General features: G+C 53.1%; 165 protein-coding genes and 2 tRNA genes (2 of these 167 only partly in view). 87 read left to right on the top strand and 80 right to left on the bottom strand.

The genetic code is table 11. The annotated features are described in order from the left end of the window. The 3 genes from MK110_09405 to MK110_09395 form a co-directional block, all read left to right on the top strand. Positions 1-3,087: the 3' portion of a HEAT repeat domain-containing protein gene (locus tag MK110_09405; protein MCH2211507.1), read on the top strand. 183 nt of this gene lie to the left of the window's left edge; the window shows 3,087 of its 3,270 coding nt (coding positions 184-3,270); its start codon lies beyond the left edge, outside the window; the stop codon is at positions 3,085-3,087. Positions 3,088-3,391: 304 nt separating this feature from the next. Next, positions 3,392-3,619 carry a hypothetical protein gene (locus MK110_09400; protein MCH2211506.1) on the top strand — a complete coding sequence of 76 codons (228 nt, stop codon included), beginning with the start codon at positions 3,392-3,394 and terminating at the stop codon, positions 3,617-3,619. 111 nt (positions 3,620-3,730) lie between these two features. Beyond that, positions 3,731-4,417: a DUF3467 domain-containing protein gene (locus MK110_09395; GenBank protein ID MCH2211505.1), complete on the top strand. Its 687-nt coding sequence runs from the start codon at positions 3,731-3,733 to the stop codon at positions 4,415-4,417. A 181-nt stretch (positions 4,418-4,598) separates the two neighbouring features. Here the strand turns inward: MK110_09395 and MK110_09390 are convergent, their stop codons facing one another. Beyond that, complete coding sequence (locus MK110_09390) at positions 4,599-5,375, bottom strand: SDR family oxidoreductase (protein MCH2211504.1); 777 nt, start codon at positions 5,373-5,375, stop codon at positions 4,599-4,601. 392 nt (positions 5,376-5,767) lie between these two features. Here MK110_09390 and MK110_09385 point away from each other — a divergent pair, with 392 nt between their 5' ends. Then, positions 5,768-7,243, top strand: coding sequence for a hypothetical protein (locus tag MK110_09385; protein ID MCH2211503.1), 1,476 nt, complete (start codon positions 5,768-5,770; stop codon positions 7,241-7,243). Between the two features lie 130 nt (positions 7,244-7,373). Here the strand turns inward: MK110_09385 and MK110_09380 are convergent, their stop codons facing one another. Then, positions 7,374-8,243, bottom strand: a complete 870-nt coding sequence (locus tag MK110_09380) for an NAD(P)-dependent oxidoreductase (protein ID MCH2211502.1) — start codon at positions 8,241-8,243, stop codon at positions 7,374-7,376. Positions 8,244-8,598: 355 nt separating this feature from the next. On the opposite strand from MK110_09380, the gene MK110_09375 reads away from it, so the two are divergent. Continuing rightward, positions 8,599-8,672, top strand: a tRNA-Val gene (locus tag MK110_09375). Positions 8,673-8,831: 159 nt separating this feature from the next. On the opposite strand, the gene MK110_09370 is transcribed toward MK110_09375, so the two are convergent. From MK110_09370 to MK110_09350, 5 genes are all read right to left on the bottom strand, one after another. Next, positions 8,832-9,068, bottom strand: coding sequence for a hypothetical protein (locus MK110_09370; GenBank protein ID MCH2211501.1), 237 nt, complete (start codon positions 9,066-9,068; stop codon positions 8,832-8,834). Between the two features lie 60 nt (positions 9,069-9,128). Beyond that, complete coding sequence (locus MK110_09365; protein ID MCH2211500.1) at positions 9,129-10,163, bottom strand: LLM class flavin-dependent oxidoreductase; 1,035 nt, start codon at positions 10,161-10,163, stop codon at positions 9,129-9,131. A gap of 155 nt (positions 10,164-10,318) precedes the next feature. Then, entirely contained in the window at positions 10,319-11,638 is a 1,320-nt protein-coding gene (locus MK110_09360; protein MCH2211499.1) for a glycoside hydrolase, read from the bottom strand. 110 nt (positions 11,639-11,748) lie between these two features. Continuing rightward, positions 11,749-12,375: a hypothetical protein gene (locus MK110_09355; protein ID MCH2211498.1), complete on the bottom strand. Its 627-nt coding sequence runs from the start codon at positions 12,373-12,375 to the stop codon at positions 11,749-11,751. A gap of 308 nt (positions 12,376-12,683) precedes the next feature. Continuing rightward, on the bottom strand, positions 12,684-14,294 hold the full coding sequence (locus tag MK110_09350; protein ID MCH2211497.1) for a hypothetical protein: 1,611 nt from the start codon (positions 14,292-14,294) through the stop codon (positions 12,684-12,686). Positions 14,295-14,574: 280 nt separating this feature from the next. Here MK110_09350 and MK110_09345 point away from each other — a divergent pair, with 280 nt between their 5' ends. Then, positions 14,575-17,355, top strand: coding sequence for a c-type cytochrome (locus tag MK110_09345; protein ID MCH2211496.1), 2,781 nt, complete (start codon positions 14,575-14,577; stop codon positions 17,353-17,355). Here the strand turns inward: MK110_09345 and MK110_09340 are convergent. Continuing rightward, positions 17,352-17,705, bottom strand: coding sequence for an SH3 domain-containing protein (locus MK110_09340; protein ID MCH2211495.1), 354 nt, complete (start codon positions 17,703-17,705; stop codon positions 17,352-17,354). The genes MK110_09345 and MK110_09340 overlap by 4 nt on opposite strands. Positions 17,706-18,136: 431 nt before the next feature. On the opposite strand from MK110_09340, the gene MK110_09335 reads away from it, so the two are divergent. Both MK110_09335 and MK110_09330 read left to right on the top strand, forming a co-directional pair. Then, positions 18,137-18,520, top strand: a complete 384-nt coding sequence (locus tag MK110_09335) for a hypothetical protein (protein MCH2211494.1) — start codon at positions 18,137-18,139, stop codon at positions 18,518-18,520. A gap of 213 nt (positions 18,521-18,733) precedes the next feature. Further along, entirely contained in the window at positions 18,734-19,975 is a 1,242-nt protein-coding gene (locus MK110_09330; protein ID MCH2211493.1) for a glycosyltransferase family 4 protein, read from the top strand. On the opposite strand, the gene MK110_09325 is transcribed toward MK110_09330, so the two are convergent. From MK110_09325 to MK110_09315, 3 genes are all read right to left on the bottom strand, one after another. Further along, the gene (locus tag MK110_09325; GenBank protein MCH2211492.1) at positions 19,967-20,215 is read right to left on the bottom strand and encodes a hypothetical protein; all 249 of its coding nucleotides are present in this window, start codon (positions 20,213-20,215) and stop codon (positions 19,967-19,969) included. The genes MK110_09330 and MK110_09325 overlap by 9 nt on opposite strands. 1 nt (position 20,216) lies before the next feature. Next, positions 20,217-21,248 (bottom strand): hypothetical protein, encoded by a 1,032-nt coding sequence (locus MK110_09320; protein ID MCH2211491.1) that lies wholly within the window; start codon positions 21,246-21,248, stop codon positions 20,217-20,219. Between the two features lie 63 nt (positions 21,249-21,311). After that, the gene (locus tag MK110_09315) at positions 21,312-21,584 is read right to left on the bottom strand and encodes a hypothetical protein (GenBank protein ID MCH2211490.1); all 273 of its coding nucleotides are present in this window, start codon (positions 21,582-21,584) and stop codon (positions 21,312-21,314) included. A gap of 1,044 nt (positions 21,585-22,628) precedes the next feature. Between MK110_09315 and MK110_09310 the strand changes: the two genes are divergently transcribed. Beyond that, positions 22,629-23,417, top strand: a complete 789-nt coding sequence (locus MK110_09310) for an SDR family oxidoreductase (GenBank protein MCH2211489.1) — start codon at positions 22,629-22,631, stop codon at positions 23,415-23,417. 179 nt (positions 23,418-23,596) lie between these two features. Here MK110_09310 and MK110_09305 read toward each other — a convergent pair whose 3' ends face one another. Continuing rightward, positions 23,597-24,367: an SDR family oxidoreductase gene (locus tag MK110_09305; protein MCH2211488.1), complete on the bottom strand. Its 771-nt coding sequence runs from the start codon at positions 24,365-24,367 to the stop codon at positions 23,597-23,599. A gap of 366 nt (positions 24,368-24,733) precedes the next feature. Here MK110_09305 and MK110_09300 point away from each other — a divergent pair, with 366 nt between their 5' ends. From MK110_09300 to MK110_09285, 4 genes are all read left to right on the top strand, one after another. Then, positions 24,734-26,083, top strand: coding sequence for a DUF1501 domain-containing protein (locus MK110_09300; protein ID MCH2211487.1), 1,350 nt, complete (start codon positions 24,734-24,736; stop codon positions 26,081-26,083). A gap of 665 nt (positions 26,084-26,748) precedes the next feature. Then, positions 26,749-28,179 (top strand): DUF1501 domain-containing protein, encoded by a 1,431-nt coding sequence (locus MK110_09295; GenBank protein ID MCH2211486.1) that lies wholly within the window; start codon positions 26,749-26,751, stop codon positions 28,177-28,179. 8 nt (positions 28,180-28,187) lie between these two features. Further along, positions 28,188-31,175, top strand: a complete 2,988-nt coding sequence (locus MK110_09290; protein MCH2211485.1) for a PSD1 and planctomycete cytochrome C domain-containing protein — start codon at positions 28,188-28,190, stop codon at positions 31,173-31,175. 430 nt (positions 31,176-31,605) lie between these two features. Then, complete coding sequence (locus MK110_09285; protein ID MCH2211484.1) at positions 31,606-35,919, top strand: PQQ-binding-like beta-propeller repeat protein; 4,314 nt, start codon at positions 31,606-31,608, stop codon at positions 35,917-35,919. Between the two features lie 134 nt (positions 35,920-36,053). Here the strand turns inward: MK110_09285 and MK110_09280 are convergent, their stop codons facing one another. Both MK110_09280 and MK110_09275 read right to left on the bottom strand, forming a co-directional pair. Beyond that, complete coding sequence (locus MK110_09280; GenBank protein MCH2211483.1) at positions 36,054-37,235, bottom strand: M24 family metallopeptidase; 1,182 nt, start codon at positions 37,233-37,235, stop codon at positions 36,054-36,056. Positions 37,236-37,559: 324 nt separating this feature from the next. Next, positions 37,560-38,516, bottom strand: coding sequence for a universal stress protein (locus tag MK110_09275; protein ID MCH2211482.1), 957 nt, complete (start codon positions 38,514-38,516; stop codon positions 37,560-37,562). Positions 38,517-38,786: 270 nt separating this feature from the next. Here MK110_09275 and MK110_09270 point away from each other — a divergent pair, with 270 nt between their 5' ends. Then, positions 38,787-39,629: a DUF547 domain-containing protein gene (locus tag MK110_09270; protein MCH2211481.1), complete on the top strand. Its 843-nt coding sequence runs from the start codon at positions 38,787-38,789 to the stop codon at positions 39,627-39,629. 453 nt (positions 39,630-40,082) lie between these two features. Then, the gene (locus MK110_09265; protein ID MCH2211480.1) at positions 40,083-40,319 is read left to right on the top strand and encodes a hypothetical protein; all 237 of its coding nucleotides are present in this window, start codon (positions 40,083-40,085) and stop codon (positions 40,317-40,319) included. A gap of 143 nt (positions 40,320-40,462) precedes the next feature. On the opposite strand, the gene MK110_09260 is transcribed toward MK110_09265, so the two are convergent. After that, entirely contained in the window at positions 40,463-40,726 is a 264-nt protein-coding gene (locus MK110_09260) for a DNA-3-methyladenine glycosylase I (protein MCH2211479.1), read from the bottom strand. Between the two features lie 583 nt (positions 40,727-41,309). Here MK110_09260 and MK110_09255 point away from each other — a divergent pair. The 8 genes from MK110_09255 to secD all read left to right on the top strand — a co-directional run bounded on the left by MK110_09255 (position 41,310) and on the right by secD (position 53,206). Next, the gene (locus MK110_09255; protein ID MCH2211478.1) at positions 41,310-44,138 is read left to right on the top strand and encodes a DUF1549 and DUF1553 domain-containing protein; all 2,829 of its coding nucleotides are present in this window, start codon (positions 41,310-41,312) and stop codon (positions 44,136-44,138) included. Between the two features lie 2 nt (positions 44,139-44,140). Continuing rightward, positions 44,141-45,583 carry a DUF1501 domain-containing protein gene (locus MK110_09250; GenBank protein ID MCH2211477.1) on the top strand — a complete coding sequence of 481 codons (1,443 nt, stop codon included), beginning with the start codon at positions 44,141-44,143 and terminating at the stop codon, positions 45,581-45,583. Positions 45,584-45,818: 235 nt separating this feature from the next. Then, positions 45,819-45,965, top strand: a complete 147-nt coding sequence (locus MK110_09245) for a hypothetical protein (GenBank protein ID MCH2211476.1) — start codon at positions 45,819-45,821, stop codon at positions 45,963-45,965. Next, positions 45,965-46,216, top strand: coding sequence for a DUF485 domain-containing protein (locus MK110_09240; protein MCH2211475.1), 252 nt, complete (start codon positions 45,965-45,967; stop codon positions 46,214-46,216). Before MK110_09245 ends, MK110_09240 begins: the two co-directional genes overlap by 1 nt. After that, positions 46,213-48,162, top strand: a complete 1,950-nt coding sequence (locus tag MK110_09235; GenBank protein ID MCH2211474.1) for a cation acetate symporter — start codon at positions 46,213-46,215, stop codon at positions 48,160-48,162. Before MK110_09240 ends, MK110_09235 begins: the two co-directional genes overlap by 4 nt. 96 nt (positions 48,163-48,258) lie before the next feature. Next, a complete protein-coding gene (tgt, locus tag MK110_09230; protein ID MCH2211473.1) occupies positions 48,259-49,380 on the top strand; it encodes a tRNA guanosine(34) transglycosylase Tgt in 1,122 nt (373 codons plus the stop codon). Between the two features lie 177 nt (positions 49,381-49,557). Continuing rightward, positions 49,558-49,944, top strand: coding sequence for a preprotein translocase subunit YajC (gene yajC, locus MK110_09225; GenBank protein MCH2211472.1), 387 nt, complete (start codon positions 49,558-49,560; stop codon positions 49,942-49,944). Between the two features lie 142 nt (positions 49,945-50,086). Beyond that, complete coding sequence (gene secD / locus MK110_09220) at positions 50,087-53,206, top strand: protein translocase subunit SecD (GenBank protein MCH2211471.1); 3,120 nt, start codon at positions 50,087-50,089, stop codon at positions 53,204-53,206. 189 nt (positions 53,207-53,395) lie between these two features. Here the strand turns inward: secD and MK110_09215 are convergent, their stop codons facing one another. Together MK110_09215 and MK110_09210 are read right to left on the bottom strand one after the other, a co-directional pair. After that, positions 53,396-53,653, bottom strand: a complete 258-nt coding sequence (locus MK110_09215) for a hypothetical protein (GenBank protein ID MCH2211470.1) — start codon at positions 53,651-53,653, stop codon at positions 53,396-53,398. Between the two features lie 95 nt (positions 53,654-53,748). Next, complete coding sequence (locus MK110_09210) at positions 53,749-54,267, bottom strand: glycoside hydrolase (GenBank protein ID MCH2211469.1); 519 nt, start codon at positions 54,265-54,267, stop codon at positions 53,749-53,751. Positions 54,268-54,955: 688 nt separating this feature from the next. On the opposite strand from MK110_09210, the gene MK110_09205 reads away from it, so the two are divergent. Continuing rightward, positions 54,956-56,242 carry a beta-ketoacyl-[acyl-carrier-protein] synthase family protein gene (locus MK110_09205; GenBank protein MCH2211468.1) on the top strand — a complete coding sequence of 429 codons (1,287 nt, stop codon included), beginning with the start codon at positions 54,956-54,958 and terminating at the stop codon, positions 56,240-56,242. Between the two features lie 25 nt (positions 56,243-56,267). On the opposite strand, the gene MK110_09200 is transcribed toward MK110_09205, so the two are convergent. Beyond that, entirely contained in the window at positions 56,268-57,299 is a 1,032-nt protein-coding gene (locus MK110_09200) for a ZIP family metal transporter (protein MCH2211467.1), read from the bottom strand. Positions 57,300-57,616: 317 nt separating this feature from the next. Here MK110_09200 and cysK point away from each other — a divergent pair, with 317 nt between their 5' ends. Both cysK and MK110_09190 read left to right on the top strand, forming a co-directional pair. Then, positions 57,617-58,555, top strand: coding sequence for a cysteine synthase A (gene cysK / locus MK110_09195; protein ID MCH2211466.1), 939 nt, complete (start codon positions 57,617-57,619; stop codon positions 58,553-58,555). Between the two features lie 68 nt (positions 58,556-58,623). Next, complete coding sequence (locus MK110_09190; protein MCH2211465.1) at positions 58,624-60,369, top strand: polysaccharide deacetylase family protein; 1,746 nt, start codon at positions 58,624-58,626, stop codon at positions 60,367-60,369. A gap of 253 nt (positions 60,370-60,622) precedes the next feature. On the opposite strand, the gene MK110_09185 is transcribed toward MK110_09190, so the two are convergent. Next, positions 60,623-62,290 carry a reverse transcriptase family protein gene (locus MK110_09185; GenBank protein MCH2211464.1) on the bottom strand — a complete coding sequence of 556 codons (1,668 nt, stop codon included), beginning with the start codon at positions 62,288-62,290 and terminating at the stop codon, positions 60,623-60,625. Between the two features lie 455 nt (positions 62,291-62,745). Further along, a complete protein-coding gene (locus MK110_09180; GenBank protein ID MCH2211463.1) occupies positions 62,746-65,844 on the bottom strand; it encodes a WGR domain-containing protein in 3,099 nt (1,032 codons plus the stop codon). 336 nt (positions 65,845-66,180) lie between these two features. Here MK110_09180 and MK110_09175 point away from each other — a divergent pair, with 336 nt between their 5' ends. The 4 genes from MK110_09175 to MK110_09160 all read left to right on the top strand — a co-directional run bounded on the left by MK110_09175 (position 66,181) and on the right by MK110_09160 (position 70,627). Beyond that, on the top strand, positions 66,181-67,515 hold the full coding sequence (locus MK110_09175; GenBank protein ID MCH2211462.1) for a hypothetical protein: 1,335 nt from the start codon (positions 66,181-66,183) through the stop codon (positions 67,513-67,515). Then, positions 67,515-68,720 carry a hypothetical protein gene (locus MK110_09170; protein ID MCH2211461.1) on the top strand — a complete coding sequence of 402 codons (1,206 nt, stop codon included), beginning with the start codon at positions 67,515-67,517 and terminating at the stop codon, positions 68,718-68,720. The genes MK110_09175 and MK110_09170 overlap by 1 nt, the downstream gene beginning before the upstream one ends. 112 nt (positions 68,721-68,832) lie before the next feature. Beyond that, positions 68,833-69,669 (top strand): SDR family oxidoreductase, encoded by an 837-nt coding sequence (locus MK110_09165; GenBank protein MCH2211460.1) that lies wholly within the window; start codon positions 68,833-68,835, stop codon positions 69,667-69,669. 94 nt (positions 69,670-69,763) lie between these two features. Then, on the top strand, positions 69,764-70,627 hold the full coding sequence (locus MK110_09160) for a GRP family sugar transporter (GenBank protein ID MCH2211459.1): 864 nt from the start codon (positions 69,764-69,766) through the stop codon (positions 70,625-70,627). Positions 70,628-70,670: 43 nt separating this feature from the next. Here MK110_09160 and MK110_09155 read toward each other — a convergent pair whose 3' ends face one another. The 5 genes from MK110_09155 to MK110_09135 all read right to left on the bottom strand — a co-directional run bounded on the left by MK110_09155 (position 70,671) and on the right by MK110_09135 (position 79,765). After that, positions 70,671-70,910 carry a hypothetical protein gene (locus MK110_09155; GenBank protein MCH2211458.1) on the bottom strand — a complete coding sequence of 80 codons (240 nt, stop codon included), beginning with the start codon at positions 70,908-70,910 and terminating at the stop codon, positions 70,671-70,673. Positions 70,911-71,178: 268 nt separating this feature from the next. Then, positions 71,179-72,681: a 4-alpha-glucanotransferase gene (malQ, locus tag MK110_09150; GenBank protein MCH2211457.1), complete on the bottom strand. Its 1,503-nt coding sequence runs from the start codon at positions 72,679-72,681 to the stop codon at positions 71,179-71,181. Between the two features lie 139 nt (positions 72,682-72,820). Beyond that, positions 72,821-75,301, bottom strand: coding sequence for a glycogen/starch/alpha-glucan phosphorylase (locus tag MK110_09145; GenBank protein MCH2211456.1), 2,481 nt, complete (start codon positions 75,299-75,301; stop codon positions 72,821-72,823). Positions 75,302-75,868: 567 nt separating this feature from the next. Beyond that, positions 75,869-77,344 (bottom strand): DUF1501 domain-containing protein, encoded by a 1,476-nt coding sequence (locus MK110_09140; protein ID MCH2211455.1) that lies wholly within the window; start codon positions 77,342-77,344, stop codon positions 75,869-75,871. Positions 77,345-77,347: 3 nt separating this feature from the next. Then, entirely contained in the window at positions 77,348-79,765 is a 2,418-nt protein-coding gene (locus MK110_09135) for a PSD1 and planctomycete cytochrome C domain-containing protein (GenBank protein MCH2211454.1), read from the bottom strand. A gap of 688 nt (positions 79,766-80,453) precedes the next feature. On the opposite strand from MK110_09135, the gene MK110_09130 reads away from it, so the two are divergent. After that, positions 80,454-81,434, top strand: coding sequence for a fatty acid desaturase (locus tag MK110_09130; protein MCH2211453.1), 981 nt, complete (start codon positions 80,454-80,456; stop codon positions 81,432-81,434). Positions 81,435-81,763: 329 nt separating this feature from the next. Beyond that, a complete protein-coding gene (locus MK110_09125; protein ID MCH2211452.1) occupies positions 81,764-82,678 on the top strand; it encodes an N-acetylglucosamine-6-phosphate deacetylase in 915 nt (304 codons plus the stop codon). 125 nt (positions 82,679-82,803) lie between these two features. Here the strand turns inward: MK110_09125 and MK110_09120 are convergent, their stop codons facing one another. The 5 genes from MK110_09120 to MK110_09100 form a co-directional block, all read right to left on the bottom strand. Continuing rightward, positions 82,804-83,985, bottom strand: coding sequence for an LptF/LptG family permease (locus MK110_09120; GenBank protein MCH2211451.1), 1,182 nt, complete (start codon positions 83,983-83,985; stop codon positions 82,804-82,806). 163 nt (positions 83,986-84,148) lie between these two features. Further along, complete coding sequence (gene hslU / locus MK110_09115) at positions 84,149-85,495, bottom strand: ATP-dependent protease ATPase subunit HslU (GenBank protein MCH2211450.1); 1,347 nt, start codon at positions 85,493-85,495, stop codon at positions 84,149-84,151. Then, positions 85,483-86,070 (bottom strand): ATP-dependent protease subunit HslV, encoded by a 588-nt coding sequence (gene hslV / locus MK110_09110; protein ID MCH2211449.1) that lies wholly within the window; start codon positions 86,068-86,070, stop codon positions 85,483-85,485. The genes hslU and hslV overlap by 13 nt, the downstream gene beginning before the upstream one ends. A gap of 137 nt (positions 86,071-86,207) precedes the next feature. Beyond that, the gene (locus MK110_09105) at positions 86,208-87,077 is read right to left on the bottom strand and encodes an NAD(+)/NADH kinase (GenBank protein ID MCH2211448.1); all 870 of its coding nucleotides are present in this window, start codon (positions 87,075-87,077) and stop codon (positions 86,208-86,210) included. 51 nt (positions 87,078-87,128) lie between these two features. Continuing rightward, a complete protein-coding gene (locus MK110_09100; protein MCH2211447.1) occupies positions 87,129-87,317 on the bottom strand; it encodes a hypothetical protein in 189 nt (62 codons plus the stop codon). Positions 87,318-87,387: 70 nt separating this feature from the next. Here MK110_09100 and MK110_09095 point away from each other — a divergent pair, with 70 nt between their 5' ends. Continuing rightward, positions 87,388-88,377 carry a hypothetical protein gene (locus MK110_09095; GenBank protein MCH2211446.1) on the top strand — a complete coding sequence of 330 codons (990 nt, stop codon included), beginning with the start codon at positions 87,388-87,390 and terminating at the stop codon, positions 88,375-88,377. 515 nt (positions 88,378-88,892) lie between these two features. Next, positions 88,893-90,167 (top strand): hypothetical protein, encoded by a 1,275-nt coding sequence (locus MK110_09090; protein ID MCH2211445.1) that lies wholly within the window; start codon positions 88,893-88,895, stop codon positions 90,165-90,167. 166 nt (positions 90,168-90,333) lie between these two features. On the opposite strand, the gene MK110_09085 is transcribed toward MK110_09090, so the two are convergent. After that, on the bottom strand, positions 90,334-91,539 hold the full coding sequence (locus MK110_09085; protein ID MCH2211444.1) for a Gfo/Idh/MocA family oxidoreductase: 1,206 nt from the start codon (positions 91,537-91,539) through the stop codon (positions 90,334-90,336). Between the two features lie 767 nt (positions 91,540-92,306). Between MK110_09085 and MK110_09080 the strand changes: the two genes are divergently transcribed. The 3 genes from MK110_09080 to MK110_09070 all read left to right on the top strand — a co-directional run bounded on the left by MK110_09080 (position 92,307) and on the right by MK110_09070 (position 95,566). Continuing rightward, entirely contained in the window at positions 92,307-93,032 is a 726-nt protein-coding gene (locus tag MK110_09080) for an alpha/beta fold hydrolase (protein ID MCH2211443.1), read from the top strand. 182 nt (positions 93,033-93,214) lie between these two features. Further along, positions 93,215-94,732 carry a hypothetical protein gene (locus MK110_09075; GenBank protein MCH2211442.1) on the top strand — a complete coding sequence of 506 codons (1,518 nt, stop codon included), beginning with the start codon at positions 93,215-93,217 and terminating at the stop codon, positions 94,730-94,732. Positions 94,733-94,993: 261 nt separating this feature from the next. Beyond that, positions 94,994-95,566, top strand: coding sequence for a hypothetical protein (locus MK110_09070; GenBank protein MCH2211441.1), 573 nt, complete (start codon positions 94,994-94,996; stop codon positions 95,564-95,566). Positions 95,567-95,744: 178 nt separating this feature from the next. Here the strand turns inward: MK110_09070 and MK110_09065 are convergent, their stop codons facing one another. From MK110_09065 to MK110_09055, 3 genes are read right to left on the bottom strand one after another with little or no spacing between them, the layout of a single operon-like run. Further along, positions 95,745-96,329 carry a molecular chaperone TorD family protein gene (locus tag MK110_09065; protein ID MCH2211440.1) on the bottom strand — a complete coding sequence of 195 codons (585 nt, stop codon included), beginning with the start codon at positions 96,327-96,329 and terminating at the stop codon, positions 95,745-95,747. Next, entirely contained in the window at positions 96,326-99,187 is a 2,862-nt protein-coding gene (locus MK110_09060; GenBank protein MCH2211439.1) for a molybdopterin-dependent oxidoreductase, read from the bottom strand. Before MK110_09060 ends, MK110_09065 begins: the two co-directional genes overlap by 4 nt. Then, on the bottom strand, positions 99,180-100,004 hold the full coding sequence (locus MK110_09055) for a 4Fe-4S dicluster domain-containing protein (GenBank protein ID MCH2211438.1): 825 nt from the start codon (positions 100,002-100,004) through the stop codon (positions 99,180-99,182). The genes MK110_09060 and MK110_09055 overlap by 8 nt, the downstream gene beginning before the upstream one ends. 982 nt (positions 100,005-100,986) lie before the next feature. Between MK110_09055 and MK110_09050 the strand changes: the two genes are divergently transcribed. From MK110_09050 to MK110_09040, 3 genes are all read left to right on the top strand, one after another. After that, on the top strand, positions 100,987-102,552 hold the full coding sequence (locus MK110_09050) for an arylsulfatase (GenBank protein ID MCH2211437.1): 1,566 nt from the start codon (positions 100,987-100,989) through the stop codon (positions 102,550-102,552). Further along, entirely contained in the window at positions 102,549-103,613 is a 1,065-nt protein-coding gene (locus tag MK110_09045; GenBank protein MCH2211436.1) for an NAD-dependent epimerase/dehydratase family protein, read from the top strand. The genes MK110_09050 and MK110_09045 overlap by 4 nt, the downstream gene beginning before the upstream one ends. Before the next feature lie 342 nt (positions 103,614-103,955). Further along, on the top strand, positions 103,956-104,918 hold the full coding sequence (locus tag MK110_09040) for a 3-hydroxyacyl-CoA dehydrogenase NAD-binding domain-containing protein (protein MCH2211435.1): 963 nt from the start codon (positions 103,956-103,958) through the stop codon (positions 104,916-104,918). On the opposite strand, the gene MK110_09035 is transcribed toward MK110_09040, so the two are convergent. From MK110_09035 to MK110_09010, 6 genes are all read right to left on the bottom strand, one after another. Further along, a complete protein-coding gene (locus MK110_09035; GenBank protein MCH2211434.1) occupies positions 104,910-106,355 on the bottom strand; it encodes a glycoside hydrolase family 13 protein in 1,446 nt (481 codons plus the stop codon). The genes MK110_09040 and MK110_09035 overlap by 9 nt on opposite strands. 34 nt (positions 106,356-106,389) lie before the next feature. Further along, positions 106,390-106,671 carry a hypothetical protein gene (locus MK110_09030; protein ID MCH2211433.1) on the bottom strand — a complete coding sequence of 94 codons (282 nt, stop codon included), beginning with the start codon at positions 106,669-106,671 and terminating at the stop codon, positions 106,390-106,392. A 467-nt stretch (positions 106,672-107,138) separates the two neighbouring features. Next, complete coding sequence (locus MK110_09025; GenBank protein MCH2211432.1) at positions 107,139-107,525, bottom strand: cupin domain-containing protein; 387 nt, start codon at positions 107,523-107,525, stop codon at positions 107,139-107,141. 126 nt (positions 107,526-107,651) lie between these two features. Continuing rightward, positions 107,652-108,527: a fumarylacetoacetate hydrolase family protein gene (locus tag MK110_09020; GenBank protein MCH2211431.1), complete on the bottom strand. Its 876-nt coding sequence runs from the start codon at positions 108,525-108,527 to the stop codon at positions 107,652-107,654. 15 nt (positions 108,528-108,542) lie between these two features. Then, a complete protein-coding gene (locus MK110_09015) occupies positions 108,543-109,577 on the bottom strand; it encodes an RluA family pseudouridine synthase (GenBank protein ID MCH2211430.1) in 1,035 nt (344 codons plus the stop codon). Beyond that, a complete protein-coding gene (locus MK110_09010; protein ID MCH2211429.1) occupies positions 109,574-110,458 on the bottom strand; it encodes a hypothetical protein in 885 nt (294 codons plus the stop codon). Before MK110_09010 ends, MK110_09015 begins: the two co-directional genes overlap by 4 nt. A gap of 726 nt (positions 110,459-111,184) precedes the next feature. Between MK110_09010 and MK110_09005 the strand changes: the two genes are divergently transcribed. The 5 genes from MK110_09005 (at position 111,185) to MK110_08985 (ending at position 121,569) form a co-directional block, all read left to right on the top strand. Next, the gene (locus tag MK110_09005) at positions 111,185-113,653 is read left to right on the top strand and encodes a hypothetical protein (protein MCH2211428.1); all 2,469 of its coding nucleotides are present in this window, start codon (positions 111,185-111,187) and stop codon (positions 113,651-113,653) included. Then, positions 113,653-116,022: a DUF1549 and DUF1553 domain-containing protein gene (locus tag MK110_09000; protein ID MCH2211427.1), complete on the top strand. Its 2,370-nt coding sequence runs from the start codon at positions 113,653-113,655 to the stop codon at positions 116,020-116,022. The genes MK110_09005 and MK110_09000 overlap by 1 nt, the downstream gene beginning before the upstream one ends. 22 nt (positions 116,023-116,044) lie before the next feature. Continuing rightward, entirely contained in the window at positions 116,045-117,373 is a 1,329-nt protein-coding gene (locus MK110_08995; GenBank protein ID MCH2211426.1) for a DUF1501 domain-containing protein, read from the top strand. A gap of 11 nt (positions 117,374-117,384) precedes the next feature. Continuing rightward, the gene (locus MK110_08990) at positions 117,385-118,509 is read left to right on the top strand and encodes a PKD domain-containing protein (protein ID MCH2211425.1); all 1,125 of its coding nucleotides are present in this window, start codon (positions 117,385-117,387) and stop codon (positions 118,507-118,509) included. Between the two features lie 114 nt (positions 118,510-118,623). After that, complete coding sequence (locus tag MK110_08985) at positions 118,624-121,569, top strand: PQQ-dependent sugar dehydrogenase (protein MCH2211424.1); 2,946 nt, start codon at positions 118,624-118,626, stop codon at positions 121,567-121,569. Between the two features lie 206 nt (positions 121,570-121,775). Here MK110_08985 and MK110_08980 read toward each other — a convergent pair whose 3' ends face one another. Then, positions 121,776-122,744, bottom strand: coding sequence for an SMP-30/gluconolactonase/LRE family protein (locus tag MK110_08980; protein ID MCH2211423.1), 969 nt, complete (start codon positions 122,742-122,744; stop codon positions 121,776-121,778). A 99-nt stretch (positions 122,745-122,843) separates the two neighbouring features. Further along, the gene (rnc, locus tag MK110_08975) at positions 122,844-123,563 is read right to left on the bottom strand and encodes a ribonuclease III (GenBank protein MCH2211422.1); all 720 of its coding nucleotides are present in this window, start codon (positions 123,561-123,563) and stop codon (positions 122,844-122,846) included. Between the two features lie 408 nt (positions 123,564-123,971). On the opposite strand from rnc, the gene MK110_08970 reads away from it, so the two are divergent. Next, positions 123,972-125,516 carry a Do family serine endopeptidase gene (locus MK110_08970; GenBank protein MCH2211421.1) on the top strand — a complete coding sequence of 515 codons (1,545 nt, stop codon included), beginning with the start codon at positions 123,972-123,974 and terminating at the stop codon, positions 125,514-125,516. A 61-nt stretch (positions 125,517-125,577) separates the two neighbouring features. On the opposite strand, the gene trpA is transcribed toward MK110_08970, so the two are convergent. From trpA to MK110_08950, 4 genes are all read right to left on the bottom strand, one after another. Beyond that, complete coding sequence (gene trpA, locus MK110_08965) at positions 125,578-126,396, bottom strand: tryptophan synthase subunit alpha (GenBank protein ID MCH2211420.1); 819 nt, start codon at positions 126,394-126,396, stop codon at positions 125,578-125,580. Between the two features lie 189 nt (positions 126,397-126,585). Beyond that, the gene (locus MK110_08960; GenBank protein ID MCH2211419.1) at positions 126,586-127,191 is read right to left on the bottom strand and encodes a hypothetical protein; all 606 of its coding nucleotides are present in this window, start codon (positions 127,189-127,191) and stop codon (positions 126,586-126,588) included. Then, a complete protein-coding gene (locus MK110_08955; GenBank protein MCH2211418.1) occupies positions 127,188-129,566 on the bottom strand; it encodes a M1 family metallopeptidase in 2,379 nt (792 codons plus the stop codon). The genes MK110_08960 and MK110_08955 overlap by 4 nt, the downstream gene beginning before the upstream one ends. Positions 129,567-129,831: 265 nt before the next feature. After that, a complete protein-coding gene (locus tag MK110_08950) occupies positions 129,832-130,830 on the bottom strand; it encodes a hypothetical protein (protein ID MCH2211417.1) in 999 nt (332 codons plus the stop codon). A gap of 312 nt (positions 130,831-131,142) precedes the next feature. Here MK110_08950 and MK110_08945 point away from each other — a divergent pair, with 312 nt between their 5' ends. From MK110_08945 to ruvX, 4 genes are all read left to right on the top strand, one after another. Next, on the top strand, positions 131,143-134,772 hold the full coding sequence (locus MK110_08945) for a hypothetical protein (protein ID MCH2211416.1): 3,630 nt from the start codon (positions 131,143-131,145) through the stop codon (positions 134,770-134,772). 35 nt (positions 134,773-134,807) lie between these two features. After that, positions 134,808-135,434, top strand: a complete 627-nt coding sequence (locus MK110_08940; GenBank protein ID MCH2211415.1) for an HAD family phosphatase — start codon at positions 134,808-134,810, stop codon at positions 135,432-135,434. A gap of 208 nt (positions 135,435-135,642) precedes the next feature. After that, complete coding sequence (locus MK110_08935; GenBank protein ID MCH2211414.1) at positions 135,643-137,742, top strand: redoxin domain-containing protein; 2,100 nt, start codon at positions 135,643-135,645, stop codon at positions 137,740-137,742. Beyond that, positions 137,735-138,229 (top strand): Holliday junction resolvase RuvX, encoded by a 495-nt coding sequence (ruvX, locus tag MK110_08930; protein ID MCH2211413.1) that lies wholly within the window; start codon positions 137,735-137,737, stop codon positions 138,227-138,229. Before MK110_08935 ends, ruvX begins: the two co-directional genes overlap by 8 nt. A 40-nt stretch (positions 138,230-138,269) precedes the next feature. On the opposite strand, the gene MK110_08925 is transcribed toward ruvX, so the two are convergent. Further along, positions 138,270-139,208: a diadenylate cyclase gene (locus MK110_08925; protein MCH2211412.1), complete on the bottom strand. Its 939-nt coding sequence runs from the start codon at positions 139,206-139,208 to the stop codon at positions 138,270-138,272. A 164-nt stretch (positions 139,209-139,372) separates the two neighbouring features. Continuing rightward, entirely contained in the window at positions 139,373-139,795 is a 423-nt protein-coding gene (locus MK110_08920; GenBank protein ID MCH2211411.1) for a hypothetical protein, read from the bottom strand. A gap of 316 nt (positions 139,796-140,111) precedes the next feature. Here MK110_08920 and purH point away from each other — a divergent pair, with 316 nt between their 5' ends. Continuing rightward, entirely contained in the window at positions 140,112-141,683 is a 1,572-nt protein-coding gene (purH, locus tag MK110_08915) for a bifunctional phosphoribosylaminoimidazolecarboxamide formyltransferase/IMP cyclohydrolase (GenBank protein MCH2211410.1), read from the top strand. A gap of 549 nt (positions 141,684-142,232) precedes the next feature. Further along, the gene (locus tag MK110_08910; protein MCH2211409.1) at positions 142,233-143,237 is read left to right on the top strand and encodes a terpene cyclase/mutase family protein; all 1,005 of its coding nucleotides are present in this window, start codon (positions 142,233-142,235) and stop codon (positions 143,235-143,237) included. A 44-nt stretch (positions 143,238-143,281) separates the two neighbouring features. Here MK110_08910 and MK110_08905 read toward each other — a convergent pair whose 3' ends face one another. From MK110_08905 to MK110_08890, 4 genes are all read right to left on the bottom strand, one after another. Then, the gene (locus MK110_08905; protein ID MCH2211408.1) at positions 143,282-145,471 is read right to left on the bottom strand and encodes a hypothetical protein; all 2,190 of its coding nucleotides are present in this window, start codon (positions 145,469-145,471) and stop codon (positions 143,282-143,284) included. A 29-nt stretch (positions 145,472-145,500) separates the two neighbouring features. Next, positions 145,501-147,519, bottom strand: a complete 2,019-nt coding sequence (locus MK110_08900) for a BatA domain-containing protein (protein ID MCH2211407.1) — start codon at positions 147,517-147,519, stop codon at positions 145,501-145,503. 146 nt (positions 147,520-147,665) lie between these two features. Beyond that, positions 147,666-148,559, bottom strand: a complete 894-nt coding sequence (locus MK110_08895; GenBank protein ID MCH2211406.1) for a DUF58 domain-containing protein — start codon at positions 148,557-148,559, stop codon at positions 147,666-147,668. A 75-nt stretch (positions 148,560-148,634) separates the two neighbouring features. After that, a complete protein-coding gene (locus tag MK110_08890; protein MCH2211405.1) occupies positions 148,635-149,660 on the bottom strand; it encodes an AAA family ATPase in 1,026 nt (341 codons plus the stop codon). Between the two features lie 348 nt (positions 149,661-150,008). Here MK110_08890 and MK110_08885 point away from each other — a divergent pair, with 348 nt between their 5' ends. From MK110_08885 to MK110_08870, 4 genes are all read left to right on the top strand, one after another. Further along, positions 150,009-153,296 (top strand): hypothetical protein, encoded by a 3,288-nt coding sequence (locus tag MK110_08885; GenBank protein ID MCH2211404.1) that lies wholly within the window; start codon positions 150,009-150,011, stop codon positions 153,294-153,296. A 244-nt stretch (positions 153,297-153,540) separates the two neighbouring features. Then, positions 153,541-154,536 carry a squalene--hopene cyclase gene (locus MK110_08880; protein MCH2211403.1) on the top strand — a complete coding sequence of 332 codons (996 nt, stop codon included), beginning with the start codon at positions 153,541-153,543 and terminating at the stop codon, positions 154,534-154,536. Between the two features lie 142 nt (positions 154,537-154,678). Next, positions 154,679-157,879 (top strand): TlpA family protein disulfide reductase, encoded by a 3,201-nt coding sequence (locus tag MK110_08875; protein ID MCH2211402.1) that lies wholly within the window; start codon positions 154,679-154,681, stop codon positions 157,877-157,879. Positions 157,880-158,152: 273 nt separating this feature from the next. After that, the gene (locus tag MK110_08870) at positions 158,153-159,277 is read left to right on the top strand and encodes a galactose mutarotase (protein MCH2211401.1); all 1,125 of its coding nucleotides are present in this window, start codon (positions 158,153-158,155) and stop codon (positions 159,275-159,277) included. 8 nt (positions 159,278-159,285) lie between these two features. Here MK110_08870 and MK110_08865 read toward each other — a convergent pair whose 3' ends face one another. The 8 genes from MK110_08865 to MK110_08830 all read right to left on the bottom strand — a co-directional run bounded on the left by MK110_08865 (position 159,286) and on the right by MK110_08830 (position 168,210). Further along, positions 159,286-159,816, bottom strand: a complete 531-nt coding sequence (locus MK110_08865; GenBank protein ID MCH2211400.1) for an ACT domain-containing protein — start codon at positions 159,814-159,816, stop codon at positions 159,286-159,288. 36 nt (positions 159,817-159,852) lie between these two features. After that, on the bottom strand, positions 159,853-160,266 hold the full coding sequence (locus tag MK110_08860; GenBank protein ID MCH2211399.1) for a VOC family protein: 414 nt from the start codon (positions 160,264-160,266) through the stop codon (positions 159,853-159,855). Positions 160,267-160,773: 507 nt separating this feature from the next. Continuing rightward, positions 160,774-162,582 (bottom strand): penicillin-binding protein 2, encoded by a 1,809-nt coding sequence (locus MK110_08855; GenBank protein ID MCH2211398.1) that lies wholly within the window; start codon positions 162,580-162,582, stop codon positions 160,774-160,776. Beyond that, on the bottom strand, positions 162,579-162,839 hold the full coding sequence (locus MK110_08850) for a hypothetical protein (protein MCH2211397.1): 261 nt from the start codon (positions 162,837-162,839) through the stop codon (positions 162,579-162,581). Before MK110_08850 ends, MK110_08855 begins: the two co-directional genes overlap by 4 nt. 186 nt (positions 162,840-163,025) lie before the next feature. Continuing rightward, positions 163,026-165,050 (bottom strand): LysM peptidoglycan-binding domain-containing protein, encoded by a 2,025-nt coding sequence (locus MK110_08845; GenBank protein MCH2211396.1) that lies wholly within the window; start codon positions 165,048-165,050, stop codon positions 163,026-163,028. Beyond that, positions 164,942-165,793, bottom strand: coding sequence for a 16S rRNA (cytosine(1402)-N(4))-methyltransferase RsmH (gene rsmH / locus MK110_08840; protein MCH2211395.1), 852 nt, complete (start codon positions 165,791-165,793; stop codon positions 164,942-164,944). The genes MK110_08845 and rsmH overlap by 109 nt, the downstream gene beginning before the upstream one ends. A 454-nt stretch (positions 165,794-166,247) precedes the next feature. Further along, positions 166,248-166,724: a cell division protein gene (locus MK110_08835; GenBank protein ID MCH2211394.1), complete on the bottom strand. Its 477-nt coding sequence runs from the start codon at positions 166,722-166,724 to the stop codon at positions 166,248-166,250. 355 nt (positions 166,725-167,079) lie between these two features. Then, on the bottom strand, positions 167,080-168,210 hold the full coding sequence (locus MK110_08830) for a glycosyltransferase (GenBank protein ID MCH2211393.1): 1,131 nt from the start codon (positions 168,208-168,210) through the stop codon (positions 167,080-167,082). Between the two features lie 344 nt (positions 168,211-168,554). On the opposite strand from MK110_08830, the gene MK110_08825 reads away from it, so the two are divergent. Next, entirely contained in the window at positions 168,555-169,997 is a 1,443-nt protein-coding gene (locus tag MK110_08825; protein ID MCH2211392.1) for a hypothetical protein, read from the top strand. Between the two features lie 328 nt (positions 169,998-170,325). On the opposite strand, the gene MK110_08820 is transcribed toward MK110_08825, so the two are convergent. Then, positions 170,326-170,736 (bottom strand): Hsp20/alpha crystallin family protein, encoded by a 411-nt coding sequence (locus MK110_08820; GenBank protein MCH2211391.1) that lies wholly within the window; start codon positions 170,734-170,736, stop codon positions 170,326-170,328. Positions 170,737-170,791: 55 nt separating this feature from the next. Beyond that, positions 170,792-171,238, bottom strand: coding sequence for an Hsp20/alpha crystallin family protein (locus tag MK110_08815; protein MCH2211390.1), 447 nt, complete (start codon positions 171,236-171,238; stop codon positions 170,792-170,794). A gap of 391 nt (positions 171,239-171,629) precedes the next feature. On the opposite strand from MK110_08815, the gene coaD reads away from it, so the two are divergent. Then, positions 171,630-172,142, top strand: coding sequence for a pantetheine-phosphate adenylyltransferase (gene coaD / locus MK110_08810; GenBank protein ID MCH2211389.1), 513 nt, complete (start codon positions 171,630-171,632; stop codon positions 172,140-172,142). A 225-nt stretch (positions 172,143-172,367) separates the two neighbouring features. Here the strand turns inward: coaD and MK110_08805 are convergent, their stop codons facing one another. Next, positions 172,368-173,021 (bottom strand): hemolysin III family protein, encoded by a 654-nt coding sequence (locus tag MK110_08805; GenBank protein ID MCH2211388.1) that lies wholly within the window; start codon positions 173,019-173,021, stop codon positions 172,368-172,370. Positions 173,022-173,585: 564 nt separating this feature from the next. Between MK110_08805 and MK110_08800 the strand changes: the two genes are divergently transcribed. After that, positions 173,586-175,424 carry a DUF1668 domain-containing protein gene (locus tag MK110_08800; GenBank protein ID MCH2211387.1) on the top strand — a complete coding sequence of 613 codons (1,839 nt, stop codon included), beginning with the start codon at positions 173,586-173,588 and terminating at the stop codon, positions 175,422-175,424. Positions 175,425-175,598: 174 nt separating this feature from the next. On the opposite strand, the gene MK110_08795 is transcribed toward MK110_08800, so the two are convergent. Further along, entirely contained in the window at positions 175,599-176,879 is a 1,281-nt protein-coding gene (locus MK110_08795; GenBank protein ID MCH2211386.1) for an acetylxylan esterase, read from the bottom strand. Positions 176,880-177,253: 374 nt separating this feature from the next. Between MK110_08795 and MK110_08790 the strand changes: the two genes are divergently transcribed. Next, positions 177,254-178,609 (top strand): cyclopropane-fatty-acyl-phospholipid synthase family protein, encoded by a 1,356-nt coding sequence (locus tag MK110_08790; GenBank protein ID MCH2211385.1) that lies wholly within the window; start codon positions 177,254-177,256, stop codon positions 178,607-178,609. 147 nt (positions 178,610-178,756) lie between these two features. On the opposite strand, the gene MK110_08785 is transcribed toward MK110_08790, so the two are convergent. Then, positions 178,757-179,227 carry a hypothetical protein gene (locus MK110_08785; protein ID MCH2211384.1) on the bottom strand — a complete coding sequence of 157 codons (471 nt, stop codon included), beginning with the start codon at positions 179,225-179,227 and terminating at the stop codon, positions 178,757-178,759. Next, positions 179,224-179,745 carry a sigma-70 family RNA polymerase sigma factor gene (locus MK110_08780; protein ID MCH2211383.1) on the bottom strand — a complete coding sequence of 174 codons (522 nt, stop codon included), beginning with the start codon at positions 179,743-179,745 and terminating at the stop codon, positions 179,224-179,226. The genes MK110_08785 and MK110_08780 overlap by 4 nt, the downstream gene beginning before the upstream one ends. A gap of 724 nt (positions 179,746-180,469) precedes the next feature. Between MK110_08780 and MK110_08775 the strand changes: the two genes are divergently transcribed. Continuing rightward, positions 180,470-181,813, top strand: coding sequence for a glycosyltransferase family 39 protein (locus MK110_08775; protein ID MCH2211382.1), 1,344 nt, complete (start codon positions 180,470-180,472; stop codon positions 181,811-181,813). On the opposite strand, the gene MK110_08770 is transcribed toward MK110_08775, so the two are convergent. Continuing rightward, positions 181,734-183,623 carry a serine/threonine protein kinase gene (locus MK110_08770; GenBank protein ID MCH2211381.1) on the bottom strand — a complete coding sequence of 630 codons (1,890 nt, stop codon included), beginning with the start codon at positions 183,621-183,623 and terminating at the stop codon, positions 181,734-181,736. The two genes, MK110_08775 and MK110_08770, sit on opposite strands and share 80 nt — an antisense overlap. Positions 183,624-183,845: 222 nt before the next feature. Between MK110_08770 and MK110_08765 the strand changes: the two genes are divergently transcribed. The 11 genes from MK110_08765 (at position 183,846) to MK110_08715 (ending at position 197,552) form a co-directional block, all read left to right on the top strand. Continuing rightward, positions 183,846-185,432, top strand: a complete 1,587-nt coding sequence (locus MK110_08765; GenBank protein ID MCH2211380.1) for a hypothetical protein — start codon at positions 183,846-183,848, stop codon at positions 185,430-185,432. Positions 185,433-185,462: 30 nt separating this feature from the next. Next, positions 185,463-188,789, top strand: coding sequence for an AAA family ATPase (locus MK110_08760; GenBank protein MCH2211379.1), 3,327 nt, complete (start codon positions 185,463-185,465; stop codon positions 188,787-188,789). Positions 188,790-189,760: 971 nt separating this feature from the next. Next, complete coding sequence (locus MK110_08755; protein MCH2211378.1) at positions 189,761-190,870, top strand: DegT/DnrJ/EryC1/StrS family aminotransferase; 1,110 nt, start codon at positions 189,761-189,763, stop codon at positions 190,868-190,870. A 279-nt stretch (positions 190,871-191,149) separates the two neighbouring features. Next, a complete protein-coding gene (locus MK110_08750) occupies positions 191,150-191,371 on the top strand; it encodes a hypothetical protein (GenBank protein MCH2211377.1) in 222 nt (73 codons plus the stop codon). Positions 191,372-191,459: 88 nt separating this feature from the next. Beyond that, the gene (locus tag MK110_08745; GenBank protein ID MCH2211376.1) at positions 191,460-192,413 is read left to right on the top strand and encodes a WxcM-like domain-containing protein; all 954 of its coding nucleotides are present in this window, start codon (positions 191,460-191,462) and stop codon (positions 192,411-192,413) included. 79 nt (positions 192,414-192,492) lie between these two features. After that, positions 192,493-193,137, top strand: coding sequence for a hypothetical protein (locus MK110_08740; protein ID MCH2211375.1), 645 nt, complete (start codon positions 192,493-192,495; stop codon positions 193,135-193,137). Beyond that, a complete protein-coding gene (locus MK110_08735) occupies positions 193,094-193,699 on the top strand; it encodes a hypothetical protein (GenBank protein MCH2211374.1) in 606 nt (201 codons plus the stop codon). Before MK110_08740 ends, MK110_08735 begins: the two co-directional genes overlap by 44 nt. A gap of 620 nt (positions 193,700-194,319) precedes the next feature. Further along, entirely contained in the window at positions 194,320-195,075 is a 756-nt protein-coding gene (locus tag MK110_08730; GenBank protein MCH2211373.1) for a hypothetical protein, read from the top strand. 105 nt (positions 195,076-195,180) lie between these two features. Then, on the top strand, positions 195,181-195,345 hold the full coding sequence (locus tag MK110_08725) for a hypothetical protein (GenBank protein ID MCH2211372.1): 165 nt from the start codon (positions 195,181-195,183) through the stop codon (positions 195,343-195,345). A 5-nt stretch (positions 195,346-195,350) separates the two neighbouring features. Then, entirely contained in the window at positions 195,351-196,796 is a 1,446-nt protein-coding gene (locus tag MK110_08720; GenBank protein ID MCH2211371.1) for an efflux RND transporter periplasmic adaptor subunit, read from the top strand. A 42-nt stretch (positions 196,797-196,838) separates the two neighbouring features. Next, complete coding sequence (locus MK110_08715) at positions 196,839-197,552, top strand: 16S rRNA (uracil(1498)-N(3))-methyltransferase (GenBank protein ID MCH2211370.1); 714 nt, start codon at positions 196,839-196,841, stop codon at positions 197,550-197,552. Positions 197,553-197,607: 55 nt separating this feature from the next. Here the strand turns inward: MK110_08715 and MK110_08710 are convergent, their stop codons facing one another. Beyond that, positions 197,608-197,766, bottom strand: a complete 159-nt coding sequence (locus MK110_08710; protein MCH2211369.1) for a hypothetical protein — start codon at positions 197,764-197,766, stop codon at positions 197,608-197,610. Between the two features lie 473 nt (positions 197,767-198,239). On the opposite strand from MK110_08710, the gene MK110_08705 reads away from it, so the two are divergent. The 7 genes from MK110_08705 (at position 198,240) to MK110_08675 (ending at position 206,278) form a co-directional block, all read left to right on the top strand. Next, positions 198,240-199,520, top strand: a complete 1,281-nt coding sequence (locus MK110_08705) for a Gfo/Idh/MocA family oxidoreductase (protein MCH2211368.1) — start codon at positions 198,240-198,242, stop codon at positions 199,518-199,520. Positions 199,521-199,637: 117 nt separating this feature from the next. Continuing rightward, complete coding sequence (locus MK110_08700) at positions 199,638-201,029, top strand: MFS transporter (protein ID MCH2211367.1); 1,392 nt, start codon at positions 199,638-199,640, stop codon at positions 201,027-201,029. Beyond that, the gene (locus MK110_08695; protein ID MCH2211366.1) at positions 201,026-202,399 is read left to right on the top strand and encodes a sigma 54-interacting transcriptional regulator; all 1,374 of its coding nucleotides are present in this window, start codon (positions 201,026-201,028) and stop codon (positions 202,397-202,399) included. Before MK110_08700 ends, MK110_08695 begins: the two co-directional genes overlap by 4 nt. 498 nt (positions 202,400-202,897) lie before the next feature. Then, the gene (locus MK110_08690; protein MCH2211365.1) at positions 202,898-203,440 is read left to right on the top strand and encodes a DUF2617 family protein; all 543 of its coding nucleotides are present in this window, start codon (positions 202,898-202,900) and stop codon (positions 203,438-203,440) included. A 161-nt stretch (positions 203,441-203,601) separates the two neighbouring features. Beyond that, complete coding sequence (locus MK110_08685) at positions 203,602-204,342, top strand: RNA methyltransferase (protein ID MCH2211364.1); 741 nt, start codon at positions 203,602-203,604, stop codon at positions 204,340-204,342. Positions 204,343-205,296: 954 nt separating this feature from the next. Next, the gene (locus MK110_08680; protein MCH2211363.1) at positions 205,297-205,524 is read left to right on the top strand and encodes a hypothetical protein; all 228 of its coding nucleotides are present in this window, start codon (positions 205,297-205,299) and stop codon (positions 205,522-205,524) included. Positions 205,525-205,792: 268 nt separating this feature from the next. Then, positions 205,793-206,278: a hypothetical protein gene (locus tag MK110_08675; GenBank protein MCH2211362.1), complete on the top strand. Its 486-nt coding sequence runs from the start codon at positions 205,793-205,795 to the stop codon at positions 206,276-206,278. Between the two features lie 36 nt (positions 206,279-206,314). Here MK110_08675 and MK110_08670 read toward each other — a convergent pair whose 3' ends face one another. Continuing rightward, positions 206,315-207,814, bottom strand: a complete 1,500-nt coding sequence (locus MK110_08670) for a hypothetical protein (protein MCH2211361.1) — start codon at positions 207,812-207,814, stop codon at positions 206,315-206,317. A 464-nt stretch (positions 207,815-208,278) separates the two neighbouring features. Here MK110_08670 and MK110_08665 point away from each other — a divergent pair, with 464 nt between their 5' ends. The 3 genes from MK110_08665 (at position 208,279) to MK110_08655 (ending at position 212,704) form a co-directional block, all read left to right on the top strand. Continuing rightward, on the top strand, positions 208,279-210,762 hold the full coding sequence (locus MK110_08665; GenBank protein MCH2211360.1) for a VWA domain-containing protein: 2,484 nt from the start codon (positions 208,279-208,281) through the stop codon (positions 210,760-210,762). A gap of 158 nt (positions 210,763-210,920) precedes the next feature. Next, positions 210,921-211,853 (top strand): hypothetical protein, encoded by a 933-nt coding sequence (locus tag MK110_08660; protein ID MCH2211359.1) that lies wholly within the window; start codon positions 210,921-210,923, stop codon positions 211,851-211,853. Between the two features lie 110 nt (positions 211,854-211,963). Next, positions 211,964-212,704 carry a type 1 glutamine amidotransferase gene (locus tag MK110_08655; GenBank protein ID MCH2211358.1) on the top strand — a complete coding sequence of 247 codons (741 nt, stop codon included), beginning with the start codon at positions 211,964-211,966 and terminating at the stop codon, positions 212,702-212,704. 23 nt (positions 212,705-212,727) lie between these two features. Here the strand turns inward: MK110_08655 and MK110_08650 are convergent, their stop codons facing one another. Beyond that, positions 212,728-214,152, bottom strand: a complete 1,425-nt coding sequence (locus MK110_08650; GenBank protein ID MCH2211357.1) for a DUF1501 domain-containing protein — start codon at positions 214,150-214,152, stop codon at positions 212,728-212,730. Between the two features lie 418 nt (positions 214,153-214,570). Here MK110_08650 and MK110_08645 point away from each other — a divergent pair. Together MK110_08645 and MK110_08640 are read left to right on the top strand one after the other, a co-directional pair. Next, positions 214,571-214,645, top strand: a tRNA-Pro gene (locus MK110_08645). 200 nt (positions 214,646-214,845) lie between these two features. Continuing rightward, the gene (locus tag MK110_08640) at positions 214,846-215,040 is read left to right on the top strand and encodes a hypothetical protein (GenBank protein ID MCH2211356.1); all 195 of its coding nucleotides are present in this window, start codon (positions 214,846-214,848) and stop codon (positions 215,038-215,040) included. Positions 215,041-215,086: 46 nt separating this feature from the next. On the opposite strand, the gene MK110_08635 is transcribed toward MK110_08640, so the two are convergent. From MK110_08635 to MK110_08590, 10 genes are all read right to left on the bottom strand, one after another. Beyond that, positions 215,087-216,478 (bottom strand): NAD(P)(+) transhydrogenase (Re/Si-specific) subunit beta, encoded by a 1,392-nt coding sequence (locus MK110_08635; GenBank protein ID MCH2211355.1) that lies wholly within the window; start codon positions 216,476-216,478, stop codon positions 215,087-215,089. 166 nt (positions 216,479-216,644) lie between these two features. Further along, a complete protein-coding gene (locus tag MK110_08630) occupies positions 216,645-217,013 on the bottom strand; it encodes an NAD(P) transhydrogenase subunit alpha (GenBank protein ID MCH2211354.1) in 369 nt (122 codons plus the stop codon). Between the two features lie 22 nt (positions 217,014-217,035). Further along, positions 217,036-218,283 (bottom strand): Re/Si-specific NAD(P)(+) transhydrogenase subunit alpha, encoded by a 1,248-nt coding sequence (locus MK110_08625; GenBank protein MCH2211353.1) that lies wholly within the window; start codon positions 218,281-218,283, stop codon positions 217,036-217,038. Between the two features lie 277 nt (positions 218,284-218,560). Beyond that, a complete protein-coding gene (locus MK110_08620; protein ID MCH2211352.1) occupies positions 218,561-219,307 on the bottom strand; it encodes a response regulator transcription factor in 747 nt (248 codons plus the stop codon). Continuing rightward, positions 219,279-219,956: a phosphate signaling complex protein PhoU gene (gene phoU / locus MK110_08615; protein MCH2211351.1), complete on the bottom strand. Its 678-nt coding sequence runs from the start codon at positions 219,954-219,956 to the stop codon at positions 219,279-219,281. The genes MK110_08620 and phoU overlap by 29 nt, the downstream gene beginning before the upstream one ends. 2 nt (positions 219,957-219,958) lie before the next feature. Beyond that, complete coding sequence (gene pstB, locus MK110_08610; GenBank protein MCH2211350.1) at positions 219,959-220,876, bottom strand: phosphate ABC transporter ATP-binding protein PstB; 918 nt, start codon at positions 220,874-220,876, stop codon at positions 219,959-219,961. Positions 220,877-220,916: 40 nt separating this feature from the next. Continuing rightward, the gene (pstA, locus tag MK110_08605) at positions 220,917-221,792 is read right to left on the bottom strand and encodes a phosphate ABC transporter permease PstA (GenBank protein MCH2211349.1); all 876 of its coding nucleotides are present in this window, start codon (positions 221,790-221,792) and stop codon (positions 220,917-220,919) included. Next, the gene (gene pstC / locus MK110_08600) at positions 221,789-222,733 is read right to left on the bottom strand and encodes a phosphate ABC transporter permease subunit PstC (GenBank protein ID MCH2211348.1); all 945 of its coding nucleotides are present in this window, start codon (positions 222,731-222,733) and stop codon (positions 221,789-221,791) included. Before pstC ends, pstA begins: the two co-directional genes overlap by 4 nt. A 21-nt stretch (positions 222,734-222,754) precedes the next feature. Beyond that, positions 222,755-223,672, bottom strand: a complete 918-nt coding sequence (locus MK110_08595) for a PstS family phosphate ABC transporter substrate-binding protein (protein ID MCH2211347.1) — start codon at positions 223,670-223,672, stop codon at positions 222,755-222,757. A gap of 383 nt (positions 223,673-224,055) precedes the next feature. Beyond that, entirely contained in the window at positions 224,056-225,834 is a 1,779-nt protein-coding gene (locus tag MK110_08590) for an ATP-binding protein (protein ID MCH2211346.1), read from the bottom strand. Positions 225,835-226,069: 235 nt separating this feature from the next. On the opposite strand from MK110_08590, the gene MK110_08585 reads away from it, so the two are divergent. The 3 genes in view from MK110_08585 to MK110_08575 are tightly spaced (at most 50 nt apart) and all read left to right on the top strand, a layout consistent with a single transcriptional unit that may run on beyond the window. Beyond that, complete coding sequence (locus MK110_08585) at positions 226,070-228,754, top strand: PSD1 and planctomycete cytochrome C domain-containing protein (GenBank protein MCH2211345.1); 2,685 nt, start codon at positions 226,070-226,072, stop codon at positions 228,752-228,754. Between the two features lie 50 nt (positions 228,755-228,804). Further along, entirely contained in the window at positions 228,805-230,271 is a 1,467-nt protein-coding gene (locus MK110_08580) for a DUF1501 domain-containing protein (GenBank protein ID MCH2211344.1), read from the top strand. Between the two features lie 15 nt (positions 230,272-230,286). Next, on the top strand, positions 230,287-230,686 hold the 5' portion of the coding sequence (locus MK110_08575) for an alpha/beta hydrolase-fold protein (GenBank protein ID MCH2211343.1). It continues 674 nt past the right edge of the window; only the first 400 of its 1,074 coding nucleotides appear in the window; it begins with the start codon at positions 230,287-230,289; the stop codon falls past the right edge of the window.

Genomic DNA, 230,686 nt, shown 5'->3' with positions numbered 1-230,686 from the left:
TCCGGGCCTGGTTACATCAGAACATTGCTCGACACCAACGACGACGGTCGGGCGGATGAGACAAAAACCTTCGCCGAAGCACCCCGAACAGGATCTCAGGGAATGTTCTTTCAGGGGCGGCATCTGATCTGTTCCGGTGACAGTGGTCTGCAGATTTTTCGAGACGATAATCTCGACGGCCGGGCCGACGGAGACCCGGAAGTCTTTCTGCGGATAAATGCCGGCGGTGAACATGACGTTCACGCCGTTCGCAGGGGGCCGGACGGCTGGTGGTATGTAATTGCCGGAAACAGAGCCGGCGTCGGCACCGCCTACGCCACTTTAGAAACTTCCCCGGTCAAACGGCCCGAATCAGGAACCCTGCTGCGACTGAAACCTGATATGTCCGGAGGAGAAATTCTGGCGGATGGATTTCGCAATGCCTACGATTTTGACTTTTCGCCTGATGGCGACCTGTTTACTTTCGACAGCGACGGCGAACGTGACGTCTCGCTGCCGTGGTATCGGCCAACTCGCGTCTTCCAGATCACACCGGGATCGCATGCAGGCTGGATCTCCCGCAGCTGGAAGCGTCCTGACTACTTCCCCGATATGCCGCCTGTGACCGGGAAGTTCGGTCGCGGCTCTCCCTCAGGCGTCGTGTGTTATCGACATACGCAGTTCCCGGACGAATATCGTGGTGCCTTGTTCGTACTGGACTGGACATTCGGTCGAATCATTGCATTGCCACTGCAACAAACCGGTTCGGTCTGCTCCTCCGACCCTATCGAATTTGCCTGCGGGACCGGTCAGTATGGTTTTGCTCCAACCGATGCAGCTGTCGGTCCGCAGGGGGATCTGTTCATCAGTGTCGGTGGGCGGGGAACCCGTGGTGGTGTGATTCGTATTTCGTGGGAAGGTCCGTCAACACAGAATAACAGCCGGCCGGAAGTTTCCCCCGTCACTTCGACGTCACTTGAAACAGTTCTGAATGCTCCCCAGCCAGGATCCAGCTGGTCGCGGGCCGTCTGGGTTCCGATCGCCCGCCGATTGACCAGGGTACCTTTTGAGCAGGCAGCAGCTGATACTTCGATCCCCGTACAGAATCGCATTCGTGCTCTTGAGATTCTTACCGAACTTTATAATGGCCCGACCAACGAAATGGCCCTGCAGCTGGCGAATTCGGATTCACCACGAATTCGGGCTCGAACGATCTGGGCAGTCGGTCGTGCAAAATATGGTCGTGTCCCGCGCAACGTCGTGGCCCGATATTTGAATGACAAAGACCCCGGCGTTGTTCGGGCGGCACTGGAATCATTGTCCACACTGCCAGATTCACAATCGATTGCCGCGTGTCTGCCAGGATTAGCCCGGGCGCTGGCATCTGAGGACCGCTTTGTGCGAGCAGCAGCTTCTTTGGTGTGCTCACGGGTTAACAAATCTGACTGGGAACAGCTCAAACAACGGTTTGGGAGAGATCACTCCGTTCGGGTCACCGCCGAACTGGGTCGGGATTCACGCACCGGTCAATTTAACCCCAGAGCAATCAGGACAGCTTTACCCGTGCTGATCGAAACACAATCATCAGCCACACAAAAGCTGGACGCAGTTCGACTGGTTCAGCTGGGACTTGGTGATCCGGGACCCTCTACCGGTCGGCCGGGCGTATTTGACGGATATGCACCTCAACAGGACCTGTCCGCCCGTGATCTGGAACTGACCGAACTCTGTACCGCACTGGTGCAGATGTTTCCAGCCAGAACGTCTGACCTCAACCACGAGCTTCTGCGGCTTACCGCGATGCTGGCCCCGGTGAATCGTGATCTGATTCCCGTCATTCTTGAAGGAATTACGGCTGACTCCCGGCCGGTTGACGATATTCACCGGCTGATTGTTCTTTCACGCATTGAAGTGGAACGAACCTACCACGAATCCGCTGCCACAGCGGCCGCGCTGGTGAATCTGGAGGTAAAAATTGTTGAACGCAAACTGAATCAGGATTCAAACTGGGAAGACCGTATTACTGAGATGTATCACAACCTGTGTATGGTCGATCCGGCAATTCGAAAGATTATCGTCGATCAACCGGGTTTCGGTCTTCCTGGACATGTGTTGCTGTTGAGTGAAATCAGCCAGGACCAGGTTTCAACGGCGATCGAACACTTTGTTCGGCAAATCCGACAGGACAGGGACTTTGAATGGTCTTCAGATATTATCTTCGCACTTGGCGAATCGGACATCCCCGAACATCAGGAACTCATTCGCAGTCAGCTGGACAATCTGGCAGTGCAGGGGGCCGTGTTAATGGTGCTGTCAGAACATCCGGTCGCCGGTGACCGTGAACGGTTTGCCGATGGACTGAACTCCGGCCAGATAAATGTCGTTCGAGCCTGCCTGAAGGCGTTGAACGGATTGCCGCCAGGAAACACTCCGGAAGAGTTATTCAGTGAATTGCGGGCAGCAAGACGTCTGATGAACAACCCGGAAGAATTTTCTGTACGGGAGACAGCCGTGCGACTGCTGCAGAACAACACCGGCCGGTCCTTCGGTTTCGTGTTTGGAAAAAAAGGGCATCGACCGCAACCGGAACCACTGCAGCGCTGGGGAGACTGGCTTCAAAATAAATATCCCCGGTATCAGCCTCCCGGTTCTGATGCTGCAGCAACACGAAAGCTGCTGTCGAAACTGGGTTCGGTTGACTGGGACAGGGGTGATGCTGAACGTGGCGGGGCCCTGTATCAGCAACTTGCCTGCGCAAAGTGCCACGGGGGCCGGCGTGCACTGGGTCCTGATCTGCAGGGAGTCGCCAGGCGATTTTCGAGACAGGATCTGTTTACCGCAATTGTGGATCCCGGTCGGGATGTTTCGTCGCGTTACCAAACAACATCAATCGTGACCACTTCAGGCAGAACTTTCAGCGGACTGGTCGTCTACGAATCGGTTGATGGATTACTTCTGCGGGATGCCGAACATAAGACATGGCGAGTTGAAGCTGAGGATATTGAATTACGAACCCGACAGTCAGTATCGTTAATGCCCGCAGGACTGCTGAAGAACCGATCTCTTCAGGATATTGCCGATCTGAACCGTTACCTTCAGGAACTTTAAACAGACGTCACATCCGCCACAGTATCCTGCAGGCAGAATAAGCTTCCGAAAGCTTCAGCCGGTGGTCCATAAAGTTTCCGTACGTTGAAACACTGTTGAACCGTGATCAGACACTCCGGATAAACAGCCACCAGACTCTCTCTCTGCAACCATTCACTTCGTGTGCGTCAGGATCGCGGTGACACACACAGCAGGTTGACACGATTAAACAGCATGTCATGCGCCGTCAGGATCAAGGAGGGAAATCGGTCCGGACCTCACATCGATTCAACGAAACGATCTCAATCGGTTAGTGCAGAATATTGTGAATCCCGACCTTGAAATCAGAGAAGGGGTCGAAATTGTGATCATCATTGCAGCAGACGGTCAGTTCGCAGGCAGATTTGTCACCGGTCAGGACGAACAGTTCGTCGTTCTGCGAACGACAGAACGTGTTTGTTTGCATTTTTTTCGTGAAGAGATCGATGAAATCCAGTCTATTCCGCAAACTGTGATGCAAAACTGCACCCTGCGTGATCTGACGAATCAGTAGATCCGTGACCTGTTCGCCTATTTGCGCGTGTCTCAACCGGTAAACTATTGAAACTATTAAAAGTCAGGCATCGCACAACAGTTGTTCTGTACTGAAATCAGGAATCCTTCCATGACCGATCAGTCCGGTGAACCTCCCCAGGATCAGCCTCAACAAGTTCGCTCCAGCCATATCGGTGCGCTGGTACCGGCTAATGTCGCAAGAGGAATCTTCAGCACGGGCGTGGCCGTGCTGCAGGGAAATCACGAATTCATTGTCGATTTCCTGCTGCAAATGCAGCAGCCGCAACAGGTGGCCGCTCGAGTCATTTTACCGCCGGCGGTCGTACGGCAGTTTCTGCAGGCACTTGCTGAAAATATCACAAAGTATGAATCTCGTTTCGGTGCCATTGTTCTGCCGACGGCCCAGCCCCCAGCCGCTCCCGCTACATTTGAACAGCCAGGAATCACAAAGGCGCCGGCCGTTTCGAGTGAATCGACTGCCGGGTCTGGCGTTCAAAGTCCCGAAACAACAAAACACTCAGCCGAAGACCTGTATGATCACCTGCGTCTTTCCGAAGAGGTGATGTCCGGTCAGTACGCCAACGCCGTGATGATCGGTCATACAGCCAGCGAGTTCTCATTTGACTTCATCGCAACGTTTTATCCCCGTTCCGTTGTTGTCCAGAGAGTCTTCCTGTCCGCCCCGAATGTTCCCCGACTCAGGGACTCACTTGCCCAGTCATTCGAACAGTTTCTTCGGCGCACCGGCAACCCGCCTCCGCCGGGCAAAGGCTCCGGTCAGCCGGAACACAACTAACACCGGAACCAGCCACTCACAGTTACGATTTGTGACAACAGGCAACGTAACGCCAGCCCCAACCGGGCGGTCGTGACTGAGCTCACCGACCGGACAATACACTGCCGGGAGCCGAACACTCCTTCAGAATGCCCCGAACAAGAGAACCAGACATCGTTGTGCGTCCGGATTCCGGCTGGACTCATTCCGGTTGTTTGGTGCGGGCAACTTCCATTTCGGCCGACATATCGCGAGGGATCAAAGGCATAACAACAAGTTCTTCGATGACCGTACGCTGGGGCAGCGTTGCCGCCAGATGAATGCAGCGAGCCACATCGTCCGGCTGCATCATTGTTCGTCTGGCTTCTTCGTCGGGAACTGCCGGACGGCCCATCAGTATCGGAGTGTCAACCTCGCCCGGTACGATCACCGTCGCACGAATCCCCTGATCTCTGAGTTCGCTGTTGAGACCGTGAGAAAATGCCCGCACGGCGGCTTTGGCGGCGGAATAGGGGGCACCTCCCAAAATCCCTGGTCGTAACGCCGCCATGGATGATGTCGTGATGATTGTCCCGTGACCTCGTTCGATCATTCCCGGCAGAGACGCCTGTGTCAGACGATAGACGCCTTCCATATTTACTTTAAACACCGCATCCCATTCTTCCGGCTCCACGTAACGTACGGAGCGGATTCGTGATGAAAATCCGGCATTATTGACAACCACATCAATTCGACCGTAAGTATCCAGCGTGAACCGGGCCACAGCTGCAGCCTGATCGCCGATTGTCAGATCTGCCGTATGACTCACCGCGGTGCCTCCGGCTGCGGCAATTCGTTCGGCGACCTGCCTCAGCGGTTCCGGTCTGCGTCCCACCAGTACGACGTTGGCACCTTCATTCGCCAGTAACTCAGCCGTTCTTTCGCCGATTCCGGATCCGGCTCCGGTTACGATGGCTGTCTTATTCCTGAGTATCGCCACAAATCTCTCCAATTATTACACAGGCGTTCGTGAGTCCAGGGGCTGAGTCAACTGAAATTCGGGTCTGTCAATGTAGCGACCCGTCGTGCCCAATTCGGCCATGTGCAGCTGAAATCCGCAGAAGCCGTCGAAAGATCAGTTCCGCCTTCCACCGCTCGCCCGTGCTGGTTCTCGGTCAAAACCGGAACTCCCGGTTTGTACAATCTTCGCTGGCTTTACCAGGGAATCGTAATTCATCACGTGGAAGGATAGTCAATCTGCAGAAACACCTGTTACTATTATCGGTCACTCGATTCAGGGAAGGCTGCAGCAAATGTCCGCCGGTTTTCCCCAATGCTGCAGCCGAATCCGCGGCTGTCCACTTTGGTTGATTGTACATAGAAAAACAAAACATGACCGGCACTGGAAAAGGGCAGGATGATATGCAAACGCCCGAAGACGAAGCTGTCAGGAATCTGCTGGGCCTGGGAAATGACGAAGCTCCGCCGGCGACCGGGGAGTTACTGTTCGACGAATACGAAGATGGCGGTGGAGTCGACGACCTGCTGGGAATCGAACCGGAACCGGCGGACAGTCCAGCAGAGGAAGCAGACTCACCGCAGCCCGATGATATCGACGATGACGTGGACGATCTGATCGTCTTTGATGACGACGAGTTCGATATGTCGTCTGCTTTTACCCCATCTGATTCAGAGGCCGAACCGTTCGAAGACGAAGCAGAAGAATTTGATGAAGACCGGGATGGTGAAGACGGCGAAACGTTGAACCGGCTCGACGATGATGAAGACGATGATGAAGACGATGAACTGCTGTTTGATGAAGACGACGAAGACGAAATAGAAGAAGAAACCGCTGGATCTGCGAACGAGACGACACTCAGCCAGAAGACGTCCGCTGAAAAAGAAGAGCGAACTGACGACGATTCGTACTGGAACGAGCTGGACCGCTGGGTCTGGGACGATGAGCCTCCGGAAAACGCTGATATCAGCCAAGACTCCGAAGACGATCCGCAGACTGCGTCTGCTGCCGCTGAGCCGGTGTCTACCTCGGATACTGAGACCGAAGAAGAAACAGAGGAAGACCAGCCGCGACGCCGTCGTCGAGGACGTCGCGGTCGACGCGGTCGTGGTCGCGGACGTCAACATACGGAGACGACTTCGGAAAGCAGCGACTCTCAGGATGCTCGTGCCGAGGATGGGGCCGACGACGAAGACAATTTGAATGAAATCCTGTTCGAAGAAGCCAGCGAAGATTTCGTGAGTGTTTCCCCGGCAGAGTCTCGGCATGCTCGCGGCCGGATTCGCTCGTCACAGGACGATGATGGCGATTCTGAATCGCCTGAAGAATCTGTTAACGAGGCAAACGATGAAGAAGAAGACTCGCGTTCTCGGCGTGGTCGCGGACGCGGTCGCGGACGTGGCCGACGCAGACGTCCGCGGCGTACCGAATCCGACGTGGATGGGCGTGGCCCGTCTTCTAAAGATGATCGGGATGAAGAAGACAACGAATTAGCGGACGATGTGGATCTGGACTTTGAGGCAGACAGGGAAGACACGGAAGACGAACGACCACCGAAGAGAAATACACGTCGACGGAGACCGTCTCGCCGAAGAGATAGAGATCGGGATGAGGTCGCGGAAAGCCGGTCAGAAACGGAACGTCCCTCCCGTTCACGGAGTCGCGAAACACGCGAAGAGGAGGACCGGGAACCACGTCGTCGAGGCAGACGCGAGGACCGGGAAGTCGCTTCCGTCTATAAGAATGTTCCGACCTGGGAAGAGGCAATCGCTTCGTTAACGATCAAATCCCCAGGTGCTGATCATGCCGATCGTCGAGGCTCTCGACGTCGGGGTCCTCGTCGCCGTTAGGCAGATGGCCATTGATTTCAGTGACCGAAACGCGCCATGAATGCAACGGATGGATTTTACACAGCCGTTCGCGGCCCGTCACTTTGTCACCCATCGTGACGGATGGCACGATGGAAGACCTGACCATTGATCACCACGCCTGGATAATCGCGCTGTTATCGAGATCGCCACCACCGTTTTCCTGGACGCGCTGCAGTAACACTCGATGTAACTCAGAGATTGGCAGGTGTGTCTCGGCCGTTTCGGCATGACTAAGGATCAATCGTACATCTTTGAGGTGCTGACTGAGTCTCGCCTCGGGTGTGAATTCTTGGTGGATCATCTTTAGGCCCTTGGCATCCATGACACGCGACGACGCCGCACCTGACATGAGGATTTCGAGCACCGTGTTCAGATCCAGACCGAGGTTCCTGGCGAAATGCAGGCCTTCTGCCAGTGCCGCGCGGTTCAGGCCCAGCACCAGATTTGCCACGAGTTTCATTTCCTGTCCGCGGCCGGTCGGCCCCAAATGATGGACGGTGTTGGAAATTGCCTGCAGGATCGGCTGGCACCGATCGAACGCCGTTGAAGAGGCTCCTACCATAAGAACCGCGTCGCCCCGCCGAGTCACGTTACTGGATCCCAGCACGGTAGCATCGACCAGTTCGACATTGATGTTCCGCAGAGTTTCTTCCAATACCTGCGTCCGTCGAGGATCGCCTGTTGTGGTGTCGATAATCACCGTATCCGGCTGCAGATGCGGTTGAATGGTTGTCAGGACCTGTTCCACGACCGTGGAATTGGGCAAGCACAGTACAATGGTTCCTGCGTCGAATGGCAACGATTTTACGTTGTCCAGGGAATACCCACCCATTGCGGCAAAACTGTCCAGGGCCGCCATGGACGTGTCGTAGCCGTGGACGGTCAATCCTGCTTGCAGCAGACGTTCTGCAAGCGCGCTGCCAAGCAGACCGATTCCAATAAGGCCGACGTCTTGCAATTCGTCACTCACTGTCGCCATTCAGGATACCGTTATCGGGGCCGAACAACTGCACAGAACCACCGCATTCGTGTCACCGCAGGTTCCGTCATCGAATGAATCTGATACCACGATGTCGTTTGCCACGATATCAGGAATTCACCACAAAGCCATAGTGTCGGCCATCCCCTGAATATTGCGTGGCCAGCAAAAAAACCAGTTCCGGCGCCGTTGTTCCGGCATCTGTATCAGGGGCAGTTGTTGCCGTAACGTTTGTGATTGCTCCGGTTCGCCTGATTGTTAAGTGCGGGAGACGATTGTGAAATCTGCTTCTGACAGGGTTGGCAATCTTGATAAGGCCATGACAAGCCGGTAGAAGACGGATGTGATCACATCCGGTCCCTTGGCTCAGTTGGTTAGAGCGTTCGGTTCACATCCGAAAGGTCACAGGTTCGAGTCCTGTAGGGACCACTCCACACACCTCTGGAACCCGAAAACCAAGCGTTTTTGGGTTCTTTTCATTGGTAGTGATGCTTGAGATGAGTCCTTGGGACTCATTGACGCTTATTGATGAGTCCCTTTTTGAGTCCCATCATTCAGATGAGTCATTTTGGTGCCGTGAGGTGGACGCTATGAGTCTGCTCGAATGGTTTGCGTTCTACTTCGCCTGTCTGCTTCCAGACACTCTCCGTGACGCTCAAGTCGGCCACGTTGTTTCTCTTTCAAATCGCGGTTGTTGTACGTCACCAAGTCACCACCTGCCAAAAATCCACGCAATGCCGATTCCAAATCATCGCCATTCGCGAGCACTGGTAGTTCATATGGTTTCACGAATGAGAGACACGGCTCTTTCGCGATCTCGCACATTGACCCAATGAACTCCAGCAATCTGAAGAAGCTCCTGAGTGATCTGTTAATGGCGAGGCGTTAGAGGGCCGTTGCGAGGCCACGAGCGTGCGCCATCGCGCTCGCCAGCAGTTCGAAGGAGCGCACCCGCGCGTGGTGGTCCCAGATCGCCGCCGCGACCATTAGTTCATCAGCACCGGTGGCTTCGATCAGTGGATCCAGTTTGGCTTTGATGGTCTCGGGCGAGCCGTAGAACGAACAGGCCAGCTTAGAGGAAACCTGGCTCTTCTCCATCGGCGACCAGAAGTTCTCGATATCATCAATCGGGGGTGGCAGCAGACCGCGCGTGCCGCGCACCATGTGGGTGGATTGTTGCTGCGGCGTGGTGAACAGACGCCGCGCCTCATCCTCGGTATCTGCGACAATGACGTTGCAACCGACCATCACATAAGGCTCGGCGAGCTGAGCCGAGGGTTCGAATTTCTCCCGGTAGATCGATACTGCCTGCATCAACGCTTGCGGAGCGAAGTGCGAGGCAAAGGCATAGGGCAGTCCCAGTACGGCAGCCAGCTGCGCGCCAAACAGGCTCGAACCGAGAATCCATAACGGCACATTGGTATTCTCGCCGGGAATCGCGTGAATTGCCTGGTTTTCCTGCGGTGGACCGAGCAGGGCCTGCAGTTCGAGCACATCCTGCGGAAAGTGTTCGGAGGAGCCTGGACCACGGCGCAACGCCCGCAGCGTGTGCTGGTCCGTCCCCGGCGCCCGGCCCATACCCAGGTCAATACGCCCGGGATACAGGGTTGCCAGAGTGCCAAACTGCTCGGCAATCACCATTGGGGAATGGTTCGGCAACATGATGCCACCCGCCCCGACACGGATGGATGTTGTCCCCCCCGCAACGTGGCCGATGCACACCGCCGTCGCAGCGCTGGCAATGCCTGCGAGATTGTGGTGTTCGGCCAGCCAGAAACGTTTGAAGCCGGCGGACTCGACGTGCCGGGCCAGATCGAGGGCATTGGCCAGCGCATCGGCCGGGGTGAAGCCTTCACCGATATAGGCTAGGTCGAGAACGGAAAGATCTACCATGATGCCATTGTAGCGAAGCGGTGCCATGCAGCGATACGCGTGGCACCCTAATACCACAGGGGAAAATTAAGTCGCCATTAATAATCTGAAAGCCCGTGCATTAGCTCAAAGTCAACTCGTGGCCAGTGAGAGGGAGGTCCCGGTCTTCGATTGAAGTTGCGGTAAGTTCCTCGTCCGAAATTTCAATCGTTGCTGGCGTCTGTTGTCAGCTCGTTCAGCAGTACCTTGTATTTGTAACTGTTGGATGTGTAAACGCTGTCAGGGTATTCGCCCAGAATGCTGAGGTAGAGTTCCAGGTGATGTTTTTCGCGGTCTTCCAGCAGCGAAAAGTTCGACAACTGTATATTTTTGGGTTGATCGGGACGCCGGTCATCGATGGCTGTGAGGGTTGTCTTTTTGAGCGCCGCTTTGGTCTCGTCGATTTCACCAATGACCAGGGGATAACGAGGTGAGTTGCCCCGGGGCGGTGTACCGCAAATATTGCCGACCCAATACAGTTTTCCCGTTTGACTGTGGCGAATCATGCGGTGGATCGAGGACGGGGAATAAAAGCTGGTGCCGTCGTCGTATTTCCATTCGCGGGGAGGGCTCAGCGTTTTTCCGCCGTCGGACGAAACGCTGAAGAATTTTCGACCGGGCAGGGTTGCTTTTTCACCCGTCCAGCCATGAGTCGAGCCTCGCCACACAATTAACAGACGGCCATCTTTCAGTTCGGCGACGGCGGGTTCCATCAGCCCTCGGGCGGAGTGCAGCGGCGAAATTTCGATACGGGCCCCGGGCGTCCACACATAGTTGTTCTCGCCCGGGTTCCATCGTCCGATGAACACAACCGATCCCATTTTCCACGCGCGGCTGGCATTGCCTTTGTCGCCCGGGGCGTTGGCATGAGCCACGACGTGAATGAGCGTGCCGTTGGAATGGCGGATGATGTTGTTGCCGAAATAGGCCTGGTTGGAACGGAGGAACCTGGCGTTGTGAGGGTCGTCGGGATTGAAATCCGTGCCAGCTTCGTAACGAAGTTGGACGGGCATCGACCAGGTTTGTCCGAAATCGCGGGAGAATCGCGAATAGGTGAAGCAGTTGTAAAGGCCATTGATGGCAATCTGTCTCAGCCAGACCCCAACGAGCAGGCCGGTTTTCCTGTCGTAAAATCCGGCCCCGCCTGTTTCTCTGAGTTCTTTGCCTTTGTAATAAACGTCGGAGGATGCCAGCGGACGCGAGGGACTCCAGGTTTTACCGTTATCGGAGGAGAAGCGAGTGAAGCGCTCACTGTAGACATCATCGCGAAATTCAACACTGTGGGTTTCCAACCGTTCGAGGTGGGGACCCACGTAGCGGACGGAAACGAGCGCCCCTGCTCCTTTTCGCGGATATTTTTTGTAGACCTCTTTTTGCACGGTGACGATAGGTCGATTCACGTACCACGGCAAAACGGAATCGTCACCTCGCACCAGCGAGACCGTTAAGAACAATAACAGCAAAATGAACACGGGCGTTTTCATGAGGGTTGGTCAAGTAAGTGATGGCTGATGCGACGCAACTATTGCGATGCTGAATCCGAATTTCTTTCACCTGTGTGGGGAAAGATTCCTGGGCAGGTCTGGTAGGGCGGTCACTGACTGATCTGACAATTCGGCAATGCCGCCTGGAGTTTGGCGACTCCCGCATCGGTGACCTGAGTGTCCCTGAGGTTAAGCTCCTTAAGACTCGTCAGTCCCGTCAGGTGCTCCATCCCGGCATCGGTCACCTGTCGCAACCGCCAAAGGTCAAGTTTTTCAAGACTTGTCAGTTCCCCCAAATGTTTCAGTCCGGCGTCCGTGACTGCCGTGCTCATCAGGTTAATCCTCACAAGATTCGTCAGTTCCCTCAGATGGACCAATCCGGCGTCGGTAACTTTGCCGGCCTGCATAAGGTTAAGTTCCTTAAGATTAGTTAACCCCTTCAGATGTACAAACCCGGCACCCGTGATTTGTGTCTTCTGCAGGTAAAGCAACTCCAGATTGGTCAATGTTTTCAAATGCTCCAGGCCGGCATCTGTGATTTGGGTGTTACTGAGTTCCAGTTCCTTAAGACTGTTCAGTTGCCTCAGGTATTGACCCCCTGAGTCGGTGATATCGGTTTTGTTCAGGTTAATTTTTTCGACACGGCCTTCGTCATCTGTAAAAACCGATGCCCCCATTTTTTTGAGAGCAGCAAGATCCTGTCCGCACCCGGTTACTGGCAACACCATCAGTAGCATCAGCTGAAGTCTGAAAGGGCACTTCAGACAAAACCTTGTCATCTTTTCACTCCTGGCGGGTACGGCGTGTCGAACTGGAAACTGCGAGGCTGTTTATTCCGGGTTCAGTGGCGAATACAAATCGACATCGGATATGTGCTCGTCGATCTCTTCGCGAAGTTGCTTCAGACGTAGGAACTCTGCCTCAATGATTGAGGTACACCGGAGGTCGACTGTAACATTCCTGCCCGATTCTTTGACCTGGATGTTGGCCCCAGTTTTTCCAACTCCGGGGGCATTTGCTGTTCTGTCGTTGCTTCTTATGGCATTCATTCGATGAATCGAATTCCAAATACCTTGGCGTCAGTCAAACGAAAGTGCAGAATCAGATCCTTCCCGCGAAGCTTGGTGAGATCTGCACCGTCTTTCCACTTGAGTGGCTCCCAGATTGCATCGCCGTTGAAGGGAATGCAATCATCGAAGTTATAACCGGGTAACACCTTGGTGCCCCTGCCGTAGGGTTCGTGCAGCGCGACCTCGACCATTCCGTTCCGCGGTGTCCGCGCGTTGATCGCGATTTGTGTTCCGTCGAACGTTCCAAGTGACCGACTCCAGAATTCGCCCCGCTCGGCGGCCTCCAGACCAGCCAGCCGTCCGTCCTCCCAGGTTGCCCAGCCCAAATCGTAATGATAAATCCAGCCGCTTTCGTAGAGACTCTCATGGTCTTCATTATGCGTCTTCCTTGCTCCGGCGTACGGTAAAGCCAGGCGACCGTCCGGCAGGTGGACCATGTTGGGTGCAGCGTAAATGACACCGCTGTCCCACTCGCCCGGCGCCCCCAGCTCGATGATCGTATCGTGCGTCATCCAGTTCCACGTGCGATTATTGCGGCTGACGGCCATGCGCACATCCACTTCATCCGTGCTGTGGTGATAGATACCCGGGAACAGGAAACACAGCGACGGGTCGTCGGGGTAGAACGTGAAACCGTTCGTATAATAATCGTCAGCCGGAGAGTCCTGCGGCCCCCCCGCGAGGAATACTTCGGCAGGTGGCCAACTCCGAAAGTCGTCCGTTTCGCTGCGAGAAATAGCTCGGCCATCAAGATGGCCGCGGAAATAACCCACGTATTTTTTGAGGATCGGGTCCCATGCCGCGATATTGGCCGTGTCATGAAAGTACGGCAGAAGCGGGTCGGGTAAGCGCGTCCAGTGAATGCCGTCCGGGGAGACGCACCCGTAGAGTCCGCGCTGTTCGAACGGCGGCTTGCCTTCGATGTCGGGCAGCATATCAAAAGTAAAACACTTGTAGCGTTCTGAAGACGGCGCCGAATCGTCGCGGAACACACAGCTTTCCCAGCAGTAATGGGTGATCACATTGGTCGGCTGGTCGTCAAAGCGGTACACATCCAGTCCCGGTTTCGTCCAATGCATGCCGTCATCGCTTTCCGCGTATGCCAAAACATGACCCACCGGTTTAACTCCGCCGTCCGGTGGAAAGAACGCCTCCCGGGCGGCATCGGTCAGCGCGACGCGGTACCAACAACGGTACTTGCCGTCCTCATGAATGACGGTGTGGTAAGCCTCCACATTCTTCTCCCAGGGGCGATCCGCGCGGAGCCACGGTTCGGTCTTGACCGGTTTCTCAACAGTAAACCGCACACCAAAGGGCATCTTCAGACGCTTCATGCCGTGTCCGGACAGGTCCACGATGATATTCCAGTCTTTCTTCAATCGAGCGATACCCGGATAGGCGCTTTTCGGCACCCGCGCCCGATCGTAGGTCGGTGTTAATCTGCCTTGGTCTACGTGTCGACGGTCCAGAAACAAAGCCGTCAGTTGCCCACTCTTTTTGTTCGACTTTTCCTCAATCGTTTGCGCGTTGGCGTTCGGATTCGGGAACGTCGTCATCAGACCGAACAGGACGACCACGACCGTCACTTTGAGAACACGACGTTTCAGACATTGAGATGTGGCCACAGGATCACCATTTTTATTGAAGGTTACCAAAGAATATTGTTGAACAGCTGAGTGGCTGTATTCCAAGAGATCTGCGTTGTTGCGTTTGATAATTATATTCCTGCACGTGTACGAAAAGGGAGCCTGGGACGCCAAATTCTGTACTCGACCAGGACAGACGGTCCGAGGCGCAAACCTATGTTCACCCGCCTCTGCGACCAAAATACTCAGACCCAAGCCTTATTTTATAACTTGATTTCGAGTGTCTGCCACCGGCCCGACACTGGCCACCTGTGGCGTCGCTGGTGAGCAAAGATTGCACTATAAACCGTATATGCTGATGTCACTGTTGTTTGGTACAGGGAATACGAGGTCTCTTTCCATGTTCAACCGAATGCTGGTGTGCGCTGTTTTCATGTTTTCTTTGTGCCGGCTGGATGCTCAGGTGGACATGCCACAGGTTCTTGACAGCCGGTTGGCGATGACGCTGTTTGCGCAGGAACCCGAGATCGTGACCCCGACCGGAATCGCGGTGGATCGGCGCGGCCGTGTCTTTTGCATTGAAAGTCATACTCACTTTCCTCCTGACGGCTATGCGGGTCCTGAAACAGACCGCATCCGGATTTATGATGACACCAACGCCGATGGTCGTGCGGATCGGATCACCACATTTTTTGAAGGTTCATCGGCCACAATGAACATGGCATTTGCGGCCGACGGATCACTGTATGTGGCGACACGGGCAAAAATTTTCCGGTTGCACGATCAGAATGGCGATGACAAGCCCGATTCGAACACACTGGTGATCGATCTTCAGACCAATGGCAATTATCCGCACAACGGACTGTCGGGACTCGCGTTTCAGAACAACAGACTGTACTTCGGTTTCGGTGAGAACCTGGGTCTGGATTATAAGCTCGTTGGTTCGGATGGAACGGTAATCTCCGGTGGTGGTGAGGGAGGCAATGTGTTTTCCTGTGCGTTGGATGGTTCGAAACTGCGCGCCGTGGCCACCGGATTCTGGAATCCGTTCGGCCTTGCTTTTGACAAGGTCGGAAACCTGATTGCCATCGACAATGATCCGGACTGGCGACCACCCTGTCGGTTGCTGCACATTGTTGAAGGTGGAGATTACGGATATCGCTTTTCGCATGGTCGCCGGGGGACCCATCCGTTCACCGCCTGGTTCGGCGAATTACCAGGGACCCTGGGAATGATTTCCGGTACGGGAGAAGCACCCAGCGGTCTTCTGCGCTATGACCGAGTCAGTCCTGATCCGCAGACCAGCAGCCTGTTGTGTACCTCATGGGGACTGCATGCTGTTGAGAAATATGATCTGGTCCCCAGTGGAGCCTCTTTTCGGGCTCGCAGTATGACACTCATCAAGGGAGGAATCGATTTTCGCCCGGTCGGGATTGCAGCGGCTCCAGATGGAACCATGTATCTCAGTGACTGGTGCAAACGCTCGTACCAGCTGCACGGGTTCGGACGTATCTGGAAGATCACCTTTGACGGCAGGAGTGGTCAAACACCGGATAATCATTCTGCGCCTGTTTCTTATCCGTACCGGCAGACAGACGTTGTTTCGAGGCAGCGGGCAGCGAACCTGCTCTCTGCGGAACGCATTGATTTTCCAAGGGCAATTCAGACGGCTGTCTCAGCACTGGAGAAATCCTCCCTGATTCGACGCAGCGGCGGAAAAATCAAGCCTCGTGTGCTGACAGAGGTTCTGTCCGATCCGGACCCGTTTCTCCGGCAGGCGGCACGTCATGCTTTGCTGGAAACAGTAGATTCAGAATTCCTGACGCAGATGGATCCGCCGAAAGATCCCCGCATCCGAACGGGTCTGGCAATGATCATGCGGAAGCTGTCTTCGCGTCCCGAAGCTGCGGCACGGATCAGGCGGTTACTCAAGGACACAGATCCGAATGTTCGCTTTGTGGCTCTGCGGTGGATTGGAGAAGAGAAACTTTCGGAATTTCTGCCACAACTGGAGCGTGAACTTCACTCGCGTTCCATGACAGGACGCCTGTTCGAGTCTTATCTGGCGGCGATTGATATGGTCGCTCGTGATCGGCCCGGTGCAGAATACGAGCGGCGCGAAACCGAGTTGTTAAGCGATATTTTGAGTAACAAACAGACCCGGTCGGATACGCTGGTGATCGCTCTGCGAAAGCTGCAGAGTGCACACCTCAGAGACGCGTTCAGCAGCGACCATCCCGGACTAAACATGGAACTGCAGCAGAATCTGTTAAGTCACACCAGCACCGCTGTGGTTCGCGAAGTGGTCGCCACGCTCAGAGATTTTGGCTCGCCGGAGTCGAGACAAATACTGATGGATGTCGTCCGAAATAAAAACGATTTTGGTGGTGCAGCAAAAGATGCCATTATTGCACTGGATCCGACCGACAGGCAGCAGCGGCAGCTGTTGCTGGAGATTGTGTGTGAGGACAACGAATATTCGACGGTCGCCCGACAAACCCTGATTGATACAGCATTCAGTGAAGCCGAACTGGAACAGTTGCGTCAGCATGAGGTGGATCCGAATGACGTATTTCGTCAGTCACAACGGACAGTCACGCGTCAAACAAACCGGCTCGACGGAATTCAGCAAAGACGGGTGGCTGCTGATACGGAACGCGGTCGACTCATCTTTTATAATCCACGATTCGGCAAGTGTGCCCGATGCCATCAGATAGACGGACGAGGCGGAATTGCCGGACCTGATCTGTCGAATCTTTTCGGTATGTCGGACGAGAGACTGCTGGAATCTGTGATGAAGCCCAGCAGAGAAATTGCCCCGCGACACACTCCCTGGTTAATTCAGACATCGGACGGACTGGTCCGCACGGGTGTGCTGATCACCGAACGCGGAAGTGTCCAGACATATGCTGACGCTCGTGGTGAAACGTTTCAGGTGAATTTCGATGACATCGAAAGCAGGCAGCAACTTAGTCAGTCCCTGATGCCTGAGGGGCTGCTCGACCAGATGTCAGATCAGGAAGTGGCTGATTTGCTGCACTATCTGCAACACCGAAACTAGTCGCTGGTCGTCCCTGTTCCGACAGTGTCAGCAGACACCCAGCCCTGAAGTCCATCCGCTGATTCAATCTGCACGTAACTTCCGCCGTCGTTCACGATGCGGACCTTGGTGCCGACCGGGAGTTTTCCATCCGGCGGACGGCTCTGCTGTGGGCCGGTGGAATAGTACTCCGTTTCGGTGATGATCACCGATTCCGTTACAGGGCCGGCACCGGAAGCGGTCATGGCGTCTGTCCCCGTACGGCCTGCTGTATCGCCTGGTTGAGCGGTCTCCGTGTTGGGTACGGACTTTTGTTCCGCAGAGCTGCATCCACCAACCATGAGCGTCAGGACAAACAGAAATGCTCGCATAGATCCCTCCGATCCCTTCAGTACAGACATGAGGCAACTTAGGGTTTTGCTGCGGTAAAGAAAAGAAGGATGTTGCCGCATAGGCAAATTTGAGAGCTAAGCTCAAGCGGAACGAACAAAGCGAGATAGTGGAGGTCAACCGCCTATGGCTGTCCCGCAGCGCCCAATACCGGTTCGCGGCTGTCGTCCGCCATCGACTCGATTAAGTCTGCGAGTTTTGGACTTACCTTTGAAACGAACGGTTTACGAACGTCTCTGGTGCTGGAGAAAAAGTAAAGGCGTATGCTGGGGCTGACCAGTCAGCAGCAGTTCCGGCAGGTCCCCATTTGCTCACCATCGCCGAAAAAGGTGAGTGTTGTATATGCAGACGCTTCTGTATCATGTTCTGAGGTGATTGTCCGAGTGCAAAGAAGTCTCAGAGGACTGTGCTCATGACGCTGGAAGTGTTCGTATTTTCGCTGTTGGGGTCCTTCCCCTCGCTGTTGGTCTGGATAACCGGACTCGTTGCCTGTGTGTTTCGTTACTCCACCGAAGGCCGGCGCTGCGTTCTGGCCGGCGCTGGATTGAGTTTGTTTTTGTTGCTGCAAGTGACGATTTTCTTCGTGCAGGACTTCATCCTCAATACGGTTCTTGAGGGGGAGTTTGGCGAGGGCGGACTTCCTTTTAGTGCCCGCGTCTTCCTGGGGAACCTGATCGTGTCGTTGCCTTACGCGTGCGGCTATGCCTTGTTGATCTGGGCTGCCGTCGGACCTGTTGCAGGAAAGCCTGCGGAGGCTGGTCCTGCCGCGACGTCTGCCCCTGCACCGTCCGCGTGATCCGACCGGTCCCATTTTGTCACCATCATCCCGTCATTTGTTTAATAGAGTGTTATATGTCAGCCAGCGCCGCGGCCCGTTCAGTCAGTTGATCATGGCAGAAAGGTGAAGAACAATGAAATCCCGACTGTGGTAAAATGCGATGGCATACTCCACGACTGTAGATTTTGTGAAACGTGCCGCCCCGAAGCAGTGAATGACGGAGGAGAAGTCATGAAACCCGTTTTTGTCTTTCCGGACGGCATGTGCCTCAGTGGAGTCATGACCTGGTCTATGGATATTTGCCGACGACTGAACGAGTCCGGGGAAAACGTTGCTGTGATCAAACATCCGGATTACGGTGTCCAGATGTCAACGAGACTTCCATCGGACATGCAGGTAGTTCGATGTCAACATTCGACTCTTCCCAATGGCCCGAACCTGGATTTACGCGACATCAGGCAGTTCACTAAGGATTACCGTCGGGCTTTGCCCGGCACAGTGATTCCTAACTGGAGTCGTGGCGCTTATGCAACCTGTTCCCTGATATCGCAGGAGGATCCCGAATCCCTTCGAGTCATCGGCTACGCTCATTCTGATGAAAATTATTACTATGAGCTGCTGTACTATTATGAGCCGCTGATTCACCGTTTTGTGGCAGTGAGTGATGAGATTGCAGCGAAGCTTGCAAACAGAATGCCTCATCGGGAAAAGGACATCCTCATTCGCCCCTATGCGGTGAATGTGGATCGCGGTTTGCAACGCAGTTACTCCCGGCAGGATGTCCCGCTCCAGTTGATATACGCGGGAAGAATCATCGAACTGCAAAAACGCGTGACTGATCTGGTCCGTCTTGCTGAGGCTTTGACCAAAGAGGGTGTACAGTTTTGTCTGCGGATTGTGGGAGACGGACCCGACAAAGAGAGCCTGGTCAACAGAGTCGGTGCACTCGAAGAACGCGTTCGTCGACAGATAAAGCTGGTAGGCGCGGTAGGTATCGACGAGATGCCAAAATTATGGCTGTCGTCGGACATATTGATTTTGGTTTCAGACTACGAAGGTACTTCGATCTCAATGCTGGAAGCCATGGCCAATGGTTGTGTGCCGGTGGTGACCAATGTCAGTGGAATGGCAAGGCTCATCCAGCCCGGTCTTAACGGCTTTCTTGCCGAAGTTGGAAATACGGCAGAGATGGTCCGAATTCTGAAAATGCTCGACCGAGATCGCCCTAAGCTGGAGTCCGCGGGAGCAGGGGCGTTTGATGCGATTGTTGAACGATTCTCCACTGAAGATTATTTACAATGGTTGCAGAGTATGTTGGAGCATGTTTGGCAAGAAGCTCCACGGTCCTGGCCTTCCGAACGTCCGATTTTGCCCGAACTCGCAGAGCCCGTTCACATCGAAGAGAAGAGATCGCGACGCTGGGTTAAGTGGCTCCGGACGCAGTTTCTCCGCAGTCGAAACTCGTCATTCTAACGTGTCCGGCCCTTCACGATCCCGCAGCCCCGTGCGGGGAATTTTGGTGTTACTGAGGTCGACAAGATTAATCTGCCTCTGTTCGTTGAGGTCGACAGCAGCCCCCGGTCGCTCCAGCCGTTGTTCTGTCGTACAGCCACTGCAGAACATCACATCCAGGTCCGGTTCATCTGCATCGGCCTTTGGCTCTGACGCGACATGAGCAGATCTCAGAGGGCGATTCTGTATCCGAACCTGCACTTCAATTGTCAATTTTCAAATTGCGAGTGAAATAATCGGGGCTCACATCGTTGATTTCCGGAATGGTGAAATCTAACGTTTTCCATCCGTAGGATTTAACGAACTGGGGAGGGACTTGCTCAGCGGCGCTGGCTCCGGCCAACTCAAGAACAACCCCCATCGGCGCCGGACCGAAATCCCGTCCATGAAGACGGCGAGAAGGATTCACGCCCCATCGACTGCACACCGCGACCAGGTTAAACGAGACAAATTTCTCGGCCTTTAAATCGAAAACGGCCTGCCCCTCGAGCCTGGCATCGACACCCCGGGTTTCAGGTTCGGAAGTGCCAGACGCCTTGGCGTTCGATTTTGCTTCAGCCTGGGCTTCCGACGTTCGCGTTCGGCCCCTGAAATGCAACGAGATGAGATCTGCTTTTACATCGATCACCTCCGTCGACAGCTCTGCATGCTCCACTGCCTCTTTTGGATAGGATTCCGTGTTGCCTCGGACAAGATCAATAATGTGGAACCGAGCCAGCCTTTCCACCAGGTCGCGAGGAACTTCCTGCCTGGCGCCTCGGACTGGCTGAACTGGAACGAACGCACGTGCCTCTTCTTTTCGGAACCACGCATAATCCAGGTTGTACGCGTTCCTGTTGGGAAGCTTGCTGGTTTGGGACAGGTCACGGGCAATCACACTTAGCGCGAGGCCGTCTCGAGGATACTGGCTTGTGTGTTCAACATTGCCCAGCTCGCTCACAGTCCTGGCAAACACCTCCATGGTCATGAGACGCTCGGCTTTTGAAAGATTTTCCCATTTTTCCAATCCCTGTCGCAGATGCTTTTCGACTGTCCGCGCGTCGTGGATCGCCGCATGAGATCCAGCCAGCAGCAGACCGCTGGGCGTCACCACAAAGACGCCTTGATAGCCAGCCGCATCCTTGCACTGCTTGATCATGTTTTGGGCGAAGCGACTTACAAAATCCGTTCCGTTCTGCAGCCACTTACCCCACTTACCCGAGTGCTCAATCCTGTCGGCTGCGGGGACAACCATCTGGGACAATTCCTGTACCGCGGGGTCTGTCCAGACAAACTGTCTGGTGGAAACGCCGTTGCCTCAGGTGCAGCCCAGCGGATGTCCGTTCATCAGGAGGATCATGATCGGCTTGTCACTTTTCTGGCCATCCACCATGCCCTGCAGGATCGACGTACGCCACGGAATGTTCTGATATGACTGTTCGCCTGGTTTGAGGCAGATATCGTCGTGGCATTTTGCGTAATCGGCGGACAGCGATCGCATTTCCAGGGATTGATTCTTGTCCGCCCCTAAAGCGATCCCTACTGCCAGCAGCAGCACGGTGGCCATGTTTGCAAAAACGAACTTTTTCACAGGAATCTCCTGAGCCGTGTTTAGGTCCGACTTTTGAGTGGTGACAGAGTACAAACTCATATCTGACAACGCTTTCAATCTCCCTGGCTCCTTCAAAATAGCCGACGTCCCCCTCTATATCAAACCTCTTTCGATGGATTAATTCAGCCTGTATGTCGTGACTGCACCATCAGGCAGACCAGGAAATGAGGAGAACTCCGAAGCAGTAAGAGGCGGCGAAACATGTCAAACAGCATTGCCGCGTTTTGCAGAAACCTACAGTCACGCCAGACACAATCCCCGAAAGCAATCGCGGACGATGAGCCCGATCTGAAATGGCTGCAAACAACTTACCATCAGGGACGATGAGGTTTACGTGGTCCCGGACATACGGCCGGTAGCTATTTGAATGAAGCACTAACGTTGATTCGAATGCGACACCCAATACGGTCAGAGGAGCAACCAGTTGGCAAAGCCAGGCAGACAGGTCAAACAATCTTGAGTATGGTCGAACAGCTTGTATCGGAACAGAACACGGTAGAAGTAAAACCGGCCGTGAAATGAGCACAAAACAAGATCTTCAATTGAAACCTACAACTGCCTGGTATCAGACTGGTGGTTGATCGCAGCGGAACCATGGAGTAGGTATGAACAGACAACGAATCCGGTATCAGCTCGTTCACAGGTTACTGAATAATGTTGACTACCAATCGACATGGGTACGCTCCAGGTGCGACAAAGCCAATGGCATGATGGCCGTCTGTTCAGTGGATGACCGACCCGCTGTCGCTGACCTTCCATTAGACGAAACCCACTGAACGGGGAACCCGTCATGTACTGAATCAGACACTCGATGCCCGCCTGATCGCCGGCCGACCGATAGCGAGCCGGATTTCCATCTGCTAGAACAAATCGGCATTCTGCCATCATCACCAGGTTTGATGCATTCCGGCATACAGCCAAAATTATCATCAGCATACGACCGATTTGGTCTCAGTACCTGTATCCGCGGACGGTGACGGCAGTCCGACATTGTCTTCCAAATAGCCCTGAAGCATTCTCACCATGAACACAAACTCACTGAGCGGTAAGACAGCTGTGGTAACAGGTACAACCTCCGGTATTGGCCGTGCCGTTGCCATTATGCTGGCGAACCACGGTGCGAAAGTCTTTGGGGGTGATATTGCAGCTTCGACTGACGACGGTACAACGTTCACAGACCTTAACGTCACAACGACAAACTGTGACGTGACTACTGAACAGGACGTCATTCGTTTAATCGCCCTGGCAGCGACTCATTCAGGAAAAATTGACATCCTTGTCAACAATGCAGGTGTCGGCATGGTCAAACAAGTCCCTGATGTCAGCGAAGAAGACTGGGATTTTTGCATGGGTGTTAATGTGAAAGGGCCATTTCTTTGCAGCAAGCATGCCATGAACCACATGAGTGGCGGCGGGTCGATCATTAACATATCGAGCAATGCAGGGCTGCTGCCACGCGCTCACGACCCCGTATATTCAACCAGCAAAGGTGCATTGATTGCGCTGACGCGCAGCCTGGCCTTATGCCACAGCCCCGATCAAATACGAGTCAACGCTGTTTGCCCCGGCCCGGTGGGCGAAACCGTTATGATGGACCAGGGACTCCGGGAAACCGGTGATCCGGCTGCTGCCTACCAGGCGACTGTCGCTGCCAGCCCTATCGCTCGGGCAGCAGGTCGTATGATTCATGTCGATGAAATTGCAGCTGCGGTACTTTACTTAGCGAGCGATGCCGCACTGATGGTGACCGGGACCAGCATCGCCATCGACGGCGGCAAAAGCCTTGGTGTCCCTCCGAAACCATCTGACTGACTGTTGGAATTTTTGATTTCCGCCAGTCGACGAATAAACAGTCCTGATTCAGGTTTTTCGTGCGCGGGATGCCATTGCAGCAACCGGCGATATCCCACAATCACCGTGATCATTCTGCGGTACACATCACCACGGTCGACCAAACGAACGTACCCGGACGTTGAGTCCAGGTATAAGCCTTACACCTCTTCTTTTGCATCTTTGAACAGGAACGCACCGTCGACACGTAACATTTCGGCAGTCACATATTCGGCCTCATCGGAAACAAGAAAAGCGGCCGCTTTTCCGATATCCGACGGCTGCCCAAGTCGTCCCCAGGGAAGCTTGGCTCCTTCTTCCCGGAGTCGGTCTTCACCGAATGTCTCCTGTTCGCCAGGTGTATCGATCCACCCCGGTTCAATACAGTTGACATTGATGTGATGCGGGGCCAGTTCGAGGGCAATGGTGCGCGCCATGTGATTCAGACCCGCCTTGGCAGCATTGTATGCAACACAGGGCGTGTAGGGCATTTCGGCGTGGACACTTGAAATGAACAAAATTTTTCCGCCGCCGCCGCGTTCGACCATATGTCGAGAGACCACCTGACTAAGATGAAAACCACCAATGAGTGTGCCGGCGATAACCCGCTCGAAGTCATCGGGATCGAATTTCAGATATTCACACCACAGAATGTTTGCAGGATTACTGACCAGGATGTCAATCCGTCCCCTGGCTTCGACCGCTGCCGACACAAGTCGCTCACACTCCGATCGCTCAAAGACATTCGCCTCGATGGCAGTTGCAGACGGACACAGGTCCCGAATTTCCTGAAGAGTGTCGGCCAGATCCTGTCCGTCCGGACGGTCATTGATCACAAGGTCTGCGCCTCTCCGTGCCAGTTCTATCGCAATTCCTTTACCAATCCCGCGTCCGGCTCCGGTAACCAGTGCTGTTTTTCCCTGCAAACTCATGACGACTCCTGTTAATGCTTAACAAACTTCACAACACGGTAAACGTCAGTATATTAAACGCCCTGACACACTTTGGGGACCTCTGGAACTGTTGCGTCTTGTTCTGTCAAGTCCGTCTGCGTATCCTGTGCTGTGAGCCTACTTTATAAATGGTTTCCTGACCATCAGTGGTCGATTAAACTACAGATCGTTGATATTGGATTTTGGGTTCGGTTACGGGTCTTACGGTGGGAAATAACTCACGCAAGAGCAACCACTGCATGCTGTGACAGCCGTCAGCTGACAGGACATGCTTCTGCGGAGACGGGGCGATGATCAGTTTCCCGGTGTTACATCGAAAACTCATTTCAAATGGGGTCCTCGGCCATGTTAACAATTCTCGGCGACAGGACGGAACGATTTTGCGACGGTGTCCCCAGACGTGCGTTCTTACAGATCGGTGGTTTAGCGCTGGGAGGCATGAGTCTTCCACAGATTCTGCGGGCAGAAGCAGCATCGGAGATTCGCTCCAGCCATAAAGGGATCATCAATATTTTTTTGCCGGGCGGCCCACCTCATCAGGACATGTGGGATCTGAAGGTTGAAGCGCCTAAGGAGATACGCGGCCCGTTTCAGCCGATCGCTACAAGTGTTCCGGGAATTGAGATTTGCGAAGAATTCCCACTGCTTGCCGGCATCGCCGACAAATTCGTGTTCATTCGTTCCATCGTGGGTGCTGCGGTGGGGCATGCGGCATTTCAGTGTCAGACGGGTCGCAGTAACCGCGGTCCCCAGCAACCGTCAGGAGGGTGGCCGGCAATCGGCAGCGTGTTGTCGAAGACACAAGGTCCGGTACTCCCGTCTGTGCCACCATTCGTCGGTCTTTGCGCTCCGACGAATTTCAAAAGGTGGGGTGATCCCGGACATCCAGGATTCCTGGGTGTGGCACACGCGCCGTTCAAACCGAATGCTGAATCGCGAGAGAATATGACACTAAACGGTGTCACGCTTGACCGTCTGCGAGACCGCCAAAGTGTTTTGACGTCACTCGACCGCTTTCGTCGGGAGGCTGACGCCAGCCGTAAGATGGAAGGGATCGATGCTTTCAATGAACAGGCTCTGGGAATCCTGACTTCAAGCAAGCTTGCCGAAGCACTGGATGTGGAACGTGAGGACACGAAGCTCCGCGACCGCTACGGTCGCGGCACGCCTGCCAAACAGAAAGATGGCGCCCAGAAGCTGCTTGACCATTTTCTGGTGGCGCGTCGACTGATTCAGTCCGGCGTGCGCTGCGTGACACTGGCGTTCAGCCGCTGGGACTGGCACGGCGGCAATTTCACCCGGGCTCGCCAGGATTTCCCAATGCTCGATCAGGGCGTCACCGCATTGATCGAGGATCTCGAACGTCGCGACATGCTTGATGACGTGACGGTAGTGGTGTGGGGTGAATTTGGTCGAACGCCGAAGATCAACGAAAGAGGCGGTCGGGACCACTGGCCCCGAGTCAGCTGTGCTCTGATGGCTGGCGGCGGTATGCGAACCGGACAGGTCATCGGTGCTACAAACCGGCTGGGAGAATATGCAACGGAACGACCCGTTCACTTTCAGGATGTCTTTGCCACGATGTACCACAACATGGGCGTTGATGTACGACATTTGACGCTCAATGATCTTCAGGGCCGGCCACAGTATCTGGTCGACAACGACCGTTACGGCGTGATGCAGGAACTCGTCTGAACGCTCTGGTCATCAATCAATTGGTGGCGGAATGCGTCACGGTAACGGGCTGTTTATTTTTTGCGGTCGTACTGCTGACTTTACGGCTGCGGTGAATGGAAGTGACTCCCCGAACGTCATCACGTTCATACTTCTTCTGCTTCCCCGGATACTGCAGTGGAATGGCTCCGTGACTGCTGGTCTCTCAGAGCGATGTTCAGTTCACACGCGTGCTGTTCGACTTCCGCCCGGGCGGTTTCCTTCGCTGCTTACTTCAACTAATACCAGACCTCACGTGCTTTGATCGGCACCTAACTTCACCACGGCCGCACAGCGACGATTGCAGATACGATCGATTCCTGCCTCCGCGCAGGAAATCGCAATCTCGACAATCCGGATCGTCAAATTCGTCAATTGAAACTTCGAAGAAATGAGGGTCAAAACGTTTTCGACATAATATTTCGGTTAACGGATTCAGGGAGGGAGACTGGAACCGATGCTGATACGGCGTGATCTTTGCCAAAACCAGAGTATAATCTGCGGAACGGCTGTTCTGTGGCTGACTGATTTAAACTGATCTGTTCCTGGATCATGCGGCGACAGCGATTATGCTTATGAATCGGGCAGGCCACAGAAATGACACTCCGGTTTCGTGTTTTGATGTGCGCGACAGGTATGACGGTCACATGATACAACTCAGTCGTCGGGAAATTCTCGGGCTTTCAGGTTTTGGTCTTGGTCAGATCGCCGTTGCTGATTTATTGGGCGCGGAGGCATTGTCCGAATCTGAGGTCACGATACACAATGATCTTCAGGTTCGCAGAACTCATTTTCCCAGCAACGTCAAAGCCGTTATCCAGCTGGTTCAAAGTGGGGGCCCAAGCCAGATGGATCTGTTTGATCCGAAGCCCCAACTCTCACAATTGGCCGGCAAGCCACATCCGGACGGAGTGGAAATTCACCAGCCAAATAATGTCAATAGTCTGCTGCCGTCCCCGCTCAAATTTGGAAAATACGGTGAATGCGGCATGGACGTTTCCGAAGCATTACCCCATTTGAGCACCATCGTTGATGATCTGTGCTTTGTGCGTTCGATGCATACCGAGCACAACAATCATCTGGAAGGGCTCAACATGCTGCTGACGTGCAAGATCTTTCCAGGAAGACCGGTAATGGGAGCCTGGATCAGCTATGCACTGGGCAGCGAGAACAGGAATCTCCCGGCCTACGTGGTACTTCGGGATCCGGATGGCTACGCAGTTGGGGGAAAACAACTTTGGTCGAATGCCTTTCTGCCCGCTTTGTATCAGGGCGTTGAGTTCAGTACCCGCGGAGTCCCTGTTCACCACTTGAATCCCGCGACTTCTCTCCCGCGGGGAGCTCAGCGAGCAAACCTGGATTTCCTGGCAAAACTGAATCAGGCACACCATCGTGATCGACCGGGCGAATCAGAGCTTGACGCACGGATCGAAAACTTTGAACTGGCCGCCCGGATGCAACTCGAAGCACCGAAAGTCCTTGATCTTTCCAGTGAAACAAATGCAACGAAGAAACTCTACGGTCTCGACAATCCGGTCACTGCGAAATACGGTAAACGTTGTTTGATGGCTCGCCGTCTGGTGGAATCGGGGGTGCGGTTTGTGCAGGTGATGACCAAGCCTCTGCAACCATGGGATCATCACCGTGACATCCGCAAAGGAATGGATGATATCGCCCTGGAAACTGATATCGGGTCGACGGCACTGGTCAAGGATCTCAAGGCCCGTGGTCTGCTGGACAGCACGATTGTCATGTGGGCCGGTGAATTCGGCCGGCTTCCAACAACACAAAACGGGTTAGGTCGGGACCATAACCGTAACGCTTTTACGGTGTGGTTTGCCGGTGGAGGATTCAAAGCGGGACTGATTTACGGTGAAACAGACGAGTTTGGTTACAAGAGCGTGGTCAACCGGGTCAGTGTTCCCGATGTGATCGCCACCGTGTGTCACCAACTGGGGCTGGACCACAAGCGGGTACAGTATCCCCAAAGCGGGCGTCTTGAAACTCCTTCAGACGTGACGGTAACCGGTGCGAAAGTCGCTGGTGATCTGCTGACCAATCGTGTTGTTGACGGATAGCCGGGCCGATGACGAAATATCTAAGAATTTTGAGTTTGGTGACTGCTGCCGCGACCGCATCGACGGTGACCGCGGAGGTCCCGGTCTTTGAAGCCGATGTTCTGCCGATCTTCACCCGCTACTGCTTTAACTGCCACGGAAAAAGTTCTCCACAGCTGGGTCTTGATCTGCGTTCGGCCCGCCTGACGATGCGTGGCAGTCAGAATGGCCCGGTTGTTGTGAAAGGCTCTTTGGAGAAAAGCCTGCTGTGGAAGAAAGTTTCGACTCGTGAGATGCCGCTGGAACTTTTCGAGCTAAGGCTGTCGGATGCTGAAATTGATACGATTCGCCGCTGGATTGAAGCAGGTGCTCCCTCAAGCGAACCGAATGAGCTGCCTACGGAAGTTCAGGAACAGTTCACACGCTTCGAAAAAGAAATCCAGCCAATCCTGACCGATCACTGCGTGACATGTCATGGAGCGGAAGATCCCGACTCCGGATTGGATCTGGGCAGTCTGGAGGCCCTGGTCCGCGGCAGCAAAAGCGGCCCGGTGATCGTGGAAGGTTTTTCTGACAAGAGTGTGCTGATTCGCAAAATCTCCAGCCGAATGATGCCACCACCTGATCTGGAAGATCCTCTGACACCAGCCGAGATTCTGTCCATCACTCGATGGATCGATCGTGGAAACTTTGCAGACTTCGTGGAGGTAACGCACCAGCCGACTGAGTCGCCGGATTCTTCAGTAGTTTCGGATGATGACCGTCAGTTCTGGGCCTTTCAGCAACCTGTTGCTCTCCCACTGCCACAGGTCGAGGGGACAGACAGAATTCGCACGCCGATTGATCAGTTTATTCTGTCAGATCTGGAACGACATGGTCTGACGTTCTCACCGGAGGCGTCAAAACACACTCTGCTGCGACGGGCCTATTTCGATCTGACGGGGCTGCCGCCCACACCGGCACAGGCTCAGCAATTTCTCGACGACGATGGGCCCGGTGCATATGAACGACTGATTGACCGACTGCTTGCGTCTCCACACTATGGTGAACGCTGGGGACGGCACTGGCTGGATGCAGTTGGTTATGTAGATACTTCAGACAAGGACTTCGATCCGCACAAGCCCGTGTTGTCTGAAGGCTACTGGAGATATCGCGACTATGTCATCGCGGCCACGAATCAAGACACTCCCTGGGACCGATTCCTCGCTGAGCAGATCGCCGGAGACGAAATGGTTGACTGGCGAAATGCAGAAAAATACAGCCCCGAAATCATCGAACTGCTTACGGCAACCGGTTACCTGCGAAACGTACTGGATGCGACCGACGAGGATATCTCCAATTTGCCGTTCGATCGATATGAGGCACTGTTCATGCTCATGGACAGAGTGTCAACAAGCACGCTGGGGATGACTCTGGCGTGCGCACGGTGCCACAGCCACAAATTCGACCCCATTCCTCAGACAGACTACTACCGATTTCTGTCTTTGTTCACGTCGGCATACAATCCGTCTGACTGGTTACCACCGAAACACCGGCATCTGTACGGAGTACCGAAGTCCCGACAAATCGAAATCGAACATCAGCAATCGGAACACACGGCAACACTCGACAAACTTGAGCAACAGTTCAGTGAACTTCGTGCCCCTTATCGAAATCGCATTCTGGACAGAAAACTCAAACAGGTTCCGGAGTCCGAACGGGCAAATGTAAAAGTCGCCCTGCAAACGCCCGAAGAAAAACGAAGTCAGCTGCAGAAGGACATTGTCGACAGGTATGAAAAGAAACTAGACGTCACTGAAACAGAAATTGATTCAGCACTGAATGAGGCGGATCAGGCTGCCTGCGTTCGTTTGAGGACACAGATCCTGACTGTCCGGAATGTTCTGTCTACGTTGCAGATGGACAAACTTCAGGCCCTGTGGGATGTGGGAGAAGCTCCGGTCATCCGACTGCTGCACCGCGGTGACGTGGATTTTGCCGGTCCAAAAGTCAGTCCCGGATTTCTCACCGTGCTGAGCGCCCCCGGCAGTTCCGATGCGGTGGGCTCATCCGCCGCAGTGGGTGACACCACAGGACTGCGACTGGCCTTTGCGGAATGGCTGACCAGTCCCGATCACCCGTTAACGGCGCGGGTAATTGTCAATCGACTGTGGCAACACCACTTTGGAAAGGGCATTGTCGATACGCCGGGTAATTTCGGAACCACCGGATCACGTCCCACTCACCCGGAGCTTCTGGACTGGCTGGCCGTGGAATTCATGCGTCAGGGCTGGAGTGCCAAACAGTTACACAAACTGATGATGACCTCGACAGTGTACCGGCAGACCTCGGCGCGAACGCCTGACACGGCATTCACCGCGCGCAGTGAAAACGGACTGACTCCACAAACGGTCTCCCCCGATCCACAGGCCATTGATCCGGAGGCCCGTCTGCTCTGGCGAATGCATCTGCGACGTCTCGATGCCGAAATCCTGCGTGATTCGGTACTTTCTGTGAGCGGTCAGGCGAACTTCACGATGGGAGGCCCGCCGGTCATGCTGAAGTCAACATCCGATGGTTTACTGACGGTCAGTCAGGACGATAGCGGCGGCATCGGTTCCAGACGCAGTATCTATCTTTTGGCACGTCGCTCGAATCCTCTGACCTTTCTGAGGGTGTTTGATTATCCGGTTATCGATGTGAATTGTGTGCGACGCTCGACTTCGGCTACTCCACTGCAGTCATTAACCATGATCAACAGCAGATTTCTGACCGTCAGCGCCAGCCGACTGGCAGACCGAGTGCTGGCCCTTGTCGAAAACAACGGGCACCTGACAACCAAGATCAATACGGCTTACCGGCTTACATTTGCCAGAAGACCGTCTGTTCTTGAAACCCGGGCCGCGGAACAGCACTTACAACATCTGAGTCAACTCTATGAATCCTCCGGCCTGAATTCTGCGGAGGTGTCCCGGCGATCCCTTGAAAATTTCGTTCACATGCTTCTGTGCTCGAATGAGTTTCTTTATATCGACTGAGCCGCGTCGTCCGGACAGGACAATGTTTGTTCGCCATGCACCCACTGCCGTCGGCAGTCAGCCACTCCCGATCCGCACACTTCTCAGGCTGTGACAGAACGTTTTACCTTCCGTCAGAAAAAGGTCCCTCAGCCAATCGCACCCGTTACCGGGACGGTCTGCGATCGTTGGATTCGTAAAGTGCGGAAATCGATTCACAACACGTCCCCGGAATTCCGGAAACATCAAAGCAAACATCGGGTAATCACCAGACGGTGAGATTCCGGTCAGCTCGTCCGGGAAGTTTACTGGATTGTTCAAATCGTCCTGTCACGATAACCTCGCTGTTGCCTTCAATGTGTTTGTTTTTTGTCTTCTTGATTTCGTCAGAACCGGAATAGTTTCAGCGACAAAAGTCAGTCGGTCCGGCATTCCCCAAAGGTCGTCTTCAATGAATCAACCGTTACGCGGCATCGTATATTTGCTTGCCGGACTATTCCTGAGTTGCCCTGCTTCGGCTGAGGACTGGCCAATGTGGCGTGCTAACGCCGCTCGAACGGGATCATCAGCTGGAACTCTGCCGGTGGACCTGAATCTCAGATGGACACGCGGGTTCGAACCGCGCGTTCAGGCGTGGGACGATCCACTCAACCTGGATTTGATGACATACGACCGGGTTTTTGAGCCAATTGTGATGGATGGCCGACTGTTTGTCGGTTTCAACGATCGTGACAAACTGACGGCATTCAACGCAGATACGGGTGATGAACTGTGGTCATTCTTCACAGGCGGTCCGGTCCGTTTTCCTGCGGCCGGACGAGATGGAAAAATCTATTTCAGCAGTGACGACGGCTGCCTGTACTGCGTGGAAGCAGCAACCGGAACGATGGTGTGGAAATTCCAGGGAGCACCGGGACCACAAAAGGTGATTGGAAACCGTCGTGTCATTTCTGCATGGCCGGCACGAGGCGCTCCGGTCATCCATGACCAAACAGTCTATTTTGCGGCCAGCATCTGGCCCATGATGGGAACATTTATCTACGCTCTGGATGCAGCAAACGGTGAAGTGAAGTGGGTAAATGACGGTACGGGAGCACAGTACATCAAACAGCCGCACAGCGCTCCTTCGTTCGCAGGTGTCGCACCGCAGGGGGCGCTCGTGGCAACCGACGAGTTTCTGGTGGTACCTGGCGGCCGATCGGTTCCGGCGGTCCTTCAGCGCAGTGACGGACGATTGAAGTATTTTGAAATCAACGCCGGGGGCAAGGGGACCGGCGGATCATTCGTTGTGGCCGACAATCAGCGGTTTTACGTTCACACCCGACAGAAAGGAACACGAGCCTTCGACCTGAATACCGGTCTGAAGACAGATTTCACACCCAACGAACCTGTCTTGCTGGACGGAATCGTGTACTCGGCGGAATCCACAGACGGACGTCCGGTGATTCGCGCCTATGACCAAAACGATCAGGTCATCTGGGAAATCGAAGCTGACGGACGAGGGGACATGATTGCGGTCGGCAGGCAACTGTACGCAGCAGGCAAAGAATCGATCACAGTCATTCGTCTGCCGAACGGGAAACGCCCGGCATTCATTACAGACTCGATTCCGGTCCAGGGACAAATTGAACGTTTACTGGCCGGTGACGGAAAGCTGTTCGCTGTAACAATTCAGGGGGCACTCCTGGCTTTCGGTGAGGACAGCAAAAACACGATCGAGCCACAAACCGAACAATTCACTGTGATGGAAACACGACCGGATGCGGTACATGTAGTTTCCGGTCTCATGGACCATGCGGACGCTGAAGGCTATGCATACTGGTACGGAATCTCCGACGAATCTCTGATTCACGCTCTTGCAGCACACTCACCGTTCACACAACTGGCAATTATTGATCCTGACGCGGAAAAAATTGATCATCTGCGACATTTACTTGATGGCGCAGGCCTGTATGGAAGCACAACGGCACACTGTTCACCTGCTGCGTTATTTCGGGCTCCTAAGTATACGGCGAACGTGGTATTCGCCGGACACGAGCTGACCTCTTCTGCTGACGACGGTCTGATTGCGGAATTGTACAGAGGTGTGCGTCCGTACGGTGGCGTGATGCACCTGATCGCAGACAACAACAAAGATCGACTGGCGGAACGCGTGCAGGGTCTGGGTCTTGAACAGGCGGAAGTAACGATCACAGATCACAGCGTAATGATTCGACGTACCGGAAAGCTTCCTGGCTCTGCCGACTGGACGCATCAGTACGGCGATATTGCCAACACGGTTAAGTCGAATGACCGACGTGTGAAACTGCCGCTGGGGATCCTGTGGTTCGGAGGAAGCAGCAACATGGAGGTGTTACCCAGACATGGACACGGCCCTCCCGAACAGGTTGCCGGAGGCCGACTGTTTATTGAAGGCATTAACAGTCTGAGTGCTCGTGATGTGTATACGGGCAGAGTCCTGTGGAAAAGGAAATTCGAAGACCTGGGTACCTTCGACGTCTATTACGATGAAACATACACGAATACTCCGCTCGATCCAAAATACAACCAGGTGCACATTCCCGGAGCCAACGGTCGGGGTACAAACTACATCGTGACAGAAGACCGTATCTATGTGGTGGAAGGCAGTCGCTGCCATATACTCGATCCCGCAGTCGGGACAACGATTCAGGAAATTCAGCTTCCTCAGGACCAGTCAGGCAGCAAACCACAGTGGGGTTACATTGGAGTGTATGAAGATGTGCTGCTGGGCGGATACGGCTACGCCAATTATCGGGAACGCAACAAACTGAATCCGGAATCTGACCGCGGTCTTCGAAGAAGTCGCGCAGGATTTGGGTCCAAGAGTCTGGATCGCGCGGCCAGTCTGGGACTGGTTGCATTTGATCGACACTCCGGAAAAGTTTTGTGGCAGGTCAGCGCAAAACACAGCTTCTGGCACAATGGAATCGTTGCCGGCGGCGGGCGAATCTATTGTCTCGACCGAACTCCGGAACTCATCGAAGCAGCTTTGCGTCGACGCGGTTCCTCGCGGGCAGACAGCTACCGTATCGCGGCGTTTGATGCCGAGAGCGGCGAAACGGTATGGGAGATGACCGACAGGGTGTTCGGTACATGGCTGGGATATTCTGAAGAACATAATCTGTTACTGGAGGCGGGTGCTGCGGCAAGTGACCGGCTTTATGCCGAAATCGGGCAGGGGATGGCCGTTTTTCACGCTGATGACGGAACACTGAAATGGAAAAAGGACACGATCAAATATGCCGGACCTTGTATGCTGCACAACGACTGGATCATCACAAATGCGAATTCGTACACCGAATCGGCCGGAGCGTTTCACATCACAGACGGTCACCAAAAGATGGTCCCGAATCCGCTGACCGGTGAGCTTCAGGCGTGGAAAGTAACCAGGGCCTACGGTTGCAACAACATTGTAGCAAGCGAGCATTTGCTGACATTCCGATCCGGTGCCGCCGGTTTTTATGACCTGCTGGGGGAGAGCGGCACAGGAAATTTTGGTGGATTCAAGTCCGGATGCACGTCTAATCTTGTCGTAGCCAACGGAGTTCTCAACGCTCCGGACTACACCCGAACGTGCAGTTGCGCCTATCAGAACCAGACATCTCTGGCACTCGTGCACATGCCAGAACTGGAGTTCTGGACCATCAGTCCGACAGCTGCCAGTCATACGGAAACCGATCAGCTCAGCAGGGTGGGAGTCAACATCGGTGCGCCCGGTGACCGCCGGACAGAAGACGGATTACTGTGGCTGGAATACCCACCAGTCGCCGGCCCGTCGCCTCTTCTTTCCGTCAATCTGAATGACGACGCGACACTCTTTCGACATCATTCGTCTTCTGTTGCCGCAGGTGAGGAATCATGGATCCTCGCATCGGGTGCAGACAACGTCCGAAAGGTCCGTATCCGATTCACTCTTACCAGGGAAACCAGTCTCCGTACCGGCCTGCCGATCGATCATACAGATGACGACGCAGAAGAAAGGGATAACGGTGACGTCCACACCGACAGCAGAGACCTGGAACTCGTTGAAGACGGAGAAACTCAACTGGTCGGAATGAGATTCAATCAGGTCAATTTGGCACGTGGAGCCGAAATCCACAGTGCTTACATTCAGTTCATTTGCCAAGAACCGTCCGCCGAACCGGCGTCACTGATCATTTCCGCTCAGGATACCGGCCATGCAGAACGTTTCAGCAGTGACGCACACGATCTGACGTCCCGACCAAAAACGGTGCAGAAGGTTACCTGGCATCCGGAGGAATGGAAAAAAAACGGCGACACAGGTGATGCCCAGCGTACTGCAGACATCACGCCGCTGATCCAGGCTGTCACTGACCGTGCAGACTGGAATCCGGGTAATTCTATTGTGTTTTTCATCAGTGGAGCGGGGCAACGGACAGCACTGGCATCACAGGGACACGACGAACAGTCGGCTCGACTGGTCATAGATGCAGATGAAACGCGCCCGGACGATGCGGATCAACCGACACCGTATCCGTACCGGGTTCGACTTCTGTTTTCCACACCGCTGACATTTCCGAAAACCAGACGTGAGTTCCACGTTGCACTGCAGGGAATCACACGTGATGAACAAATCGTGCTCGATCCCGCAGGCCCGCCGGAACACCGAATCGCTGCAGAAACGTTTGAAGACGTGATGATTGCAGATGAATTACAGATCGAATTCAACTCAAAACAAGGCACCCCCGTCCTGTCGGGAATCGAAATTCAACGAACGGAATGACGACACCGAACACTTGCCGACGGACGGACGGATAATGCCCGTTATGAAGCCAAATACAGACTTCGTAAAATGGTTTATGGTTTTCGGCAGGATGCTTGGCGACCTGTCGATGACCTGAACCGCAGGGGACCGGATCACACGATCCGATGCGGTTCCTGCTGTATTTCACCACCCGTGACCTGCACCGTGTTGTCTGCGTGGATGAACACGTTTACTTCGCTGCGAATGCCAAACTCAGGCAGGTAGATACCAGGTTCAATCGTGAATAGTGTCCGCGGCAGGATCTGACGGGTTTCGTGTGTTTCCAGATTGTCGATGTGAGTTCCGTTGCCGTGGGTTTCGCGCCCCAGACTGTGACCGGCCCGATGACAGAAGGCCTCTCCATAACCTGCAGCAACGATCACCTCACGCACAGCGTCATCTACCTGCCACCCCTGAAGCGGTCGTCCGGAGGCCAGTTCGGAACGCACAAGATCGACACCCGCATCACGCGCTGCAGCAACCGTTTTAAAAACATCCCTGTAGTGATCCGGCACGTTGTTCCCCGTATAACCGCAGCGTGTCAGATCGCTATAGATGCCATTATCGTGGTCGTGGCGCCCCCACATATCGATCAGTACAAAACTCTGCGCAGTAATGACCGTATCGGAAGCAGATCCTGTTTCGTAGTGGGGATTGCCGCCGTTTGCATTCACCGCAACAATCGGAGGATGGCTGGTGATCAGTTCGCAGTCAGAGAAATGTTGCAGAATGATCTGTTGAACCGCCAGTTCCTCAACTTCGCCGCGGGTTCCAATTCTTTCTGCAATGAACTGCCATGCCCGTTCAAAGGCATCACAGGTCACCTCTGATGCAGCCAGATGAGCGTCAAACTGAGCGTCAGACAGCGTGGCTTCAAACAGAGAAATCAAATCACCGGAACTCTCCACACTGCATCCGAAGCCCCTGACGACCTCAATCGTGCCTGCGTCCACCCGTCCAATGTAAGGATTGGCGTTCCGGGCGGAATATTCCATCGCAATTCGCCGACTGCCGGAAACGACTGCTTCCAGAGCCGACTCCAGTTCCTGCCATGTCAGATACTCTCTCGTTTCACCAGGCAGATGATTCAGGACGCCACTTTCGATGCGGTGCACAATTTTTTGTGGTTCACCGCTGACAGGGATGAAACAGCAGTATCGCCTGGAAACCGTCATCTCCTCCGGAATATCCATAATTCGGCGTGCCAGCAGATTGCTTCCGCGAAAGTCACAGAGCAACCAGCCATCAAACCCGAACTGCTTCAGGGCTCGTTGAATTGCCGAAAGGTCAAACATATTTATTCACCATCGATCATACAAACACTAATGACGTCCGATCTGATGTTGGAACGCAGCCTGTAATCAGCAGAGGCCTGACCCAATGCAAGTTCTTCGTATGAAACCGGATATCAGTTCAGTACAGTAAATTGTCATTCACAGTAAGTCCTGCGGACCAACCCGAAGACAGCCAATGAAAACTCTCCGGAGCAGGCTGAATCTGTCGGTGCTGATTCAAACAACACGACACCGGCAGTCTAAAGCCCGGCAGCACCCGCAAAATCCAGAGACGTCCTGTTTCCACGATTCCGGCCGATTTTGGGGAAGTTCGACTGCCACGTCTCAGCTGAGAACAACCGAACACTCGAAATCATCCGGCTTCACCACCAACAGAGAACACGGAAGTTCAGGCAGCAGTCGTTCCGTCGTGTTGCCGAAAAGGAGTCCCGGAACGCCACCTCGTCCGGAGCTGGCCATGACCAGCAGGTCGACATCAAATTCCTCGATCCCCGACAAAATACAGGTATCGGCAACGCCTTCTGTCATCTGTGTTCGCACACCCTGCGACAGTGTTCGGAAGTCAGTCTCCGCCAGCTGATCCTGCAACTGGATTTCAGCGTCAGCCCTGACCTGTTTACGCCAATTCAAAACTTCTTCTTCCGATGCACCGCCGCGCACCACCTGACGGTCCTCAAGTCCATCGAGGACGTGCATGACTGTCAGTTGTACCGGCAATGCGCGACCCAATGTCACACCGGCGGCGATCACATCTCTACCGACCTCCGAAAGATCCGTCGCCGCCAGTACGTCCAGAACGGCATCGTTGTCCGCGCGCGGCTTCACCAGCCAGACCGGCCCGGACGCATGCCGCAGCAACCGCATTCCGGTCGTGCCAAACAGAAGCCGACGGACAGCGCCTGAATTTTGTGTACCGCAAACGATCAGCGTCCGTCGTGAATTCTCAGCCGCTCGCATGATTTCCAACCAGGGCTGTCCGAATACAACTTTACCTGAGACTCGCACATTGAGCTTCACATAGTCAGACTTCAGATCTGTCAGTACCTGATTCGCCTCCTGTTGATCCACAACGGCCTGTTGATCTGTATCAACCCCGGAATCAAAAAAAGGACGTTCCGGTTCGTTAACGGCTGTAACAAGCTGCAGAGGAATCCCCATGGAAGACGCAAGATGAAACGCCTGCCGAACGGCGGCCCGGGTTGCAGAATCAAGATTGGCCGCATCCCACGGCCGGGACTCCGGCATAGCAACCCCGGCAACAACCCTGTTCAGGACGTCCATCAGCTCTGTCACTCTCTGAATTTCACATTTTAACGATCAGTACAGACTCATAACGGCAGGACCAGACTTTGGCTAATCAGATCTCGCGATACAACCCAGCAGCCCCGTTAATTCCATGGGGTACCGCCACTGCTGGTGTACCCGTGTTTGATTAACCGGAGCGGCAGCTCCGATTCGACACCTTACCGAAATTCGAATGCTTGTTCGTTAGGATTTCTGCGGCGCCACAATCAGCGGTCAGTGACCGTCTACAGCGAACGACCATGCATGATGCCACACAAACTCCTCAGAAAAATGCTGACGAAACGCCTGATAGCTCTGGTGTTAGCGACTACTGCAGGAATGGCTGCCTTCAGTCTGATCGGTCAGAAAGAGGTCTACGTAGGAACACGCGTCCGGGCAACTACGCCGCTCGAACAAATCGATCATTCAGGATGGGATCGACTGCTAAAAGCCTACGTGAACGAACACGGAATGGTAAATTACGGCAGGTGGGCCACCAATATCGCCGACCGACGCAGTTTGGAACAGTATCTGGCCCATTTGTCGACGGGCAAAAGAACAAGGACGTCATCCGCGGATGCTGTGCTGGCTTTTTGGATCAACGCCTACAACGCGGTCACCATTCACGGAATCCTTAGGGAATATCCAACCAGCAGCATCCGCAATCACACGCCCAGTGCCTCCGGATACAACATCTGGAAACACCTGCAACTCTTCGTCGATGGTCACCCGTACTCACTGAATCGAATCGAACACGAAATTCTTCTAAAAATGAACGAGTCGCGCGTTCATTTCGCGATTGTCTGCGCTTCAGTCGGGTGTCCACGACTGCTCAACGAATCCTACAAACCCAACTCTGTCCAGAATCAACTGGACACAAGTGCCCGCAAATTTTTTCTTCATCCGCGGAACTTCCGGTACAGCGACGGAGAGATTCAGCTATCGTCCATTTTGAAGTGGTTCGCTTCAGACTTCGGCAGCAATCAGTCAGATCAGCTCAAAACAATCGCTCGCTGGCTGCCGACACAGGCCGCACAAAAAGTCGCCGTATCCGGTCGACTTCGCGTCAGCTATCTGGATTATGACTGGCACCTCAACGAACAGCATTGAGCGCATAAAAAAAGCGGCCAACGCCATCCATGGCAGTACCGCTTCGGCTCCGCAACTCAGCAAGTCCGTTTGCTGTTTTGTACGGAAGGCCGAGACAATAGGAATTATCACTGGCTGTGTCAAAGCGAATTCACAGGCCACGTCGGAATGATTGAAAGCATTCGTGTATGAAACTGACGAGTTCGGCAGAATTAGCCGATCAACACCGGCAGATTCTGCCAATCTCGTCTTGCTGTAAGTCCCTGATCGTCGCTACAAACCTCGTTCATCGGTCAGCCATAATGACGCTTGACGCGTGTCATGAGCGGCCAGGCAGGTATATCCCGTTTTAAGTGAACGACGCGGCACGTGAATCTCACATCCAGTCAATCCCGTTCATTTTTGCTGCAGTGTCTGACTTCAGGCCTGTTGTGCTGTGCATTCGGCGGCTGTATTACGCCACAAAACACCCGAATGCCCACATTCTTCCGACCGCATCCACTGGCGGAACGAGCTTCGTACGAACACAACGATCCATTCTTTGATCCTGCAATTGGACCAGCACTGGATGCACGCCCGCGCGACTTTGACAGACCACGTACCATCGAACGTCGAGCCGCTGAGCAGAGATTGCTGCGAGGTCTGCCACGCGAACCGGAAACACTTCCTCCCGGGCGTTCAGGACGCCTTTATCCGGATGCGGTTAACTGATTCGATGGTTTCGTGGGTCGATTTTTCTCAGCACCGGACCGGGATCCGGACTCGACGAGCGACTTCGATGAATTTCGAATCCCGAATGAATACCGGTTCCTCAGGCATTTCCCCTTCTGTTCGATCACAGTGACGGTCCAGGATCAGACACTGGTTTTGTGCACGCACGGCAACAGTGCAGGGGATCCGGCGACTATGGTTCCCGCCGGCAGTGGTTCCCGCCGGCAGTGGTTCCCGCCCGGACGAGCACAGTCTTCGACGATTTCGATCGCGGGCCGAGCATTGTTGAAAGTGGCGATAAATTTTCCTCGGTGACGGACAATGCCGTCATCCTTCAAGAGCCGTTCAACATCATTTTCGCTGACTTCAGCGATGTTTGCAAAATCAAAATCAGCGAACGCCTTCATTCTTCGTCATGAGAGCGATGATAATCGCGGTGTCCGCATCCCCGCCGGCAGCGAGTGAAACCATCGTCACTGGTAAAGCAGATATTTCGGCTCGTCCGAATTAACCGCGGCGTTCACCTGAATACAACACTGTAACCTGTTGCCGGTCATCTCGGATCAGGCCCCGTGATCTGCCGGACTGCAGCAATACAAAACGTGCAGCTTGTGCCTTTACTCTCGAAACTTTTCCACGTGTGAAGTGTCCCCTCTTAATCAATACGCACCAAAGTCATGACCAAAAACTTCGCAAGTCAATTAATCGTGCCACACTGCCCCGGCTGACAGGCAACTACCAGCAACTGCTATCCTCACTGCGAACAGTTTTCCGGCAGTCCTGCCTGCCTGAACCTGCCGCAGACAAAGACCGATTGTGGATGTGTATCTGACTGCAAACAACCTGTTTTTCTGCGGCCTGTTAGCATTTGAATGAAGGGAAAAAACCGATAGAGTGAAAACAACAGGTATCGTTGAACGGCCGAGTCCTGCAGTTGCTGCACTATTCACAGCCACACGGATCTCACACATTTGTTACTGAGACGCCTCAATGACTACTCTGAAAACACAAACGCTGACCCGGAACACGACCCACGCACAGCTTATCGGCAACCGTTTTACCGGCGACACATGGCACGGATACTTCCTGTGCACACTGGTCCTGTCAGTCGCCGTTATGAATAGTGCAACTCCTGGTAACGCCGCCGAATCATCTGAAGATGATCACTGGTCCTATAGCGTGCCTCAGCGGCCGGAACTTCCCCCTGTCCGTGACAACAAGTGGGCACAGAATCAAATCGACGCTTTTGTTCTGCATCGACTTGAACAGGAAGGGCTGGCACCGTCACCTGCTGCCGACAGGACAACTCTGATTCGCCGTGTGACCCTGGACCTGACCGGTTTACCGCCCACACCTGAAGAAGTAAGAGCCTTTGTTGTCGATCAGTCTGACGATGCCTACGTAACGGTCGTTGACCGACTGCTGCAGTCAGTGGAGTACGCCGAAAGAATGACGGCGTGGTGGCTGGATCTGGCGCGTTACGCCGATACACATGGCTATGAAAGTGATGGAACGCGAAACATCTGGCTCTATCGAGACTGGGTCATCGACGCGTTTCATCGAGGTCTTTCGTTTGATCGATTCACGATCGAACAACTTGCCGGTGACCTGCTGCCGAATCCCACCGACAGTGAGCAGATTGCGACCGGTTTCCATCGCAACACACCGTTCTGTTACGAAGCCGGAACTGATCCCGAACAGTTTCGTGTTGAATCGGTCATTGATCGCGTGAACACGACCATGACCGTGTGGATGGGAACCACGATGGGCTGTGCCCAGTGCCATGACCACAAGTACGACCCGTTTAGCCAGCGTGATTACTTCCGGTTGTACGCATTCTTCAACAACTCTGCAGATTCAGCTGCAGAGCGAGGCACCATCAGCGCGACAAGTCCACTGGAACGTTCCGCCATCGCAAAGTACAGAACCCGACTCACAGAATTACGAAGGCAGTACGCAGGTGACCATCCGGAACTTGCCGCCCGACAGCTCCGCTGGGAAGCTAAAATCGCAGCCGGCAACAGGTGGAACATCATTGTACCGACCGAAATCAAATCGCTCTGTGGGGCTGATCTTGAATTGCTTGATGATCATTCAATTCTGGCGAGTGGAAAAAATCCTGATCACGATGTCTATGAAATATCGTTTCCTGTACCGACTTCTGATCTGTCCGGCATCGGCATTGAGGTCCTCAGGCATGAAAAACTTCCATACGGTGGTCCGGGACGGGACGAAGACAGCGGCAATTTTGACCTTAGCAGCATTCGGCTGGATTACTCCGCCCCCGGCCGCCGGAAGATGTGGCAGCGGGTTCCCCTTCAGTCTGCGATCGCCAGCTACCAGGCAGATGGCAGCAACATCACCGGCGCGATTGACGACGATCAGAACACCCGGTGGTGCACCGATCAGGAAGAGGCCCATGCAACCTTTGTTGGCGATCAAACGGAAGACATCCCGAAAGGATCGCATCTGCGGATCCGGATGTCCCATGATTCCCGGTTAGCTGGCCACGGTGTTGGCCGTTTTCGATTGTGGACGTATTCCGACGACAGTACCGAGGAACCGGTCAAAGATAAACTGGCGCCATTGCCAACATTCGCAATCCTGAACATACCAAACAACCGGCGTACGGAACTTCAGCGTACTCAGCTGACGAACTACTTCCGAACAGTCACTCCGCTGCTTGCGTCGGTTCGGGAGGAAGTCCAGACACTGGAAGAAAAATCAGCCCCTTCCTCCACACTGATCATGGTCGAGAACGACGAACCGCGTGAAACCCGTATTTTACATCGCGGAAGCTTTCTGGATCCTGGTGAACAGGTCCGGGCTGGTGTTCCTGCCGCATGGCACTCCTGGCCGCAGAATGAGCAATACAATCGACTGGGACTGGCGCGGTGGCTCATGCGACCGGAAAACCCACTGGTGGCACGCGTAACGATGAACCGTATCTGGGCACTGCTGTTCGGCAAAGCCATCGTGGAAACGAGCGAAGATCTTGGAATTCAGGGTTCTCCTCCGTCCCACCCAATGCTGCTCGATTATCTGGCCACAGAGTTTGTGTCCCGTGGATGGGATCTGCAGGCCATGCAAAAACTAATCGTCATGTCAGCAACGTACCGTCAGTCGTCAACTGTGACTCCCGATCGGCTTCGGAGTGATCCGGACAATCGACTGTTTTCCCGCGGTCCGGTGTTCCGACTGGATGCCGAAATGATACGCGACAACGCACTCGCTGTGAGCGGACTGTTGACCCGGCAGGCAGGCGGTCCCGGTGTGTTTCCTTATCAGCCACCAGGGGTCTTCGAACAGATTCACAGTTACAGCACACAGTGGGAGCTGAGCACAAAGGGCCAGCAGTATCGACGCGCACTGTACACGTGGTGGAAACGTACAGCCCCGTATCCTTCGATGATTACCTTTGACGCCCCACGTCGCAACATCTGTGTGGAACGTCGACCGCGAACCAATACACCGTTACAGGCTTTGGTCACGCTCAATGACCCGGTATTCGTTCAGTGCGCCGCCGCACTCGGACGCCGCATGGCTACAGAGATCGATGGAGATGTCCGTCAAAAGGCAGCCTACGGGTTCCGGCTGTGCGTAGCTCGACAGCCTTCGCCGGAGGAAATTGATCAACTGAGCCAACTTTACCGTAAAAACGTCGAAATCTATGCGCTTGACCCGGCGGCGGCGCGAATCTTTTCCGACGGCAACACTGTCAATGCCGCGCCGTCCGGCGTCACAACAGCCGAACTGGCTGCCTGGGCGATTATTGGAAACGTGCTGCTTAACCTGGATGAAACATTAACAAAGTACTAAGTATGGATCGATTCAGTCTGCTTCAGAATACCCGACGCTGGTTCCTGTCGAACTGTCCGACCGGCATGGGTGCGATGGCACTGTCATCGCTGATGGGAAATGACATATTCGGAAACCCGCTGACGGCGTCATCAGATCCAGTTGCGGGAAAAACAGGCGAGTTTCCGGCACGCGCCAAACGCATCATCTACCTCCACATGGCAGGAGGACCGTCACAGCTGGACCTGTATGATTACAAGCCAAAACTTTCGGCGTTGAACGGTCAGTTATGTCCTGCTGAATTCCATGAGGGGCAGCGATTCGCGTTCATTAAGGGGCATCCTAAACTGCTGGGAACGCCGTTCAAATTCGGCCGTCATGGTCAGTGCGGTGCCACGATGTCGGAACATGTTCCTCACCTTGCCGGAATTGTTGACGACCTGTGCTTTGTGAAGTCGATGCAGACAGATCAATTTAATCATGCACCGGCACAGTTATTCATGCAGACCGGATCGCCCATCCTGGGCCGACCCAGTATGGGTGCCTGGCTGTCTTACGGTCTGGGCACTGAAAACCAGGATTTCCCGGCGTTCGTGGTACTGATGTCCGGCAAACGCGGACCCAGCGGCGGCACATCTCTATGGGGTAATGGTTTTCTGCCGGGAATTCATCAGGGAGTGCGGCTGCGATCTCAGGGGGACCCCGTACTTTACCTGAACGATCCGGAGGGGATGAGTCGTCAGCAGCGCCGGATGACAATTGACCGAATTCGGGCGTTAAATGAATTACGACTTCGGTCGGTGGGAAACCCGGCAATCACAACACGAATCGAACAGTTCGAACTCGCCTACAGGATGCAGCGCAGTGTTCCGGAGTTAATGGCGATGGATCGGGAACCTGAACACATTCACAAACTGTATGGAATCGAGTCGGGCCGCCGGTCTTTCGCAAACAATTGCCTGCTGGCCCGAAGGCTGGTGGAAAGTGGCGTACGTTTTGTCCAGCTGTATCACTGGGGCTGGGACTCACACGGTCAGGATCGGGGTGAAAGCCTGCGTTACAGTTTCGTGGAACGTTGTCAGCAGACGGATCAGGCAACGGCCGCGCTGATCACCGATCTGAAGCAACGAGGATTACTTGAAGACACGCTGGTTGTCTGGGGAGGAGAGTTCGGACGCACGCCCATGGCTGAAGGTCGCAGTAAGGTTTACATCGGCCGTGATCACCATCAACACGCTTTTACGATCTGGCTGGCCGGTGCGGGCGTGAAACCCGGATTTTCCTACGGCCAAACCGATGAACTCGGTTATATGCCCGTTGAGAATCCCGTGCACGTTCATGACCTGCAGGCGACCATTCTCCATCTGATGGGGATTGATCATGAACAACTCACTTACCGCTATCAGGGTCGCGATTTCCGGCTTACCGATGTCCACGGTCAGGTTGTCGATGCTGTCCTGACGTAATACGACGGCATCGTGCATCGCCAAAGTGTGTTTTGGATATTTCCCGAATCACGGGCGCGGTCGTGAGACTTTTGGCTGCACAGATCATCCGAATTTCCACCAGTTCAGTCGCGATCCGATTCCTGAGGTTTTGATCAGGTCGCGATAACAATTTCTGATTCTGCCGCAATTGGCTTCATCGACGGCTGTGCGCAACACACAGTGGTATCACACGACGAACTGGAAATTTTCGTCAATGCCCCAACGACCGAAAGACATTCGTCGTTCGCTGCATCGTATTGCCGCAGCATCAAAAGGTCGCAGAAATAACCAGCGCTCGCGATTGTTGAACGTTTCTCCTATGCTGCCTGGCTCAAAACTTACCACCTCCGGAAGCGTCTGATGGAAACACGCAGCAATCCACTCGGTATGACACTGTTCTGTGTCTATCTGGTGATCTACACCGGTTTTGTGCTGATCAACGCCCTGGCTCCTCAAGTCATGGAGTGGACTCCGCTGGGTGGTCTGAACCTGGCGATCCTGTACGGATTCGCTCTGATCATCATCGCTTTCGTCCTTTCCATCGTTTACGGATTTCTTGCCGGGCAGTACGACAGGCAGACAAACTCCACAAATGACGGAGGTGCTCCGTGATTTACGAAGCTGCTTCGGAAGCGGTTGTGCTGTTCTTTCTGTTCGTTGGATTCACACTGGGACTCAGCTTCTGGTTCGGTCGAAAAGCAAAATCTTCAGCCGGTTATTTCACAGCGCACGGTGAAATACCGTGGTTTGTTAACGGAATCGCATTTGCCGGCGATTATCTGTCCGCCGCATCATTCCTTGGTATCTGCGGAATGATCGCGTTTTACGGCTATGACGGTTTCCTGTACTCAATCGGATATCTGGCCGGCTGGATTGTGGCATTATTTGTAGTTGCCGAACCGATGAAGCGCCTGGGCAAGTTCACATTCGCGGACGCGCTCGATGCAAGATTCAATTCGTCCGGAATTCGTACCGCGGCCGGTATCAGCACTCTGGTGGTCAGTATCTTTTATCTCATTCCCCAGATGGTTGGTGCCGGAGTTCTCGTCCAGCCGCTGCTGGGGTTTGAACACTGGCAGGGAGTCCTGCTGGTTGGTGCCGTGGTGATCCTGATCGTGGTGACAGCCGGCATGGTGTCCACCACATGGGTACAGTTTCTGAAGGGTTCACTGCTGGTCGTATTCAGCGCAATTCTCACCTGGCTCATTCTTGACCGTGGATTCGAAGTCAGGAACGGTGGTGAAGACGGCTACGAATTTACAACCTTCAATGTGTCACGCTCTGTTCTCGAATCCTGTGACGTACCGATACCGGAACTGGGCGGTCGGCAAATCGTACCACCGGAAGGAGTCTGGAAAGATTCGCCGGAATTCCTGCGGCTTCAAGATCCTGACTCTGACCGGACAACTTACTGGTTTCTTGATTCCGAAGAAGGTGCGGAATCGGTCCGCGTGGTGGAAGCACAAAGCATTACGAAACAGACCGGACAGCCTGACCTCGTCAACGGGGAAGAACGGGGCACAAAAAAGGGAGAAGCCGAACTGCATCCGATCGGATATATCAGCCGACTTCCCAATGGACAGAAATCAACCGGTCCCGTCGGTCTGAGTTCTTTTTTCAGTATTCTGCGGAATAGTGAAATTGTGCTGTGGCGCAGCAAGGCTGTCAAAGTCTCAGACGATATCACCACAACCATCTACTATCAGAAAAATACTCCCGGCAGCCATATTCTCCGCCCCGGTGAACATCCACGATTTGCCGGAATCCGAGGTACAGATGTTTGGGGCAGGCTGAATTTCATCTCGTTAATGCTGGCCCTGTTTTGCGGTACCGCATCGCTGCCGCACATTCTGATTCGATATTATACGGTGAAAGATGAACAGAGTGCCCGGAAAAGCACAATCGTGGGTATCGCCAGTATCGGCTTCTTCTACATACTGACCCTTTATCTCGGGCTCGGAGCGATGACCAGCGGAGCCATGGATGTCACGAACACCAATATGGCCGCCCCACTGCTGGCGAAAAGTATGAATACGTGGCTGTTTGCGGCAATCTCCGCAATCGCGTTCACAACGGTACTCGGAACGGTCAGTGGATTGATTCTGGCCTCCGCCGGCGCTGTGACTCATGATCTGGTCAGTAATTTTCGCCGTGATCCGCTGACTGATGCACAGCAGGTCCGGGTCGCAAAAATTTCTTCAGTGTTTGTCGGTGGAATTGCCATCGTGCTGGGGATTGTCTTCAGAGGACTGAACGTCAGCTACCTGGTTGGCTGGGCATTCAGTGTTGCGGCATCTGCTAACCTACCTGCATTGATTATGATTTTGTTTTGGCGGGGTGTCACTCGCCAGGGGGTGATTGCGGCCATCATCGTGGGGATGACCTCCTCACTTGGCTGGATTCTGCTCAGCGCAGATACCTTTCAGAAAGTCTACGGCATTGATTCGGGAGGTTACACACCGTTTACCCAGCCAGGTATCGTCACGATCCCACTTGGATTTGCGACTCTGATTATGGTTTCTTTGCTGACACGGGAGAGCGGTCAGAACACGGTGTAAACCAGCCCTCCGTAAACGCATGTCCGGTGTGGTTTGGAATGGCCAATCTGCAGCCGGAACTCTTCAATTTGAATCTCCTCCGGCATTCTCAACTCTGTGGCCAGTGCATTTTCATTCAAACTGGAAGCGGTCGATTCAGAAACATTCGCACGCGCAGGTCGGTGGACAACGCCTCATGGTGATGTGGAAACTCCGGCGTTCATGCCGGTTGGGACATTGGGAACTGTGAAAGGCCTGTTGCCGGAACAGCTGAGGCTGGCCGGTGTCCAAATGGTGCTGGCAAACACATACCATTTGGCATTGCGTCCTGGTTCCGAACTGGTACGTGATCTGGGCGGTCTTCATCGTTTCATGGACTGGGAAGGCCCGATCCTGACCGACAGCGGCGGATTTCAGGTTTTCAGTCTTGCTCGGCTTCGACAGCTGGATGACGAAAAGGCGGTCTTCCGGTCGCATATCGATGGCAGCCTGCTGGAATTGTCACCGGAACGAGCTATCCGGATTCAGGAGGATCTGGGGGCTGACTGCATTATGTGCCTCGACGAGTGTGCTCCGGCTGACGACTCTCCGGAAAGACTGCGTCAGGCGGTCGACCGGACAACCCTGTGGGCTCAGCGTTGTCAGGATGCCCAACAAAGGACCGACCAGGCCCTGTTTGGAATTGTTCAGGGCGGCATCGATGAAGCTCTTCGGACAAGATCAACCGAAGGACTGGTTCCTCTGAACTTCCCGGGATATGCGGTGGGCGGACTCAGTGTTGGCGAGTCTCCCGCTGACATGTACACAACACTGGATTTCACAGTTCCACAGCTTCCGGAGAACCGTCCAAGGTATCTGATGGGGGTCGGCACGCCTACGGATCTAATTGAAGCAGTTAGTCGGGGAATCGATCTTTTTGACTGTGTGATGCCAACACGTCACGGCCGCAACGCGATGGCATTCACCAGCCGTGGCAAAATTCGCCTGCGAAATGCGGCGCATGCCAGAGACGAAAGCCCCCTGGATGCGGAATGTTGCTGTATAACCTGCCAACGATATTCCAGAGCTTACCTCAGACATCTGTTCATCTCAGGGGAAATGCTGGGACCTATCCTGTTGTCTCTCCATAACACCACGTTTTACCAGATGCTGGTGCGTGAACTCCGAATTGCAGTAAACAACGGTACAGTGGCTGAGTTCCGGGCGAATCAGCTTGCCCAGTGGAACGGCCAGACCTAAGATCCGCGTCTTTACGGAAGTCGTGCCACGGGCAGGAGATCAGTCGTATTCGCGGCCGGTTTTCCGGAAATTGCTCTACCCGACAACCTCCTCATGAACCAGTGAAGAATTTGCCTCACTCCGAAGTGTTCTTTACTGGTGAATTTCTGGTCCGTTTGGACTCGATTGGTGAAAACAGTGAGCTGGAATCGATTCATACTCGGTCTGAATGACTTCCTGATTATCGCACAAGCCGGCGACACAGGTGGCGGTGGTGCAACGGAGGTCGAACAGCCAAATCCACTGGCGTCGCTGCTGCCAATGGTTATTATCGGATTCATTTTTTACTTCATTGTCATGCGACCTCAACTGAAAGCTCAGAAGGAAAAACGTCAGCAGCACGAACAGCTGATGTCCAATCTGAAGAAGAATGACAAAGTGGTTACTGTTGGCGGCATCATTGGCACGGTTGCTGAGGTCTCTGAGGACCGTGTGACACTGAAAACCGACGACAGTACACGAATCAGATTCACCCGGAACAGTATTCAGGAACTGCTGAGCGACAGAAAAGACGCCGCCAAGTAACGACCGAAACTTTGACCGTCCATCGGCGAGCAGAGTTACACAGATCAATTTACACAGATCAATTTACACAGATCAATTCGGAATGCTGCGACAGAATGTCGTAACGTCCATCTCCCGCCAGACACATCAGGAATAATTGTCGATGATCAACCCATGGAACGTGTTGTTCACACTGGCAGTCCAAGCTTCCGAAACAGCTTCTGAAACCGTTGCTAATGTTGCAGACGCGGTTATGAACACGGCCAGTGCGGCTGCGGAAAAGGCTCCGGACGCCGGAACCGTGGTTGGCGAAGCAACTGATGCTGCAGTCACCGAGAGTGGTGGTAACGCCGTCACGGCCGCTCTGATTTTACTGAACGTTGTCCTGATTCTCGGCCTTCCGGTCATCATCGGGGTCTTCATCGCCCGGGCGCTGAAGATGAAGGAATATGCGGGGCGAATTGCAACCTGCCTGCTTGCCCTCTCGATTGCTGTGGCCCCACTGGTAATCGGTGACAAAAACCTGAGTGAGAAGCTCAAACTGGGCATTGATCTTGCCGGTGGAGCCAACCTCGTTTACGAAGTCGAGGAGACCGAAGGGAAAGAAATCACGGACGCCCTCATGGACAAGATGGTCGGGGCGGTGGCAGTCCGAATTAATCCGTCGGGACAGGAAGAAACCACTGTCCGCCGGGTGGGTTACGATCGAATCGAAGTCATCGTCCCCGGTAAGGATCCGGAAACTGTTGACGTAATCAAATCCAGGATTGTCCGCCTGGGTACCCTTGAATTCTATATCACGGCCCATGAGCGCGAAGACTCAGCTATCGTGGCTCAGGGACAGGCACTGGACATAGCCACCAAAGAAGTCCGCGATTCAGCCGGTAACATCATCGCTAAATGGTTACCGGCCTACCTCAAAGACAATGAACCACAGTTCCTGGAACGAAATGACGCCGTCCGCCGCAGTGTGAAGGCTGAACGACCGACCGACACCGGCATGGAAGAATACGACACGGAAGAATATCTATTGCTTGTCGATCGGGAACAGGAGCGTGTCAGCGGTAAGTACCTGACGTCTGCTGGAACGACAGTTAATCCGGACAACGGGACACAGATGGTCACGTTTCGGTTCAATCAGCAGGGGGCTTATCTGTTCGGCCGGCTCACCGGAAGCAACAAACCACGCGACGGGCACCCTGACCGAAGTCTGGCAATTGTGCTTGATGGACAAGTTCAAAGTGCTCCGGTCATCCGTGACACGATTACGAGCAATGGTCAGATCACAGGAGACTTCACCCCGGAAGAAGCTCGGGACCTGACCAGTGTCCTGAATGCCGGTGCACTGGAGGTTCCCATCAATCCCAAGCCGCTGAGCGAAGCGACCGTCGATCCGACACTTGGTGAAGATGTCCGCAACAAAGGAATTCAGGCAATCATCATCGCCGCAGTCTCCGTCGTTGGCTTCATGCTTCTGTACTACCGTGCGGCCGGCTTGATTGCGATTCTCTGCCTGGTCATGAACATAGTACTGGTCCTGTCAACCATGATGCTCATCGAAGCCACGTTCACGCTTCCCGGACTGGCGGGTCTGGTGCTGACCATTGGTATGGCCGTGGATGCAAATGTGCTGATCTTCGAGCGAATTCGCGAGGAGCAGCGGCGAGGGTCCAGCCTGCGGATGGCTATTCGCAACGGATTCTCCAAAGCCTTCTCCACTATTATCGATGCTAACCTCACGACTCTGCTGACAGCAGTAATCCTGTTCATGATCGGTACCGATCAGGTACGAGGGTTCGCCGTAACACTGTTCATCGGAATCGTGATGAGTATGTTTACGGCACTGTTTGTGAGCCGCACAATCTTCGACATCGCCGAAAAGAAACGCTGGATCAAAAAGCTGGCGATGTTCAGCTTCGTCGGCGAAACCAACTGGGATTTTGTGGGCAAACGATTCGTCGCTGCTGTTCTGTCTGTCGTTCTGATTGCAATTGGCCTGACGGCATTTTTTACGCGAGGCACAAAGAACTACGACATCGACTTCACCGGAGGCACGATGGTAACGTTCCAGCTTGAGCAGGGGGCCGAAACGGATGCCGTCCGGGAAGTGCTGGGCACCCAGTTTGCAGAGAATTTTACCGTCGAGCGACTGACACTTGCGGGGGAAGAATCGGGACAGGGCGGCATGCATTTCCGTCTGAGAACATCGGAAACGGATTCTGACGACACCAAACAGTCAAAACTGTCTGCCGAGGAACGTGTGAGCCAAAAAGTGAACACCGCATTCGAAACCGCCGATGCGATGCAGCTGCGTAAAGTGACGATGAGTTTCACTCCACTGAAAACAGTGGAAATCGATGAAGATGACAATTCCGTGCAGGCCAGTCAGAATCGCCGTTTCAACGGTGGTTCTTCTTCGAACATCACATTCTCCGATGAATTGGCAGAAGGAACAATTCGCGACACGCTTGAATCGACACTGCAGGAACTCAGTGCTTCCGACGGTAATCGTTATGAAGACACCTCATCCCTGTTCGGCATTACGGGAATCAGTGGCAGCGGTATGGAAGCCAACGCGCAGAGTGTCCGAAAATTCGATCAGGTGACGGTACGTACACTGGACGAGATCTCCCCGGATGACCTGCAGACCGCTCTGACTGCGATGCAGTCCCGACTGGAAGCGAGCCCGCTGTTTGACGAAGTCAATACATTTGCCAGCGCAGTAGCCGGCGAGATGAAGCAGTCCGCGATCATGGCCATCATTGTGAGCCTGATTGCGATCGTCGGATATATCTGGTTCCGCTTTCAACGAATCACTTTTGGACTGGCGGCCGTTGTTGCTCTGACTCATGACGTCCTCATTGTGCTGGGAATGGTGGCCTTAGCTTCCTGGGCCAGCGGTCATCCCATCAGCCAAACTCTGATGCTGACAGACTTCCGAATCAACCTGCCGATGGTCGCCGCTTTTCTCACCATTGTCGGATACTCACTCAATGATACGATCGTAGTGTTCGACCGAATTCGTGAAGTGCGAGGCAAAAATCCGGAACTCACTACAGAGATTGTCAATACCTCGCTCAATCAGACCCTGTCTCGAACACTGTTGACATCACTAACGACGTTCATTGTTGTGGGGATCCTGTATGTGATCGGAGGCGAAGGGATTCATGGATTCGCCTTCTGTCTCACCCTGGGAATTTTGGTGGGAACCTACAGTTCGGTTTATGTTGCCAGTCCCGTACTGATCTGGTTGATGAACCGAAATAACAGTCAGCCTGTGTAGCAGACTGTGATCAGGTCGGTCCCCGACTCTGCATCTCTTCAACCGGTTGGCAAACGAAATGTAAGTCTGGTCTCGGTCGAAACGATCGTGGATAGTGATTGCTGGCCCGCGAACAGTGGCACGATCGGTAACGCCCCCGCCGAGCGTCTTAGAGATACCAGCCTGGGGTTGTAATGTAAGGTGTCTCCGTTACAGATTCGTCCAGCGTTTCTCTGCATCCCGGTCAGAAGGTCGCCGCAGCCCGGCAGCAGCAGTGCCGATATTCCATGTACGACCTTCGTTAAGGATGAGGCCAACGTTCGAATTGTGTCGGTTGGTCCTGCAGGGTGGAAATAGAGCCAGCGTGGACTGCCATCTCGCGGCCTCAGTTTCAACGGACTCGCCTGACAGGGCGAGTCGTACAGTGGTTTTGGTCAGGTTTCTTGCGGAACCAGGTATGGCCGCCATCTCGACTCTCAATAATGGAGCGGACCTGCGGTCCCTGGCCTGAGGTACGGACATTCAGATGAACAGAACCGCCTGATCGTTACAGGGCCTGAGATTCACCATTGAGCCTGCCTGCGTTCCCGCCCGCTTTCCAGTTGAATTCCTACGCCTGGATCACAGCCGCACCACGTCAAGTCGTCGCGTTTCACTGCCTTAGTAATATCGTGTGACGCGTTCCACGTCTGTCCCTCATCCCTGCTGTGCCTCAGCAAGACACATGTCGATTGTTTCGTATTACCGCGTGTTATCGTCTCCTCCGATTCCTCTCCCGAACGGACTGTGTGCGCAATCCACACCACGTACGTTGTACGTTTAGCCATCAACCAGCACCGCCTGGTTGCCGACGGTGTTTCTACCCAGTCCACTATCACCTTCAGCCCCGACCAGGTTGCCCCGTCATCCACACTACGTTTGCATACCAGACCCGCGTCTCTGGCCACCCCATCTACTCGTCCTTCGCAAATTGCCAAAAATCCGTCCACCTTCCGTGACGACCAGAGATGAAATTCGATAGCGAGAACACTCTTCTTTCCCTGATTGAAATAAATGGAGATGCCTTCCGCTGGCCCGTCCATACCCCGTGAAAATAAAGTAGAACAGTGTCAACCAAATCGCAGAGATTTTCATGGAACTCTTTCGACCATACCTACAGAAAATCATGCGATCAACGGATCGCACCACTTTCGAAGAGACATCTGTCAAGACGTAGAAAACAGCCACAAACCACACTGGAACCCACAGGGACTTTCCGTATAGGACTGGTAAACATGTGCCTGTGGAACGTAGCACAGTTAGGGTAAGTGGTCGCAAACAAACAGGAACAGCAGGGCCAGCCGTCCAACATGGAGATGGCCCCGTCAGCAGATCAGCTGGTCTGCACGAAAATGCCGGAAGCTGTGGTTGCCCAAGGAACTGGATTCCCGCGGAATAGTTAATCTGAATATCCGATCTTGACGCAAATCACATTAACTTTTGTAATCTGCAAAGATTCGGCTGAATCGGACTACGTTGGTAGATTTGTCTGTGAATTGTTCCTGTTCTCGATTCCGCTGCCTATGGGCAACAGTGGGGTCAACAACACTCCGGAAACGATCGTCTATCCGGAAGAGCTGGTAGATTCAGAAATTACTGACCGGCTGATCCGTCGTTTCTGGTGTGTAAATCAGCGTGAACCGAGCAGGAATCATTAGTGAATTTCTTGAATCGGGTCGTCGTTGGCTGTCCAGGATGTGGCAGTAGCGGCCCGAGAATTGGGGCGTTTCCATGGCTGCGCGAGACGGTGCTCGCATTGTCATTACAGGATTGGGAGTTGTCTCTCCCATCGGCATTGGCATAGACGCGTTCTGGACGAGCTTGAAAGAGAGTCGCAGCGGTATCGATGTTCTGTCGATTCCTCACGACAAACTGCCGTCAGCGTTTGGGGCAGAAGTACGGGACTTCGATCCCGTTCGACATCTTCGGGATCGAAAGTTTCTGAAGGTCATGTCCCGTGATATGCAGCTGGGCGTCGCATCAGCCCGTCAGGCAATGGCGGACTCAGGGTTGGCAACCGGCGATATCGACCCCCTTCGCCTCGGTGTCACTTTCGGTGCTGGCCGCATGACAACACACCCCGAAGAACTGGCAGCTGCCGTCAAAGCGTGTCGCAAAGGAACCAAAGAAATCGATATGACCCGCTGGGGAGAAGCCGGACTCGGCCGGATCGCTCCATTGTGGCTTCTGCGTCAGTTACCGAACATGCCCGCGTGTCATATTTCGATCGACCATGACGCACAGGGCCCCAACAATACCATTACATCCCGCGATGCGTCCGCACTCCTCGCACTGGCCGAATCCGTGCGAATTATTGAAGCAGATCGAGCCGATGCTGTAATTGTAGGTGCCTGCAGCTCAAATATTCACCCGGTTGACATCGCCAAATTTCATAGATTCGAAGGATTGTCCCAGCGTTCTGATCATCCCTCCCGGGCCTGCCGACCATTCGATTTTGAGCGGGATGGAGCGGTGGTCGGCGAAGGTGCTGCCACTTGTATCGTGGAACGCTACGAGCATGCAATTCGCCGAGGAGCAGACATCTACGCGGAAGTGATTGGCGTGGGTGCGGGCTGTGATGGTCGTGGAATCAACAACGAGTCCAGTGGTCGGGGACTCGTCAAAGCCATCGAGTCAGGAATGAGACGTGCAGGTATTCGTCCCGATGAGATTGGACATATTAACGCGCAGGGCAAAAGTACTCAGACTGATGATATTGTCGAATCACGGGCCTATCACCTCGCTCTGGGTGACCGAGTGTCCCAAATTCCAGTTACAGCGCTGAAGAGTTACACGGGACATTTTGATGCGGGTGCCGGAGCAGTTGAACTGGCAGGAACACTACTGGCAGTGCGGTACGGTGAAGTTCCGGCCACATTGAACTACGAAGTGCCTGATCCACGTTGCCGAATAAATGTCGTCAAAGACGGCCCCCGGACTGTTCGAAATCGTACAGCAGTTTCGGTGAATCGTACAGCACGAGGCCAAAGTGCTTCTGCAGTGCTGCGGGCAATCTAATACGTAAGCCTTCAGACAAACTGAGCTAAACGTGGACGTGCCGAATTGCCCAGGCGGTGAAAATTCCCAGGAAAAGCACGGCCGAAAGCCTCAGACGATGATGCGAATGGAATTCCATTTCGGGAAGCAGATCACTGAGTGCGATACACAGAAACACACCTGCAGAGAATGCCATCGCTGATCCGGCAAGTTCCTGCTGAAGTCCGGGGAAACGTCTGATCCCCGTCAGGAACAGAACTGCTCCAACCGGACACATGACAGCGAATCCCGCATTCACTGCCAGTATTTTTTTTCTGGTCCAGCCGGTAGCTGCCATCAGTGTGGTAATGGAAACGGCATCCAGAGGTTTGTGCAGAAATACCGCCAGAAACACTCCGATGCCAGGCAGCAGTGAAAGACTGTCAGCATCAACAGCACTTCCCAATGCAATTCCGTCCAGGAGGGTATGAATACTGAGTCCGACAAGGATACCGATCCAGCTAAGTTGGTGTACCTGTGGATGGGAATGGACATGGATATGACTGTGGGAATGATCCTGTCCACACGGATCACAGGCATCCTCCTGAGCTTCTTCGGCAATTCCATGATTGTGAAAGTGGAAGGTGCGAATGAGGAAGAACATCAGGACAATTCCACACATGGTCCACATCATCGTTTGATCGATGTGACGCAGCTGCGTGAACGCGTGAGGAATCATATGAAAGACTGCGGTACCCAGCATCAGACCACCGACAAAACTGACGATCGTCTGCATTCGTGTGTGAGTCAGCTGGATCAGTGACGGAAGCCAGCCACCGAACAATGATGCTGCAACGATGAGAAAACAGTAAACAGGCAGAATTAACGTGCGTGAAGTCCGGTCATCGGGAGAGTGATTCCGTTCAGCCGGGACAGAATCACTCTCCGGAGTTCCCTTGCCGACGACAATGTCCTCCTGTAAATCGTCGGATAAACCACCCGGTGCCACGACCAGGGATATCCCTGGCCGTGACTCCACAGGCCGATGATTCGGGATCACAACAATCATGCACAGCAGAAAGGCTGCCGGAAATAACATAGAACACAATCGGTACATCAAAACTGCCAGGACACGGGGAAACAGAAGTCTAAATTATGACACCGCACTGGTCGCGTCATGTGATTAATAAGGCGACAAAGGATCGCTTTCGAGTCTCTACGGGCCGCGTTTGTGTAATTTTCATGATCGTTCGGATGTGACACACAAAACCAGGCGGCTCCAAACAGTGAAATCTGACCGGCTCCGATAACGATTTCGGGACAGGACTTAGCGAAAACGCTCCAATTTGGTAAACAACAGCTCGGGATTCAGTAATTTACGAGCGAAAACTCTGTCTGATCGAAAGGTACAACGGAATGCCCGTTCTGAAAGACAACACCCAGTCAATCGGCCGCTCGCCGCTGGTACAGATTAACCGTCTCGCAAGTCATACCAAAGCAACCGTACTGGCAAAAATCGAAGGCCGCAATCCGGCGTACAGCGTCAAATGCCGGATTGGGGCTTCGATGATCTGGGATGCGGAAGAAAACGGTCGACTCAAATCAGGTATGCAGGTCGTAGAACCAACCAGCGGCAATACGGGCATCGCTCTGGCCTTTGTTTGTGCGGCTCGCGGCTATCAACTTACACTGACCATGCCGGACACAATGTCACTGGAACGTCGCCAAATGTTGCGGGCCTTCGGAGCCAACCTGGTGCTCACTCCGGGAGCCGACGGCATGAAGGGTGCCATCAGCAAAGCTGAAGAACTGTCCGCTCAGGACAATTTCTTTATGCCACAGCAGTTCAGCAATCCATCGAATCCGGCAATACACTTCAAAACCACAGGACCGGAAATCTATCAGGACACAGAAGGTAACATTGATATTTTCGTCGCCGGTGTCGGAACAGGCGGGACGATTACCGGAGTTTCCCGGTTTCTCAAGCAGGAAAAGAATCTGTCGATGACTTCGATTGCCGTGGAACCCAGCACCAGTCCGGTCATCTCCGGAGGAGAGCCTGGCAAACATCCGATTCAGGGAATTGGAGCCGGATTCATCCCTGACAATCTCGATGTTTCACTGGTCGACGATGTGGTCCAGGTGTCCGGTGAAGAAGCCATCGAAATGGCACCACGTATCGCCCGCGAGGAGGGCATTATCTGCGGAATCAGCAGTGGAGCGGCTCTGGTGGCTGCCATCAGGGTTGCTGAACGCCCGGAAAACGCGAACAAAACAATTGTCGTCGTTCTGCCGGATTCCGGTGAACGTTATTTGTCGACTCCAATGTTTGACTTCACCCGGGATATGTCCTGACGATCACTGTTCGTCGACACCGACTTCACAACCGCCATCCAGTCGCTCCTGCGCGAAGAACTCTCACAATGTACAGATTCCTGCTGATGGTGTCTCTGTCGCTGACGGTAATACCGGCAACTGCACTCGAACCGATCAATGACAAACTGGTTGTCCTGACGTTTGACGATTCTGTGAAATCACATTTCACGGTAGTGCGGGAAACCCTGCTGAAGTATGGGTTCGGCGCCACCTTCTTCGTTACAGAAGGATTCGACTTCAAAACCAACAAGAAGGACTATATGACCTGGGAAGAGATTGCGCAACTGCATCAGGATGGTTTCGAGATAGGAAATCACACTCGTGATCACATGTCACTGAGTGCAGACAGTCCTGAAAAACTGGCGCAACTGACGGAACAGATCGAAGCAATCAACGCTCGATGTCTGGAATACGGCATTCCGCGCACCACATCGTTCGCATATCCGGCAAATGGCATTGACCTGGCGGCATTACAGATTCTTCAGGATCTTGGAATCAGGTTTGCGCGACGAGGCGGATCACCCGAATATCCCTATGATCGCGGACAGGGGGTCGCCTATGAACCAGGCCTGGACCACCCGTTGTTGATTCCTTCTGCCGGAGACGGCCGTCCTGACTGGACACTCAGCGACTTCAGGAATGCCGTCAATCAGGCAGCGTTCGGCCGCGTTGCAGTCCTGCAGTTTCACGGAACGCCGGACACTGCTCATTCCTGGGTGAATACTCCCGAAGACAGGTTTCAACTGTACATGAATTATCTTGCAGAGAATGGCTTCACAGTCATTGCACTGCGTGACCTCGATCGATTTGTGGATCCTGAAGTGCGACCGGCTGATCCGGAATTTGTGATCAACGACCGCCGTCGACTGATAGAATCCGGAAAATCAAACCAAAATTTCCGCAGACCCAAAACGGAGGCTGGTCTCAAATTCTGGCTGCAGAACATGGTCTGGCATCATCGTTATACGGTTGCTGAAGTTCGGGCGGCAACGGGATTCACCGGGGAAGAAATAATCTCAGCACTCAAGCGATTTGACATAAGTGCTGAAACCCGACCGGTACGGGACTCTGATCAGCCGTTGCTCACGCTGCCCTATCCGGGTGGTCGTCATCCGAGAATTGGATTTCTGGACGGAGCCTTACGTCCGCAGCGGGACACAAAAATAAGTGTTTTCGCCCCCTGGGATGAACACAGTTACTTTGTACTGGATATTCCGGAAGCCATCCGCCGCAGCGACGAAGCAAAGCACGGACTGCTGTATCTTGCGCACACCCACATCGGAACAATGTGGACGAAGCAGGACATACCACTGGAGACACTGGAATGGAACCGACAGCCGGATGGTTGTCTGCTGATGGAACGCACGCTTCCAAATAACGTTGTCTTCGGCACAAAGGTTGTTCCAGCCTCTGACGCGGTGCGTATGGAAATGTGGCTCCGTAACGGCTCCACGGAAACTCTCAGCGGATTGCGCGTGCAAAACTGCATCATGCTCAAAGGGGCACCGGAGTTTGCTTATCCGGAAAAAGAACACATCATCGAGTCGACTCCCTATATTGCCCGACGGTCATCGAAACATAACCGCTGGATTATTACAGCCTGGACCCCCTGTCACAGTACCTGGTTTAATACGCCCTGTCCCTGCATGCATAGTGATGGAAAATTCCCAGACTGTGCTCCAGGAGAGTCCAAAATTCTCCGTGGCTGGTTTTCATGTTACCAGGGAGATTCCATCGAAGCGGAACTAAAACGCATTGATGCAACCGGATGGCAAAGTGGCAATGGCCTGTAATCACGCAAGAATGAAATTTACGTCTTTTCACTGACCGTCCGAAGACTTCCACAGGAATGCTCCTGGTCAGCGGACCTGAATGATTGCCCCTCCCACAAGACACGCTGGCCGGTGGAAGGCATGTACCGGGAAAGCGAAAAACGCGAATCCGCTGTCACTGATATCAGGGGCCAGACAGGGATTCGACGCTTCGGACTGTCAAAATCTGTGTTTTTCTGCCGGTGAATTTGTTGCTCCACAACCGCCCCGGAAATTACCGGAATTTCCAGAACTGCCACCATTTCCTCCCAGGCTTTGCTTTACGGCCCGAATGTTCACTGTGCACCGGTAACTCCGCTTCCGGATTGTCAGGCCGGTCTGCCATTCCGGAATCGTCGGCTTTAGTTCGCGGCTGCCACCTTTCACGAATCACATCGTCCAGTTCCTCGCAGCCATACAAGTCGTGCAGCATTCGTACCTGCTTCTGAAGCAATGCACCTTTCTCCGCATCAACCATTGCCACAAAATTTGCAAACCCTTCGATAGACCGCATGACATTACCAGACACCCCCCAGTGTTTTCCGGCTGGCCCGTCTCGTTCAATCTGAAACAGAGTAGCCCGAAAACTGCGAAGCAGGTCTCGACGCACACCGATTCTGTCATTAACCACCAGTCCCGTTACTTCCTGACGACGTGACTTTCGCAGGACGCGTGTCTTATCCGGATGGAGCACAAAACCTTCGTCTTCAACAACATAATGAATTTGTCGGAGCACACGCCCCACCCTGGTGTTGGCTGCGCCGGAACCGGAAAACGTAATGTCGTCAGCATAGCGGGTGTAACAAAAGCCGGTCTGCTCTGCGATCCTGTGGAGACGCGCATCCAAACCGCGACAAATGATGTTGGTAATTCCCGGACTGCTCGGAGCCCCCTGTGGCAGACGGCGTTCAGTTTTGGCGACAAAGTACGAACATTCATCCAGTTCGATTTCCGCCCGGTCGGGTTCTGAACACAGCAGCGCCAGTATCGTCGCAAGCTGTCCGGAATAGCCAAGATGTCTGAAAACACCACGAATCCGTGGATACGTCACCGTCGGAAAAAAATCCCTGATATCCACATTGATCACAACATCCGAATTTACGTGTGGCCTGGCATTGGTAACGATAGAACGGCCTCTCCGAAATCCGTGGGCTGACGGATGCAGCTCAATTTTCTCAATGATATTCAGCAGTATCCACTGCTGCGCCCGTTTAAGTCTTGGCATCGGTGCTGAAATCGTCCGCACGCCGCCGGTCTTTTTTGGAACACCGAAGCGTTGATAGTGCGTGTATTTCGCCACCCGACGATGAAACGACAGCCAGCGAAGTTCTCCGACGGAAATCTCCATTTGCTCTGCGAGATCTGAAACACTCTGCATCAAAGGCAGCCGGTTTTTGCAGAGTTCCGCAGAATCGAACTCAAGCTGGCTGAGAGAGTTTGAAACACCGTCTCCCAGATAGCCGATCTCTGATTTACTGCGTTCACGCCATTGAGCAGCCCGCTGATTCCTCTGCTGACGGAGATCTTCTCTCGTGGTACTGCTGCGGCGTGAGTCCTGCCGTCGCTGCAGACAAATCTGTTTCCCGACAGTTTCCGAATTCTCCGACCGTGAAAGTTCGCTGCTGAGCATCTGCAGCTGTCGTTTCAGCTCATCCTCACGTCGAATATCTTCGGCAGGATGTTCCTGTATCACCGACTCGGCAGGCCAAAAACCAAGACGGATCATTTCTTCCAGTATGAACTCATCTTTCGATGATTCGCGAATGCGCTCGTAGATTTCCTGACGTGATCGCATCGGGTGAAAAAAACCACGCGGAGTGGACAGTGAGTTTTCCCTTCGAAAGGCTCTCAGAACTGGTCCGCCGACCCAAGCCGGGCTGCTGCCGTGTGCTGATCGATTCACGGAATCCACACCGGAATCGGCACACGGCAGCATTGCCCGGCAGGTCAGAGTGGACCAGTGACGCGGTTCAAAGCAGACTGCATGGACGGCGATCCGCCGCCCGGGTTGCAAGGCTCACTCACCGAATCACTCCGCGTGGAATCTCCCTATTCTGAGTGTTTATGTTCTAAATTCCAGTATGCACAATCATGGTCAATCACGTTTGTCGCAGCTTTCAGGCAGTAACGGTGACTCTGATGATATCGTTCTGACGTATCAATCATTTCCGATGTGTTTTACGGTGTTTCGGTTTCCAAATGAGGCCTGAAACGACGTTGCCGGACAACACAGTCACAGACTGAAGAACTGCTGCGGTTGGAAAGAGCCGGTCGCAAAAAGAGTCCGGCTTCAGGACAATGTCCGATTCAAAGGAAATTCCGGTCAGGGACGCCCCTCTTTTTTTCCGGTACGAAGAGCTAAACTCCATTCCGTACCTCCACAGATTTGACGGTAAGTGGTGTGACGATTTGTGGCCAGGCCACCTGAATGTCAAATAACAGTTCGACAACAGCTGCACGGTCCGAAATAACTGCTGTCGCTGATATTTGTGAGAGAATCTCCGCGGCAACACGGGCCGACCGTTCATCTTTCACCGCTTCCCGACGCAGAAATGCCAGCGCATGAGTCCTGACAGCACGCCCGCTGCTGATACGAGACAACAACGTAAGAAAGAACGGTGCCAGCTGCCTCAGTCGGTCAGGATTATCAGAGACATGCTGTTCCAAGAATTCGGACACCAACAACTGCATATCACCGGCAGGATGTTCGCTGAGTTTGACAAGGTATTCCTCCCCGTGTTCCGCCTCAAGCAATTGCGTAACCAGCGATCGGCCAAACTGCTGTACGTCTGCACACGTACTGTCGCATAGACTGATCAGTACATCGGGAGATACGGCACCAGCCTCTGAGAAGTGTTCACGCAAAAACAGGAAGGCAAACTGACGCGTGTCTTTCCGGCAGGAATCAGCAATCTTTACCGCAACTTCTGATTCAGCCAGCATCATTGGGACATCGTCCTCCATCAGCTTCCAGGCCAATTCACGCACCGACAGGATTTCGTGACTCGCAAATTCTACGATTTCGTTCACACTAAACTCCACAGACCTCAGATTCGCCACCAGTAACAGCTCTCCGATTTCCTGCGCCGGCCGCGAACGTGAATGCAACAGGGCCCGAATCGGATCTGATTCTGTCAGCGTCAGATGACTGCTCAGGTCTTCGCGCAGAATTCGAGCTGTATGTGTTGGCACCCCGGCAGCCGCACCGGGTATCAGCAGAGCGTCGATCAAACATCGGGCAACGCACTCCCCGAATTTCCGACTGGATTCACTCAGTCGACGAACTGTCGGACGTATTGCAATTCGAATATCTGCCAGATCATGTCTGGTAAGTCCGGCCAGAAGTTCCACACTGTCTAACAGAATGCGATTCGGCAACTGCCCGATGATTCGTACACCGTTATCGCGGACAGTTTCATGTTCTGACTGAATCAGCATCGGAATCACATCATCCGGAGGGTCACTGGAGAACGTCGCATGACAGAGGACCAGGTCGCCGGCAAATCGATGAACTTCGGGCGCGACATGACCAAGCAAATCCCAGATAACATCCTCACTAACCTGTCGCAAATGAGTCCCGCACACCATCAGAAGTGTTTCAACCATATTCGCCAGGACCGGACGATCCTCCAGGTCAAATTCGTGCAGACGTACCATCAATCGACCGGCAATGATCTGCATTGTCGTTTCCGACAGGACCACATTTCGAAGCCGATCTCGGCCGAACTCGCGAGTATCTGCGTTTGGGCCGGAGAGCAGCGCCACCACAAGATCAGTCGACTGGAAGAAGCCGGGTACATCGACGTCAATCCAGTCCATGGCCTGTTCGCGAGCTTCCTGGCACGCACTGTCGGCCAGAGCCCGAACCAGCTGCAGATTCGGAGTTGCAGCGCTGTACAGTGACAGCGCTAATTCAAATCCGAAACGATTTGTGACCTCGTACGGTGACTTTAGCAGCATTAACAGATCATCAAACTCAAGATGACTGCTGAAGTTGGGGGCTTCTCGAAGCACTTTGACACCGAACTGGTGTACAGGCTCACAGCGGCTTCGGAGAAGCAGATCCAGCACAGACTCAGGATACTGATCCCACAATTCCGGATACGCTTCTTCGCGCTCCGAAGGAACCGCATTTCCAGGCTCAAACGGGGGGACACACCGGCATCGGAGGCCTGCAGACTCAAATTCATAACGACGGCTGTTGCCGTACAGGATCCTGTTAAACACAAAATACTTCGCATACCGATCGAAGTGAACGGATTCAAGCAGGGTCGATCGGGCATGATGCGTCGGTCGGCCTGGATGTTCCTGTGTCGCCGGCCGGGCATCTTCATCACTGAATGCCTGAAGAATTCCGACGGCTATATTGGTGTAATCAAAGGCCTGTTTCGCGTCGCCGACTCGCTGCAGCATGCGCCAGACTCGCTGCCTCAGATATGTTCGGGTTTTCCGGCTGTACACCTGACTCAGGTCTTCTCGAGTGGTCGGCAACTCATGTCCTGACTCCGCCCAGTCGCTGTGCATCCGGAAGCTCGAAGGGATCAGTTCAAACTGCCGGGCAACAATTCCGATCACTTCCGCATCTTGACGCAGTTCGGCTGCTTTAAAAATGTGACGAACGCAGTCAAACAGCCCTGACTCAAAACGAACCGTACGCAGGAATTCCAGAAGTGCGGGTCGGACATATCTGTTGTCAATCAGATAAACAGTCTCAGGGACATAGCCAGCCTCACATCCCTTCTCAACGAGCACACGATTCATTTCATCAGCAAATTCATCCGGCGGACCGTTTTTGCATGAGTCACGCAGCGATTGGGGCAACTGGTCTGTGAGTTCCGTGATCGCTTCTCGGAAATCTACCGTGTCCAGTACCTCAAGCAGTGAGACAGCAGCGATCCGACGAACTGCAGGTGCACCGTGCGTTGATTCCATTCTTCGCAGAGAATCAACACATTGAGCTGATCCGCACCGACCGAGTGCCCACGCAATGCTGTAGTCGAGCAGCTCGTCCCCCGAACCAATGAGATCGATGAGCAGCGGCTCGGCCTGACACAACTGCAGCTCCCCGCAGCGCCAGGCCGCCCGGGAACGTGACCATCGCCCCTTTGAGGTGTTGTCGACCGAGAGGCACTTTAAAATGGCATGACTTCGGACATGCGTTTGATCCCCTGATGAACCGACCGTCGAATCAAAATCTGATCGCAGTGCATGCGATGATTCCCGGCGTGTGTACCCTTTGTGTTCTTTTGAGTTCACCAGATCATGAAACAGCTGCACGGCCTCCGTTTCGCTGACAGGTGTCGGCGTTTTGGTTCCTTCACGCAGAGTTGAACCATGTCGGCCATACCTAACGTCAACAACAAACTGTTCGATACCAACTTCGCACAGGTTCACCTCATACAACTTGTGCGTCGTAAGGCTGCGATATTCCAGACTCACTTCCTGGATCAGCTTCACGCAGAATTCACCGGAAGGGACACGAAACTAGAAACACGACGACCTCGGCTTCGGAATCGGCAGATGTCGGCTACGTGGTGATCTTCGATGTATTGAACAAAATTATCAAGAGTTACGGATCAGTGGCCTTCCCACATTCGGGTCAGAATTCCGAATGATCACTGACGGCACGTTACAAAAGAAGATACGATTGCGATCCGGTCTCATGGAGTGTTTTGGCGGTCGATACTCCTGTTGAACATCGATCCGCCGGACGTCCGTGAAAACTGTGTGGAATCACCTGACATCGCCACTCAGAGCAATTCCCACTGACTCATTTAATCGAGAGTGAGAAACATGGCAAACAGCACGAATCACCTGATCGAATCTGACAGAAACGTTTCGCGCCGCGACATACTGGCGACTGTCCCGACATCGGTTATCTGGGGACTTACCGGCAGCGGTGATGTGAACGCCGGCCAGTCACCCGAAAAGCGACCGAAAATCGCTGCCCTTGTTACCGAATATCGTAAGTACTCACACGGCCAGAATATTGTCGACCGGTTCCTCGGAGGATACGGCTGGGAGAGTCAGTGGCACTATCCTCAGGTGGATGTCGCAGCACTGTATGTCGATCAGTTTCCTGACAACGACCTCAGTCATGAACGTGTCAGTCGCTACCCTGATTTGAATCTTTATCCCACCATCGGCGAAGCCCTTACGCTGGGAGGTAACGAGTTGGCGGTGGACGGCGTCCTGCTGATTGCCGAACACGGGAAGTATCCGATGAATAAAAAAGGACAGACCCTTTGGCCTCGCTATGATTTTTTTCAGCAGACTGTCGAGGTTTTTAAAAACAGCGGTCGCAGTGTCCCTGTTTTCTGTGACAAACACCTGTCGTGGAACTGGGACTGGGCCCAACACATGGTCAAGACGAGCCATGAGCTGAACTTTCCTATGTTCGCCGGTTCATCAATACCGGTATGCAGACGGATTCCCTCAGTCGACATGCCCTGGGGGGCCGAAATCGAAGAGATTGTCAGCGTCGGAGTTGGTGGCATCGACGGTTACGACATCCATTCGCTTGAGGGTATACAGTGTTTGGCGGAACGCCGTCGCGGAGGAGAGTCGGGGGTCGTGTGGATTCATGCACTGCGGGGAGACAGTGTCTGGGAAGCACTGGACTCAGGATCATGGGAAGGCGGCGGATGGGATCCGGAACTTTTCGAAGCCTGCCTCTGTCGCAGTCAATCGCTCCAGCCTATACACAAAAATTCACGACATACCTATCCTCGAAGAGAAGACCTGCCGCAGCTGACGAACACAGATCCGGTCGCCTATCGATTCGAATATGCGGATGGCTTGAGAGCAACCATGTTACTGATGGAAGGACTGGTTTCCGACATCACAGTGGCCGCCAGGCTGAAGAATCAAAGCGAACCTTTATCACTTTTGTTTTATCTGGGTTCCGGACATGACATGCAGCCGAATTTTTTCAATCCGCTCAGTCACCATATGGAAAACATGATTCTCACCGGTCAGGCACCTTATCCTGTCGAACGCACACTACTCACAACCGGCCTGACTGCTGCGGGAATTGAGTCCTTATGGCTGGGACAAAAACCGCTGAAGACCCCGCATCTGGCAATCAGTTACCAGCCAGAACGCGAATCAACATTTCGGAGAACGTGATGAAAGAGGAGGGCAGAAAAAAACTGGCCGTCATTACCACCTTTTGGAGCTGGCGAAGTCATGCCAATCACATGAGTGAACGGTTCCTCAATGGTTATCCGCTCAATGGCAGATGGCATCGACCGAACATGGACCTGGTGAGCGCCTACGTTGATCAGCGTCCGAAGACTGATTTAAGCGATGAGAAAGCCACTCGGTATGGATTCGTTGTCTATCCCGACATTACACAGGCGCTTCGATGCGGAACAGACAGTCTGGCAGTTGATGCAGTACTCCTGATTGGTGAGCAGGGGAACTACCCCGACAACGAAAAAGGACAAAAACTGTATCCTCGCTATGAGTTCTTCGAACAGATCGTGAAAGTTTTCAGGGAAGACGGACGTTCTGTTCCGGTGTTTAATGACAAGCATCTTTCATGGAGCTATGCGAAGGCTCAAAAGATGGTGGAGACCTCAAAGGAACTCAAGTTCCCTTTTCTTGCCGGCTCATCGCTTCCGGTTACGTTTCGAATTCCTCCGATCGAATTCCCGCTGGACTGCGATATTGATGATGCGCTGATGGTCGGAGTCGGAGGGTCAGACGCCATGGATTTTCATGCACTGGAAGCCATGCAGTGTATGGTTGAACGTCGTCGAGGCGGTGAAACCGGGGTCAAAGCCGTCCGGATGATTGAAGGCGACGAGGTTTGGCGTGCCGGAGCCGATGGCCGATGGTCGAGACACCTCCTGGAGGGCGCTCTGGCTCGTTCCGACTCGCGAACCGGAGTAGGACTGAGTGATGGCAGACCACAGGATCTGACCCACAATGGCGAACTCGAAAAACTCGTCGAAAACCCGTCGGCCTACTTCATTGAATACAACGACGGTTTTAGAGCCACGCTGCTGATGCTCAACGGCGCGGTCAGGGACTTCACCTTTGCGGCCAGACTTCGTAACAATCCGAAAGTGCAATCACTGCAGTTCCAGCTTCCGACCAAACCCAACGTGACGTATTCCGCGTGCCTGATGAACAAAGTCGAGGAGATGATTCAGACCGGACGCCCCCCATATCCTGTCGAGAGAACTTTACTGGTCAGCGGCATCCTTGATCGCTGCCTTGATTCGCGGATCCAGGGTCACCGGCGACTGCTGACACCGGAATTGAACGTGACTTATCGCGCACCACACAAATCTCAGTTTTGGGGGGCTGTCGACAGACAGTCCTGATGCGGTGCGGCTGCAGCTGAATTCGCACAGACACTACCCGTCGAATCGAAACACCAAGATGATAAACGACAAGTACCTTTGCAGATAACTCCGAAATAGAAAAAGAAGTCCGATGCAACAGAGTAACAAACCGCTGAGTTCCCGCGTAGCGTGGGTTACAGGCTCCTCACGTGGACTGGGCCGGGTCATGGCGGAAGAACTGGCGAAACTTGGAGCAAACGTAGCGGTTCACGGAAGCCGTCCCGACAGCCCTCGTACGTTTGACGAAGGTGGCACCATGGAAGAGCTTGCATCGGAAATAGGTGCAGCAACCGGCGCAGAAGTCCTGCCAACATGGGGAGACGTAACCAGTGAAACTGAGATGCACCGTGTTGCCGGTGAGATCCGACAGAAATGGCAGCAGATCGACATTCTGGTGTGTTGCGCCGGAGGCGACATTGGTGCCGGGGGAACGAGTGAAGGGGCCGGCGGCAGGCCCGCCAATGATGACTGCCTGAATATTTCTGTGGATGATCTCAGGAGCGTCATGGATCGAAATCTACTTGGAACGATGCTTTGCTGCCGCGAAGTTGCCCCTGAAATGATCAACAGAAAACAGGGACGAATCATTACAATCGGCAGCATTGCGGGCTGTGTCGGAAGGCCCGCAGGTTCCATTTACAGTGTGGCCAAAGCCGGCGTTCATGCGTGGACTCGCAGTCTCGCAGAACAGCTTCGTCCTCACAATATTCCTGTGAATTGCGTCGCACCGGGGGGGACTGTCACAGAACGGTTCCTGCTGATCCATGATATCGATGACGACCGACTTGTCACGGAAGGCACTCTTGACAGATACGGACGAGCGGATGAAGTCGCTTCTGTCGTTGGTTTTTTGGCAACGGATGCTGCTCGTTTTGTTAGTGGCCAGATTATTCGCGTCGACGGAGCAAGTCAGACGTTTGCGGGATAACTCTTGAATACACCGGTGACGTGGACATTGTCTATGTCGCACCTGCTCCTTTGGACTTGTCTTTGCAGGCAGGCATTCAGAAGAAAGTCAACTGTTGACGGTCACTGCTGTCGTGCTGATCCTGACGTCTGCATTCATGCATGCTGTCTGGAACCTGCTCGCCAAACGCTCCGGCGGTGGCGCCGTTTTTGTCTGGCTGTTCACTGCGGTTTCTTCAGTGATTCTCTGCCCGGTCGGACTTGTACTGTATCTGACACAACGACCCGACATCGGTTGGCAGGGTTTCCTGTTTATGTGCGGGACGGCTGTCCTGCATCTGTTATATTTTGTGGTCCTGCAACGGGCCTATCGGGTCGGAGATCTGTCAGTTGTGTACCCACTGGCTCGTGGCACGGGACCAGTGCTTTCGACACTGATGGCCGTCATCCTCCTGAAAGAACGCCCGTCTGTAATGACGATGACCGGCCTGACACTGATCATCGCAGGCGTGCTGCTGCTGACCTGGCGTCCGGGGCGGGGTCGTTCGGAAGAACAGACAACTGAGGCCATTAAGTGGGGAGGACTCTGCGGGGTTTGTATCGGGTCCTACAGCGTGTGGGACAAATATGCGGTGAGCGAAGTTCACGTGCCTCCCCTGCTGCTGGAATTCTTTACCGGACTGGCCGTTTTCCTGATGCTGACACCACACGCTCTTGCACACAAAAAAACGGTTCGCAGTATCTGGGATCGTCGACGGCGGGAAGTCATCAGTGTTGCGTTTCTTGCTCCGGCAGCATACATCCTGGTTCTGACAGCCATGTCGTTCACACCACTGAGTACCGTCGCTCCGGCTCGTGAAGTCAGTATTCTGTTTGGAACTCTCCTGGGAACACAGTTTCTTGGAGAACAGCACACCAGCCGTCGAATCGCTGCAGCGTCGGCAATGGTTTGTGGAATCGTGGCACTGGCCGCAGGCTGAAGCCGGCAGATCGACGGTTGACAGCAATAAGCATCAATGCCGCTTAAAGAAGCTGGATTCCCATCCACTGACAGATGAAGATCAGAAAGAACAGAGCCGTTCCGAATCCAAACAACACGTTCAGCAGGGCAGTCCGCAGCACACCGGTCGCCAGTACTTTGCGAGGATCCAGTTGTCCTGAAACCTGGCCACTGATCAATTGCCCCGTTGTATCAGCGATTTTGGCAGCAGCAAGGAGATAGCAAATCCGGGCTGTACTCAGTCCGGGTCCTCCGGCATCCACCGATTCCCTGAGCCCCGGGTACAGCAGCGGAAATATTCGTCCGAAAAAAACAGAACGCGCCGCAGGTAACCCGGACGGTCCATAGAAGTGTCTGTGCGCCGCATACCGGAGTCACCAGACCGTACACCGTTCGAGACGCTGAATGACGGGTTCGTGAAAAAAGTGTGGAACCTCAGCAGGTGCAGATAAGTCCGTTATCAGCCCACAACATAACGCGGACGGAATCAATTTGCGAACAGAGTTCACAAGACACGTTTCTATGAACGTCTCAGATTCTCCCGGCTGATTTCGTCATCGTTCGCAGGGTTTCAGCCAGTTCTTTAGACCACAGCGGACCGCAGTAGCGCCACTTCCAGTTGCCATCGGGTTTACCAGGTGTGTTGGTCCGGGCCTCACTCCCCAGTCCCAACACGTCCTGCATCGGAATGATTGCGGTATCCGCAGCGGAATTCAGAACCAGCCGAATTAAGTCAATATGAACCTGATCCGCCTGATGCGGGATATATCGATTCAGGAAATCGTCAGCAGAATTCTGCTGAGTGCGCTGATGATACCAACCGAGAACGGTGTCATTGTCGTGAGTCCCCGTGTAGGCAACGCTGTGTGACGGATAGGCTTCCGGACGATGATAGACATCCTCTTCGTTCTCAAAACCGAACTGCAAAACCCGCATGCCGGGAAAGCCCAGCTGGTCACGCAGCGTATGCACTTCCTCTGTAATCAGCCCAAGGTCTTCTGCGACAATTGGCAGTTCTCCCAGGACCTCACGGGCGGCTGAAAACGGACCACAGCGTGGTCCTGGCATCCACCGCCCGTTTACAGCATTTTCGGCATCGGCAGGAATCTGCCAATACGATTCGAATCCGCGAAAGTGGTCAATGCGCAGGATGTCAAACTGTTCCAGCGCCTGTCGGAACCGCTGCGTCCACCAGTGATAGTCTGTCGCCGCCAACTGCTCCCAGCGATACAGCGGGTTACCCCACATCTGTCCGTCAGAACTGAAGTAGTCCGGAGGAACACCCGCCACAACCAGTGAACGACCGAATTGATCCAGATAAAACAACTCCTGATTTTTCCAGACATCAGCGCTTTCATACGCAATGAAGATCGGCATGTCTCCATAAATGCGAACCGATCGATGATTCGCATACTCCTTCAGTCTTTTCCACTGACCGGCAAACAGGAACTGCTGGAACTTAACGAATTCAATCTCTGCAGCCAGTCGACGATCGGTCTCTGCAATCGTTGACGGTTCACGGTGAACGAGTTCCGTTGCCCACCGGGACCAGTCAGGATCTCCGTACTCCGTCGTCAGCACATCGAACCTGGCAAAATCCGACAGCCAAAACCGATTTCGATCACAAAAGTCAGAAAACTCCCGCCACAGGTTACGGTCATCAGAGGACCGAAACACGGACCAGGCCTCACGCAACAGTGGTTGCCGAATTAAGCGGGCGTTGTCGTAGTCTGCCAGTCCGTTCGTCGTCCCATAGTAACCTGCATCGCGAAGTTGTTTTTCATTTAACAGGCCGGCTGTCACAAGTGGCTGGCAGCTAATCAGCAGCGGATTTCCCGCGAAAGCTGAGTAACTGCTGTAGGGCGAATCGCCCTTTGCCGCCGGCCCCAAAGGCAAAAGTTGCCAGATGGTTTGCCCGGCAGCATGAAGAAAATCGACAAAGCGATATGCACCGGGACCAAAATCACCGATTCCCGGACCGTCCGGCAGACTAAAAACCGGCATCAGAATGCCTGAGGATCGAGGAAACAGCATCAAGAAACTTCTAATCTGTTCCGACGCGATCCTACCGACATTTTCAAAACACGGTCAATCGCACCGTTGAATTCTTGTGACTTACGATTACTCGCAGAATGCCCTGTGTTCCATGCTGAGAAACAGCCTGCGTGCGCATTTATTTCACCGGCTTAACGTTCCAGATGTCATCGGCATACTGCTGAATCGTGCGGTCACTGGAAAACCATCCGCTGGACGCCGTATTCAGGATGCTCATTCGATTCCAGCTGGCCGGGTCCTGGTAAGATTTGCTGACTTCCCGCTGGGCATCAATGTAGCTTCGCAGATCCGCGATGGTCAGCCACGGATCATCCGCGTTTCGCAGCCCCGCAGTGAGGATATTGAAGATTCCCGGCTCGGACGTATTGAAGTGCCCGTTTTCCAGGAGGTTCATCACACGCTGAATATCCTCATCCGCAGCAATCAGAGAGTTAGGATCGTAAGTCCGCCGGGTGTTTGCAACTTCGTCTGCTGTCACTCCAAACAGGAAGAAATTTTCTTCACCGACCTGATCTCGAATCTCAATATTGGCCCCGTCAAGAGTTCCAATCGTAAGTGCTCCGTTCATCATAAATTTCATGTTGCCGGTACCCGAAGCTTCTTTGCCTGCGGTCGAAATCTGTTCGGAAAGTTCCGTCGCCGGACAAATCTTTTCCATTGCTGACACACAGTAATTCGGCAGAAACACAACCTTCAGCAGCCCATCGGTTTTGGTTGATTTGTTCACGACCGCAGACACGTCATTAATGAGTTTAATGATGAGTTTCGCAACATGGTAACCGGGCGCGGCCTTACCACCGATCAGTACACAGCGAGGCACCATCTCATCCACGTCACCTCGACAGATCCTGTCGTAAAGATGGATCACGTGCAAAACATTCAGCAACTGTCGTTTGTATTCATGGATGCGTTTGACCTGTACGTCAAGCAGTGCATGTTCTGTCAGTCGCACTCCGGTCTGTTCCAGAACATAACTGATTAACGCTCCTTTATTTGCCTGTTTGACCGCGTGCCAGCGTTCCCGGAATTCCGCATCTTCGGCCCAAGGCGCCAGATGAGAAATTTTTTGAAAGTCGGACTGCCACTCGGTACCAATGGCATCGTCAATCAGTTCCTGCAAACCTGGATTGCAATGACTCAGCCAGCGTCGCTGAGTGACTCCATTAGTCTTGTTGTTGAACTTCGACGGCCACAATTTGTAAAAATCAGCAAACAATCCGGACTGCAGCAGTTGCGTGTGCAAACCGGCAACTCCATTCACCGAAAAGCTGCCTGCAATCGCCAGGTAAGCCATGCGAACATGAGGATGATGTCCACCTTCTACCAGCGACATACGTTCCCTGATCCCGACATCATCCGGCCAGATTTCAGCCAACTGCGCCCGAAACTGCTTATCGATCTCATGGATAATATCCATCAGACGCGGCAGCAGACGACTGAACAGAGACACCGACCAGCGTTCCAGCGCTTCGGGCAGCAGGGTATGGTTTGTATAAGCCAAACACTGCTGCGTGATTCTCCACGCCGCATCCCATTCCAGTCCATGCTCATCCATCAACAGACGCATCAGTTCAGGAACCGCACAGGCCGGATGTGTATCATTCAGCTGAAAACAGTTGTAGCTGGCGAATTCTTCAAAATTTTCACCATGAATCGCAATCCATTCATCGATCACATCCTGCAGACTGGCTGACACCAGAAAGTACTGCTGTTTCAATCGAAGTTCTTTGCCGTTTTCGCTGGCGTCGTTCGGGTACAGCACCATGGAAATCTGTTCGGCCAGATTTTTTTCCGCAACTGCCTCCGAATAACCACCCGCGTTGAATTCGTCGAGGTTGAATTCGTCAGTCGGCGACGACCGCCAGAGTCTAAGAGTATTGACAGTTCCGTTGCCGTTCCCTGGTATCGGCATATCGTGCGGCACAGCCAGTATTTCCTGGGCCTGGGCCCACCGAAAACGTGCCTTTCCTGTATCGTCGACAAAGTATTCTGAGTGACCGTAAAAATGAACTCTTCGGGTGTCCTCCGGTCGTTCCAGTTCCCACGGATTTCCGTCTCTGAGCCATTGATCCGGATCCTCCACCTGCCGCCCGTTTTCAATATGCTGATTGAACATGCCGTATTCGTAGCGGATGCCGTAGCCCACAACGGGCAACTGCAGATTGGCGCAACTGTCGAGAAAACAGGCGGCCAGACGTCCAAGACCTCCGTTACCAAGACCGGCGTCGTGTTCCAGTTCCGCTGATTCTTCCAGGCTGCTGCCGTACTTTTTTAGCGCCGCACGCACGGAATCCTCAAGGTTGAGATTCAAAACGGCGTTGGTCAGCGATCGTCCAACCAGAAATTCCAGCGAGAGATAGGACACTCGCTTCTTTCCACTCCTGGTAATCCGGTCCCGAGTGGCTTTCCACTGCCCAACCAAACGATCTCGAACTGCAATTGCGAGGGCGCGATACAGGTAATGGGGCTCCACATCTACGGAGTGGTGTCCCAGCGTGAAATTCAAATGGCGATGAAGTTCACTCTCTATTCCCGCGAGACAGTGGTCCGTTTCCGGAATTGTCTCATCAGTCGAAGATTTTTGAACAACGTTGGACATGTCAATATCGCTGAGCACTAACAATTTCTGAACATGTAAAAAACAACAAATGTGTACAAACCACAGTCCTCACACCCACTGGTCATCCCCTGCTGCGGCTCAGCTCAGTAAATCGATTTTTCTGAAGAATGATTCCCGGTAAATTTTAAAGAGGAATGATGTGCTCATGACTAAGAACAACAAACGGACTCTTCGCATGCAAAACGCACCTGCCGGCCAGGCACCGGTCAAAAACGTTGTGTAACCGAAACAGTCACCCGATAACCCAACCGAATGTAGCAGCAGTACCCGTTATCCGCGAACCAGATTCAGCGTGTGCAATTCCTGTCAACACTAATCAAACGGTTTCTGCGGGGACGTTGGAGAGGATTTTCAATCTTCCGCCACTGATCACACTGTTCTAAATGAAATCGGTTCAACATTTTTCCGTTTGCGCCGTCGCCGTCATCAGAAAAAACATGCCGACCAGCGAGTCACACATATTCTCTCGACCTGGTGAGCACCTCGTGAACAAAGGACCTGCGCACCGGTTTGTCAGAGGAACCTGAATTCGATCGCCAGACGTTCTCAACTCAGAATTTTTTCAACCACGTGGGATTCTTCTTCGACACCGGTAAGCTTCTGGTCCAGTCCCTGAAATCGAAACGTCAGTTTCCGGTGATCAATCCCCAGCAGATACAAAATGGTGGCATTCAGATCCCGAATGTGGACTGCTCCGTCTTCAAATCGAGTTGTTTTTTGGCCATCCCGATCAACAATATTGTAACTGTACTCGTCAGTTTGCCCATGCTCGATTCCTCCCTGAATACCTGCGCCCGCCATCCACGCCGTGAAGCACCCGGAATGGTGGTCACGTCCGTACCTGTTAGCACTCTGCCCGCCCTGGCAGTACACCGTGCGACCAAACTCACCACTGAACACGATCAGAGTATCATCAAATAATCCGCGGCGTTTCAGATCTTTAATCAACGCGGCACATGGCTGATCAACATCGTAGCACTGTCCCCTCATTTTTTTTGGCAGATCTGAGTGGTGATCCCAGCCTCGGTGATAGATCTGAACGAACCGAACTCCCCGTTCTGCCATCCGCCGTGCCAGCAGACAATTTCTCGCAAACGATCCACTCTTGTGAACTTCCGGTCCGTATAGTTCAAGAGCTGACGAAGGCTCAGAACTGATATCAGTCAGGTCCGGCACAGAAGCCTGCATGCGGAATGCCATTTCCTGCTGCGCAATCGTGGTCTGGATTTCCGGATCACCCACCTCAGCGGCGTGTGTCTCATTAAGCTCAGTGACGAGGTCCAGCATACGGTGCCGACTGGTTCGGCTCACCCCATCCGGATTGGACAAAAACAGAACAGGGTCTCCGGAAGACTGAAATGCAACACCCTGATGTTCGGATGGCAGAAACCCTGTGCCCCACAGTCGGCTGTACAGGGCCTGAACATTTCGCTGGTCACCGGACCAGAAGGCGGAATTCAATACAATGAAATCCGGCAGGTCTCTATTGAGCGTTCCCAGACCGAAACTCAACCAGGCACCAAGGCTGGGTTTTCCGGGGATCTGTGATCCGGTACAGATCAGCGTTTTGCCCGGGTCGTGATTGATGGCATCTGTGTTCATCGATTTGATCAAACACAGATCGTCGACAACGGTCGAAAGCTGCGGCAGTAATTCCGACATAAACAGACCGCTTTGTCCCTGACGCGCAAACCGAAACATTGTCGGCTGAATCAGGTGATCCGTTCCTTTTGTCATGGCCGTCACACGCTGACCGTCTCTAACGTCAGCCGGCAGTGGTTCTCTGAATTTATCGGCTAAATCAGGTTTGTAGTCGAACAGATCCAACTGACTCGGGGCACCGGCCATGAACAAAAAAATGACACGCTTGGCTCTCGGCACAAAATGTGGTGTGTTGACCGCACCAGCTGCAGCCTGGTCAGCAGCCAGCGAACTGAGTACGACACCACCGAGTCCCGTCCTGGAGCGGTTCAGAAACTGCCGTCGGGACTGAAGGTTCCGGTAAGTCTGCAAAGGATCCATGTCTTATTCCCGTGTCTTCACTGCATCCAGACTGAACAGAGAATTGATCAGCATTGTCCAGGCGGCGATCTCCACCCGTTCTGCGTCACTCGCCTGCTTTGTATCGGTCGTCATGGCCCTGGCCGACTCAAGGTCATCCCGATAAGCAGCACGAAACGCAGTCAGTCCGTTCCTGAGGCTCATCAGTTCAGTCGTACCAGGAAGATGGGATGTCACTGATTCAAAGGCAAAAGCCAGACGCAACTGATCGTCCCTCTGTTCGCGAACCAAAATCCGGTGTACCAGGTTTTCCGCTGCAGCAAAGTACTGGCTTTCGTTCATGAGAACGAGAGCCTGCAGAGGGGTATTGGTTCGTTCGCGTCTGGCGATGCAGCTTTCTCTGGTAGGAGCGTCGAAAATCGTCATCTGAGGCGGTGGCATGGCACGTTTCCAGAATGAATAGAGACTGCGACGGTAAATGTTGTCCCCCGCATCCGCTTCGAAGGCATACGTACTTGACGAAACCATCGACACGCTCTTCCACAGGTTTGGTGGCTGGGGCGGCTTAACACTGCGGCCGTACATGGACTCATTCAGCAGACCGCTGACTGAAAGAATCTGGTCACGAATCATCTCAGAATCAAGCCGGAACCGAGAGCCCCGGGCGAGCAGGCGGTTTTCGGGATCTTCTCGAAAGGCAGACGCAGGTGCACGCGAAGACTGCCGGTATGTTTGTGACAGGACAATTGACCGAACCAGCTCCTTTACGTTCCATCCGGACTCCACAAACCTGACTGCAAGATAGTCCAGTAACTCAGGATGACTGGGATATTCACCCTGCGCTCCAAAATCCTCCGACGTTTTTACGAGGCCGACTCCAAAGAACTGCTGCCAAAACCGATTCACAGCAACACGTGCCGTCAGAGGATGCTGTTCCTGAGTCAGCCAGTGAGAAAGATCCATACGGGTGACGGTGCTTCCGGCGGCATTCAGGCCGGGAAGAAATCCGGGAGTGTTTCGTTCCACCTGTTCTCCCGGCCGGTCGTAAGCGCCGCGAATCAGCAGATAAGCCGGTCGAATGTCGGTTCGCTCTTTCGAAACAAGGCTCACAGCGACGGTCCGTTCGACGGCATCCAGCTCTTTCTTGAGTATCTCGAGTCGCTCTTTCTTTGATTTCAGCAGGATTTCAACGTCGCTTTTACGCACAGAATCGTCCGAGCTGAGTTTGCTAAGTACATCTGTCAGTTCTTTGATCTTGGCTCCAGTGAACTCGATGCCGTTCTCGATCTGTCTTAACCGTTCTCCCTGTTCGGAAGTCGGCAGCAGAATGACGGGATGATGACTGTTTCTCCCGGGTGTCTCCGGCTCCGTATCAATATTATTGAAGAATGCAAACAGTTGATAAAATTCGCGTTGAGACAATGGGTCATATTTGTGGTCGTGACAGGCAGCACAACCCAGCGTCAGTCCCAGGAACGCCGTCCCAAACGCAGAGACACGATCCACCACATTCCGCGTGTAACTTTCCTCGGGTAATGCGGTACCACGATCGATTACCAGGTGCAGACGATTGAATCCGGACGCAATCTGCTGGTCAATTGTCGATTCCTCATACAAATCCCCGGCAATCTGATATGTGATAAAGTCATCGAAACGGAGATTATTGTTAAAAGCCCGAATCACCCAGTCGCGGTACGGTGTGGTTTCACGATAGTGATCATGATGAATGCCGTTCGTGTCAGCAAAACGCACCAGATCAAGCCAGTACTTTGCCATGTGCTCACCGTAAGAAGGTGCCGCCAGGAGTCGGTCGACAAGAATCTCCCATGCTTGAGGAGAAGAGTTGTTAGCGAAGCGACGAATGTCGTCTGTTCCCGGTGGTAGCCCCGTCAGGTCAAACGTCACTCGCCTGATCAGTGTTCGTCTGTCGGCACCACTCTGCGGTCTCAGATTCTTCTCGTTTAGCCGGGCCAGCACAAAACGATCAATGGGAGACTGCCACTGAGGGTCCTCGACGTACGGTGGCGTTGCTGCCAGTGGCGGCACGAATGCCCAAAAATCGTCGTATTGGGCTCCCTGGAGAATCCAGCTCCTGACCAGCGCCTTTTCAGATACCGTCAGCGTCCGAAGGTGAGAGTCCGAAGGGGGCATCCGCTCGGATTCGTCATCAGTCGTCAGCCGATACCAGAGTTCACTCGACAGCGGATCTTTGGGCTGAATCACCCGTCGCCCGTTGCGATCTCGAAACGGACCTTCCTTTTCATCGTCAATATCCAGGCGTAATTCTGCCTGACGAGCTTCTTCATTCGGACCATGACACTGAAAGCACCTGTCCGATAAGATCGGACGAATATCCCGACTGAAAGAAACTGTGTCTTCCCCAATGACGAGCGTTCCACAGAAAGCCCAAAGGCATACAGCCAGAGGAAAGTGATTCAACATCGTCGTTGTCATTTGATTCAGGAACATCGAATATGGTTCGTTGAGTGTATTCGTGACACAAACTTAGGTTTGACGTCCATCCAGGAAAAATAACAGTCTACCAAACCTCTGTTTCACGTATCCGCCCACCGGCCGCAAAAAACATGTCATCGGTGTTCAGAAGTATTCACACGAACAGTGTTACTCGCGGCTTTCGAAGCCCAAACCGGTCCGCAACCCGACTTCCGAGGAACCTCCGGTCCGCCAGATTGCACCAATTTGGCATCGATCGGTGCATATTCCGCGAGCAAGACAGTGAGACTTGCCTGCTGTACACCCCCGGCAGACTCGACAGAACTCTCCGCTGAAACCCAACTTCATTTGCCTTATTCGACACACACAGCCCAACTCGTCGTCTGCTGACGCAGTGAACAACCGGACAATCACCATTCTGCAACTTTGAAAGACTGAAAAACACACTCGAACAGCTCCACATCTATTCATTTAACCCATTACAGCAAAAAGCTTTATGCCGATGACACGTTTTTGACAATCGGGTGACTTCAGCGGGACGAAAGACAGTTGCAGCAGATGAATAATGTCCTTAGTGTTCGTCGCCGTTATCCATTATTCAGGCAGTTGATGTGCCGAATCAAAATTACCAGGCGGAGTCTTCAGTCACGACTTCGCTGTCGGAAAGTGTCAACGAATGAGCGAAGTCCTCACAGGAGTCACAACCTCTCGCAGGGTTTCTCCTGATGTGCTTGCACAACAGACACAGGCAACAAAAGAAAAAGAAACAGAAACACTCCGGGCCGCTTTTGCTGCGGACCGACTGCGTTGGGACAACATTGACTGGATCGTCACGTTGTTTCTGGTGGCAGTCCATGTGGGAGCATTGATTGCTCCGTTCTTCTTTTCGTGGACCGGACTGGCAACCTGTGTCGTTTTTCACTGGCTGACCTGCAGCATTGGCATCTGCCTGGGCTATCATCGCTATCTTGCTCATAAGTCTTTCAAACTGCGCGCTCCGGCAAAGTTTATGGTCCTGCTGGCCGGGTCACTTTCTGCAGAAGGATCTCCATTAACGTGGGCAGCAACACATCGACTCCACCACCAGAGGTCTGATCACGAAGGAGATCCTCACTCTCCACTGGAAGGACCATGGTGGTCGCATCTGATGTGGCTCTTCATAAGCCGAAATGACTACGAACAGAAAACCCTGTACCGACGGTATGCACCGGAACTGATCCATGATCGAATGCTGCTGTTTTTTGAACGGGCATTTGTTTTTATTTTGTGGGGACAGGGGCTGGCTCTTCTGGCGACGGGAGGTCTGATTGGCGGCTGGTCGATGGCACTTTCGATGCTGCTTTGGGGCATGTGTGTGCGTATGGTACTGGCATATCACTCAACTTGGTTCGTGAATTCAGCCACCCATCTTTGGGGATACCGCAACTACGATACGCGCGACGAATCACGTAATCTTTGGTGGGTTGCGATTCTGGCGTACGGTGAAGGGTGGCACAACAACCATCACGCTCATCCCGCTGTTGCCCCTGCCGGACATCGCTGGTGGGAAATTGACATCACGTGGTGGTCGATTCGCGTTCTTCGGGCAGTCGGACTTGCATACGATGTTCGTGACCGGATCCCGCGAGGTCGCCGAACAGAAGAAGCCGTTGCGTAATCATCTGCTGTGATGCATGCACCGCACGCAGTCGTCACTGACAACTGTCAATAATAGTGGCGATCTGCGAATATTTCCCGGGTTGAACATCAATCCCCGGCGTTGTGGGGTCGGAATGAACTACCCGCCCTCCTTAAGTTCGATGCGGCTGATGTCTGTTGTTCAGCGTTCACGTGATGGCACACACAAGGCGCCCCCTGGCCTGACGAAGGCATACCACTAGTCCCGGAATTCTCAGCGTATCCGTGAGAGTAACTTCTGTGTCGGTTCTGGCACCTTTGTTCCAACTTCTCCTGCCAATCAGCCTGACATGATCGATTGCAAAAAGTATGAGACCATTTGACCTTCAGGTAAACGGATACGCTGGCGCTGATTTTTGTTCTTCGTCGCTGACTGCTGATGAGTTACAGACAGCCTGCGAGACACTGAAGCGGGACGGTGTTGACAGGATTCTGGCGACTGTCATCACGGATACTGTTGACGCACTCGTTAACAAACTTAGCAATCTCGTACGACTTCGGGAGGAAAGCACACTGGCCCAGGATGTTATCGCGGGCGTTCATATTGAAGGCCCGTTCCTCAATTCGACCGCAGGCTATATCGGAGCACACCCGCCCGAGGCCGTGTTACCGGCAAATATTAACGATATGAAACGACTGCTGGATGCAGCCGCCGGCCTGACTCGTATCGTCACGCTGGCTCCTGAGCAGGATCCCAGCGGGGCAACAATACGAATGCTGACAAATCTGGGTGTAACGGTCGCTGCCGGACACTGCAATCCTTCGATGCAGCAGCTTCAAAACGCTATCGATTCCGGTTTAAGCATGGTGACGCATTTCGGTAACGGGTGTCCGGTTCAACTTCCCCGGCACGACAATGTACTGCAGAGGTTTCTGGCCTGTCGCAACGATCTGTGGGTTTCATTTATTCCGGACGGAGCTCACGTCAGCTTTTATGCTCTGCGGAATTACCTGGATCTGGTTGGAATTGACCGTGCGGTGATGGTAACGGATGCCATTTCTGCAGCTACGCTGCAGCCGGGACTGCATGAAGTTTCGGGAATCACCGTGGAAGTTGATGTTCACGGTGTCGCCCGCAGGCCTGGTTCCCAAAATCTGGCGGGATCAACTATCACAATGCCCGAAGTTCAAACCAATCTCAGAGAACAACTTGGACTTGATGAAACTGAGATCTGCAGGCTGATTGATAAGAACCCGCGTCAGGCAGTCGGAACAGAATCCTAATAACACGGTCCTTCGACATCTGGGGGCCAGATGGTATCCCGCAGTGATTTTGTGTGCACAGGCACGATCCGTATCCGTGGTACGGCATCAAATCACACATCACCTGCCTGTGACAACAATCCGGCTCAGTGACGAATAACGCGTCGCATCACGAGTATTGCGGCCAAGCCCACAATTGCATTGGGGATCCACATGGACCACCAGGCCCCCACACTGCCGGTCTTACTGAGATTCGACATAAGAAAAGTAACCGGGTAATAGATCAGCAGGATAGGCAAAAAACACAGGATAAAACTCGTTACAAACTGCCGTCGAGCCTGCAGAACCGCAAACGGTCCACCGAGAAACGCAAAGAACAGACAGCTTCCGGCCATGGCATACCGGGTATGAATTTCAGTCTCGAGTCGTTGTTTACTCGAGAGGGCCCAGAACCTGTCGGAATCAAACTGTTCGGTTTGCCGGGACGAAAGCAGGTCGAATTCTCCCATGAGCAGTAACATGGAAATTTCCTGATCAAGCTGTATCCGACTGATTGATTCCGCCACTGAAATTTTCACGACCCGCTGACGAATTTCCTCGATTGTAAGGTGTCGAGGCTTTTTACCGCCCAACTCTTCCTTAAGGTCAAATTCCCATTCCCATTCCTTCATCCGACCGGCAGAATCCTGGCCGGGAATACTTACAGCGGCATTTTTAAAATATAATTTTGCCTTCCGGTCCTTCACATCGAACTGAACTCTCGCCCAGTCTGCTTTGACAGAAATCTGCTGATGATTTGGGAGACGGTAGGTAAATGACGGCATGATCAGAGTTTTATTCTGTACGTCATCAACCAGGATAGAATAACCGTCTGTCGGGCTGCTGAAGTGATGCTGAGTTTTCAGGACATCCAGAAATATGTCTTCAGTAGCCTGAGTAACGACTGTTTCGATGTTCGTAACAGCCCATGGAATAACACGGTCCGTCAAAGCAAATGAGGCGACTGTCAGAACGCCACCCAGAATAAAGGCAGGCGTCAGCAGTCTGACGGGGTGGACTCCGGCGGACTTGGCTGCGGTAACTTCAAGTTCACCTGCCATTCGCCCGTAAACAACTGTCACTGCCAGAAGCAAAGTAGCCGGAATCGTGAACGGCAGCAGACTGGGAACCACAAACGGCATTATCTGCAGCAGGAAACGAGGTGCCAGTCCACGTTCCGTGCCCTCATGCAACAGGCCGACAAAGACCAGCATCACCGTGAGTCCTGCCAGTAACATGGCGAACACACGAACCAGTTCCCAGAGAATATGTCGCTGGAGAAGCTTCAACGCATCCTGCCGCACGGAACGAATCAAAGAAAAACATGACAGCCAAATGCAGGCTCTGCCGTGTCAGAAGCGTAAGACCGACCCGACTCCGCGACAATATCAGATTCCGGACAGTGTCCGGGTCCTGCCGAAACTGTTGGATTTCACAGAATCCGGACCTGACCTACAGCACAAAATTACTCAGATCTTCATCATCCCGGACGCCTTTGAGTCGGGATTCCACAAAATCCCGATCGACGGTGAGCGACCGTGGACCACAATCCGGAGCCGCGAAGCTCACTTCTTCCAGCAGTCGTTCCATGATTGTTTGCAGCCTGCGTGCCCCGATGTTCTGAGTCGACTGATTCACAAAAAATGCCGTATCAGCAATTGCTTCGATTCCATCGTCAGTGAAGTCGAGCGTAACACCGTCTGTGGCCAGCATTGCGGAATACTGCTGAGTCAGGGAACTCGAGGGCTCTGTCAGAATGCGAACCAGATCTTCGCGTTCCAGATCCTGAAGTTCGACCCGGATAGGAAAACGTCCCTGAAGTTCCGGCATGAGATCCGCAGGGCGAGCGCGGTGAAACGCACCAGCCGCAATAAACATTATTTTTTCGGTGGATACCGTTCCGTAGCGAGTCTGTACAGTGGTGCCTTCCACAATCGGCAGCAGATCACGCTGCACTCCCTGTCGACTCACATCCGCCGACCGACTGCCTTCAGATGAACTGCAGATCTTGTCAATCTCGTCGATAAAAATGATTCCGGTCTCTTCAGCCAGCGTGATCGCTTCTTCCTGTATTGATTCATTGTCCAGCAGTCCCTCCACTTCCTGTTCGTGCAGGACCTGCCGGGCTTCAGCAACTGTTAATTTTCGATCCTTCTGCTGGCGAGGCATCATGCGTTCCAGCATGCCCTGCAGATCCATGTCCATTTGTTCCATTCCCATATTAGTGAACACCTGGACAGGCGAATTTCGCTGTTCAACTGACAATTCGACCGTACGTTCTTCCAGTCGGCCGTCCCGAAGCATGTCCCGAAATTTTGCACGAGTTCGCTCATTACGGGCCTGTTGCGATTCGGCGTCATCATCCTCATCCACGGATACCGGTTCAAAGGGAACCAGGAGATCCAGCAAACGATCTTCCACACGTTCCTCTGCCGCGGCTTCGACCTCTTTACGTTTGGTCTTGCGAACAAGACCGATTGCCGCCTCGACCAGATCACGAACCATGCTTTCCACATCACGTCCGTAATAACCAACCTCAGTGTACTTGGAAGCCTCGACCTTGATATAAGGGGCACTGGTAAGTTTTGCCAGACGTCGGGTGATTTCAGTCTTGCCCACACCAGTCGGACCGATCATCAGGATATTACGAGGAGTCACTTCACGGCGCATCTCTTCGTTCAGATTCATCCAGCGCCAGCGATTTCGCAGGGCAATCGAGACGGCCCGCTTCGCATCATTCTGCCCCACAATGTGTTCGCTCAGTCTTTCAACAACCTGTTGCGGTGTCAGCTCGAACACTGAAGCTCCTCTAAAATAATACTGTCGTTTGTGTAAATATCGATTTCTGCCGCTATGCGCAGTGATTCCCTGACAATGTCGGCCGCGGTCAAATCGGAATGGCGAACAAGTGCTCTGGCAGCTGCTGTCGCAAAGGGACCGCCGGATCCGATTCCCACCACTCCGTCTGTCGGTTGAACCACATCCCCTTGTCCCGTTAGCAGCAGAGTTACATCTTTGTCGGCAACAAGCATCATCGCTTCAAGTCTCCGCAGCATGCGATCAGTGCGCCAGTCACGTGCCAATTCAGTGGCGGCTCGTGCCACATTAGCCGGATAATCCTTCAGTTTTTCTTCAAATCGTTCCATCAGCGCAAATGCATCGGCTGTGGATCCAGCGAACCCAACAAGCACATTTCCGTCCAGCATACGACGCAGCTTGCGTGTATCAGACTTCATGATCGTGTTGCCGTATGTAACCTGACCGTCTGCCCCCAGCACAACTCTGCCTTCGTGACGTACAGACACCACGGTGGTTGATCGCCAGCGCAGTTCCTCACGATTAACAGAATTTATCTGAGGTGACCGGTCGTTCATGAGCCGCTTCTGAATATTAAATCTGACAAGACGCGTGGCAATACCGCTTGTCCACAAACTTAGCAACTTCCCTGTTTACTTTACAGGGTTCTGATTATCTGCCGTTATAGGTCTCGTGTACCGGAATTGATGGCAGACTATTGTCCCCTGCGTTGGCGATAATCCAGCTGACCGCGCCATCCCAGTTTGCGATGCAGTGTCGAATAGTAACTGTGTCCGGAAAAATGAACCTTCTTGAAAGTTGGCTGCGCACGACAAACACTGATGCGATCTCCCGGCACGATTGGCCGATTGATCTGACCATCAATCACCAGAGTGGCTCCACCACCGGCTTCGCCGACAGAAAGGCAGTAAGTTCGCTCCGCCGTGTCCACGATCGGACGAACTGTCAGCGTGTGTGGACAAATAGGCGTGATACAGAATGCCTGCAGATCCTGACGTAAAATAGGTCCGCCAGCCGACAGATTGTGAGCGGTTGACCCGATCGGTGTACTCAGAATCAAACCGTCGCAACTGAAGGTTGTGACCGACTGACCATCAATCTCAAGTGATATGTCGACCATCCGCAGTGCAGTCGCTGATGTCACCGCAACCTCATTGAGTCCCAGATCGATGTGACAGGATCCGTCTTTCATCACATGGGTGCATTCAAACATAAGGTACTCAGCAACTGAGTATTCACGTCGGCGAAGTTGCGGAAGATGCTGATGGAATTCTTCCAGCGTGAGATCTGCCAGAAATCCTAATTGTCCCAGGTTGATACCGACAATCGGAATCTGCTGACGTCCCAACTGTCGACAACCGCGAAGAATCGAACCGTCGCCGCCGAGCACAACCACGATATCAGCATCAACACTGTCCTCTATATCCCTGGACCGAGGGTATTCACCTACGACCTCGATTCCGTCGGTCTGACTGAGTGTGGGCAGCAGCGCTCGCCAGACCTGCTGAACCTCCGGACGATCGCTTCCGGTAAGGACGATCAGTTTTATCGGCGGACATGACATACAGGACTGAATTTCCGGGAATCAAGGGACTCAACTCAAAGCATACAAATGCTACGACATCAAACCACTGATTCCCACGAATACGTCGATCGAATCACTGGTTCCTGACAGCGTCCGAAAGTCCGGTCCGACCGTCTCGTTCTTTCGGTACTCAACCCCATTGTGATCTCCACAAGGTGTCGCACCTGTATTACTGTGGGATTTTTGCCGAACAACGGCTATATTCTTTTTTTGTGTCATACGGTCCAGATGTTCCTGGACGACGGACTCAGCACCACTCACGACTCCAGCAAGCACAGGGTAAGTCGGGTTGCGGTTTCGAACGAAAGAACGGCCAAGGGGCCTGATTACCCGGAAGCACCAGCTTCGGCTGATGCTGATGCTGATGACTCTTGGCCTGGTCCTGATTGGCAGTCGGATTGCCGGAAAGGCCGAATTCTGGGCAAAGCTGTTCCCGGACACTTCCGCGGCCAACACAACAGCCGACGATCACCCCAGACTGAATCATACCGTTTTTCGTCCGGAACCGGGCAAAGCTGAGGTCCAGGTTCTTCGCGAGGATCTGATTCGTTCCATCTCAGACAACCAGATTGGGGTGAGTTCGGATGAAACCACGGCATGGTTTGTTTCCATGGAGCTTGCCAACCGACTGACTGAAAAACAAATTCGCACACTTCCAAAAGCACGGTATGCACAATTCATGGACGCCCCCGAAGAATGTCGGGGACGTCCATGGAAACTAACCGGAACGCTTCGGCGTCTAACCAGAGAAACACTGACAAATCCGTCAGCGGAGTATGGTGAAGTCGTTGATGCCTGGATAACCCTGCAGGATTCCGGTGACGGGCTGGTTCATGTGGTGGCTCGTTCTGCCACAGCCGATCTTCCGTTTTCAACGAAGTTTGAACAGCATCCGCCTGAGGTAACTGTTTCGGGCTACTTTTTTAAGCGAGAGGCTTATGCGTCGGGTACGGACAGCGGACTCAGCATTGCTCCGCTGTTCCTGGCAGGAACGATTTCAGGAGTACAACTTCCCGGCGCCGCTGGTTCCCGGGCCGATCGGTTAACACCGTGGCTGGTCTGGCTGGCCCTGATTACATGTGGAACACTGGGGTTGGTTATCTGGAGTTTTACGGCCAGTGACGCCGCAAATCGCAGTCAGCGGTCACACCAACTCACACGGTTACCGGTTTCACCCTCATTCGAAGGTGTCCACATGGAAACGCCCCGGGAAACCCTGCTTCAGCTTGAATCAGCGGCGACTGCTGACGAACGTCAACTTCCGGACAGTGTGTTTTAAACACAACGCCGCAGGATCGATCGTCCGACAGATGTCGAGATCCCCAGAGTAATTGACGACGGTTGAGTTCAAATTGCACGCCGGTTTGACATCGCATGGTCAGTCCCGGACGAGGACGGTTCGGGAGCAACACAAGTCAGGGGGTGCACTGGAACAGCAATTGTCGCACCATTCGCTCCAGCGCTATGCAATATCGGCTCGAAAAAATCCTCACCAGGATGTCACGGATTCAGAAATTATGTGAGATAAAAAAATGCGGTACCTGCAGATCCGGAATGGCCTGCGGGTGTCCGACTGTCGTACAGTGGCCTTATAATAAGTTGTCACCCGGGTTTTCACCGGGCACCTGCTGTGCATATCTATGTGTTCCACAAATCCGGTTCCGATAATGCGGCACCGATTGAACACATTTGTACTCAATGATTCCGGACTGGTTCGCCGGCTGAGTGTTCAAACATTTGCAGTCAGGTCAGATCAGTTTGCCTGTATCCTTCAATGTAATGAAACAACTGACGATGGTCACACGACGAAAATTTCTGGGCTCCACTGCCGCCGGACTCTTTGCCGCCGGATCAATGCGCGCTACCGAAAGCAGCCTGATGACTCGCAGGAAGCGTCTTGCGGTTGTCACGACCGTATGGCGGTACCCCTCCCATGCCTGGCACATGGCAGAACGTTTCCTCGTGGGCTACCCGGTCAATGGCCGCTGGCATCATCCACCGTTTGATGTGGTTAGCGCTTATGTTGATCAGACACCAAAGAGTGACCTCAGTCGTCAGCGATCTCAGGAATTCGGATTCCCGATCTATTCCAGTATCGCAGAAACGCTGCGATGTGGCGGCCCGGAGTTGGCCGTCGATGCAGTGCTGATCATCGGCGAACACGGCGACTATCCTAAAAATGAATATCAGCAGACTCAGTACCCTCGCTACGAATTCTTCAGCCAGGTGACGGATGTTTTTCGGCAGGAAGGCCGATCGTTGCCCGTCTTTAATGACAAGCACCTGTCGTGGAAATGGGACTGGGCAAAAGAAATGGTGGACGTCTCGCACGAACTGGACTTTGCTTTGAATGCCGGATCCTCATTACCGGTAACCTGGCGAATGCCGGACGTCGATCTTCCTTACGGGGCAGAGGTGCAGGAATTGATGTGTGTCGCCAGAGGAAGGATTGACAGCTATGACTTTCACGCACTCGAAGTCATACAGTGTATGGCTGAGCGACGACGCGGAGGTGAAACGGGTGTCGTATCCATACAGGCACTGCAGGGTGATTCGGTTTGGCAGGCAATGAAAAATGAAAACTGGGTTGACGGGGGATGGGATCCGCAACTGTTTGAAGCTTGTCTGTCGCGAAGCCAGACACTGGCCCAGCCGGATTCCTTCAGCCATCGATACCCGACCCCCGATCAGATTCGCAAGTGGGTCAGTGATCCCATCCTGTACCGATTTGAATATGCAGATGGTGTCAGGGCAACGATGCTACTAATGAATGGCCTGGTCAGTGATTTCACATTCGCTGCCAGACTCAGAGGGCAGACTGAACCGCTGTCAACATTGTTCTATCTGCCAGCCAAACCGAATGTGACTTATTCTGCGGCATTGATGTCCAAAGCTGAGCAAACCTTCCTGACCGGCACGGCACCATATCCGATAGAGAGAACACTGCTAACAGGCGGACTGGTTGAAGCGGGGTGCCGATCTTTGGGAACAGGACAAAAACAACTGGAAACACCTCACCTGAATGTAAGGTATCAGACGCCGCGTGAGTCCACTTATGCCCGAACATAGGACTGGCATTGAGTATTGCCCGGCCTTCACGACTCCCACTCTTTTTTTACGGTCGCCGTAATTGACTGTATCTTAATCCTCACAGCATGGCTGGTGCCGACCGACTGATCAGATATGTAAACAGTGCTGACTGACGATGACCAAACATTTCCCATGCCGACACAAACTATCGTCGGGAGCCTGGATAGTTGCAGGAAACCCACGCACCGTTGTCAGCACTGCTGGCAACAGACTTCTCAATGAACAGCATACCTTCCGCTCCATCGTAGACGTTAGGATAAATCGTATCCTTTGGCTCAACGGCTGCCCCCGAGGCACGGTTAATCATAGCGTCGTAGGCTGAGCGATACACGTTGGCAAATGCTTCAAAGAACGCTTCCGGATGTCCGGACGGCAGACGACACGCACTGGCACCTGAATCATTCATGAAAGGAGCATTCGGATCGCGTGTATACATCCTGTGAGGCTCGCCGTTCCGGCGAACAATCATCATATTCGGCTCTTCCTGCCTCCAGAACAAAGCTCCCTTCGTGCCATCCACCTCGATAGACAGATCATTCTCGCGACCATGGGAGATCTGACTCGCCGTAACCGTGCCCAATGCTCCGTTTTCATAACGGATGACGGCATGACCGTAATCGTCCAGTTTGCGCCCCGGAGCGAATATCTTCAGATGGCACGACAGTTCTTCCGGCAGCAACCCGGTCATGTAGCGACCAAGATTATAGGCATGCGTTCCAATATCACCGAACGCTCCGGCTGCCCCCGACCTGTTGGGATCGGTGCGCCATGCTGCCTGTTTCTGGTCTTCATCTTCCAGCCGTGTTCTGAGCCAGCCCTGAATGTAACTGGAACGGATGGCCTGAATCTCTCCCAGTTCACCGTTCAAGATCATTTCGCGAGCCTGGCGAACAAGTGGATAACCCGTGTAGTTGTGACTCACTGCAAACACGACACCGCTGGCTTCCACAGCTTGCACAAGCTCTTCCGCCTGAGCAAAATCAAATGTCATTGGCTTGTCGCAGATTACGTTAAAGCCCGCTTCAACTGCAGACCTGGCAATATCGAAGTGAGTATGATTCGGAGTCGCAATACTCAAAAAATCAACACGCTCATCTGCGGGCAGCGACAATTCACTGTTAATCAATTCAGTGACGGACTCATAGGCTCGCGATTCACTGATGTCGTACGATGCAGCTGATGCTTTAGCACGTTCAGCATTCGACGAGAGCGCACCGGCAACCAGTGATGCCCGGTTGTCCAGCACTGCTGCCGTCGCATGAACACGGCCAATAAACGCTCCCTGTCCTCCTCCGACCAGAGCCATTCTCAGTTTACGACAGAGTGAACCATTTGTTGTTTCGATGTCCATGTAGACGTTCTTTCACCTCGGGCCGAATCGACTGACACCGGTACCTGAATCACTGTGAGTCCCGGAAGTAACGGTTGGAACCACGCAGAACACGGTCACACGAGCCGGCAGGATACCGGCGTTAAAATCCAGTGGCAACTAACACGATCACTGATTGTCCGACCGGTTCTTTTCCGGCAACAGTCGGCGTTCGACAATCTTTTGCTGTGGAAGCGAACATCACCCGGGCCAGTGACATTCGTTACTCTCCGGGACAGTCTGCGAAAAACGTGGCGGGGAAAACGAGTTTTGTGTCACGTATATTTTCCCCTCGGCTTTCCAAAAATGGAATCCCACAAACGTTCTCAGGGTGTTCTCTCAACAGTTCATCGCCTGTTTCATTCTCTCACGTACCCATACAGAAACCGGTGATGGCGAACTCCGGTAAAAAATCCAATTCAGGTCCACGGGATCCAGGACCACTCAAACACCGGCCGTTTGAAATTATCGTGATTGCTTGCAAAGCATAAAGGTGGCCTGAGATATCCAGTGTGTCAATCCAGTCTGTTAGACTCAGAACGAAATCGGAAACACCGCAAATCGGCCCATGGATTAACACAACGCTGGGAAATGACCGGAAAAATCAAAGACATCACTGTCGATCATTTCAGCCACCAGTGGACGGACTGTATTTTGTTGCAGGACGTCTCCATCGTGGAGATTGAGTTTCTCAACGACAGCGATTCAATACGGGATCCCTGATTTCAATGCACATTAAGGAGAATAGCATGTCAACCTACCTGCTGGTACATGGTGCCTGGCACGGAGGATGGTGCTGGAAACGAGTGTCATCGTTGTTGAAAGCAGCGGGTCATGACGTCTTCACGCCGACACTGACCGGACTGGGAGAACGTCAGCACCTGATGACCAGAGATGTCGGACTGGAAACACACATCCAGGACGTGTTGGGAGTACTGGAGTTTGAAGACCTGCGACAGGTGATTTTGGTCGGACACAGCTACGCGGGAATGGTCATCGCGGGTGTGGCTACAAGGGCTGCTGATCGCATCGCCCGTATGGTTTACCTGGACGCATTTGTACCGGAAGACGGCAAATCGCTCGCTGACTATCAACCACCGGAAGTCTGGCAGCTGTTTGAGGAAAAGACAGAAACAGACGGTGATGGCTTTCGGCTGCCGTGCATTTTTCCGGTAGAAGCGTTTGGGGTAACCGATGAGGAGGATCTGGCCTGGGTCCGCCCAAGATTAACACCGCATCCACTGAAAACCAAAAGTGACACTGTCCAGCTGGGCAATCCCGAAACGTCGCACATTGCGAACAGTTACATCTACTGCAGTGATCCGGCAGTCGGTGTTTTCGACCAGTTTGCCGGCCGCGTTCAGCACGATAACTCGTGGACGTATTCGGAACTGGCAACCGGACACGATGCCATGATTACCGCTCCGGACAAGCTGGCCGAACTGCTGATGCAACAGGACCGTCCGGAACAATGAATGCGATCAACTCAATCACACACCTAAAAATCCTATCAGTCGATCGTATCCATACCGACAACATTGCCCCGGTCACCGGTTCCAGCGCCGGAGGACTGACCGAACGGATCCGATGACATGAGTGCCTGACAGGGAACTGTCAGGGATTGTTTTTGACGGGTGAACTCTTAAGGAATCAGGAAATGCCGAAACGCGGATCTGTCAGCTTGCTGTTAATTTCATTCTTTGTACCGGTGTTCCTAAATGGAATCCCGGCTCCGTGCGCGGAGGCAAATCCGGCAACTGCCATCGACATCGGTACTCGAAAACAATTGTTCGTCGATGATCGTTTTATCGCTTCAAGCCTGGGTGTTGAACTGGTCATGAACACTCCGCGGCGCGACGGGAAGGTATTACTCAGAACGGATCAGGCGTGGGAACAGGGCAATATCATCGGAATCTATTCCAGCGTCCTCAAACACGATGACAAGGTAAAAATCTGGTATGACTTTCGCCAGCCGGTTGCTACAGATCCCTGGCAGGACCTTCGCATCAGTTATGCGGAATCGACTGATGGTCTCCACTTCAAAAAGCTAAACGTCGGCCTGTACAACCTCGACGGTTCCAAAGAAAACTCTGTGGTGCTGCCAGGGCCCATCGGGGGCAGTTCGGTGTGGATTGACCCCCTAGCTCCTCCCGAACAACGCTTCAAGAACCAGGCGAAAGTTTATCCCAGTAAAGAGCTGCATATGCACAGTTCGCCGGACGGAATTCACTGGAAGAAATTCGCCACACTCAATCCGGGTCCTGGGGGCTGGGACACGCAGACCGTCGTCTTCTGGGATCCAAACATCCGGCGCTATGCTATGTACACGCGAAAGTGGTTCCGTAAAACACCACGTGAGGCCAGTTATCGAACGGTACGACGGCTGGAATCCGATGACCTGCAGCACTGGGACAACGAACAGATTGTGATGGAAGCCGATAAAATCGATTTGGAAACTTATGAGACCGACACACCACAGCCACCGGTTGACTTCTACGGAGCTGACGTGTTTCCCTGTATGGGCGCTGAAGATGTCTACATCATGCTGGCCGAAGCATTTTGGCACTGGCAATCCCGTTCGGCCAAAGGACCGGGACCTTCGGGCTTCGATGTCAGGTTGGCTGTCAGTCGGGATGGAAAGGATTTTCAGCGGGTCGGCGGGCGAAAACCATTCATGTCCACAGGCCCGGACGGAACGTTCGACTCACGATACGTCTGGGCGATGCCGCATCCTGTTCGCATGGGCGATGAGTTGTGGATCTACTATGTAGGTTCCAATCGAGATCACGACGGAATCATCGACGAGGCGGCAGAAGGAGTTCATCTGACCGGTATTGGAAGAGCCGTACTTCGACTGGATGGCTTTGTCTCGGCGGACGCAGACTACCGTGGAGGCCGGATTACCACACCATTAATCCGATTCTCGGGTCGGCATCTGGAACTGAACGTGGAAACCAGCGGAGGAGGGTCGGTCCGCGTCGAACTGCTCGATGAACAGAACAGGCCCGTTGAAGGATTCACCAAAGCGGATGCAGTTGCCATCAACGGTAACTCTGTACGGATGCCGGTGCGCTGGCAGACAGGAGACGACCTCGACCAACTTGCCGGCCGGGCAGTCCGTCTGCGTTTTCACCTGCAGGACTGCAAACTGTATGCGTTTCAGTTTCAAAAATAATACGGCACTAGTGAAACACTCAAACAGTATTTCACTGGTTCCGATGCAGTAATGCCGAAACCCAACATTCTCTACATCACACCGGGACGGCAGAAAGTGTCGGCAACCGGTGTGTACGGTGCACCTTCTGGTCAAGTGCCCCGCGACACGGGGCCTCGCGAATAAGGCGATTGTGTTCCGCGATGCGTATGTGGTCAGCTCCGATCATGGAAACTTCATGGGCGAAAAAGGTCTGTTCGAAAAGTGCGAGGTACCGTACGAGTGTCTGCTGCATGTACCACTTCTCAGCGCACCTCACCGGGAATCACTGCACCGCGAAATGAAACGGTCCAGGGATTGGTTCAGTCAGTCGATCTGTTTCCGACCATGCTGAACCTGGCAGGACTGAACGTTCCCGACTACGCACAGGGCAAAGACCTGCTGGCATGGTTACGTGCGGGAACCCGACAGCCACTTCACGAGGCGGTGTTCGCACAGGTCGGAAATTACAGGGGAGAATTGCTGGGACATAACACGTTTCCCACCGGCACCTGCAGCGCCGGACGACGCAAAGAACTGGTACAGGGTGTACGAACGACAACTCATGCTTACCTGAGCGACACGGAATACGGCGACGGAGCTTACGACCTGCTGGCTGATCCCTTGGAACTAAACAACGTCCTCGGCCATCGCAGTTGCAGTGAGGCAGGCTGGTGCAGCGACCTCCGCCGACTCAGAGAAGACCGGGAGCAGCAATGCACACAACTCCACGAGCAGCTGAACGTCGTTCCCGGCAATCGAGGGTTCGATACACCGTACCGTCCCTGTACAGGAAACCGTACCGAGGTTGTGTAAGCGGTCCGCTGGTGACTCCGAAACCATTGCGACGTGCACACCCGATCGTAAGATGGAAGCATGCCACATCGTTTTATTAGTCACGAAATTGAACCGGTTTTACAAAAACTAAAGCAGTTGAAACCGAACCGGACAAAATGGCTTCCCCGGAACTCAATAAGGTCCGACAGCACTCCCTTTAAGAACGTGCGCCGGACCATATTGCCTTTTCTGAACTCAAAAATTCGCGAGTCATGCAGATTGTCGATCGATAAAACTCTGTCTTCGCCCGTATGACGGCGGCCTCAAACAGCGGAAACACCCAGGTAAGGTGTTCAGCGAAGTAAGTGCCAGGCAAATCCGGAACACCATCGGAGTGTTGAACGGTGCTCAGCGAAAAATCCAGCAGATGCCCCATCACCTCGAGCTGAATACCAAAATGATCGTCCATCTGGTCTCCCGTTTCGCAACCCAAAAGAGAAACATAGGATCGCATTGATTCAGCCGAGTCACTCTGAAATTGGCCTCGCTGCCAGACCGACTGGAACGGGGGCAGATGGTTCGCAGGTCCGAGAAACAACTGGCAGTAGTCCACAGCCAGCTCTTCCAGCGTCGATGAAGCGGCACTGTCAGGCAACCGACCTCCTGCCTGAGTGAAGACCTGGCAAAGCGGAGGCTCCTGAAGCGATTTCAGGAGCTGCCCGTCGACTTCCCGAATCCACAGTCGCGCCAACAATCGGTATGTGCCGGCCAGTGAGGCCAGTTCGTTCACCGCCGGCTTCATGTCAGGCCCACCTTCCGGATCGAAACGACCGTATCGTGATACGCCTGCTGCCCGCTGACCGGATCCGGAGTGATAGGTATCAGTCGGTTCTGATTCCAGCCGTTACCGGTATTCGCTGTCCATCGTTCCGGGTCGCCGCCGGATGTGTCCTGCCACCACATGTTCCGTTCCCAGTCGGCGTCACGATAAGTCACCGGATCGCTGCCTGCCAGATATGTCGCTGATTGGTCCACTGTCGATTCGTTTGGTTCGTCAGGCACACCGACACCGCCTGGCCGCGCCTGAGCAACATTCGTGTACTGCCAGTGCCCGCAGCTGTTACTCATCGCCAGCGCCTGCGGATGAAGGCCCTCCATTAACACAATCGGAACCCTCATTGTCGCCACCACACGCCGTCCGTTATCAACCTGCAGATCGTCTCGTTTTAAGTGCGGCGACTGCTTCTCGATTTCCTGTGAATAGTACGATGTCACTTCAATCCAGTCGCCGTTTTTCAATCCAAATCGGGACGCCGTCTGAGGATTAATCCAAGCCGGATTCGAGTGGACAATCTCGGCCAGCCATTTCAGATTCATGGTGCGTCCATGGTTGTGAACATTCCACTTGAAGCTGGTCATCACCAACTCATTCTCTCCCAGGTCACGATGCTCCTGCGGCTGGAACCAAATCGGCATTTGGTCGATATTAACTTCGTGACCATGATGTTTTTCGTTTCGGTTCTTCGTCCTGGTGACGCCGCTGGCCGCGATCAGATCTGAACAATCCTCATTAAGCCCGATCTTTTGGACAAACAGACTGCGGACTTCGAAACGGCGGCTGGGAGTGGCAAAACCCCGTACGGGTCTGCCATCTTTGATGATACCGATGCCAACGCCGTTTTTCGTAATCACTCCGGTCGATTCATCGATACCGGCTCCGTGCATGTCGTCTTCACTCAGTGGAATATTATACGGTTCATAAAAGGGTTCTCTGTCACCTTCCCAGGCGCCTTCCTCAAGCAATCGCGCCAGTCCCCGCTTTCCGGTTACAGGATTTTTCGGAACATTCGATGCCCACTGTTCCATGTATTCTTCGGTCGACTCCTGATACCACTGTTCCATGCCGCCGCCAATCCGCCGGGCCAGTTCGGGGAAGAACTCACGAACGTCTTTCGATTCACCCAGAGGCTCAATCATCGGTGTCCGCAAACCAACATACGGCCTCAGGTTGTAGGATGCACGGGCATCCAGATCCCAGCGTTCCATATACGTAGCCCACGGCAGGACGATGTCAGCGTAGTGGGCCGTTTCGTTGTAGAAACAGTTAATACAGACATGAAACCCGATTGAGTCTTCGTCGGTCAGTACCTTCTGCGTCAGACTTTCTTCCGGCCAGGTCAGCGGCGAATCGAGGTTGTAAGTCATGTAGGCCTGAAGTTTTGCCCGCCCCTGCAGCAAATACAGGTAAATCACCTCCCCTACGCGCATCCTCCGCCAAACATTGGCCAGCGGGTACTCAGGCGGATCTTCCAATACGCTCCATGTCTTTGCACCGGGCGGCATCGGAGGTGTTTTGACCAGCGGATCAAGTCCGCCCCACGGTGACCAGCACCAGCCGCCTTTCCTGCCGACGCTGCCTACGACAGCGTTCAATAAATTAATAGCTCGATCGTTGTAGAAACCATTGATGTGGGCCGAACTTCCCCGGTTACACATCGTCGTACATGCCGGAGCGGCCTCCGCAAACTCAATGGCAATGCGTCGGATATCCTTGGCGGAGACACCGCTGATCTGTTCGGCCCATTCGGGAGTGTACGTCTGCAGATGCTCCCGCAACTCATCGACTGTGACATTCGTCCAGCCTTCAATGAAATCGGCGTCATGAAGATTCTCTCTGAGGATCACATGGCTCATGGCCAGCGCAATCGCACCATCTGTCCCTGGAAAGGGCGCAAACCATTCGTCGCTGCCACCAGCCGTGTTGGACATCCGCACATCGAATGTGACCAGCTTGGCACCGTTCCGGAAACGGCCGTTTTGAATCCGCGTCGCAAACGGGACGTGCCCCTGGTGTGCTTCAAAGGCATTTGAGCCAAAGTTGAGGATATATTTTGAATGCTCAACGTCGTTCAGATCCCAGTCACTCTCCCACAGATAGGTCAGATTGGCCGCACGTCGGTTACCGGAACAAAGCGCTCGATGACTCAACTGTGTTTTGGTTCCGAAAGCATTGAGGAACCGAGCCAGGGCGTCTTTGCTCCGCTGACGGCCCTGATGAAAAGCAAACTCTTCCGGCCGGCCGCTTTCGCGAACGACCTTCAGTCGCGTGGCGATTTCGTCCAGAGCCTCGTCCCAGGTAATCCTCTTCCATTTTCCCTCGCCACGTTTCCCCACACGCCGCAGGGGATACAGCAGGCGTTCGGGATGGTACAGATGGTTCAAACCAGCCTGGCCGCGGGCGCAGAGGTGTCCACGGCTGTTGGGATCATTCGGATTGCCTTCGATCTTGAGGACGCGGCCGTCTTTTACGTATCCGATAATGCCACAAACAGTGCTGCACAGCTGACACATGCCCGGTACCTTTCGGGCATTTTTGTACTTGTTGCGATCCGGCCAGTTGCGCCTGGCCAGCGGACCGGGTAACTGACATACTCCCGGCATCGTTTTAAAGTCACCCGTTTCGTAAGGAGTGCCTTTCAATTTCTTCCATGTTTCAAGGTCGCCCGCCGGAGACGTCGCGGAGGCATCCTCCCGAGTCCCAGGCCCCGGCTGTGACTGATGTTTCCCGTCCCGGCAACCGAATGCGGCCAGACCGGCTACGGTACCGGCTGCCATACCGAGTTCGAGGAAACGACGCCGTGACTCTTGATTATCATTCATGAGCCTGCGTTCCTGATTTCTTCCAGCTGTAGATGCTGTACGCATCGGGGCTGTAAGACTCACCTTCCCGCGGTACATCTTCTTCCGCTTCCACGGGAGCAGGTCCGGCAAACCACATCCGCGGACTGGTCCCTTTCTCGGGCCGCAACTGCTTCAATTCACCGTCGTCGGCCTCGGCCTCGGCCATGGCCCGGTTGATTTTCGACTCAGGATCATTGAGATCGCCATAATAAAGCGCTTCCGAAGGACACGTTGGAACGCAGGCCGGTTCCATACCGATCTCAGTTCGATGGTAACAGTTATGACATTTCACGGCCTGCCGCGCCACGGGATCGAGATAAATTGCGCCGTAAGGACAGACGTCCACACAGGTACCGTGCCCCGAACACACATCATAATCAACCGCAACAGTCCCGCCCGCTTCCTTATGCAAGGCACCACAGGGGCATGCCTTAATACAGGGTGCATCCTCACAGTGCTGACACGACATCGGCAGGAACACACGAGCAACCTTCGGGTAGTCTCCAACATCTTTGTAGATGGTCTGTCGAATATAATTTCCCAGAGGCACATCATTTTCAGCCTTACAGCTCACCTCGCATCCGTGACAACCGAAACAGCGGCGCGTATCAACGAACCAGCCGAACTTCGTGCCGTCATCCGGTGCCTTCATTCGCTCGCGCCAGTTTTCTTCAGGCTGAAATTTATCGTCGGGCTTCGAATCAGTCGGGGATTCCTCAGTCGACAGGGAAACAATCGGCAGGGCTACAGATGACCTGCTTAAAAACTCACGGCGATTGGGATTTTTCTCGGACATGACGGCACCTAGAGAACATCTGCATCGGACTGCAGAAAGAAACGCTCAGTTAACTGCAAATCATGACGGTACGACCGCACCGTCAGCAGCCCGAGCGCAAGTGTTAGAAACGAAACAACAAGCCCGGCCGATTACGTGATAAGCAGTCACGTGAAGGGAAGAGAGAAACAGCCGTGGGGCAAATCGTATTGCATCAATGTCTCGCACGTCACAGGTCACTACCTTGATTTTTCCAATTCGTGACCAATCAGAATCACCCCCTTTTTAAGGTCGCTGATCCTAATGTCAACCAAGTAAAAAACGGATCCCGTATAGGCGAATATAATTAATGTCAGTCACACGACTCCGCGGCACATCATCGGGGGCAAAACTGAACTCGATTCGCCAAAGATTCTGCGGCCCGTATTGTACGGGAAACGACTGTCGAATCCTGGGGCTGCTGCAGTAGAACTTTCGATCAGTCACACCACTGCCGGATCGATCAATTTTCCACTCCGGCACGTCCGATCAGACAAACGTAAACTAGCTCCGTGCTGTTATGGACCGTACCCGTCGTTAACCAGGGAAGAGTGGTCATTTGCTGCGAATGCAGAGCGCCGACCTGACTGAACGGACACCACCGATCGGTTTTCAGGTTCGCGTTCAAAGGTATTGTCCGCAAAAACTGTGAGCGGTGCACCAGATCAGGACTGCTCCGGATCCCCGTAATTCCGGACCAACCCGACTTCGATAACAACGCAGTGACCGGCCACCGGCGGTTTCGATGCTGTCGAATTATTTTTGGGAAACGTACTGTGCATTCGCCGACATGTTGTGTACTACGATGGGAGGAGTTGGCTGCTGATTCTTACCATCGCCGACACCTGCGGATTACGAAACCGGGCGAAAACAGATCAGTCATACAGCCGTCCGACAGTATTATTTAAGTCCAGCAGTTGTTCAGGGAGCAGAGATGCGTTGCTGTGGTCCGGTTCTGTTGACGATGTTTTTCCTGTCGGCAGTCCACTCTGCTGAACGTCCCAACATTATGGTGATTCTGGCCGACGACCTGGGCTATTCCGATCTCGGATGCTATGGATCCGAGATTCAAACTCCAAATCTGGATAAACTGGCCTCAAACGGCCTGAGATTCACTCAGTTCTACAACACGGCACGCTGCTGGCCGACACGCGCTGCATTACTCACCGGCTACTACGCACAACAGGTGCGTCGAGACTCTCTGCCAGGTCTCGAGGGTGGGACACAGAACACTCGTCCCCGCTGGGCACCTTTACTTCCAAGAATACTTAAACGGGCCGGCTACCGCAGCTATCACTCAGGAAAATGGCATATCGACGGAATGCCGGTTCAGAATGGATTTGACCGATCCTACATCGTGCGTGACCACAATCGATTCTTCAATCCGGAACATCTGGTCGAGGATGATGTTCGAATTGCCCCGGTCCCGCGAGGCACAGGTTTTTACGTTTCAGACGCAGTCGCCGATCATGCGGTCGACTGCCTCCGGGAACATCAGCAACACTATACAGACCAACCATTTTTTCATTTTCTGGCGTTTACCGCTCCCCATTTCCCACTGCAGGCCCCTCCAGAAGATGTGGATCGATACAAAGACCGCTACTTGAAGGGGTGGGAATATTTCCGGGAAGTACGAGCAAATCAGCAAAGGCGCCTCGGATTGTTTTCGGTACCGCTTTCAGCGGTTGAACGGGAAGTTGGTCCGCCGTACGACTTTCCGGCGCATCTTGACATTCTGGGATCTGGTGAAGTCAACCGACCGTTGCTGTGGCAGTCACTGACCGAACAACAGCGTACATTTCAGGCCAGCAAGATGGCCGTCCATGCTGCGATGATCGATCGCATGGATCAACAGATTGGAAAGGTTATTGACCAGCTTCGTGTCATGCGTACTCTGGAGAATACTTTGGTTCTGTTTTTTTCTGACAACGGTGCAAGCGCGGAGATTATGGTTCGAGGTGACGGACACAATCCAGATGCACGACCGGGCTCAGCTGAAAGCTACCTGTGCCTGGGTCCGGGCTGGTCAACAATGTGCAACACTCCGTTTCGCCGCCACAAAACATGGGTTCACGAAGGCGGTATTTCTACAGCGCTGATTGCTCACTGGCCCAACGGATTTCAACATAAGAATGAGCTTCGCCATACACTGGGACATGTGATCGATATTGTGCCCACAGTTCTGGATATTGCTGAAATCCTCCCCATCAGTGAAATCGACGGAAGACCGGTTCCGGCCTTGCCGGGGAAAACCCTGATACCGGCATTTAAATCTCCTCACATCGAAGGGCACGAATCTTTGTGGTGGATGCATGAGGGACATCGAGCGTTCCGGGCAGGCAACTGGAAACTGGTTGCTGCAAAAGGAGCGCCCTGGGCACTGTACAACCTTGCAGAGGACCGCGGCGAGCAGCATGACCTGAGTACACAAAACTCTCAAATCACACAGAATCTGGCCTCAGCCTGGGAAACAACCGCTCAGGAGTTTCGTGAATTGCATCGAGACCAGTCAGCGAAGGTTCGACAATGAGACAGATTGACAGAAGTCGACCGGTAATGGTCACCGGAGCCACCGGTTACATAGCCGGACATATCGTGAAACGCCTGCTGGAACAGGGAGTCGCTGTTCACGCGGCAGTCCGCAATCCCGATGACGAGGAGAAACTAAAACACCTGAAATTTCTGGCCGACAGTACACCAGGTCGTCTTTCCTTCTTCAGATCCAATTTGCTTGAAGTCGGTTCGTATGCGGAAGCGATGCAGGCGTGCGAACTGGTATTTCACACCGCGTCACCGTGTTTCCTGTCCGTTAACGACGCGCAGAAAGATCTGGTCGAACCTGCTCTGCTGGGAACACGCAACGTTTTGCAGGAAGCATGTCGAACAGAATCGGTCAAAAGAGTCGTCGTTACCAGCAGTTGCGCCGCGATCTACGGAGACTCGGCCGATGTCGAATTCACGGCAAACAACAAATTCACTGAGGCAGACTGGAACACGACTTCTTCGTTGAATCATCAGCCGTATTCGTACTCCAAACAACTGGCAGAACACGAAGCATGGAAGATCGCGGGAACGCAGACACGATGGGATCTGATTACGATCAACCCGTCAATGGTACTCGGTCCCGGAATCAGTCCGTACGCGACATCCGCTTCGTTTGAACTCATAAAAAAATTTGGTGACGGCAGTCTAAAATCCGGTGTACCCGACTTCGGAATAGGAGCCGTGGATGTAACGGACGTGGCTGAAGCTCACATCAAAGCCGGATTCACACCCTCGGCCAGCGGACGCTATCTTGTTTCCGCAGACAGCACTAGTTTCGCGGAGGTTGGACGAATACTTCGGAATCACTTTGGTGACACCTGGCCGTTTCCACGAAAGACAGTGCCGAAATGGCTGGTGTGGCTGATCGGACCGGTCGTGGATAAAACGTTAACCCGAAAAATGGTATGGAGAAATGTCGGGCATCCGATGCGTGCGGACAACAGTAAAAGTGTGCGTGAACTGGGTCTGGATTATCGTCCGTTCGAAGAATCACTGAAACATTTTTTTCAGCAGATTGTTGATGCCGGCCTGTTCCGCGTCATCTGACGTTCCGGTAACGAATGCCCCTTAATGAAAACGATGGATTCACTGCGCAAATCCTGACTGGACTGGCTGGACATCGAGTTTGTCGTCACCGTCCCGTGTATACGGAGACACCGTGCATGTTCGTTCAAATCATCGGACATCACCGTTGATTCGTCTTCAGGTGCAGAGAATACTGGTGTACCAGAACTTTAACCAGACGATCCCTCAGACGGTCTCACCTGCTGATTCCCCGCACCGGCCCTCCGCTGCTCCCACCCGAATGATCTGCTCAAATGAAACAGGTTTGATTGGTAAGCACGGTCGTTCAGATTCACGACTTCATCAGGACTGCAGAGGCAGGTTATGGCGTTCAATAAAATCAAACGTGTTCTGGTTGCAGGCGGGGGAACGATGGGGCAGCAGATCAGTCTCCAGTGTGCCGTACACGGGTTTCCGGTCGTTCTGCATGACGTGTCAGATGAACAGCTTTCACTGTCCCGGACTTCATTGCTGAAATTTGCAGCTCAGATGGCTGCGGAACTTCAGCTGCCGCAGGAAAAAATCAATCATGCACTGGACAGGATTGAATGGATTGCCAATCCCGTCACTGCAGCTAAAGATGTCGACCTGCTGATTGAATCCGTTCCGGAAGACGTGTGGCTTAAACGTCGCGTATTCGCACAATTCGATTCTTTTTGTCCGTCACACACGCTGTTTACAACAAACACCTCAACACTCCTGCCAAAGGATCTTGCAAAGTATTCAAAACGGCCGCAGCAGTTCGCCGCTCTGCATTTCCATCCCAATGTCTGGGATTCCAACTTCGTCGATGTCATGCCGTCCGCAGCAGCCGTTTCTCAACTCACTGACACACTTCGTGAGTTTGCCCTGGCTATTGGCCAAAACCCAATTGTGTTCAATCGGGAATATCGAGGTTACGTCATCAATCGTTTCCTGTTTGGTGTCTTTCGGGAGGCTCTTTCAATGGCAGCGCAGGATATTGCATCCCCGGAGGAGGTTGATCAGGCCTTCACCGGTGTACTTAAGTCAGAAGCCGGACCGTTCCGTATCATGGACCGCGTGGGACTGGACACAATACTGTCTATCAATGATTTTTGGTGTAAACGGCTGCTGCATCTGCCACGACTGGATCCGACCTTTCGTCGAAATCGAAAGTTGCTCAAATCCTATGTGGCGCAGGGACATTTAGGAGTCAAATCAGGTCGCGGTTTTTATCGATATCCGAAACCCGACACTGTCAATCGGTCATCCCGGACATCACAGAAGGCCCTCTCTGAAACCGTGATGCCTGACGAATCACGATAATGTAACAACGGTGGCCGTTCGACCTGATATGTCGAACGTTCCCTTCAGGTCTGCCATCTGCGACAGATCAAAACAGATGGCATCTTCATTTACATTGAAAAGTGCCACCATTTTCGGATCACCATTGGACGTCATCAGAATACGCCCCTCTCCGTCGGCCGTAATTGTCACCGAGCCTCGACGGAACAACCGGCTCGTTCTCCGCCACTCAATACACTGCCTGTACCAGTCCAGCAGTGTTCGGTCCTGTTTCGATTCGTCCCATGGAAATCCTCGTCGGCAGTCAGGATCCTGACCTCCGACAAGGCCAACTTCATCACCGTAGTAGACACAGGGCGTTCCAGGTAACAGGCAAACAAACAACCACGCCATCCGAAGTGCCGCCGTATCACCACCGCAACAGCTGACAAAACGCGGCATATCGTGACTGTCGAGCAGATTCAACTGCGACTCCGTCACACACTGCGGATAACTGTTCAGAATCCGATTGATCTCATCAGCAAACTCAATGGATGACAACCGGCGAACGTGACCAAACGAAGATGGTTGCCGGGCCAGTTCAAGATCAAGGTGCGAACCACCAAAGAAACCCAGGCAGGCAGCCGTGACCTGATAATTCATCACGGCATCCCACATATCTCCCTGGAGCCATACTGCCGCATCTCCCCAGACCTCACCGACAATGTAAGCATCAGGATTGATCGCCCGCACACGCCGGCGAAACTCCCGCCAGAATTCGCCATCATCAATTTCATTCGGAACATCAAGACGCCAGCCATCAATACCAAATTCGATCCAGTACTCCCCAACCCTCAACAGGAATTCACGGGCTTCGGTACAGTCCGTATTGAATTTTGGAAGTGCAGGAAGATTCCACCACGCCGAATAGCCGATCGTTTCCAGACTACCCGCACCGCCAGCAAGTTCTGCCGTCACCGACTCGGACGGATACGGCTGAAACCGTCGCTGCCCGCACAGTCGTGCGGGATCAAAATGGAACCAGTCGCGATAGGGTGATGCAGCACCATTCTCCAGCACGTGGTGAAACTGCCAGAACCCACGACTCGCGTGATTAAACACACCATCCAGAATCAGTCTGACACCGCGCGCGTGGCAGTTGTCCAGCAGGTTCCGCAGCGCTTTGTTACCGCCAAGCAACGGATCGACCTGATAGTAGTCGTACGTGTGGTATCGATGGTTGCAGGCAGAGGAGAAGACCGGACACAAATATAGAGCATTGATTCCCAGCTCGGTCAGATAATCAAGCCGTTCAGTAATACCGTCGAGCGTCCCCCCTTTGAATCCGTGCGGGGTTGGGGCAGCATCCCAGTCTTCAAGATATGCAACCGGTGGCACAGCAGAACCACGGGCAAACCGATCAGGAAAAATCTGATAGAAAACAGCGTCACGGACCCAGTCCGGCATGTCGTCTGACATCGGCGACATCGTCCCGTTGAATCATCGGGAAAAACTATATGACATCCTGCCGGATGACTAAGTCCTCGTCCGTCTGTTCAAGCTGAGCCTTACGTGACATTTGCCAAAAGCTCACCGAGAATCCGGTGAAGATCATCGCCGGCATCCCAATCATGAACAGGATGCTGTACATATAGGCTCGAGGTTTCAGGCTGTCTGTCTCATTGGCAGCCTTACAGTTCGGACACGCCAATATCTGTGATTCTCCGATCGGAACTGCTCCGATCGCAATGACCACAGCCAAAGCCAGAACCAGGCGGCGAATGATAGAAATCATAACAGGGTCTCCTGCTGTTAAATCTAAATCAGCGAGGCTGTCCGGAAAACTCCAGCCGCCCCAACACAGACGGATTCTCAGATCTGGAGTGAAACACTGTTTCACACTCAGTCATCAAATCGCCTGACGTAACTCCTGACACCGTCGGCAGTTTGTGTCGATGACCTTTAGTGAGGGCATCGTAAATCTGAGAGAGCACAGGCAGATGACCGACGACGTCAGCCCGGGACTGACATGAAACTTTCCACAGCAGACTGTGACCTTCGACCGTCCGGACTCGATACCGACTGTCACTACGTTTTGAATTTGACCCTCACTCAACACCAAACGGGGAAAGGCGGAGCCATCATCTCCAACCGCCTAAAACCCTGATTTACTAAACAATACAGCAGCGCTGTAGTCATGATCACAGTGACCTGCTCTGACGCAGCAAACACAATCCGCTGGATTGTCACATTCGGAATTTCTTACTGGTTTACAACAACTGTCCTGCCACCATGACCGACGGAAAGCCCAAAGACAACGTACTCTGCAATAGAATCCATCAGGTTCTGCATCGAGTGAATTTCGAGAGGCTCCACGATCACGGTATCGCCGGCAGCCATCTCTACCACAGCGTCACTGACGGTCATTCGCACTCTTCCCGAAATCAACACAAAAACCTCATGCATATCTTCGTGATAATGTGACTGAAATGCCGAACCGCCGGGAAGTCTGGCCCAGTTGACCATCATCACCTGCCCCGACGGTAAATCACGATGAGTGGCAATCACGCGTTTCAGAACGCCAGGACTGGCAGGATCTTCGTGAGACGCCGGAACGAACGACCCGCTGTGCGCAGAAATGTGCTTCATTCAGTCATATCCAGGACAAAGCCGGCCGGTTCGTGCACCAAAGATCTCCGAATCGACTTCGAATCCCGAAACGGGAACAGCGGGGACTGAACAGAACAATCATCAACTTCTCACTAGCCAGGTAATTCAACTTCCCGAATGACTCTTAACGACCGGATTTGTGAGTGTCCCGATTCCGGTGACTTCGATCGAAACCTGATCTCCATCCTCAAGAGTAAATTCGTCAGGAGGTACAATACCAGTCCCGGTCATCATGAGAGCGCCGTTGGGAAATTCGTCTTCGCGAAACAGCCAGGAGACAAGGTCCTCGAATTCCCTCGCCATCTGTGACAGCGCTGTCTCACTTGAAACCAATTCCGAACCTCCCCGCTCGATCGTGAGTCGAATTTTTGTCTCGGCCGGATCCAGCGGTTCCCCGGCCAGCAGAATGGAAGGGCCGGCGGCAGCGCACTGCCGATAGACCTTGGCCTGTGGAAGATACAAAGGATTCTCACCTTCAATGTCGCGCGCCGACACGTCATTTCCAACGGTATAGCCGACAATCTTCCCGACAGGACTGATCACCAGGGTGAATTCCGGTTCCGGAACGGACCAGTTGCTGTCACTGCGAACTCGTACCGGATCTCCGGGCCCGGAAACTCGTGAAGCCATTCCTTTAAAAAACAGTTCCGGACGATCGGCTGTATAGACGCGATCGTAATGATCCGCTCCGGTTTCCGATTCTTCCATTCGAGCGACCTGGCTGCGTTTGTAGGTAACGCCGGCTGCCCAGACTTCCTGGTCATCAATCGGAGCCAGAAAGGTCACGTTTTGAACCGGAACAGGTGCCGTTTCGGGACGCAGCAGGAAGCGAGCCAGTCCAACCGGATCTTCAGAGTGAAGAACATCCGCAAGTGTCTCGCATGTTTCGACCTGGGTAAGGTCTAACGTGAGTACATGATCGCCGCAGTCCTGCACAACCTCCACGATTCCGTCCGATTTTCTGACTCTGGCCAGCTTCATCATATTCCTCGTCGTCTATGTTCCGTTCTGATGGTAATTGCGCAAAGCACACAGTGTTTGCTGCATGTCAGATGGTAATGGTGCTTCAAATTGCATTTGCATGCCACTCACAGGATGTCGAATTGTGAGTCGAAAGGCGTGGAGCGCCTGTCGCGAAAGTAGGGGACCGGAACTTTCCGATCCCGCTGCACCCGACAAATCCTCAGATGTGAATGTTTGATTCCCGCTGTAAAGTCGATCAGCAAGGATCGGAGTTCCAATATGCAGCATGTGAACTCGCAACTGGTGAGTACGACCGGTTTGCGGATGCAGTTCCATCAAAGCCCACCGGCCAAATTCTTCAGCTGTACGATACACGGTGACCGCTTCACGTGAGCGACCACCGGGTATACAAACAGTCATTTTTTCACGGACACGGGGATGCACGCAAACATGGGTTCGAATGGTATCACATGCCAGTTCCGGAACACCTCGTACGATCGCTCGGTATTCCTTACGGACTTTACGCTGCTCAAACTGCCTTGAAATAAGTTGATGAACCTGATTATCCCGGGCCACCACAATCACCCCCGAGGTGTCACGATCCAGTCGGTGAACGATTCCCGGACGGTGTTTTCCCGCAGAATCACTCAGTGTGTCAAAGTGAAACTGGAGGGCCGCCGTGAGAGTTCCGGAGTAGTTTCCACGACCAGGATGAACCACCATACCTGGTTTTTTATTCACAACGATAAGAGAATCATCTTCGTACAACACGTCTAACGGGATGTTCTCTGGACGTATCCGACCCTCATCTCCGTCCGGCAGCTGTATCTCAATGCGGTCGTTAACCCGCAGTCTGCGCGATGAACGTGTGACCAGTCCGTTCAGGAGTGTGTGTTCATTCTGAATTGTTCGCTGAAGCGCAGCTCTGCTGTGGTTCGGGAACAGTCGAGTGAGATAGTGATCAAGCCGCCAGCCGTGGGCTCGTGCCTCCACTGTAATATGAACCGGTTCGCCGTTCTTAAAATCGGAGTGACGATTGTGAAAATCATCAGCCGGATCAGCCGTCATTCGCCCGTTTCAGTATCAGGTTCGACCGGTTGTTCAGCTGCGGGTTCGGGAGCATCCACATCGTCGCCGGAGGGTTGCTGAGAAGAGTCAGAATCTGTCCCGGAAGCTTCAGCAGACTCATCAATCCCAATTTCATCCAGTACCGGCAGACTCAGATCAGGCAGACTGCCGGTACCCTCATTTGGCACTGCCGGCACGGGCGTGCCTGGTCCGAAAGATGAACCACCGGAAAATGCGGGAACATCGAGATCATCTGCGGGTTTGGGATCCAAACCGTGAAACCAGGCGTAAAACGTGGCAGTCGCAGGATCCTTCATCGCTTCCATTCGTCCTTCCGCATAATCTGCAGCAATGGACACACCTTCCTGGTCGAGAACGTTCTGCCATGCATTAGCGGCCGACTGCAGTGAATCTGCCGTTCCATCACAACGAATTTCAGCAAGACGTGCCAGTCCAAGAAGAACACGTTGGCGCACAATGGAATCAAGTTGTTTCAGGTCACCCAGACGGCCGAGCGCAACTTCAGCATCAGCGAGCTCGATATTGGCTGCAGCTCGATCAGTAAACATCTTTCTGAAGGCACTTTGGAGTCGTTCTTCCGCCTGTTTGAGTCGAGCCAGAATTCCCAGCGGCGTTCCGTCGTACTGGTCCGCTATGTCTTGAAAATCCTCCGGTGAACTTGCATCCATCAGCAGCGTTGAAACACCCGTATTTGCTTCCGGCTGACGACCAAACCAAACCACCACCGCTGCAACTGCAAGCACCGCCGCCAAACCATAAATCAGAAATGTAGCATTTGCCTCAAACCAAGGTTTCGCACGGCGAAGTGCGAGTTCGAGATGAGTTGCGTTGCTCTGATGAGTGTATTGCTTGTCCGACATAAAATGGGGGAACTGCGCTGCTGATTTAAATTGATCAACCAAGTACCCGCGAACACCGCGAACACCACATCATCCTTTATAGGATGCAAAAAAGTATAGATGTGCCAATGACTTCCGGTCAAGAGCACCGGATTTGGTCCCACCAGTCAACACAGGAACAAAGTTCCATCACCCCAAAGCAATGATTCGTCAAAAAACACATTTCCGGAACCATGTCTCATTCCAGTGCTTGAATGCCGACGGGACGAACTGCGTCGGGAAACCTTATTCGTCAGTCAATTCCCGTGACGGGTGCAGGTTGTACGGATAATAACTAAGCCATGATTTGTGTGAATTTCCGTATGCCGCTCCTTTTTCTCACGCGCTCTCGTTGTCAGCCACAAGCAGCGGGCGGTAAATTCATGAGATTCAAATCTTTGAACACAGGGACACACAGAAAAACAGGTCAGTACTGGTGCTCCGGAGCACAGTGCGATATCATATAAGTCAGTACTATAAAAGATTTTCTACCAGATTGTGGTGTGCTGTCGGGACCGTAAACTCAATAATAAGCAGGCAAACAATTCTCCCGGGCAGCAGACCGGGTCACAGATTTGAATTGATGGTTTTAGAACTGGTCACGGGACACTAAGTAAAGTGTGTTATCCTTGACCGTGATTCATCTGGCTGGCGTTTTCACGTGAGACCACAGACCGTCGGAATACCGACGATCCATGAGATTTCCTGATGATGTATTCCGGTTTTATAGCGAGAACAGTGCTGTTCGCGTCCGTTGTGTCACTCCTGTGTATTCAGGAACGCGCAGTCGCGCAGTCGGCTCCGTCAATTCAGTCCTGTTTTCCGGCAGGCTGCCAGGTCGGTCAAACCGTCGAAATTACAGTCAGCGGTGACCATCTGCAGAACCAGGCATCTTTGAACTGCAGCCTTCCCGGTGCAGTCAGTGTGGCTCTGGGCGAATCTCGGTTCCAACTGACGATTCCGCCGGATGCACCTACGGGGCACTGTGATCTCCAGGCCGTCAGCAAAGACGGGATCAGCGTTCCCTGGACATTTATGATCGGTAACCGTGATGAGTTCACTGAAGTTGAACCCAATGATGCTGTTGCAGAGCCTCAGTCGATTCCGCTGAATTGTGTGATCAATGGCCGGATCAACAGCAAAAACGATGCGGACAGATTCGTTTTCACGGCATCGGCAGGACAACGTGTGGTTATCGAGTGTCACGCTGAACGAATTGACTCAACCCTTCGGGCTGTTTTGGAGGTTATGGATACTAAGGGACAACGCCTGGCCGTAAACCGCGGCTACTTCTCAACAGATCCTCTCATCGACTTTCATGTCCCCAGGGACGGAGCGTATGTGGTCTCGGTTAGCGATCTGACCGGCTCAGAAAATGAACGTCATATCTACCGCCTAGCCGTTGACTGCGGTCCGCGAGTGGCCTTTGCGATTCCTTGCGTTGTGGAGCGGGGTACAGCATCACGTGTCAGGCTGTACGGCTGGAATCTGCATTCGGATGTCCAAGATTCTGCAGAGACAGGAATGGACAGTATTGAGGTGGATCTGCCGGCTTCGCTCACATGGCCGGCAGAACGTCTACCGGCTCGATTGCTTTCAGCACAGTCTCTGGTTGCAGCACATTCCTTTGCTTACCACTATCCGGGTAGTCATGCTCCGGTGATAATTGGGCTCACCGATGTCCCGGTCACACACAACGATCTCCCTAATCACTCCACCGGTTCAGCACAGAAACTATCGGTCCCGTGTGAAGTGAGTGGTCAGTTAGTCGTCGGTGACGAACAGGACTGGTACAGTTTTACTGCTCATCGTGGTGAAGTGATTCACGTAGAAGCGTTTGGAAACCGCCTGCAGTCGCCCGTGGATCTGCAAATCAGTATCGTTGAGGCATCGGGTTCCCCAGTTCCCCGTGAACTGGCAACCTTTGGAGATGAAGTTCAGAACCTTGGCGGTGCCTTTCGTACAGATCACACGGATCCAGCCGGACGCTTCGTGTGCCCACAGGACGGTCGTTACCTCATCGTCGTCCGTAATGTCACCGGAGGCGTCTCTGCAGATCCTCGACGCGTCTACCGCCTCAGTATCCGACGTGAGGAACCCGATGTGCAGGTTGTTGCCGTTCCACATGAAAGTCCGGGAGCAGCAATCAATGTTCGCCATAACGGTCGTTTTCTGCTGGACCTCATTGCCATCAGACAACGCGGTCTCGATGGCTCCATCCGAGTGACGGCCTCTCACCTCCCGCCTGGTATCGATTTTCCGGATGTGTGGTTCGGCCCGGGAGTTTGCCGAACAGTTGGTGTGGTCTCTGCCGACCGTAACGCCAGCGTAACTCGTGATCAGTTGCAGCTTGAAACTCTGTCCGAATTCACTCCTGCCGTATCCCGTCGCGTACTGGGTGGCGCAGTCACCTCACCGGTGACTCCGTATCCGCGCGGGCGCATCGTTTCGAACCTGCAAATGGCTGTTGCGGGAGAGGCAAAAATCCGGATCACCGCCGACGCACACCAGCCGGTTGACCATCACATTTATGGAATGCTTTCACCGAAACATTCACCTGGAGGAATTGTCGATATTGCGGTACAGATTGACCGACAGGACGCCACTCACGAATCCCCTGTGAAATTGATCGGTGTGGGAATGCCGGATTCAATCAGGAATGAAACCGTGACAATTCCAGCCGGTCAGTCACTCGGTTATCTAAGTTTCTATCTTCCCGCCAACCTGCCGGTGGGCAACTATTCCTTTGCGATCAAAGCAACAACAACCGTTCCCAACGCTGACAAAACTCCCCAAACCGTCACGATTTTCAGTAATCCAGTTACGATTGAGGTTAATCCACCAGCTCTGCTGCTGACTATTGCCCCTTTTGCTGATACACAGGTTAAACGGGGTGAAATCGTTCAGGTCCCTTATCATGTCAGGCGTTTGAACGGTTTTATTGGTAAGATGCACACAGAACTGGCAAGTGCAGGAGTCATCACAAACGTGCCAGGTCTCAGGGGTCGCGGAGTAACGTCTACCGGTCAGGCGGACCGGGCTTCAATTCAGATCGAAGTCAATAACGACGCCCCTCTCGGTGACCAGCAGTTTCTCAGGTTGTTTGCAGTCGGAGTTGTTGAAGATGAAGTGGTTTATCATGGCAGTCACTTCGTGAGAATGGAGATTACGGACTGATGCAGAAACCGATGCGACATTTTGAATGCCGGATTCCTGACCAGGCGGTGGTACCAATTGCTCCGGTGTTTCGGGTTCACAGGGGTTTCTGTGTGCCGCAACAGTTTCAGCGACATGTCCGCAGCTGGAAAATCTTTTCGCTAGTCCTGTCTGTCACCGTATTGCTGTGCAGCACGCACCTTGTGACGCACGCCAGTGAACCGCTGCCGTCAGTCGGTTCCTCACGTCCGGTGTATTTTGCCACGGATGTGGTTCCGATACTCACGAAACTCGGCTGCAACGGCGGGGGATGTCACGGTAAAGCGACCGGACAAAACGGCTTCAAACTGTCTCTTTTCGGATTCGATCCTGAATTCGACCACCAGGCAATTGTCCAGGCCGCCCGAGGACGTCGGCTGCTTCCGGCCTCACCGGAGCACAGTCTTCTGATGATGAAAGCAACATCAGAAACACCACACGGCGGCGGTCAGCGACTGGAAAAATCCAGTGAGGACTACGACGTCCTTCTTGCCTGGATTGCACAGGGTGCGGCTAAACCAAAATCTGATGATCCGCAACTGGTTCGAATCGAACTGGCATCCCCAGTCAAAACGCTCCGTGCCGAGTCTTTGATTCAACTGAATGTGACCGCGTTCTTTTCCGACGGAACGTCCCGTGATGTTACCCGCCAGACTGTCTACGAATCGAACCAGCCCGATGTGGCAACCGTTGATTCCAGCGGGCTCGTGTCAACAACATCACAATCAGGCCTGGTGTCGGTGATGGCTCGGTTTGGAGAAAAGATTGTAACGTTTGACGCAGCACTTCCGTTCGCACGGAGTGATTCCGAAATGGCTGCTGTACAAAAACAACTAGACGTCCTGGAACAAAAATTCAGCAATTCGGAGATCGACCGGCTGTTGCTTCAGCAGTGGCGACGCATGGGAGTTGTTCCGTCTACACCTGCAGACGACGCTACAATGATCCGCCGACTGACGATAGACATCTGCGGGACACTGCCAACAAAGGACGAAGTCACTGAGTACCTGAATGACGATCGTCCGGACAAGCGTAATCGATTGGTCAATCGACTTCTGGCACGTCCTGAGTATTCCAGCTATTTTGCCCTGAAATGGGCCGACATTCTGCAAAACCGCGGCGCCGGTTATTCGACCAGTAAACAACGGCCCGGCACAACGTTATTTGGCGCTTGGATTCGTGACTCGATTGCCGCCAATAAACCATATGACCAGTTCGTCGCAGAGATCATCGCCGCCAGTGGCAGCCAGAACGAGAATCCTCCCACGATCTGGTACCGCACCGTGCGAAAGACGCCGGAGTACGTTGAATCTGTGGCTCAGGCTTTTCTGGGTGTCCGTATTCAGTGTGCACAGTGTCACAATCATCCAACCGAGCGCTGGACGCAGTCAGACTATTACGGCCTGGCCGCGGTCTTTTCACGTGTGGGGAGAAAGGGTGGATTCGCAGATGCAGAAGTTCCGACCAACGAAATCATCTATGTAAAGTCGCACGGAACAATGAAACATCCGCGCTCCGGTGAGCTGCTCAGTCCGAAACCTCTCGGCGCAGCTGCATTTGAAGCAGATGGTTTTTCAGATCCTCGTGTTCATTTGGCAAGGTGGATGACCGGTCCCGACAATCCGTTCTTCGCTCGCACGATGGTCAATCGCATCTGGGCACACTTTCTAAGTCGTGGGATTGTGCACCCAATCGATGATGCCCGCAGTACGAATCCCCCCAGTAATCCCGAACTGCTTGACGCCCTGTCGGATGGCTTCATTGCCAGCGGATTCGATGTTAAACAGCTGATTCGTACCATCACGGGCTGCTATGTGTATCTGCTGGATTCATCACCCAATGAGGGTAACGCCGGTGACGTACAGTCGTTTGCCAGATTCTATCCCCGGCGAATGACCGCTGAAGTGCTGCTGGACGGCATCAGCCAGGCACTGGAAGTGCCAACCAGTTTTCCAGGGATGCCTGCCGGTATCCGAGCGATCGATTTGCCGGATGAAAATGTCGCAGCGCATTTCCTTGATGTCTTCGGTCGGCCGTCACGCATGTCGGCCTGCGAATGTGAGCGGGTGGATTCCCCCTCTCTCGCACAGGCACTCGAGCTTGTTAATTCAACGGAAATCCAGCGTAAACTGACCGCAGAGCCCGGGTACGCCAGCCAGCTGGCTTCCGGCGAACTCACTACCGAAGACGTGGTCACGGACTGTTTTCTGACGATGCTGGCAAGGTACCCTCTTGCGTCAGAACGGGAAGCAGCCGTGTCATTTATAGATTCTCAGGAAGATCGCCCCACAGCATGCCGAGATTTGCTGTGGTCATTACTGGCAACCAACGAATTCTTGCTCAATCACTGAACCCGGCACCGGAGAACCGGCCATGCTGCGAATCCCAGGCAACTCATTTAGAAATTGTTCGGGCGTCACTCGTCGAAACTTTCTGGAGATTGGTGCACCTGTCCTTGGACTCGGACTGTCCGACCTGCTGAGACTGGAAGCGCAGGCTGCAGAATCCGGACATCCCGGAAGCAATAAGTCAATCATCGTCTTCTGGACGGATGGTGGTATCAGTCAGCAGGACACATGGGATATGAAGCCGGAATCCCCGGTCGATTATCGAGGATTCTACAACCCGATTAAGACAGCGGTTCCCGGGGTCATTTTCAGCGAACGCATTCCAATGCAGGCCAGCGTGATGGATCGGATTTCGATCGTACGATCGGTTCATCACGAGAACGGGATTCATGCACCGTCCGCACACTGGATGCTGACAGGTTACTTTGGCCCCACACTCGCACGAAATGCGGCCCAAAAGCCGTCATTCGGATCTGTTATCGGGCGTTCACTCGGGTCGCGGCAGCCTCCCATGCCAGCCTACGTCAGCATTCCAAAGTCTGAAGCGTTCGGATATCAGGGAGCGGTCTATCTGGGCAAGGCTCATAACCCTTTCGAAGTGGGTACTGATCCCAATGCCGCCAACTTCAAAGTTCCAAATCTGTCGCTGCCCGCCGGTCTGACATCGAACAGCGTTAATTCTCGGCGTTCCCTTCTCAGCATATTCGATACCCTTCGTCGCGACGTCGATGACAGCGGCATTATGGAGGGGCTCGATACGTTCAAGACACAGGCACTGGAAATGGTAACCGGGGATCATATGCGGGCTGCATTCGATCTGACCGCCGAAGAAACAGCGTTGCGAGATCAATACGGACGCCATCGCTACGGACAAAGTGCCCTGCTTGCCCGACGACTGGTTGAGGCCGGCGCCCGGTGCGTGAACATCAACACCGGCAACTGGGACCACCATGACAACGTCGAAAAAGGACTGGAAGAGCATCTGCCTCCGCTTGACCGCGCCATCGCAACACTGGTTCAGGATCTGGACAATCGGGGAATGCTGGATGACGTCATTATCTACTGCGTAGGTGAATTCGGCCGTACACCGCGAATCAACGGACATGCAGGACGAGACCACTGGTCCAATTGCTTCAGCGTCCTGCTGGCAGGCGGGGGAATTCAGGGAGGTCGTATAGTTGGTGCCAGTGAAAAATGGGGCGGTGCCGTTCAGGAGCGTATGACTACTCCACTGGATCTTCTGGCCACCATCTACCATACACTCGGCATCTCACTCGACACACACTTCAAAGATGCCAGTGGACGCCCCGTCAGCATCGTCGGCAGCGGTCGACCGATTTATGAGTTGCTTTGACGAGACTGAACATGCGACATACGGCTATGGGAACGACGGCAGTCTGCGCACTGTTCGTCTTTGTGTGTACCAACCATGTATTAGCGCAGGATGCTCCTGAGAAACTCCGCACACTGGCAAGACCGGACGTTGAATTCAGAATCTTCCAGTTTCCGTCTGACAGGATTCCGAGGATTGACGGCGACCCCCAGGACTGGGATATCGTTCCTGATTCGTACCAGATCGGACAACGGCAGCTCCGTGAAACCGTAAAAGGTCTCGAAGACCGTCATGACCCAACGAATCTGGAGGTATCGGTCAAAGTCGGCTGGGTCAAGGGACTTAATCAACTGTATTTTCTTTATGACGCCACCGACGACTACTGGGATTTCGGGCGTACCGATCTGCACAACGATATTTTTGAAGTTGTTGTCGACGGGGACCTGTCAGGCGGACCATTTATCCGCTCTATGCATCCCAATAAAAAGCTGCGCGCCGATTTAAGTACGCATTTCCTCTTCCACGGAGTTCATGCCCAAAACTACCACATCTATACGCCTGCCGAAGGTAAGGACTGGACGATGGTGTGGGGATGCCAGCCGTGGATCAAAGATCTGCCATATGCCAATGCTGCTTACAAATACAACTTCAAACACGCTGAAAGCGGACGCCTGATTCTCGAGTTTTTCATCACCCCCTTTGACTACGCGCCACCCGACCCCTCCCGGGCCGTGCAAACGAAACTTACGGAGGATCAGGTGTTAGGTCTGTCGTGGGCTGTCCTGGACTATGATGATGAAAATTCAGATCAATACGCTGGATTCTGGAACCTCTCACACAAGACAACAATGTACGGCAACGCCTCGGATCTGGTTGCGTTTCGTCTGATGCCGATCGAAAAGAATCTCCGCAAACCGGTTGAGGCAGACTGGTCGTTCAACGTGATCAGCTGGCAGGAACGGACGGTAGCATTTCATGATCACTCCTGGGGGGAGATCACATCGTGGAACTGGGATTTTGGCGACGGCGAAACGTCGAACGAACGTAATCCAATCCATCAATTCGAAAAACCGGGACAGTTTGTCGTGACACTTCGGGTCCAGGGACCGGCCGGCAAAGCACGACTCGCAAAGGTCTGGGATGTGACTTTGCCATAGTCAGCTGGAACCAAAGTAATCCTCGATACCCCGCATGCTGTACCCCTCAGACGCTGGTGGTGAAGTGGTCTTCTTACGGCCAGTTCCTATTTTCCTTTAGCCGAAGCTAAACCAATGCGTGAGGTCTTTGTGTTTCGAATCACAGGCGTGTTGTTACTGTTGTGCACTCTGTTTTCACAACTGAACTCCACAGAGCTGTCAGGAGCCGAGATATCGGAATACGGAATTCCGCAGCGTGCGAACTGGACCACGTCAGGAATCACAGGCTCACCGCTCCCCCCACTCCCCTACGTCGGTGAACGTGCGTTTCCAGCGCTCAAATTCAGCGGCTGTCTTGACATCACCGTCGCCCCTGGCAGCAATCGCATTTTCATCGTTGAACAGTCCGGAAAAATCTTTTCTTTCCCCAATGATCCCGATGTCAAACAAGCGAATCTGGTCATTGATCTTGCCAAAGAAATTGATGGTGTGCAGCAGACTTATGCACTCGCGTTTCATCCGGATTTTGAGCAGAACCGCTATTGTTTCGTTTGCTACATCAAAGCATCGAACCAGGACGATGGAACGCATGTTGCAAGATTTCGGATGACGGACACCGATCCACCAACAATCGACGTAAATAGTGAAACAACAATCCTCACCTGGTGGTCGGGTGGGCACAACGGCTGCTGTCTGAAGTTTGGTCACGATGGATGCCTGTACATTTCCACCGGGGACGGCGGGGCACCTAATCCACCGGATCCGAAAAAGGCCGGCCAGGATGTCAGCAACCTGCTTTCAAACATTCTGCGTCTGGATATCGACCACGCTGAAGATGGAAAAAATTATCGCATCCCGGCGGATAACCCGTTTGTCGGTCTACCAAACGTTCGCGGTGAAATATGGGCATATGGTTTTCGCAATCCGTGGCGAATGAGCATTGATCGCAAAACAGGTGACCTGTGGGTCGGAGATGTGGGATGGGAATTGTGGGAAAGCATGAACCATGTCGAACGAGGAGGAAACTACGGCTGGGCTATCAAAGAAGGACCAGCCTCAACTAATCCGGAGTGGCAGCGCGGGCCCACACCAATCCTGCCTCCAACGATCGCACATCCCCATTCCGAATCATCGTCGATTACAGATGGACTCACGTACTACGGTTCGCGTCTAAAAGAGCTCTACGGTCATCACATCTACGGTGACTACGACACCGGTAAATTCTGGAGCTTACGATACGAAAACGGAAACGTCGTCGAACATCAGGAGATCGCAGATACAACCCACCGTATTGCCGGATTTGGGGAAGATCACGATGGAGAGATGTATTTCCTGGATCACGCGGCGGGAACCATCAATCGACTGGTACCCAATCCCCGGCCGGACATTTCCGAAAAATTTCCGCACAAACTCAGTGAAACAGGTCTGTTTCGATCCACCGACCAACTGCTGCCGGAAACGGGTGTCATTCCCTATTCGATCAATGCCGAACCTTGGGCTGATTTTGCTGTGGCCGAACGACATGTCGGCATTCCGGATGACCTTTCCATCCGCCCCGATGGGGCAAAATGGTTGTTTCCAGAGGATTCCGTACTGGCCAGAACGTTATCAATCGAGATGCAGCAGGGAGATCCCGCTACACGTCACCGCGTGGAAACTCAGATTCTGCACTTCGATGGCACTGTATGGAATCCTTACACCTACAAGTGGAACATCGAACAAACAGATGCCACGCTGGTCGGTGCGTCCGGTTCCGAATTCACTCTCGAAATTGCCGATTCCGATGCTCCGGCCGGAATTCGAAAACAGACCTGGAGATTCGCGGGACGAGCAGAATGCCAGCGATGTCACAATAGCTGGTCCGGTCCACCTCTGGGCTTCAATACAGCACAACTGAATCGACATCACAACTATGGTCGGGTTTCAGCTTCTCAACTGGAAACTTACACACATATTGGACTTATCGAATCCCTCGCGCCTTCAGAGAACAGTCCCCAACTGACGAATCCGGTTGACACGACAGCCTCTGTCGAGGATCGAGCACGGGCGTATCTCCACACCAACTGCTCCCATTGTCACCGCATGCATGCAGGCGGTTCGGTCCTGTCAGAAATGCAGTTCGACCTTCCACTCGACAATACAAAGATGATCAACGCCCGCCCTTCCCAGGGAACTTTCGGCATCCATGGGGCCCGAGTGATCACTCCTGGTGATCCGTTCCGATCAGTTTTGTTTTACCGCATCACCAAGCTTGGCAGTGGACGAATGCCAAAAATTGGCTCAACCGAGGTCGACCTCAACGGTATTGCTCTGATACAGGAATGGCTGAGTCAGCTGCCCCGGGAAGATACGGTAAAGTCTCCGGCTCCGTTCAGCATCCAAAATGCAAAGCACCTCAAACAGCTCCGGCAGGCCGATTCAGCGACAGAACAGTCCGAAGGTCTGATTCAACTGTTCTCTTCTACAACCGGGGCACTCCAGCTGCTGCGGTCTGTGGATCGCGGTGAGTTATCTGCAACAGTCGCGGCAACCACGATTCAGTTGGGTACACGGCACAGTAAACCGGAAGTTCGTGATCTGTTTGAACGATTTTTGTCAGTCGACAATCGTGTAAAACGACTTGGTAATGTCGTAAAACCCGAGCAAATCCTGTCACTTACCGGCGATCCGGTTCGCGGCAGACAGCTGTTCATGCAGTCAGACAGCGTATCGTGTCGTAACTGCCATCGCATCGAACAGCAGGGCAGGGAAGTGGGTCCCGACCTGACAGCCATCGGAAAGAAACTCAACGCTGGTCAGTTACTGGAAAGCATTCTCGATCCGTCCAGACAAATTGACCAAAAGTACATCAATTATCTCGCTGAAACCAAAGACGGTCTGGTCATCACAGGACTGTTGATCAGTAAGGATGAAAATGAGGTGGTCCTCAAAGATGCCTCAAACAAACTTAATCACATTCCGGCAACAAACATCGAAGAGCTACTTTCGCAGGAGAAATCAATGATGCCGGATCTGCTGTTTCGAGACATGACGGCTCAGCAGGTCGCCGATCTTGTGACGTATCTGGGAACTTTGCGTTAGCCGCCTCTACCGACAGTCACAGGGTTGTTGTGTCACAGTTCTACTGCATTACGACGCAGAATCCATAGTAACGGACGTACACATCATCCACCTCCACACAGGTCACGGAGATCCGGAATCTGATGGTCTCCGGCAATCAGCCGTTAAAGACATTTAGATGATGCAATGACGTATTTCTCCGAATACAGCGTAAGGAGTACGACAGCTCAAGCTTCCTGCAGAAGCGTCCCGATTGGAAATACGGGCTGATTTCCGATACTTTCGAATTCCGTGTCACCGATAAACAGACAGCCTGCGTTTGGCTGACGGTTGAGCCGTTCTGACGGTAAATGTTCCACCGCTGTCGTCAGTACAAGTTTGACACCGGAATCCATCTGCAGCAACTGGGGACACGTGACCTGGACCGCTCCCGGACACTCCCAAAGACACTCCATCTTTCCATCGTGGATTGCATACTGACGAGCTTCGCCACAGGCGGCATCCTGAGGATTATACATGGCCACGATCAGACTCTTGTGGTCCGGAGTCAGAATCATTCCGTCCGGAAACACATCCTCCGACGTCAGATCAACGATCACTGTCGGTTCACCAGTCTGACCGGACTGAATATCAAGTTCACTGACAGTAATTGTTTTGCGCGGCGAATCGATATCAAACAGCAACAATCCCTCATCGTTCTGAATGACAGCCTTTCCGTTCGAGCACAGTTGGTCATTGCGCAACTGTACCAACTGGTGGTCAGACGCACGCCAGAGATAGAGCCCCGCTTTGGGAGATGCAAACTCAAGGTCTTTGCAGCCAAAGATTAAATTTCCGCGGTACACAACACCATCGTTGATGATCGTATTTTCAACCGCCGTATCGATGCCGGATGCAAATTCTGTCCAGATGCCGGTGGATATGTCGAACAGTCCCAGTGATCGTTCGGCACCGCACACAAACACTCCCGGTCGGTCAGCAGGAAACGCAAATCCGGGACGTCCCGGAAGTTCAAATGATTCGTCCCGGGAGGTCACCGGATCCAGCAGATGAATGGAACCGCAGGTCGACTCAGAGCCATGTTGAATAGCCACCCAGCTGAGTCGACCGTCAGGGCACGAATAGGGACCTTCCGGAAGAAATCGGAAAGCGTCGGAATCCGGACGCAGGAGGATTTTACAGGGTCTTCGATTCATAGTGTTTCCTGTGTTTCAGTACGTAAGTGAACTCAGTACCGAGCGTACTGTACATTGTTGTCGACTCGATCTCTGGTACGGTCTGGATTCTGCTGTTGTTCAATCCGGATCCACCACCAGCAACTCAGGATTGATTATCTGTAACGCATTCATGGCAGCTTTCTGTTCTGCTTCCTTCTTGGTTCGTCCCCAGGCTGACTCAAATTGCCGGCCGTCGAACTCAACAACACTACAGTATTCCCGTGCATGATCCGGCCCCCGCTGATCGACGACCACATATGTGGGCCCGATGCTGCGTCTGCGCTGAGTTTCTTCCTGCAATATACTCTTGTAATTCTCCGGCTCACCGCTGGTACAAATTTTTAGCTCTTCGTCAAAACTCCTCAGGATAAAGGCTGTAGCCGCCTCAATACCGCCATCCAGGTAGATTGCTGCAATCAGCGATTCGACCAGAGCAGCATCAATGGATTCCGGAATTGCCTGGAGTCCGCGTCCCACCAGAATCAGATCCGCTGCCCCCAACCGACGGGCCACACGTGCACAGGTTGTTCGGCTGACCAGGCTTGATTTTTGCTGAGTCAACTGTCCCTCACGTCGATCCGGAAACTGTTCATACAGATAACGACAAATCACCATTCCCAGTATTGCATCACCCAGGAATTCAAGGCGTTCATTGCAATCCAGTCGGGATGACGCACAGGAACTGTGAGTCATTGACTGTTGCAGCAGTGTCTGACTGCGAAACTCGTAACCGATGCGTTCCTCGCACAGTTTCATCTGCCTGATCACTTGTTCAGAACTGGAGAGATCGGTCGACATTTTTCCTGCGGTCAAATAAGGGAAATGAACGGGTCTGCAACTGTCCTTAAGCCACACGATGACTGATTCTGCAAAATTCGGGCCTGGTACTCGATAGCTTTGTGAATCCGCTGGCCAACGGCTGTAGCTATTCGACGGCTCTGAACAGCAGCCAGACTTCGAACAATTGCGCATCGCGGATGCGCAATGCGGCACGAATTGACGGGTTTCTGTTTAATTTTACGAAAAGAATAGAAGAAGTCCCACAGTGTTGCAGCCATCAGTATCCCGAACCCCGCGGAAAAATTGACACGGAACCCCGTGGATTCGGCAACTGACTGGTATTACCGGCCAGCCATCGGTTTTCCCCGCAGTCTCAGTGGGAAATTCATGCATAAACATAAAACCTTTCAATATGGGGAGATCCTAATGACAACTCGAACGACTCGAACATCTGTGTTTTCCGCCGTGTGTGCGGCACTGGTCCTGTCGGCGGTCACCTGGATTCAGCTGGGACCTGGTGGTCATGCGATTGCCCAATCCGGACTTCAAAAGGTTCCAGGAACAGACCATGCACTGGAACTGTCCAACGCATTTCGACATGTCTCGAAACGATCCATGCCGGCTGTTGTCTCCATTGCCACAACCGGTAAGCTCATCCGTGAAACGATTGACCGAAGAAATCCATTCGGAGACGACGAACTGTTCAGACGATTTTTCGGTGATAGTCCGCAATTTCGTGAGTTTCTGGAACAGGGCCCCATGGAGCGTCGGCGACGATTACCTGGTGGAAAAGGCTCCGGATTCATTATATCGGCCGACGGCGTGATCATGACCAACAGTCACGTGGTACGGGATGCAGAAGAAGTCGTTGTTCGACTCAGTGACGGTCGAGAGTTCTCCGCTACCGATATTCGTACCGATGATGACTCCGACGTGGCAATCGTCCGAATCACAGTGGATGAACAATTGCCCTTTCTGGAACTCGGCGATGATGCAGGAATGGAAATCGGTGACTGGGTTCTCGCATTCGGTAGCCCCTTCGGACTACACCGAACTGTGACTCAGGGCATTATCAGTGCTAAATCACGTGGACTGCAGCGATCTCAAACCACACAGGAATTCCTGCAAACCGACGCAGCGATTAACCCAGGAAACAGTGGCGGTCCGCTTGTGAATCTTCATGGACAGGTCATCGGTATCAATACGGCAATTTCCACCGCATCAGGAGGATACGACGGAGTTGGTTTTGCGATCCCGATCACAGCAGCCAGCTGGGTTGCCGACCAGCTGGTGGAATCCGGAAGCGTACAACGAGCGTATCTGGGAATCCGTATGCAGCAGATCGACGCCACTCTGGCTGAACATTTGAATCTTTCGGTTCCGCAGGGAATCCTTGTCACAGACGTCATCGTCGACAGTCCTGCAGAAAAAGGAGGCTTTCAGATTGGGGACGTGCTGATTTCCGTAAATGGCAAAACGATCACGAACTATCGATATCTGATTGGACTTGTTGAACGACTGCGAGCCGGGCAGACGTATTCTGTTCGTGTTCTGCGAAACAACCAGGAAATCGAACTGAGTATTACAGTGGCTGTCAAACCGAATGACCTGGCTGCACTTCCTCTGAAAACAGAGACACCTGTGGAATCTGATGCAACAGCCCGATTCAACGAGTTCGGCCTGACTGCTCAGAACATCACCGCCGAACTTGCAGAACAGCTCGGAACAATGGCTGCAGGTGTCGTGATTACCTCCGTGCGACCCGACAGCGGGGCAGAAAAGGCCGGACTTGAACCCGGCATGTTGATTAGTCGAATTGGCAACACCAGTATCACAAACGTAGACGATCTGGAACGGTCCGCTCAGACAGTGACAGGTTCTGATAAGGTGCTGATGCTTGTGCGAACCAGGAGTGGCGATGGCGACATGCTGTCACGGTTCGTCTCCGTCCCGATTGGCAGCGGAGAGTAACGAACCCGGCTGGACCAGGTAGTTGCAAACGGACCGTGAGCCGACTGCAGCGACCGAACCTTCAACGACCTGAGGACGGTTGAACTGCAGCGGCAGCGGCATTCATACCTCTAGCGAATTCTTTGACAGAATCCACAGCAGCAGAGGACGAATTCGCTTCAGAGATAAGCCGCACGATCGCTGATCCCACAATAATTCCGTCTGCATATCCTTCCAGCTTCGCAACCTGTATCGGACTACTGATCCCAAACCCCACAGCAAGAGGAAGCGTAGTCTGTCGACGCAGCTCTTTGAGCTGACCTGCCAGTTCGTCGGGTAATTCGTTACGGATACCGGTCGTACCAGCCACTGAGATGCAATAAACGAAGCCACGGGCTGCACTCAGAATTGTACTGGTACGGTCAGTTGTCGTCGTTGGAGCAATCAGCTGAACGAGATCCAAATTGTATTGTTGTGTCTTCTGTGAAAAATCCCCGGCTTCATCCGCAGGAAGATCAGGAATGATTAACCCGCTGAAACCGGAGTCCCGGGCTTTGCAGAGAAAATCATCGACGCCATAACGATAGACGATGGCAAACGACACCATCGAAAAAACCGGTGGCATTGTATCGGTGGGAAGACCGTCAAGCATCTGAAAGATCCCATCGATTGTGATTCCTGTACTGAGCGCTCTGGTATATGAAGCCTGAATCACGGAACCATCAGCAATCGGGTCACTGTACGGGAACCCAAGTTCAATCAAATCGACTTCGCAATCGGCCAGTCCCCGCAGAACACAAGCCGTTGTGTCCAAATCCGGATCGCCCGCAGTGATAAACGGCATAAATGTCATCCGACCCTGTTCGGATGCGGCAGCAAACACATCAGATGCAGATGGCATAGATTAAAATCCTGCGAACCGTCCGGTAATCCGGACATATTGTTACGCCCCTGTTTCCACGGTCACGGCGTAGCTTCAGAAACTCATATCAAAGAAACACCGGATAAGTGAAAACCGGTCAAATGTCAAAAGGATCCGGTCAGAGACAACAGCCTAGCGGCTAACTAAAGAATCGCAATCGCTGGTCGGTCAGTGCCCCTGAATCATGACTGGTGAGCGCTGCGTTCCGGAGACAGGATACGGCTGAGCAGTTAATTCCAGAACGGGCTGATCGAGACTGCAGTGCCCGTACCTGACATTCTTTCCGTCACGTAGTATGACGTAGTGAACCGATTCCGGTCGAACGTTCAAAACACACCAATTCTGCAGCCGAAGCTGAGACATGTCAATTCCTCCGATGCCGTCATTTTCCGCGATATCCGCAGGTCGTGTCAGTGTGCCCCCTCTGGCCGGAAGATATTCAAAATACAGCCATACCGTCTGACGCTGCAGTTCGCGTCCGATCCACCGGACCCGTCCAACACGGGTGGAATCACGGTCCGTGATTTGAAAGTGCTTCGACATCCACTTTTCAAGTTTTTTGTCGATATCCTCTGACATATCCAGCCGAAACCGCTTACCGGTCTGAACAGACAGACTGTCTTCCAGTCCGGCCGCATCCAGCTTCATGGCCACTTCAAAACGCTCCGAGACAGGATTCCATTCGACTTCCGTCAACTGTGTGTGCCCCGGATGTGCGTCCGTCTTTGCGGCCCCCGCGACAACCAGCAGAATAAGCGTCAGAAAACATCTCACGACCCTGTACTCTCCTCATCCGATAAGTTTTCTTCTGCCTCTAAATCGCTGTCGTCATCTGAGCCAGATCCTGCCTTTTGCATTTCGTTCTTTTCTTTTTTCTCTTTGTAGAGCTGAAAACGGCTCCTGCTAATTTCAGGTGGATAGATATTGTTGGAAAGATCGGTATCAGCAGATTCCAGACGAGGATCCAGCTGTACAGATACAATTTCCCGCTCACTCACAACCAGATGCGACACGTTTTTCGAGTTTCGGACCCATATCTCAGCCGGAAGTCGCAGCTCTTCGGTTGTATCGTCTTTGTAGTTCAGCTGCAGCACAACCGGCATGACCAGCCCGCCGCGATTTTCAAGATCGATCAGGTAAAAATTCTGACGGTTCTTAAGCAGTGTCCTCCTGTCAGGTTCCAGATCACTGAACATCTTTTTGTATTCCTGCAGTTCCTCTTTCGTAAAATCCAGCTCGTCGAACGCGTTGTAGAAGTCCGACAAATCGGGATAAAGATCCGTTCGTTTTGACAAATCGGCATTGCGCCGGCGAGAAAGCGTCTCCGGTTCCGCCTCCCGTGTTTCCTTATTCAGCCGACTGTTTTCTTCGGGGTCCCCCGAGTCTATGTTAAAACGTCGCAGACTGGTGACGGCGATATCCACATGGTCCGTCGTATAGAACCAGCCGCGCCAGAACCAGTCCAGATCCACACCCGAAGCGTCTTCCATCGTGCGAAACAGGTCTGCCGGACCGGGACGTTTGAACATCCATCGCTGAGAAAACTCACGAAAAGCAAAGTCAAATAATTCCCGACCCAGCACGGATTCACGAAGAATATTCAGGGCCGTGGCCGGTTTGCTGTAAGCATTGCTGCCAAACTGCAGAATCGATTCAGAATTGGTCATGATCGGAACCTGATTCTTACTGGCCATGTAACGGACAATGTCTTTCGGTTCGCCCCGCCGCGACGGATATCTGTCTTCCCATTCGACTTCAGCCAGATACTGCAGGAACGTGTTGATACCTTCATCCATCCATGTCCACTGACGTTCGTCTGAATTCACGATCATTGGAAAATAGTTGTGTCCCACTTCATGGATGATGACGGAAATCAGACTGTATTTGGTACGTGCTGAATAGGTTCCGTCCTTTTCCGGCCGCGGACCATTGAAACAGATCATCGGGTATTCCATCCCGTAGACCGGACCGTTCACCGAATAGGCCACGGGATACGGATATGGAAATGAATACCTGGAGTACACATTCAGAGTATGAACAATCGCATGTGTCGAATATTTACTCCACAACGGTTCTCCTTCATTCGGATACAGCGACATGGCGATCACGATGTTGCCATGAATATTGCGGCCCCAGGCGTCCCAGATAAACTTACGCGAACTGGCAAATGCAAAGTCACGAACGTTGTTTGCAGAATAGATCCACGTTCGTGACCCTGTGCCGGGTTCTGCTTCATTAGCCTTTGCTTCATCCGGGGTCACTATGAATACCGGAGCATCTGCGCTGCGTGCCTGTTCCAGTCTTTTGCGCTGTTTTTTTGTGAGGACCTGCTCAGAATTCAGCAACTCACCCGTGGCCCCCACAATGTGATCATTCGGCACTGTGATTCGAACGACGTAGTCACCAAACTCCAGTGAGAATTCACCTCGGCCCAAAAATTCCTTGTGTTGCCAGCCCTCCGAATCGGAATAGGCGCAGAGACGCGGGAACCACTGGGCAATTTCGTAAATATAGTTTCCGTCGTCCTCAAAGAATTCGAACCCGCCACGAGTTCGGATTATCCCTGCGTCCGGAATATTGTACTTCCAGGATACAGTGAACCGGAACTCCCTGTCAGGTTTCAAAGACTCAGACAGATCAACACGCATATGTGTGCCGACGACCTGATACCCGAGTCTGGTTCCATTCACAGCACTCGTCACCGATCTGATGCGACACCCCCCCCTGAATCGACGCGTATATAATGTTGCGCGGAGCCGATCGAATGTCATTCGGTCCCGGATTACTGCGGACTGATGCCTGTTACTGTTCGAGTCAGGATGGAACCTGTTGGCATCCAGCTGAAGCCACAGATACTTAAGCGTATCGGGAGAGTTATTACGGTAAGTAATCGTTTCCTCACCGGAAATTTGCTGGTGTTCATCATCCAGAGTCACATTAATGTCATAGTCAACTTTCTGCTGCCAGTATTGATGACCAGGAGCACCTGAAGCAGTCCGCACTGAGTTGGGCGTGGGCAGCACTTCTGTTAACTGTCGAAATTTGTCGGACTGACCGTATTTACGGTTGACCACCGATTGTGCGCATGCCAAGGCCGGCATGATCATCGCGAGTACCACGCTGATCAAAGTTCGGTGTACACGGTTCATGCGGAATCTCCTGGCCCAAAAACATCATTTTCCGGAAATACGATCCGGCCCGGAGTACGTCTGAGTTCACGGGAACGTCTGTTTCAGGCCCCCCGTTTTCTCCCAGTGACTGGATTTGCAGACCGGCCACTTCTGGGCCAAGTACTGCCGAAACCTGACCCGATGGCCGAATCAGTTTCACATAGCAATGTCCGACAACACTGCAGTCACTGCAGAATTCACTTATCACGTGACACAACGTCTGCGGAAACATCAGACATGTCGGTCAGAGTCTCATGCGACCATCCTGCACCGGTGCCCCGATCCAGTTCAACGACCGTTGCCGTGTGCTCTGCCTGCCTGTCCAGAGGACCGAAGGCGATTGTCGAGCGCGACGAATTCGTAAAGTCAGTCGCAAATCTGCAGTTGACATGTCGTGTTTTACACGAGCCTGAGACTCTGAAAGGACGCCACGCAACAGGTCACCCCGGATTCGTGTCTCGGCATCAGCAGGAGGGGCGAAAACATCGTCATCCCTATTTTCTGTGGATTCAGACTCGGCACCTTCGTCTGTTGACTCCGTGTCGTAAATCGGTTCATTCTGCTTTGGTTTCCGCGTATCAATGTCGATCGCATCATCGCTATCAAAATTAAAGTTCTCGGCAGGTGCTTCGAAGGGTGATCTCCGACCATATCCACCGTCAACGCCGAAATCATCGTCGGCCGATGACCGCTCGTCCTCAGCTTCCAGTCCGTTAAGGCTCCCGGCATCCTTCGGAGTACTGTTACCTCTACCTCGCCGAAGAAACTCGGGCTTATCCTCATCCGAACGTAGTTGTTCCTGTCCGTTACGTCCGGATCCGTCACGGTTCCGGGTTTTGTCACTGTTGTTATCCTGTTTGTCCCAACCAGGGTCTGCTTTACTTCGCTCATCGTCGTCAACACCATCCGGAAAACCCGGATCGCGGGCCGGATCCGGCAGCTTATCGGAGCCGTTGGAAGTCCCACAGGCCGCACCACAATCAGCCCCGCATCCGACGCCACAGGAAGAATTGCAAGCCGATGAACAGCATACAGAGCCCCCGTAATAACCGACACGACAGGGAACGGCATAGCCCATCGGACCACAGCCACTGCCCCCGCAGCAATTCCCATAGAATGGCGCATAGCCGGCCCCCCAGGCTCCAAAAAAAGGAACCGGAAAACACCAGCCCGCGACGGCATTCGTCGGAAATCCACAGACACCGATACAGACCGCAAAAGCAACTGTTGTCACAAACCTCATACTGACCTCACATCTAATATCCGGCGCAGGACACAGAGTGGATAGGCCTCTGTCCCAGCCACACTCAGAACCACTGAGAGGCTGGCAACGAAAAATCCACCCCGCAGGTCACACCAATCAGGCATCCCCGCACAACCGAGTCCTTTGTTTTACCCGTCGAGAGACGCGTTTGTCAAACACCAAACGGGCGATATCACGATCCTCAGTCTCCCTTGACTCTCCCCAACCATAGTATTCCTGCCCTGACAACTGGACGCTGCCTGGCTGCGTCGGATATTGTGTTTCCGGACGGATTCAACGAGGAATAATGTGGTGACTCCGGATCTCACACATTTTGATGACAATACAACGTCGCAACTTCGGCTGGCCGTTCGACAGGCGGATACCGGTACGTTTTTAGTTGAACCCCGGGTGACTCGAAGACTGGTTCGGGAACTGGGCAACTTTGCACGTCTGTTACCCCGCATTCCACACACAGAAGTCTGTGTTGTTTCGGCAAATGACGTACGTGAACTCACCCATCCGGACGAACTGGGGCTGGATTCCTTTGAATCACTGCCCGACCCGGTCCTGCTCATTGCAGTTCCTGAAGAACATGAGGTGACCGGAACCTCTACACAGGACCAGATGATTCTCGTCTGGCGACGGCTTTTCCACGGAGCGATTGACCGGGCCGTCCGTGCTCTGATGGATTCCGGAAAGCTGACAAGAGCGCAGATTCAATCGCACATCGACCGTATTGGCCAGGTCGAGTTTGACGAAGTCCATGCTGTGCTGGCCAGCGAAAACCGACTGATCGATCCGGAATCACGGATGGAGGCTTTTGGTGAATTCATGGCGATCTGGTGGGAATTCAACCGATTTGCACCAGACCTGATTCCGATTTGGTTTCCCTCACTAACCCGGCGCAGCCCGGAGGAGTTAATTTCCGACGTCCGGATCGACCCGGATTTGATGTACAAGGTTACGCGTCTGACCGGCGCACCGGACCCCGATACAACATCTCAGGTCGTGCTGGACGAAGCCCAGCTGTCGGGTGTTCGCCAGGATTGGTTTGAAAGTGGCCCGGTCCGCCCCTCAGAACGCCGATTTCAAAGACTCCGACGCCGTCGCCAACGTGCAACTGAGAGAGGCAATACAGTGGCGGCCGGACTCGCTGCGATGTACGGAGCGGAATCTGCCACCACAAATGAACTGCGTGAGAATGCTCTGGAATCGGCAGAAGAAGACATTGGGACACTGGTGGCCCGCCTGCAGCGGGCGCTGAAATTTGATGTGAACGACAAAGATGCATGGCACGAGTCACTTCGGGAACTTTTCCGCAACGCAACACATGGATTCTGGAATACCGATAAGAAGCTACTGCATGACCTTCAAAAGGTCTGTATGGATTACGAACGGGTCACTTATCAGGTAGATCTCGTTAAGTGGATCGTTTCGCGAGGACAACGTTCGCTGCGACGCCCTCTCACCAACATTCGCGAAGTGATGATGGCCAAACATCTGGCTAATTCGGCAGCGAGACTGGTCTACATCCGTCTGTCCGGCAGGGAAAGGGAACAACTGACCAACCTTCTGCATGAAGCTGCGGATCTGGCGGAAGATCAAATGCGTCATCGTATTCGCCCCACACTTCGTCAGACTCTCCGCGAAGTTGGTTTCCGGCCTGGTAATATTCCGGAAGAGGTTGCCTTTGACAAACTTATCGAAGAATCACTCGACTGTATCGCTCACCGTGGTTATCTCACGATGGGCTATTTGCGTGACGCAATCAGTCGTAATGATCTGAAACTTGCCGATCTCACTCATCTGCGGGAATTGTTTCGGGGCGACCACCTGCTGCGTACAGACGATGAACTGGATGTCGCACTGGACGGCGTCTATCGCCGGGGCGAGTTTTATCTCCGAGGGCTGCAGCGAGTCAGTTCTCTGGCGTTTGGAACAAACGTCGGCCGCTTCCTGACCCTGTTTGTGGTTATCCCGTTTGGCGGATCGCTGATCATTGTGGAAGGTGCCCGCCATGTGATCGAAGGAATCAGCGACACTTCCACCGGAATGTCTGATGCAGACAGAGTAGACACCTCAGTTTCCGAATCTGACGTTTCTCTAACCACGGCCCCGCCTGAGGTCCCCGGAACCAAACGGACTCCGGATACATCTGAGAGCAATGATGATCCGTCCACAGATGAGACCGATCGGACAGATGTTGCGGGAACGATTGATGCTGTACACGATCACAGCAAGCTGACTGAGATCACTGAACGTCCCGCGACGCCGGGGACACACGATAACTATCCGTCTGAGCCATCCACTCATTTCCCACTAATCGTGGCAATCGGGCTGGCACTAATGGCGTTGATTCACCTTCCGGCTTTCCGACGTACTCTGGTCGCTCTGCTGCGGTCAGCCTGGAGTGTCGTTCATCTGGTTGCCTGGCAGTTTCCGGAGCGAGTACTGAAAATGCCGCTTGTTCGCGGGATCTGGCGCAGCAGGCTGACCATGGCTGCCAGACGTTACATTGTCAACCCCGGCATTGTTGCCGGGGCGACGGGTTATCTGGCTTCATGGAACATCTGGATGGTGGTCGCCGTAACAGTTGTTCTTAGCATTGCAATCAATTCCCGTTTGGGCCGTGATACTGAAGAGCTGGTTGCAGAATGGCTGGGAAGCACCTGGCACAACCTCCGCGCACGGATTGTGATGGCCGCATTCGACTGGATTGTTGACTTCTTTAAATGGGCGCTTTCCGGCGTCGAAAGGCTGATCTATGCGGTTGATGAATGGTTACGTTTTCACAGCGAGGAGTCCTGGCTGTCAGTCATCGTGAAGGCTGTCGTAGGAGTCGTCTGGTCGTTCATCGTTTTCCTGATACGAATTTACGTGAACCTGCTGATTGAACCGCAGGTCAACCCGATCAAGCATTTTCCGGTCGTCACTGTCGCTCATAAAATCATCCTGCCGTTGACACCCTTTGTGATCGAAAAGGCAGGAGGACTCCTCAGCAACTTCATTGGCACGGTCCAGGCGGATTTCGTGGTGGGAGCCACCTGGTTTCTGTTTCCCGGCGTCTTTGGTTTTCTCGTCTGGGAACTGAAGGGAAACTGGCGGCTGTATGAGGCAAACCGTGTGACACGACTGCAGCCGATTCCCGTTGGCAGTTACGGAGAGACGGTTGGTCGTCTGATACGACCCGGGTTCCATTCCGGCACAATTCCGAAAGCGTTTGCGCGACTGCGCCAACTGGAAAGACAGCCGGCTTCGTTCAGGCGGTTCAGTGAGCGGCGCGCATGGCAGGATACACTTCATCGGGCAGAACGCGATCTGTGTCGATTCGTGCAGCGCGATCTGCTGCGGCTGCTCAAGTCCTGTCCGGTGTGGCGGGACGCAGATCTGCATCTCGCCGGTGTCCGGATATCCTGCAACAGTATTCTCATCACACTTAACAGTGATTCAATTGATGGCCCGCCAATTCAGATCCTGATGCAGGAACAAGGTCACTGGATCGTTGTAACGGTTGGGCAACGGGGGCTGTTACGTAACGTGAGTCCCGCACAGCTGCACAGTTTTGACACAGCTCTTCTGGGTTTTTATCGCAAGGCTGGCGCGGAAATTGTACGGGAGCAGATCGAACGCAACCTGACAACGGTTCATCCCTATGATGTGTGTTCCGCCGGACTCATCGTCTGGCCCGAAGCCCGATTCGATCGAGAGGTGAACATCGATATGCACCGGCCCCATCGGGTTCGACCGTCACCCGCCCCGCTGGCAATCACCTACGGAATCGGCACGTCGTCTGTGGAGAACGTGCTGTTTTGCCGATCCAGTACAGACTGGTATGACTGGGCACAACTTTGGCAGACGAATTCGGAATCTCCCGAAGCAGGTCACCTGCCGCTCGCCTGTGTTCAATCCGCCAGATTGTCATTGTTGCGTCATTTCTGACAATCGAAGTGGCCTCATTAACGGGGTGTTGAAACATGATACCGATCCAAACCTGTATTTTTGACCTGGGAAACGTCCTTGTCTTTTTTTCACACGACCGCATGGTGCAAAACATTGTGCTGGCCAGCGGCGTCTCCGAAGAGGCTGTACGTGAATTCTTGTTTGACAACAGCATGCAGAGCGCCTTTGAAACCGGAAAAATGACTGAAGAACAGTTTCATTTTCAGTTTGAATCATTCACCGGCGCGTCCGTTCGAATCGATCAGATGCGGCTGGCGGTGGGTAACATCTTTGAACTCAACGCCCCAATGATTCCTCTGCTCGAAGAACTACAATCTAAGGGTATCCGTCTGGTGTTACTGTCAAACACGTGTGTGACTCACATTGAATTTGTGCGCAGCCGCTGGACTTTTCTGAACCTGTTTGACGACATCACAACTTCCTGGGAAGTTGGAGCACTCAAGCCGGATCCTCTGATCTATGAATCAGCATTGGCTCAGGCAAAGTGCGATGCCACGAACTGCTTCTATACTGATGATATCGAAGCCTACGTCACGCAGGCCGTATCAATGGGTATTCAGGCACACGTTTTCAAAGATGCGGTAACGACACGGGAAACACTGCGTTCTCTGGGAGTCAGGCTGGCTCCGACTGCAAAATGATTCACGGTGTGATCGGATCAGCAGCTTGCTCGTTACTGCCTAATACAACATTGACAACAAATAAAAAGATCCCTGCAATGCACCTGTTCCGATGGGGGAACCGGCACTTTGAAAAAAAGACGGTGACCGGGGGTAACGGACGTCACAACTGTTTGAGATCAGTTGTCCTGTCACTGATCTCTCCGTTCCAATTCACGGACATTCATGCATGATGATAATCTCGTTCAGCTTACGTCGCTTCTGCCGGGGATTTGAACTGTTTGTATTTGTGTTGACCTCGTGTGTCATCTGTGTGTGCAGCCTGATGGCATGGGCGAATGAGGGCCCCGCCCTGGATTCCGCCGCAGAAACTTCGGCGTCTCCTGAAGATCCGTTCCCCTCAGCTCTTCACGTACCTGATGGAATTCTGGAAGGCGGTACTACGTGGTTGAACACGTCCGTTCCGATCACGATGAAAAATTTGCGAGGAAAAGTCGTACTTTTTGACTTCTGGACTTACTGCTGCATCAACTGTATGCACGTACTTCCCGATTTGAAATATCTGGAAGAGAAATATCCTGGTGAACTGGTGGTGATTGGTGTTCACTCTGCAAAATTTGATAATGAAAAAGATTCGGAAGCCATCCGTCACGCGATCATGCGCTACGGGATCGTGCACCCCGTCGTCAATGACAGCGAAATGCTGATCTGGCGGAAATTCGGGGTCAGAGCCTGGCCGACACTGGCACTGATTGATCCTCAGGGGCGGTATCTGGGCTCCCGCAGTGGGGAAGGAAACCGCGAACTGTTTGACGACGTGATTGGACGAGTGATCGAATATCATCGCGCCATCGGTAAGCTGAACGAGAATCCGGTCGTTTTCGATCTTGAATCCGGAAGAGCCGCAGCAACACCACTAAAATACCCAGGAAAAGTGCTCGCCGATGCAGAGTCAGGCCGGTTGTTTATCAGCGACACCAGCCACAATAGAATTGTGGTCGCCGACCTGGACGGTCAGGTCCAGGAGGTGATTGGATCCGGACGGCCGGGCAGTTCCGACGGACAGTTCACCGAAGCGGAATTTGATCACCCGCAGGGTCTTTGCCTAGTGGGTACAACGCTGTACGTTGCGGACACCGAGAATCATCTGCTTCGTACCATTGATTTTAAAACCAGGACTGTCTCGACTCTTGCGGGAACCGGTGAACAGGGGCGGCCACAAGATTCTACCACGACTCTGCGTGAAACCCCGCTCAACAGTCCCTGGTCCGTCTGCCATGTGGACGGGACACTCTACATTGCCATGGCAGGTCCGCATCAAATCTGGTTCCACCAACTGGGCACCAGTGACATCGGTGTCTTTGCAGGCAATGCTCGCGAAGACGTTATCAACGGTCCGTTGAAGGAGTCCTCATTTGCTCAACCGTCGGGTCTGGCCGTGAATCATGACCAGACAGCATTTTTCGTGGTTGACAGCGAAGGATCATCGATTCGTAAAGTGCCGCTCGCTGGAGATGGCCGTGTTACAACGATTGCAGGTACGTCCGAACTGCCCCAAGGCAGATCCCTTTTCGCATTCGGTGACGTTGATGGCAACGGTGATTCCGCCAGATTCCAGCACCCCATCGGTGTGGCACGACGTGGCAACCTGCTGTATGTGGCAGATTCCTATAATCACAAGATTCGTACCGTCGATGCCAAAACGGGCGATGTTTTGACCTGGCTGGGTGATGGCACCGCCGGTGATCCAGGGTCAACAACACGGTTGAATGAGCCTGCAGGACTGAGTGTCGCAAATGACACCCTGTATGTTGCAGACACCAACAGTCATCGTATCTGTGCTGTCGATCTGGATTCGCGTGCGATGCGAGTCCTGCCGCTAAGCGGCCTGACGCCACCTCATCCGGTATCCCCGCGGAAGCCACTCGATCTGAGTCATGCAACACAGATCACCGAACAGAGCGTACAGCGAGGAAAAGAGGTCACGGTCCGGGTCAAACTGGCGATTCCCGACGGCGGACACCTCAATGAACTTGCCCCGGTGTCCTGGGAGGCTGAAAACATATCCGGACAAATTCTGGATTTCCGGCACGGTGCTTCCGGAACTGCAGCCGTTGAAGACTCGCTGGCACAGTTTTCACTGCCCGTTGCTGCTTCGGCCACTGCGGGTGAACTCGGAATCCGAGTATCCTGTGGCTACTGTCAAAAAGACGATTCTCTGTGTCGACTGGCAACGTCGACCTGGAGATTCTCTGTTCGCGCGGATGCTGACTCCCAGACCGTCATCAAACTCAATATGATCACGAACAGGGAAAAACCTGATGAATAATCAGCGCCCCGACCTTCTTCCTCAGCAACACACGGCAAACGTTCCACAGAAAGGTCGCCTGCTGGGCATCGACTACGGAACCGTACGAGTCGGTATCTCCGTCTGTGATGAGAATCAGCAACTTGCAAGTCCGCTGCACAACTACCAGCGAGTGAGTCGCCAGGCGGATCAACAGTTTTTTCGAAAACAGGTGAAGGAATACAAAATCGCGGGGTTTGTCGTCGGTCTTCCGTTACACATGAAGGGCGACGAAAGCCGTATTTCCTCTGAAGCCCGAAGATATGGTCAGTGGCTGAATTCGGTTACCCGGCTTCCGGTGACTTTTCAGGACGAACGCCTGTCCAGTGTCCAGGCAGATGTGCTCCTTTCTGCAACAGAGCTCACGAAGAAACAGCGAAAGGCTCGAATCGACAAACTTGCGGCTCAGATTCTCCTGCAGAACTGGCTGGACGGACGTCAGAGAGCGACGGCAGCCGGCGGTGAGTAACATTGCTACGTTGGACTTCACCATTCAGGCTGCAGTCGGGCTACGACTGTTCCGGAGGCGATTCTGTGGCCACATCATGCCATTTCATGGCAGCATGCAGAGGCTCGATGCGAAGTACAACCTTACCATCCTGAAAGACTCGCACAGTGCCGGTGGATTCGGAAACAGCCACCGCAACGGCTTCAGTCGCCTTGGAAACAGCCGCAGCTGCCCAATGACGTGATCCCAGTCCCTTAGACAGCGCCAGTCCGTCCGCAGACGCCCGCAGATGTCGTCCGTATCCGTAAACCACTCCATCGGACGAGATAATGAACGCGCCGTCAACCTGAGCCAGCTCCTTGATGCTTTCCCGCACGCGAGGATTACGGACCAGTCGCTCCTCTCTGGGATAGGCTCCCCCACGGAAAGGATCATGAACCTGTTCCTGAGACAGATTCAGAACCTTGCGGTGGTTACCCACCACAAAAATCGTTCCGACCGTTTTGCCTTCCCGACCTTCACGACCAATCTCGCACGCGAGGTCCACCACCTGACGCAAAGTATCAAGTGGCACCTGTGTCTCCAAACGCTGTAAGTCCCGGGACGTGAGCTTCGCCAGCTGCTCAGACAGTTCGATAACGCTGATCGTATCACAGCGATCATTGTCATACGACGAATAGACGGCCACGATCGTGTCACCGGACTGCAGGATTTCATCAGCAATGGCTTCAAGCAGGACCTGAGACACCTGAGTACTTCTGGTCTGAGGCTCATGCAGAATCGGTACCAGATCAACTTCGTCCTCGCGCACAGCCTCCTGAACAGACACATCGTCCGTTGCCACCACCAGTCGCGTGCCTCGCAGCAGTTTGCGGACGGCTTTGAAATTCACGGTCTCATCTGTCAGCAGAACCACAGCAGCCGCGTCGGCCAAGTCTGCCAGCCGTTGAGCAGACTTTAGAAGTTGTTCAACCTGAGGACCAATTATCCTGCGTTTCATGCCAAGAGTGTAGGAGAAGCAGCGACGTGGTCAACATTTGTGATTCAGGGTTTCATGCAGATTCGAAACCTTGCACAGATTTGTCTGCGTTGGAAGATTGACACGAGTCCGACATCCTCCGCAGTCAAATCCCGGCCAGCTCAGCCCGCAGATCAAGGGAAGTGCTACAGATCATCAACGCGGTCCAGCAGCCCGTTCAGGGTGTTCAACACGAATTCCCTCAGCCCAATGACCAGTGCACCGTAGACCAGAAAGTTCATCAGGATCACCAACACATCAGATTCGGGAAACAAATTGTTGTGGTAGACCGCAGGCAAACCATCAAGCTGATTTAAAACTTCAATCACAATCGGCGACATGAAACAAAACATCGATATAGACTTGGCATAGACATTTGTGTTCAGCAACAGAAAAACACTAAAGATTATTGGGCCGAAACAGATGAACAGCATCGTCAGCAGGCTGATCAGCGGAATGATGAAGAAAACGACAGTATAAGCACAGCTGATCACATCGGTACGCCGACGCTGCGATCGCTGAAGTAGCTCGCGTCTCACCAGAGGCAAATCGATGCTCGTTAGTGTCAAGTCTCTTCCCCGCTCATCCGAAACCATTTCATCAGCTTACTCTGCGGTACGAATATGCCACAACGAATGTCACCAAACCCGGCGTACCACGAGCGAGTTGTTCAGCATTGAATTCTGTGTAATTTTGATTCTGACATCCGGAAATGGTCGGACTTTGGATACGGAGAATCCATTTCCACGGCCCGGAACCGCCTGCCAGGGTTTGACCGACCTGTGTCCGGTCAGTAAATTTGACCAGCCGTGAACAGACTCGTCTTCGGACGCGTGTTCGCGGCTTTTTCAATGGATTTGCGGTTTAAGCCACAAGGCAACAATCATGGAACAGCCAAAACGGGCATTGGTCAGTGTCAGCAACAAACAGGGACTGGACGTATTCGTTCGTGGTTTGACAGAAATTGGCTTTGAGATCCTGTCGACGGGCGGGACCCGGCGATTTCTGGAAGATGCAGGAATCCCGGTAATCGATGTTGCCAGCTACACCGAGTTCCCGGAAATGATGGATGGTCGGCTCAAAACGCTGCATCCCAGGATTCACGGAGGCCTTCTGGGGCGTCCGACTCTGGAGTCCGATGCTGCGGCAATGTTCGAACACGGCATCATTCCCATTCAACTGGTGGTCGTGAATCTGTATCCGTTTGAAGAGACCATTGCCAAACCCAATGTCGAAATTCCGGAAGCGATCGAACAAATCGACATTGGTGGCCCCTCCATGGTGCGATCCGCGGCTAAAAATCACGCTCACGTAGGCATTGTCACATGTCCGTCGCAGTATGCAGACGTGCTGCGAAGTCTGCAGGACGGCTCGTTTAACGATGACTTACGACGCAAACTCGCCGCAACTGCGTTTCAACTAACTGCACGTTATGACCAGGCAATCGCCGGTTATATGGCGACCATTACATGTGATGCGGATGAGGACTCAGCCTGGCCGTCTACCTTAACGCCAACACTGAAACTCGAATCGACTCTGCGCTACGGCGAGAACCCTCATCAAAAAGCAGCGTTTTATGTGGAATCCTCACCGCATCCGACATCACTGGCCTGTGCCAGACAACTCAATGGGAAAGAACTGTCCTATAATAACCTAATGGATCTTGATGCGGCGCGAGCGACTGTCGCCGACTTCTCTGATCCGGCTGTCTGCATCATAAAACACACCAATCCGTGTGGTTGTGCGGTTGCATCAGATTTGTCCACTGCGTTCACCAATGCGTACGCGGGAGATCCTGTGAGTGCATTCGGATCGATTGTCGGATTTAATCGCACCGTTGATGCATCGGCAGCTGAGATCATGTGCGAACCGGGCCGATTTATTGAGGCCGTGATTGCCCCGGGATACGACCCTGATGCACTGGAAATACTGACCACCCGACCAAAATGGAAGAAAAATGTTCGGCTGATGCAGGTTCAGTTCTCGACCAGTGGCCGAAGCGCTGCTGACTACCGCCGAGTCTCCGGGGGACTGCTGGTTCAGGATCGAGACGATGAATTCCAGGACGATTCCGAATGGACCATCCCGACCAAACGCAGACCGACGCCGGCAGAATCGGCTGATTTGCGTTTCGCGTGGATCGTGTGCCGGCATGTCAAATCCAATGCAATCGTGTTCGCCAAAGACAACATGCTGCTTGGGGCCGGAGCAGGTCAAATGAGCCGTCTGGACAGTTCATTCATCGCCGCAATGAAAGCCGGCGATCGGGCGGCTGACGGAGTCGTCGCCAGCGATGCTTTCTTTCCGTTTCGTGATGGCGTCGACCAGGCAGCAAAGGCAGGCATCCGGGCCGTTATTCAGCCCGGAGGTTCTCGCAACGATGAAGAAGTCATCGCTGCCTGTAATGCACAGGACATGGCCATGATCTTCACAGGGCGTCGGCATTTCCGACATTGATTCAGCCCGGTTCATCTGAATGTTGCGTCACGTACAAAGTCAACAGCGTCTCACAAAACTGCGTCTGTCGTTTCCCGAATTCTAAGATGGTTCCTGAACAGCGTACGAATTGTCCGTTGACGACATCCCACTGTTGAACGGAACAATCAAGGCCTCTGATCACCGCCGCACAAAACGATCAAAACTGTGCATGAAGACTAGTTTGACTGTCGCGTGTGGGACACTCGTTCAAAACATGGACGATCCACCGAAGCCTGCCCTGGTCGTTGGGGGATCACCATGATGACCTGCCGAAAACCATATAAAAACTTTATTTCGATCCGGAACCTGAAGTCAGGCTTCATGTGACAGTAATTTCCGGAACAGTGTTCCCTGTGGTAATCACGTTAAACCGGGGATACCACGTGCCGTCGACCAGCAGCCAATGTGCAGAACCGCAATGCATCATGCAGGGAGTGTTCTCGTCGCAGCAACTACTATCAGGTATGATACCCCATATTGGTTCCGTTCCGGACGTCAGTGTCAACTCCTCCGTCGAAAAGACGATTGATGCGTTTGTTCATCTGTTTTCTGAGTCTGGTCATATGTCCCGCTGATCTTTTTGCAGATGACGATATCGATCAGACCGTACGTCAGGGACTCGATTATCTGGTATCACAGCAAAATCGCCAGGGTTACTGGATCGCCAATGAAGGTCAATATCGCGTCGCCATGACAGCGCTGGCAGGTACGGCACTCCTTGCGGAAGGATCCACAGCCACCACCGGTCGTTACGCCAGAGCGATCAGCAATGCCACAGACTACCTGGTTTCGATGAGTCGTCCCAATGGCCTGATTGGTTTTCGCGAGGACTTCCATTACACCTATGGGCACGGTTTTTCGATGTTGTTTCTTAGTCAGGTCTTTGGTGAGGAAGAAGATCTTAATCGACGCGAGCAGATCCGGCAGGTGCTGACCAGAGCCGTCCGTTTTTCTGCGGACGCACAGACATCACGCGGCGGATGGGGTTACGTGTCAGCCAGAGAAGGGGGTGGTTTTGACGAAGGATCGACGTGTATCACACAGGTCCAGGGACTCCGCGCCTGTCGCAATGCCGGGATTCCCGTCTCAGTCGAAATCATCCAGCGAGCCAAAAAATATATTGCCGATTGCACAACGTCCCGCGGGGGAGTGGAGTACAGCATTAAAGGTGGCGGGGAACGTCCGGCGATCACAGCTGCCGCACTGGCAGCTCTGTTTAATGCGGGAGAATATGATACAGATCTGACCAAAAAGATGAGGGACTACTGTGATAACACCATTTGGCCGAGACGGCCCGTATCCCATCGAGCATCCTTTTGGCATTATACGCACTTTTATTATTCACAGGTGATCTATCGACAGGGTGGCAAACGCTGGAAGGAATATCGTCAGCAGATAAACGAAGAACTTACCCGACGGATTCAACCAGGTGGATACTGGACCGATTCAGACATTGGACAAGTTTACGTTACCGCCATCAATTGTATTATTCTTCAGCTTGAAAAAGGTTATCTGCCAATCTATCAGCGATAGGAGTTGCCAGGTTCAAGGCATCCGTGAAAACACCTGTCATTGATTCAGGCCAGTCCGGCAAGCTTTCGGACGCACCAGAAGCATCCCAGCAACAGAATCAAGGCCCCTCCCCAGGCAGGATGGCTCCAAAGACGTACACGTCGTGTGATCAAATCCGGATCCGGCAGGCCGGACAACTGACCAACCAGTTCTTCAACTTCCGAGACGGTTGTCAGACTGCCGCGACTGATCTCCGAAATCTCTTTCAACACCTCGAACCTGGCCGGCTGTCCCGTACGTTCCCGCTCCTGTCCCTGAATCGAGATTGATGTCTCAAGACGAGCGCCCGTCTCAGTGCAGGTCGTGATCAACTCGTACCGACCACCCTCCTGGGGTGTAAACGTTCCCGTGAACAGGCCCCAGGAATCATCGCCCGCGGACGCCAGTCGCACCGAGTCCGTCTGTCCGGAAGGTGCTGTGATCTGAACAGAAACTGTACCGTCGCTCAGCGGCTCACCAGTATCTTTCATCACGTTGGCATTCAGAGTCAGCACATGGTCAGCTTCCGGACGATCGGGTGAATAAAACAGGCGCATCGATTCACCGGCAGACATGTTTCGCTGGTAAGCCATCCAGCGCACCACCTGGCCCCAAAACCGGTAGTGGTAGAGATCCTCCAGTCCCTTTCGCCAGCGCCAGGCGCCATCGGTCCCCATAAACAGAACCTTACCGGTACCCGATGTACGGGTGGCGATCAGAGGGACGCGACCAAATCGAGTGGAATCCGAATCGTGCGTAACCAGAACATCGGTACCGATCCGTGCACGTACCGTAGCCGCGTACCACTGAAATCCGGGCAATGACCGCCAAATCTCTTCATTGCGTTCATTGTCCGGCTCCAGTCGTGTCAACAGACTGCGACGTCCGGAGTCCGTCAGCGAGAACCGAGCAGGTTCCGCCACACCCACACCCTGAGGTTGTGTAGCATCCGGAATCACCGGATAGAGTTCATTGAGTTCCGTGGTAAAAAGCGTTTTCTGCTGGCCACGAAAACCGGGCAGAAAGACAAGCCCGCCTGCATGACTGCGAACCAACTGTCGAACGTTTTCACAATCTGACTGACTGAGCTGTTTTGTACTGACTCCAACATCCCCCAGAAACACAACATCGTACCTGAACAGTTCCGTTTCACCGGGAAACCGGTCCAGGTAACCTCGCCCGCCACCCACACGACCAAGTCCCGGATGAAACAACAGACAAGTCACCTGAACGCCGGGATCTCGTTCCAGAGCATTTCTCAAATAGCGGTATTCCCAGCGAGGATACGATTCGACAACCAGCACCTGCAACGCTTCATTACGAACAGTCATCGGCAGACTGACCACATTGTTGTCCGCTATCGTTTCTTCCGGAATAATCGGGATTGATAGTGTCAGTTCGTACTCGCCGGTCTTCTCCGGTTTCCATTCGATAATGTCATTAAACTGCCCCATCCCGGACACACGAACGGTCTTCTCCACGACATCAGTTTCCGAACCACCAACAGAGACAACCATCACCTGATCTTCAGGCAGCCAGTTTGTTAGTTGGAACGGAATTCGAACCGTCTTGCCTGGCAGACCGAAAGTGGGAGCCCCGCTGCTGGTCAGCTCGATGTCAGGCAGGTGGTCTTCACTGCCTATTCCGACAGAAAAGATCGGAATATTATGCATACGCAGGTCCGTTGCTGCCGACAGCGGTGAGCTTCCCGTGTTCCAGTCACCATCTGACAACAGGACCACGGCTCGCAGACCTTTATGACGGTCAGGAGTCGACGCCAACGCTGAATTCAGGTCCGTTCCGGCCGTCGAAACAGGGAGGTCCGATGAAAACGGTTCAAAAATCAACTTCATGTTTTTTTTCAACGGACTCCACAGACCGTCGACAAGCAGTGGCTGCACGGCATCAGCACGAGATATGGGTTTTACTGCCGACCTGCCGACGTTCGCCGGAAGCACATCACGTGTCTGCATGCTTCCTGACTGGTCATGCAGCACAACCAGAACCGGCTGTGCGTCCGGACGGACTGTCCGGATGATCTCCGGCTGGTTCAGTGAACAAACAACGAGTCCAATGAGGAGCAAACGAAAAAGCTCCAGAAACCCCATTGAGCGGGCGAATCCGCTGCGATTCCAGCTGACAAAGCAACAGGCAGCAGCAACGATCATTGTGACAGCTGACAAAGTCAGTGAAACTGGTGTCCAGTAAAACGTCATAAAGAAGATCTCAGGGCCTCAGACGCTGATTAGCCTGTGTAGGAAAAATCAGCAACCGCGTTCGATGCTGCAGATTTAGCCGTTCGGCGAGACGGAAGGCACAACACCGCTTCGGCAATCAACGCCACAATCATCAGCACCAGAAACATTCGCCACACTTCACTGGCGAGCGCAGTTGCGCTGCCGGCAGAATCATTCAGCCGGGTGAAGTCAATTCCGTCAAACAGGGCTTCAACGTTTTCTTCAGTGATGATCTGTGGCAGGTCTTCTGATAACGGACGATTAAATGCGTAGTGAACGTCGTCAATTGAATACAGGCCGGCTCGCGAACTGCGTGCGGACATGAGCACACGTTCGGAGAGTTCATCCAGGGGCTGCCACCGGTTTCCCTCGAATTCCGTCAGTGTTCCGCATTCCAGATGTCGTGCATTCCCAAGAGCAGCAGTCCCTCGTGCCAGTGCACGTTGAATCATGACGTAAAACACGACGCCGTTATCAATGAATGTAGAGTGACCGGTGCCTGGCAAAGACGTGCAATAGTAAACCGCACCACGGTCGGTAAATGCTCGCAGCAGCAGACTGTCGCCCCCGTTAAATGAACCAAGAACGTTTGCACGTTCGCTTTCGAGGCCGCAATGTCGGTAAACGTTGATTTTGCCAAGCGGAAGCGGCATCCCGCTGCCCGTACTGGACAGCAAATCAGATTCGGTGCGCCATCGACTGATCTTTAAAGGAACCGCATTCGACTTCCAGACAGTCCAGCGGCAGCCAAACAGTTCATTTGATGTCGGCTGATGCGGCGGAAAGAACATCACACTACGTCCGGAATTCACAAATTCCCGAATCAGCAGGGATTTCCGACTGTCAGGAAGCGGGGCCTGCCAGATCAGCAAAGCTGTCTGTTCCCAGTCAATGGCTTCCACCTGATCCGGTGTCAGCAGTTCCGCCTCAGCCAGTTGACGGTGATCACTGCTCGTTCCGGCAGCCAGTCGCAGGTATTCACCGTGACTGAACGCATCTGAAACGACCGTTGTCTTTTGAATTGGAGCTTCGGCATAGACAAACCGATAGCTGTTGTCAGCGGTGTTCGAATCGTCAGGAAGCTCAACCCGTCCCCAGCCTGAGAGTGTCTCACGATCAATCGCAATGGCGTGGCCATTCCTCACAAACTCACTTCCCGAAACCTTAATGTTCAAAGTTGAACGCGCTCCGTCAATCACCACACTCAACGGCACGTTGACATCCATATCAGTGTCCGCGGTCCGATTCACACGGATGTCCATGAGTAATTCAGCGCCTTCTGATGTCTCCCTGCGATGAACTCCACTCACACTGACAGCCATGTTTGCGGCGGCTTGATCCGGATACGCCAACAGATACAGACGAACTCCTTCCCGCTGCTCCAATTGACGTCGAATGGTGTCCCATCGGCCGCTGGAAGAATCCCAGTCAGACTTTCGCAGATCAGAACAGATCCACACATCGGTGCGACCTGTTTCGCCGGCAGCAATGTACTCAACCGCCCGCTGCAACAATCCGGGTATGTCTGCAGCCGTCTCGCTTGGGCCTGTCTGCGGAATATCAGCTAGATCAGCAGGAGAATCGACGATTCGAGGATCTGAAGAGACGCTGTCAAACAGTACAAGTTCTGTGTTACGACCGATATCTTGAAGGAGTTGTGAAAGTTTCTGCAGTGCGGTTTCACGTTTTGAGCGACGCGTACGGGGGTCGCGTGCTTCCATACTGACAGACCTGTCCAGCAGAATCAGAGTTGTCTCAGGTGCTCCTCCCGCGGTCAGTCCCAGCCAGCCGGCCGTCATCGGACGACTGACGGCAAAGATCAAACCGGCGATAGCCAGCATACGAAACAGCAGGATCAACAGATACCGGAGCCTCGCCATTCCTCGCGCCATACGTTTCGCCTGGACCAGAAACATAGTAGCCGCCCAGTTTACTGTCCGATGCCTGTTTTGATTCACGAAGTGGATCAAAACAGGCAATCCCATCAGAGGCAGAGCAAACAGCAAAAATGGCTGGAGAAATGTCACGGATGATGGTTTTCGTTGTGCGGTGTTCGGTATCCGGTGAGTTGGATATCAAACGTTGATGGAGCTGACACAGATCTGATGCTGACAATCTCTCTCATATCAACCGGCAAACTCAAATACGGAACCCTGAATCACTGAACATCATTCTATTTCTTTCTTGCCAGCAGAAAACGCGTCAACACTTCGGCATAGTGCTCTTCGATGCTGACTCGGTGGTAGTCAACGAGCGTATCCCTGACGATCTGTTTGACGTCTTCCAGCCATGTTTGTACCGCGTTGCGGTACTGTCCGGCCATGGTCGCAGGATCCACCAGCATCGGTGGCGCCCCTTCCAGATCGACGAATCTGACGGGGCGGTCAAATTCGAATTCGACTTCATTCTGCTCCAGCAGGTGGAACACTGCCACATCATGACGCCGGAACCGAAGATGCTGAAATGCGTCGCCAAGTGAATCAGTATTGGTAAACAGATCCGACACAATCACGACCAGGGCACGCTGCGGAACTTTTTCTGCAACAGCATGCAAAGCTTCCGACAACCCCGTTTCACCTTCAGCCTTCATTGCGGACATTTCGTCAAGAATGTGCCTGAGATGAGCAGCACTCCGTCGAGGCGGAATCTCCAGCTGAAAGTCGGCACCCGCACACGACAATCCCACGGCATCCCCCTGACCTGCCGCAAGGTAAGCCAGCGTCCCGCAAAGAAATCGGGCAAAGTCCAGCTTCGTGCTCCCTTCCTGCCGACTGCCCTGCGGACCGTAGGCCATTGAACCACTGACATCAATGACCAGACACAGGCGAAGGTTGGTGTCGGCTTCAAATTCCTTGATGTAAAACCGGTCACTGCGTCCCCAGACTCGCCAGTCCAGTCGACGAGTGTCGTCACCGGGTACGTAATTCCGATATTCCGAGAATTCCAGGCTGGACCCACGCGTAAGACTGCGATGCCGACCTGACACACTTCCGGACACCGGTATTCGTGCGTCCAGTGTGAGTCCCGAAAGACGGGAAATAACGCTTGGTTCTATGAAGTGTCGCATTAAATATTAACGCACCCTGCAGGTAAGAACTCACCCAACAACGCACAACGGACCGGAGTCCGCCAATAAGTGACGTCATGCATTCAGTTCTGTCTGCAGTTCGTCGATCAGTCTTTGAATCACATCCGTACTGGTGATGCCTTCTGATTCGGCATTGAATGTTGTCAAAACCCGGTGGCTCAGTACGGGCCGAGCCACGGCCAGAACGTCCTCCAGTCGTGTCATATAACTACCGGCCATGGCAGCACGGGCACGCGCTCCGAGAATAAGATACTGCACTGCTCGAGGCCCCGCGCCCCATGATACCAGCGGCCTTAGCCATTCCGGAGCCACATCAACGGATGGTCGCGTACGCCGCACCAAGTCCACGGTAAACTCATAAATATGCTGTGGCACGGGAATCCGTCTCACCAGTTCCTGAAATCGAAATACATCGTCAGCACACATCACCATCTCCAGCGGGGGATGGTCGCCGCCCGTCGTAGTGCGGGCAATCTCAATTTCTTCGCTGCGCGACGGATAATCCACATTAATGAGGAACATGAATCGATCAAGCTGGGCTTCGGGCAGCGGATAAGTCCCTTCCTGTTCAATCGGATTCTGTGTGGCCAGAACGAAAAAAGGAGGGTTCAGTTGATAGGTGCGACCAATGACAGTCACTCGATGCTCCTGCATCGCTTCCAGCATCGCCGCCTGAGTCTTCGAAGGAGCCCGGTTGATTTCGTCCGCCAGAACGATGTTGGCGAAAACCGGTCCCTTTACGAATTCAAATTCGCGTCGTCCTGTCTGAGTCTCCTGCAGAATGTCGGTCCCGGTGATATCCATTGGCATCAGATCCGGTGTGAACTGAATACGACTGAAGTTCAACGACATCGTTTCAGCCAAACGACTCACCAGCAGCGTCTTGGCCAGTCCTGGCACCCCCATCAGCAACGCGTGCCCGCGGGCAAAAAGACAGACCGCCAGTTGTTCCACAACGTCATCCTGACCCACAATCACTTTGCCCAGTTCACGGCGCAATCGTTGCCAGATTTCACGAAGTTCATCGATTGCATTAACATCGTTCGAGTGCAGGTCGCCGTGAGCTTCTGTTGTGGACATAGAATTCAGCAGTCTTCATAAAAAGGAGAAATAATTTCTGCTGCGAACGACTGGGGAGTCACTGCATCTAAGCTGGCGGGGTCTTTGTCTGCGGCCCGGACCATCAAGTTCGCATTCCTGCTGAACCAGACCGGACCAATTCCAAGAGACAATCGTCCAAAATTCAGTAAGGTATCTCATCATAAATTATGATGAGCGAAACAAGTGAACGTGTTCATCGAATCAGTAATTTGACAGATAAGCTCTAAAGGCTGAAAACGAACCTGCCCTGGTAAGAGTTCCAGGCATATACTCTGCGGCGTTTGCACACCGTTGGTACCTGTCCAGTTTTTATCCGGAATCCACGGAATGTCCTCGCAGGAAGTCCGTTTACCCGAAACAACACAGGCGAAACTCGCCGAATTCCAGGCACAGGTCCGAAAGATTAAAGTCGCAGAAGGGATTCTCTCCGGTCTCTTCGGACTGTTGCTTTCCTGGGTCGTGGTGCTCGGGACCGATCGATTTGTCGATACAGCACCTGTCGTGCGAGCCATCATCCTCCTGGCAGGATGCCTTGGAATTGGACTGTTCTTTCCGCTGAAATGTCACCGCTGGGTGTGGGGAACTCGCACTATGCGGCAGGTCGCGCGATTACTGACTCACCGATATCCGAACCTGGGAGACCAACTGCTGGGTGTTGTCGAACTCGCCCAGGGGACGAGAGATCCTGATGAAAGTTACAGTCTGGCGACTGCTGCAGTTGAACAGGTCGATATTGCAGTACGCGACCAAGACTTTGGCGATGCCGTTCCGACACATCGAAGTCGACAGTGGGCAATTGCGGCTGCCGGCCCGACATCTCTGCTTCTGCTAGCGGTCGCTGTTACTCCCGATGCAGTATGGAATGCAGCCGAACGCTGGCTAATGCCGTGGCGTGATATCGATCGGTTCACATTCACACAGATAGAAAAACTGCCGGACCATATTGTGGTTCCCCACGCAGAAGAGTTTCAGTTGACAGCTCGACTCACGGAAGAAACCCAGTGGGCGCCCGAATTCGGTAAAGTCGTGCTGAGCGGACAGCCGGATGTTCAGGCGGCTCAAAGAGAACGGGCCTATGATTTTTTTCTGCCGCCACTGACGACCGACGAGGGGCTCAGAATTCGGATCGGAGACGTCCGCGAATCAGTGGCCGTACAACCCGTAACGCGTCCCGAACTGACGATGATCACCTCCAGTGTCACTCTGCCTGAATACCTGCAATATCACACAAAACAGACCAAAGATGTCCGCAGCGGCTCTGTATCTGTGGTGAAAGGATCCAGCGTTGCTTTTGAAGTTGAGGTGTCTCGAAACCTGCAAGATGCTGCCGTATCTTCCGGATCAGCCTCGGTGAACGGATCCACCGTTCGTACGACCGAACTCATCGTGAACGAATCGTCCACGCTCCGTTTCGAATGGACAGATCATCTCGGATTATCTTCCCGCGAACCGTTTCCGCTGAACGTTCGAGCTGTCGATGATCGTGAACCTCAGGTGTCCTGTGTGCAGAACGATCCCCTTCACGTTGTACTTTCAACCGACGTGATTACGTTTTCCTTGAACGCCACTGACGATTTTGGCCTGAAATTAATGGGAATAGAATGGACCGGAATTCCTCATCCACTGGTTAATCCAACTCCGGATAGAGCAGACAAGGTGGTTCAGGCAGGCGGCCCCGAGGAACGTTCGATGAGCACACAGGCCACGTTCTGTGCGAAATCGGACCAGGTACGACCTCAGTCACTGAAATTGTGTGCCTGGGTCGAAGATTACAAGCCGGAACGAGGACGTGTGTATTCGCCGGCTATCCTTCTGCATGTCCTTTCCCCTGAAGACCACGCCGTGTGGATGAGCGAACAGCTGCGACGATGGACCAGTCGGGCGGACGACGTTTACGAACAGGAAATGCGTCTGCACGATATGAACCGCGAATTACGACGTATGAAAGCTGCTGAACTGCAGACACAAAAAAACCAACATCGTATCCGGCAGCAGGCGTCGTCGGAACAGGCCAATGCTCGGCGTCTTACTCAGGTCACCGATCAGGGTGGTCGTCTGATTGAACAGGCGATGCGAAATCCGCAAATGCTGTCAGGGCATCTGGAAACATTCGCCCAGGCTTTAGTACAAATGCAGGACATCGCCGAAAACAGAATGCCGTCAGTGGCAGATCTGCTCTCCGGCGCGATTCAGTCGAAACAGCCTCAAACTCCCGAACATCGTTCAACGCCACCTAAAACGTCACCATCCGGACTCATGGCGGGCAATGACTATTCGACTCCAAAAGGGACAGCCGAACCCCAAAGTTTAAAGAAAAAAACATCACCCGTAGTACCGGCCCTTGTAGACCAGGAATCCGGATTCAATCCTGACAATCCGACTGACATAACCAGGCAGGACCTCAAAGATTCTCCGTCAGAACCACCTGTATTTGGCCTACCGTCAACCACACTGCAGGGAGGCCCCAACAACTCTCCAAAACGGCAAGCCCCGAAAACCAGTCCTCAGGTCGATCAGGCGGTCGCAGAACAAGCTGACCTTTTGGCAGATTTTGAGGAAACCCGGGATGATCTGCAGCAGATCATGGATGATCTGGATAACAGTACTTTTGTAAAACGACTGAAGTCTGCCTCAAGACGCCAACTGGAAATGGCAGGCGATCTAAACCGGACCCTGTTCAAAGGCTTTGGTATCAACAGTGCCAGGCTTACAGATCAGGAACGTAAAAACTCGGAACGAATCGCGAAACGAGAAGCAACGGAAAGCCATTCGATCCGGCTGATCAAATCAGACCTCGAAGCCTATTACAGCCGCAGTAAAGAAGAAAAATTCCAACGTATCGCCAACGAAATGACTGAGATTGAAATTGTTCAAAAACTGGATTTGCTTGGAAATCGCATCCGCATCAACCTCAGCGGTGATTCAATTTCCAGACTGGAATACTGGGCTGACACACTTGATCGATGGTCAGAAGAACTTGTGTCGGCATCAGAGTCCGGAGCATGCAGGACAGGCAAAGGAGAGGGAGACAGTCTTCCGCCATCCACTGTGCTGGAGATCATGAGAATCCTTGAGCGCGAAATTGACCTGCGGGATGAAACACGGGCTGCTGAAACTGCGAAAACAGCTGTCGATCGGCATCAGTACGGTGAATCAGCCGCGCAACTCTTTGAAATACAAAGCGGTCTGTACGAGAGAACACTCGCAGTAATGAACGATATTCGCGCCATTCCGAATGGAAATCGCAGATTCAGTAAGGAACTGAACATGATTAACCTGGCAGCAACAGCGATGCGGGACGCATCCGGTTTACTCTCTCGACCAATCACCGATTCTGCCACGGTTGCTGCGCAAACGGAGGCAATTGAAATACTGCTGCAGTCAAAACGCAGCAGCTCTATGGGTGGCGGAGGCGGGGGTTCATCTCCGGGAGGAGGTGGTGGTGGTGACACCCAAGCCGTAGCACTGGCCCTGCACGGACCTGGAACAGATCCCAATGCCCACATCGTATCACGGGACGTCACTCAGGCAACGGGTACCACCGATGATCAATTACCGGCCGAATATCGCGAAGGCCTTGAGCATTTCTTTAGTGCCGTCGAACACAGCAACTGAATTCAAACATCTCCGGTAAGTATTAACAATGCCGCTGCACGGTTCATTCGATTCATCTGCCCCTGAACGGTTGAACATCGTTGTTGCGCCCGTGCCATACGCTCCTGCTGATTCCCGGCCTGGTCTCAAACACTCAGAAACCCACTGTGTCCGTCCGACAGGCTTATCTTCCCGGACGTCCACACCTCTGACCTGGCTGCTGACTACGGCCGCTGTACTGTGCCACGTCAGTTCTGCAGAATTGGTGCGAGCTCAGGATCCGCAAATCCGTTTTGGCACGCAGGTTTCCAGCGACGTTGAGACCGTCTACATTCGGGGTTTGGAATGGTTGACAAACAATCAGACAGATCAGGGAAACTGGCCTGGCAGTCAATCCGGGCACGGGGCCGGTGATACCGGGATTTGTGGCATGGCCGTGATGGTTTTTCTGGCCAGTGGGGAGGATCCTAACTTCGGTCGCTACCGTGAGAACATCCGCAGGACGCTGCGCTATATGATTCAGCAGCAGCAGACATCGACCGGATATCTGCCAGGCAGCATGTATCAACACGGATTCGCCATGCTTGGACTTGCCGAAGCATACGGTGCAGTCGACGAAGACCTGATGCAGCAGGGACAGAACGACACCCAACAGCGAACCATCGGCCAGGCACTGGAACTGGCCGTGCGATGTGCCGTGACCGCACAGTCCAAAAATCGCTGGGGGGGCTGGCGATACACGCCCGAATCAACAGATTCGGACACGTCTGTGTCCGGCGCCGTATTGATGGGACTTCTGGCGGCCCGAAACGCAGGTATTCCGGTTTCGGACGAATGCATCGACAGGGCCCTGGGATATTTTCAGCAGATGACTTCAAAGCAGGGCGGGGTTGGCTACTCCGGTGGTGTCGGGGGGCTTGGAGGTTCCAAAAACCTGCAGGCTATCTCGTCGCTGGTGATGTCCATCGGGCGTCGCAAAGATCTGGACGAATACCAGGCTGTTTCCAGACAGGTGATAAACAACATCGAACACAATGAAGCCGGCTACCCGTTTTACTTTCGCTACTATATGGCTCAGGCGCTGTTTCAGGCCGACTTTGATGCCTGGAAGAACTGGAATTCCAAAACAGTGCACCGGCTGAAATCAATGCAGAACAAAGACGGCAGTTTTCAGAGCGGCCACGGACAGGCTTACGGCACCGCAATGTCAATGCTGGCACTTGCTCTGAACTACCGGTTGTTGCCCGTCTATGAACGATAGCCGCCGAATCTCAGTTGATCACAGACGGACCGGATTGCCACATAATTCCGGTCCGCGGATAAATTCCCGTTCCGGAACTTTATCTGAAGAAACTCGTCTGCTTACCTCAGGCTCATCGATAAACATCCAGTTCAACGACATCGTGTTCAGCCCACGAATCCTGGTGCCGACTGCTGTCATTGTTTTCTTTTTTTTTGCTGCTGTGGTCCGCGGCGATGACAATAATGCGGTGCTGCAGTGGGCGTCCGGAGACTCTCTGCCGGGAAAACTGATCCGAATTACTTCGGATGAAGTTCTCTGGGAGTCCAGCATATTTGCAACTCCGCTGCGTCTGGAACGCTCTGTACTTTCAACCGTGTCTTTTGAACCCGGTAATGAGGCTCCTCCAACAATCGATAACTTCAGAATCGTGCTGACCACAGGAGACACCCTGTTCGGACGTCTGAAGTCACTCGACAGCGATCATCTCACACTCAGCAGCACCAGACATGGTGAAGTTCGCATTCCTCGAATACTTGTTGCAGGCATCCAGCGTGTGAACCAGGAGGGACTCATCTACCTGGGCCCGGCCGGTCGTTCCGGCTGGTCCGGACCGAATATCGAAAAAAACTGGGATGAACAAACAGACGGATCTCTTACATCGTCGACAGACGATGCGCTCCTGACACTCGGTCTGCGTACGGAAAAGAAGCTGTCTGTGGAGATCATCCTGAGTTTCGTTCGTCGACCGGAATTTGTACTTGCACTTGGCCCCGACGATGAAACAAGTATCCGACTGGAAACGTGGGGGGATGCATTGGTCGTCTGCAGCCAGCTGGAATTTCTGGAAATTCAAACGATGGACAATGATACCACCCAAATTCACCTGTTGCTTTATCTGGACATGGAATCGGAACGTCTGCTGGTGTGTTCTCCACAGGGTGAAGTCCTGGCAACACATGAAACGCCGAATCCGAAACAAATGCCTCGCACACTGTCGCTTCGTAACGGCAGTGGAACAGTCACCCTGCAGCACCTCAGAATTGAACGATGGAACGGAAACTCTGTGGGCAGTCTCGCTGCCGGCAGAACAGGCATTCAGCAGGTTGACGGAACCGTACATCACGGCACGGTCGTGTCGATTACCGACCGGATGATCAGGCTGCAGAACGAATCCGGTGAAACGGGTATTCCCGTTGAACTCACGGGGTCACTGGAAATCTCCACAGACATCCCGAAGGAGTCCACTGCGTCAGTCAAAGACACTTCACGTATTAAGTGGCGGGACGGCGGAGCACTGTGCGGTCATATCATTAACATGACAGAGACTGTGGCCACAATCCGTCCGGCATGGTCTGAACAACCAATCTCTGCCAATCCTCAGGGAATACAGGTGATCGATCTGGGAGGAAAAGCGTCTGCGGTCAGCGCTCCCGATGAACTTATTGTCGGTGGGCGCCTGCTGCACGGCCACCTGGTTGTCGATGACGGAGAGCAACCCCTTACCTGGAAACCAACAGGATCAGCCGATGGTATTCCGTTACGGTCGGGTGACGATGCAGTCGTCACCCGAAGTACAAAAACATCTCCCGTAGTGATCGATCCTCAGAAATATCCAGACATCATCTATCTTCGTAACCACGACGTGATTCCCTGCAGACTGCAGAGCATCACCGGAAATACGGTGATGCTCGCTTCACCGTTTACGTCAGCAAAGCAGTTTTTTTCAAACGACATTCAGGCACTCGAACTGTCATCGACTCAACAGCGAAGTAGTTTGGGATTTGCTGATTCACAGTGGAAGAGAATCCGTGGAAAGATCAAACAGGAAGGCGGTCAGGTCCAGCTGATCAGCGGCAGTTTCGGCAGTGAAAACGGAATTCCGGGCGATCGTCTGAATTTTGATGCACAATGGCCGCCGGACCAGTGGACATTCATGAAAGTTCATCTGTTCGCGGACCATCTTCATCAACCAAAGACCGCATCGGCCTGCACCCTGATATTTGGTCAAAATGTTGTCGCCGTGACTCAGGAATTCGATCGTCAAAATCCCTTCGCAACCATTCAGAATCAAAAATTGCGTATACCAACAAAGGGTCATTCTGCCCAAATTCAGCTGGTGACGAACAGAGGGAACCTGAAAGTTCTGATCAACGGTCAATTACTGCGAACGTTCCCTCTGAATCGCGCCGGTGCCGGAAACGAGGGGGTGCTGTTCGAACTGCTGCAGTCCGGAACTGGTCAGTTCTTCGGAGCCCGGTCGCGTAATGGAGCGACGACCCCGACCAAAACGGTCCGCCACCTGACACTGTCAAATCTGCAGACCGGACCGACCGGCGGTGTATCTGCACAGAAATTTATCGATGAGGAAAGTCGTCTGCATACATTGACGATTCCAAGATTCCGCCGAAACGATCCGGCCACACATGCGTTGATCGCACCTAACGGTGATGTATTGCGAGGACGTCTGATTGCAGTCCACGAGGATGATGTCGAATTTGAATCCAGACTCGAGGTCTTCCACTTTCCCCGCGAACGTGTTGCTGCCGTGATTTGGATTCAGAATCCTGAAAAAAACAGGAACGCACTCAGTACGTTGAAAAAAGAACGCCCCTCCCGGGTAGATTCTTCAATGATGCAGACGGTTCTTCACGGCGGATATCTGGTGTCGATGACCCCGGCACATGTAACCGATGGCCTGCTGCACGGTGAGTCAAACGTCCTTGGAAACTGTAGTGTTCCGGCGAACGCTATTTCACGATTACACCTCGGCAACCCCAACGAAAGAAAACATACGGCCGTTTACAGTCAGTGGCGTGCAAAACATGCCGTCGAACCCGACTGGAATATCGCGAACAATAATGGAGGAAATTCCACCGACTCAAAACTGGTCGGTCGTGCCGCTCCGGATTTTGCACTACCTCAGGTAAACGGGAAGACATTTCGTCTTTCTGATCATGCCGGCCGGGTTGTTTTTCTGGACTTTTGGGCCAGCTGGTGCGTCCCCTGCGCTGCTTCACTTCAGGACTATGCTGACACGACCAAACGTTTTGATGAATCCGAACTCGTGTTCGTGGCTGTGAATATTGAAGATTCGCCCCAAACCATTCGCGCATTTCTGAAGGAACATCAACTGGATGTCCGTGTCGCAGTTGATCGAGGCTCGGCTGTCGCGTCGCAGTATCAGGTCCGTGGAATTCCTCACTCGCTGATCATTGGTCCCGGGGGGATTATTGAATACGTACGGATTGGATATGAACCTGATGCCGCTGGTGAAATTCAGCGAGTCGTCAGAGAGATTTTGTCGGGCACCTGGAAACGACAGGACTCTGTCGGACCGGATTCGAATACCGCAGCTGAGTGAAGCGCCCCGAAAGCTAGTCGCCCGGATGATCTGCATTTCAGGATGGATGAATTCGTTCTGCCGACAGGCAGCGGCGTTTACCGGCAGACAATGGTGTCGGAGGACCCAAAGAGTGCCCGCCGGGCGATTCTCGCAGCGAACAATGGTTTTCGGTATTTCCGGACCTGACCGAAATGCCAAGGAGCCGTCAAACTGCCCCTTGTGATCGACTCCAAAGCAGGTGATACTGACATCCGGTTAGTTCTTCCTGTGAATTTGAAGCGAGTGCTATTGATGATGCGAATGATTGTTTGTGCGTCGTTGGTTGTTTTCAGTCCTGAACTCCAGGCAGCCGATGCGCCGGTCGCCCATTCGTTTGGGACTACACAGGCAGGTGAAAATGTGGAACTCTATACGCTGCGCAGTGACAGCGGACTGGTGGCCCGTGTCATGACCCGGGGTGCAACGCTTGTGGAACTGCAGGTTCCGGATTCCAGCGGTGTATCGGAGGATGTGATTCTGGGGTTTGACGATGTTGCCGGATACGAATCGTCGGCCAATGCATACTTTGGCTGTACCACTGGACGAGTATGTAATCGTATTGCCAGGGGCAAATTCACATTGAACGGAAGTCGGTATGAACTCGCAGTTAACAACGGCCCTAATCATCTGCATGGTGGAAACGAACGCAGTCTGGATAAGGTAATCTGGAATGCGGCGCCATTCGCAGATGACACCGGACAGGGAGTCACCTTTGACTACAGCAGCCCTGACGGAGAAGAAGGCTACCCGGGCAGACTGGATATCACCGTGACTTATACCGTGACTAATCGGTCCAACGATCTGAAGATCGACTACACAGCAACGACTGACAAATCAACTCCGGTGAATCTCACCAACCACGCGTATTTCAATCTTTCCGGTGCCGGTTCATCATCTATCCTGGGTCATGTCCTTGTGCTGAACGCAGACCGTTATACGCCGGTTGATGACACACTCATCCCGACGGGAAGTATCAAATCGGTAGCCGACACACCGCTGGACTTTCGCCGTCCGCACGTCATTGGTGAACGTATCGAAGAACTGGTCGAGACAGCGACACTGGGATACGACCATAACTTTGTACTCAATGCATCCGAACCCGGAGAACTGAACACGGCTGCCGTTCTGACTGACCGCGAATCCGGAAGGCGTCTGCACATTCGTACAACCGAACCGGCCGTGCAGTTCTATTCGGGAAATTTTCTGAATGGTCAGCAGGGCAAGGGAAACCGGACCTATGCACTGCGGAGCGCCTTATGCCTGGAAACTCAGCATTATCCGGATTCGGTCAACCAGCCTAAATTCCCGAACACCGTTCTGGAGCCTGGGCAGCAGTTTGGATCATCAACTGTACTGGAATTCAGCGTGGTACCGTGACACAACGTTTATCGGTCACCTGTCTCATCAACGGTAACGTTGTAATCGCGTCCGGCAGTGAGGAGAGCTGACATCAGCGGGGCGATGTCACTGTGTCGTGGTACAGTCACTTTCATTACCATTTCAAATCCGTCACCCTGGTCCGATTGAATTGCACGCATCCCCACAATGTCAGCTTCGTGCATCGAAATCACTGTGGACAGCACCCCGAGAACACCGCGGTGGTTGTCTCCGCCAATACGCAGAGTGTGCACATCGGGCAGATCGACTGAAGAACTGCGTCGGACGTCCTGCTCCGGATTCCTGAGGCCGACGTCGATTGAAAACGGCCGACAGGCGTCTTCAATATGGGCCCGAACAACGTCTTCAGTCAGATCGTCAGGAAACTCTGCGGAAAAGATCATCGTAAAGTAGCCGCGAACAACGGTCTGACTGAGTTCTCTCAGATCGCCCCCCACTTCTGACATCGCACGTGTGACGGCCGACAGGATTCCAGGTCGATTTGCAGCCGTCATCGTCAGTACAAATTCAGTTGCCATGACGTCCCCCCTGCTGCGCGTAATTGAGAGTCCGGCTCACAATTTTGACATTGTGGATGTACAAAGTTCCACGACATGCCCGTCCGGATCGCCAACAAACATCTGAACCGCTCCGTCCGGACGGAGCTTTACCTCCTGGAGGAGTGACACACCCCGATCACGAAGGACGCCGGCCGCCGCTCGGGCATCTGCAACTTCGAACGCAAAATGATGACATCGACTGTTTCGGGACCTGTCCACTGACGTTCCCGCTACTCCGCTTTCCGCGTGTTCTTCAATCAGGTGCAGCAAAGTCGCACCCGCGCGGAACCACGCCCCGGAAAAAGAAAAATTGGGTCGGTCGACTTCTTCCATTCCAAGAAGGTCCACGTAGAACTCACGGCTGCGTTTGAGATCTTTCACGACGATCGTGACATGATCAATATGCTGGACGCGGATGGAACCCGACAAAACCGGCCTCGCTCAGACAAAAAACAGATGAAATCCGAATGACAACGCAGTTTCGGACGGCATGAGAATTGATTAGATATTATTGGAAGCTGTTGATATAGCAACTCTGACTGTCAATGACGACGTGACAGCAGACAGCTAACCATGCTCATGACGACCCCGCACTCCTTTGCCGCTGATTTGCTTTAGTCACACCGTATCTTTGGTGATATTTTCTTCCTATCCGTCCGATTACCTCACCGGTCAAACAGTCCATATTATTACGAATCCCCGGCCAGGATGGATAACCGGACACCGGGATAAACCTGAGTCAGACTCAGACGAACCGGTAATTCCGTGACAAAGAGTGTTCAATATCAGACTTCTTTGAAACACGAACGAACATCTAAGCTCTCAGCAAACCCTCACTCGCGATTGCTGACTGTTCCGGAAAACTCTTATCCCTTTCCCGTCCGGAATAAGAATCTGCTCCTGGAATCGAATGTTTTAAGGAACCGGCGTTCCTCCTCATCGCAATCGGATTGGCAGATCTTCTTCGGGGCGTACGGTCACGCTGCGATCAAGACGGCGGACTCTTTGCAGAGATTTTTGGAGAATTTCTGCTGCCGGTGGAGCCGCAACAGTTCCGCCGTAGTGGCGCTCACCCGCCGTTGGTTCGTCAACCATTACAAGAACGAGTACTTCCGGTGACTCTGCCGGAGCACCACAGACAAACGAACAAATATGACGGGAATTCGAATAGCTCCCGGTTTGAGTGTCGACCTTCTGAGCGGTCCCGGTCTTTCCAAATATCGACATCGACGGATTGCGAACGGACTGACCGGTGCCTCGTTCAACAACCTGTCTCATTGGGTTTTGCACAATCCAGTCGGCAATGTGTCGATGCAATACCAATGACTCCACGGATGAGCTGGCAGCGACTGTTTCGACGGACGCAAGCGGGGACACTGAAATCCGATTTGCTGATTTCAGCAACAGATGCGGCCTCACCAGGTATCCACCGTTGGCAAGTGCTGCATGAGCAACAATCAACTGCAGAGGCGTTACTGCCAGTTCCTGTCCCATCGGAATGGAACCCAGTGAATAATCGTCCCATTCCGATAGAGGACGCACGAGTCCGGCAACCTCACCCGGTAATTCAATCCCGGTTCGCCGGCCAAAACCAAAAGCGACTGTACACTCATACAGTTCCTGAAGACCGATGCGTTCCGCAACACGTGCCATTCCTATGTTGCTTGATTTTACCAGCACATCTTCGACAGACAGCATTGTGTACGAATGGTGATCGTGAAGAATCCGGCGCCCCATCCGATAAGCCCCGTTAAAACACTGAATTGTGTCCGATTGATCAAGCAATTTGCGATGCATCGCCCAGCCAACAACAAACGGCTTAAACGTAGAACCGGGTTCAAATACCGCAGAAACACTGAGATTACGCCAAGCATCATCAGGAACGTCTGCCGGACTATTGGGATCCAAGGCAGGTCGGGATGCCATCGCCAGAATTTCACCGGTCTGAGGCTCCATAACGACAGCACAGGCACCGACTGGCTCCCATTCCCGCATGACTTCGTCAAGCTGACGTTCAATCGTCAGCTGAGTCAGAAGATCGATGGTACAGATGACAGACTGACCATGCACTGGTATTTGAGATTCGGCAGCCTCAACCTCAATCACCACACCACGGGCGTCTCGAGTCATCACACGGTAACCATCGTTCCCGCGAATCAACTCGTTCCGGCTCTGCTCAAGTCCGCCATGGCCGATGTTGTCAATATCCCGCATGCCCAAAACATGCGCTGCAATACGGCCCTGTGGATATTGTCGAAGGTATTCTCGACGAAAGCCCCATGTGTCCGCCGGCAGTTCAAGTGCCCGAAATGCGTCTGCCATGTCGTCCGTCACACGCCGCCGGATCCAGATAAAATGTCTGTCCTGAAGTCGACGGATCCTGTCCAGCAATTCATCGGCATCAACCCCTGTGACCTCCGCCGCCTGCCATGCAAAGTATCGTGGATCCTCAATCTTCGAGGGAACAGCGAAAATACTGTTCCGGGTCACTGTCATGGCCAGCACGTGACCATTGCGGTCAACAATCTCACCGGGACGAGCGACCAGCTTTTCGGTGAACGTACTTTGCCGATCTACCCTGGTGTGCATCAGTTCATGCTGGGTCCCCTGAAGATGAATCAATCGTCCGGTCAGCACCATCCAGCAACCCAGCAGCACAGCAGTAACAGTTACTGAACGCCAGCGGGACGAATCCCGACGCACTGGTTCACAAAACGGCCGGGGATCGGTCCATTCGGATGTCATGGGGCATCAACTCCATCCGGCCGAACGGGTCGTTGCCATCTCATCAAAGGCAGACGTACCGGCCCGCTTGTCCTGAATCCCGACGGCGGGTGGACAGCAGTATTGTCTGATCTCCGAATTGAAGACCGATCTGTTTCCGACAGTTCAGGAAAACGGGACGGAGCTGACAACTGCTGAATATCGAGACGCAGCTGTGCATGAAGTTCAAGCAATTCATCCATCTGGTAGTACTGGCGACTGACGGATCGGCGCAGCATGAGAGATTGCTTTTCGAGACCGATCTGAGCCATCGAAACACTAACAACTAGCAAAAGGGCTGCAGCAAAGCGAAAGAACATGGATCAACGGATCACTAAAACTCCGTGGACATCAGGGCGCACAGAAACGCCTCGCCGGATGCATATGGCGAGGCGTTCATTTAATCTCTATCGGCGAAACCCTGTCTATGGCACCATATGAACATCCGTCGCGTCATCGGGAAGGACGATGACTGTACCAGGCTTCAGCTTGTTCGGGTTAGCCAATACTGTGCGATTGAGTCGATAGATCTGAATCCAGCGAGATGACCGCCCCAAATGCTTCTGTGCAATCTCTGACAACGTATCTCGCTCGCCAATTCGGTATGCAGCTGTTCCATCGGGCCGCACGAAATAACCGCCAGGTTCCCGTTCAACCGGACGTGAATCACGAAAAAGATCCGGATATTTCTGCTCCAGAACTTCCGCCGGCGGAACCAGCACCTTCATACCGGGGCGCAATCTCCTGGGGTCACGTATCCGATGGTGATTGTAGAGTGTTAGCGCCGAAAAATACCTTGATGTACCATAAACGCGTCGGGAAATTTTCCAGTAATTGTCACCTGGTGCGACCTCACACAGATCGCATGGAACATTCACTGCTGATGCTGTGATCACCCGATTTTCGTAGGTGAATCCATGCACATTGAATTCTTTTTCACCGGAAACCCCAGTCGACAAACTTTTCCGGCGTGCATGTTCCGAGTTCACAGGAAGCAGCCCGGATCCTTCATCGGCAGAAAATTCTTTCAGAACGATCTCATCTGGGGACGTATCCACCGGGTTGGTTGAAGAAGTTGCATCACCAGTCGGAGTCGAAATGTCCAAAAACGGCGACGCATCCGCAACATCGGAATCAGCAGGTTCTTGGTAAGTTCCAGCTTCATCGGCAAGCTCGGACGGCACTAATTCGGATTCAAAACTCAAGCCAGGAACGGACTCCTGGTCCAAATCCGTTATGTATCCCGAAGATTTATCTTCTGTTGAAAAATCGTCAACGGCACTGTCGCCGTTCGAAGCGAATGAAGGAAGTTGCGGCAACGTCGCCGCAACTCCAGCAGACTCTTCTTCGATTTCCTGAACCGTTGTGAAATCGGGATTTGCTTCAAAGTCAGAATCAATCCGTAAATCCCGGACGATCAGCGTCCCATCAGGGTCAGCCTCGGATGTTTGATCGCGTCGGGCATCTTCTTTATAAAAATCAGCTTGATCAGAATCCGTAACAGACCGTGCATTCGTGTCTTCTGCGGAAAAGGAATCCTCAACCGGGACTGAAGTTTCGGCAAACTGAGAACCGGCGAATTCCGTTATCTCATCGTCTGCCTCACCGAATGCAATCTCAGCCTGGTAATCGTCAGATCCACTCGCTCCGGTGACATCATTCAGTTCAGATCGGTCCGGCTGCAAATCAGTTTCGATCACATCGTGTTCGGTTGCGATTCCCGTCCCGGATACAACAGCTGAATCACTAACATCGGTCCACTGCTCTGCCAGGTGGTCACTTCCGATCTGATCAGTATCGATCTCGTTGGGCTGTGAGAGTCGGTTCCCACTGGTTGTCTCATTCCGGAATTCAAACGGATCAGTATCTGTGGCAGGCCGGGCCGCATCATCACGAAAATCCGTATGGTGCTGATCCGAAACAATTATCTGCTCCACAGACTCTGAAGTTGACGGTTGAAATTCAAACGTGGCTGGTTCGTCCAGACCGGTGACTTCAGAGATCCCGTCTGTTTCCGTTGTCAGGCTGGCAATCTCCATCGAAAGTTCGTTGGAAATACCGTCAGACAGACTCCCCTGTCCGTCCGTCGGCAGGTCAGCATCATCGGTTACATCCCGGTTGAAATCGCCGGAGGAACGGTGCTCATTGTTCGAAAGCTGGGTCTCCTCACCAGCCCCCTCTGCTTCCAGTGCTATCAACTCGCGCTGACGCAGATCAACATTCCGATAGACCAGGAACCCAAAGGCTCCCAGCAGGATCACGATAATGAACAATCCTAATTTGGCTTCAATGGCCATACCGCCCCTCACAGACTGATATCCCCAGTCGTCATCTCCCCTGGCTACGGACTGGTCCACCTTGCCGCTCGAAGTTTGGCTGAGCGACTCCGTGGATTGATGCGCACCTCGCCCGGGGTCGGACGAAGCGGATTTTTTGTTAGAACGTACCATCCCTGGTTTCCTTTGAATTCGGATTTGACAATCCGATCTTCCAGTGAGTGAAACGTGATGATGACCGCAAGGCCATCCTGCTTCAAAACCAACGGCAGCACCTGGGACAACATTCGTTCCAAATGCCACAACTCCTCGTTGACTGCGATACGAAACGCCTGAAATACCCGAGTGGCCGGGTCTCGACGGCCCTGTGATGAACGCACCGCCCGACGAACAACGTCTGCCAACTGTTCGGCAGAACGAATTGGTCCGCGGTGTTGCTCCTGCTGCAGTGCATCAGCGATCCGTTCTGCCTGCGGTTCTTCCCCAAATTCTGTGATGACCCTTATCAGCTGATCTCTGGTACATGACCTAAGAAACTCTTGCGCGGATTTTCCCCGGGACACATCGAATCGCATGTCCAGATCACCGCCCGAGTCGAAACCAAATCCTCGATTACGATCGCTCAATTGATCTGAGGACAAACCTAAATCGAGGAAAACCCGATCAACGTGGGAGATTCCTACTCGTTTCAATTCAATGGCTGCTTCGGAATAGGGTGCCCGCAGAAGCGTTACATTGGATTTGCTCAGACGCATTGCTGCGTGCCCAAGCATCATGGGATCTCGGTCAAAACCAACCAACTGTCCGGATTCTCCAACCTGTTTCAGTATTTCCGCACTGTGGCCGCCGGCACCGACCGTGCCATCCATCACGGTCAAGCCGGGCTTTAGCTGCAGCAGCTTTAAGACCTCGCGCATCATCACAGGTCTGTGTACAGAAGACGACATGACGTAAGGCACTGCGCTGGTATCGGGTATCCCGGTCATCGAAGACTGAAACACCGACAGCGACTAAGGAGAGAAGAGAAGAGAAGAGGAGAGGAGAGGAGAGGAGAGGAGAGGAGAGGAGAGTTCGACGGGTTGCGGAAGCAGTTGTGACGCGGGAGAAATGCGCCGAAAGAGACATTTGATCCTATGCAACTGCTAAACCGGCGCGAAGACCAATCGGCAAAAAGATACATCCAGCCGTTCGCTTCTTCCCGCATCCCGGCAGGTCAGCAAAGCGAACGGCTGTAGGTTTCCAGAGAAACCGTATCTCCGGCGAACACATCCGTGCGTCCGCCGGTAAAACCGCGAAGCCCGGTAAAGCCTGCGGTAGCGCCTCAGTAATGTTCCAGTTCAGAAAACCAAAAATTCAGGAGATCGATGAAACTCAGGATTGAATGTCACTGGCGGGTCCAGTCACGTCCGGGGGATCAAGCGCATCTGTAGTTAACTCGTCGAACTGGGACAGGTTTTGACTCATATATGCGCCCCATGTAACGCGATTCCAGATTTCGGCGTGATCGTGTACACCCAGAATCACCATGTCCCGGTCCGATCCGCCTGATTCCAGGAGTCTTTCCGGAATCCGAATTCTTGACTGTTTGTCGAGTACAACTCGTTCTGCTCGGGAGTAAAACAACCGCAGAAACTTACGAACGTCAGCCCGTCCCGGTGACGCATTCGCAACTCGCACAGCAAATTCCTCAAATCTCGTCGTTGAATAGACAGCCACACATCCTTCGTTACCCGGTGCGAGAAACAATTCGCCTCCGTCGGAAACACCAAACGCTTCGCGAAGCTGCTTCGGTAGCGCCAGACGATGCTTCTCGTCAATCGAACGATCAAATGTGCCTGTAATTGCCACGGGACAACATTTCCCGAACGGGAATAACCATAAAGTATTATAAAAAAAGGACTTGTGTAAAAAACATCGTGTCCCCACAATGCCCCACAAGCTACCACTTAATGGAATGGACTGTACGTTTCGACTTCAGTCCGTCAAGAGAAAGCACTCAATTTGCTTTCGATGTGGAGTGCTAATTTGGACGCAGGTTGTTGTCAGATATGGAATTGCTGCAATCCAAAATTTTGTGGTCCACCGGGCCACTCACGAATCATGAAGGGCACCCAGACCATCAGTCAGGAAGTGATCATGAGATCAGGCTGAAATCCGGTTTTCACAACGGATGCCTGAATCACCAGTAATTTTCCACATCTGGTCAGCTATTCAGCAGCTCGGAAAGCAATTTGTCAAACGACAGTATTGTGGTGTCCCAGTGAAAACGCTGCTGAACCGCTTCAAAAGCCCGTCTGGCAACTGCGGACCGCAGTTCAGAATCGTCTGATACCAGAGTCAGATGATGCGCCAGAGCAGCTACGTCATTGGGTGGAACCAACCATCCGGTTTCCCCCGATTCAATAAGCTCGCCCAATCCATCAACTGCGGTGGCTACAACAGGCAGTCCATGGGCCATCGACTCAAGAACGACATTGGGCAACCCTTCCCAGGCTGACGGCAATGCCAGAACGTCGGCCCTTGTCATCCACTCAGTCACGTTCGTCTGCTGACCATGGAGTCTAACGTTTTTGCTGAGACCAGCCATGGAGATATCGTGTTCCAGACTCCCCCTGAGCACACCCTCGCCAAGGAAATCAACAAACGTACGTTTTCTCAGTTGTTCCGGAAAAGAGGCCACTGCTCTTAGCAGATTATGGGGTCGTTTTTGAGGAGTCAAACGTCCAACAAATAAGATACGAAACTCAGAATCCTGACGTGATAATCGAACGGGGCATGACTCAGGAATGTCGACCCCGTTGTAGATTACAGCCATATCTTCCACGTCAATGCCGCACTTTTCTCTGTGCAATTCTGCCACGGACCGACTCACGGCCACGTACTTCCGTGTCAGTCGACGTGTCAGTCGGTCAGCCCAAATGACCGCAAGGCGTCTGTCGGCCACTCGAATTCCGGAAACCATAGTTGGCACGCCGGCCAGCCAGGCAGCGATCCGCCCAATGATATTTGCCTGGTGTAGGAAACAGACCAAAATTTTGGGCTGTTTTGTCTTGAGTACGCTACACAGTCGAAATACCGCACGGATGTCGAGTGCCCCTCCGCAATTAAGTGCCTCAACAGAAATGTCTGCAGTTTTCAGCCCTCTAGCCAGACATCCTGCATCCCGCAGACTGACAACATTTACATCCCAGCCACGTTGGTGCAGTCCAGTGGCAACCCGAACCAGTGCCTTTTCCGCGCCGCCTCGATCCAGTTCTGTAATACAGAACGTAATCCTCTTCCGCTGTCGAGACGAAACACATGATTGAGTTGGAACGTTTGTGGAAAGCGACATTAGCTCCGTTCCGATGTCAAAATTGCAATTCCGGAAGTACTTAGCAGTCGTTCAACAGACAATTAGTCGTTTGCTTCGAAGTCGGAACCGAATTCCTCGGTGACAATGCTGTAACGTGTCAATTCGGAATAGGACAACCAATTAAACCGTAATTCGGCAGTCCTGGCAGGATCTGCAGCAATGTGTGTTGTCCAGTCTGACGTACACCCTACGGATACTCAAAGCCGTCTTGTAGCAGTAAGTCGTTCGACCATATTATCTTCGGCGGTTCCGCGACATGACCATTGTGCCAATTGTCGCAACCAAATCCCGAATTGTGGTTTGAGCACGGAAGCACAAACCTGATGGACTGGCGTGAAAATCGACGACTCCCATTGATTACGCAATTAGCGGCCTGCGCACTAATTTCGTGGCAGCTTTTCGGTTGCGCCATGCTTCAGGATGTCAATTCACTTAGTAATCTCCTGCAGTCAGGAGAATTCACCACAGCGGAATCCGAGCCAACGATCAATCACAACAGCGTTGCTGATCCTCCGAGGCCATCCAATCCTGTGGCCCCGGCGAAACCTGAACTTTCGGCTGAGCCTGAAGAGCCCTCCGTACCGGTCGCACGGTTGCTGAATCCTGACTTCAACGATCCGGCCTATTCCGAAATCTCGGACTCGTCCGACTCCACATCCGATGATTCGTACACCAGGTCACAAAACTCAACGCAACGGAGGGTTGATGCAACGACAATCAGTCGTCCAACAATCAGCAGCACTTCAGATATTGGCTCCCATTCACAAAGTCCCCGTTCTGCAGAATCACCGGGTCAGATTCCGCCGGAACCAGGCAGACCTCAGCAGGCACAGGAACCGTCTGTCCTGGATCGTTTCTGGCGTCTGGGACCTGATCGAAACACTCGCAATCTGCTGGGACGACAGTTTGAAAAGCTGCCAAATCCTCTTGAATGGGACCTGTTCGGTAGCCAAAACGGAACTGAACTGCCGCCACAACCTCCAGCCATGGCAGCGGAGCAACAACCGTCGGCTGCTCTCGAGAATATTTACCAGGAAATCGACTCAGACAAACTATTAAGTGCACTGATCCTGGCGCAGGAACAAAAACTCGGGACATGGCCAAAGACCGACACCGGAACACCAAAACAACCGCAACAGTTTCGCCGGCACCAGCTCAACCTGCGCCTGCTGCGTTTGATTTCTGACCAACCGGCTGCCGCAGCAGAAGCGATTGATTTGATGTCTGCGGAAGAGCAAAGGTTTTGGCAGGAACTGGTCCTAGGAATCCTGCGTTTCCGAAATCCGGACAAGAGTGCCAAATACGATGAGCATGTCGCGACGACGATCGGTCAGTTCAATGCCGCCGTCCGACAACTCGAACCTCTGGCGAGCCTGACAATTCGGCGACTCGATTTTTGCAGCAAGATTGATGGCTTCGGTTCCATCGCTACGTTTCCAACACCTCATACGTTTGAGCCAGGGGAACGCCTGCTGATTTACGCCGAAGTCGAAAACCTGCAGTCTAAAACTTCAACACTCGGCAATTATCGCACATCATTTGGGGGCACGCTGGAAATATGGTCAGGTTCATCAGACGAACCCATTGAGCTGGAACTGCAAACAAAAAGCGAAGAATCTGCCACAAGACGTTCTGATTACTATCTCAGCTACGAATTTACGCTGCCGGCACACCTGCCAGGTGGTCAGTATGAAATCCGACTGGTGATCCGCGATAACTTCAGCAGTCGCACAGCCGATTCCAGACTGAAGTTCGCAGTTCAGTAACAGCCCAACCAGTTCGCAAACGGCATCCCTGCCAAACTGAAATTCCGGCTCTGCGATGATCCGGCCAGGCTTGTAAAAAGTCCTGACCCGGAAAATGCTGAGCTGAAACAACGCTGGGCCGATCCTGGACAAGAAAATAATATTCTTCGGAACGCTGTGTCCGGATACGTTTCATTCCGGTGAAGCACCGGAAGCATGGCCAAAACAAAACGACAGACAGACGACACAGACTGGTCACCGGGATGTCAGCGGACAGCAGGCCAACACTGACCGCCTGCGGACATGAAACTTTGTCGCAGTACTCTGTCGGGCAGTTCAGTCTCGTCGCTCAATCAGTCGTGACCTCAATTCGTCGCGGTCGGGATCGACTGGCTCGAGGCAACTCTACCTGCAGTACTCCGTTGGTCAGTCGCGCGGTAATGCGGTCGTGATCAACTTCATCACTCAGAATAAACGAACGCAGAAAATCACCGACCTTGTACTCTTCATGAACAACAGTTCCGTCATCGATGTCACGACGCTGAGTCCGACCAAAAAGTGTCAGTCTGTTGTCCTGTACCTGCAGGTCAAGTCCATCGCTGGTGACCCCGGGAAGATCAGCATACAGGACAAGCCCCTCCGGTGTTTCGTAAATATCGATCGGCGGATTGAACAACAGACGCTGACCATCAGACAAATCATTCGATGCAGCAGAATCACCCGTGGTCAGCCGAATGCTCACATCATTGATGTCACTCATGATTTCGTCTCCCGCTCTTTTCGTGTTGACACTCACGACCACGTGGTTACGGAAATCATTCCGGTCCCTCAGTCACCGGAATATTGCGTGCCACACCGGACGTGGCTTTTGCCAGGGTAATCCGAAGGACTCCGGCAGAATATTCTGCCTTCAATCCGTCTTCGTGAATACGATCCGGCAGCTGAATGGTCCGTTGCCAGTTTCCCTGGAACCGTTCCTGTCGACGAAAACTGTCGTCTTGTGACTCTTCGGGAGGCCTGCGGATTCCTCTGATCGTAAGACGGCCATCGGCAGCAGTCACTTCCAGATCATTGATGTCCACACCAGGGACTTCGGCAGTCAGTAGAAAATGATCCGTTTTTTCAATTAAATTGACCAGTGGAAAACGACGCGCTGATCGAACTCCATGCAAAGACAGATTGACTCCCTGCAGCAATTGATCAACTTCGCGTTCCAGGTCCTGAAACGCGTCCCATGCTTGTCCCCACCGGAATACAGGCATTCATTGGCTCCTGGATCGTCTCAGACGACGACAGTTTTTGAACTGATTCCTGATTGGCTGGCTGTTGCATCCGCTTGCAATGCCGATCAGCACCACGGCAAAGGCTCCTGCACAGTCATTGTACTGCAGTTCCCTGTTGGGTTATTGCACAACTCATGCCGAACGAGTACTGCAACGGGGGCGATCCTCAACCAGCAGAATACATAACTCATTTATTTATAATCGTTTACGGCTCCAAGCACTCCAGACATTTTTGTGGCAGACGGATACGCTCGCTGCCAATTTTACAGACCAGGGGGTGAGATGGTTGCCAGATGCTGCCAGGCAATCAGAATGGCCACCAATTAGTCTCCGGTGTCGATTCAGGATTTTACCTGTTAGAAAATTATTCATGGCCAAACCATCGCCATTATCACATGCCGTCTACGTCGGCAGCTTTGATCCACTGACACTCGGACACCAGGATATCATTGAACGAGCCGCGCGCATTTATGAACGATTGACCGTTGGCATTGGAATCAATCCGGATAAAGCGGCATTGTTCGGTCCTGACGAAAGAGTCGCCATGTGTGAAAAGGCTCTGGGACATTTGGCAAATGTTCACGTGCGAACCTTTGAGTGTCTGGCAGTTGAATTCGTTCGCAGCTGTAACAGCAGGGTGATGTTGCGCGGAGTCCGAACTCTGATGGACATCGATGCCGAATTCACAATGTCTTTGGCGAACCGAGTCCTGGACGATGAAATTGAGTCAGTATTTTTGATGTCCAGTGAAGGTTTTAATCATATTTCCAGTTCGCTGATCAAGCAAATTGCCAAGATGGGGGCCACAGACGATCTGGAATCCCGCCTAGCCGATTTTGTACCGGAAGCCGTCATACAGCCTCTGCTCAGACGATTCAGTTAAAATTACAACATTCGGCTCTGTCGGGAAAAAGTCCGCAAAACTCGATGGCCGCAGTGAGGAAGAAAAAGTTGACGTCTGATGTCAACTGTCACCCGATCGAGACATAAGAGTAAGAGACGATGAACGTATCGTCTTGGATGGTGATCTGTCCCGAAGCATAAAGCCGCGGCAGGATTACTCGTCACAAATGCCGTCACCGAACAGGTGATTGGCGATTCCTCAGTCTCACGAGTTCAGCGGGATCACATAATCAAGAACCACGTAGAAATGACAACTACTTCCGGCAATGACCAGAATGTGCCACAGAGCATGAAAATAACGAACACGGGTATCCAGCGCCAGGAAGATGGTACCAACCGTATAACAAAGCCCTCCTGCAGCAAACCACAGGATAGCATTCACAGGAAGTGACTGCAGGATCGGAAGCATGATCAGAGACGGAATCCATGCCATCGCAAGGTAGTGCGTTATTGAAATTGACTCAATTCGATGTCGCCAGAAAACTTTCGACGTGAAACCAACAACGGCAAGCGTCCACAACAGGCTCACAATCAGCCAACAACTGATCGGCGGCAAATGTGCAATCACAAAGGGTGTAAAATTTGCCGCGATAAAAACAAAAATCACCCCCTGATCCAGACTGCGGTAAAAGTTTCGGCGGTCCGGATTTCCGAACGAATGAGAAAGAGTCGACGCAGCATAAAGAGCAACGAGCGCAGTCGCGTAAATCCGGCAACTTAGCCGCAATGCGCCACTGGCGTGCTCTGCAACAGAACTGAACAAAACTGCTGCACCACCCACAGCCAGCAACAGCCCGCCGCCGTGCGTAAGGACGTTAACCAACTCTTCTTTTTCCGTATTCGGGGTCTGGCTCTCCATTGACATGAGTCTATCTACGTCGGGAATACGTTGAAATCCAAAACAGCTTCGGTCCCAAAACTGCAATTTTGGTCTGCAGTCAGTGTTTCAAACGGACAGATTCCTCGTGAGCGAATTTCTGTGCAGGGGCCTGATCCGGGCCGGTCCAAACACATCACAACCAGAAAATTCGTTGATAATTATCAATCCTCCATCACGAAATCCGCGAGAGGCCGGCCCATATCTGCTCGAATGCATTGGGCCTATGGTGCCGGTTCTGACAAAAACTTTCTGAGTATGTGACATACCGGAGGAAGAACATTTTGCCATGCCACACAGCCGATCCTCCTCACCGGGTTGCATACACTTTGAAGTCAATATTTTGACGGCATGACAGAACGTAAGATTCAGAAAAAACGGCCGGTGACCGGAACCGTGGTTAAAATAGGGTTCTACCAACCTGAATGCAGGTTTTGAAACAGTCTGCGAAATAAACGAAAACATCTTTCCCGGACCATTTCACTGCGTTCCGGCGTTTTTGCATTTGCCTGGTGACTTGACCAGCCTGGGGTGAATGTGGATATCATGCAGGATATGAATACTCACCACCTGTTGATCATCTTGTTGTTTCTCCCGGCAAGTTCCCTGCCGGGTGATGAGTTAATTTTTGAAGGACTGCCCAGGGGACGCACACAAATCCGTGAGGACCGTCAGGGACAGATCTATCTGGCCGTTTTCGGAAACGACGGTGTCATTGTTCGTGTCAACCAGGGCAGTGCCGGATTGTGGAAGCAAGATAAAATTGAAGGACTGGAACTAACCCCGGACGGAAATCTTTGGCTGGTCCGGAATCGACAGATCTGGCAGTTTTCCGAAGACGGCAATGCTGATCCTGTAAATCGGACCGCGTCCTTCCGCCATGACGGCCAACCTGGTGCGTTGTTTGCCTCGCGTTGGGGGGATGTCTGGTGGGCCGGTTGCAGGGCAATGAAACGACCTGACGGGATGTTTGTTCCTGGAGTTCCCGGTCCGGATCCCGCCTGGATCCTGTCTCCTTTCGCAGACGATCCTTTCGGCAACGTGTGGGCTATCGCTTCACATCGCGATGGCCAACCACAGAAACTGGCAGTCCTTTCTCGTGAACGGCCTCATCAGTGGCAACTGATCGAATCGCAATCCTCTGCATTCAGTGACCGTGTCGATGCGTGCTCGGATGACGTGGGATCCGTCTGGCTGGCCGGCGGACGGGAAGTGTTTCGTATCGATCCGCAATCTGTCAATGCAGGTGGAACAACGATCAACACCCCGAACGGTACACAGATCACTTCGATCGCCCCCGTGGCAAATCGTCAGATTGTCGTCGGATTTGCAGACGGAACCGTTCGGGAACTGACAGTCAAATCTGATTCAGAACCACAATGGCAATCCGTCGCTTCCGCCGGTGAGGGCCCCGTTCGTGCGATGCACCATGATCGCAGTGGACGACTGTGGATCGTTCGGGGAGAAAATCTTTATCGCAGCAATTCACTGCAGGCAAAATGGCATCGACACTGGGAAGAGCAGCCACGACTGCCTGCCGGAAACCACGACATTATTTTTGCGAGGGTCAAGGACAAACTGTACACGGCGGGGGGAAAGACTTATTTCGGCTGGCCGGCTTCAGAATGGACCCATCTGGACCACGTTTGGTCCTACGACATTAAAGACAGAACATGGGCCGTCGAAGCCCCGATGCTGGAACCTGGCAAGTCATACTCAGGCATTGCTGCTCTCGGCGGCGAAGTGTGGCTACTGGGTGGTTTTTTCATCAGTGGAAACCAGATTGTGGCGACAAGTACTGTCGAGATTTTTGATCCTGAGAGCCACTTGGTCCGACCGGGACCGTCACTAGATGAACCCCGAGGCCAGGTCGTTGCCCTCACTGTCGATGATCGTCTGTACGCAATCGGTGGCGGGACAAAAACCATGTTCAGTATCTCTGTCGACCAAACAAAATGGCAGACTGAACCACCGCCACCCGGTCCGGTTGCCCAGGCAAGTGGCTGCGTTCTTGACGGAAATATTTATGTCGCCTCAGGCTCTGGTTCAAAGTGTCCGGGATTGTTTACTTACGATCCTCAGCAGAAAACCTGGGACCAGGTTGTTCATCCGGCGGATTCTCCACCAAGTGCACCACTTTGTGCGGCACATAACGGAGAGGTTTGGGTCATGGGTGGAACGGGAAGCGGAGGTGGCAGAACTTCCGCATACATTTATTCTCCCGCTTCCGGACGTTGGCGACGAGGCCCCGACATTCCGTTGCCTGTCGCCTGGGGTGCGGCTGCTGACGTGAATGGACGTCTGCTGATCGCGGGCGGCGCCTACCAGGAAAAACGTGCGAAGGACTACCACAACAGCGATCGCGTTTTCCTGCTGCGTCCGTGAGATCGTTCCGTTTCAGGAATCAGTCATTGCTGCTGGCAGGCCGGTTTTCAGACATGCAATAGAACCGACAGCTGCTGATTTCCGTTTTCCAAACTGCATCTGAACAGGCAATGTAATCAGGACAATTCCGCGCCCGCAGGCCTACCTGGGCTGACACATCCCGGTTTCGGATTTTCACTTCAGGTGCCGGTCTGCGAATTTCAGGTACTGCGTCCAGTCATAGGATGTGACGTCGTGTTTCCCCGTACGCTCGTGATAACCAACATCGACCTGCAGCGGCCTGTCGATTTCTATCTGATCAGCTGACGGCAGTCCGGACTTTCCAAACAGGGCAAATACCGGCCCCGCGTAGTACAGGGACAGCATTTCTCCGTGAGGGTCAGCCCAGCGATCATCCTGAGCACTGGCAACATACACCGCACGCGGCGCCATCAAAGCCAGCAACTGATGATGATCAACCGGCAGACTGTTTTCTTTGTCGTTGTACTCACGATGTTTCCTGCAAAACCAGTGCGGAAACACAGTATTAATTCGTTTCACAGTTTCACCGTAACGCCGTCGCGACAAGGCGGCACCACCACACCCGGAATTATTCGAGATCACGAGTCGGAAACGCTCGTCAGTTGCACCTGCCCATAATGACGTTTTTCCAAGACGAGAATGTCCGAACACAGCAACCCGTCGGCCGTCAATCAGAGGATGAGTTTCCAGCGTGTCCAGAATCCGACTGAGCCCCCAGGCCCACGCGCTGATCGAACCGCCCGCATCCCCTGCACGTACCGGGCCCTTTTCCGGATCCAGTTGATGAATACCGTTCTGAAAACCATCGTCAAAATCAGGATCAATATCGCCGTAATACGCAGTGACCAGTCCGTACCCGCCGCTAAGAATTTTCCTGATGTCCCAGCGAGCGGACCGTAAACCGCGTGACGCTTCTAAAGCCCGATTGCCGTTAGTCTTCCGGCGTTGGTCTTTACGTTCCAAGGACTTCGACAGTCGGATCGCGGGATCGGCATCAATCGTATGGTTGCCTCCAAAATTCAGCCCCATAAATGCCGGGACCGGACCAACGGACTTCTTCGGAGTATAGATCAACACATCAACCGAAGGACCGGTATCGTCATCAGTCAGATAAACCGTCTGCTGCTCGCGAATGGCCAAATGATCAAAAACCTCGGTACATTCGTGTGTCCGCACACGAAGTCTCACGTTAATCCCGGGCAGCCGACCGAAGACGTGTTGTTCGAATAACCGCAAAATTTCCGGACGTCGGACTGACCGCCAGATCTCGACCGAATTCACAACCCTTCCGTCCTCTGTCATCAGTGGATTCGGAAGTTCGTATCGCGGAACAAGAGATTCGTCATAGTTGAATTCCTTTTCTGAGCCATCACAGGTAGGCAACAGGGTCGCCATCACACTTAGAGAAAGACAAAAGACGCCTTTGATCTGCATCGTACCCCCCTAACGGTGTGTTGAAGCCAAGTCGGCAGGACGATCATCCTCGCCGGTTGATGATAGCAATGCACTGAGTTTCTTCACCAGGATATCAGGTCAACCGCCCGCCACCGATTTTGTGAGTTTCCTGAGCGTCCGGAGATATGAGGTCGTTCCTGTCCTGTTGTCATACGAATGACAGAAGCGGCATTTTCTTCTCAAAACAAGAGGAGTACACAAACCGGGATATGTTTTTGTATTTGTCCTGCCAGGACAGTGCAGCCGAATTGACGTCGCCGTCAGAATTTATTCCGGGTAAACTATGTTGATATTTCATCTGGTAAACACCACTCCAGTGATACGAAAACGTTCTCTATTCGCAGGAATGACGTATGTTTGGCAAGGACGCACGTTCCCGGAGGCAGCTTAAACAGGCTCGATTGCTTTTTGAATATCTGCGTGGACGGCTCAAATCACCTATTTCCGTGCGTCTTTGGGATGGGTCCGTCATTCCACTGGCTGACAACGTTGAACCAGGAATGGAGATTCTAATTTCGGGACCGGACGTAATCGGAACACTGTTGCGACGACCCACAGCCGAAACCCTTCTTCGAGTTTTCGCTCGAGGAGGAATCGATTATTCGGGTGCAGGCCTCGTCGAGTTTATCGAAAAAGCAAGAGTGCGCAACAGCCGCCGGAAGACTCAAAGACTCCCGCTGGCTTTGCTCGCACGGTTTGCATCGGCATTCCTGTTTGAAAAAGGAACGCGGGCAACTTCTGATCATTCTTTCAATGGAGATGAAACGGGCCGCAGCCGTCAACAGCGTGACAACAAAAACTTCATCCAGTTTCACTATGACGTTAGTAACCGGTTTTACGGTTTGTTTCTGGACAGTCAACTGGTCTACAGCTGTGCCTATTTTCGAAACTGGAATGAATCACTTGAGCAGGCACAGGTCAACAAACTGGATATGATTTGTCGAAAACTTCGGCTGCAAAGCGGCGACCGTTTCCTTGATATCGGCTGTGGTTGGGGAGCCCTGATTTGTCATGCCGCGAAACACTATGGCGTTCAGGCATACGGAGTCACCCTGTCCGGGCATCAACTTGCTCTAGCTCAGCAGCGGATTCAGACAGAAGGCCTTTCCGATCGTGTCACCGTAGAATTAAAAGACTACGCAGACATCGAGGGACAGTTTGACAAGATTGCCAGCATTGGCATGGTGGAACATGTAGGCATTGACAATATGGCCGGCTATATGCGGAAGGTAAATTCGCTTCTGCCGGACCGTGGAATGTTCCTGAATCACGGAATCACCCGACCAGGCAAGATGACAGACAAAGCATTTCGTCGCATGTCACCGGAACGTCGGCTGCTGGCAAAGTATATCTTCCCCGGAGGCGAACTCGATCACCTTGGCCATATGATTCAGGCAACAGAAGCAGGCGGATTTGATGTGCATGATGTTGAAGGATGGCGCGACCACTATTCGCTCACCTGTCGTCACTGGTGCCGTCGGCTGGAGGCAAATCGAGACGCAGCGATTCGGGAAGTCGGTCCTGAAAAATACCGACTGTGGGTGCTGTATCTTGCTGGTTGCGCCTTTGCATTGGGTGACGGCGGAGCAAGGATTTATCAGACTGTTGCCACAAAGCATCAGACAAAAGGACTGAGCGGCATGCCCTGTACCAGAGAGCATCTGTATGCAGAACCGCCACCGGTCGATCAGAATAGTCACGCTGCGTAGCCAAACCATTACTGTCATGGTCTTTACTGCTCCCAGAAAGAGCAATGCACAATAGTGACGCCGACAGAGCCAGGTCACTCCGCGTCTGTGAAACGTCGCAGTAATCACAGTTTTGGCATTACCGGAAACGGTCACTGACAGCAGAGGTCACTCGCCTGCTTTCCGACGGCGAACAAGCTCGTCCGCCAGTTGCCGTAAGAACTCAGCATCATTCGTCAGGTCACTGTATGACGGCGAAGAATCAATCCCGACCGTATCCGTACCCAGCACCGGAGATGCTGACTGAAGACGGTTCACATCCCGACCCCACGGCACGCTGACTCCAAGCACAAATGCCAGACAAATTGTGACAGCGGTGGTCAGAGCAGGATGATGATACCAAAATCCGCCTGGACGCTGCACCGGATGTACAACCGATTCTTCAATCAGTGGACCGACCAGCGGCGTCTGACGGACCGAGTGACCAACCAGCTGTTCTTCGAGAAATGTACAGGCAAGCCGCTTCCAGCCATCAGGCTGGTACTCCATGAGCTCCAGCAATTCGCGTCTTTGGTCAGCTGACAGCTCTCCGTCTGCTGCACGCTGCATTAACAGTTCCAGTCGTTCGGTTACGTTCATGATGCGCCACCCTGGTGTTGCAGCAAAGCTTTGAGACGTTTGCGGGCTTTAAGCAGTCGATATTCAATTGTGTCTTCCGACACACCAAGCATTTCGGCCAGCTGACGGTAAGTCCATCCCTCAACGTATTTCAACATGAGCACCTGTCGATCCAGTTCGTCAAGTTGCTGAACGGCAGAACGGACGGTTTCCTGACGCTCCGCAGCCAGCACGCTGGCAACCGGATCCAGCTGACTGGAAAAGGCATCGACCGGTCGTGTCTTTTGCGCCAGCCGATTCTCAAAATTTCGACGGCGGCCGGCTGTCCGCCGATACATCATCACCTGCCGTACAGCTATCTGATACAGCCATGCACCCAGCTGACCAATTTCACGCAGTACTTCTCTCTGACGAACCAGCGCCAGAGCAATGTTCTGCATAATGTCTTCTACTGCGTCAGATTCACGGACACGACTGCGCACAACGGTGCGAAGCCAGCTTTCGTTCTCAAGATATACAGCCTGAGGAGTTAAGGTCATTTGAATTCACTGAAGTGGCACGTCTGCCGGAATGCGGATCACACAATCGTGTTTAGTTTGACTGGTCCCCTGTATTCTTCATTATAAACGGTTGCCGACATCGGGATGATCCGGGAACCTGAATTGCAAAAACATCAACGAACTCAGAAAAACCCATGTATTTTTCGCACGCCAACGGCATTTGTAATTTACAGATTGAGACAGGCGGTTTTATCAAGAACGCCTGATGATTTGACTGCCCCTGGAAGTGGTGACGTTGTTCGAACAATTTCGGAATTCGACACAAACATTATGGATCCCCCCACCGGAGACAACCAACAGAAATAATTCTGCGGAAAGAGATCATGAAATGATATTCAGTGACAGTTAACATGCCGGATAAATCGGCACGCTAATTGATACTTATAGTCTGGTGCCTGTCAGCCGTCCTGTTCAGGACACTCTTAAAGCACATGTAACTGATCAGAATCCTGGTCAGCGGTTCGGGGACAGGTGAAGCTGGCACCTGGTGCCCGGCTGACAGAAAAACATCATGTTGAACACCGACGGAAAACATCGACTCAGTTCCGCAACTTCATGCACACCTGTCCAGCGGCAGGCACAGTCCGGAAATATCCGGTCCGAAGTAGTCTGTCCCCGGCCTGGAGCTGCAGGGACACACCGACTTGGGAATCCGTCTGGTTCGTGATTCCTGGAAACACCACTGAATCCAAGTGAGAGTGGAATGAGAACACTGCTTCGACGCAGTCTTGATTGTCCCCGATTCTGCGGTTTCACTGCATTTGTAGTCAGCACACTGGTACTGCTGGGACATTACTCCGTCAAATACGGACTTAACACACCTCCGTCAACATCCGGCGATGAGCTTTCATACGACAGTATTGGCTGGAACCTGGCGCATGGCGAGGGATTCGCGGAAGGTGGCAGTGATCCGATCTTTCACGGTCCGTATGAGCAGACCGGTCAATCCGATTCTGAAAATACCGGCGGGCATGACAGCCGGCAACCGGAACCCGTTGCACACCGACCACCGCTGTTTCCCGTTGCACTTGCGGGCTTGAATACAGTATTCGGACGACAGTTCTGGTCAATCCGCGTAATGAACGTTATTGCCAGCGCAGCAACTTGTGGTCTGCTGATCTGGTATTTAACCGGGACTGAACGACACACAGCAGCAGTCATTGCGTTCTGTATGTTTCTCGTGGTGGACACACGAACCCGATTGTACGGTCGCGCTGTTCTGACAGAGGCGAGTGCCACATTCCTGACGACAATCGCAACCCTGCTGCTCATTCAGCTCAGCCACACAACGCGTCTGCGAAATGTGGTGCTGTTGGGAATCGTCGTCGGAGTGATGGTTCTGAACCGAACCGTATTTGTACTGTGGATGCCGGGAATTGCACTGATTGTGGCGGCGTTGATTTACCGCAATGATCATGTTTCTTCGACGCTGTCCGGAATTCACTGCTGGCGGAAAGCGTTCTCTATGACGCTGGTGTTTCTGTTTTGCGCTGTTCTTGTCATCCTTCCATGGGGGTGGCGAAATGTCCGTGTTCTTGGCGCCATGATGCCGTTGGGTACACAGGGAATGACACAACTTCCTGCCGGATTCAGTGATCGTGCGGTCCGGACAGGCGGTGTATGGCAAATAGAATCTTCTCGTCAGCTGACAAAGTCAATCGACCTGAACTCAATGAGTCGACTCGAACGCGATGTGGTTCGTGCTCGGTTGGGAAAGACTGCCGCATTCGAATGGATCCGAAATCATCCCGGCACCTCAATCTGGCTGGCTGCGATCAAAATTCTGCAGGAGTATCGGCCACGATCACTGACAGGGTGGCTCATCGGAAGCAGTGCGCTCGGAGGACTCATACTGACAATTCGCCGTAAGGAGACCCATGTGTTTCTGGCGCTGCACGCCGTCAGTTGTTTCGCAATTGGATGCACCTGGTCGGTCGACGGGCGTTTTGTCGTACCATTGATGTTTGCTATCCACGTCCCTGCTGCGGTCGCTCTGGCCACTCCAACTTGTCTGATTCGCCTCTGGTGGTCTGACGGTAGTACTTGAGACCTGGAAAAAAGAAGGTTCCGGCTGAAACCACACCAAATAATGAAATACTCAAATTTGGCAGGTCACTCTGCTGCAACGCGGCCATCAGCGGCGACGTTGCAAATAGAACCATTGCCGACACATAAAATGTGCCTGACAGCATTGCCGCTTTGACAAGAAACACCATCCCGGCAATTGCTCCAAGCACGGGCGAAAATTCAAGTACAGGACGATGCATGATCCATTCAAGTGCAAATAACAGCGACGAACAAATCATGCTGCCGCCCCAAACATGTGCAATTTGACGTTCGACAGCAGTCACGGGTCCGGATCGGCGGCGCAAAGTCCAAAAGATTACTGCCCAGATCCCCAGGCCAACGATCCAAAGTCCGGGATATGGCCAGCGTATCTGGATACCCGTCAGTTGAATGACGTTCGTGCTGACACACAACACCAGCAGGACAAGACTGTGCCACATCCACAGTACACCCCAGTTCTGCAGCACGGAAACATGATGCGACTCACGAAACAGACGCATCAGTACACTGTTGAGTGTCCAGCTGCGGGCACTGACCGGCTCATTATTGAGCCAGGCACGCAGATCCTGGGCGAGTGCATCTGCGGTTAAATAACGCAGGTCCGCTGGTTTCTGCAGACATTTTGTGACAATCATCTCAAGGTCAGAATCAATCGATGGATTAGTGATTCGGACAGACGGAGGTTCCTGTTCAATGACCATCAACAAGGTTTCCAGTGGTGTCGCCGCCTGAAACGGCGGACGACCGGTGAGCATCGCGTAGAGAACAGCACCCAAACTGTAGATATCACTGGCGTAACCGATTACTGCAGTCTGTCCTTCCGCCTGTTCCGGCGACATCCAGGCCGGCGTCCCAAGAATGGCTCCGGTGGTTGTAATACTGGCATCCCGTTTACCACTCAGATGAGACTGTGACTGCGCCGAAAATTGTGTGCGTTTTGACAGTCCAAAATCCGTCACGAAGGGAGTACCGTCATCAGCAATCAGAATGTTGGATGGCTTCAAATCCCGGTGAAGAATTCCTTCGGCATGTGCCGTCCGGATCGCATCGACAATCGGCAAAATTAAACGGACAGCTTCCTGGGTTCCCATCGCCCCTCTCTGAAGGCGATCACTGAGCGTCTCGCCGTCAATAAATTTCATACAAAACCATGGATAGCCATCCTGTTCCCCGACATCATACACGGGCACAACATTGGGATGACTGAGGTGCCCGGCAGCCAGAGCTTCGCGACGCAGACGGGCAAGATTATCCACAGCGACAAATTCTGCGTTTGGAATCATCTTCAGCGCAACATCACGGTTCAGATCCGTCTGATGCGCACGATAGACCACACCCATTCCGCCTCGCCCAATCTCTTCGAGCAGTTCATATTTTCCGATTCTTAAACCGGGGCTGCTGCGCGGCACACCCGGTTGAAAATCATCAGCGGAAACAGCAGCAATCGCAACTTCAGTAAAATCGCCGGATTGAAACGCTGCCATCTCGTCCACGATCATCGCAGTGGCCGCCAGCTCTCTGATCTGCTGCTCCAGCTCCGGGTGTTCTGCGATCGCCTGGACGACCTGTTGGCTTCGATCCTCTGCCATTGACTGATCCAAAAGGCATTCCAGAATGCTTACCAGTTGCTCATCCACACCAGTTTTATCAGCCATATCACTGTCGGCTTCTTTTGCAATCGTGACAGAACTCTCGATCCGGAACAGCAGAATACCAAGTTTATTACGGCTTGATTTGCCGCCCGTCAATGGAAACATTGCTGCCAGCAAATTGACGACGGGCTGTGGCATACAGATTCGGCGCTGGCAAAAATCGCCGAACTTTCAGGCGACGGTCTTTCCCCATATTCCCGGTTTCATTAAATTTCGCAGACTGACACCACCATCTGCTGCAGGACTCCACGAACAAAACGCACTGTTTGTCCTATGAAATCGGGTCTCAGTCTGAGAGATATCTGATGTCAAACCGGTCGCTGTCAGCGCATCGCCCGGTTACTGAGAAAGGAGTCTGAAATGCCGTATCAACCTCAGCGTTTCATTCACGCAGCAAACATCCGTCTGGACGTACCAGTGAGTGTGTACCTGTCAGAACAGCTCACGGATGACCTGCGTCACCAGCTGGAAGATGCCACTCTACTGGCATTCGACTGTGTGACACAGAATTGTATTGAACACCAGGTGGACTATCTGTTGCTGTCCGGCAATGTGTTCGTTGAAGCAGACCGAAGTTTGCGGGCACGCCTGGCGCTTTTAAAGGGATTCCGTGAGTTGCAGAAAGAAGCAATTCCGGTGTTCGTCATTCCAGGCGACACCGATCCACCAGATGCCTGGCGCTCCATCCCTGACCTGCCGGCTAATGTTTCTCTCTGCTTCACTTCCAGCCCGGAACCGATCGATCTTCAGCGTGGAGACAAAAAGATCACAACAGTGAGTGCGTCGATGTGGTATGGGGAAACCGACGCATTCGGTATTCGGGTGATCCATTCGAGTCCGGACGGAATCGAACCGTTCCGAATCGGCACTGTCAGCCGATCCAGGTATGACGAATCAAAACGATTAACCAGTCTTTCTGCTGCCGCCGAAGACAGCATGATTCGCCTGGAAAACAATACAATTGAGCCGCCTTCGGATGAAAATGCCGCGGATTCGTTTCGTACATCTGACGGGGATGACTCCGAATACGAAGTCGGTTTTCGCAATTACATCCGCAAACTGATGCAGGAAGGAAAGTTAAACTACCTGGCTCTTACGGGAGAACTTGCGAGAACAGAGATGCAGCTGGAAACGGTTCCTGTGCACTGTCCGGGAATCACACAGCCTCGCAATCAGCTGGAGGCAGACAGCGGGCTCTGCAGTCTTGTTACGGTTGATGCGTCCGGCCAGGTGAGTACTCAGGAAATCAACACCAGCGCTGTTGACTGGAAAAACATCACACTGCAGGTGGAACCAGGTACTGAACTGAACCGGTTACTGGAACAGATGAGGGATAAGCTGACAGAAACATCATGCTGTCCGTCGGACCGTATCTGGTCCGTGTGCTGGACTTTGACCGGCCCTCTGCCGGTGTTGCAGAACTTCATGGAAGATGACCTCGAACTCGCTGTAGCAGTGGAACTGGACAAACTCAGCGTGGCAGGTCGATCATTGCGACTTCTGCATCAGGTCCGAATGGTGCCGGATGCCTGGGATCTTGAGAAACCTGAACATCTCGCTCAACAATATGCCGATTTGGTCCCTGCGAATGCTGAATTACTGCGAGACACTCTGATTTCTTTTCCGGGCAAGGCGGATTTGACTGAAGGATGGTCCCGACGATTGAAAACACTCGCCGACGGCATCGATCCGCAGCGAGTATTGGCTCAACTGCGCAACGACGGTGCCGACTGGTTTGTGTCCGATCTCGAAGAGTTGCTGCCACCTGAACGGCTTAGCCCCGACACCGTTGAAACAGAATCGCCGGTCGCAGACCAGGAATCTGAAGATAACAGTCGGGTGGCTGAAGCCGACTCATCGTCGACAGAATCTGTCTCAGCCCCGACAGTTCTCACCATGGATAACGCTCACAGTAACACAGACGAACTGAACGAAACGAACTCCTGATACACCTCGCCAAGATGGCAGGATGAACGGATGAGAATTTCAGAGATTGACATCGATCGATTCCGGATCTGGCGCAGTCTGTTACTGCGTCTGGATATGACTGGATTGAATGTCATCTACGGACCAAACGAAGCCGGCAAGACGACGTTGATGCAGTTCGTGCGTTCAGTGTTGTACGGCTTTGATCCACTCGAGGAAGAACCCGTCTGGCATCGTGAAGAATCAGAAGTTCCATGGAAGGGTTCACTGCGTTGCGAGCACAATGGTCGAATCTGGCGAGTCAGCCGCAAGGCGGCCGTGTCCAGCCGGGGCCGATTCAGAATTACCGGTGGTCCGGACGATATGTCACGCGAAGAATCGCTGGACATGCTGCGAAGTCATACACGCGAGAATGTATTCAATGACGTTTTTGCACTGGGCGTTCGCGAACTACAGCAACTTTCCACACTCGGCAGTGATCAGGTTGCGGAGTACATATACGGCCTGTCACTGGGACCTCACGGTCGCCAGTTACTCAGAGCAACAGGAAATGTGCGCCAGCGCCAGACAGCCCTGCTTGCCGACGACGGCAAGCAGGGACGACTGCCGGAACTGTTCACCAACTACAGTCAGCTGATTGCTGAGGCACAACGTGACGACGACTCCCGTGAAAAACACGATCAGCTCACCCGCCAACGTTCGGAACTGCTTCAAAAGATCGGACAGCTTCAGACTCGACAGTCTGAGATTGAGACGGAATTGCGAGGTTTAAGGTTCATCAGCAGCTGTTTTACTCCCTGGAGACGCAAACGGGAGTTGAACGAAATGCTGAATGATCTGCCGGTCATTCAACATTCTCCTCAGGATTCTCTGGTGCAGCTTTCCGGCTGCGAACGGGATATCGGCCAACATACCGCTGACTGGCAGAAACTGACGGATCATACAGAACAGCTGCAACAGCAGTCGGATCGGATCAAAATCGATCTACCTTTCGAAAAGAATCGATACGCAATTCAAAGTCTGGTTGAACAGGCTCCCTGGCTGCGGCAGATTGATCAGCAGATTAATGAAGCTCAGGACCGATCGAGAGATCTCAAAAGAGAACTTGACCATCAGTTGAAAGAAATGGGAGACACATGGAATCTTGAGCGTCTGAACTCGGTTGATGCTTCGTCGTCTTCCCATGATCAGCTGCTTCAGACTGCCCGAAAGTATCAGAATGCAACTCAGCGTCACACCAAACTGAGGAAATCGTGTCGAGGTCTTTCCCGTCGCAGCCAGCAGGAGCTGATGGAGCTGAACAGCGATCTCGAAGCGATGCAGATCGAATCGATTCCGGAGTCAATGGAACTCGAGCGGCGTCGACTGACTGAACTCGAAAATCTTGGTCGTCTGCGACTTCAAAGGGAACAGCTGGCACTTAAGATTCAGACTGTCCGAAAAGTTATGAGTCGTGTGGATACGGAAGACACGGTTCCCCCATGGGTTGATCGAGCCGTTACAGGAATCACAGCAGTCTCGCTGGCGCTCTTTTTCTTTGGTGTGATCATCTGGAGCCTGGGCGTGTCAGGACCGGAAGCTGTCGGGGGTTCTCTGGCGGCTTCCGCGTTCGCATTCGCCGGCATGATGTGGTGGTGCATTCGTAACGGAATGCGCAATTATTTTGACCGAAAGACCGGGGTCCGGCTTGACGACCTTAATGATGAAGCCGGCCGGGCTGAAGTACAACTGAAGGATGTTCACGAACGTATTCAGAAAATCCAGTCACAGGGAATTACCGGCCAACACCTGATGAAAATGGATTCGGGACAGTCGTCGACTGCTCATCTCGTGGAATGTATTGGTGAGTGCTCACGGCATATTACGGAACTTGAACGTCTGTCGCGTCGACAGGAACGCGCCACCAGGCGTCGTCGTCGACTTACGCAGCTTCGGGAGCGGTACCGTACCGCAGGACAGTCACTGAATGACCAGCGTCAGGAATGGTGTCGACTGTTAACTTCACTGGGAATGGAAGAAACTGTCCGGGTTCAGGAAGCGTTTGACTGGTGGCAGCGTATTCAGGAAATCCGTGAACTTCACACTCAATGGCGAAATTCAGCACCCGAAGCTGAGGGCCTTCGCCGAATGTTTGATGGCATGGCAACCCGGGTCAGACAGCTGGGACAGCAGGTTGCAAATGATGATCAGCTGGATTTCGGCCGCCCCCTGGAAGTGCTGACCGCGTGGCAGCAGCAGTTGACGACACACGAACGCGATCGAGTGGAACGTAATCGTCTGAGCAAAGAAATCGAAGCCCGCTCCCATGATACCACATTGACACAGCATCAGATTGAAGCTGCCAAACTCCGTCGCGAAGCTGTACTCACACGCTGTGGTGTAACGAGTCGGGAAGAACTGATGCAACAGGCGGATTTGGTTCAGAAGCGTGAAGAATTTAAGGTACAGCTGAAAGTCACAACGGAAGAACTGAACGAAATTGTCTTTGCAGAACCTGAACTTGCAGTTGTCGAAGAGGACCTGAGCCGCTTCGATCCTCAGAGCGGACGGCAGTCTATAAAGCTGCTCGAACTCGAACTGGAAGATGTTGAGAACGATCTCAATTCGGCACACGAAACGGTTGGCAGCCTGAAAGAACAAATTCAACTTCTCGAAACATCACGGGGGTCTCAGCAGCAGCATTTCAGGCGAGCACAACTGGCATGGGATATCCACAGGGCAGCTGAGGAATGGCATGCTCTACAGCATGAACAGGATGCTGTTCGAAAGATGCGGGAACGATTCGAAAAGAAAAACATCTCCGGAACATTACGGATGGCCTCATCCTATCTGCATCGTATGACATCCGGACGCTATCACCGGATCTGGGCACCGCTTGGTGAAGGGTTTCTGTGCATCGACGATGAATACAATCGTACATTTCGTGTGGAACAACTCAGTGGCGGAACACGCGAACAGCTGTTCCTTGCCCTCCGTTTTGCACTGGCTCGGGAATTTGCGGAACGAGGCATCGAACTTCCGATGGTGATGGACGACCTGTTTGTCAATTTCGATGAAGAACGCTCCGAAGCGGCACTCGACTGTTTGCTTGAACTGGGGCGCAGCGGACAGCAGATACTGTTCTTCACCTGCCATCAGCACCTGGCGGAACGTTTCCGCAGACGGAATGTGGAAACGTTGTGGCTGCCCGGACATCGAAACGGCACGGATGTGAATCGCCCGGAAGATGAAACGGCTGCATTTCTCGACGTTGAAACAGCAGTGAACACGCGACTGGACGAGCCTGAGTCTCCACTGACTGGCTCCCGAACGCCCGGTGATCGAACGGTGTCGGTAACAGACGAAGACTCCGGCGAAACTCAGGAAATCCCTGGCTGACAGCTGAAAGTTGTTGAACACGGGCTGAAGTCCATACAGTGGTAATGTTCTGCCGTAAGGTTCACAAACTCGGATCGCTGCGGATGACAGTCCCGTGTTTCCTGACGCTGTATGAATCAGATCAGATTGATGAGTCTGTTAATTGTCTCTTAGCCGCGGGCACCCGTTTCACAGGCCTGAGTGAAACCCCGTCGTTTTTTATGCGATTCCGGCGTTCCCCGTCGCCGTGAGCGTCAAAACGGTAGCCGGGTATCGCGGGTTAGTAACTTCATGTCCACAGATTTTTCTGTCAATCGAAGTTGTTTCCGATTCCAATAGGCAACTGCTGATAACAATTTGTTCAAGTCGGCCTGTATGCAGTTCACATGGCATCCCTGCTCAGCGGCCAAGACTCTGATTCGAATGTCAGATCCAAAACGGATGAAATGTCTCGATGCCATCAAATGACTCGACACCACAGTATGTCTGTCGCTACCGGAGTACCGTCGGTAAGATGACGACTTTGAAAGTCAACCTTTGACTATCGTCCGCAGACAGTCCCAAAGGACTTGTGTATCGAACCCTGTTCGAAAACAACGACCTGTAATGTTTCTATAAAAAATCCATGAACCGGTGTCATCCGAATTCCGCCTTGAGTTCTGTTTGAACAATGACCGATATAGCGAGCTTGGTATGCTTCAGTTATTTTCGGGAAGGAAGCCAGGTCAATCAAAAATCAAATCCCGGCCAACACCTGTCGGCCATTCGACATCAACCGTGTAACTGGTCTCATGAGTTGAGCCGTCTGTCCGGCCCGCAGATAAAGGGTTGACTCAAGCATCATTTGCGGTGAATCTTGAACCTGTCCGGCGGTGAGTTGAATCACCATTCATGATAACCCAATACATGGGACGTCTTCGCTCTCTACTGCTGAGTCTCGATTGCGACGGATGTATGTAAACAGTTACTCAGTTCATCCGATACTACTCTCCATGAATCGCCTCAGTGTCCCATTGTTCGACTGTCGTCCCCAGTATGAGAACCTCCGTGTTGAGCACGACTCGGCCGTCGCCCGCGTGCTTCAAAGTGGATGGTACCTGTCGGGTGATGAAACCCGCAACTTTGAATCCTCGTTTGCCGATTTTTGCGGAGTCGGGCATGCCGTGGGTGTTGGAAACGGTACCGATGCTCTCGAACTGGCGTTGCGTGCTGTCGGATGCGAGGCGGGAGACGAAGTCGTGATGGCCGCCAACGCCGGGATGTACGCCGCAGCTGCAGCCATCCAGGTTGGGGCAACACCCGTCTTTGCTGACGTCGACGCAGCATCGCTGCTGATCTCCGCAGACTCTGTTGCCCGTATGCTGTCTGATCGGACGCGGGCGGTGGTCGTGACACATCTGTTCGGCCAGGTGATGGATATGACGCCCCTGCGCAGGGTAATCGGAAGCCAACCGGTGCATCTGATTGAAGATGGAGCCCAGGCACACGGTGCACAGGACAGCACAGGCCGGCGAGTCGGAAGCCTCGGCCACCTGGCTACATTCAGCTTCTACCCGACAAAAAATCTGGGAGCCTTCGGTGATGCCGGCGCCGTTGTAACAGACGATTCTGCACTGGCACAGGTAGTTCGGGAACTGGCTCAGTACGGCTGGTCAAAAAAATATGAGGCCCGGCGACCCCGAGGACGTAACAGCCGGATGGATGAAGTTCAGGCGGCCGTGCTGAGTGTTCGTCTGCCGTGCCTGGACGCGTGGAACCGGAGACGCCGGGAGATTGTCGCCCGCTACACCGCCGCCTGCAGCAATACGGCTGTAAATTTTGTCTCATCGGCCAGTCACAGTAACGCCTGCCATCTGTGTGTCATCCGCCATCCCCGGCGAAAAACATTTCGCGCAACACTTTGTGAGGCAGGGATTGCCAGCGACGTACATTATCCTTTGCTGGACGTGCAGCAACCGGCGGTAGCCGAAGCCGGATGTCGCTCCGATATCCTGACCGAGTCGCTTGCGGCCCAGGGTGAGATCGTTTCGCTCCCCTGTTTTCCCGGCCTGAATGAAAACCAGGTCGATCACGTTTGTCATATTCTCGGAAACCTTGACTGATGTTCTCGATCGTGATTCCCGTCTATCGAAACGAAGAGACAATTGATCCCTGATTGCAGCCCTGGAAACACTGGCTAACCGGCTGGGGAAACCGATGGAGGCGGTATTTTCGCCTGTAACGACAAAGTCCGCGATGCCTTGGTGAAGATGGAAGAATCGCACACATCACTGGCTGGGCAGTTGATCTGGCTGGGTTTCCGACGAGTGTCAATTCCATACGTGCGGCAGAAACGGGCAGGTGGGCAGAGCGTTTGGACGTTTCGTAAGAAACTCAATTACATGCTCAATTCAATCTTTGCCTTCACTGCGTTACCGATTGCCCTGCTGGGCCTGGTGGGAATCGCCGGAGTAACAGGCAGTCTGTCTTTGAGTCTGATCGTCTTCCTGAGCTGGTACCTGAATCTCATCGATATCCAGGGCTACACTCCGCTGATGCTCGTCGTCCTGTTTTCAAGTTCTGCAAATCTGCTCGTCCTGAGCGTCGTGGGAAGCTACATTTGACGAACCTACGAAAATTCCAAACATCGTCCGCTGACAATTGTTCTCCGTCAGCTAGATTTTCCGGAACTCTACGGTGGAGAATAAGATCATGGCTATTTTTGTTCATCCCCAGGGCATCTGTGAAAGTAGTCAAGTCGGCGAAGGTACCCGTGTGTGGGCGTTCGCCCATTTACTACCGGGAGCCTGTGTCGGGGACAACTGCAACATTTGCGACCACGTCTTTGTGGAAAACGATGTCGTTATCGGCGACCGCACGACAGTCAAATGCGGCGTGCAGCTTTGGGACGGAATGCGCGTTGGCAACGACGTGTTCATCGGCCCCAACGCTACGTTCACGAATGACAAATTTCCCCGCAGCGGTCAGTGGCAGGATTCGGTCGTTCAGACCATCATTGAAGATGGTGCATCCATCGGAGCAAACGCAACCATTCTGCCAGGACTGCGGATTGGCAAGCGAGCAATGATCGGTGCCGGAGCGGTCGTGACGCACGACGTCCCCCCCGGAGCGATTTTAGTGGGCAATCCGGCCCGGATCACCGGTTATGTCGGAATGCACTCACCGAGTGCCCGTTTGACTTCAGAAGAGAAATCTCTGCAGCCAGGACTCCGTAAACCAGTTCTGGGTGAGGCTTTTCTGATCGCACTGCCGAGTCACAGCGACGCCCGAGGCAACCTGGCGGTGGCAGAATTTTCGGAACTGCCGTTTATGCCGCAAAGGATGTTCTTTGTTCATGACGTACCAAGCCAGTATGTCCGGGGAGAGCACGCACACCGAATTTGTCAGCAACTCCTGGTCTGTGTGGAAGGTTCGGTGGCCGTTGTCGTGGACGACGGTCGCACACGGGAAGAGGTACTGCTGGATACGCCCGGTCTTGGTCTGTACATCCCTGCAAACCTGTGGACAACACAGTACAGACATCAACCTCACTCAGTCGTTGCCGTCTTTGCATCACATCCCTACGATCCTGATGATTACATTCGGGACTACAACGAATTTATCGATCTCGCAGGAAAGAAAGGCACCTGCCGTTCAGTCAAATGAAGTCCGCCGGTAACCGGGCAGCCAGTTCCGCCTGCGGACTGCACAGAAACCAACTGAATGTGAAAAGACAGAGTGCCTTTTGATCATAAAATGTCCCCTGGATGTCGATCCCCCGCTAAAACGTCGACATACAAAACTGTTCACGATTGTGGCAGTCGTTCTGTTGATCGATTTTCTGTGGCATCTGATTTTCTTTTCGATCGGACCATCTCCTGTGCTGATGGACGCAGCCGGCTACCGGAACACCGGCACCCTCGTTTCCAGAGCCGACTATTTTCAGGAGACAGTCAATACACCTTACCGAACTCCCGTCTATCCGTATTTTCTCTCGCTCGGGCAGTTTAAATGCAGTAACAATGCACTACTGGTCTCGATCCTGGGCCAACACTGTTTGGTATTTATCACGACACTGCTGACGTGTCTTCTGGCTGTCTGCCTGACCGGACGACACGATTCTTTCGTCTTGTGTTACCTGCTGCTGTTTCCATTGACAGAAAGAGTCTGGTATGCCAACGCCGTTCTGACAGAGTCACTGTTTGCCCTGCCGTTGACAACCGGACTGGCGATACTTCTTCTGTACGAATTGCGACCCACAAAGCGGGTCGCAGGTTTAGCAGGATTCCTGCTTGGATTTGCGACGGTCGCTGCAACATGGACTAATCCTACTGCTGTGTTTCGGAGTGACACTGATTCCCGGCATTGTCCGCAACAGGATTCTGTATGACGAACTGTTCCTGACCAAACCTCCCGCGGCTAATAAATGGGCCGTGACGTTTCGAGACGGCTCGGGAGGGAACCTCGCATGGCCCGAACCCGATTCCGCACGTAAAATGGAACAGCTGTTAGACGTTCCACCCGGGGTACTCAACGACCGACACGCCTATAAGGTTCATGGCCAGTTAATGGCGTCCGGACTTTCGTTCGACGAAACCGAGAACTTGATGTCTCGGGTCAGCATTGATGCAATTCGAACCGATCCGGAAACATTCTTCCGGAAGGCTTTCAAACAAATGGTCTATTTCTGGCGGTGTGTTGCCGGATCTCCTCCGTTTGGAGGAGGCTCTGATAAGGACTATCTTGGGCAAAAACTTGGAGCATTCCCGTTCTCGCTGACCTTGGATCATTTCTCGCCCGTCATATGCCCAGTCATTCACTCTGGTGGAATCAACCTTTTTTCGTTCATCGCGCTGTTGGCTGCCGTCAGGCTGCTGACCGGCGGAAAACGGCGCTGGATGGGAATCGTCGTGACGGCCACGTTCTGCTATTTCTGTTTGCGGACAGGATAAGTGGAAATTGAGAATTCCCGCTACCGAATGATTCTCGAGCCGATCATGGTGCTGGGAATCGTGCTGGCTTTTGGAGGACAGTCAGCCAGGTTACCCACGGACTCAAAAGGCACAGCCCCGGCTTAACACCGACCTGGGTTAAAATGATCGGTTCCGGATGTCGGTCTGAGTTCGGGACAACGTCAAGGGCTCGCATGACCGGCCCGTTAAAATGTCCTGATCATTGCCACCGCCCCTCGAAGAGACATGCAAAAATCTTGTCGTACTGCCGGCAGGATTGAATGGACGGAATTTCCTGGCTTCACACCTGCCGGCTCCACGTTCGAACAAACCACTGAACCCAAAATCCAGTTCATTGAGGATTCGAAAGGTACCGAAAAAAACAAAGAGTCGGATTCGTCTGGACCGGATTCACTCATGACAGCGATTCTGAGGGCCAGGAACCGGTACAACGAGCCTGGGAAATCCGGCACCGTATTCGACTTTCCACGAGGTCCCTTCGTATAATTGTGTGGTCGAGTGCAGTAATGCTCGGTCCCCTCTTGCTCAGCCATTCCACCGTATCACCGTTGGATATTCGGACCCGTGAGCCTGTGTGCCAGCCTTTTCAGGATTTAGTTATGTTGCGAACGGTCTTTCACATCACGTTTCTGTCACTGATTACTGTCGTGCCTGCAATGGCTGCGGACGGGTGGGGATCCGTATCCGGAAAGATACTGTGGAAAGGCGATATTCCTGCGCCGAAACTGCTGCACCCGAAGGGAGCCAGTATCAAAAACGGAAATGTGTGTGCCAGCGAAGATGTGTATGACGATGAGTTGGTCATCGATCAGGACAGTAGAGGTATTTCTCATGTGTTCGTGTACCTGAGAAAAGCTCCCAAAAACATTCATCCTGATCAAATGAACTTCCCTGCGAGTGTCACCTTTGATCAAAAGAACTGCATGTTCACACCGCATACGCTGCTGGTACGTGCAGGTCAGACTGTGGAGGTTCTCAACAGTGACTCTGTCAGCCATAACACAAATTTGACTCCAATCCGAAACCGTGGTCAGAACCAGGTGATTGCTCCACTCACCTCCAAAGGAAAGGGCACTCCTTATCCACTGCCAAAGGCAGAACCACTTCCCTCAACAGTCAAATGTGATTTTCATCCGTGGATGGAAGCCAGATGGCTGGTCCTGGATCACCCTTATGCCGCAATCACAAAGAAGGATGGCAGCTTCGAAATCAAAGATCTGCCGGTCGGAACTCACAAATTTCGTGTTTGGCATGAACTTCAGGGCTATCTGGAAAGAAGTTTGTCAGTTGAAATCAAGGATGGTGAGACCGTTGAGCTGGAACCTCGTGAATACAGAATAAAAACCAAGGGCTAGCCTGCCGAGACACACTGCGTACCTCAGACACTTGATTCGGACGTAGCAGACGCGTTCAGACAAACCACCACAAAACACCTGTCTCTGGTGTAAAGGCCTGCTTCAGTGAAAAACCAAATTGGATTCTTTCTGCAGCTTGTGGTACTGTCGGCCCTTCCGGCGCTTGTATTATTTCAGCTGCAGTTTGGTATCCCGCTGGTGGTCATGCCTGCCTGTCTGCTGGCAGGTATCATTCTCTTTGCAGCTGGTACTCACCTGCGAGAGCGATAGTCCGTATGAAGGAGGCTGACAATAAATATCGGACACTGCTGCGACGTACGGTAATCTCTCAGATTGCGATTCTGGTGATTCTGCTGACGTCCCGAATCGGTTATGTGACCCTGAGCGCACAGAAGCCAGGTGTCCAGTCTAAAGAAGTGGTGGTGTCTCCACTCAATATTGATACGTTTACGGTCATCCCGGTGAAATTTCGCGAAATTATCACCGCGTATGGAACAGCTGCTGCCGACCTTGAGGCGGTGGTAGCTGCTCAGGTCAGCGGTCAGATCGTTGACGTCCATCCAAAACTGGAAGTCGGTCAGCACGTCACCGCAAAACACACACTGATCTCCGCAGACGAACCAACTCAATTCGTTGAGGGTCACGTGTTGGTTCACATAGACGATCGCGACTACGTGAATCGAGCTCGACAGTTGAGAAACCGGATCAGTGAAACCACACGCGAGCTCGAACAGCTGCGACAACAGCAGGTTAACAGCAGACGTCTGCTGGAGAAGTCACAGACTGATGTGTTCACATTCCAACAGGAGTACGATCGGTTTCGCCGGGCAGTTGACCTGAATGCCGGGGCTGAATCTGAAATGAACAGAGCACTGGTGGATCTCAACCGTCAGAAAGACACCATCATCCAGCTGTCCAATCAGGTGAGTCTGTTCCCACTTCAAATTGCAGCTGCTAAAGAACGTCTGTCCTCGGCTCAGGCGGAGTTTCAACAGGCCGAAGACAATTTGGAACGAACGCGCGTTCTTCCTCCCTTTGATGGTGTGCTAAGCGAAGTGATGACTGAACGCGGACAGTACATCCGCGCGGGCGAACCCCTGTTTCGGCTCACCAGTCCGGACAACATTGACATCCCGGTGGCCATTGGCCTGGAGGACTGGAGACAGATTGCTGCCTCTGTGAATGCGGGTAAGCAGCCGACCGTGCATGTCGCCACAAGTGAATCTGCTGCCGCGGAATGGACGGGCACGATTGGTCGTGTGGCCCCGGAAGCCGATCCGGGAACAAGGACAATCCTCGTTTTTGTCAACGTCGTCAACGACGACCGGAATAACGCTCTGTTGCCGGGTACATTTGTTCAGGCACGTATCACCGGCGATGAACACGAGGGTATTATTATTCCCAGAACCGCGATCCTTAATGACCACGTTTTCGTTGTCGGTTCGGACCACAAGGTTCGGCGACAGAAAATCACACAGGGACGGCGTTTGAAGTCTCTGGTTGTGGTCTCTACAGGTCTGAATGGCTCAGAACAGATTGCAACCACAAATCTGACTCTCCTGGAAAACGGACAGAATATCGAGGTCCAGACAACCACGGACCTGACCGGAGAACTCCAGACGCTGCAGAATTCTGTAGTCGAACTACTATCGACGATGCCTCAGGAGAGGTCTCTTGAGGCATCGCACGACGCACCGGTTAGTGATGCGATTCTCGAATAACGGATCAACCGCTGCTGACGACAGCGAAAGGAATGCAGCTTGATGCCCGCCAGATTCTACTGCATGAACATCGGCGGACAGACGGCAGAACTCGACGAATCGGAATCTCATCACGTCCGGCGTGTCCTGCGACTGTCTGTTGGCGATCAGGTCGAACTGTTTGACGGTACCGGCGCATCGGCCTCTGCATCCGTTGCCGACATATCGTGTAACAGGGTAAGCCTGACTTTACAGGATTTGCGTCGACCGGTAACACTAAACCGCTCACGCCTCGTCGTCGCTGCTGCACCACCGAGAGGCGATCGACTGAAGTCGATGGTCGAAAAACTGACAGAACTGGGAGTTGACGAATTTGTACCGCTTCGCACAGTGAGATCGGTCGTTGATCCTCGACAGTCAAAGCTGGACAAATTGCGAACGACTGTTATCGGAGCAATGAAACAGTCCGGTCGGAATCGTCTGATGAAAATTCACGAGGTCACTGAATTTTCGATGGCCCTGAGAATCGCCGGGGCACAGAGGCAGGCAATTTCAATAGCGCATCCTGGAGACATCTCCGGGAATACAACCTTGACGGAACGATGTGACACACTGTTACTGATAGGTCCGGAAGGCGGATTCACCCCGGAAGAAATCCTGCAGGCGTCTGACTACGGAGCAAAGCGAATCTCGTGGCCTGAGGGAATCCTGCGGATTGAAACAGCAACTGTTGTCTTTGCCGGACTGCTGATCAGTCAGATGTATCCGGCGGAATGAAGACGACTCGGATTAGGGTCCGTGCGTTAGCCCGAATCGGCTGCGGTCTACATCTTCAATCGTCGACAAGTCCGTGCATTCGTCGAACAAAAGGAACAAACCACGTCGCCGTCCGCATGCCACCCGGGACACCTCCACTTGTCAGCTTCAGGATCCCGCTCCGGATTTGGCCGGAGTACATACGGGCACAAAGACACTCGACGTATGCAGCCATAAATTCGTACCGGTGATTTTTATGAGTGTCGCATCACAACCTGATTCAGATTCTGTCACGGACACCGTCCGCACGGCAGACACGCATAAACCCGCAAACAGTCTTAAGCATTGCCCGCAGGCGAAACATTCGCCACGATAAGAGCCGACGGACGCAGAAAAACTCAACAACCAAATCCATTTTCCTGGCTGCTCTGATCTCTCTGATGTTCGTCTCGAACGAGTAACATTCATCACGCCGTGTATAAATGTTATGTATTCGGGTTTCGGCGACGCATTCTTCATAAACAAGTGATTGACACAATTCTCACACATTGATGTGTTGCTCCGGATTTCAACCGCAGGCGTCTATTCACCGGTAACAGCCTGACTGAAGACGAATGCAGCATCATGTGTGTTAACCGCATGTCGAAGCTTACGATTTCAGACTAGAATGTCAGTCAGGACCGGGCCCGGCCACTCACAGGAATCATCATGTCTCAAACATCTCCCAATTCCCGACGTTGTTTCCTGAAGTCTTCGGCTTTGACAAGCGCGACACTGTCAACTCCGTTGTTTGTCCATGCGGAAGTTCATGGACGAGTCGGCGGCACCCCTGCCAGTGAGCAAATTCGCGTTGGTGTCATTGGTACAGGAAACAGAGCTCGCCAGCTGATGCGACAGCTTCCCGCACCCGGAAAACTTGTGGCAATTTCGGACTGCTACATGCGGCAGATGCTCGACGCTGAAAAAACAGTCCAGACAGAATTCCCAAAATACACCGACTATCGGGAGATGCTGGACAGGGAACAGCTCGACGCGGTCATCATCGGCACACCGGACCATGGTCGTTCACTCGCCTGTATACGAGCCTGCCAAGCCGGGCTGGACGTCTACGCCGAAAAACCACTGACTGCCTATATTCAGGAGGGAAGGGAAGTCGTCAAGGCGGTCCGGCGTCACAATCGTGTGTTTCAGGTGGGTACACAACAGCGCACAATGGAGTTGAATCGGTTTTGCTGTAAACTGGTTCGCAAAGGCGGCCTTGGAGACATCAAACTCGTTCAGGCACTCAATTACACCGGCCCAATAAAGTATCCCGGTGTCGGCAAAATCCCCGAAGAGCCGGTACCGCACGGAAATAACTGGGACATGTGGTGCGGGCCAACTGAGCTTCGTCCGTTCAGCAGACACCTGCAGTTTCGCTGGATGCAGTGGTGGGACTATTCCGGTGGCGAAATGACAAACTGGGGAGCACATGGAGTCGATCAGATCCAGTCTGCACTGGGAAAGAGTCTCACAGGTCCACGAGAACTCTGGCCGGAAACACCGGGAACTAATGGCAGAGTTTCCATGAAGTACGCAGACGGTATTCTCGTACGTTTTGAGCTTAAACGTGGCCCAAAAGGAGGAGCCGTCTTCGTGGGAACCCGGGCAAAAATGGAAATCAACCGTAATCGGTTCGCCACGAATCCCGCCGACTTCGTCACGGGTGCTCCGGATCCGGACGAACAGAAAAAATGGGACACCTCAGACTGGATGGCCGGGCCACATCTGGCAAACTGGCTAACCTGCATCAAGACACGTGAAAAGCCAAATGCAGATGTAGAGATTGGACACCGCTCGATCAGTGTCTGCCATCTCGTAAATATCACACGGGAACTTGGACGGAAACTGATCTGGGATGCAGATACGGAACAGTTCGAAAATGACGATGAGGCAAATACGTTTCTCAGTCGACCACGCCGCGCAGGATACGAACTCCCCGTCGGCTAAACGGCACTGCTGAAATATCCAGCCTCATTTCGAGAATGTCTGCTGTCGGACCCAATGCATCCGACGATGCATGAAAAACTCGGGCACCAGGCCGGAACACGACGGAGAAGATGACACTTGATACTGCAGCAGAATACTCATTCGGATCAGAAGTCTGAAAAAGACAGTTCCGGTGTCTCGCTCACCACGAATCATCCCGCAGCGATCTGCGGTCTGCTGCATCACGTGGTTTGTGGATACGCAGTTTTCCTGCCATTCATCCGACTGAGCGAGAACCAAACTCACCCGACTTTTGTGCCAATGTACTCGGCGTTGATGAGCGCAGGTCTGCTGATTGCCTCCGGTGCCAGCTTTCCATTGTACTCAAAATTCAGTCGTGCTGCGGGACTTCATACAGCCACACGAATCGGCCTGCTGAGCACGGCCTTCGGAATCCTCGCCGTCACCATCGGCTCCGTTCCGTGGGGCCTGGTCACAGGCTGTCTACTGACTGGATTCGGATCATTTGGTGAATGGACACCATCGGCAGAAATGACCCGAAGAGCACTTTCCCCAACACGCTTGTGGCGAGGAATGAGAATCCACAGTTCTATGTTTTATGTGGGTGGAATTTTGGCAGTGCTGACGGCATCACTGAACACGACATCTCTGGCCGGTGTGAACGTGATCATGGCATTAATATGCGCCGTACTCATTTTCTGCGTCCGTCCGCCCCGAACACAGTCCTTTTCTGAAAACTCGGTCCATCCAGCTGACGCCCCTTCGATACTCTGTTCTGACAAATCCGCAACACTGGCTGAGCAGCGCGCGATTCCGTCGACCAGTCCCGCAGACGGAAGTGACAACAGGGCGGCAACCGATGTCTGTGAATCAGACGACTGCTGCGGCCTTCGCTCCGAATGGACGCCGATACCCGTGTGGCTTGGATGCTGCATCGCCTGTGCAGGGGTTTATACTGCCTTCACTGTTCTGCCGGGACTGGTCTGTGGAGTAACCTGGCCGATCGCGCTCCTCACTGTGTCAGGCGGATTACTGGGAACATTCGTCTTTCAGGCGGTAGTTCCAACAACGGGTTATGCTGTACTCCTCGTTCCTGTGTGTATAATCGGAACACTGAGTTACGGAACGGCGCCGTGGATTCCGGCCCACTGGGAACAACCACTGCTGATCTGCCAGGGAGCGGTAGCCGCAGCAATTTGGTGCGGCTGCAGTGGTTTAACCGGTGAATCCTTCATTGACTCATGTAAGTATAACAGTCGAACCATCATTCTGATGACAGGCTGTATGGCTGCAACCATTGCCGGACTTATCACCGGAGCTATTGAAACGCTGATTTCTAAAGGTTTTGCCACGTCAATCAACGGGATCATCTGTTTAATGATCATCCTGTTGCTGAGAAAGATTCCCAGCCTGATGGTATCACAGCGCCGTGAGGATGAAGTAAGTACCCGGAATGCAGAACGGATGCTTTCAGAATCATATGGCACCGTCGGAGGAACAGTTGAGTGAGTTCACGGCGCAGGAATCTGCTGGATCACCTGCTGGTCGATACGGACAGCTGTGTGTGCATCATTGATGCGAAACGGCGAGTGAGGTTCTTCAGCCCGGGTATGGCGTCATGGACAGGCTGGCCTGCCTCACAAATTGAAGGGCTCTCATGCGACAGTCCGGATGCCGAAAAAACAACAGCCGCCGATCTGCTGGCTGCTGCATTCAATCCGACAACGGCAAGTTGGCAGGGACAGACTCAGCTGTGGCGGGGCGTACTGCCAACCGCGTCCGGTGGAGTTGTCCGTTCGGAATTCTGTTCGATTCCGATCAGCAGCGCATCCGGCCAGATCGAACGAGTGGTGGTGTTGCGAACCAACAGAGACTCCGGATCTGAACATATCTTTGAGCATTCACCCGGTCAGCAGCTCCATGCCGAAGTTGCGGCATTGCGAGCCGACTTCAGAAATCGCTACGGCTGGAACTCCTTTATCGGTGCTGACCACTCAATGGTCCGTGCGCGACAACTGGCCGGTCTGCTGAAGAATTCTGACTGCCATTTCACGGTTACCGGCAATCCCGGAACCGGAAGACGTCATCTTGCTCAGTGTGTTCACACAGGTGGCCCCGCTGGCGATTCCTCATTCGTTCCTGTCTGCTGCAGCCTGCTGTCAACTGACGCAATTTATAACGCATTGCGTCAGATTCAGAGTTTCTCTGCAGAACAAACAGGCAGCCATGAGTATCCGGGGCTGCTGGTTTTGGTAGACGTTGAACGAGTACCCAGAGAAGTTCAGCAGTGGCTGCTGAAACAAAGATCCGTCTTTCCTTCCGTTCGGATAGCTGCAACAAGCAGTGTTCCACTGGAACGCGTCGTCGCAGAAGGATGGATGCTGGATGAATTTCATCAGTTGATTGCTCCGATTGAAATCTTTTTGCCGCCACTGCACCGTCGAGGACGGGATGTCCTGCTACTGGCACATGCGTTCATTCAAAACAACCGACGACAGCATCAAACCGTCCCAGTTGAACTGTCACGAAAGGTTGCCGAAAAAATACTGGAATATCAGTGGCCGGGAAACGTCCGAGAATTACAACAGGTGATTCATGACGCCTGTCGCAGCTGTACCGGGAACGTCATTGGAGTTGAAGATCTGTCCTTCGCATTTCGAGCGGGAATGGAAGCTCAGCGTGTGGCACCTGACAGCGCAAAACCCTTTCAGTCACTCGATGAACTGCTGCGTACTGCAGAACGAAGAATCATGGAAACCACCCTGGCATCGTGCGGCGGCAACAAGGCCGAAGCCGCTCGCCGACTTGGACTGACACGCCCCAGCTTCTATCGACGTCTCAAAGCAATCGGAATCGGCCAAGATAAAAACCCGAGTTAAACATATAAATCATTGGGTGTGGCAGCAGTGATATCTAACCTGTCGCTGATGAACGTTGCCCCCTGCAATCCAACTCTTTTTAACCTCGACGCCATCAAGGATGAGTAAACGCAGCCGTTGATCAAAAATGAGCAAATATAAGACTGCAAAGTTGGTGAGAGATCACAAACATCAGTGCATTTCTTTTACAAATGTGTTTCGGTATGGCTCAATACAGAATTGTCGAATTGAAACTGACTCAAAGAATCAAGCCCACCGGGTCGAATCCGGAAGGATCAGGATTAACGCGGCTAGCAGTTAAATGGGATTCTGCAACATAAAACCCTGACGATTCAAACGAATGATAGATCTCTAAAAAACACTTATTCCTTCAGAGTTGCAATCGGAACGCTACTGGAGCAAATATGAACAGAGTGATCCTCTGTCAGAGGAAGTGATCGCACCGGTTCCCATCCGCAGATGTGACATCGCATCATTGAGAGCAGCGAGAGACATTTCATGCCTGTTCAGCTCACGCGTCCTGACGTCACCGATATGGTACTGCGTACCTATGAACGGCCGCTTCATCCGGAACTGTTTGAGTCAGTGCGGACCTGCTCGTTTTCTGTCGGCGGGCACCGGGCTACAGTCCGTCTGGGCATGAGCGGACATATGCTTGTGTTTCGAACCAGTGACAAGACCCTGACAGAAGTGGTTACGACCAGGCAACACAGTCTGCCCGAACGTCTAAAAGTAATCCATCGTCGACTCATTGGCTACAGGACGCACATGATTGACCTGTCCGGGGTCCGATACCACTGCAGCTACCAACTGGAGCACGTTCCTGTTGACATATATCTGCAGCTGCATCGGGAAATGGAATCGGACGCAAAAAGTGCGACGTTGGCGATCACGATTCCTGGTACGACCAGTCACAGTCCCGACTGCATCAGTCAACTGAAGTGCGATGTCCTCACTGAGGGCCTGGTGATCCATGCCTTTCATACATTTCCGGAGAACGCCGCCATCCTGAGAACTCAAACCCTGTTCGAACTGCTCTAGTATCTCTTCACAGCCTGATTGTATGTTTCCTTCATCGTAGCCGTAGCGCTATCTCAGTCGCTGGCTGCCTGGTCAGGATCCGCCTGACAGAATCTCATCAGGACTGCGGCCGTTTCGCTCACTTCACAGTTGTGATCTCCCTGTCTGCAGACTTTTTATCCATGTATCGGCTGAAGAATCCTCATTCGATCCTCGCTGCACTGCAACAGCGACCTGCCGCAGTCAAATCAATCCAAATTCGCAGTGGACGCCATGGAACAACATGGAAACATGTAGCTAAACAGGCAGCCGAACACGGAATTTCGGTGACGAGTCACAACACGGCATCTCGTCAGCGTCGAAGCAGTCAGCACACGCAGCGAACCGGCGGAAACTCAGCTCTCGTTGAACCACCTTCCCCGGTTCCATTGTCGGGGCTACTTCCCCGATCGGAACAACCCGTCAAACTCTGGCTGGCACTCGACACAGTCCAGGATCCACAGAATCTTGGCGCCCTTTTTCGCCTGGCCGGATTCTTCGGAGTCTGCGGAATTGTGATGACGCGTGACAAAAGCGCTTCGGTCACTGAAACGGTGTGCGATGTATCGGCCGGCGGAGTGGAACATGTTCCGTATACGCAGGTGTCCAATCTGGCGCAGGCAATCAAAACAGTGCAGGACGCAGGCATCTGGGTACTGGGAACGTGCGAACGATCAACGACCAGCATCCGAAATCTGCGTCGAGACCGTCACTGGATGCTGATTTTGGGAAATGAAGCTGATGGGCTGAGGCGACTGACCCGGGAAAAATGCGATCAGCTTTGTTCACTGCCCGGTGACGGACCCGTTTCATCTCTCAATGTGGCTACTGCTGCAGCCGCCTGTTTGACAAGTCTATCGGCCCCGCCGTCGTCGAACTGCTGAAGCCGTCTCCGAATTATGATGACGTTGTCGAACCCAGGCGCCCTGGCAACTGTCGACCAGGTGCAGCCGGTCAAAACGTTGAGCCGGAAATTCCGGAAAATGGAATGAAAGACAGCATCAAGCTCCTCACCCAGGTGGTTGCACAGACGATAAGCCGTTCGCACGTTCGTGCCAGGACCGCAACCTAATCTGTCCGCGGCTTCCGTACCTGATGGACTGATATACTGTATATTTAGTATTAAACACTTTGCGGATAACACCCCGGACACACACCAATGTGTCCGGTTCAACATCCGGCGCAGCCGTCCGGTTCATCATCCCCCTGCCGGTCTGATGATATTTTTGTACCCGAAGTACATTCTGTTTCAAAAACTGTGCGGAGTAACGACCTGTATCTTTTTACCTGAGTCTCCATCTGCAGCACCATCAGTACGAACTGTCCCGATTGACGCCGTCAGACGGACAAACCGGAGTGACACAGTCCATACAGGAAGACAACTTCTGTTTCGAACTCCGGATAAAACAATTCGAAGTCTTCTATTCCGGATAAATGATTCAGTCGGTGGAACTGCCTTGGCGGACAGTCATTACCTGGTCGGAAGAGTTTTACATTCCGGCGCCACAACACCGGTGCAACATCCTTCGCGGGAATCTCTTTCCCAGTTGTACGGAATGGAAAATTGGTACTGTTCTCCCTCCACAGGAAATGTTTCGGCAGAGCCTGCCGGAAATGCTGCAGCGAGAACCCGCACCTGTCCGAAGGTTGTCACTACGCACGAACAACTCGCCTCCGAAGTCTGACACGCTGTTTCAGCCCCTCTGAAAGCACGCTTGCTCTGACTCCACATAAATTCAATTTCAAAGTGGGAAGCAATACTCCCATTTCTGCTCAGAATCCCGGTCCGGCGGGACGTGACCTCACTTCAGCTAAGTCTCAGCCCTCGGGAGGAAATCATGGATTTACAATCAATCGTCACAGACAACCAACTTGCTGTCGCCGGGTGTCTGGTGGCTCTGGGGGTGTGCGGCATCATCGCCGGACTCAGCTTTCAGTTCGGTGCGGCCGGGAAAAAGCCCATGACAATACTACAGGACCGCAGGATTCATCGGATTCACCCCCAAGACTTAGATCATCCAAACTCATCAAACTCATCAAACGAGGAAAGTCGGCGTGCCGCGTAAGTCACGTAATCGGCTTAGTTTGTTCCGCTGTCAAATCAACCGATCACTCGACGGTCGATTCGTCCACCGACCTGAACCTTCAATCGTCTCCGCATTCTGACAAACCGGATATTGCGACGAAGTTCAACAGTTGCCAGACTGAGAGACTAAAATCAAAGCTGACACAGGTTCTCGGGTGATTAACCACCGGGTGGGAGTCAGGTTCAATGACATTCAACGTCTTTACAGTTTAACTTTGGCCTCACTGTAGATAATCGGATGGTGCGGGATGCAAAAACTGAGTCTAGTTGTCTTTGCGGCGATGGTATTTGCTGCCGGTTGTCTCGTAGGGAGTTCTCATGAACTCGGACCGGATCGCGTTCAGGCTGCCAGGCAGGATAAAGAACCACTGTCGGGTGAGGCACTGCTCACTTACAAACAGTCGAAAATCATCATGGACTCTCTGAGTGATATGCTGGCAGCCGAGCGAACACACCGGTCAGTGACAGAAGGCGAAAATTATTTTGCACTGTCAGTGGGTGGAATCGATTCGCTGCAGGAACTGGAAGAGGGACGAGGTGTTGACCCCGAGACATTTGCCGCACTCTACGCGGGACTGGCTCTGCCGAATATCGCACAGCACCTCGAGGTCGATGACAACGGACGCATAAGATACAAAGGCAATATTGTGCGTCTTTATTCCAGAGAGCGTTTAAAGGATGTATTTCGACGGCGGACAGAACTGCAAAACCGCGCAGGCAGCATCTCCGACTGATCAGACCGGTACCGTTTTTTTTTTGCTGGAACGATGTTAATTTTGCGGGTTGATCACTGTGACTTGAAGCGCGGAATCACGACCCGCCTGTATCATAAATTCACCAGCATGTCTGGCCTCCCACCACGTGGCCGCCGTCCCCCGAACAACAAATTCATTCGCCCGCTCTTCCCTCGGCAACTCGCCAATATTAAGCGGAATTTCCCCATATTGCTGACGCTCTGACATCCACACCGTCCACTGTCGGAACAATTCGGCAAACGCGTCTGCCTTCTGCTTTGGACGCGATCCCGCCATCAGCAGTTCTCGTTCGATAAATTCCGGAAGAGTCTCCGTCTGCCTGATAAATTCTACATAGAACAGTCCGGCCGCTCGCATTGGCCCCCGACTCGAGACAGCACTGACTGATGAAGGCGGAAAGATCAGAGGCCAGAAACCGGACTGGCAGACATAACCTGAGATTCGGTCTGCGAGATTCGGACTTGTCGGATAAACCCGATACTCGCAGGAATGTGCAATTGCTTCATTTAACCAGCCGGAAAGCCGCTGAACCTGGTGTCCTTCGCACTGCAGCCTGTGTTCCGCAGAAAATACTGCGGCATGGGTCAGTTCATGCATAATTACCGCCGGCAATGCATCTGAATGCAGCAGCCTTCGGTCCAGATAAATGATGTCGCCGCAGAAAGGACCGGTTGAAAGGAAATCAGCGGCACGTACACAGCCCCAGAGAGGATTTTCCGTGTGAATCAAACCATCTGACAGCTCACAGACAACCACACTCAGGTGATTATCCCGGTCAACGTCAGCAAGTGTTCCGACCTGTTCCATTACAGCCGGAATCACGGTCTCCTCAAACATTCCAAGAAGGCGGGTTGAAATCCGGGCAGGCAATGTCAGTTCTGCCGTGTACAGACGAACCGTATCGGTCGCTGCGGTTTCCTGACAGACCACAATACGTTCTGAGTAGTCTGAAGACGTCGAGGACTTCACAGTAAATCTCGGCAGCAGAAACCGACGTTCAGACCGGGGTACTTCAAACACCTGTGCACGCTGAACAGCTGGAAGCCGGTCGGCCACACACATTATCCGCGTTCCTGAACAAGTCCCGATTCCCGAGTCCTGATCGCATGGACGGACCAAGTCTCGCCTGGACGATGGAACGCGTGCAAAATCAACACCGGAACCAAACGGGCCTACGATGTCGTCACGGGTCTGATATTCCGGTGTCTGCCGACTGACGACGACCTCATGAAGCCGGGTCTTCTGATCCAGACTGCTGATGATAAGCCGATCACCAGGAGTGAGCAGTACCGAAATCCGCAGTTTTGAATTGTCGTCCTGATATTCGTCTAACAGATTACGTAAATGAAGTACGTGTGCCGGGGGGGGCAGATCCGACTCCGGAAAGAAAGAAGCATAGTCACTAAACACGGCAAAACCGGTCAAGACACCGGTCAGTACGACAAATACGGGTGACTGCCACTTCATGTCCGGAAACGTTACATCTCCGCGACTCACTGCTCGTCGGCCTGCCACCTGTGTTCTCCCCCCCGAGGAGCAACAGTCCCTTCAGCTCTGCCGATATTTGAGATCCGCGACCGCGAATCTGTTGCCGTGAGACTCCATTCTCCGTAAACAAGGGATCGAGTCGTCAGGTCTGTTAACTTGACCCAATCGTCAAACTCATGGAACACAAAGCAGAGTCAACGTCTCAACACACGCGGCTGTCAGCAGGTTTTGCGAGAAATTTGGAATAGTGATGAAGACTCCGTTTAGGCAAAACATGCTGACACACCGAAACGGGTGACTTTGACGAGGGAAAGGACTTCGACGCCATCAGCAGGCCGGTCGTTTAATTCGGGCAAGGAACGCACGATTTTGCAGGGAATTCCTTTCTAACGTGTCCGACTAGGACTATAGAATGTTTGATGATTCCGGACCGACCACGGTCCGTACCACCGATCCCTGCCTTTCTCGATCTGAGTGAAGGGGACGTTTCAATGCGGCAGTTGCAATTCTCGGCCTGTTTGACAGGACTGTTACTCACAACAGGTTTGACTTCATTTTGCCAGCCGGCCGAGGCAGAGAATGCCGAACCTACGGCACTGGTGAAACAATATTCTGTCCATGAGGATTCATGGCAGGTATTAGCATTAAGAGATAGCAGACCCGCTAAAGAACAGATTAACCGACATATCCTGCTGATTGACACGTCCGCCAGTCAGGTAGGTTACGTTCGGGAAGCAGGACTGACACTGGTCAGGAATGTCGCGGAACAACTTCCGCAGACAGACCGGATTCAGCTGATGGCAATGGATACGACCTGTCAGTCACTCACCAGCGGCTTCTCAACTCCCGTTTCATCAGACTTCGCCCAAGCAGTCAGACGACTCGAACTACGAACACCGCTCGGAGCCACAAATCTGAAATCTGCCCTTGAAGGCATAATTCGTCAGGCCGACGGGACTGCAACTTCATTACTATGGATCGGAGACGGGATTTCTGCCCTCCATACCGTCCAAGCAGACGAAATCGCAGAACTTACCAAACAACTGACGGAAGCTCAGGTGACTGTACATTCGGTCATTCTGGGACCAAAAACAAATCCGGACCTGCCGGCTACCGTCGCCAACCTCACCGGCGGTATCGTAAATTTCCTCTCAACTCAGCCCGAATTTGCTGCCAGCATCGCAACGTCACTGCGGTCTCCCGGATTACAAATTCAGAAGCTTTCCGCTGATGGTTCACCAGTGGTCAGTGTGAACGGGAAACTATGGTTGAGGTCCGATCGCCATACCATGGCCTTCGGACTCAGAAAATCGAGTCAGGTCACTACGGTTGAAGCAGTGCTCGTGAACGGACGCACTGTGCAGTGGAATAATGTTGTCAATAAAACAGGTGGTGCTGAGATTCGCCATCTTTATGAACTGACGAAAAATACAAACGGGATTGTCACTCCTGTGGCATCCAGGAAAATGCTGGACCAGGCGGAAGCTGATTTCCAGAAGCTGATCAGTACGTCTGCAGATGTAGCGTCACGACTTCAGCGGCTCAAACGCACACAGCAGTCGGAAAACATTGTACGTCGGGCAGCTGAGCTGGATCCCAACAATTTAGAGGTCAACACAATCCTGACCTCTCTCAGGGCGAGTGTTCCGTTTGCTAAACAGGATTCTGCAGATGATGGCTTTACCGCAGGCGGGGATCAGAACCGATCACTCAATGAATTGGAAACCATGGTTCGCGTCCGCACACAAAAGCTGCAACAGGCAGTCGCTACGACGATCAGCGACGCCAATGAATACGCTGCACAGCGTCCGGAATATGCGGAATCCCTGTTGAAAGATCTGCTGGAAACAATCAGATCCGCCCACGATGTGGCGCCTGAATCACGAGACGAACTGGAACGCCGAGTTATCAAGGCGATTGCCGGTGTTCAGAACCGCAGAGACCAGGTTGCTCGTAAACAGCAGGAAAACGCAGTACGACAGGCAACCAATGAAGCACAGGAGCATCTGGTCACTCAACAGGCTGTCCTGGAAACAGAACTCCAGACCATTCTCGACCAGGTTCGGGGATCACTGGAACGGGGAAGACATGGTGATATTGACGCGTTCGAAGACGGAGAAGCGGCCGCTCGAGTGGCAATTGAGAAAAAACCCGGCAACGGACCGGCCACTCAGGCGCTGATGGTCGCAGAAGCTGCCGGCCAGCTTGATAAAGCTCGTCGCCTGCGGGAACTTCGAGCCGACCGATTTTTGGAGACACTCTACCAGGTCGAATTGTCACATGTTCCGTTCCCGGACGAACCCCCGGTTCAGTATCCACCCACCGATGTTTGGCGTGCATTGACCCTGACACGAGTACCGCGTTACGAAGCAGTGTCACTGCACTCGGAAAGTAAAGTGGAGAACTGGCTTAATCGCATGCTCAAGGAACCGATCCCCCGTCTGGACTACCGAGGTGAGACATCGCTCGGAGAAGTCCTTGAGTTTCTGGCGGACCATTATACAACCACATGGGGCGCGGTTGGCGGCGGTTCCGGTTCTGACTTCCGTATGACAATCTGGCCAGACACCGTATCCCTGGAACTCGTCGACATTTCATCCCTGGACGACGTAACTGTTTCAGACATCAATTTGGAAGGCATTCCTCTTCGGACTGCACTCAAACTGATTTTTGGAAAGACCGATGATCCGGCACTGACTTATGTGATTCAGGACGATGTCATGACGATAACCACGGTCGAAGAGGCCAACTCAGAAAACTCTCAGGTGACCCGTGTCTATCAGGTCGGTGATCTTGTGATTCCACCGATTCCTCCGATGGGCGGCGGCATGATGGGCGGTGGCATGGGCGGTGGTATGATGGGCGGCGGTATGGGCGGCGGCATGTTTAGTGTGCCTCCCGAATGGGAGATGCTCCTCAAGACCGATCCGGACGGAATCACTGCCAGCAGTCTCAAAAAAAAACAACGACGCTAAAACCAACTCCGTCTTTTCTGAGACCGGTTGCATTTCGGCAACAACGAATACCGCCGCAGAAGTCCCTCAATCGGGAGTCTGCGGCGGACTTTCGCGCGAAAGAGTTGATTCGGCAGGTCAGGGCTGCGAAGGGAACACCGGTCGAAAAATGGAATCAGGTGCTCACTGACGTACAGACTTCTTCGCTGGTGATGAGAGCGATCGTCGAGAGTCTGAGCGATACAGGTGACTTCGATCTTGCCGTCGAAGGAATGCAGGCGGCAATTAGAAACAACCAGGCACAGCCCTGGATGTATTCAATCCTTCCGCTGGAAATGCGCCTTGCGGATCGGCCACAGGAGGACATTGAACGAGCATTGGCGTCCCAGGTCGACTTTGCGGGAGGCGATCTTACCCAGATACTGATTGCTGCTTCGCTGTCATCGCGGCTGAAATTCTGGGACCAGGCAATGGAACTGTGTGCAGAAGCAACACGACAGAACCCGTGGCAGCCTGAAACATGGCAAATGGCAAAAAGTATTGCTGACCGTTCCGGAGACAAAAAACATATTCTATGGTCCCGAACGGGTATTCTTAGACACGTCTGGACCAGTGATGCCGATCAACTCCACCAGGAAGCAGAGCTGGTCATCAGGGATCTGCGTGCCGCAGCACAAAAATCAGGTCAACGGGCATTCAGCAGTCGAATAGCGAATGAACTCACGGAATCATTGACATGGGATCTGATCATCACCGCACGGTGGGCCGGCAATGCCGACATCGATCTGGCTGTCGTCGAACCTGATAACGTGACCTGCGATCGCAAAACACAGATCACCGGAAATGGGGGCCTGCTCACGAAACAGTCAGGCATCGATAACGATCGGAAAACAGAACAGTATCGCTGTCAGAAAGCTCTCAAAGGTGACTATGAAGTTGTTCTCCGTCAGATTGGAGGTCGACTGGTAACGGGAAACGTTGTTTTGCAGGTCACTCGTTATGGCGGAACTGATCGTGAGCAGACAAAGCGGATGCTGGTACCCGTTGGAACTAAAGACGGACGTGTCATTATTCCCCTCAACCATGGGCGAAGGGTTACCAAGCTCCCCTGATCCTGCCATGGCACGGCCTTATGCACTGCTTTGATTGTCGGCCACAACTGTCTGAAGTACCACCGACACCCTAACGTCCTTCCAGGAAATTGCATCCGGACATCACTGGATTGAACACCTCGATTTCTCCCTTACTAAATATTTTACTGATTCAAATCCGCGATGCAGATGATCCTGTGAAGGCTCAGGAAACAGAGTGTTTTCGGTCGACACTTCAATGTAACCAACGTCAGATTGAAGTTTTTGACCTGACCGCAGGCCGCACCTTCAGTAAAACGTGGCTGAGTCACACGGACCTCGTTCTGATCGGCGGAAGCGGCAACTATTCAGTCGCCCAGGGTGGTCCCTGGTGGCCTGCTGCAGCAGAAAACATGGCTCTGCTGCACGAGATCAGTAAACCCACCTTCGCTTCCTGCTGGGGTTTTCAGGCAATAGCCCAGGCTCTGGGCGGAAAAGTTGTGACAGACCTGACCCGCGCTGAAGTCGGTACAATTCAGGTGACCATAACCCCGGAAGGACAGAGGGATCCGGTTTTTGGAATCGCCCCGTCAGCAATCAGAGTCCAGTCCGGACACCAGGACATCGTCGAGTGCCTTCCGAAAGATGCGGTCTGTCTGGCATCGTCCGATCGGGTTACGAATCAGGCGATGACATTTCGGGGCAAACCCGTCTACGGGACACAATTTCACCCGGAGCTGACACGTCACACGTTGATCGAACGCCTACAAAACTATCCACAGTACTTGGAAAACATTGTCGGCCTGACATTGGAAGAGTTCGCTGATCAGTGCCGGGAGACACCTGATTCTGCCGAACTGCTTCGTCGTTTCGTGGAATTGGTCTGTGACTGAATCCGCAGCCCTGACTATACGATTTACGCCAGAATGTCATGGACCACGCGACCATGGACATCCGTCAGCCGCATATCGCGTCCGCTAAACCGAAACGTAAGTCTCTCGTGATCAATTCCACACAGGTACAGCATCGTGGCATGAAGATCATGGATTTCCACGCGGTTCTCCACAGCGCGATAACCATACTCATCCGTGGCACCGTAGACTGTTCCACCACGTATACCACCTCCCGCCAGCCAGCATGAAAAACCGAATGGATTGTGGTCACGCCCATTGTTACCCTGGGCAAACGGAGTTCTCCCGAATTCCCCGGTCCAGACGATAAGAGTCTGTTCAAACAATCCGCGATTCTTCAGATCCTGCAGAAGTCCGGCAATCGGCTGGTCAACGGACAATGCATTTTTGGAATGACCTTCACGCAGGTTGGTGTGCTGATCCCAGCGATCACCGTTACCGCCCGGACAGGTCACCTGAATGAAGCGAACGCCTCGTTCCACCAGACGTCTTGCAAGCAGACACTGACGCCCAAATATCCTGGTGTTGCTGAATTCTGCAAACAGGCCATACCGATCCTGAGTCTCCTTCGATTCCTTGCTGATGTCCATCAGGTCCGGTACCGCCAGCTGCATCCGCGCAGCAAGCTCGTAGTTGGCGATGGCAGACTCCACCTGCTGATTATTACCGAATCGGCCCAGGGCAGCAGTATCCAGCTGACGGATCAGATTCAGTTTGTTCTTTTGAAGCGCCTGATTCAGTTCCCGACGGCGCACATTGGCTACGGCCGGACCGGTACTGCTGAAAACCGAGCCCTGATAACCGGCCGGCAGAAAACCACTCCCAAAATTGTCAAGTCCGCCTGGTGGAATCAATCCACCGTTCAGGATGACGTAGTGGGGCAGGTCCTGACATTCCGTACCCAGTCCATACCCCCACCAGGCACCCATACACGGTCGTCCCTGCTGCCCGTGGCCGGTGTGCAGAAAGTAATTTCCGTTGGTGTGTTCTGAAAAATCAGACACCATTGACCGAATCACCGCCAAATCGTCCACATGCTGCGCCACCTGTGGAAACAAATCACTCACCGATGTTCCACTTTCACCGTACTGTTGAAACTTCCAGAGGCTGGCCAGTGAACGACCAATATTGTTGAACTGCGTGGGCTCAATTTTCTTAGGAAACGGCTGACCGTTGATCCGATCCAGCGACGGCTTTGGATCGAACGAATCCACTTGGGAGACTCCACCATCCATATACAGAAAGATCACACTGCGAACCTGAGGCGGGAAATGCGTTTCTCTGGGAAGCAGCGGGTTATGAATGTCCGCAGACAGTTCGTCCTGCAGCAAACCTGCCAGCGCTGCGGCACCGAAGCCGGTGGCTGACCGAATCAGCAATTCTCGTCGCGATCGGGAAGTATCCGGAAATCGTAGATAATGGTGAGACATGGAAGGTTTCCGACAGGCAGTGGTCCGGACGCAGATTCTATCAGTCGCGACTCACAAATGCACAGGTTTGTTCTGTTCCCGAACAGCCGGACGCACGTTCATTCACTGACAGTCCATTTCAATGGTTGTGCGACCAGGCGGGACGGGTCACAGAGACCGATCCGTCGGCGACTGCGGGACATTCTAGACAGTCCTGCTTGATATCCCTCGAGGGAAACGTCCGTCGTAAGAAATGCGGGAAGTATGAGTCAGCGGATTTCGCCTGTTCCTGGCTTCTGAATGCGACAGAATTGTGTTCTGTGGGTTTTCCTGTGATGCAGATCTGGAATCATAGAATCTGCCCCGTTAAACTGCCTGCCTTAAATCCCTCACAGAAAGACACCGAAGATCTCCTCATCAATCGGTGTCAAAAAAACAGCGGGGCGTAGCTCAGCCTGGCTAGAGCGCTGCGTTTGGGACGCAGAAGTCGCATGTTCGAATCATGTCGCCCCGACTAACGAAAACGCTGGTCATTCGTGATCAGCGTTTTTTGTTGCGCCGTGATCACCATCATTGGCGAGTTATTCGTGTGATTGTGGCGACAAAACTACCACTCATCCAGCCCTGGTCATCCGACAACTGTTGCAGGCGATGCCCTCGTCTTTGAGGTCATCACCTGGTCGATGCAAACAGACCGGCAGGGTCATCTGAGAGGTGTCGAGTCGGGAGCTGGCAGGCACTGCTGCCACTGAAACGACTCAACGTTGCTGTCAGCAGCGATTTGTGCAGAACGATCGATACGGACGGTTCTGGCGAGTCACGACTCCACTCGTCGCTCATACCGTGGCAGAAGCGCCCAAGGAAATCCGGCTTGCTGCAGTGGCAATCTTCCGCCGGATGCAGGAATGACGGTGCTGTACCGATGCTGAAAACCAGGTGACGTTTCACTGTTGGTTCAGCCTTCCTGCAGCGCCTTACTAATCTCAACGATGGCGGCTTTCCCGTCACCAAACAACATCAGCGAATTCTCCGCCCCAAACAGCGGATTGGCAATACCTGCAAATCCGGCGCTCAGGCTGCGTTTGATGACAATCACCGTACGGGCCTTATCGACATCGATGATCGGCATTCCCGCAATGGGGCTGTCCGGGTCAGTGCGGGCCAGAGGATTTACCACGTCATTAGCACCCAGCACAATCGCTACGTCAATCTGATCCATTGTGGAATTCACATCATCCATTTCCTGGAGGCGTTCGTAGGCAATATCCGCCTCTGCCAGCAAAACATTCATGTGGCCCGGCATCCTCCCGGCGACGGGATGAATTCCAAACTGTACATCAACATCACGGGCCAGGAGCAGATTGGTGAGATCGCGTACCGCATGCTGTGCCTGAGCGACTGCCATGCCGTAGCCTGGAATAATTAACACCTTTTGAGCGATCTCCAGCATCATTGCAACCTCATCTGCCGATGTGGACCTTACGGTCGCATAGGCTTCTTCGTCAGAGACCGAACTGCTTCCACCCTGCATCGTGCCAAACAGCACAGCCCACAACGAACGGTTCATCGCGTCACACATAATCCGGGTCAGAATAAGTCCCGACGCCCCCACAAGTGCTCCTGCAATGATCAGCAGATTGTTATTCAGTACAAACCCGGTGGCCGAAGCTGCCAGACCGGAATACGAATTCAACAGGGCGATCACCACCGGCATGTCCGCACCGCCAATCGAGATCACAAGCAGAACGCCAAGGCCCAGGGCAATGAATGACATGAGCCAGAACCACAGTTGTGCGGACGCAGGCTGGGTGACCAGTAAATAACCCAGGGACAGTAAAACGACAGTCACTCCCAGATTGATGAACTGCTGACCGGTGAATGAAACATCCTTGACGAATCGCAACTCCTGCAACTTGCCAAATGCCACCAGACTTCCCGAAAGGGTGATGGAACCGATCAGGCCTGATACCGCAGTCGCCGTAAGAACACTGACATCGGTAACAGTTGAAGAAATACCCGCCAGGTAGCCTCCTGCAACCAGCACAGAAGCGGCACCTCCCAGACCGTTGAAAAGCGCAACCAACTGTGGCATCGCCGTCATGGCGATGCGCAGTGCCAGTACGACCCCAATCGCTGATCCAATTGCGATCCCGAACATCATGCCTGTCAGGCTGACAACATCCTGATGCAGCATCGTAGCGACGACCGCGATCAGCATTGCCAGCGCACCCAGCTGGTTGCCGCGCACGGCTGTTCGCGGTCGTGTCAGTCCCTTGAGGCCGACAATGAACAAAATGGCAGCCAGCAAATAACTCAGATCAATCAGATCGGCACGGTCAATACTCACGGGACGTTCGTTCCTAAGAGTTTCCAGTCAGATAAGAATGTCTTTGTTCTATGTTTTCCAGTGAATGTCAGATTGGTCAGATTCGTTTCCCGACTCAAACCGACCTGGAATCGAGAGGGACAAAAGACGTGCGACCTTCTCGATTTTCGGGCTTCGTCGTGATGGATCATTTTTTTTGTTTGAACATGGCCAGCATGCGATTGGTCACCAGGAAACCGCCCACCACATTTACGGTCGCCAGCACAACAGCAAGGAAGCCGAGTACGGATGACATCATGCTGTGATCGGATCCGGCAGCAAGGACTGCGCCAATGAGGGTGATTCCCGAAATCGCGTTCGAACCGGACATCAACGGCGTGTGCAACGTCGGCGGGATTTTAGTAATAATCTCAACACCAACGAAAACCGCCAGCACAAAGACCGTCAGCAGAAGTATCAGGGATGCGGGTTCTGCGCCGGAGGACTCAGCAGGGACGACATCCGCCAGTGAAACAAACGAGACAATCAGATAGTTCACCATCAATATTGTTCCCATCGAGTTCGAATTCCATGAAGCTTTAGTCCGGTGAGTTATCGCCTGCGGCTGCCGCTGAGCTCTCAGAAGAATTTTCTTCACCGTCGGTATCCGGTACCGGCAGATTGAGTGCCTCACAGATCCGGACGTTTTCAATCTGACCGTTTCTGGTGAGTAGTGTATCTCGGAGGATTTCGTCTGTGAGATCGATGTTGACCTGACCGTCACTGACCAGGCCCTGCAGGAACGTTAAAATATTCCGGCTGAGCATTTCACTGGCATGAACAGGAACATCAGACGGAATATTGACCGGACCGAGCACTTTGACTCCAGTGTGATCGATTGTTTCGCCCGACACCGTGACCTCACAGTTTCCGCCACGTTCCGCTGCAAGATCCACAATCACACTGCCTGGAGACATCGCCACAACCATATCCTCGGTTACCAGCACCGGCGCCTGTCGACCCGGAATAGCTGCTGTCGTAATCACAATATCACTGTCCGCAACAATCTTTTTCATTGCCTCCTGCTGACGACGGTAGAAGTCATCATCCATTTCCCTGGCATAACCACCTTTGGTTTCCGCATCACCAGTTGACACATCCAGCTCCACGAAGCGTCCACCAAGGCTTTCAACCTGTTCTTTGACAGCCGGTCGAATGTCATATCCCGACACGACGGCTCCAAGTCGTTTCGCTGTGGCAATTGCCTGCAGCCCGGCCACACCGGCACCGATTACCAGTACCCTGGCAGGCTTGAGCGTGCCGGCAGCCGTCATCAGCAGAGGGAACATACGAGGAGCGGCCGTCGCAGCCAGTAACACAGCCCGATAGCCGGCAATCGTCGCCATGGATGACAAAACGTCCATACTCTGCGCACGCGTGATTCGCGGCACCAGTTCCAGAGAAAATCCGGTCGCGCCACGATCTGCCAGCCCACGAACCGGTTCCGGAAAGGTGAGCGGATCGCAGCTGCCGATCACGATCTGCCCATTCCGAAACAGGTCAATGTCAGCCACTCCCGCATCTCCGGCCGCTCCTAAATACTGGACCTGTAACACAATATCGGCCTGCTGAAACACTTCATCACGGGTTTCGCAGACTGCAGCGTTCCTGCTCCGATATGCTTCATCACTGAATCCGGATTCCATTCCAGCCCCGGACTCAACAATAACATGCAGTCCAAGTTTATTCAGCTCTGAAACAGTGGCAGGGACGACTGCAACTCGTCGTTCATCCGGGTCGGGCTCACTCGGAATTCCAACCGTCAGACCGGACGTCTCCTGGGACATGCTGCACTCGCTTATTTTGTAACGTTCTTTACAGGTGAATCGCGCAGAACCTGACCAAAAACAACCCTGTGCAGAGAACTCCGACGCGGGAACCACACAGTGACTTCAATCTGCAGTGCAGAGATGAATGTGTGGTCTTATAGGAGAATCAGACATCATCCGAAAGGAAGCACAGATACACCGTCGCATTCACCAGCATTGAACAGGCAATTCGCTGACATATACAGCGAGTCAATCAGAGTCAGAACGTGTACACATCAACGATTCCCGACAGAGTTCAGCGTCCTGGATCACGAAATCGATAGCCAATGCCGCGAACCGTCTGAATCAGGTCGGCGGCGGTTCCAAGTTTCCTGCGAATCGCACGAATATGAACATCGATCGTTCGGTCAAGAACCAGTGTGTCTCCCAAACCTGCTTCCACAAGTTCGCTCCGCGTGAACGCTCGACCCGGCTGGCGGATCAACATTTCCAGTAAAGAGAATTCACTGCGAGTCAGTTCCAGGAACGCATCATTGACCATCACCGAGTGACGCTGTTTGTCGAGCACGACACCCTGACTGACAATCACATGATCATCAATGCTCCCCTTCACTTGACGACGTAAAAGCGCTTTAATTCGTTCCAGCAGCACTTTAATACTAAACGGTTTCGTCACGTAATCATCTGCACCGATGGCCAGACCAACGACGTGATCACTTTCCTCAGCTTTCGCAGTCAGCATTACAATCAGTACATCATGAAGCTTCCGATCGGTCCTCATTCTTCGGCAAACTTCCAGACCATCAACCACGGGAAGCATCAGATCCAGCACCACCACATCGGGAGGATCGTGCCGTGCCCGATTCAGACCATCCTGGCCGTCGTGGGCAACGGACACACTGTACCCGGCCTGTTCAAGGTTGTAGGACAGAACCTCGGACAGCGAACGGTCGTCTTCAATAATCAGAACGTTGCGTAGTGACATATCTTCATTGACACACAACTGTTGACCATCAGGAATGATCAACAGTGTCCAAGTCATGTTTATGACGGGCGATTTCTCCATCGACAAGATAGATCACGTCTTCGGCAATATTCGTAGCATGATCCGCTATGCGTTCGATATGTCGGGACGCAGAAAAGAGCGACAGCGCCGCTTCGATGAAATCCGGCTGAGTTCTCATCACGTCCTGCATTTCGAAAATGACTTCGCGATTCAGCGAGTCAACTTCATCGTCACTCAGACAGACTTCCCTCGCGATATCCACGTCCAGACGAACCAGAGCGTCCAGTGCCCGTTTCACCATGGTCACAGTCAGTTGCGCCATGCGATCGAGCGCCTCGGGAACACCAAATCCCGAATGCTGCGACAACAACTGGGCCCGTTCGGCAATATTGACTGCCAGGTCAGCCATCCGTTCCAGATCGTTGTTTATTTTCAGGATGGTGGCTGTCCGCCGAAGGTCTTTGGCAACCGGCTGATGCAGGGCCAGAATTTTCAGACAATCTTCTTCGATTCGGACCTCGTTCTCATCAACCAGTTGCTCCCGATCCATGATCTGCGAGACGAGCTCGGGACGAATCCCGCGAATCGCCCGGCTGGCCTTATTGATCATTTCTTCAACAAGCGACGACTGGGCCAGTACCTGTCGTTCCAGTGACTCAAGGTCACGTTGGAGGTGTAAGGCCATAACTATCCAAACCTGCCCGTAATGTAGTCTTCCGTCTGCTTTTCAGCAGGCGTCGTAAACAGCTGTTTTGTTGGTCCGTCTTCGATCATCCGTCCTTCATAGAAAAACGCAGTCCGGTCTGAGACGCGCGCTGCCTGCTGCATATTGTGAGTCACAATCACAATCGTGTACCGGTCACGAAGTTCAAAGATCAGGTTTTCAATTCGAGCTGTGGACGCAGGATCCAGAGCAGACGCTGGTTCGTCCATCAACAAAATCTCAGGATCAGTCGCCAGCGCGCGTGCAATGCACAGACGTTGCTGTTGTCCACCGGACAACTGCAAAGCCGAGTCACTCAGACGATCCTTCACTTCGTTCCACAGTGCCGAGCGTTTGAGGGAGTGTTCGACGATTTGATGAAGTTCACCCCGATTCCGAATGCCGGAAAGTCGAGGGCCGTACGCGACATTGTCAAAAATAGATTTGGGAAAGGGATTCGATTTCTGAAACACCATTCCCACACGTTTGCGCAGCTCCACCACGTCTGTACCGGGACCGTAAATATCCTGATCGTCCAGCCACACGTTTCCGGCAATGCGTACACCGTCAACCATGTCATTCATCCGGTTCAAACATCGCAGAAATGTCGACTTCCCGCATCCCGAAGGTCCGATCAATGCAGTGACCCTGTGTTGAGGCACGGAGAGACTGATGTTCTTCAGAGCCTGGACCTCGCCGTAAAACACGGACAAATCCCTGGTTCTGATTCGGGTAACCGTGTTTTCAGAAACATCATCCGTCTCCTGCCGGTCAGCAGCAGCGACTCGGGGAACCTTCAAATCATCTATCATCTGGTCGACAGCATCCATCGTTTGGTCACCAGCCGAAGGCACCGGTTTAACAGACGTGAAATCAGGAGTATCAAATATTTTAGCAGGCACGACAAAAGCTCACTGAATAGCAGGGTACTGCGATGGTCGGTTACCAGCGCATTCGTTTTCCGTATTTGTAGCGAACGACGACAGCAATCGTATTCATTGAGATCAGGACCAACAGCAGGACGATGATTGCGGCCCCGGCAATTTGATGAAATTCTGCCCGGGGCCTCGCCGCCCAGCTAAAGATCTGTATGGGCAACGACGTAAACTGATCCATGGGACTCGAAGGCACAAACGTTACCCAGGTCAGGGCACCGACAGCAACCAAAGGAGCCGCCTCGCCCACGGCCCGGGACAGCGCAAGAATGACCCCCGTCATGATACCAGGCAGTGATGCCGGCAGGACCTGACAATAGACAGTCTGCCATCGTGTGGCCCCCAGTGCATACGACGCGTGCCGGATAGAATCGGGTACGCCACGGAGCGCTTCCTGAGTAGCCAGGATGATAATAGGCAGCACAACCAGCGATAGTGTGAGCGCGCCGGAAATAATACTGCGTCCAAGCGAGAATGCCTGGACAAACAGCCCCAGCCCCAGAATGCCGTAGACGATTGAAGGCACGCCCGCAAGATTCGATATATTGAGCTGAATCATCTTACGCCACAGATTGTTGGCAGCGTACTCTTCCAGATACACGGCTGCGCCAATACCCAGCGGCAGCGAAAACAATGCAGTGAACGCTGTGAGCCAGAGACTTCCCGCCAGCGCAGACTTGATTCCGGCTTTCTCGGGGTGCCGTGACAGAAAATTGTTCAGAAAATCCCAGTTCAGCCACGCAGCACCTTCAGAAATGACACTCCACAGCAACACCAGGAGCATCATCAGGCACAGTAGTGTGGCCATCAGGCAGCCGGCAGAAAACAGCAGAGAAATCATACGTTTTCCGCGTCGCCCTCGAACATTCGTCGCTGAACTCATTCGTACTTCTCCCTCACTTGTGAGAGGAACCACTGCGCCAGCAGATTAATCATCAGCGTGACAATGAACAGAGTCAGTCCAACCGCAAAGATGGTCCGATGTTCAAGTGTACCCGCCGGAGTATCGCCCTGACTGATCTGAATGATGTACGCGGTCATCGTCTGAATGCTTTCCAGAGGATTCAGCGTTGCTTTCGGAGTCGCACCAGCTGCCAGTGTGACGGCCATCGTTTCGCCAACGGCTCGCGAAATTGCCAGAAGAAACGACGCAACAATTCCAGACATCGCGGCAGGAACGACAACCTGAGTAGTCACGTCGTATTTTGTTGCCCCCAGTGCGTAGGCCCCCTGTCGCAGGGAGCGAGGAACAGCTCGTAAAGCATCCTCGCTGAGCGAAATAATCATCGGCAGCGTCATGATGCCAACAACAATGCAGGCGCTGGCAGCATTGAAAGGTCCCGCCGACGGAAACACAGTACGGATCATTGGAGATATGGTCACCACGGCAAAGTAACCATAGACAACTGATGGAATACCGGCCAACACCTCCACCACAGGTTTGATCACTTCGCGCAACCGAGGTGGAGCATATTCACTGAGGTAGATTGCTGTACCTAAACCGACTGGAATTGAGACAATCGCCGATCCAACCGCAACCAGCATCGTTCCGCACAACAGAGGCAGAACACCAAAGTGCTGGGGTTTGAGCAGCGGCGTCCATCTCGTGCCGGTCAGGAATTCGACGATCGACACGTCAAAAAAGAACTGGACTGACTCGAACAGCAAAACGACCACAATGCAGACTGTGGTCACAACCGAAATTCCGGCACACACAAACAGAAATGCCTGAATCAGCTTTTCAAACGTTTTCCTACGTCCATGCACACCGGTCGCCTGGTGCTGAGGCAACACTGGTTTCGCGAACGTAGATGCTGAACTCACCGATTTCAGTCCTTGCTGTCGTTAAGTACCTTCAAATACTGCGTCGTTTTTCTGTGCAGCCTCGTCCGAAACCGGAACATAACCGACTTCACGGGACAGTTCACCCGTGTTGTCCAGATAGAATCGGACGAACTCTTTCACTTCCGGTTTTGCCATCGATGACTCACGAACATAGACATACAGCGGACGCGAAAGTGGCGCGTAAGTTCCGTCACGAACGGTCTCTTCAGACGGCCGAACTGGTCCGTTGCCGTTGTCAACGCCCAGAAGTTTCAGCTTTTCCTTGTTAGCGTCGTAGTAGGCATAGCCAAAGTACCCCAAAGCATACTTGTCGTCCTGTACACCGGTGACAAGTACGTTGTCATCTTCGCTGGCTGTGTAGTCGGCTCGACTGGCTCCTTCTTCACCAACAATCGCTTTGGTAAAGGAATCAAACGTCCCGGAATCGGTTCCAGGGCCATAAAGAGTGATTTCTTCGTCCGGCCATTCCGGATTCAGATCTTTCCAGGTCTGTACAGCACTTTCAGGACGCCAGAGCTCTTTGAGCTGATCCACCGTCATCTCATCACACCAGGTGTTATTCGGATTCAGCACAACTGCCAGACCATCGAAGGCGACTTCAAGCTGCAAATACCCAATACCGTTTTCCTGGCAATCCTGGGCTTCGCTGTCCTTCATGGCACGCGAAGCTCCACAAATGTCAATGCTGCCTGCGATGAACTTCTTCATTCCACCACCGGTGCCCGAAACTCCCACGTTGACTCTGACATCCGGTTTTACAGCAAGGTACTCCTCCGCCACTGCCTCAGTGACCAGATAGACAGTACTGGAGCCGTCTATAATGATGCTTTGCGGATTATTACTGCCAGAACAGCCCACCAGCGCAAACACTGTAACCGACAGCATTGCAAACAGTTGAAATCTCGTTCGATTTGTCATTTTACCTCAGTGTAAATCGTTGGTTTTGCCAGTTTCCCGGAATTCTCATCCCTTAATTTCGCGGGATCCTAGGGGCCTTTTGTTAACGAATTATTAAGACACCGTGAAGAAGGAACGACCGATTTTCCATAAGGAATCAAAACAGTTTTTTTTGCCGAAAACGAACAGTTTTTTCATAGTTCCAAATCCAGGAATTCCACCTTTAAGAAGGTCGGCTCCAATGCAGAGTCCCTGGCTGAATTCGGCGCCGGCAGCCGCAACCAGTCTTATACAAGTGGCCGAAAAGAACAGGCCGGAGAGTCGGAAGCGTCAACTCCCGTTTAAGAACAAAACCGGGAATTCATATCTATCACTTGCCAGGAGATTTTCACCTGTCGATCGCCTTAGTCTTCTGCAATGGGCAGGCGAACAGTAAACACGGTACCGGTTCCAACCTGACTGCGAACATCAACACTACCACCAAACGACTGGGCCAGATGTTTGACAATTGAGAGTCCGAGACCTGTACCGCCCAGGGCACGAGAGCGAGCTTTGTCAACTCGAAAGAATCGCTCGAACACCCGAGGCAGGAATTCCGGAGCGATCCCCTGACCTGTATCACTCACCTGAATCACCGCCGTGGCGTTTTCGACGTGCCACAGGACATTTACCGTTGAGGAGATGGGCGAATACTTGATGGCATTGTCGATCAGGTTATTCAGGATCTGGCGCAGCCCCTCTTCGTCGGCTTTGACCTCCAAATCAGTGGGTGAACCGTCCGCAACCAGGTTGATTTTTTTCGATACAGCGACCGCTTCGTTAGCCGCAATACATGTCTTCGCGGTCTGGCACAGCATCACAGCACCAATATCAAATGCCCGCTGGCCGGACTCAATGCGGGCAATACTCAGAAGATCCAGAATCAATTCATGCAGTCTTTCGGCCTGTTCGTCAATTTGCGCAACGAATCTTCTGTTGTTTTGAGTGTCGTTCAACGCCCCATTCCGCAGGGTTTCTGCATATGCCTTAATGGAACTGAGCGGAGTCTTGAGTTCATGCGAGACGTTGGCCACGAATTCCTGACGCAAAGACTCCAGACGCCGTAGTTCCGTGACGTCGTGCAACACAAGTATCCAGCGGGTCGCGTGTTCAGACGAAAGCACTGCTGCGTTCATACCGACGACACGATTCCGGTCGTCGTCGAGTTCGATTTCCACATATTGCGTCTGTTGGTCGGCAGGAAGTGTCAGTACTTCATGAATGGCGCGATTGCGAGCGACTTCGAGCAGAGGACGCCCTGTGGCCTCAACTGGATCGAAACCCAGCAGTCGTCCTGCAGCGGCATTGGCCAACACAACTTTCTCCTGTCCATCCAGCGCAATGACGCCTTCAAACATGCCTTCCAGAACAGTCACCAGCCTGCGACTGCTCTCTCGCAGTTGTGTTTCCCGAATGTTGAGTTGTTTTGCCATTCGATTGAAAGATTTCGCCAGCCCGTCCAGTTCATCACGGTTGTTCAGAAATAAGTTCTGACGGTACTCCCCAGTTGCAATTCTTTCAGCGGCGGTGGTGAGCAACTGGACCGGCCGGACAACCCGGGCTGCAAGAAACCATGTCAGTACGGCAACGGCAAGACTTACGAAAATCGCGACCAGCCAAATCAGCCCCTGAACGGCCGCCACTTCGTCGAGCACCGTTGTCATCGGCAAAGCAGTACGAACCAGACCGACGGGTTCAGCCAGTGAACCGATACGCAGCGCAACATAGAGCATCGGCTGACCAAGTGTTGGACTGACCCGCTGCGAACTTCCGCGTCCAATTTTGGCAGCCTGCACAAGCTCCAGCCGGTCCTTATGGTTCTCCATCTGAACAACATCAGAAACAGTCCTCTGATTGGAATCAGCGAGAACGCTTCCATCCATAGCGACCAGTGTAATGCGCGTGTTGATCACCTGGCCAAGATCGCGAATGTGGTTCTGCAGACATTCCGTTGGTCCCTCGTCCAGCCCGCCGGCAACATCAATTCGCACCAGCGCCGCAGAATCATGCAGACGCTGTTTGATCTGTTCGACAATCTGATCCGTCTGCCACCCGGAGACAATCACCACAATTGTGATGGTTGCCAGAAGGTTCAGGATGGTGTACGAGGCGAAGAGTTTCCAGAAAAGGCGTGATGACCACATACTGCGTTCTTGTAGTCAAATCCGGCAGAATGGCAATCACACCTGTGCGGAAACAGTCGGAAGAGAGAGTCTGTGTAACTACTGACTCGGCATGTTTTCGCCTGCGTGCAGACTGTACTTCATCCGAAGCAGGTTCCAGTTCCGCGTTGAGACATTACATTTGGTACGATACGATTAAACAGTGGTCAATTGTGGCGTAGCGCGATTCTGAATCATTGGACAGGAAAAATCGCCTGTGCGTCATGTGTGCCGGACTTCTGTCCGATTCGGTCTCCAGGCCGCTGCCAATCAACTCTATCTTTCGGTTAATCTGATGTTCCCGTCGTGGCGCTCAAATCTGAGATTGCTGACTTTCGGTATCACACTGGTCGTTGCTGATCCGGCAAGGCCGGACCAGCCATCGGAAGAACTCACATTTGAAGAACATGTCCGACCCATTTTCAAAGCTCACTGCTTTCAGTGTCACGGAGAAGAGCCTGAGCTGAGTGGTGACCTTGACGTCCGACTTGTCAGGTTAATGAGGGCCGGGGGAGAATCCGGACCGGTTATCGTCCCCGGCCAGCCAAACGACAGCCTGCTGTGGCAATACATCGACAGCGATGAAATGCCGCAGGGATCCAAGAAGCTCACTACCGCGCAAAAAGACAGCATCCGGCGCTGGCTGGAACAGGGTGCAAAGACGGCGCGTCCGGAACCGGAAAATGTCGAGGACGCCCGGTTTACTAATGAAGAACTTTCACACTGGGCATGGCAACCGATAACGGAACGTCCGGTTCCGAATGCAGACAACTTTGACATCAGAACACCGATTGATGCGTTCGTCGCAAAACGTCTGGCTGAACATCAACTGAATTTTTCTCCGCAGGCCGACAAACACACACTGATTCGACGAGTCAGCTTCAGTCTTTTAGGGTTACCTCCAACTCCAACGGATGTCGAGGAATTCCTTGCAGATGAATCGTCCGATTCCTGGGAGGTACTGGTCGGAAAGCTGCTGGATTCTCCGCAATTCGGTGTCCGGTGGGGAAGACACTGGCTGGATGTCGCCGGCTATTCTGAGACCAATGGAGATCCAAACAAAGATACTCAGCGTCCCCACGCCTGGCGCTACCGGGATTACGTCATTGATTCATTTAATTCCAACAAGCCCATCGATCAGTTTTATGTTGAACAGCTGGCAGGAGATGAGCTGATCGACGGTGACATCGACATCCATAATCCGCGTCATCTTGAACTGTTGACAGCGACCGGCTTCCTGCGGATGGCCCCGGATACCACTCAGAGCAGCAACGGTATCGCCAATCGGAATATGGCCGTGGCTGAGTCACTTAAAGTTGTGAGTTCGTCCATGCTGGGACTCACCGTCGGCTGTGCTCAGTGCCACGATCACAAATATGACCCGATCGGTACAGACGACTACTATCGATTCCGGGCGGTGTTTGATCCGGTCTTTCCACTGAACAACTGGCAACAGCCAAGCGGGCGACTCGTTGACTTCACAACGGACGAAACACGAGCGGAATGGGAACGTATCGAAGCAGAATGCAAATCCCTGCAAGAGGAACTGAACAAACGCAAAAAAACTCATGCAACCACGATTTTCGAACAAAAAATTGCGGACGTTCCGGAGGCCGACCGAATGGCCACTCTCAACGCAGTTGAAACAACCCCGGGTCAGCGAACTCCGGAGCAGAACAAGCTGCTCGATTTATATCCAATGGTCAAAACAATCGATTTTATCGCCGGCTATCTTGTGGAGTACGATATTGCGTTCCACCGAGAGTGTCAAAAAGAAGCCGCAAAGATCTCTGAACTCAGGGCGACCAAGCCACCCGGTCAGTTGGTAATGGCAACTCAAGAGCAGCCAAACGTCGTACCGGTGAGCACAATATTTCATCGCGGCAATCCACAGAGTCCCGGCGAGGAAGTCACGCCTGCCGAAGTGATGGTGCTCCATCGTGGTCGTGATGTACAACTCCCGGTGAATGATGAACAGCATTCTGGCACCGGTCGGCGACTGGCGTGGGCCAGGCAACTGACAGATGGAACTCATCCTCTGGCTGCTCGTGTTTTTGTGAATCGCGTGTGGATGCATCATTTTGGACGTGGTCTGGTGGCAACCCCCGGGGATTTTGGCATCTCAGGAGAACGTCCAACTCATCCTGAACTTCTGGACTGGCTCGCCAATGATTTCGTCCGTAACGGATGGGATCACAAACGACTTCACCGCATGATCCTGCTGTCTCGAACCTGGCAGCAACTGTCCACTCGATCTGCACATCAGGATCAGCTTGATCCTGAAAACTCGCTGCTGGGCCGAATGAGCCTTCGACGTCTTGAAGCTGAGGAAATTCGAGATGCCGTGCTGTCCATTGTTGAACGACTGGATCAGCAACTGGGTGGCCCAAGTCTTCCCGTAACGGAAGACCGTGAAGGCAAAGTGGTGATTGGACAACCGCAGAAACAAGATGGCATTAAGGCAGGCGAGGATCTGGCTCGCCGCAGTGTTTACGTCCAGGTTCATCGCAAATTGCCACTGAACGTACTGGTGACTTTTGACCAGCCGGAAATGACTCCCAACTGTGATCTCCGTCGAGCAACCACGGTGGCAACCCAGTCTCTGTATTTCCTGAACGATGCGGAGCTGATCAGCCGATCCGAAGATCTGGCCAGACTGCTGGTGGACCGGCACAAAGACGATCAGTCGCGACTGGCCGAATTATTCGTACGATTGTTCGTGAAACCGCCAACTGACACAGAACTGGATTATTGCGCGAATTTTCTGTCAAACCAGACCCGACAGTTTGAAATACTGCCATCCGGTAAGGACCAGGCAGAACCACCGAATCCGGAGTTGAGATCTCTGGCGACGTTGTGCCAGACCTTGTTCGGCTCAAATCGGTTCTTATATGTAGATTAATGAGGAATCGGAAAACTAATTGTCTCGATTTGAATTCGGGAATCAGACCAATGACCGAGAACAGAATTTGCTCGCGACGACATTTATTGCACACTTCTGCGTTTGGATTGAGTTCTGTGGCTTCAGCAATGTTGCTCAAGCAGGACGGACTTTTCGCATCCGAGTCTGCTGAACCAATCAAACCGGAACTCGAACAGAAAACTTACGACCTGTTGCCAAAGCAGCCTGAGCACTCGGCACCCGCACAGGCCATGATTTCTATTTTTATGCTGGGCGGTCCGAGCCAGATCGACCTGTTTGACCCTAAGCCGGAACTGGTCAAACATCACGGAACAACATTTCCTGGAGATGTAAAATTTGACAACCCGGCACAGGCCAGTCGTGAGATCATGAAGCCGATCTGGAGATTTCGGCCCCATGGCGAATGCGGTATGGAAATCTCAGAGTTGTTGCCTCATCTGGGCGAGATCGCCGACGATATTACACTAATGCGTTCGATGCATACCGGAGTCAACAACCATGTGCCGTCGAATTACGCGATGAACACAGGCGACGACAAGTCGGGTCGCGCGGTTTTGGGCAGCTGGCTGCTGCATGAACTCGGCAGTGAGACTCAGGACTTGCCCGCTTTTGTCGCACTGACTGACAGACGTGGCATGCCATTGATGGGGACTGAGCACTGGACGAACGGCAAACTGCCCTCCATCTACCAGGGAACGCTTGTTCGTCCGACGGAACCAAGAATATTCAATCTTCAGGGCCCCCCGCATCTGCGAGGAACCGTTCAGCAAAATCAACTGGCCCTGCTGGATCAGTTCAACCGGCAGCATCTGATGACTCATCCCGGTGAGAATGACCTGCAAGCTCGAATATCCAGCTATCAACTGGCGGCTCGGATGCAACTGGCTGCGCAGGACGCCTTTGATTTGTCTCAGGAATCCAAGGCAACTCAAAGCATGTATGGAATAGACGAGGAACTCACTTCTGACTACGGCACTCGATGCCTGATTGCAAGACGCCTCGTCGAGCGAGGGGTACGTTTCATACAGCTGTTTTGCAGGGGCCAGCACTGGGACCATCACGGCTCAATTCTCACAGAGCTTCCGGCCCGCTGTGGCGAAGTCGATAAACCGGCAGCAGCGCTCGTACGCGACCTGAAACAACGAGGTCTGCTGGATAGCACCATTGTCCACTGGGGTGGTGAAATGGGACGTTTGCCGCTTATTCAGTTCCGGGACGGACTGAGCAAACGCAGCACTGTGGGGCGTGATCACAACACATACGGTTTTAGTCAGTGGGTCGCCGGCGGTGGTTTCAAACAGGGCCATATCCATGGCGCAACGGATGAATTCTCCCACTACGCTGTGGAAGGAATCGTTCATCATTACGACTGGCTGACAACTGTGCTCCACCAGTTTGGGCTCAAACACCAGGATCTCAGGTTCCGTGTCGGCCCCCGCGAGGTGCGGCTGGTGGAAAACGATGAAGCCAGAGTTGTCAGAGAAATTCTTGCCTGATTGAGGACATGTCCATTGGTAATCCTTCGAATTCCTCAGATCGACGGCAGCGTCCTGTCGTTCATCTCAAGAGTTGTGACCGTCTGTCTCATTTTTTCGTGCGTCACCTTTGCCAACGATTACTCTGAGAATCCAGGTACTGAGGGCAACGGGAATCTGATCGTCGGTCCTGATTATCAGATCGATCCTGATCTGGCAGACTGCGGAAATCCTAAAGGAAAGAGTTTTGAGTTTTTGATGCCGCTGGCCGAAAGCAATATCTTTCGCGGAGACGACACGACGCTGGACACCACGAAGCCCGTGCGGGTGGCGAGAAAGATTTTCGTCTATGTCCCTGCTGCGTATCAGGACGGTACGGAAGCACCCATTCTTGTGATGCATGACGGTCCGAACCGTCTCGATCTGGTACAGCATG

Source organism: Fuerstiella sp. (assembly GCA_022447225.1).
GTDB lineage: Bacteria > Planctomycetota > Planctomycetia > Planctomycetales > Planctomycetaceae > S139-18.
The sequence above is the reverse complement of the archived record's forward strand: the minus strand, read 5'-3'. Positions and strand labels throughout refer to the sequence as shown.

Bases quoted from the DNA above. Each gene is read 5' to 3' on its own strand.
- MK110_08685 (MCH2211364.1), top strand. From the start codon at position 203,602: ATGTATCGGCTGAAGAATCCTCATTCGATCCTCGCTGCACTGCAACAG.
- MK110_09065 (MCH2211440.1), bottom strand. From the start codon at position 96,329: ATGAAGCCGGCGGTGAACGAACTGGCCTCACTGGCCGGCACATACCGA.
- MK110_08850 (MCH2211397.1), bottom strand. From the start codon at position 162,839: ATGCTGCGCCGATCCGTCAGTCGCCAGTACTACCAGATGGATGAATTG.
- MK110_09295 (MCH2211486.1), top strand. From the start codon at position 26,749: ATGATACAACTCAGTCGTCGGGAAATTCTCGGGCTTTCAGGTTTTGGT.
- MK110_08845 (MCH2211396.1), bottom strand. From the start codon at position 165,050: ATGGTACGTTCTAACAAAAAATCCGCTTCGTCCGACCCCGGGCGAGGT.
- cysK (MCH2211466.1), top strand. From the start codon at position 57,617: ATGCCCGTTCTGAAAGACAACACCCAGTCAATCGGCCGCTCGCCGCTG.
- MK110_09130 (MCH2211453.1), top strand. From the start codon at position 80,454: ATGAGCGAAGTCCTCACAGGAGTCACAACCTCTCGCAGGGTTTCTCCT.
- MK110_08720 (MCH2211371.1), top strand. From the start codon at position 195,351: ATGAAGGAGGCTGACAATAAATATCGGACACTGCTGCGACGTACGGTA.
- MK110_08755 (MCH2211378.1), top strand. From the start codon at position 189,761: ATGAATCGCCTCAGTGTCCCATTGTTCGACTGTCGTCCCCAGTATGAG.
- MK110_09280 (MCH2211483.1), bottom strand. From the start codon at position 37,235: ATGTTTGACCTTTCGGCAATTCAACGAGCCCTGAAGCAGTTCGGGTTT.
- MK110_08680 (MCH2211363.1), top strand. From the start codon at position 205,297: ATGGATTTACAATCAATCGTCACAGACAACCAACTTGCTGTCGCCGGG.
- MK110_08795 (MCH2211386.1), bottom strand. From the start codon at position 176,879: ATGCAGATCAAAGGCGTCTTTTGTCTTTCTCTAAGTGTGATGGCGACC.
- MK110_09050 (MCH2211437.1), top strand. From the start codon at position 100,987: ATGTTTTTCCTGTCGGCAGTCCACTCTGCTGAACGTCCCAACATTATG.
- MK110_09190 (MCH2211465.1), top strand. From the start codon at position 58,624: ATGTACAGATTCCTGCTGATGGTGTCTCTGTCGCTGACGGTAATACCG.
- MK110_09210 (MCH2211469.1), bottom strand. From the start codon at position 54,267: ATGGACGGGCCAGCGGAAGGCATCTCCATTTATTTCAATCAGGGAAAG.
- MK110_09355 (MCH2211498.1), bottom strand. From the start codon at position 12,375: ATGCTACTGATGGTGTTGCCAGTAACCGGGTGCGGACAGGATCTTGCT.
- phoU (MCH2211351.1), bottom strand. From the start codon at position 219,956: ATGGCCTTACACCTCCAACGTGACCTTGAGTCACTGGAACGACAGGTA.
- MK110_08910 (MCH2211409.1), top strand. From the start codon at position 142,233: ATGCGTTTGTTCATCTGTTTTCTGAGTCTGGTCATATGTCCCGCTGAT.
- MK110_08715 (MCH2211370.1), top strand. From the start codon at position 196,839: ATGCCCGCCAGATTCTACTGCATGAACATCGGCGGACAGACGGCAGAA.
- MK110_08890 (MCH2211405.1), bottom strand. From the start codon at position 149,660: ATGTCCACAACAGAAGCTCACGGCGACCTGCACTCGAACGATGTTAAT.
- MK110_09370 (MCH2211501.1), bottom strand. From the start codon at position 9,068: ATGTGCGAGATCGCGAAAGAGCCGTGTCTCTCATTCGTGAAACCATAT.
- MK110_09300 (MCH2211487.1), top strand. From the start codon at position 24,734: ATGTTAACAATTCTCGGCGACAGGACGGAACGATTTTGCGACGGTGTC.
- MK110_08925 (MCH2211412.1), bottom strand. From the start codon at position 139,208: ATGAAACGCAGGATAATTGGTCCTCAGGTTGAACAACTTCTAAAGTCT.
- MK110_08620 (MCH2211352.1), bottom strand. From the start codon at position 219,307: ATGACTTGGACACTGTTGATCATTCCTGATGGTCAACAGTTGTGTGTC.
- malQ (MCH2211457.1), bottom strand. From the start codon at position 72,681: ATGCTGTTTCCTCGATCCTCAGGCATTCTGATGCCGGTTTTTAGTCTG.
- MK110_08855 (MCH2211398.1), bottom strand. From the start codon at position 162,582: ATGACATCCGAATGGACCGATCCCCGGCCGTTTTGTGAACCAGTGCGT.
- MK110_08950 (MCH2211417.1), bottom strand. From the start codon at position 130,830: ATGAGGTTTGTGACAACAGTTGCTTTTGCGGTCTGTATCGGTGTCTGT.
- MK110_09260 (MCH2211479.1), bottom strand. From the start codon at position 40,726: ATGAAGGCGTTCGCTGATTTTGATTTTGCAAACATCGCTGAAGTCAGC.
- MK110_08790 (MCH2211385.1), top strand. From the start codon at position 177,254: ATGTTTGGCAAGGACGCACGTTCCCGGAGGCAGCTTAAACAGGCTCGA.
- MK110_08650 (MCH2211357.1), bottom strand. From the start codon at position 214,152: ATGTCTCACCATTATCTACGATTTCCGGATACTTCCCGATCGCGACGA.
- MK110_08870 (MCH2211401.1), top strand. From the start codon at position 158,153: ATGATGCGAATGATTGTTTGTGCGTCGTTGGTTGTTTTCAGTCCTGAA.
- secD (MCH2211471.1), top strand. From the start codon at position 50,087: ATGATCAACCCATGGAACGTGTTGTTCACACTGGCAGTCCAAGCTTCC.
- MK110_09060 (MCH2211439.1), bottom strand. From the start codon at position 99,187: ATGAATGATAATCAAGAGTCACGGCGTCGTTTCCTCGAACTCGGTATG.
- MK110_09245 (MCH2211476.1), top strand. From the start codon at position 45,819: ATGCCCCAACGACCGAAAGACATTCGTCGTTCGCTGCATCGTATTGCC.
- MK110_09055 (MCH2211438.1), bottom strand. From the start codon at position 100,004: ATGTCCGAGAAAAATCCCAATCGCCGTGAGTTTTTAAGCAGGTCATCT.
- MK110_08980 (MCH2211423.1), bottom strand. From the start codon at position 122,744: ATGAATCGAAGACCCTGTAAAATCCTCCTGCGTCCGGATTCCGACGCT.
- MK110_09040 (MCH2211435.1), top strand. From the start codon at position 103,956: ATGGCGTTCAATAAAATCAAACGTGTTCTGGTTGCAGGCGGGGGAACG.
- hslV (MCH2211449.1), bottom strand. From the start codon at position 86,070: ATGAACGACCGGTCACCTCAGATAAATTCTGTTAATCGTGAGGAACTG.
- MK110_09310 (MCH2211489.1), top strand. From the start codon at position 22,629: ATGAACACAAACTCACTGAGCGGTAAGACAGCTGTGGTAACAGGTACA.
- MK110_09255 (MCH2211478.1), top strand. From the start codon at position 41,310: ATGACTACTCTGAAAACACAAACGCTGACCCGGAACACGACCCACGCA.
- MK110_08990 (MCH2211425.1), top strand. From the start codon at position 117,385: ATGCGACATACGGCTATGGGAACGACGGCAGTCTGCGCACTGTTCGTC.
- MK110_09265 (MCH2211480.1), top strand. From the start codon at position 40,083: ATGCCCACATTCTTCCGACCGCATCCACTGGCGGAACGAGCTTCGTAC.
- MK110_08710 (MCH2211369.1), bottom strand. From the start codon at position 197,766: ATGGCTGCATACGTCGAGTGTCTTTGTGCCCGTATGTACTCCGGCCAA.
- MK110_08885 (MCH2211404.1), top strand. From the start codon at position 150,009: ATGTCCTCGCAGGAAGTCCGTTTACCCGAAACAACACAGGCGAAACTC.
- MK110_08580 (MCH2211344.1), top strand. From the start codon at position 228,805: ATGACCGAGAACAGAATTTGCTCGCGACGACATTTATTGCACACTTCT.
- MK110_08995 (MCH2211426.1), top strand. From the start codon at position 116,045: ATGCTGCGAATCCCAGGCAACTCATTTAGAAATTGTTCGGGCGTCACT.
- MK110_09045 (MCH2211436.1), top strand. From the start codon at position 102,549: ATGAGACAGATTGACAGAAGTCGACCGGTAATGGTCACCGGAGCCACC.
- MK110_08935 (MCH2211414.1), top strand. From the start codon at position 135,643: ATGATGATAATCTCGTTCAGCTTACGTCGCTTCTGCCGGGGATTTGAA.
- MK110_09080 (MCH2211443.1), top strand. From the start codon at position 92,307: ATGTCAACCTACCTGCTGGTACATGGTGCCTGGCACGGAGGATGGTGC.
- MK110_09125 (MCH2211452.1), top strand. From the start codon at position 81,764: ATGAGACCATTTGACCTTCAGGTAAACGGATACGCTGGCGCTGATTTT.
- MK110_08675 (MCH2211362.1), top strand. From the start codon at position 205,793: ATGCAAAAACTGAGTCTAGTTGTCTTTGCGGCGATGGTATTTGCTGCC.
- rnc (MCH2211422.1), bottom strand. From the start codon at position 123,563: ATGTCGACCGATCTCTCCAGTTCTGAACAAGTGATCAGGCAGATGAAA.
- MK110_08770 (MCH2211381.1), bottom strand. From the start codon at position 183,623: ATGCCACAGCCCGTCGTCAATTTGCTGGCAGCAATGTTTCCATTGACG.
- MK110_09085 (MCH2211444.1), bottom strand. From the start codon at position 91,539: ATGGACATCGAAACAACAAATGGTTCACTCTGTCGTAAACTGAGAATG.
- MK110_09285 (MCH2211484.1), top strand. From the start codon at position 31,606: ATGAATCAACCGTTACGCGGCATCGTATATTTGCTTGCCGGACTATTC.
- MK110_09090 (MCH2211445.1), top strand. From the start codon at position 88,893: ATGGTCACACGACGAAAATTTCTGGGCTCCACTGCCGCCGGACTCTTT.
- MK110_09365 (MCH2211500.1), bottom strand. From the start codon at position 10,163: ATGGCACCGCTTCGCTACAATGGCATCATGGTAGATCTTTCCGTTCTC.
- MK110_09075 (MCH2211442.1), top strand. From the start codon at position 93,215: ATGCCGAAACGCGGATCTGTCAGCTTGCTGTTAATTTCATTCTTTGTA.
- purH (MCH2211410.1), top strand. From the start codon at position 140,112: ATGGAACAGCCAAAACGGGCATTGGTCAGTGTCAGCAACAAACAGGGA.
- MK110_08940 (MCH2211415.1), top strand. From the start codon at position 134,808: ATGATACCGATCCAAACCTGTATTTTTGACCTGGGAAACGTCCTTGTC.
- MK110_08625 (MCH2211353.1), bottom strand. From the start codon at position 218,283: ATGTCCCAGGAGACGTCCGGTCTGACGGTTGGAATTCCGAGTGAGCCC.
- MK110_08745 (MCH2211376.1), top strand. From the start codon at position 191,460: ATGGCTATTTTTGTTCATCCCCAGGGCATCTGTGAAAGTAGTCAAGTC.
- MK110_08730 (MCH2211373.1), top strand. From the start codon at position 194,320: ATGTTGCGAACGGTCTTTCACATCACGTTTCTGTCACTGATTACTGTC.
- MK110_09275 (MCH2211482.1), bottom strand. From the start codon at position 38,516: ATGGACGTCCTGAACAGGGTTGTTGCCGGGGTTGCTATGCCGGAGTCC.
- MK110_08690 (MCH2211365.1), top strand. From the start codon at position 202,898: ATGCCTGTTCAGCTCACGCGTCCTGACGTCACCGATATGGTACTGCGT.
- MK110_09035 (MCH2211434.1), bottom strand. From the start codon at position 106,355: ATGTCAGACGACATGCCGGACTGGGTCCGTGACGCTGTTTTCTATCAG.
- MK110_09330 (MCH2211493.1), top strand. From the start codon at position 18,734: ATGAAACCCGTTTTTGTCTTTCCGGACGGCATGTGCCTCAGTGGAGTC.
- MK110_08595 (MCH2211347.1), bottom strand. From the start codon at position 223,672: ATGACAAATCGAACGAGATTTCAACTGTTTGCAATGCTGTCGGTTACA.
- MK110_08985 (MCH2211424.1), top strand. From the start codon at position 118,624: ATGCGTGAGGTCTTTGTGTTTCGAATCACAGGCGTGTTGTTACTGTTG.
- coaD (MCH2211389.1), top strand. From the start codon at position 171,630: ATGGCCAAACCATCGCCATTATCACATGCCGTCTACGTCGGCAGCTTT.
- MK110_08865 (MCH2211400.1), bottom strand. From the start codon at position 159,816: ATGGCAACTGAATTTGTACTGACGATGACGGCTGCAAATCGACCTGGA.
- MK110_08800 (MCH2211387.1), top strand. From the start codon at position 173,586: ATGCAGGATATGAATACTCACCACCTGTTGATCATCTTGTTGTTTCTC.
- MK110_08765 (MCH2211380.1), top strand. From the start codon at position 183,846: ATGCCGTATCAACCTCAGCGTTTCATTCACGCAGCAAACATCCGTCTG.
- MK110_09170 (MCH2211461.1), top strand. From the start codon at position 67,515: ATGAAAGAGGAGGGCAGAAAAAAACTGGCCGTCATTACCACCTTTTGG.
- MK110_09240 (MCH2211475.1), top strand. From the start codon at position 45,965: ATGGAAACACGCAGCAATCCACTCGGTATGACACTGTTCTGTGTCTAT.
- MK110_08805 (MCH2211388.1), bottom strand. From the start codon at position 173,021: ATGGAGAGCCAGACCCCGAATACGGAAAAAGAAGAGTTGGTTAACGTC.
- ruvX (MCH2211413.1), top strand. From the start codon at position 137,735: ATGAATAATCAGCGCCCCGACCTTCTTCCTCAGCAACACACGGCAAAC.
- MK110_09250 (MCH2211477.1), top strand. From the start codon at position 44,141: ATGGATCGATTCAGTCTGCTTCAGAATACCCGACGCTGGTTCCTGTCG.
- MK110_09320 (MCH2211491.1), bottom strand. From the start codon at position 21,248: ATGGTTGTCCCCGCAGCCGACAGGATTGAGCACTCGGGTAAGTGGGGT.
- MK110_09205 (MCH2211468.1), top strand. From the start codon at position 54,956: ATGGCTGCGCGAGACGGTGCTCGCATTGTCATTACAGGATTGGGAGTT.
- MK110_08955 (MCH2211418.1), bottom strand. From the start codon at position 129,566: ATGAACCGTGTACACCGAACTTTGATCAGCGTGGTACTCGCGATGATC.
- MK110_09290 (MCH2211485.1), top strand. From the start codon at position 28,188: ATGACGAAATATCTAAGAATTTTGAGTTTGGTGACTGCTGCCGCGACC.
- MK110_08905 (MCH2211408.1), bottom strand. From the start codon at position 145,471: ATGACGTTTTACTGGACACCAGTTTCACTGACTTTGTCAGCTGTCACA.
- MK110_08970 (MCH2211421.1), top strand. From the start codon at position 123,972: ATGACAACTCGAACGACTCGAACATCTGTGTTTTCCGCCGTGTGTGCG.
- MK110_09360 (MCH2211499.1), bottom strand. From the start codon at position 11,638: ATGAAAACGCCCGTGTTCATTTTGCTGTTATTGTTCTTAACGGTCTCG.
- MK110_08590 (MCH2211346.1), bottom strand. From the start codon at position 225,834: ATGTGGTCATCACGCCTTTTCTGGAAACTCTTCGCCTCGTACACCATC.
- MK110_08705 (MCH2211368.1), top strand. From the start codon at position 198,240: ATGTCTCAAACATCTCCCAATTCCCGACGTTGTTTCCTGAAGTCTTCG.
- MK110_08750 (MCH2211377.1), top strand. From the start codon at position 191,150: ATGCTCAATTCAATCTTTGCCTTCACTGCGTTACCGATTGCCCTGCTG.
- MK110_09215 (MCH2211470.1), bottom strand. From the start codon at position 53,653: ATGGCGGCCATACCTGGTTCCGCAAGAAACCTGACCAAAACCACTGTA.
- MK110_09385 (MCH2211503.1), top strand. From the start codon at position 5,768: ATGACCGGCACTGGAAAAGGGCAGGATGATATGCAAACGCCCGAAGAC.
- MK110_09005 (MCH2211428.1), top strand. From the start codon at position 111,185: ATGATGTATTCCGGTTTTATAGCGAGAACAGTGCTGTTCGCGTCCGTT.
- MK110_09100 (MCH2211447.1), bottom strand. From the start codon at position 87,317: ATGACACAAAAAAAGAATATAGCCGTTGTTCGGCAAAAATCCCACAGT.
- MK110_09200 (MCH2211467.1), bottom strand. From the start codon at position 57,299: ATGTTATTTCCGGCAGCCTTTCTGCTGTGCATGATTGTTGTGATCCCG.
- MK110_09305 (MCH2211488.1), bottom strand. From the start codon at position 24,367: ATGAGTTTGCAGGGAAAAACAGCACTGGTTACCGGAGCCGGACGCGGG.
- MK110_09010 (MCH2211429.1), bottom strand. From the start codon at position 110,458: ATGTCGGACAAGCAATACACTCATCAGAGCAACGCAACTCATCTCGAA.
- MK110_09340 (MCH2211495.1), bottom strand. From the start codon at position 17,705: ATGCGAGCATTTCTGTTTGTCCTGACGCTCATGGTTGGTGGATGCAGC.
- MK110_08785 (MCH2211384.1), bottom strand. From the start codon at position 179,227: ATGAACGTAACCGAACGACTGGAACTGTTAATGCAGCGTGCAGCAGAC.
- MK110_08895 (MCH2211406.1), bottom strand. From the start codon at position 148,559: ATGCGACACTTCATAGAACCAAGCGTTATTTCCCGTCTTTCGGGACTC.
- MK110_09030 (MCH2211433.1), bottom strand. From the start codon at position 106,671: ATGATTTCTATCATTCGCCGCCTGGTTCTGGCTTTGGCTGTGGTCATT.
- MK110_09015 (MCH2211430.1), bottom strand. From the start codon at position 109,577: ATGACGGCTGATCCGGCTGATGATTTTCACAATCGTCACTCCGATTTT.
- pstA (MCH2211349.1), bottom strand. From the start codon at position 221,792: ATGAGTTCAGCGACGAATGTTCGAGGGCGACGCGGAAAACGTATGATT.
- MK110_08775 (MCH2211382.1), top strand. From the start codon at position 180,470: ATGAGAACACTGCTTCGACGCAGTCTTGATTGTCCCCGATTCTGCGGT.
- rsmH (MCH2211395.1), bottom strand. From the start codon at position 165,793: ATGCGCGAGGTCTTAAAGCTGCTGCAGCTAAAGCCCGGCTTGACCGTG.
- MK110_09380 (MCH2211502.1), bottom strand. From the start codon at position 8,243: ATGGCGACAGTGAGTGACGAATTGCAAGACGTCGGCCTTATTGGAATC.
- MK110_08780 (MCH2211383.1), bottom strand. From the start codon at position 179,745: ATGACCTTAACTCCTCAGGCTGTATATCTTGAGAACGAAAGCTGGCTT.
- MK110_09105 (MCH2211448.1), bottom strand. From the start codon at position 87,077: ATGTCATGTCCGCCGATAAAACTGATCGTCCTTACCGGAAGCGATCGT.
- MK110_09270 (MCH2211481.1), top strand. From the start codon at position 38,787: ATGCCACACAAACTCCTCAGAAAAATGCTGACGAAACGCCTGATAGCT.
- MK110_08665 (MCH2211360.1), top strand. From the start codon at position 208,279: ATGCGGCAGTTGCAATTCTCGGCCTGTTTGACAGGACTGTTACTCACA.
- MK110_08630 (MCH2211354.1), bottom strand. From the start codon at position 217,013: ATGGGAACAATATTGATGGTGAACTATCTGATTGTCTCGTTTGTTTCA.
- MK110_09165 (MCH2211460.1), top strand. From the start codon at position 68,833: ATGCAACAGAGTAACAAACCGCTGAGTTCCCGCGTAGCGTGGGTTACA.
- MK110_08760 (MCH2211379.1), top strand. From the start codon at position 185,463: ATGAGAATTTCAGAGATTGACATCGATCGATTCCGGATCTGGCGCAGT.
- MK110_09335 (MCH2211494.1), top strand. From the start codon at position 18,137: ATGACGCTGGAAGTGTTCGTATTTTCGCTGTTGGGGTCCTTCCCCTCG.
- MK110_08815 (MCH2211390.1), bottom strand. From the start codon at position 171,238: ATGCCTGTATTCCGGTGGGGACAAGCATGGGACGCGTTTCAGGACCTG.
- MK110_09020 (MCH2211431.1), bottom strand. From the start codon at position 108,527: ATGAAGCTGGCCAGAGTCAGAAAATCGGACGGAATCGTGGAGGTTGTG.
- MK110_09025 (MCH2211432.1), bottom strand. From the start codon at position 107,525: ATGAAGCACATTTCTGCGCACAGCGGGTCGTTCGTTCCGGCGTCTCAC.
- trpA (MCH2211420.1), bottom strand. From the start codon at position 126,396: ATGCCATCTGCATCTGATGTGTTTGCTGCCGCATCCGAACAGGGTCGG.
- MK110_09000 (MCH2211427.1), top strand. From the start codon at position 113,653: ATGCAGAAACCGATGCGACATTTTGAATGCCGGATTCCTGACCAGGCG.
- MK110_09135 (MCH2211454.1), bottom strand. From the start codon at position 79,765: ATGTTGAATCACTTTCCTCTGGCTGTATGCCTTTGGGCTTTCTGTGGA.
- MK110_08825 (MCH2211392.1), top strand. From the start codon at position 168,555: ATGGACTGGCGTGAAAATCGACGACTCCCATTGATTACGCAATTAGCG.
- MK110_08830 (MCH2211393.1), bottom strand. From the start codon at position 168,210: ATGTCGCTTTCCACAAACGTTCCAACTCAATCATGTGTTTCGTCTCGA.
- MK110_09145 (MCH2211456.1), bottom strand. From the start codon at position 75,301: ATGTCCAACGTTGTTCAAAAATCTTCGACTGATGAGACAATTCCGGAA.
- MK110_08820 (MCH2211391.1), bottom strand. From the start codon at position 170,736: ATGAGTGACATCAATGATGTGAGCATTCGGCTGACCACGGGTGATTCT.
- MK110_09395 (MCH2211505.1), top strand. From the start codon at position 3,731: ATGACCGATCAGTCCGGTGAACCTCCCCAGGATCAGCCTCAACAAGTT.
- MK110_09175 (MCH2211462.1), top strand. From the start codon at position 66,181: ATGGCAAACAGCACGAATCACCTGATCGAATCTGACAGAAACGTTTCG.
- MK110_09140 (MCH2211455.1), bottom strand. From the start codon at position 77,344: ATGGATCCTTTGCAGACTTACCGGAACCTTCAGTCCCGACGGCAGTTT.